Here is a 230,686-nt window from a genome sequence, read left to right as displayed (position 1 = left end):
AGGAAGATCGACCATCCGAGCGGCCCGTCGCCGAACCAGAGGAGGCGATGGATGAAGACGATCACGAACGGCGACATCAGGTAGACCGAATAGCTGATCACGCCGACGAACGCCATCGGGCGCCACGCCATTCTCTCGCCGAACACGGCAAAGCCGATGAAGACGAGCGCCGCGCAAACATAGGCCGCTGCGATCGAATAGCTGTAGAAGAAATTCTCGTGGTACACGCCTCCGAACCGCCTGTCGGCCAGGGTGATGGCGAAGATCGCATACAGGAGTGTGCAGACCGCCACGTGGGACCATCGCAGCTTTCCGCCGATGATGGTGTCGCGGATGATCTTGCCCAGGAACATCGCCGACAGGTTCAGGCCGACCTCCATCACCGAGGAGACGGCCCTGTTTTCCACCAGGAGCGCAGCGGTGGTTCCGACCAGCGCGGCCGCAACGACGATCGTCACCGCCGTGAAGCGCCGGTTCAACAGCCCCATCGCAAAGAGGATGGTGCACCCGGCATAGAACAGCAGCTCGATCGCCAGCGTCCAATAGAACACCCAGAGGTTCGGGACGTTCACGAAGGTCTGCAACATCGTCACGTTCGCGCCGATCTGCCCCAGCGGATAGATCTTCGAATCCAGCAGCTGCATCGTCACGAGCCCGACGACGAGCGAGGTCCAGTAGGCCGGGTAGAGCCGGAAGAAGCGACTGATCGAAAAATCCCGCACGGGCGTGGCGCTGTCCGGGAAGCTGAACGGAATGACGAAGCCGCTGACGAAGAAGAACAACACCACGCCGAACCGGCCAAAGTTCATGTAATAGCCGAACAAATCGTGGATCGGCCAATAAAACGCACCCGTCGGGTGCTTCTCGACGATGATCTCGAAGACATGCTGAACCAGGACCGACAACACGGCAATGCCGCGCAGCGTGTCGATGAATGCGAGCCGTTTATGCATCATTCGTTCTCACCTGCTTCCGCTCGCCGCCGGTATATCCGGGCGGAAGCCTTCCAATGACGGCATCGGCGGCCGCATGACAATCGGCACGGCGTCGCCCGCCCGTGCGGAGGCCGCGCGGCGCGAAAACACTTCGCTGAAGCTCAATGCGATGATCAGGAGGCCGGACGCCGGGCCGTAGTTCAACACCGTGATCGTGAACAGGTTGACGACGAAGATCAGCGTCAGCTTGTACACGTCGGTCGCGCCGAACGTCGCCCTGAACACCATCACCATGAAGGCGACGAACGGCAGACCGAACATCAGGTAAGTCCCGATGTAGAAGTTGTCGACGGGCACCCAGAAGTGCGCGAGCGGCGAAAACAGCTTCTGCGGATAGTTGAAGCAGCCCGCGCCGCAGCCCGTCACCAGACCGATCGGCATGAGCTGGTTCATGTAGACGAACGGCAACTGCCAGCTGTTGTTGATGCGATCGACGATGCTGAACAGGGTCGAGTGCGGCACCGCCGCGGTACCCGATGCGACCACGATCATGAAGAACGGAACGAAGATCGCGGCAAAGGACCACTGCGCGATGCCCCTGATTGCGGGAAAGCGCGACTTCTCCGGCAGCATACGCACGAACACGAGCAGGAGCAGATAGAGCACGAGGACGATCATGGTCGTCTTGCTCGTGGTCAGCTTGATGACATAGACCGCGAGGGAGCCGAACAGAAGGCACCACGTCGTGCTCTTGCGAATCGACGTGATCGCGAACGACACGAGGATGAAGAAGGCCGCCATGGTGTTGTCGGCCGCAAAGCCCATCAGGCGCTGGTCGTCGCCGCCATAGGCCCACCACAGCCGGCCCGCCTCCCGAACCGCGCCAAAGGACTCATATTTATACCCGACCCAGGGCATGAGGTAGAATTTGGTCAGCAGCACCCCGATGACCGAGAGGTAGAAGGTCACGGCGATGACCGCCAGAAGCTTCTTGTACGAGCCGAGACTCGAATCACAGAAGCAGAAGCCGACGAACACCGGCAGCATCATCTTGAAAGACGAGATCGCCGCGTTTGCCGTTCCCAGCATGAAGTAGCCAAGCACGAGCGACAGCATGATCTGGACCAACACCAACAGGGCCAGGGTGCTGCGATTGCGCAAGATGCAATGCACGATGAACTGGATCAGGCACGCGAGCGCGACGGCATCGGGCAGATACCAGAGCGCATCCATGTGATAGATGCTGGTGTAATAGCGGATCACGCCGCCAAAGGCGTCGCGGACCAGATAGACCCCGAGCGCGATCGCCTCGATGCTGAGGCTGATCAGGATGAGCCGCGGCCGTTGCAGTGCGAGGATAGTCATGCCCGACTCAGTTCGTCAGCCGCGCCGATGGCGCGGGGGATCGCGCGAAATCCCGACGGCTTCCGAGCACATTTCGCATGAACTTGCCGCCGGGGATTTCGACGTAGAGATAAGTGAAGTGCGAGACCACCAGCACGGCGGCCAACGAGACGACGAGATTCAGCGTCGCCGGCAGGCCCGCCCAGACCGAATCCAGCGCGGCGATCCGCCCCGCCCCCACGGCCCGCACGAAATATTCGGCGAGCAGCACCACGAGCGCGTGCACCATGTAGATGGAGTAGGACCGCTTCCCGAGCCAGACCAGCGGCCCGGCCACCAGCATCCGCGGCACCAACAGCGCATCCGGAAAGGCCATCAAACTGCCGAGGAAGACCGCAAACGTCACCGGCGCGAGGAAAGTTGCCGCGGGATTGGTCTCCGCCAGGGACACCAGGGCGATGCTCGCGATCATGGCGGCGAATTGCAGCGCTCCCTGCACCCACTGGCTCGGCCTGCCGGGCAGGCGATCGACGATCCTCACCGTCAGCACGCCCAGAAAGAAGCTCACGAAGCAGCGCAGGATGCCGAAGTCGGTTTGGAGCCCGAGGCTCCTCTTGTCGAGCACGAAAATGATCACGACCAGGCTTCCCACCGCGAGCAGTCCACAGAGAACGTAGAACCACAACAGCGAACGCATGCGCTGGGCCAGCAGCACGATCAGGCCAAACACCAGATATGTGTAGAACTCGACGCTGATGCTCCAGCTCGGCGCATTCCAGCTGAGATAATCGATGAACCCCATCGAATGCAGCAGCAGGACGTTGAGACCGAAGGAATAGGCATTGTTCACTTCGAACGCCGCCGGCGCGGCCACCACGACACCGGCCATGACCAGGCCGATCCTCAGGAGGCGAAACAGAAGATTTGCCATCAGCATGACGATGTGCAGCGGATAGACCCGCGCCAGGCGCCGCACCATGAACTCGCGCAGCGAGAAGCGCCCGAAGTCGCTCTCGACGTAACTGAGCGACATAACGATCCCGCTGAGAACGAAGAAAAGATCCACCAGCAGCCAGGAACTCCTGAAGAACGCGCAGTTGATCCACGCATTGTGCGGGAACGCCGCGAGGAAAGTCGGCATCAGCAGGAGATGGTGAATCACCACCGACGTCGCGGCGATCCCCCGGATGCTGTCGAGCGGCAGGACATGCGCCTTCTCACGATGAACCATCTCCGTCACATCAACATTCCGTAGCTATTGCACCGCAGCAGTGTGTATCAGGTCTCGCGCGCATTCAATCTCTGCGATCGCGGACTCGCATTCGACGCATGAGGGTCGACGATAATTTCAACGCTCGCAGATCATTCGGACATGCGAGCGCCAAGTTCACGCCACTTTTTGCTTGAGATCGAAATGCGTCGACGCGCAAATCAATTCGGACGTGATGATTGCGAGTATTTGCGTGCAAAGTGTGCGCGAAATTCGGCGCTGTTGCGATCATGACGACCGCAAGGACATTGATCTCTCCGCATTCACGATGCGCGTATATCTCGCTGATATCTTCTCGCAGGCGGGAACAATGACTCGCGTGACGACTTGTGTCGGTTTTGCGACGCATGCTCGCTACATTTCGACGTGCAACGCCTCATATGTTTTCAGTTTGCAACATTCCTGGGCGTGAGCGTGCCGATCTCGCAGGCATTGCATATCTTCCTTTTGCAACCGATCGGGAAACGGGCAAGGCACGCGTTGTCGTCGAGCACACGCACCCATCTTTTGCGCCGCACAAAAATTGACACAGTTGCCTGCCAAGTTTCGCGTGTTCTCCTATTGCAACAGGGAGGAAGGGACACAGATGGGTTGCGGACTGACACGTCGTCTTGCGAGATCGCGATGGCTAACGATCGTCTTGGCAGGTTTTGCCTTGATGGTGTCGAGCATCGATGCTTGCCGCGCCCAGTGCGTCGAATTTAAGGATCGTGCCTCGCAGCTCCAACTCGACACGTTCGTAAAATCGCCCTCCTCGCTTCTGGAGCAGCTGCGCAACGACAAGGAGAAGCTGAGATATCGGCTCGCCACCTTTATCGCCACGAACCCGTCGGTGTTGCCGTCCGTGCAGACCCTCATCTCGGCGTCGACTTCAACCGACCGTTCAGCCATTGGCGCCGCGTTGAGGATCGCCGAAGGGCGGTGCACGTCGACGAAGCCGGAGGCTGCGCGCAAGATCAGGGATTTCACGCAGCGGATCGGCGATCTCAACGTGCAAGCAGGTTATTCCGCCGCCGGAGAGGACGCCTCCGGCGCCCAGGCCCAATCGCAAGACAAGGGCCGTGCGCAACCGCCCCGAGGCGGGGCGCTGCTCGAAGGCGAGTGGAAGACCAAGCTGGCCAACCCGTTCAAACCCGTCCCCCTTCCGAATTGATCAGCGATCGTCAAAAGGCAGCGAATTAGCAAATGTATCAGCCTAGAGAGCATTTCCCGTCGGGCCACAGATTCGGGATCGAATTCGGCGGAGCGGTCCTCAGCTTCGAGCGCGTGGCCGACGTCCTGCGCCGGCAGTGGCCGATCATCGCGGTGTGCACCGGCGCTTCGCTGGCGCTGGTGATCGTCTATCTGATCATGGCGCAACCCATGTACACGGCGAATGCCCGCATCATGATGGATACCCGTCAGGCGCAGGTGCTGGACAAGGACAGCAACGCCAACAGCGCCCTCATCGATACCGGATACGTCGACAGCCAGGTTGAGGTCATCAACTCGGACGACCTGATCCTCTCGGTGGTCCGTCGCCTGAAGCTGACGGACGATCCGGAGTTCAATGGCTCCAATCCGGGTCTGCTTTCGATCGTCCTCGGCAAGTTCATGTCGTTGTTCGGCACCGGAGAACCGGCGTCGCAGGAGCGACTGGAGCACGCCGTGGTCGAGCAGGTTCAGAAGAACCTCAGGACGGAGCGCGTCCTGACGACCTATGTCTTGTCGCTGAACTATCGCTCGCGAAGCCCTGACAAGGCCGCCAAGATCGTCAACGCCGTCGCCAGCGCCTACCTTGTCGGCGCCCTGGAAGCCAAATATCAGTCCACCAAGCGGGCAACCGAATGGCTTCAGCAGCGCAGCATTGAGCTGAGCGAGCAGGCAACCGCCAGCGACCGTGCCGTGCAGACCTTCAAGGCCGAAAACAACATCGTCGGAACCAGCCGCGGCCTGATGTCCGAACAGCAATTGTCGGACCTCAACACCCAGCTGGTTCAAGCGCGGGCGTCGACGGCCGAAGCCAAGGCCCGGCTCGACCGGATCACCGCGATTTCGGACCAGGACGTCGCACAATCGACGGTGACCGATGCTCTCAACAACTCGGTCATCACCCGCCTGCGCGCGCAATATCTGGACCTCCAGGCCCAGTATGCCGACTGGTCCCGGCGCTATGGCAAGCAACATCTTGCTGCGGTCAATCTGGCCAACAAGATGGAGGAGCTGCGCAAGAACATCGCCGACGAGTTGCATCGGATCGGCGACGCCTATCGCAGCGACTATGAGATCGCAAAGAGCCGAGAAGCCTCGCTCGAGAAGAACGTAAAGGAACTCGTCGCCCAGGCCGGCGATACCGGCCAGGCTGCAGTCAAGCTGCGCGATCTCGAAAGCGCCGCCGACACCTACCGCAACCTCTACAACAACTTCCTCGAGAAGCTGCAGAGCGCCACGCAGAACCAGAGCTTTCCGCTCAGCGAGGCGCGCCTCATCAGCACCGCCACCAAGCCGGATCGCAAGAGTTCACCGCGCACGGTCCTGGCGCTGGTGGGAGGCCTGGTGGGCGGCCTCTGCCTCGGCTTCGGCGCCGCCTTTGCCCGCGAACTGCTCAGCGACGTGTTGCGGACCCCCGGCGAGGTCGAGGACGAGCTCGGCGTGAAGTGCCTCGGTGTCCTGCCCGACATTCGTCCGCCGATGAAGACCGGCGCGTTGCTTTCCACGTCTGCGAAGACCAGTCCACCCGATCTGTCCCGCTACGTCGTCGACCATCCATTCTCGCGGTTTGCCGAGACGTTGCGCAACATCAAGGTGTCGATCGACGTTGCGCGCCTGACCCGCGAGATCAAGGTGATTGGCATCGTGTCCTCCCTTCCCAAGGAAGGAAAGACGACGGTGGCGGCCAACTTCGCACAGTTGATTGCCCTCACCGGGCATCGCACGGTCCTGATCGACGGCGATCTGCACACGCGCTCGCTCACCCGAGAGCTTGCGCCGAACGCCAAGAGCGGACTGGTAGAGGCGCTCAGCGATCCGTCCAGCCTCGGCTACCATGTGCAGCGAAGCAAGGAAACGGGCCTGGATTTCCTGCCGTCGGTCGTGGCCTCCCGCATGGTCAATTCGGCAGACGTCATTGGATCGAAGGCGATGGCCGATCTGCTCAAGGTGCTGAAAGAGCATTATGAGTATATCGTGATCGATCTTGCCCCGGTGATGCCGGTCGCGGATTCCAAGGCCGTCAGCTTCCTGATCGATGCCATGGTCTATGTGATCGAGTGGGGGCAGACGACACGAAGCGCTCTTCAGGAGTCGGTTTCCGGGTCGGAAGTCCTGCAGAAGAAATTGCTCGGTGCCGTGCTCAACCGCGCCAACCCGAAGATGCTCAAGCGCATCGAGGCGTACAAGGGCAAGCACCACAACAGCTACTACGTCGAGCATGCCTAGAGCATGATGCGGAAAAGCGCGCAGCGGTTCTCCGAAAAGATCATGCTTAAACAACAACCTAAAGGCCGATGACGATTCATTCTGATCGCATCGCGCTTTAGAAGGCGCGGCGACGCGCCCAGCCGAACTGGAACGACCTCGGGCCCGCTGCCATTTGACAGCGGGCCCTTTTTCGCGTTTTGCGGAACTGTCGCCTGAAGGCGATCGAGGGCGCCTTCGCGCACGAGACCGAAGATTGCGCCGAGCCCACCCGGACAGCTGAGGCCTCCGTATTCCTCCGGAATCCACAACTTGCAGTTATTGCTCTAGCCAAAAGCAAGGATTGACGAAGGCGGTGGTCGCCAGGACAGTGCACCTCCTGGCAATCATCTGTCGATAAGACGAGACAATCCGAGGCTGATGCCTCACAATGCCGAAACTTTGGGCATCTTTCCTTCTGGGGTCACTGAGGCTAACCTCGGCTGATATTTATCGTTCTTTTCCGGCGGACTCGAAATGCTGATCGTCCTGACGATTTTGACAATTTGGGTTCTGCTCAACATCCTGTTCGTGTTGATCGTGGTTCCCCCACGCAAGCCGCGTCCGCAGCCGATGGCGACGACGTTCTCACCCGCGCCCATCGACCCGAGCCAACGGGAAATCGAGCAGGACGAACCTTTCTCGATCCGCCATGTCATCGTTTCCGTTGCGATGGGGGCCTTCTTCGTGCTGGTGCCACCGTTGCTCGCCTTGCGCGATGCGATCATGCGGCTCTTCAGCAGGTCGTCGAGAGACGGAACCTGATCCCTCGAGGCTCCGGTTCCGGACCGTGAAGAAACTGAACGACTAGTAAGCTTCCTGGAACATGACGGCGGACGCCGTCCGGGCCATAATCTTCAGGTCGAGCCAGATACTCCAGTTGCTGACGTACCAGACGTCATATTCGACCCGCTTCTCCATCAGATCGATCGTCGGCGTTTCCCCTCTGAACCCGTTCACCTGGGCCCAGCCGGTCAGGCCCGGCTTCATGTGATGGCGGTAGACGTACTTGCTGATGATCTCATCATAGTAATTGTCATGGGCCAGCGCGTGCGGACGCGGTCCAACCAACGACATGTCCCCGCGCAGCACGTTCCAGAGCTGCGGCAGTTCGTCGATGCTCGTCATACGAAGGAAGCGCCCGATCTTGGTGACCCGAGCATCCCTCTTGGTCGCCTGGGCAATCGTTTCGCCGTTTTCGCAAACGGTCATGCTTCGGAACTTCCAGATCTCGAACGGCCTGCCATTGAAGCCGCGGCGCGATTGGCGGAATATGACCGCACCCGGGGAATCCAGCTTGATCAGCACGGCAACGGTCAGCAGCAGCGGCGTCAAGATCACGAGCGCGAACAGGGCCACGCCGACGTCGAGACAGCGCTTTTGCAACCGCTCGAGAATGGTGAGAGGCGGCCGCTGAATTTCGACCGCGACGGTTCCGCTGACCGGCAGGAAGGGACGAGCCACCAGATCGGCGACCGGATCGTCCGGCAACAGCCGTATCGGCTGGGGGACGGCCCGCAGATATGGCCCGAGCTTGCGGAGCATCGGCAATTCGTTCCAGTCGATCGCAAGCAGGTATTCATCGACATCCGCGGAGCGCGACTGACGGATCACGTCGCGAATCTGCCGCTCCCAATGGCCGTCATCCCGCTCCTCGCCGAGCACGAAATGGCGCGTGACGTCGAAGCCATTCCTCCGAAGGTCCTTGAAGCGGCTGGAGGTGAAGTCGAGCGGCTTGAGGCTGAGCAGGATCACCTTGCGATCGACCAGCCGGCTTCTCGCAAAGCTCGTGCCGAACACCGCCTGCCAGACGAAGCGGAGGCTGATCAAGCCAGCTCCGCCGATCACGGCGAAGACGATGACGGTACCGCGGGACAGATTGTCCGTCGATTTCAGCAGAAAGGCCGCAACGGCCAGGATCGTCAGCGACGTCAGCCAGATCAACACCGCCTTTCGAAGCTGCCAGACGACGTTGAGCAGGCGATGCGTGGCATAGACATCCCGGAAATAGGCGACCGCGACGAACACCACGCCGACGAACAACCCGGCTCCCACCGAAGCACTGTCGGCGGGCGAAGCGACGGCCGCGCCGTACAGCGAAGCGCCGGCAGCATAGCTCAACAAGATCACCAGAAAGTCAGCAGCCATGACGACGATCTGAAATGGCCTCTGAAGCGCGTTGCCGCGCGTCGACGACAACGTGTGAGCGTTTTCAGAACCATAAGTTGCAACAGCCATTCGAACCTCTGCCTATCGAGAGAGTGCCTGACGCTCATCGTGATGCTGAAGACTCGTCACTTCCCCGCGCGGAAAGTGTTGTTTGATCGCAGCGACATTGTGGCGCCGCACGCAAAACTTTTGCGGCGCACGGATCATGCGCCGTGTTGAAATGCGCAGCGAAATTCGGCGCGCTGAAAATGTCGTCACAGTGATGACATACGAGCGAACGCGTTGCCCTATTTTGAATCAAGTTCCACGTTCGGCGAGACCATATGATCGTCGCGCGAGCGCTTCTTCGCTCATCTTTCAGGCGAGGCGACGCTCCGACGACTCGCAACGAGTCGTTTACGAGAACTCCGTTGGATTTCTATCTTCGCGTGCGCCGCGAAATTTCGCTTAGGCATGCATCTTTGCTGCGCTCTCGCATTCAGCGATGCAATTTCTGCGGGACCGATCTTTCGCACCATAGTGCCGCGAGGTGGGCAAAAAGTGCCGTGCCCTTCTTTTGGCGTGATCGAACCGGAGAACAAGGACGCTCCCTTCGCTGTTCGTGTCGGATGGACGCTCTCCGGTGCCGGCGACTTGGGGAAATTTTCCAACCACCCGATCGATTGAGCGCCATGATATCTCTCGCCCGACCACGCCCGCCTATTCCCAAACCGCAATTGCCGGAGGGAGTCCGCATCTATGCGATCTCGGACATTCATGGATGCGCGCATCTGCTCCAGCCCATGTTGCGGGTGATCGACGCCGACGTTGCCTGCAGCCGGCCGCGCTACGCTATCGAGGTCTTCATGGGCGATTACATCGATCGTGGCCCGGATACGCGCTCCACCCTCGACGTCCTGATCGAACGGAGCCGCCGGGGCAATGTGGTTTTCCTCAAAGGGAATCACGAGGCATTTCTGGTGAGGGTGTTCGAAGACCCTTCGCTGTTCGAGGATTGGATTGCCGTCGGCGGGACCCAGACGCTGATGTCCTACGGGCTCGCCCCGCCGGACCTGAAGCGCGACGAACCGGCATCGATCATGCGCGATTTGATTCGGGCGATGCCCACCGAGCATCTGGAATTCCTCGACAATCTGCGGCTGAGCTTCAGTTGCGGGGACTTCTTCTTCGTTCACGCCGGCGTTCGCCCGGGCGTTCCGCTGGCCGAGCAGACGGAGCGCGATCTGCTCTGGATTCGCGAAGAGTTCCTGCGGAGCGAGGAGCAGTTCGGCAAATATATCGTGCATGGTCATACGCCGGTTCGCAGCGCCGAGTTCATGGCGAACCGTGTCAACATCGACACCGGCGCCTATGCGACCGGCAACCTCACCCTAATGAGCATCCAGGGTAGCCGCATGCTCGCGGTATGACGTGGGAACTTGGCCGCGACAGCTTGCCCATCGGCCCGCCGAAACTGTCTCGCGACCCGGATAGCATCGACCTCTGCGGGATCTAGTTGAGCAAGCGGGGCTTTTCCTGCCGCGCACGTGTTTCGGCCATCCAATCGTTCCAGGCTCGCTCGTGCTTGACGTAAAGCTCCAGCCAGCGCTCCCCATGCCTGTCCTGGCGGACACGGCGCGCCTCGACCAGCAAGTCGGCGCCGGGGCGGGTGCTCGGATTATCCAGCGCTTCAAACTCGACCGTCTCCGAGATCGTCAGTCCGACAAGCACGCGCTGTCCGGCGCCATCGACGATGTAACGCCGCGGCGCGTCCTTCTTGGGTTCGCTCATCTCGTCATGCCCCATTCGTGTCAGTGAGATCCGCCAGCGAATCGGACGTTGCCTAAAAGGCTCGTCGTGCGTGGCCGAACGTCGAGGTGGGAGTCGGCCCGGCCATTCGGCGCGAGGCGCCGCGGGATGAGTTCGCAGGGCTTCGTTGGACGCGCCAACCACGCGCCGCGTAGCCCAAGGTGAGGCCAGCGCCGAAAATGAAAGCGGAGAGGAATGCAGAAGTCATGGGAGTCGCCCTAGATAGTCCGAGACTCATCAAGAGGGAGCAGTGTGTCGACATCATGATTCTCGCCGCATCCGGGCGCCGAAAGATTGTTCATGCCTGACCTCTTACGTGCATGCGGCACAACTTCCCGCGCGTCGACCGCTGCGATCAAGACCACTCTATAAGAATCACTCTATTAGAGAGGTGCCCCTACGATCCCGGTCCGGCCAAGCCGGTTGCCGTCGAACGGACCTGGCGCGCCTCCCCACGAACAGGAAATTTCGGGCCAACCGGCCAATCCATGCCCTTGCAACCATTCGAGACCCGTCGCATTATTTCGCATCTCATTTTACGAGGGATTCAATCCAATGACCGTCCGCGCTCGTATTCCATCCATTACCCTGTCTGCTCTCGGCCTCGTTTTGACAGCTTCCGCAGCGCCGGCCGCCGAGCTCGCGCTTGCTCCGGCACATCAGCGGGCGGCCTACGCGCAAACCGGGGCCGTGCTGTGGGATGACGTCTATCCGCCCGCGATCTACGGCCCGCAGCTTCGCTCCGTCGAGGAAGTCGCCGCCATGAAGGCGCAGGCGCGTCCGGTGTCTCAGCGCTGGTGGGGTTATTGGTACGTTCGGTGAGCGGGGGAACGCTTGGGTAAGAACCCTTAAGAGCCCAGCCCCTTCGACCCAGCCACCTTCGATCACAGACCGCCGATCCACCGGATAGCCGGTGGCGGCGGTTTTTGCTTGGGCTCGCGTGCCGATTGCCTCGCCGGTTTCGCTCGGATTGAAAGCCAGCGAGCGATGCGATCCAGCCGCGAACATGCACGTCGTAAATCCCAACGGCGACTGCCGGGACGACGGCTGGTGACCCCCGCTCCGAAGCCGGTTCCCTCTTAGGCCAACAGGAAGTTGCTGTTGTGCAGTGTGCCCGTCGCATTTTGCAGGCTCACGTCCATATCGCTCGTTCCGTCGCCGTCGACATCGATCTGAAGATAGTCGTTACCGGGCCCGGAATTCTGCAAGTGAGCCGAAGCCTGGTTGCCGCCGAGCAGCGCGGCATTCTCCACGTACTCGATGTGACCGCCGGCGACGCTGATGCCCGAGAACCTAAAGCTGTCATTGTCAGCGTCGAAATTGTGAATGGTATCAGCAGCACCGGCGGCGGAATCCGCGGTGCTGGCGAAACGGAAGTTGTCATGGCCCGCGCTGGCGAAGATCTCATCCGCACCCGCGCCGGCAGTGATCGTCGTGTTACCTGACGCATTGCCGATCGTGATCCTGTCGAAGTTCGCGACGGCATTGACGGTTTCGACGTTGGTCACCGTGATGTCGTAGACGTTCCCGTTGAAGTTCAGAGTGTCGTTGCCGTCACCGAGATCGATCACATTCGCCGGGCTGCCCTGCAGCGTCAGAACGTCGTCCGACGAGCTCCCGTTGAGCAGATTCACGTTCCACAGATTGTCGAACGAATTGCTGCCTGCGGCGAGATTCAGGACGTTGGCCGTCCCTTCGCCGAGGTTGACCGTCACTCCGGACACGGTGTTCAGAAGCGTGACCGTATCGTCCGACGGGTTGAGATTGCCCGTGAAATCACTGCCGTTGAGGTTTTCGACGCCACTGATGCTGACCGAGTTCACCCCATTGGCGAGGGACACCAGATCGTTTCCACCGCCCATGTCGATGACGATGCCATCGACATTGTTCGTCAAGCTGAGCGAATTGTCGCCCGAATTGCCGTTGATGTGCTCGACGCCGGTCGCGGCGAATGCAGCGAAGCTTCCGTTGAGGGCGATCGTATCCTCGCCGCCGCCAAGGTCGATCGCGACGCCGTTGACCGCTGCAATCGCACCGGTGACAGTCAAGGTGTCGTCGCTCGCGGTTCCGTGCACGTGATTGACGTCGTAGATGTTCACGAACGAGTTCGCGCCGGCAGCGAGGTACATCGTATTGTCGCCGTTGCCGAGGCTGATGTTCAGGCCCGTCACCGTCGTCGACAAGGTGAGCACGTCGTTGACGCCGGGCGTCGCACCGAAATCGGATCCGCCGACCCCCTCGACGCCAATCAGGCTGACCGTGTTGGCGCCGCCCGCGAGATTGAGCTGATCATTGCCACCCCCGAGGTCGACGACCAGTCCGTTGGCGGTCGTCGTGAGGTTGACGAATTCGTCGTTGCCGCTGCCGACCAGGTTTTCGACACCCGAGAGATTGAGCGTGTAGCCGTTACCAAAGGTGCCGTTGAGCAGGACGGTATCGCCCGTCCCGGCTCCCAGATTGAGCCCGTGTCCGAAGATATTGGCTCCGACGCGAAGATAATCGTCTCCGGCCGTTCCGATCACGGGTGCTGTGTTAGAGAACTGTTGCGTCGAGAGATCGATCGGACTCGCCAACGAGCCCGATGACAGCAACACGATGGCGTCGCTGAACTGCAGCACTTCGACATTGGTCAGACCGTCGGTGCCGTCACGGTTCACGACATTGTCTTGAACCTGGATCGTTCCAGCCGTCGTGACGGTGTATTGCGATTGCGTACCCGAGAAGATCACCATGTCGGTGCCGGCGTCGCCGTCGATCGTATCGTTGCCGCCCTGGCCGGTGATGCCGTCGTTCCCGCCACCTGCGTTGATCGTGTCGCCACTGCCGCCGCCGAAGAAGAACTCGTTATTCGAGCTGCCGAACAGCGTGTCGGCCTGGTTCGAACCCTGGACGCTGTTGACGCCTCCCGTGATGAAGTCGGCGCCGGCCGCACCGCTCACAAGTCCGGTCGAAAGGTCGACGGAAACTCCGCCCCCGCTCGCCTGAGAATACGAGACTCGCGTATTGCCGTTACCGGTGATGGTATCGTTGCCGAGCAGGCCTTCGAACAGGTTGAAGGTGCCGAACGATCCGGCCGAGGTGACGCCGGTGAAGCCTGCGGCATTGTAGGTGTCGTTCAGGTTGCTGCCGGTCGCACTGTTGACGCCCACATAGGTGTCGGTGCCGATCGAGCTGCCGCCGGTCGCAGTTCCCGCCTGCAGGTTGATCGTCACGGCATCGGTCGCGCTAGCATAAATGACGCGGGTGTTGCCGTTGCCGGTGATCGTGTCGTTGCCGGCCAGGCCCTCGAACTGGTTGAAGTTGCCGTTGTTGCCGACGTTGTTGGTTGCGCCGTTCTGGAAACCGACGGCGCCGAAATTCGTGGCCGTGAAGACATCGTTGAAGTTGGTGCCCTGGGCGCCCTCGATCCCGCGGAACGTATCATTTCCGATCGATCCGTCACCGGTCGCGGCGCCCGCCGTGAAGTCGATGGTGACCGGGCCGCTGGAGAAGTAGAGGTTGTTGTAGCTGATGATGTCGAAGCCACCGCGGCCGTCGATGAAGTCGTCACCGGCAAAGCCGGTGAACGTCTCCGTTGCCGTTGTAATGTTGCTGCCGCGGATGGTGTCGTTGAACATCGACCCCATCACGGCGTTGACGCCGCTGAACGTATCGTTGCCCGTGGAGGCGTCGCCACTCGCAGTACCTGCCAGCAGATCGACGGTCACCCCGCCGGTTGCGTTGGTGAAGGCAACGCGCGTGTTTCCGTTGCCGACGATGCTGTCGTCACCTCCCATGCCGATGAATTCGTTGAACGTGCCGTTGGACCCGGCATTTTGGCTGGATCCGCTGAAGCCAACAGCGTTGAAGACGTCGGCGGCGTTCGAGCCGCGCACGGACTCGACCGATCGCAGCGTGTCGGTGCCCACCGTCGCGGCGTCGCCCGTCACGGTTCCCAAGGCCAGTTGAACGTCGATTCCGCCCACCGCGGCCGGATCGAGCGCGTAGTCCGCCCGGTCGAAGCCAGCCCGGCCGTCGATGAAGTCGTCGCCGGCGCGGCCTTCGAAGATTTCCACCGTCCCCGGACCATTGGCACTGCCGAGGAGTTGGTCGACAAATCCGGAGCCGACAACACCCCCGAAGCCCGAACCCACCAAGGTATCGGTACCGACCGAAGCATTTCCCGTCGCCGAATGGGCCGTCAAATCGACGGTCACGCTGCCCGTTGCGTTGGCATACGAGATGCGCGTCAGCAGCGCACCCAGGCTGTTCATCGCTCCCGTGATGCTGTCGTTCCCGCCGCGGCCTTCGAACTCGTTGAAGCCCACATTGGTACCGGCAATGCCGGTATCGCCTGCAAAGCCGGTCGCGTTGAACGTGTCGGCATAGTCGCTGCCCACGATCCCCTCGACGTTCGCCAGCGTGTCCGTGCCGACCCCTGGACCTGTCACGGAGCCTGCCGCGAGATTTGCGGTAATGCCGCCCGTTGCCGCGACATAGTCGGCGCGGTCGAAGCCGAGGCCGCCGTCGAGTAGATCATTGCCGTCGAGGCCCTTGAGGCGATCGTTGCCCGCAAGGCCACTCAGATTGTCGGCGTAGGCGGTGCCGATCAGCGTATTTGCGCCGGCGTCGCCGGTGAGATGCACGCCCTGCCCCAGGATGAAGTCGGCAGCCGTGAGGTTCGACAGCGTCACGTTCAGCAGGGTGAGGGTGTCGCCATTGCCGAAGTTGATGACCGTGTTCGGCCCCTGTTGAGTGGCAAGCGCCTGAACGTCGGCAAGGGTCGAGACTCCAGGGATCCCCGTGAGGTCGATCTTGTCGGCGTCCGCCTGCAGGAAGTCGCCGATGGTGTCGGCGCCGCCGCCGGTGGCGTAGACAAATGTGTCTGCACCGGTGCCGCCGTTCAGGCCGTCGTTGCCGGCGCCACCGCTGAGCAGATCGTTGCCACCGTTGCCGAACAGCTGGTCGTTGCCGCCAGAACCGGTGATCGTATCGTTGAAGTTCGAGCCCGCAACGTTGGTCACCCCTCCAATGATGGTGTCGTGACCCACCGAACCGTCGCCGTCCGCGGTACCGCTTGCGAGGTTGACGATCACGCCGGAGGTCGCATTCCCGAATTGGATTTGCGTGCTGCCGTTGCCGGTGATGCTATCGTTACCGCCCTGGCCCTGGAAGGCGTTGAAGCCGGCGAACCCGGTTGCGTCGAACAGGTCGGCATAATTGCTGCCGGTGGCGCTGTTGACACCGGAGAACGTGTCGTGGCCGACCGAGGCATCGCCGCTGGCCGTTCCGGCCTGGAGGTTGATGGTGACGCCGGCGGTCGCATTGGCATAAATGACGCGGGTGTTGCCGTTCCCGGTGATGGCATCATCGCCGCCGAGGCCCTCGAACTGGTTGAAGGTGCCGTTGTTGCCGATATTGAGCGCACCGGGCTGGCCATAGCCGGTCGCCACATAGCTGTCGGCGTAGCCCGTGCCCTGAATGCCCTCGATCGAACGCAGCGTATCGGTTCCGATCGACGCGTCGCCGCTCGCCGTGCCCGCCGCCATGTCGATGGTGACGCCGCCCGTGACCGTGCTGAGGCTGTTGTAGATGGCGACGTCGAAGCCGCCGCGGCCGTCGATGTAGTCGTCGCCGCCAAGACCGGTGAAGTTGTTGTTGAAGCTGCTTCCGAGCAGCGTGTCGGCGAAGGTCGAGCCCTGCACCGCATTGACGCCGGTGAAGGTGTCGGTGCCCTCGGTCGCACCCGTGGCGCTGCCGGCAACCGTGACGGCATTCGTGGTCCCGACGACGCTGGTCTCGAGGTCGACGCTGACGCTCGAGGCGGCGATCTGGTAGTTCAGGCGGGTGGAGCCGTTGCCGATGATGGTGTCGTTGCCGCCGGCGCCGGCGAAGTCGTTGAAGGTTCCGGAGGAACCGACATTGGTCGCCCCGACCTGACCGAACCCGGTCGCGTCGAACGTGTCGTCGAAATTGGTGCCGCGCGCGGCCTCGACGCTGCGCAGCGTGTCGGTGCCGACCGTGGCGTCGCCGTTCACGGTGCCTGCGGCGAGGTGAACATAGATGCCCGACGTGGTCGTCGTATCCGAATTGTAGGTGACCTGATCGTAGCCGCCGCGGCCGTCGATATAGTCGTCGCCGCCGCGACCTTCATAGGTCTCGTAGGTGAAGGCTGCATTGTCGCTGCCGTAGATCGTGTCGTTAGAGGCCGAGCCCCAGATCGTCGAGACGTTGGAGAAGGTGTCGTGCCCGACGGAGGTATCGCCATCCGCGGTCCCGGCCCCGATGTCGACGGTGACCGCGCTGGTCGCGCTCAGATAGGACAGTCGCGTCACTGCCTGCCCCAGGGCGTTGAGATCGCCGACGACGCTATCGTCGCCGCCGCGCCCTTCAAACTCGCTCTGGCCGGTGGCCACGCCGGGCAGACCGGTCGATCCGGTGAACCCGGCCGCATTGAACGTATCGGCATAATTGCTGCCGAGGATCCCCTCGACATTCGCCAGCGTATCTGTGCCGACGCCCGGGCCGGTCACGGAGCCGGCCGCAAGATTGGCGGTGATGGCTCCCGTTGCATCGCCGTAATCGGCGCGGTCGAAGCCCTGGCCGCCATCGAGCTGGTCGTTGCCGCCAAGGCCTTGCAGGACGTCGTTGCCGCCGAGGCCGCTCAAATTGTCGGCATAGATTGTGCCGACCAGCGTGTTCGGGTTGGCGTCGCCGATCAGGTGAACGCCCGGCGCGAAGATGAAATCCGCAGCAGTCAGGTTCGATAGAGTCACGTTCTGCAGCGTCAGGCTGTCGCCATTGCCGAAATTGATGAACGTGTTCGGTCCCTGCTGCGAAGCGATCGCCTGCACGTCAGCGAGGTTGTAGATACCTGCGCCCGAAAGGTCGATCTTGTCGGCTTGCGCGTGCGAGAAGTCGCCGATGAAGTCGGCGCCGCCGCCGCTGACATAAATGAAGGTGTCGGCGCCGCCGTTGCCGAGCAGATTGTCGGCACCGCTGCTGCCCTTCAGCGTATCGTTGAAGCCCGATCCGGACACGCCGTTGACGCCACCGGTGATGGTGTCGTGCCCAACCGAGGCATCCCCATTGACGGTGCCGCTGGCGAGATCGACAACAACGCCGCCGGTCGCGTTGGCGAACAGCAGCTGCGTGCTGCCGTTGCCGGTGATGAGGTCGTTGCCTGCAAGACCCTGGAAGGAATTGAAACCGATGAAGCCTGACGCTTCGTAAGTGTCGGCGAAATTGCCGCCATAGACGCTGTTGACGCCCGTGAAGGTGTCGTGCCCGACCGACACGTCACCCGTGACCGAGCCGGCGTTCAGGTTGACGGTGACGCCGCCGATGGCATTCGTGTAGAGCAGTCGTGTGTTGCCGTTGCCGGTGATCTGGTCGTCGCCGCCGAGGCCCTCGAACTGGTTGAAGGTCCCGTTGTTGCCGATATTGAGAGCACCGGCCTGGCCGTAGCCCGTCGCCACATAGGTGTCGGCGTAGCCCGTGCCCTGAATGCCCTCGATCGAACGCAGCGTATCGGTCCCGATCGACGCGTCACCGGTCGCCGTGCCCGCCGCCATGTCGACGGTGACACCGCCCGTGACCGTGCTGAGGCTGTTGTAGATGGCGACGTCGAAGCCGGCGCGGCCGTCGATGTAGTCGTCGCCGCCGAGACCGGTGAAGTTGTTGTTGAAGCTGCTTCCGAGCAGCGTGTCGGCGAACGTCGAACCCTGCACCGCATTGACGCCGGTGAAGCTGTCGGTACCCTCGGTCGCACCCGTGGCGCTGCCGGCAACCGTGACCGCATTCGTGGTCCCGACGACGCTGGTCTCGAGGTCGACGCTGACGCTCGAGGCCGCGATCTGGTAGTTCAGGCGGGTGGAGCCGTTGCCGATGATGGTGTCGTTGCCGCCGGCGCCGGCGAAGTCGTTGAAGGTCCCGGAGGAACCGACATTGGTCGCCCCGACCTGGCCGAAGCCGGTCGCGTCGAACGTGTCGTCGAAATTGGTGCCGCGCGCGGCCTCGACGCTGCGCAGCGTGTCGGTGCCGACCGTGGCGTCGCCGTTCACGGTGCCTGCGGCGAGGTGAACATAGATGCCGGACGTGGTCGTCGTATCCGAATTGTAGGTGACCTGGTCGTAGCCGCCGCGGCCGTCGATATAGTCGTCGCCGCCGCGACCTTCATAGGTCTCGTAGGTGAAGGCCGCATTGTCGCTGCCGTAGAACGTGTCGTTGGAGGCCGAGCCCCAGATCGTCGAGACGTTGGAGAAGGTGTCGTGACCGACGGAGGCATCGCCATCCGCGGTCCCGGCCCCGATGTCGACGGTGACCGCGCTGCTCGCGCTCAGATAGGACAATCGCGTCACCGCCTGCCCCAGCGCGTTGAGATCGCCGACAACGCTATCGTCGCCGCCGCGCCCTTCAAACTCGCTCTGGCCGGCGGCTACGCCGGGCAGACCGGTCGATCCGGTGAACCCGGCCGCATTGAACGTGTCGGCAAAATTGCTGCCGACCACACCCTCGATGCCGATGAGCGTGTCTGTCCCGACGCCAGCTCCCGAAGCCGTGCCGGCCGCGAGGTTGACGGCGATGCCGCCGGTCGCATCGGTATAGATGACGCGATCGAAGCCCGCACCGCCATCCAGAAGGTCGCTGCCGCCGAAGCCCTGGAGGCGGTCGTTGCCACCGAGACCGCTGATGGATTCGGCATTGGCGGTGCCGACGAGGTCGTTCGCGTTTCCGTCGCCGACGACCGGCGCGGCCGGCGCGCCGAACAGGAAATCGCTCGCCGTCAAGCTGCTCAGATTGACGTTCTGAAGCGTGAGGCCGTCCCCCGAGCTGAAGGTAATGACCGTGTTGGGGCCGCTCTGCACCGCATGCGCTTGCAGGTCAGAGAGGCTGAAGATGCCGTAGACCCCGGTCAGATCGAGCTTGTCCTGGCCATGGACGAAGTCCTGGATGAAGTCGAAGCCGCCGCCGCTCGCATAGACAAAGGTGTCCACGCCGGCGCCGCCACTGAGGAAGTCGTTGCCGGCACGACCATCGAGGATGTCGTTGCCGACGTTGCCGGAGAGACTGTCGTTGCTGGCGCTGCCGATGATGGTGTCGTTGAAATTGGACCCCAGGACATTGAACACGCCGCCCGTGATGGTGTCGTGGCCGACCGAGCCGTCGCCGTCGGCGGTGCCCGCAGTGAGGTTGACGGTCACGCCGGCAGTGGCGTTGTTGTACTGAATCTGCGTCGCGCCGTTGCCGGTGATCTGGTCGTTGCCGCCCTGCCCCTGGAACGAGGTCCCGCTCGGACCAGAGAATCCCGTTGCGTCGAAGATGTCGGCAAAGTTGCTGCCCAGGGCGCTGTTGACGCCGGTGAACGTGTCGTGACCGGTCGAGCCGTCGCCGGTGGCGGTGCCGCCCGCGAGATTGATGGTCACCCCGCCGGTCGCGTTGGCGAAAATCAGGCGCGTGTTGCCGTTACCGGTGATGAAATCGTCACCGCTCAGCCCTTCGAACTGGTTGAAGGTCCCGTTGTTGCCGACATTCGCGCCGGTCACCCCGTAACCGGTCGCATCGTAGGTATCGTCGAAGTTGGTGCCCTGAATGCCCTCGATCGAACGAAGCGTATCCGTGCCGTTCGAGGCGTCTCCGGTGACGATGCCGGCCGCCATATTGACGGTGATGCTTCCCGTGATGAAGAAGATGTTGTTGTAGGACGAGACGTCGAAGCCGCCGCGGCCGTCGATATAGTCGTTGCCGGCGAGGCCGGTGAAGGTGTCGTTGGTCGCCCCGCCCAGCAGCGTGTCGTCGAACATCGAGGCCTGGACGGCGTTGACGCCGGTGAAATGATCGGTGCCGACGGATGAATCGCCGGTGGCGGTGCCGGTGACGAAGTCGACCTGGACTCCGGCCGTCGCGTTGTTGAAACCGAGCCGCGTGAAGCCGTTGCCGGTGATGGTGTCGTCACCGCCATTGCCGGTGAACTCGTTGAACGTCCCGTTCGAGCCGGCGTTGACGCTGCCCGAGCCGAAACCGGTGGCATTGTAGGTATCGGCGAAGTTGGTGCCGCGGATCGCCTCGATCCCGCGCAACGTATCCGTGCCTATGGTCGAATCGCCGGTCACAGATCCGGCGGCGAGATTGACCGTAATTCCCGTCGTGGTGTTCGGATCGACGTTGTAGTCCACACGGTCGTAGCCACCGCGGCCGTCGATGTAGTCGTTGCCCGCAAAGCCCGAATACACCTCTGCGGTGAACATCGGATTGTTGCTGCCCAGAATCGTGTCGTTATGCGCGGAGCCCCAGACGCCGTTGAAGCCGGACCCGACGAGGGTGTCGTGGCCTACCGATGCATCACCTTGGGCATAACCGGCGGCGAGATCCACCGTCACCGCGCCGGTGGCGCTGACATAGGAGACGCGCATCAGCTCGGCCCCCTGGCTGTTGGTGTTGCTGATGATGGTGTCGTCGCCGCCTCTGCCTTCGAACTCGTTGTAGCCGACAGGGCTACCCGGGACATGTGCATCGCCGGTGAAGCCAGCCCCGTTGAACGTATCGGCAAAGTCGCTGCCGACGGCTGCCTCGATGTTGACGAGGGTGTCCGTCCCCACGCCGGCGCCAGACGCCGTTCCCGCCGCCAGATCGATCGTGACGCCGCCGGTTGCGTCGGTATAGATGGCGCGGTCAAAGCCCGGGCCGCCGTCGAGGATATCGTCGCCGGAGCCGCCGCTGAGATAGTCCTTGCCGGCTCCGCCGAAGAGGATGTCGTTTCCGTCGCCACCGCTGATGCGATCGTTGCCGTCCTGGCCATCGATCAGATCGTTGCCGCCTCCGCCCGAAAGCACGTCATCGCCGAGCGAGCCCAACAAGGCGCTACCGACCGGGGTCAGCACGGCATTCGCAACCTCAGTGTCGAGATTATCGACAAAACGGTCTGTGAGCTGATCAATCGATTGTTGATCCGAAAAATCGGTCGCGGCGATTTGGTCGGCAGCAGCGCCTTGAGCGACTTGGCCGGCCTGCGCCAATTCAGTGACGTTCGTGGCCGCCTGAATGCTGTCGTTCGCGGCAGCAACGACCTCGATAACCGTCGCGGCGGCCGCCGCATCGACGCCGGAGGATGTGACGACGCTCTGAACCGTATCAGAAGATGCCAGATCGAAGACGGGCGCGCCGGGGCCGCTCAGAGACGCCGTAATAGCGCTTGCAATGGCTGTAATGACCGCGCCCGTCTCCACGCCGACGGCCGACACCTGAGCGACGGTGCTTTGGACCTGGATGGCTGCCGCGAGCACCGCGGTCGCGGTGGCGTCGTTGTTTACCGCATCGGGCACCGGGTCGAACGACCTCAGGTCGACACCTCCGGTGAGATCGAGGTTGAAAGCCGCCGCCACGGCGCTCATGGCCTGATCCGCCGTCAGCGGGTGCTCATCGTTGGCCGTGCTATCGACCAGTGCGGCGATCAGCGTCGTCAGCGGAGTGATGACGGTGGAGCCCTCCGGTGCCCTCAGCACGCCGGCGACCTGCAACCCCGTCGAGATATCGACGCCGCCGATACTCACGAGCGGACCGGAGCCGCCCGCCAACGTAAAACTGCCGTCAGCCCGCGTCGTCGTGTGCGCCTCGCCTGCGTCGAGTATTCCGTTGTTGTTGGCGTCAGCAAATACGGTCGCGCCGCCGATATATCCGTCGATATCCAGCGCGTTGATTTCGTTGGCACCGGACGTCACGGTCAGCGAGAGATCGGCCGAGCTCACCGCCTGATGAACGCCGTCGTCGGAGATGGCGGTGACTTGCAGCGTGAACGGATCCGCGCTGCCGACGGCATGGTTGGGGATCAGAACGACGTTCTGGATTGAGGCGCCCGTCACGAGCCAGGCGCCGTCCCCGATCGCTGCGCCGTTCTGTACCGTAAAGCTCGACGGCACCCCCTCGATCTTCACCGACAAGGTGCTGCTCAGATCGACCTTGTCGGCCGCTATGTGAAGCGTGATGTTTCCGTCGGCGGCGCCCGAGGAGTCCTGGACGCTCAGATTCGGTGCGTCCTGCGCGCCATGGATATCGAAGCTGATGTTCTTGGTCGTGCCGTCGACGGACGTGACCGTGAAAGTCTCCGTCTTGGTGTCATTGGCGCCGAGATACTGAACAGCGGCGTTGTCGACCGAATAGGTGTAGTGGCCGTCGGCCAGCAGCGTCACCGTGCCGAGGTTGCCTGGTGCCGTGATCGCGCCGGCCTGGAACGCGGCCTGGTTCTGGTCGGCATCGACGATGGACAGCTGCCCGGACGCTGTCAGTTGGCCGTCCTCGGCGACATCGTGATCCCCGACATTGCCAATGGTCGCGCCGTCGTTCTCGCCGTGGATCGTGAACGTGACGTCCTTGGAGGTGCCATCCTGAGAGGTGACCCTGAACGTATCGATCTTGGTCTCGCCGGCTCCGAGATATTGCACGGCGTTGTTGGCGACAGCGTAGGTGTAGCTGCCGTTGGCCGAGAGGTTCAGCGTGCCGAGATTGCCCGGCCCTGTGAGCACGCCGGCCTGGAATGACGACTGGCCCGCATCCGGGTCGCTGACCGAGATGCTGCCCACGGCGGTCAGATTCCCGGCGTTGTTCGCCGCAAGGTCTTCCGTCACGTCGGCAATGGTGGGATCGCCGATCGTCGCCGCGTGATTGCCGCCCGCCGGGCCATGAACGGTGAAGCTGACCTGCTTGGTGGTGCCATCGACAGCGGTCACGGTGAAGGTGTCGACCTTGACGGCGCCGGCCGCCAGATTGTGCGCAGCGCTTTCGGCCACGACGTAGACATAGCTGCCGTCGCCCGACAGCAGCAGGAAGCCGAGATTGCCGGCAGCGGAGCCAACGGCCGGCTTGAACGCCGCCTCGCCCTGATCAACATCCGTGATGCCGATGCTGCCGGACGCGGTGAGCACGAGTGCCGACGGATTGTCGTAGACGTCGTGAACCGTGGGTGTGCCGATCACCGCTGCGTCATTGACGCCCTTGATGACGAAAGAGACCTGCTTGGCCGTGCCGTCGAACGACTTGACGGTGAAGGTTTCGACCTTGGTGTCCCCCGCACCGAGATATTGCACGGCGCTGTTGGCGACCGAATAGCTGTAGGTGCCGTTGGCATTCAGCGTCAGTGCGCCCAGATTGCCCTGCCCCGTGATCACGCCGGCCTGGAACGTGGACTGGTTCTGGTCGGCATCCGAGATCGAGATCGTGCCTGACACCGACAGCGTCGGCGCGCTGGCGTCTTCGGTGACGGTGGTGAAGGCGGGCGCACCGATCACGGCGGCGTCGTTGGTGCCGTGAACCGTGAAGGAGACCTGCTTGGCCGTGCCGTCCAGCGCGCTGACCGTAAACGTCTCGACCCTGGTCTCGCCGGCGCCGAGATATTGAACGGCACTGTTGGCGATCGAATAGGTGTAGCTGCCGTCGGCCTTCAGGGACAGGGTGCCGAAATTGCCCAAGGCGGATACCACGGTGGTCTTGAACGCCGATTCGCCCTGATCGACGTCGGAGATCGCGATCGTCCCAGTGAGCTTCAGGGTCGGATTGCGGGAATCTTCCGTGACATCGGCAGCCGAGGGTGTGCCGATGATTGCGGTATCGTTGGCGCCCTGGATCGTGACGGTCGCCGTCGCCGTCGATGTCAGGCCGGCGCTGTTGGTCACCGTGTAGGTGAAGGTCTCGGTCGCGGACTGGCCGGCGCGCAGCGACTGGAACGCAGAACCCGGCGTATAGGCGATGTTGTGGCCATCGGCAGCGATGCTGACCGTCCCCAGAATTCCCTGCGTATTGACGGAGGTGACGCGCAGCGTCCCGCCCGCGGGGTTGGTGTCATTGGCGAGCACGTTGATCGCAGTGGCGCCGGCGTCCTCGCCGATCGTGACGGCGTCGGCATTCGCAACCGGCTTCTGCACGATCGAAACCTGGAAGACGGCGTCATTGTAGTCGGCGTCGCCCGGCGCGGTGTAGCTGCCGTTGGACCTGCGCGTCGCGGCGGTATCCTCCCAGGCGATGGTGCCGGTCGCGCCGTCGGCAGTGTCGCCGGCGAGCTTGGCTGCCGTCTGCTGGCTGCCCGTGACCGACGAGGCATAATCGACGCCGCCCGCGTTCTTGGAGGTCTCGGTAAACAACGCATTGGCGCCGGCGCCCGTGAGCAGATCGGGCTTGCCGGCAACGTAGATGACGTTGCCGTTGGCATCGACATCGGCGACCGCCCAGGTGCCGTCCGAGAGCTTGATGACCTTGATGGCGCCGGTGAGATCGTCGGCATCGTTGCGGCCCTGCGCCGCACCATCCGGAATGAGGAAGAACTGGATCTTGCCGAGATCGGCGGTGTTCACCGCGAAGTCGACATGGGAGACACCGGGGGTGAGAGCGCCTGCCCCTTGCGAATCCGCATTTGCAAACAGGATTCCGCCGAGCCCTGTTGAGCTGTTGTACCAACCAAAGGTGTTGTGAAAGGCCGCGGACTCCGAGACAAAACTGGCGCGCAAAATCGTCTGGTCGCTCATGGCGAGCCCCCCTTTTACATTCTGATGCTCAAAGTTCGCCGTCAGCCCAACGGCGCGAGTTGGAAATGAAATGGTCTTGTTATGGTTGTATTGGGTATCGATTCGACGAGGCGTCGTTGCCCGACGGCGAACGGCGAAGTCCTGTCACGGAGCGACGAAGGACTTCTGATAATTGCAAATTGTTTCCATTGTTGCGTGACTGCGTCAAGACAGCACAGCTGCTAACCTTAAGCGCGGCGTGAATTGAACAGCGCAGCCGGGAAAGCGTGCGTCCCGGCATTGCGATTGCGCCCGATTTCGGCAGGCCATGGGATCGAAGCTGTGCCGAACTGCAGCACAATACGGGATGGAATGAAGCAATCGCCTTGCCTCCCCGGCTGGCCTTGACCAGATCGCTTAAGCTGCCGAGAAAATAGATTGCGACCGTTGATAGCGCGGCTGAACAATTCGCGCCGCGCCTGGGGACCCGTACTGCGACATTCTGACGCGCCCAGATATCCCTTCTGCAGTTCGATATCGGGAGCCGAAAGCCGACGCCGAGATCCGACTGACTCAAGCAAAGCAATGTCATCTCAATTCCTGGTGCGGCAAATATTCCTCTTCCATGGAATAGCGCCGGCACATCTGGACGCATGACCCGAATGGGTCATTCCGGTCCTGGCCGCCGCCTCCAAGCAACCATCCGCTAAACTTTCGTCGAGTCCAATTTTTCAGGAAAAACAGGCAAGGGGGCTTGCTTCGAGCCGCCTCCTCACGAAGCATCGCCGGTCAGGGAAACGCGTTGGAGGGCCTCAGATGTCGGGGACTTTCTGCACGGCATGCAGCAAGGATGCATGCCGGGCTGCAACGAAATGCGCGGGGCTGGGCGAAGGGGACTGCGCTTGAAAGCCGACAAAATCGACGGTGCGGGACTGTCGAGGGTCCTCAATCGACTTGGCGAGGCCGCCGTGAATCCTGAAGCATGGCGCGACATCATGGATGACATCTGCAGGGCGGTGGGCGCGTCGGCGGCCATACTGCTTCAGAGTGACATCAGGACCCCCGACGTCCCACGCACGGCATCGATCGCCGAGGCTACCGATCTCTACTTCAGGAACAACTGGCACTTAAGAGACCCGCGCGCCAAGGCTTTTCCGCGCATGATGGCGGGCGAGGTCGTGACCGACCTCGATATGATGACCCCGGAGCAGATTCGCGCCGATCCCATGTACAACGAAGTGCTGTTCCCGTTCGGATACCGGTGGTTCGCCGGCATCGGCTTCTGGGCCGACAGCGCAGCATGGGCTTTGACGATCCAGCGAACCGGCCACGAAGGCGCATTCGAGGCACCCGACAAGCAACTGCTTGCCCAATTGGCGCCGCGCCTGACCGAGACCGCCACGCTTGCGACGGTGATGGGAAGGGTCGCGCTCACCTCGATGACCGATGTCCTCGACCGGGTCCGACAGCCCGCATTGATCCTCAATCGGGAAGGAATGGTCCTGCGCACCAACGCAGCAGCCGAAACTGGATTCGACAACGAGATCCGCATCAGGGAGCGGCGCCTCGTTGTTCACGACAAGCAGGCGATGACAAGGCTCGATCAGCTGATCAGCATGATCCGATCGACGCCGGATGCCGCCGCCATGCCCGCCTCTCCGATCCTCGTCCGCCGGACGACAAAGCCACCGGTCGTCTTGCGGATCCTGCCAGTGGACGGCGCGGCGCGCTCCGTCTTCCTCGGCGCTCGCGCCATGCTGATCCTGTCCAATCTCATCCCGCGCGCCGCGCCGGACCCTGCCCTCATCGGCCAGGCCTTCGACCTCACGCCGGCGGAATCGCGACTGGCCGCGCTGCTTGCAACCGGCGCATCGATTGCCAGCGCTTCCGAGCACCTCGGCATCTCGCGCGAAACCGCCCGCAATCACCTCAAGTCGATCTTCTCGAAGACGGGAGCGCACCGCCAGTCGGAGCTGGTCGGTCTGGTTTCGCAGCTGGTGTGAGCGACTTACCGCTGGGCAGCCGCGGCTGCGATAACAGGGAAGTCGCCCGACGCTCTCATAGACGAAGATGACGGCTTCCATGTCTCAAGGGCGGTGGATACTGCCGAGAGTCGACGAGGGCAGGCTGCGCATGACGGTCTTCGGCCGGTTGGGATCGAGCACGCGCACTGCTCCACGATTGGGCATGAATTGCCTCACAATTGTCATAGCGCTTCCACTGCGTCGCAATATAATTCGACTAGCAATCAGGAATGATCAGGCGAACTTCAATGATCAGACATGCCATGCGCATGCTGGCCATCATGTATTGCGTTTGCGGCCAGCCCGCCTATTCAAACTACGAATCTCAAGCGGTGACACCACCGCTGTCATTCTCTCAATTCTGCATTCAGTATCCTGAGGATTGCCAGCGCCATGATGATCGCAGGATCCGAGACTTCCGCTCCTCAATTCAGCGTTGGCGAGAACTCGCCCGGATCAACTCGACGGTGAATTTCGGCATAGCGCCAAAGGACCCGCCCGCAAGCCGACGTGACGCGGAATGGCAGATATTCCCTGACGAAGGCAATTGCGGCGACTATGCCGTCACCAAGCGCCATCTGCTGCTGCGATCCGGCTGGCCCAGCTCGGCCCTCCTCCTCGCAGAGGTCGTTATCCGAGCAACCGGCGAGCACCACCTTGTATTGCTGGTGCGCGAGGGAAAAGCGGTCCTCGTGCTCGACAATCTGAGCCCAGTGGTCACGCCGCTGGTCGACGCTTTGGATCGGTACGTCATCATGCGCGCGGAGTCTGGCACCGAGCCACAAGAGTGGACACGACACGTCACCACCTTCTAGCTGGTCTCGCTAGTCCGGCTACTGCCAAACACGGTACGGACGCACTGAAGGTCATTACACCTCGTGTGCGCGTCTGGTCGGAGGATGCTTGGCGCACTCGCTGGAGCCAGCCCCTGTTAATCTAAGCTTGATTTTCGTTGGGTTTCACCCTCCCTAACGAATTCAATTTCGTGTAAGCACAAATTTCAATTTTGGGACTGATATGACAAAGAAACGAGCACTTATTACCGGGGTCACCGGCCAGGACGGCGCCTATTTGGCCGAATTGCTGCTGCAGAAGGGATACGAGGTTCACGGCATCAAGCGCCGGACCTCGCTGTTCAACACCGATCGCATTGATCATCTCTATCTCGATCCGCACGAGCCCGATCCGCCCTTCCGGCTCCACTATGGCGATCTGACGGATTCCTCGAGCCTGATCCGGATCGTCGGCCAAGTGCAACCGGACGAGATCTACAATCTCGCAGCGCAGAGTCACGTTGCCGTTTCATTCGAGGAGCCGGAATATACTGCGAACTCCGACGCCCTTGGCGCATTGCGCATCCTTGAAGCCATGCGCATTACAGGCCTGGAGAAGAGGGCCCGCTTCTATCAGGCCTCGACGTCTGAGCTCTACGGCTTGGTCCAGGAGATCCCCCAAAAGGAAACCACGCCGTTCTATCCCCGCTCGCCGTACGCCGTCGCCAAGCTTTACGCCTACTGGATCACGGTCAATTACCGTGAAGCCTACGACATGTATGCCTGCAACGGCATTCTCTTTAACCACGAGTCTCCGGTTCGTGGCGAAACCTTTGTCACTCGAAAGATCACCCGGGCCTTAGCGCGCATTCATCTCGGCTTGCAGGATCGCCTTTATCTCGGCAATCTGGACGCCCTGCGCGATTGGGGGCACGCGCGCGACTATGTCGAAATGCAATGGCTGATGCTGCAGCAGGACAAGCCAGAGGATTTCGTGATCGCTACCGGCGTGCAACATTCTGTCCGAGATTTCGTGAATGTCGCTGCGAACGAAGTGGGCATGACCGTTCGCTGGGAAGGAAGCGGCGTCGAAGAAAAGGGATATGACGCCAAGACCGGAAAGTGTGTCGTTTCGGTCGATCCGCGCTATTTCCGCCCTACCGAAGTCGCGACGCTTCTTGGGGATCCGTCAAAGGCAAAGCAGAAGCTCGGCTGGGAGCCCAAGACGTCGTTCGAAAGCCTGGTTCGAGAGATGATGAAGGAAGATCTCGAATCCGCAAAGCGCGACGAACTCATCAAGCAGCACGGCTTCAGATATTATCCGCGCCACGAGTAGTCCCTGTCGATCGGCCAACAAGGCGAGCGAGCCAAGCAAGTGAGCGCCGATTACGGCGCTCATTTTTTTGGATGCATTAGGCTACCCAATGGAGATTTGCGTGCCTCAAGACGACCGAACGGCGTCCTCCACCGGAAGCGCAAACTCGCCAGCAGCGCCTTCGATGTGCGTATCCTTTTGCGCTGTCGCATTGCCCTGCCCTGCCATGGCCTCCAACCACCGGTGCACAATTGCGCCTCGGTCCCAACGATCTAGGGCGCGCCTTCTTCCTTCTTGCCCATAGTGTTCACGGAGGGCCGGCGCGTCGCTGAGTTGGCAAATAGCAAGCTCGAGAGCGGCCGAATCTCCGGGCGGAATCACAAGGCCGGCATCCGTGACCTCCGCAGCGAGCCCGGTGCCTTCTTCAGCCATCGCAATGACCGGCCGAGCGGACGCGAAGATTGCGCCAAGTTTCGAGGGCAACACCAGATCGGCAGCCTCAGCCTTCTGCGGAATCAGATGAAAATCGGCCGTGGCCATCAATTGATTGAAGCTTTCGTTGGGCTGAAGCCCAAAGAAATGGATATTGCGATGTCCGGCGGCGAGCTGCTCGAGCCTCGTTTTATGAGGCCCCTCGCCTGCAAGGATGAAGTGGATGTGCGGATGGCTTTGCTCCAGCCCAATCGCGGCCTCGATCACGAGTTCAAGGCCCTGCTTGTTCGACATCGTTCCTGAGTAGAGTGCAACGATATCGCCCTCGCCCAGCTTCAACTCCTGACGGTATTTGGTCATTCGCGAACCGGGGCAGATCGCGTTGGTGTCAATCCAGTTTCTCACCTCGGCTGTCTTGTCGGGACTGAGACCCTTGATTATCAACCGTTCCACCATCGCTTGAGAGATAGTTGAAACGTGGTCGAACGATTTGAGGATCGCCGCTTCGGCTCGAAGCATCCATTTTCGCAGATATGGATTGCGCAGCAGACCAAGATCGAATGCCGCGTCCACCTCGAAATCCTGCACATGAAGCCATGATTTGGCACCGACGCGACGAGCGACGAATGAGACGAAGGCAGCCGACATCAGCGATGGCGCGACAGCGATCATAACGTCGGGCCGCCAGGATAACGCCTCAAAGAGGACTGGCGCACCGCTCGTAAGCGCGAATGAAGCGTGATGGACCAGCCGTTTTGCTCCCGAGGGATGTCCGGGCACATAAATCGGCGTACGTGTCACGCGAACGCCGTGAATATCTCTCGATCTGAAGTACGACGACTTGAACGCCGGGGGAATCTTCCAGGCCGGATAATACGGCGGCGCCGTAATGACCTTAACTTCATGCCCCTCGGCGGCCAGACTTTCGCAGAGCTCGGCGTTGTATTTCGCCACGCCGATCAGATCGGGGGCATAGTTGATGCCGACCAAGAGAACACGCATAAAGCCCCGCCCAAATCAAAGTTCAGAATAAAAAATCTTCTTGCAATCCAGGTCGTCTTCTCAGCGCGTTGCGCTGACTTCCAGATGACGTCCGTAGCCCTTCAAAAAATCTGCGTAGGCGGCCGCGAGACCGGCCCGCAGAGCAACGTTCGGTCGCCAACCAAGCCCTCGAATTCTCGAGCTATCGAGCAGCTTGCGTGGCGTCCCGTCAGGCTTCGACGTATCGAACGCGAGCTCGCCTTGATAGCCGACGACCTCCGCGACTGCCGTTGCAAATTCGGCGATCGACAATTCGTCGCCACTACCGACATTGATCGGCAGATCGCTGGAATAGTTCTTCAGAAGGAAGACGCAGGCATCGGCGAAATCGTCGACGTTGAGAAACTCGCGAAGCGGCGTGCCGGTACCCCATACGGAGACGCTAGACGCATTGGCGATCTTGGCTTCGTGGAAGCGTCGGATCAGTGCCGCCGGAACATGGCTATGATCCGGATGATAATTGTCGCCACGGCCATAGAGATTGGTCGGCATCACGGAAATGAAATCATCGCCATATTGCCGACGAAAGGCTTGGCACATCTTGAGGCCGGCGATCTTGGCGATTGCGTACCACTCGTTGGTCGGCTCAAGCGGGCCAGTCAGCAATTCGCTTTCGGCGATCGGCTGCTTGGCGTGCTTGGGATAGATGCAGGACGAGCCGAGGAACAACAGGCGTTGCACGCCGATCGCGTGGCTCGCGCGAATGACGTTCAGCTCCACTGCAAGGTTGTCGCAGAGAAAGTCGACCGGGAAATTATTGTTGGCTGCGATACCACCGACCTTTGCCGCCGCGTGAACCACGACCTCGGGACGATTGGCCTCGAGCCATTTCAGCGTGGGCTCTTCCTTGGTGAGATCAAGCTCACGCCGATCGGCAACCAGCACGGTGCAATTCTCTGAGGCAAGCCTCCGGACGACAGCCGATCCGACCATGCCGCGATGACCCGCGACAAAGACACGTTTGCCCGTGAGATCGTAGGTTGAAACCCCTGTCATCGTATCCTCTACCGGCGTTCGATCGGCGGGATCGTCACTTCCGTGAGATCCGGCTACCGCCGCATTACGCAATCACGCTGCCGATGCAGCCCCGCCAAACTGGTAACACAATCTTCACCATGCAACAGCCTGTCCCGGCTCGACAAAGATATTCATGGTGAACCCGTGCTGCGCGCACAAAAGAGCAGCACACGGCGAAACAAAAATGAGCAAGGCAGCCGCATGAGCTGTGCGGCTGCCTTATGAATCTCTTCTAAAAAGCGGCGCTGGCCGCTTAGGTCAGCCGAAGCTCAATATGCCCGACGCAGGACAGGGCCGACGGGCGCGCAAACGCGGTCTATATACCAGCCATAGGGCGTCTCGACCCGCACCAGGGGGCAGTGGCGCGCCGGCACATACCGATATGGGTAGGGCTGCGCCCAGAACGTGACAGGCGTCGCCTGGCTTGCACCCGTGAGCAGGACCGCCGGCGCAGGCATCTGCATCGCCGCGCTTGCTCCGCTCGCTGCACAGAGGGAAACGGTAGCGGCCAAAAGGCCTGCTCGCATCAAGGTCTTAAACATCCCAAAAAAGCTCCTCGCCCCTGCGGATTTGGTCCATTCCCCGCGCCCTACCAGGAGGCCGCAACCCGAGAACCACCGCGAACCAGCCTAAATAGTAAAGCCTAGATTACCAAGGCTAGGGCCAAAAAGGCAACCGACGCCGCAGCTTGGGGAGGGACTTTGTAGCGATATGGCGCGCTACTGTGGCTTCTTGGTCCTATTTTTCCTCGCTCCAGGCGCCCGGGGCAGCAAGGTCCGGTGAACGCCGGTACACATCTCGAAGGAACTGGTAGTTGACGGTCTGGGCCAGCGGCACGTCTTCTTCGCCAAGCTTGGCGAAGAGGAGGATGTCCCGAAGCGTCCGCCAGCGGCTTTCGTCGTAATCGCCGATACGGCCGCCGGTCGGCAGCACCAGCGGGCGCTGTTGCTGCAGTTCGAATTTCAGTCGCTCTGAATTCAGCCTGGCCGGTCCAGCGCCGGCCAGAACGGGCACACTCCGTGCATAGTCCGCATAGGCAAACTGCCACCCCCGAATGAGGCCCTGAAGAACGTCGGCGATTACGGACGGCTGGTCATGGATGAGATCATTGCTCGCGAAGTAGACCAGGCCCGGGACATGGATGCCGTAGTCCTGCGGCTTGATGACATTCAGCTTCAGGAAGGCCGGACTGGAGGGATCCGGCTGCTCGTCGATGGCAGCGATGATCGCATCCACCTGCCCGCCCCGCAGGGCTTCGAAGCTGTCGCGGTCCGGCACCTTGGTGATCTGGCTGCGGGGCAGCCCGAGCTGCGCCATCATGGCATCAAAGACGACCTCTCCCTCGCTCGCCCTGCGATACCCGACCTGCTTTCCGACCAGGTCGGCCGGACGCCGCAATCCCGAGCTTTCGAGTGTGAAAATCGCGACGGAGGTATCGAGGAAGCTTGCAGCAAACGCAGTCACGGGCGCGCCGCGCCAGCTCGCCAGCAGGAACTTCTGGCCGCTCGTCACGCCGATGGCATGTTGGCGTGCAATCGTCTGGACGAACTCAGGATCTTCGGGCTGGGCCGCCATTTGAATGCGGGAGGAGAAGTACCCCTGTCTCGATGCAGAGAGTTCGCCGGCAAACCGCGCGCGATATGGTCCGTCGAGGAGGAGCTTGACCGTGACGGCTGCGGAGGCCGTCGGAGTTCGTACGGGGGCCGCATCGGGGCGAAGAAGCAGAAGCGCGGTCCCCACCAATGCCGCCGCAGCGAGGCCAATGGCAAGGTAACGCCTCCCTTTCGGCCGGGGCCGCCGCCGGGACTGGGTTCGGGGCAACGAGAGCTTCCTAACGGGTTGTGAAATTTAACATATCAGTCGAGGCGAGATGGGCTACAATGCAGCTTCTGGGGTAAGGTTAATTTTCCCTTCGCCTTGTTTTAACAGCGATTTTGACCGATAGCACGGCGCGTTCGGATAATGAATTTTGCGTCAATGGGCTTGGCAGGATGACAATTCTTTCCACTCGACCGGTGCCCGTCCCTGATTCTGCGACGGAAATCCGCGTGGTCGAGCCATCCGCGACAGCCGCCACAGGCTTTGCACCGAGCTGGTTGCGACCTGTCGTCGTCGAGCGGCTGATGGCCGTGGTCGATGCGGCGCTGATCGTGGTCAGCGGGATCGGGTGCGCGGTCGGCTATCATATCGCAACCGCAGGCACGCTCGGCAAGGCGGACGTCTATGCGGCGGCGAGCGTCCTGGTCGCAATCAATTTCATCCTTCTGACCATCGTGCAGCACGGCTATCGCCTGAAAGCCATCACCGACTTAGCCCGCACGTTCCGGATGACGCTGACGACGTGGACCGGCCTGTTCGGCGCGTTGCTGGCGATCGCCTTCACGATGAAGGTCAGCGACGAGTTCTCCCGCGGCACCACCATCTCGTTCTATCTGGTCGGCCTCGCCGTTCTGCTCGCCTGGAAGACCGCGGCCGCGCGCTGGACCGCGCATGGCTTGCGCACCGGCGCCTTCGCCAACGGCCGCGCGATCATGATCGCCGAGTTCGGCCTTGCCACCTCGTCCAACGCGGTCGATGACCTCGGGCAGCACGGCTACCGCCTGATGCGGGTCATGGAAATCCCCGCCAAGGAGCTCGCCTCGCCGCTGCTGCTCTCCTCGCAGGCGCCGCGCTTCGAGGAGCTGATCACTTATGCGCGCGAGAACCGGATCGAGCACGTCTTCCTGCTGATGAACTGGAGCCGGCAGCACGCGATCGACAGCATTCTGGATGCGCTGAAGATCCTCCCCGTCCCGGTGCATCTGGTGCCGGACGCCAACACGGCGCGCTTCCTGCGCTATCCGTTGGTCGGCACCGGCAACACCTTCACCGCCGAGCTGCGCCGCGCTCCGCTGACCTTTCGCGAACGTGCGCTGAAGCGGGCGCTGGATCTCGTCGGGGCGAGCTTTGCGCTTCTGGTGTTCGCGCCCGTGATGCTGGTGACCGCGATCCTGATCAAGCTGACCTCGAAGGGCCCGGTGTTCTTCCGTCAGACCCGCCACGGCTTTGGCGGGCGCGCGTTCAAGATCTTCAAGTTCCGCACCATGCGCGTGCTGGAGGACGGCCCGACCATCGTCCAGGCGCAGAAGAACGACCCGCGCGTCACGCCAATCGGCAAATGGCTGCGCAAGACCTCGATCGACGAGCTGCCGCAGCTTCTCAACGTGCTCAAGGGCGACATGTCGCTGGTCGGCCCCCGCCCGCACGCGGCCGCCCACAACACCGAATATGAGCAGATCATCGGCAACTACGCCTTCCGCCACCACGTCAAGCCCGGCATCACCGGCTGGGCCCAGGTTAATGGTTACCGCGGAGAAACCCGCACGCTCGAGCTGATGCAGAAGCGCGTGGAGTATGATCTGTGGTACATCAATAATTGGAGCGTGGCGCTGGACATCAAGATCATCATGCGAACCGCCTTCGGCGTGCTTGATACCTCCGCATACTAGTTCGCATTTCGGGCAACTATCGTCTTATGAACCCTAATCGACGTTTCATCGTGGCGATCGGACAAATTCCACCGCCAACAGACGGGCTCGCCTACATCACGTCGGAATACGTCAAGCTTTTCGCCGAAGATCACGACGTCAAGGTTCTGAATATTTCCCCGAGGGTGTCGAAGCGGGGCCCGGCTTACCACCTGTCAAGGACCGCAATCGTCTTGCGCGCGTCGCTGCATTTGGCGCTGAACGCTTGGCGCGGAAACCGCGCCTGTTACATGCCATGCCAAAGCGATTTTGGACTTGTCTACACGGCGTATCTTTTGGCGGTCGCGCGGTTGTTCGGCTATCCAACCTATCTTCATCACCACAATTTCGGATACATCAATGAGCGGCGCCCGTTGATGGTGGCAACCCTCCGAGCGGGCGGCCCTGAGGTCGTGCACATCTTCCTTTGCGATCACATGCGGACGCGCTTCGGCCAGACCTACTGGAAACCGGAACGCTCCCTGGTGATTTCGAACGCCGCGTTCGTTTCTCCTCAAGCCAGCCTAACCCCTCTCTCGCACAGCGGATCTCTCAGAATAGGACTCCTGAGCAACCTTAATCGCGAAAAAGGGCTCTATCTCTTCCTCGATCTGTTGCGCGCGGCACGCGACCAAGGCTTAAACATACATGGAACGCTAGCCGGTCCGGTGCGCGAGCGCGACGACAGACGCGCTCTCGAGGCCGCGCAGAAAGAGCTCGGCGGTCAATTGCAATATGTCGGCCCGCTCTATGGTGATGAGAAGAACCGATTTTACGAGTCGATCGACGTGTTCGTGTTTCCGACCATTTATGCCAACGAGGCTCAGCCTACGGTGCTCTACGAAGCTCTGGCGGCCGGCAACGTCGTGATCGCATACGAGCGGGGCTGTGTTGCGTCACAAGTCGGAAGCAACGGGATCATCATACCACAAGGCGAGCCTTTTGTGGACGCAGCCCTCGCTTCGGTCCGCAATCTTGGGCTGAACCGGGAGCGCATGGCACCTCGCGCTTCCATAGCCTGTCAAATGACTGATATGCATATTGCGGAAAGAACGAAGGCGCGAGAGGCACTTTCGGCACTTCCTTCAATTTCGTAGTCGCAGAGATTTCATTTCATGAAGATTGCGATCTGGCACAACATCATGTGGTCTCGCTACAAGGCGGTGGTGTTCTCTTCGATCTACCGTCAGGCCCAGGCCGAAAACCTCCCAATCAATTTCTACCAGATCGCAGAGACAGACGCGAACCGCGCAGGACTGTCTCCGATCGATCAAAGCTGGCATCAATATCCCTTTAAGCTGTTGTTCAAAGGCGCGTCCTCAGAGATTCCCGCTCTCAAGTTACTATGGAGAGCAGGTCTGCTCACTTGGAGGGATCCTGCAGACATCGTGGTTCTCGCAGGATACGAGAGACCTGTCGTATGGCTTCAGGCTCTCATTCTGAGTTTCAAGCGACGACCTTTCGCGCTGTTCTGCGATTCCACGCTCTACGATCAACCCCAGACTTTTTGGAAGGGAATAGCAAAGCGCATTATCTTCAACTGGGCGGACGGAATTTTTTGTTACGGTGTGCGCGCGATGGAATATGTGAGTTATTACGGCGTCCCGAGCAACAGGAGCTTCGTTCGATGCCAGGCCGCGGCTCTGCCTAAGGAATACTCGGTAGACAAGGCCCTCGAGCAGCGACTTGAAAAGGCGCGACCCAATCAGCCTCCTCGGTACTTGTATGTTGGACGCCTCTCGCGGGAAAAGTCACTAGACCACCTGCTGCTTGCCTTCAAGCAAGTGCTCGCGACAGCGCCTGGAGCGCAATTGATCCTTGTAGGTAAGGGCCCGTCCGAGAAGGAGCTCAGGGAGCTGGCAGTTGATCTCGGGATTGAGGAGAGTGTTTCATTCGCAGGGCCGAAGTTCGACGCCGAACTCTTTGACGAATATTCAAAGGCAAGCTGCTTCGTTCTCCCGAGTCATAGCGAGCCTTGGGGCCTCGTCATCAACGAAGCTCTAAGTTATGGCTGCCCCACAATCGTCAGCCATCGTTGTGGGTGCGTCCCTGAGCTTGTAGACGAAGGCAAAACTGGTTTCGCATTCACGTGGGGCGGCGTGGATGAGCTTGCGGAGAAGATGAAGCTCGCGCCCACGGCATTCTCCGACGTCGCCCGTACTGCTCGCGCCTGCCTCGCGAGAATTGCGCCCTTCACACCAAACGCTGCGGCGAAGAGCATTGTCGACGGCTGTCGAACCATCATGAATATTCGAGATGCAGCAAAATGATCGCCGTCTTGCTATTCTTTGAATTCGCCATATGGATGGCGTGCCTGCTTCACTGTCAGGCTAGGCGCCAGCTCAGCGTCTTACAACCCGTCACGATCTTGCTAGCCTATCACTTCCTTTTTCATCTCATGAAACCGGCGCTGTGGTATTTTTTCGACCACAATCACGCCTTCGAGTATATGAAGTTCTATCCGAACGAGGAAGAGGCGACAAATTCGATCCTCATCTCTATCGTAGGGTTGCTCACGAGCTATCTCGGCTACACCTTTTTCTTTAGCTTTAGCAATGCATCGATACAACGGCGCCTTGCTCCCGCGATCAATGGCGCGCGCGTTCCATCAACCGCACGCATCCTGATTCTTCTCACGCTAACTGTCTCGTTCATTGCTTTTGTTCAACGCGTACGCGGCTATCTTGGATCAGATGAAGGCTTTCAACTCGTCCAAGACGCGCGGACGGGGAATTTTGGCTTTAGCCAAGGCAGCGGCTGGTGGTTTGAGCTATCCTCAGCCTACGTATTTTGCGCGCTGTATCTCTGGATGGCGTCCAGATTTTCTAGAAGTTGGACGATCGCCGTCTGCGTTCTTGGTTCTTTCTGGTTGACGCTGGGATCTTCCAGATTTGTCTTCGTATACGCGGTGATAACCGGGTCGATCCTATTCGTATTGCGATCAGGATTTAACATCAGGAAGTTCCTGCTGCTGCTGCCATTTGCAGTCATGTTGATCATTGCCTTCGTTGTCCTGGGGCAGAATCGTGCCGCGATACGAGAGATGGTCTTCGACACAAGCAGCACGACCAGGCCAACGGATGAGTGGAAGAGAGTGTCGCCTCTCGACACCCTCGATATGTCTACATTCGAGGTACAGACAGCGGCGATTAGCATTGTGCCCAGGCTAACGGACTCATACACCTACTTCACTGAACACGTCCGACTATTGACCGAACCAATCCCCCGCGCGCTCTGGCCCAGCAAGCCATTTGGTGATCCGATAAAGACCATCGAGATCAACCGCTTTGCAAATATGGTCACCCTCTCAACAGGATGGTATGGGCAAGGTTGGTTGAGCTTTGGATTGGTTGGAGTGGTAGCCACCTGCCTGATCTATGTAATGCTTTCATCGTTCATTCTAAGGACCCTGCTGCTGAATATTGGTCCGAATGCCGCATTTGCTTACACGGTCTTGATACCGCTTCATCTCCAATGGATGCGCGATGGCGTGCTGGTCTCCGTCACAAAATTCACACTGTTCCTCACTTTGCCCGCCATTATCTCAGCGGTCGTCGGACGCCAGTCATCGCGCTCGAAATCGCGAACCGCCTTGGCCAGGCACGCTTCGGACAGCTCTCGCCATCCCGTCTAGATTGCCCGCCCCACCTCGGCCGACACCAAGGCGCTGGCGCGGCGCGATCTACTTCGAGATGCTTCTGTTGCTCCAGCTTTCCTGGATTCTTGCGGCGGTCCCAAGCTACGCCATGGAACGCGCCCCGAAGTTGGTCTTCGCGCACTATATGGCCTGCTGCCCATTCGCCGGCCACGAAGCCTCCATCGATGCATTGAGACACGAGATGGACGTGGCTACTCGTGCTGGCATCGACGGGTTTGCGGTCAACGTCGGCGCTTGGCTAAAAGAGCCGTATTACCAGGACATTTCCTCTCGCCTGTTCCGTGCTGCACAACAAAGCACGTTCAAACTCTTTTTTTCCGCCGATGCTTCTACCGGCCTCTCCGCGTCTGAAGTAGTCGATATGGTTACTCGATTTTCGAGCGATCCAGCTTACCTCAGACACGCAGGCCGGCCAGTTCTATCGACTTACGGTGGTACCTTGGCGTGGTACCAGGACATTTTGAGGGGCCTGCGGGACCAGGGACTTGCCGTCTTTTTCGTACCGAACTCGCACCGCCCTGCTGGCGGAACGAACATTCCGGGAATCCTTGTTGAGACGCCCGATCGCGCAACGCTAGATGCAATTTTGGCAGATCTAACCTTCAGCGATGGATTATTCTATTTCGGTGCCGCGGGAAAATATCCATCGCTCGCTCAGTCGAGCCGGCTCGGAGCCGAACTGTCCCAGGCACGATCCAAACTATACATGGCCCCAGTTACCCCCTATTACCGAGGTCTTAAGCAGAACTTCAGGGTATTCGAAGCGGATGGTTTCCTCGGGATGGCAGAGCAATGGAAAGCGGCCATCGAATCCGGATCAGATTGGGTTGAGATAGTCACCTGGAATGACTGGGGTGAGGCCAGCTACGTACGGCCCTTCGAGGGACAACTCACAGTTCCGCTTTGGAATAACCATTGGGGCTTACTCACGGCTCACGACGCATACTTAAGCCTGAGCGGGTACTACATCAAATGGTTCAAGGACGGTGAGCCCCCACGGATAACGCAAGATAAAATCCACGTATTCTATCGCCCACAGTCGTCCAGCAAATGTGGATATGTATTAAGCCTCTGCCCGAGGGGCTCCTCAGAACTACGAGACGATCTTCATATTGTTGCTGAGGCGAGTCGGCCATTTGAGATCGAGGTAATGATGGGCGCCGAACGCCGATCCTTCAGTGCTGGAAGTGGCCTGCATTTTTATCGTGTCAAACTACAATCGGGCCCGATCTCCATCACGATAAACTCCGCAAATGCAAAGGTGCGATGGGACGCACCAATTGAATATGCGAGCAGGGACAGCGAAGTAACGGTATTCAACTATCTAGCAACTTCAATCAGGTTCGACTCGGATCCTCCGCTTCGCACACCCTGAACATCTCAGTCGAGAAGAAACAGTGACGGACAACAACTCTACTTTAAGCCGTGGATATATTGTTAATTTTCTGCGCGACCGAGATTCCTATGTGATCCCTCGGGCCTTATCGTCTCAGGGACTCCTAGTTAAGCTCGTTACAGATATTTACTTCAGTAAGGGATCGAACTGGCGTCAACGGACTTTCCCTCACCTTGCTGATCATTGCAGTTCGGAAATACACCCGGATCTAGTCGAAGAAAGCCTACTCGCGGCCGCAGTTCAATTTATCGGCGGACGCAAGCTGAGCAAAATAATTGACACTCACTTTCTGGCTGACCGAATCTTAGCTTGGAAAACCGCCTCGACTTGGAAGCGACAGCCTACAGATCTCCTATTGTATTCAGGATACGCGAGATCCGCATTTCGAGCAGCCGCCGGATCGAGTTCCCGCCGCCTTCTGTTTTTGTACCACCCGCATTACAAGATCATCTCTGATCTGCTTCGTGAAGACGCAATTCTATTTCCAGAGTCAGCAAAGGCGCTAAAGTCGGATCGCGAAGTTACGACCTGGTGGCGATGGAATCATGCGGACGAGGAGGTTGAGCTCGCCGACGGCGTGATAACCGCGAGCAGCTTCTCTCAACGTAGTCTAGAGTACGCTGGGTTCGCGAAGCCAAGTGCCATTGTTCCATATTTCTCTCAACTGAAAGCCAATGCGTTCAGTCTGTCAGAAAAAATGGGCGAGAACTGCCGCTTTCTGTTCGTTGGTCAGGGCGTCATTCGAAAGGGGCTTCATCACCTATTCCGCGCGTGGCGCGAAGCAAAATTGCACAAGGCGACGCTAACTTGCGTATGTGGTCACCTTGATCCAAGCATTGCCGATCTGATCCCCTCGGACGTGATCATGAAGAAGCATTTGAGTCGAGCCGAGTTGCAGAAGGAATATGCTCGTTCGCATGTCTTCGTTATGCCATCAATCATTGAGGGCTTTGGCTTAGTTTACAATGAAGCGAGGAGCTACGGAAACTATATCGTCTACACTCCGAACACGGGCGCCCCTGATATGGGAATAGATAACAAGAGTGGACAGATGGTGCCAGTAGGAAACATCTCCGAACTGGCGAGCGCTCTGGCAAGTACGAACGAGCGCTTTCACTTCAATCAGATCGATTTTGAACACATTGCGCAGGCGAATCGTGACAGCCAGTGGAGTCAGTACGTCACTTCGCTGATCGAAGCCTGCAACACTTTGAAGGAAAGGTCGCGCTGATGCCAAGTGGCTAATCTTGATAGGCGAGCTAGCTTGGAATCCGTACAAGCGCGCCTTGCGCCGGGTTCAAGAGTCCGGGGGGAATTCCTCGAAAGAATTCAACCTGAGCGTTTCGCTCTGAGGCTAACCGAAGCAGTTCCGAACGCGCTTGATACGCATCTGACCCCGAATCGTTTCCGGGCCGGTCAGCATTGTCGAGGTAAAGGTAGCCACCCGGCTTCAGATAGCGAAATGCCCAAACAATGCAATCACGTCGTCGCTCGGCATCAACGATGACGAAGTCTGGCGCCTCATCAAGCTCAAGATCATTGGGATTATAGGATGCAACGCTAAAAATCTCCATCTCGACGTTGTTCAGTCCCCGCGCTTGAAGCTGATTCGAGATTTTACTAGCCCAATCGTTGTTCGCCTCGACTGTTACCACTCGCCGAACGCGTGGAGCAAGCCAAAGAGTTGACATTCCCGATCCGAATTCAACCACCATCCAATTCGGGCGTAGGATATCAGCAATTTTTCGTTTTGCTTGTTCTGGCCACCACGGCTTTTCCGGGTAAACGTCGAACAACCTTGCCAGACGTTCCTTCAGCCTAACAGGAATAAGAGGGAGGTCCGAAAGGGGCAGCAGCTCACCTTGCTCGTCTCGCAAGCGAGATTTTCGGTTTGGCTCGGCACCCAAAATCTTGCTGAAAATGCTCATTCGTCGATCCTTTCTATCGCCATCAGCCGGGGTGTGCCCTTCGACTCGGCTTACCTTGCTGTTCGAAATTGCCGGTAGGCTAGAAACATAACATAGGCGACGCCCGCTTGTGAGAAGACAAATGCACAGGCAGCTCCCCATGCACCTACAAGATGGACTGCCAAAAATATCGTCGCAATCGTAACCGGCACTGCATAAACATCAATTTTGCTCGTGATCCAAGGTTGACGGATCGCAAGTGCATGAGCCGAGATCAATGCTTTCATCGAGGCAAAGACCATCCCAACGACTAGTACCGGGGCTAGCTCTCCCGCCATAGCGAATTTGCCACCAAAGATCGCGACGACAAGCCAATCACTCGCCAAAAAGCTAACCGCGATAGCAGCAATCCCTCCTCCCAGCACGAGAAATGCCGCCTGACGCTCGATGAGAGCGTGATGGCCAGAGTTCACCAAAGCGCCAATTCGTGGAAAGTAGAGTTGAATGACTGTTTGCGAATAGGCGTTGAAAATCTGAGCGACAGAGACTGCTACGACGTATTGAGCAAGAATTTCCGGTGCAAGGAGCGTTCCGACTATGAGGCGGTCGGCGTTATCTCTGATGAGATCGGACAGTCGGCTTCCGAAGCTTTGCATTCCAACCTGGAACACCTCTTTCATATCAAGCCAGCGAGGTTTCGCGAGAAACGAGGAAACCGAAATCTGGCAAACGCCCACTGCAACGGCAATAATATGAGCAAAGATGACTGAGAATGCGAAGGCCGAAATCGATGCGCCTTCGATCACGAGGAGACAGACCAACGTAAGCGGCTGTGATATTTGAACTAGAACTCGCTGGATATTCCAGGCCCGCGTCAGTCCGCGGCCAGCAAACCAAGCAACTAAGCAAAGGGTTAAGTAGTTGAGGACTGGATATGCCATGAATACAGCATAGGCAAGATACTGATCATGATTGGAGATCATTGCTATCATTGGATAGACAAACAGCCAAGCCAACGCGCCTGCCGCTCCATAAAGCACTGAAGCTACAATGTACGTAGAATGCCGAAACCCCGCTCTATTTGCAGAGGCTACATAGGCAATTGCCTCACCTATTCCAAACGAAAACAGTGTGGCGACGACAGTCGATAGGGTGACTTGGTACGCGAATATTCCCCTGTCATTGGGTCCAAGCAGACGTGCGGCCGCGACACCAAACCCTAAATTCGCTGCTTGAACCAACGCGGTGGTTAGCAACGAATATACGAGCCTAGTCACTTCTTGCGGTCTCCCCCGGCCAAAACATCGTCACCAACCCGGCCCGAACGGGAGATTGATTGTCCAGACCTACTTCTGATTAAGAGTGTAGCGAAACAAGCTCACTCCTCGCATGGTCCCCAAAATTGTGTCGACCCGCTTGTAGGCCTGGACGTCGAATTGCTTGCAGCTATCCGAATTGTAGTAGCAGAGTTTGACCTTAATCGTCCGCGAGCAATTGTTCTTAAGGCTAACAACGTGATCGAGCATTTCTCGATTAACTGTCTGGGGACGGGCTGCAGCCTCCACATCTAAGCAATTTTTCCCCGTTGCATCTTTCACGACGCTGCCTCCCTGCTCCGCAGGGCCTTGCAGCGTGAAATTGCTCGCGGCTCTGTTGAACTGGGCATACGCCGCGCAGTTACTCGAAAGCAAAAGAACTAAACCAAGACCAAGAACGTGTTTCATTGGCGCCACGGCCTTTCATCGATACCTATGTCAGGTACAGTTATCGGTATGCCATCGCGTGCCAATCGTCTGGCAAGGGCTTCGCGTTCGATGAGATCGACTCTCCGAAGACTATCCATCAGTTGCGCCCGATAAGCCCATCCCGCACCTGTCACACTCGCCGCCGCAGCATCAATAAAGCCGCTGTCGACGAGGTGAGCGAACTCCGAAAGTACGCAATCTTGCATTTTATCATCCAGCATCGGAAAGGCTGCCAAGGCCATTCGATTGCGACCCAAGGCAATCCAGCTCTCTAGCGGACCCGTCCCATAGGATTGACGCAAGAGGCGGATATTGACGTTGTCGACTCCACTATGAAGCATCCCGCTGAAATACAGACGCAGCCACAAATACGAGTCCATCGGATTCAGCCCCAGAGCCGCTCGGACTCCCGCTCTCGACGCGTCGAACTCGTGTTCGGTCTGACGAGTGCTATCGATATCAAAGGGGCTCAGACCCATTAACGCCTTAGCACGTTCAAGCGAAGCATTGTGGACAGCCAAACTTTGCCATGCCTCAAGTTCGGCACTGACACTGACCAGCACGCTTCTCTTGAAGCGCTCGTTGGCCAAGATTCGCACCGTCATCTCGCGTGCTGGCGCAACAACCCAGAACGACTGGATCGCTACGGATGACCACAGCACGCAAATAAGACCGAACGTCAGCTGAAGAGTTCGAGCGAAGCATTTAGCCTTGCGAAGCGACGGCCTTCGTTCCTCGTTCATCCTTCAAGGTCATTCCACATAACCATAGCGAGCATAATACTTCTGATAGTAATAGCGCCCGTGGTAGGACTCGTAGCGGGCTAGCAGCTTCGTGTCGGCCTTATTCAGCACCACGCCGAGAAGCTTGTCTTGGATCTCGGGCGCCCCTCGTAGATTGTGACGCACGACATCGATCTTGGTCTTGCCCCACTCCACCACAAAAACGAAGGAATCGATGAATGGTGAGGTGACGCGCACGTCCACTACGGGCGCCATGGGTGGCATGTCGATAACGACGTAATCATATTTTGATCGCAACAGAGTGACGAGATCGCGCATAGGCTTGGACGCTAACACTTCATTGGTATGCAGTAGCTTGGAGGTGGTGCCCGCAGACAGGAGCGCAAGCCCAGTTTGCGGATCGATACTAATGACGTCTTCCAATTGGGCCTTGTGCGCCACGACGTCGACAAGGCCGACTTTCGCCTCAGGTAGCAGCGCTCGGGACAAGGAGGGGTTGCGCAGGTCGGCGTCAACCAGGATCACCCGCGCGCCGCCATGAGCAATGAGCTGAGCGAGGTTGGTCGAGAGCGTGCTCTTCCCCTCGTTGGGCAAGGTCGAGGTCACCGCCAGTACTCGGTTTTCGCGTACGATGGAATTGAGGTCGACTGCCACTTTGAGCGAGCGCACTGCCTCGGCGAAACGCGACAGCGGATTGTCGACGACATAACGCAGCAGATCCGGTTCTGGGTTGCTCTTCTTGCGGGCGAGCTTGCCGGAAAGCGCTCCAACCGCCGGAGAGCCGAGCGCCGGCAGAATTGCGACGCAATTAGCGCCCAGTTGCTCCTCAACCTGCGAGGTGGTGCGAAACACTTTGTCAGAGAGCTCGCGCGCCATGGCGGCGCCAAAGCTCAGCATCAAACCACCTAACAGTGCGGCCCCGAGGATGACCAGCGACTTCGGCGCGCTCTTGATAAGCGGCGTGGTCGCCGCACTAATGACACGTGCCTCGGTGATCGGGAACGATTGCTGCTGCACGCTCTCCATGTAGCGCTGGAGGAAATTGTCATACATCGCCTGGTAGCTCTGCGCGGTGCTTTCGAGCTCGCGGAGCTGGATCTGCGCCTGGTTGGTGAGCTGCGATTCCGAGACGGCGTTGGCTAGGCTGGACTTGATCGCCTCCTCGCGGGTCTGGGCGATGTCGTAGTCGCTCTTGTAGGATTCCTGGATGCGCTTGAGCTCGTCGATGATGTTCTTCTTGATCTCGGCCATCTGCCGGCGGAGATTGACCGCTGCGAGGTGATCCGCGCCATACTTGGCCGACCAGATCGATTCCTTCGAGGCCATGTCGACATATTGGCCGCGCAGCTTGACGATGGTGTCGTTCTTCAGCGCGTCCGCGACGCTGGCATCCGGAATCTCCTGCTTGAGGATGTCGTTGATGCGGTCCATCCGCGCCTTGGCTTCGGCGGTCCCCGCATGCGCCATCACCAGCTGGCTGTTGACCTCAGCGAGCTGCTGCTCGTTCATCAGCCGGCCGCCGCTGTCGACGATGTTGTTGGCGATCTTGAAATCCACCACCGCCTTCTGCGCAGCGGAGGCCTGGGTGCGAAGCTCCTTGATGCGGTCCTGCAGCCAGACGCTGGCGCGGCGCGTGGCCTGATACTTCGCCTCGAGCTGATCGACGATGTAGGCATCCGCAATGGCGTTGGCGATGCGCGCGGCCTTCTGCGGATCGCGCGAGGTGAAGCCGATCTCCATCACATAGGTGAGGCCGAGACGCTTGACGGTGCGGTTGCTCGCGAAGACACCAAGCGCTTTACGCGTCAGCTCGAATTCGGACGGGGCACGGCTGGAGGAGAACAGGCCAGTGACCGAGCCCATGATGGCGCCGAGCAGGCCGCCGCCGCTGCCGCTGAACTCAGGGTCTTCGGTGAGGTGCAGATCACGGATCACGGCGAGGCTGATGTTCTCGGATTTCAGGATCTCGACCTGGGTTTCCACCGTCGCGGAATCGATCGCGATATCGCCGAGCACCGACTGCTGCTGGAACAGCTGCACCTTGCGGGTGTCGATCACCATCGACGCCGTGGAGGTGAACAGCGGCGCGGCGGTGAAGAGATAGAGCAGCGCCAGGATCACGCAGGCCGAGACGATCGCGATGATGGTCGGGAACTGGCGCCTGACAATGTCGAGATAGGAGGTCAGGGTCTGCGACGGGGAGCCGTCGGCCTCGGCGAAATCACGGTTGATCTCCGAGGTCGGCTTGTTCACCTGCAACATCTAGCAATTCCTGAAAATGGATCGATGTGTGTTCTTGGGATTAATGTTCGCCAACAGCCCAGCTGCGTCCGGGGCAAATCTGATGCCAAAGCCCGCGCTGGGCGAACCACTAGCACAATCCTGCCTGCAATTGAACGCGGTCGATGCAGTGCACAGCGCGTCTTACGCGACATTTTGCAGGAAGCTTAACGGCGCAAAAGCAAAGCGGCGCCCGCGGGCGCCGCTGCCGTGAAGTGTCATGGATCGGCCGAGAGGGCCGGTTCCGGTCAGCGCGGGCTGACGCTGTTCGTGGTGCCGCCGACGCCGCCGCTACCCGTGCCGGTGCCGTTGTTGGCCGTGGTGTTGTTGCCGAAGGTGGTGCCGCCGCCGCCATTGCCGCCGGTGGCAAAACCACTGGTGCCGGTCGGGCCACCTGCACCGGTGCCACCGCCGCCCGCGCCGCCGCCGGTCGCGGCGATCTGGACGTCGCCGGTCGCGGCCTGGTAGGCGGCGATCACGTCGGCGTTGCCGGTGTTGGCGATCGCGGCCTGGATCTCATTGGCGAAAGCCTGGTCGGACTGTGCGGCCATGCGGGCGACCTGAGCGAGGCCGCCGACGATCGCGCGCATCTGGTCCTTGGTGGTCGCGGGATCCTTCAACAGCGCGATCAGGCCGGGAAGCGTGGTCGGATCGGAGGCGCCGAGGTCGCGCACGCGCGAGATCAGCTGCGGGCCGCCGGTCGGATATTGCTGCAGCAGGCTATTGGGCGAAGCCTTGAAGTCGGAAATGACGGTGGCCGGCAGTTGGCGCTGCGGCGGGTAGACGGCGGCGCTGGCGGCCGACGAGATCGTCGCGGCGAGGGCCGCGGCGGCAGCCATGCGAAGCGCAATCTTGATAACGCTCATAAATCAACCTCCAAAAAATCAGCTGCCCCGATGTGCTTCCTCGGCCCGGGCAAATGGCTGTGCAGTGCAGGAACCTAACCGAAGAGAAAACAGCTGTCCACTTATTCTAAAGACTTCGTAAACGACGCAACTGCTTCAAATCTAGACACTTTTATGAAGCTGAGGCACCCGGCTCGCGGCTGCGTCAGCGGTTGTCGGATGGCCGTCGCCTCGCCGCCTGGTGGCACCCGCCTCCGCCATCGGGCGGCCCTCCTTGCTGCGGAAGGACTGCGCCAGGCCGGCGCCGAAAAGCGCAAAGAATGGAATGCTGTAGCCGGGCACCTGCAGCGTGAAGTCGAGGCACGAATGCAGCAGCGACAGCGTCGCGGTCGCCACCGCCGCCAGCGGGATGATGGCATCGCGCCGCCGCCCGAACACGCCCCTCGCCAGAACCAGCAGCATGATGGCCCAGCCGAGCGCCACCAGCAGCGCCATGGGAATGCCCACCTCGGAGGCAAGCTCCAGCGGCGTCGAATGCGCGGCGTCCCAAACCCCGCGAATCGAGATGTTGGGGCTGCGGTACGGCGGAAAGGCCCATTGGAAGGTGCCCATGCCGGTGCCGAACCAGGAATTGTCGCCGATGATCCGCAGCGTCGATCTCCAGGCCTCGATGCGGCCTTCGTCGACCAGGCCCTGGCTGTCGAAGCGGCTGGAGACGCGGCCGCCGAGCAGCTGCAAGAGGCCGAGCGCGACGGCGAGACCAGAGCCCAGCGAGATCCAGATGCCGGTGCGCGGCGGCAGATCCTTCCTGAGGAAGAGCGTGAACGAGACGATCATCGCGAGCAGCGACAGGCCGACGCCGGCACGCGAGGTCGTCATGAACATCGCCATCAGGCAGATCAGCAGACAGCCGAGCTGCGGCAGGATTTCTTTTGGGGGGATCGCGCGCACATCGAGCGACAGACGTCGCCACTCAATGTGCCGCTCAGGAAGCCGGCGGCGGACATCCTCCAGGATCAGCAGCATCCAGATCACCGCGCAGGAGCCGAAATAGGCGGCCGCCGTGTTGCGGTTGATGAACGTGCCGGTGACGCTGCCGAGATAAGCCGTCTTGTCCCGCCACAGGATCATGGTGGGCTCGATCAGGAACGAGAGCACGCCGTAGAGGGCGTATGCCGCACCCGAGATCGCGATCACCCACAGCATACGGCGTGCGCGGTCGCGATCGGCGCCGACGGTCATGCCGAGGACGACCGCGAGGATGTTGGCGAGCGGCGCGCCGAGCGCAAAGAACGCCTCGTTTTTCACGATGGAAGCCGAAGGAGCGATCGGCACGCCCAGCAGCTCCGCGGCCTGCTTCCAGATCGGCTGGAATGGCGCGATCCAGGGATGGTCGGAGAGCTGTTCGTGCAGCACGAATGCGTAGGCCACAACGATCACCCCGATGCCGGCGAGCAGCCACAGATGCGGCCGGCGCAGATCGCGCGTCGGCGCGAAGATCACCGCCACCCCGAGACACAGGCACCAGAACGCGATCGAAAGATCATTGGTCGAGCCGAACGGAAACGGCGCGCCGGCCACCACAAGGAACAGGATGAAGGTCGCGGGCAGGCTCCATGACCAACGAATCCTGAACCAGCTCATATTGGGAGGCCAAAGGCGCATCGTCGTTCTTGCGAGCTGCTTGAGCTTAGAGGAAGCAATCGATCGGATAGATTTTCAGATCCACGTTGAGGCGGCTGTTCCGGGTCTGCGCCCGGAATGCCAAGAATACTCCAAAGCTATCACTGCCCGGATCGAGTTTTATTCCAGGGGTTAATTCGTCAGGCGGGACCAGGACTCCGATGTGCCGGTTGATGGCCGAAATCTCGATCCGCCCCTCCCCCTCGCCGAAATGCCCGCCGAGCTGCGTCACCGTGACTTTGGGCAGGCCGCGGCGCTGATGGCAGACATCCTCCTCCCACAGCTTGGTCTGTTGGACCAGCGGTTTGCCCGGACCATCGGGAATGGTGATATCGGGGAAAGACGGGCGCAGCATCCCGAAGAACTTGCTCTCCTTGGAGTTCGCCGACAGCCGGACCGTCAATGACAGCTCGCCCTTGGCTCCCTTGAGGCGCGAGAGGATTGGAGCATCAGGCTCAGTGGAGACCACCACGTCAATCCGATGGCGAACGCCTAGCTCTGCAGCAGCGCCGAGAGCCTGCCCGAGCGGTGCAAACCCGAGGGCGACGGGGACGAGAGCCAGAAGACGGCAAAGTGTTCGAAAGCGCATGAAGCCCCTTGCAACATCGCGGGGTGACCGATGACCGGCGCGCCGTGCTCAGTGGCGCCTTGATTCAATTCCCGAACTCGTAGCCACAGCAGAACCGCTTCGATCGCACAACGAAAATGGCACCGGGACCAAGCCCCGGTGCCATCGGTTTCGGTGGACCAAGTTGGCGTCTTACGGCGCCAGCTTGATGTTGTTGCGGAAGATCAGGGCATCGTTGGAGAGGTTCACGGCATCGCCGCCGGTCGCCATGATCACCCGCATGTAGTTCAGGAACTTGGCAACTTCGACGTTGCGCGAGTTCGAGACATAGATCACGTCGCCATTCTTCATCATGACCTTGGTGGCGAGGAAGAAGCCGCCGGGATCGCGGAAGTTCACGTTGAAGATGACCGGGATCGTCTCGGAGGTGTACTTGCTGACGTCGATGCCGAGCTGGGCAGCGACATCGCGCGGCTCGCGGCGATACATGTACACGGCAGCCGGATCGGCCTGGCCATCGAGAAGACCGCCCGCCTTGCCCACGGCTTCGCCGAGGTTGATGCGCCATGCATCGAAGTTGAACTCGCCGCTCTGGCCGCTGGCGCCGAACGCCAGGAACTTCTGCTGCTCGCGATAGACGTAGATGCTGTCGTCGGGGCGAACATAGACGTTGTTCTCGGGCGCCATCACGAGATTTTCGAACGGCACGGTGGCCCGCTTGCCGCCACGCTCCAGCATGACCCAGGTCTCGAAGCCCTGGCCCTTGATGCCGCCGGCTCGGGTGATCGCGTCGAGCACCTTGTCCTTCGCGCCTGCCGCGCTCGCGGGATAACGCGCCGGCGAATTGACTTCGCCGAGCACACTGATGAGCTGGGTGCGCTGCGAGGACATCGAAACCACCGCCTGCGGCTCGATGGCGCGGTTGCCGATCTTCTCGATGATCGAGCGCTGGATTTCCACGGCCGTGCGGCCCGCAGCCTTGATCTGGCCGGCATAGGGCACGGTGATGAAGCCATCATTGTCGACCGACTGATCCGGGATCGTCACATAGTTACCGGGACGGACGCCGGCTTCCGCCGGGATGAACAGACCGCCTGCCGCAGCTTCGAAGATGGTGACGCTGACGACGTCGCCGATGCCGAATACGATGCTGGCGGGCGGACGGCGATCGGTGAACACGCCGGCGAGCCCCTTGGGCTCGTGGGTGTGCAGGATCTTCACAGTCGCCGGATTGAGCGGCACCAGCTCGTAGGCCGGAGCGTTTTCAGTCTGAATCTTGTTGTTAACGTCGTCCGTCAGCGGACCCGAGCCGGGATTGGTCGAGCACGCTCCGAGCGCCAAAGCGGCCATCAGAAACGCTGGTTTGAATAAATAAGACTTGGCAAAGGAATGCATGAATCGCGCCCCAGGAGACCCCAATTAGCCCTGATTGGTACGGCCTAGGGGGTGGTGCGACAAGGGTTCCCGGTGGTTAACGGAGCGATCGGTCGGCTACTGTTGCGTGCGGGTCACTCTTTGGGGCTTGGTTTAACCCTTTGTGACCATTTGTTGTATTTCGTGTGCCCGGTCGGCGAGCAAACCGCCCAACTCAAGGGCTCCGTGTGTCGAGCGCGAGGCTTCTTGACCTCTCTCCGCTCTGCTAAGTCTGGGCCGTCAAGGATAGGAACTCCCATTGTCTGGCCTCCTTCTTGTCCCGCTGTTGGCAGGCTCCCTCCTTGGCGCCGCTGATCGCCCATGGGGCTCTGCTACCTCATGCGCTGGCAGCGCGCGGTCCTCGTGCCAGGGCGCACCCGCCGTTGAGGTGGCCGCCCCCACCCCCTCCTCCGTCTGGAAGTTCAGCCGCACCCAGGGAGGCAAGGACGGCGAAAGCTTCGCGGCCATCACGAAGACCGCGGATACCGCCCAATCCGACCCGGACTTTGCCGGCCTCATCGTTCGCTGTGCGCCAAAGGGCAAGATGGACGTGCTGGTGGCCTTGATCCGGCCCTTTCCGCCGCGGAGCCATCCCAAGGTCACCATCGCCGCGAGCAGCGGCGGCACCCTGACCTTTGACGCCAGCATGGTGGCCGCAGGCGCCGCGGTGCTGCTGCCCGACGAGGTCTCGGCCTTTGCCGCCGGCAAGTGGCAGACAACGGCCTCGCTGTCAGTGGTGGTCAGGGAAAGCGACAGCGAGATCAAGGGCGTGGTGGCCCTGAACGGCTTGCGGGAGGCCTATCATTCGCTGCTGGCAAATTGCAGCCAATAGGCCAAATTTAGCCATACAGCTTAAGGGTCTTTTTAGGGAGGGGAACCTAGGGTCCGAAGCACGGAGAGTGTTTCGGATGACCGCGCTTTTGATTTTCAGCTTTTTGGTGGGTGCAGTGCTGGGCCAACGCTTTCGCGTCCTGGTGTTGCTTCCGTTGACCTTCGTCATGGTGCTCGCGGCCATCCCGGTCGGCTTGATGCTCGATCTCACCGTGCTCGATAGCCTGAAAGGCGTGGCACTCGCGGCCATCGCCCTCCAGGGCGGCTATCTCTTCGGCTCGGCCGCGCGCTTTGGCCTTGCCGCCGCACGCGCCGCCCGCGTCTTCGGCCGTCCGATCAAGGCCACCCGCTGATCGCGCCGATCAACGCTGCGACGAGCCCGCGCGCAAATGGCCCAAAGTTCAAGGATCTGGGTTCAAGGATCTGGGTTCAAGGTTTAAGCGTTGGACCGAGGCAGGCCTCTGTTTGAAAACCACCCGCTCGCTTGTATGGTGACCTGACCGTTTCAGGATTCCCTTCGAGCGCGCCGTTTGTCCCTCGCTTATTTTGCCCTCATCGTTTCCATCGTCTCCGCTTCCACTCTCGAAATCGCCGGCGCCAAGTTCGGTGCACAGCTCGGGACGATGGCCGCCGCGCTAAGCCTGCTGGCAGCCACCGCGAGCGCGCGAAAAGCCGATTACGACCACTATGTCCGCGCGACCTCCTGGGGCCGCTGGATCCCGATCGCGATTCCGCTGTTCATCGCGGCTCAACTCGCCCCGCTTCCACTGAGCTTTGCCCATCCGATCTGGGCCAGCACGCGCGATGCCATAGGCGGCCTGCCGTTCGGACCGATCACGGCCGACATCGGCTTGACCGTAAGCACGCTGCTGCTGGCGCTTGCAGCGATCTCGTTGCTCGGCGTCACCATCCTGGTGGTCCGCAACCGCAGCCGTGCCGAGCTGGTTCTCTTTGTGCTGGGCGGAGTAACCGCGATCTCCGCCTTGATGTTGGACCTGCATCGGCTCTCGCCGGCACTTGCTGGAGCCGCGCCCTCGGACTTCACGACCACTTTGGCCGGCTTCGGCCTCATGCTCAACCTGGCGGTGATGCAGCTTGCTGCCGAACGGGCCGAGACGCATCACTCGGTCCTTCGCTCGGTGGCGATCGGCCTTGGCGGGCTCGTGGGCGCGCTGGCAAGCGCGCTTGCGGTGTTCGGCCTGTCAGGCACGAACAGCGCGATCGCAGCAGGCTTTGGCATTGTGCTGATCCTGCTGATCCTCGTCATTCGCAGGCTCGACCTATCGCCATTGGCAGCGAGCGCCTTGTCGGCCGCCGCCCTGATCGGAGCGGCGATCGTCCTGTCCTTCCTGTTCGAGAAGGGCTCCGGACCGGTCCTGCTGCGGCTCGTCCCGGATATGGGGGCTGAAACGCGGGCCGCGCTGGAGCGCATGTTGTCCGATACGCGCTGGTTCGGCGCAGGCGCCGGGACCTTTGCTGCGGTGGGCCGGATCTATCAGAGCGATGCCGGAGCCGCTTTGGCGGCGCCGTCGACGGCCGCAGCCGTCTTTGCCGGCATGGGATGGATTGGCCTGGCCGCCACGCTGGCGGTGAGCTCGATCGCGCTGGCGCGCCTGTTCTTCGGCGCCTTGCAGCGCGGACGCGACTCGTTCTTCCCAGCGGCCGCCGCGGCCTGTGTCTTGTTTGCGCTGGTTCAGAGCTTCGCCGGGCCCGGGCTGCTGCGCCCGGCAGCAATTCTGTGTCTTACAGTGATCGTCGGACTGGGGCTGTCGCAGAGCGTCAGCCAATCCGGATCACGATAGAGCGCGGGTGATCAGACCGCGCGATCGCCGAGGGAGGCCCAGTAATTCGGGTTCTTGGGCGACTGAATGCGGACCCAGCGATAGGGCTTCTTCGACCAGGGCATGATGTGGCCGGAGAGATTGTCCAGCACGAGATCGCCGGCGAAGGTGCGCACCACGACCACGAGATGATGCTCGCCCCAGGTGGTCACGACCTCGCTGAGCAGCACCGAGCGCGCCGGAAAGCCCTTGGCAATCAGCTCGTGGCGTTTTGTCACAGCGTAATCGTTGCAGTCGCCGCTGGTCGGATGCAGCAGCCACTTCTCGCCGCGCAGCCCTTCCAGATTGGCCTCGGGGCGGATGGCGGTATTGACCTGCTGGTTGACCTCTTGCATTTGCACCAGCCGCTCCGCCGTAAGCTTCAGGCGTCCGCCCCTGAACACGATGTGCTGCGGCCGCGGCTTGCACTCGTCCTTGTACTTCAGGCAAAACAGCGTGAACGCCATCGGCGCCAGCGTCGGCTGATCGAACTTGATGTACTGGATGGCGCCGCGCAGCCCCAAGGGCGCACCGACGAACGCGGCTTCAGCACGCTGCTGCACCCCTGCAGCAACGACGATGGCGGCCACGGCCGCCAGGAACTTTACAACTTTGCGCATGTCGCGCTCCCCGTTCTTGTTGGGGAGACGCTACGCGAGACGTCTTGAAATACGGCTCAAAGGCCGCGCGATCCTTTAATCAAAATGCGGGCGCGTTGGTCGGAAACAATTAAGAATACCGATGTGTGACTTGTTCTGCTAAGAGCGGACAAGACGTTCCGCTCGTGACGCTGGAAGCGATTCGACCGACCTGATGGGCCTCTCCTCACGCTTTCGAAAGAAGACCAAGCCTCGGCTTCCCGACGGCGTCCGCGTCTATGCCATCGGCGACGTGCACGGCCGCGCCGATCTGCTTCAATCGCTGTTAACCGTCATCGACGTCGATCTGGCCCGCTCCGCTCCCGAGCGGGCCATCCAGGTCTTTCTCGGCGACTATGTCGACCGCGGCCCGGACTCGCGCGCCGTGCTTGATCTTTTGATCGAGCGCTCGAAATCGCACGAGACGGTCTGTCTGAAGGGCAACCACGAGATCTTCCTGCTCGAGGTCCTCAAGGACCCCGCCCGCCTGCAGGAGTGGCGCCACTATGGCGGCCTCCTGACGCTGGTCTCCTACGGCATCACGCCGACGATGAATCCGTCAACGGAGCAACAGATCGAATTGATCGAAGGATTGAAGCGCGCGTTGCCGCCCGAGCACCTGGCCTTCCTCCAGCAATTGCCCTCGTCCTTTACCTGCGGCGACTTCTTCTTCGTGCATGCCGGCGTCAAGCCTGGCGTCCCGCTCGAGCGCCAGAGAGATGAGGATCTGCTCTGGATCCGCGAGGAATTCCTCGCGTCCGAGGAGCGCTTCGGCAAATATATCGTCCACGGCCATACGCCGGTCAGCGTGCCCGATATTCGTCCGAACCGCATCAACATCGACACCGGCGCCTATGCGACCGGAAACTTGACGCTGCTGACGATCCAAGGTGATAGTCTGATGGCGATTTAAGGGCCCTGCTCTCGTTTCAATCCCGTGCTCGCTTCGCCCTCACAGGCCTCGTCGATTTCCAATGAACCGCATGTTCCTGCTTCGCGTCATCGGCATCTGCAGCGCCATCGTGCTGGCGCTACATGCCGGCATGGAATTCTACGGCGATCTCATCCGACCGAACTTTCGCGCGAGCGACCTGTTCTCGGGCGAGATTCCGCCCGAGAAGGCCAAGCTGGCGGCCGGCGGTGTCTTGGCATCGGTTTCGCTGGATGGGGACCTGCTCGCGAATTACGCGGCCGCAATGGCCGCTGACGTTCTTCACCGCCCTTCGTCCGATGCCGGCGGACGGGCCAGCGAAAACAAGGCGGCCCAGGCCGCCGTGGTCGCGGCCTTGAAGGTCTCACCGATCAGGCCTGCGCTCTGGCTCACGCTCGGCACGCTACAGGCCCAGGCCGGCGAAGCGGCGACGCCCGCGGTGAAGATGTCCTACTTGACCGGATCGGTGCCGATCGACGTCGCCTTCGCTCGCGTCCGGACCGTGACCTCGAGCGCGGCTGCGACGGACGAGGAGATCAAGCTGCTGGCGCAATCCGACATCCGCTCCGCGCTCGCCAACCGCTCGCGTTACGAGCCGTTGCTGATTGCGGCCTACGTGCAGGCAACTCCGCAAGGCAAGGCGCTGCTGCTCGACACCACGAAAGTGACCGATCCCAAATTCAACGAGATCCTGCGGCGGTACTGAACTTCAGCGCACCGATTTCGGATTGACCGGCACAAAGTCCTGTTCGCGGCGCGGTTGGTCGGATCGCCCCTGATAGACGAACATGCCCTTCTTGGTCGTGACGATGTCGCCCCGCTGCAGGCTGTCGTCGCGGAGAAGGCGTTCGGTCGCGACAAGGTCCGGATCTTCCGGAATTGGCTTATAGAGTTCGGGATGCTCCCGCCGCTCGCGCGAGACTTCCTTGGCTCGGCGCCGTGCGTCCTCGATCCGCTGCCGCCATTCGTCGCGCGTCACTTCCGGCTCGCTTGGTGGAAGATAGTCGTTGAGCGAGGGCTCCGGCTCGGTCTGAGCGAGACACAAAGACGGACTTGCGAGGCCAAGGCCGAGCGCGCCGACAACGGTCATGACCGCACGAGCCAGCGCCCCAAACCGCCTTCCGCAGGCGAGCGAATGGTTACTTCGGGCGGTGCGCACGCGGGTCACTCCAAGTCCAGGGCATGAGGACCATCGTTAGCCGCACCAGCCTCATCTCAGGTTCAGACTATACCTTTGCGGATTGCAAGAAAGCCAATTCGCGGGCAGAGTTTCCACTTTAGCTCCGAGGATTTCAGCACGTGGTTCGCAGCATTGCCCCCTTGGCTCTGGTCATCTGCTTCGCAACGCAATCGGCGACGGCCGGCCAGATCGAATACCCGCAAGTCATCCATACGCAATATGAGGCGGTCGATCAGAAGGCCGGCGGTCACTTCGTCCTGTGGTCCGAGCGGGAGAAGATCTTCTACGGCCTCGACCAGAAGCTCTTTCCCGGCGCCCGTTACGTCGATATCACCCAGGTCACCCCGAGCGTAGGCTCGATCACGTTGACTTACGTTGAGGTCCGCACGGTTGGCAGTACCACCTCGGACTATCTGTACCTGGCCGGAAATGTGCGCTTCCGCGTCAGCGGAATGACACTCAAGGCCAGCAATTTCCCTGCCGGCGGCGGGATGTCACCGAACGGGCAATAATCGGACAGCTGGCTTGGCGCCGTCGGGAGCCCTTCCTCAAAAATTGAAAAACAACCCCATGCACAGTAGCCGGCATCAGCGGAATCAACGACTTACGCCTTTTCCGAAACTCGAATTGACGCGTCGGGCAAAACAGGCGCAGGATGGCATGGTGCCGAGAAAGTCAGACGGATGATTTGGTGGACCTGAGATCGGCGTCATAGGATCGACTCGAGGGCCGCAGATCTGCCCTAAGGCCTCGTTAGATCATTGCAGCTAGCTTTCGACCTCCCCTCGTGGAGTTGCCGAGAATGCGTGCAAGGCCGGTATTGCTGTCAGGTGTTGCCGTCGCGGTTTCCGCCATGTCCTGCCTCGCGGCGCAGGCGAGCCCACTCTGCATCAAGGAACGGACGCCGTTCGCGTTGTCGCACGACACGGTGAAATGGACGATGTCGATCGCGCCTGGGACGGCTTGTATCCAGGGACTGCGTTGGTCCTATATGCAGATCTTCAATGTATCGGTCGTGAGCGGACCCACACGGGGACAATTGGCGGTGGTCGGGTCCGGCTTCCGCTATTCGGCGGACAACGGAATACGCGGCACCGACAAGTTCACGCTGCTGATCTCTGGCACGAACCGGCGCGAGCCGGGGACGTCGACCCTGGAGGTCGAAGTCAACCCGCAATAGCTGCCCTCGACATTGCGGGGCCTCTGCACGCCTAGCGACGGCTCGACCCGCTGCCCCGGGTTCTGCTCCCGTAGTAAGGGCGCGCGCGTCCGCCGCCGGTCGTCACGGGGGGCTCGATCCGGCTCGGGATATTACGCGTCGCGTTGGGGGGCGCGGACTGCGACGGATTGACAATGATCACGTTGCGGTTGGGCGTCGAAGGATCGTTGACGCCCTGGGCCCAGGCAGCGGCGGGCATAAGCAACGCAATGGCGATCAGAACTGGTCGTTTCATACGATATCTCCCGAGCATGAACGTCAGGGAGGCGATCACCGTTCCTTCACGGTTCGTTGGGTGAACCTTAGCGGGGGACGGCAACCAGCTTGCCATCGCGCCAGACGCCTTGGGCCGACTTTCCGGCCGGAAGCCCCGTCACATGCCGGACCGCGGTCGGCCGGGACGCCGCTTGGGTGGTTTGCGCCTTCTTCGTCGGCGTCGTGATGATGCTGGAACTCGTGGTGTTGGCCTGATCCTTGATCCCTTGCGCAACGGCAGGCGAAGCCAGGAAGGTCAAAACCGAGAGGACTGTCAGAACGCCGCGCATGGTCGAACACCGGAAAGAGGGGCTTGGCGAAATGTCACAGGTTTCCCCCTAAAAGCAAGCACCTTCAAAGGACCGAGAGGGGACGTCTGCAGACCCGGTCATCAGCGGGAGAGCTCCTCGATCGCGAGGTCTCACGCGGAAAAACCTAGCGAAATAGCCCTATCCGGGCTACTTGATCGGCCTTGATGACCGACTCCGGTGAAACTGCGGCCAACGCTCCCTCGACGCAACAGATCAAAGCCGGGTTTATCCGTCTCCTGTCGAGCCGAATCCGCGCCGTGTCTGACGATCCCCAGCAGATACGGGAGATCGTCTATGAGCTGGCGCGCGTCAAGCTTCTGGAGCAATTCACCCACGCCGACGCGCGGGAATCTCGCGAGCTTCAGCAAGTCCTCGAACGTGCCATCAAGGAGGTCGAGCGCACCTTCGAGCGTAGCGCCGCGTCCGAGCCGCACAAAATTGTCGCGGCAACCGCCGCTCCGGTCCCTACCCCCACTCCCCCGCCCATTCCGATGTCGTCACCCGTTTCGGCTTCGCCGCCTACTGCGAAGGACGCGGAAGCACTGCGCCGTCCCGTGGCTTCGCCGCGATCGCCGGATCAACTCAAACGGAGCGGCGCCTTCACCTTTCTGGTTCGACTGGCCGGCATTCTCGTGCTCATGGCCGGCGCCAGCACCGCGGTGATCTATTGGCCGCGTTTGAGGACACAGGTGTCCGAACTGTCACAATTGGCACTGCCATCCGAGCGCGCGCCGAGCAACGCCGAGCCCCGGCCGACCGCAGCCCCGCCGGAGAGCGTGACTATTGAACGAGCGCCCGACAGCGCAAAGGAGCCGGCGCCACCTGCACACCCCTCCATGCCTTTGCCGACGACCTTCGGCGTCTACGCGCTGAACGAGGGGCAACTGCAGGAATTGAAACCCGTCCCCGGAAAGATTCCGGACCGCCGCGTTGCGATCTCGGCGGCCATCAACACGCCGAGTGCAACGACCCTGACAAGCGGCGATGTCAGCTTCATCGTGTTCAGACCGGACGGAAGCATCGAGGCAAGCGTGACCGAAGTTCGAGTCGTCGCAAAGGTGTCCCGGTCGATGGGCATCGATGCCTCCGGCAAGGCCGCCATGGTCAACGCGGGCGATTCCTGGGTCATTCGCAGCATGTCCTTCCCCTACAAGGTAGGGCCGGTCGAGGATCAGCCGAGGATGCTGCTGCTGCAACCGGAGCAGGACGGCTTCACGCTTTCGCCGGGCCGCTACGTCGTCGTCGTCAAGGGCATGGGCTACGATTTCACCGTGGCCGGGACCGTCACCGATCCCAACCAATGCGTCGAACGCATCAATGCGGCGAACGGCGCGTTCTATTCTCCCTGCCCGCCGCCGCGGCGTTAGCCGAGCTTCGATTTTCTATCTTGACGGCTTGCTGTCCTTGGACGCCTCCGCTGGCGCGTCGTCGACCTTGCCGTTGTTGGCGACGCATTTTTGGAAGTATTCGCGCTTGTCCTTGGCCGTTCCCTTGAGACTTCCGGCCGCGGGGTTGCCGACTTGCTTGGGCGGAAAAGCCTTGGCCACCGCCGCGTCGCATGCCCGCGCCACCTCGGCGGTAATGGCCAACGCCGTTGCCGGCGCAGCCAGGGCCAACACGCACGCCAATCCAACCAACCTTCGCATGTTTCTGATCGGCACCTTGTTGCTCCCTCGAACCGTGAATGCTTGCCGGAACCATAGCAAAAAGGATCGAAGCGCCAAACGGCAAAGCGACGCCGAATTGTCACGCGGTCTGCCTGTGCGTCTCGAAGGATGGCCGCAGAGCGCGTAGCGAGAGCCCCAATACTAGCTGTTGAGCTGCGGCGGCTTGAAATCCGGAAAACGCGTGAGCATTGCGGTCTTGACGAACTTCAAATGGGCAATGGTGCTTGCCAACTCCTTGAGCCGCCGCTGGCCGTTGGAGATGTCCGCCGCGAAGAGATCCTGGTGATGGTTGTCGAGCGCCTCGCGCTCGAGATACTCGTCGGTGCCGTTTCCGAAGGTGACGGAAGCACGCGCAAGCGCGTCATCGACACGCCGACTGAGCCCGACCTGCTCCCTCTCCGCATCTCGTAGCGCTGTGTCGATGGCGACCATGACGGCATCGACCCTCGCGCGGTCGGTCTCCGCATCACGCTCGGCGGAGCGGGCTTTGAAGCCCTTGTCCTCACGGCGGGAGCCGAGAAGGTTGTGCGCGCGTGCTCTCAGGAACAGCTGAAACATGTGGGCCATCCCCATTTTCGAGATCTAAGCCGCTACCATCGGTCAGGCATAGTTAACAAAGCCTAAATCCTGCATCCGCCCCGCCTGGCTTTGTGCGATCCACACCCGCCAGGCTCCTTCGTGCTTGGAGTAGAGCTCGAGCCACCGAACGTCGTCAACCGCGGCCGCTCCCTTGCCTGCGCGGGTTTCGGCCACGATTTGGACCGTCTCCTTCGGTGCAAGATCCAGCGCCTCGAATTCCGCCGTCTCGTCCAGCGAAAGGCCTATCAGAACACGATGCCCCTGCGCGTCAACAAAATACCTGCGCGGCGCGTTGTGCCGTTGATCAATCATTCGAATGACCCTCGTTCATGATCCAAGGACCAGGAAGATCTTCCAGATGCCGGCCATAGCTAGAAACAAACGCAATCAAAATGAGGGCGCAAGTCGTCGCGCCCAGCAACGCAATCAGCCACGTCATTTACGCCTACCCGCGCGGCCTCCAAAATCGAAGGCCCAAGCTCACCATGAACTGATCCGTCTTAGGTTGCCTTTCCAGAGCGCTCAAGGGCGGCGACAGATTAACCTAACCACACATGGTTATTCGACATCGCCACGACCGGCATTCCGTTGGACGGCGCGCGCTTTGCGGTCACGATGGCCGCTGGGGCCGACCGGCTTCCATCGAGGCGGGAGTATAAGGTGCATAAAGACGATATCGTGCCGATCGCTTCCGCGAGCGCCACGCCCGTACGCCATAGCCGCAGCCAAAGCCCGCTGCGAAAATCGATATCAAAACCAAGGCAGCTAACATTGGAATGTTCCCACGTTTGCCGGAACGTTCCTCCCGCGCTCATTTTCATCTTTTCGTTGCGTCGACTTCAAGATCGCGACCGCTGAAAATTTTGTCAGACGAACATGAAGTTTGTGCAACGTGATGCATGAAGATTGGTCGGCACGCCGAGGGCACAGAGCGCAGAGAAGAGGCTCGAGTTCTTTTTACCAGAACTCGGCAGGCCGACACCATGAACCCTCGTTCATCTGGCGTTTCAAACGTTGATCGGCGCGACTGAGAACGGCCGTCGGAAGGCGCGCATCGGATTCACCTGCGAAATACCGTGGTTATACGGAGCGTCGCGCGTCGATTTCATCGCGGTAAGGTTGAGCGGTTAGCTTAATCCGCGTTGTTTGTTGCGAAGTCTCACCGATCGCATATCCATCTTCGCACCGGGTTTCCCCAAGCCCGGCCCCACCCAAGCAAAGCCGTCGAGCGAACATGGGTCGCTTGGCGGCTTTGTCGTTGTGTCGACAAGAGGATCATTTCGGTTATGGCGCGCAAGCCCTGGTCGTTCAAAGAAGACCGCCGGCTCATGGAGCTGGCCAAGTCTTCGGCTTCGCTGGAAGAGGCGGCGAAGGTTCTCGGACGCTCGCCTGATGCGATCAAGCGCATGGCATTGCGGCTTGGTCTTTCGCTGAAGCCGAAGGCGGGCAAAAAGAGCTAGGCTCGGAAATGCGACGGTGCTCGCCTTGAGCCTCGCAGGACGACCTCCCGCGCTGCGGTGAATGACGATCGACCTCGCTGACGAGGCCAGCAGGTCACTCCAAATGGCTCAGCGGTCACGCCTTCGCAGATGCAGGCGTCAGCCCACCCAAACGAGTTGGCTCGTCAACGCCTGACCGAACGAGCCGACGAACTTTGCGGGGTCTTGAAGACGTTCGGCGGATCCCTCGGCCAGCGCCGCACCACGCTTTCGAAGCAGCCATTCTTCGAAGCAGACATTCTTTCAGAGCAGACGTTCTTCAGAGCCGGTATGGCTTTGTCTCGCCGGGACGGAACCAAACTCACGTTCGCGTGTTAATTCCAGTCCCACAGCGAGGTCTGGCAGTGCTCCACTTTGCCATTTCCGCGGTTTTGGTTTGGCTGGCGATCAACATCGCCTTCGTGGTGCTTCGGTTGCGGGCCATCCGCCGTCCCTCCACGCCCCACATCCAAGGGTCCAGCCTGCCTTATCCGGAGGCGATTCCCCTTCGCCACCGGCCCGGACGGTGAGCCTCGATCGAGCGTCCTGTAGCGGACTTCGTCCGGCCCGTTTAGCCTAGTTGTTCGTCTTCTTCTGGGAGCCCATCCCTGGGCTGGTTCCGTAGCTGGGCGTTCCCGTTCCCTTGAAAGCCCCACCCATGGTGTCCGAGCCGGAATTGCTGCCTGTGCCGCTGCGGGTCGCGGAGGTGGGCTGAGTGCCTGACGGCCTATCCTTGGTTCCCTGGGCCGAGGCCGCGGAGCTCCCGAGGGCCAACGCGAGGAGGAATAGGCTTACCGTTCTGGTCATACTGCACAACTTTCCATGCTTGAGGTCGCAAGACCATTCGTCAGGCAACCGCTGGGATCGGGCCTTCGGGCGCCGGTCTGGCCGTTAAACCCTATCTTAGCCCCCTCTGGCTAGGATCATTCGCAAGATCAGTCCCCAGCCTCTCCTGAATTCCTCCCGGACCGGATGAGACTCCAGCGATCGAACCTTCCATTTGCGGCGCTCGTTGTTGCGAGCACAATGGCGTTCGGGCTGGCGGGCCATTTTGCGGCGGACGGCGTCATTCGCCACCAGCAGGCGCACCAGTTGAGCGAGCTGACCGAGGTCGTTCTGCGCCGCTCCGAACTTGCGGTCGATTTTGCCGCGGCCAGCCTGGACGAGCTTGCCAAGCGCGATCTTGCCAGCTGCAAGCCGGCAGCGCTGCAAGCCATCCGGCTCCACGTCTACCAACGCTCGGCGATCAAGGACGTCCGTCTCGTCAACCCGGACGGATCGGTGATCTGCTCGGCCTATTCCGAGACGCTCGAGTTCGACAAGGGATGGGCGGATCGCCGCGACATGCTGCCCTCGCACGACAAGAAGCTCTCGCTGTTCCGCGTGGAGCAGTTCGGCGGCGACGCGTTGGGCGTGCTCAGGGACGTCAATCGCAGCTCCGCGCTGGTCGCCATCGTCGGCATCAACGCCGGCCTGTTCGATCTCATGCCCGCCGAGTTGCGTGCGCACAGCGAGGTGATCCTCGCCTTGAGCAATGGCGAGAAGCTCGGCGAATTCCGGCTCGATGCCGACCGGTCCCTGCCAGGGCCGATCAGCTTCGAGAGGCATTCCACGCGCTTGCCGCTTCACGCCACGATCCGGCTCGAGCACGCCGTGCTTTCGAGCTGGAACAGCGAGGCTTATTGGCCGGCGCTCGCAGTGGCCCTTGGACTTGGTGCACTGTTCGGCATCCTGCTGGCACGCAGCCGCCGGATGGAAGGGCCGGTCGCCGATCTCGATCGCGGCCTCGCGGCCGGCGAATTCAAGCCGTACTACCAACCCATCTTCGACCTCGGGACGGGCCGGATCACGGGCTGCGAGGTTCTGGCGCGCTGGGTTCGTCGGGACGGCTCGGTGGTGCCGCCGATGAACTTCATTCCGCTGGCCGAATCCAGCGGGCGCATCCAGGTGATGACCTGGCAGATCCTGAGATCAGCGCTCGCCGACCTGCAGGGCGTGTTGAAGGCGGACAAGACCTTCAAGATGTCCGTGAATGTCGTGCCCAAGCACCTGCTGAGCGCCGGCTTCGTCGAGACGCTGCGTCGCACGGTTCTAGCGGCTCGTGTCTCCGCACGCCAGATCGTGGTCGAGGTCACCGAACGCGACGAGCTCGACGATCTCGCGCACGCCGCCGCCGTCGTGGCCGAGCTGCGCGACCATGGCTTCCGCGTCGCGATCGACGACGTCGGCGTTGGTCACAGCGGCCTGTCGCGGCTGAAGGGACTCGGCGCCAACACGATCAAGATCGACAAGTTCTTCGTCGACACCATCACCGTGGATGCATCGACCACGACGATCGTCGAGATGTTGGTCGCGCTGGCCAGGGACTTCCGCATGACGGTCGTAGCGGAAGGAATCGAGACGGAGGAGCAGCGGCGCGCCCTGATCGCCTCCGGCGTCGAGGAAGGACAGGGCTATCTCGTCGCCGCACCGCTGCCCTTTGCGAAATTCAGCGAGCTGGTCGATTCACGCCGCCACTCCGCATCCGCAGCGCCGGCCGGCGACGTCCTCGTCGCCTGACCATCTTCGCCGGACTGCCTCCGGGCCGGCGATGGCGGCCAGGTTTTGGGCAGCCCGCGCCGCCGGAAGAACGACGAGGCGCTTTAACGATGTTCTCGTCTTTCGAAGCGGAATGGCCCTCAAACGGCTATGGTGGGCCATGCGTCGAAATCACCTCATTGCAGCCGCGGGAATCTGTCTTGCCCTCATCGCCTATGCCACCTTGGCAAGGCTGGCGGGGCGGCCGGCGCTGATGGGGCATCACGAGGCCTACTGGATCGTCGTCATCGAGCGCTTCAGCGCCTATGGCCTTTTGGGCTTCCTGCTGGCCTTCCTGTTGCCCGGCCGGCTGGCTTTGGCCTGCTCGCTCGTCGTCGCAGTCGCAATGGGACTGGAAGTCCTGCAAACGTTGACCCCCGATCGTGATCCGGGTTTCCTTGATGTGCTGCAGAAGGCGGCAGGAGGCACCGTCGGCGTCATCCTCGCCCAGACGATCCTGGCCTTCTTACCTCGGCCGCCAGCCTGAGGCCCACGGCGCTGACAACTTCTTCAGCGCAAAGCATGATCCGGAAAAGTGCGCAGCGGTTTTCGCGCTTTAGGGCGACATCTCTCCTACTTCATCATCTGCCCGCGCAATTCGCCGCCTGGGTTCGCGGCCGTATGAATGTTCGCGTACCATTTGCCGGCCAACAGGTCCGCCGCCTGGGCATCCGTGAGCGTGGCGCTGCCTTGGATGGGACTCTGGACCGTCTTGAAGGGCAAAGCGATGCCGGCGTTCTTGCCCGCTTCACTGGGACCATGAAAATGAGCCCCCATCGCCGGACCAGTCAGATTGGCAAACGTAATCGCATAGGTCAGGACTTTGGTTTGGGTGTCGAACGCGGCCTCGGCCTTGCCTGAACCGGAGGAGCCGTTCGGAGGCACTTCGTTGCTGCCCTTGAGGTCGGCCTGCAGCTTGACGACCTCCGCCCGTGACGGCGCGGACGTGACGATCAGCAGCCCGCCGAGCATCACCGTTCCCAACAGTGTCACGCCGACCCGATACCTGGCTTTCCTCATGGCATTCTCCTACAGGCTCTGTGGCCCGCTGCGGTTGAAACCCCGGCCCCGGCTTGAAATTCCGGAGACGAGTCTATGCCTGATTCGCCAAAGGCTATCGGAGATACCACCGGGGTCGCTGTCGCCGCCGGTCCGAGGGTATCGCGCGAAGCGGGCTACGCTGCCCCGCGCTCGCGGAACCCGGTCGGGGCCAGGAGTTCGGCCATCTGCCTGTGCGTGCTCTGGAGCGCGGCGATGGCGCCGTCGAGATCGAAATCCGCCTCGCGAACGGACGCGAAGAACCTGGCCGTCAGCGCGAGGTCAAGCTTGACGCGCGTTGCGCCGTCGCGGCTCTTGCGACGGTCGAGCGACAGATGGATGGCCCGTAGTCTGGCTTCTGCCGGCGTACAGCCGCTGAGTGTCGCCAGTTCGTCGTATGTCATCCAGATCTGAGGCATGTTCTCGTCCGTCCTTTATTGCCGCCTCATCCTAGATCTCTGCGCCTAAATGCACCGTTGCCGCCGCGGTCGCAGCCCGCTTCGCTGCGATAGCGTCAACGCAAGACTAAGATACGGAAGGCCTGGAAGGCGCAGGAAATTGGCGCGGCCGCGAACGGCTGTCGAGGCCCTTGGGCAATTTGTCATTGAGCTTCACGACGGCGCCTCGAGCCTCCGTCGCCGGCGCATCTTCCTGGCTGTAGATCAGCGTCACCTCGAACAGCACGTCGGGCGCTTCCCTGGCCGTTCCGGAGCAGGTCGCCATCGCACCGGTGCACACGCCCGCGAGACGGACCTCGACCTCGTCCAGACCGAACACGGTCGGCGGCCCCTCGGCATACCGCCGCGTGGTCAGGACGGCCGTGAAGCGCTGGTCGTCACCGAACTGATAGGAGCCGCCATAGGTGAAGAAGCTGTCGCTGCCGGAAATCCGTCCGTCCGCCAGATGCACGATGCCCGTGCCCTGGCCGCGCGGGGTTCTGAACCAGGCCGCATATTTGCCGTCTCTCATCATGGAAACATCCGCCGTAGAATTCACTGGTATTTGCAACCAACTCTGGGGCGCGACAATGACCGACGCGGCGAGTATTCCGCGACGGTTAACGCCCTGCAAAGCCAACCCGTCAAATTGCCACCGCAGCACGCGGCGACGCCGTCAGAACAATTCTATGCCGTCATCCGCGGTCTCGACCGCCTCGACGCGGCGCGTCGCGGCAGTCGACGCCAGTCCGAGCGTTTGCAGGAATTCACGATGAACGTCCCGCTCACGCTCCATCGTGTAGCGCGCGAAGAGATCGTCGAGGATCGCCTGATCCTGCAGCTCCGGCTGTAGCCGCTGCGCGCCTGCGCTCGCAGTCTCGAGCCGCGTGGCGACCGCAGGCAAGGCTGCGGAGCTTTCGCCGAGCCTGGTCATCAGGCCCTGAGCCGAATTCATCAGCCTCTCGAATTCCGCGCCTTCGTCGACGAGCCGGCTCATCAGCTTGCCGAGCCGTTCGTTGCCGGCCTCGACCTCGCGTAGCGCCTGAAGGATCTGCGGCTCGAGCTTGGCAAGCTGGGTGGGGTCACCCTGCACGCGGAGCTCCTTCAGCTCATTGGCCGAGCGCTCGATCCCGTCGAGCACGGGCCGGAGGCGCCCGGCCCCCGCGGAGACCTGGTCGGCGGTGGCCTTGAGCTCGTTGGCGATGACGACGAAGGCGCTGCCGCGGCTGCCGAGATGGCTCGCCTTGAGGCCGGCATTCATTCCGATCAGCGTGATGTCGACGGTCGCCTCGGCAAGCCCGGCGATCGCCTGGCGAAATTTCGTCAGCGTGTCCTCGACGATCGCGAGCGCCTCGTCGACCGAGCGGCCCGCGCTTTCGCAGGTGGCGATCAGGGTCGATGCGTGCGCCAGCGTCTGCTTGATGCGCGTCAGGAACGACGACGAGCCGCCCTCCTCGCCGCCGAACAGCGTGCGGCCGTGGCCGACGACGCTGCCCGCATCGTGCAAGATCGCAGTCAGCGCGCCGACGATCTGGCCGACGTCGCCGCCGAACTCGCGCTGGGCATCCCTGAGCTGGGCCGCCTGCAACCGGCAAATCGCACCCACGCCGTCATCGCTCGTAACAGGCGCGGGAACGAGGCTCTGCGCCGATTCCGACGCAAGGCCGAGACCGTGGGACACGTGCTCGAGACGCTGACGCGTGCTGTCGCCCGCCTGCAGCGAGATGATCGCGCTGCCGACCGCCTCGGCGATCTTCCTGGTGCTGGAGCTGGCGCGGTCGGCCAGGTGGCTGCTCTTGCTGCGCTGGTCGCGTAACCCGGAATAGGCCGCGCCGAGCTCGGCGCTCTCCGACATCAGTTGGGCCCGGTACCGGCTCTCGAACTCCTTTTGCCGGCCGGAGGCGGTGGCAACCGCCTCGGACAGGCGCTGCTGGTCGCGCGCGCAGCCTTCGATCGAACCCTGCACGGCCCTGCCGAGATCATAGGCCTCCTGGGTGAAGGCGAGAAAGCCCTCGCGGTCGCCGTCGAGCGAGGCCGCCTCGATCCGGGCGCTGCGCGCGATGATGGTGATCATCTGGATGTGCTTGAACAGCGGCTTGAGCAGCGAGGACGCCTCGGCCGTGCTCTTGCCGATCGTCTCCAGCAGGGCGCTCTCCGCCGGCAGCGCCTGCGCCAGCTCGCTCAGCCGCGCGGCGATCTCCTGCAGCGCCGTTGCGGCCCCCTCGATCTCGGCGCCGGAGAGCTCGCCCGAGAGCGTAGCTAAGCCCTGGTTCAGCTCCTTGAAGATGAGGTGGCCGCGTCCGAGTTCCTGACCGACGCGCGCAAAGACGTCCTCGATGCGCGAGGAGACGTCCTCGATCGCGGTGGTTGCCTCGGTGAGCGTGTTGGCCGGAACGGGCGACATGGCCATCAACCCGCCACCGCGGCGTGCCCGGCCTGATACCAGAGCATGATCTCCCGCGGGATGTGATGCAGCGAAACGACCTTCTCGACGCCGCCATGGGCGATGGCTTCCTTGGGCATGCCGAACACCACGCAGCTCTCCTCGTCCTGCGCCCGCGTCGAGGCGCCGAGCTTGCGCATCTCCAGCATCCCGCGCGCGCCGTCGTCGCCCATGCCGGTCATGATGACGCCGAGCGCGTTGGCGCCGGCATGCTGGGCCGCCGAGCGGAACAACACGTCGACTGAGGGGCGATGCCGCGACACCGGCGGGCCGTCCTTGATCGCGATCTGGTAGCGCAGACCGATGCGCTGGAGCAGCATGTGCCGGGCGCCGGGCGCGATATAGGCGCAGCCCGGCAGCACCGGCTCACCGTCCTCGGCTTCCTTGACCCTGATCTGGCAGACGCCGTCGAGGCGCTTGGCAAAGGCCGCGGTGAAACCTGCCGGCATGTGCTGGACGATGAGAAGCGGCGGACAGTGGGGCGGCAGCATCTCGAGGACGTCGTTGAGCGCCTCGGTCCCGCCGGTCGACGCACCGATGCAGACGATGCGCTCCGTCGTCGGCCGAACCCTGCCCTGCACCGGCGGCGGGATGATCGCGTCGGCGGTCAGCTTCTTCTCGATGGCCCGGCGTTCGGCACGCGGGCGCACCCGCGCGCGCGCAGCCGACTTCACCGCCTCGCGCAGCCGCGTCGAGCATTCGAGCAGCGCCTGGCGTGTGTCGATCTTCGGCTTGGGCACGATGTCGACCGCGCCCGCCTCGAACGCCTCGAACATCACGTTCGAGCCTTCTTCAGTGAGCGAAGAGCAGATGATCACCGGGATCGGGCGCTGCGCCATGATCTTGCGCAGGAACGTCATGCCGTCCATGCGCGGCATTTCCAGATCGAGGATCATGACGTCGGGGATCTCGTTCTGGAGACGCTTCGCCGCCACGAACGGATCGGAGGCCGCCCCCATCACCTCGATATCGGGGTCTTCGTTGAGGATCGTCTGCAGGATTTGGCGCACCGACGCCGAATCGTCCACGATCAGTACGCGAACCTTCTCCCTCGGCATCTTGGTTGCGCTCCGGCTAGACCTGGAAAATGGTTGGCTGAACCTGCTTCAGCCCGGGCACGGCACTGTGAATCATCGATTCCGAATGTCCGACCAGCAAATAGCCGCCCGGACGCAAATGGCTGCACAATTGCTCGACCACCTTGCGCTGGGTCTCGCGCTCGAAATAGATCAGGACGTTGCGGCAGAAGATGATGTCGACGTCGCGATCGACCGGATAGGACTTGTCCATGAGGTTCATCCTCATGAAGTGTGTCGCGCGCCGCAGCTCGGGTACGACCCGCACCTCACCGCGCGACTTGTCCCGCGACGTCGAAAAATATCGTTTCACGAATTGCTCCGGCACCGGGCCGAGCACGTCGCGCGTGTAGATCGCCGTCTTGGCGAGACGCAGCACCGCGGTCGAGATGTCGGTCCCGAGAATGCGGTACTGGAAGCGCGAGCCGCTCCGCGTCATGTCGTCCAGCACCATCGCGGTGGTGTAGGCCTCCATGCCGGTGGAGCTCGCCGAGCTCCAGATCTTCAGGTTCGCGTTCTTGCGTCCATGCGACTTGAGCAGGCCGGGAATCGCGACGTCGCGCATGAAGGTGAAGTGCTGCGGCTCGCGGAAGAAGTCGGTCTTGTTGGTCGTCACCACGTCGATGAGATGGGTGAGCTCGGTATCGAAATGATCCGCCTCGAACAGGTTCTCGACATATTCGTTGAGACCGGAGAAGTTGAGCGCGCGCACGCGCTTGTGCAGCCGCCCCTCCAGCATCAGCCGCTTGCCCTGCGGCAGCTTGATGCCGACCTGTCCCTCGATCAGTTCGGCGATGGTCCGGAAGTGGCGGTCCGACAGATGCACGGCGGTATCCTGTACGGCGGGCATCATGGCCGCCGGCCCCGGTCCGCGACGGCGACCTGCACTGAATGTCGGGCCGTACGGGCCATCTCGAATCCTACGCGTTTAAACAACCGCTGAAAGAAGACCGGTCCACCGTCCCAGGGCAGACCGGCCCGCAAAAATCCTAGCGCTGGAAATCGGCGTCCCGATCGTCCTCGCCGTCATGCATGTCGAACGCAAAGCCGCCGCCACCGGCAACCTTCACGGCGCGCGCCGGCCGGGCCTGCACGATCTTTTTCGCCGGACGCTCGGCAGCCGCCATGGTGGCCGCCTTGGCGCGCAACTGGCTCACCGCCCGATCAATCGGCGCCGGCGCCTGGCTCTTCGCGCCCTGCTCGATGCGGAAATAGGCGATGGTGGACTGAAGCTGTTCGGCCTGCGAAGCCAGCTCCTCAGAGGTCGAGGACACCTGCTCGGACGCGCTGGCGTTCTGCTGGCCGACCTTGTCGAGCTGCTGGATCGCCTGGTTGATCTGGGCCGAGCCGACGTCCTGCTCGCGGCAGGCCGCGGTGATCTCCTCGACCAGCTCGGCGGTCCTCTTGATGTCCGGGACGAGCTTGGACAGCATCGCGCCGGCCTCCTGGGCCACCTTGACGGTGTCGGTCGAGAGCGTGCCGATCTCGGCCGCGGCGGCCTGGCTGCGCTCGGCGAGCTTGCGCACCTCGGAGGCGACCACCGCAAAGCCCTTGCCGTGCTCGCCGGCGCGCGCGGCCTCGACCGCGGCGTTGAGCGCGAGCAGATCGGTCTGCCGTGCGATCTCCTGCACGATCGTGATCTTCTCGGCGATGGTCTGCATCGCGTTGACGGCGCGGCCGACCGCGGCACCGCTGGCCTCGGCGTCCTTGGCCGATTGCGCGGCGATCTTCTCGGTCTGGTTGGCGTTGTCGGCGTTCTGCTTCACGTTGGAGGCCATCTCCTCCATCGAGGAGGAAGCCTCCTCCGCAGACGAGGCCTGCTCGGTCGCGCCCTGCGACAGCTGCTCGGCGCTCGCCGAGAGCTCCTGGCTGCCGGCGGAGACGTTCTGCGCCGCGGTCAGGGCTTCAGACACGATCTGGCGAAGCTTCTCCACCATGCGCTCGAGCGCAAAGCCCAGCGTGTCCTTGTCCGACAGCGGCTTGGCTTCGATCGTGAGGTTGCCCTGCGCGATCTCGTTGGCGACGGCCGCGGTGGCGTTCAGATTGGCGGTCATCGCGTTCAGGGATTTCACGAGATCGCCGATCTCGTCATTGCTGGACGTATCGATCTTGTGGCTGAGATCGCCGATCGCGACGGCATCCGCCAGCCCGACGGCCTTGGCGAGGGACCGGCTGATATTGAGCGAGATCCAGACTGCGCCAATCGCGGCAACGATGAGCGAGACGATGACGAGGACGATCAGAATCAACTGGGCGCGACGGCTGTCTTCGTTGGACTGCACGGCCTGCTCGGCCATCTGCCTCTTCGTATTGGCGACATAGGCTCCCATCGCCTCCGTCGCATCTGCAACCACCTTGCGCCCGTCACCCATCGAGCGCTCGGTTGCCTTGGTCTTATCGGTCTTTGCCAGCCTGATCGTCTCTTCCTGATAGACGTTCATTCTGGCGTAGGCGCTGGCGAAGTTGTCGAGCAGCTTCCTGCCGCCTTCGCTGGCGAGGGCATGGACCTCGTCCCTGATCTTCATGGCCTCATCGCGGAGCTTGGCCGCGTTCGCCGCGAATTCCTCGGCCTCGCCTGCCGTTCCCAGAATTGCGTTCTTTTCCGCCCTGACCTGCTGCCAGATGATCTTTTCGACCTCGGCTGCTTTCTCCATCCGCTTGGCGCGAAGCACCATGGAATCTGCGGTCGCGGCCATGTCGGACAACTTCATGTAGCTCACGGCGCCTGCTACCATGAACAGAAGAATGACGACGCCAAACGCGCTGGCGAGCTTGGCTTTGACGGTGAATCTCATTTTCAGTCTCGTTGGTTCGGATTGGGGTGCTTACGCGTGACCACGCTTCACTCTTGCAAACTCAGGCGGCGCGAGGCGCATCTGTTGCCGTGTCGCGGCCTTCCGGAACTTCGTCATTGGCCATCAGCTTGGCGAGATCGAAGATCACGACGAACTTCTCGCCCTTGCGGCCGATGCCGGCGGCATAGTCCGATTGCCATTTCCCGCCGACCTCGGGCACGGGCTCGATCGCCTGCTCGTCGATGTCGGTGACCTCGAACACGCAGTCGGCGACGAAGCCGACGCCGACCAGGCGGCCCTTCATCGGCACGTCGAGGATGATGATGCGGGTCGCTTCGGTGGCGGCCACGCTGGGCAGGCCGAGCTTGTTCCTGAGATCGACGATCGGATAGCCGCTGCCGCGCACGTCGATCATGCCGAGCAGAAAGTTCGGCGCGTGCGGAAGCCGCGAGATCGGCCGCATGTCGAGAATCTCCCGGACGTTGCGGATGCTGATACCGAACGTCTCGCCGGCGAGCCCGAGCGTCAGATATTGCGAGGTTGCGGCCATGATGCAGTCCAGGATTCCAGATTGGAAATGGGCACGGTCCGGCACAAGGCCGGACCGGTCGATCAGCGTTGGAACTCGGCGTCGCGATCGTCTTCGCCGTCATTCATGTCGAAGGCGAAGCCACCGCCACCGGCGACTTTCATCGCGCGTGCCGGCTTGCGGGCAGGCACCGGCTTCTTCATGCCGCGATCGGCGGCCGCCATGTGCGCAGCCTTGGCCCGGAGCTGACCGACGGCGCGGTCGATCGGCTCGGCTGCCGCCTTCTCTCTTCGCGCAGCCTCCTCGATCCGGAAGAACGAGATGGTGGACTGCAGCTGCTCGGCTTGCGAGGCGAGCTCTTCCGAGGTCGACGACACCTGCTCGGAGGCACTGGCGTTCTGCTGGCCGACCTTGTCGAGCTGCTGAATCGCCTGGTTGATCTGAGCCGAGCCGACGTCCTGCTCGCGGCAGGCCGCGGTGATCTCTTGCACCAGCTCGGCGGTCTTCTTGATGTCGGGCACGAGCTTGGACAGCATCTGGCCGGCTTCCTGAGCGACCTTTACGCTCTCCGTGGACAGCGTCCCGATGTCGGCCGCGGCGGCCTGGCTGCGCTCGGCAAGCTTGCGCACCTCGGAGGCGACCACCGCAAAGCCCTTGCCGTGCTCACCTGCGCGCGCGGCTTCCACCGCGGCGTTGAGCGCGAGCAGGTCGGTCTGGCGTGCGATCTCCTGCACGATCGTGATCTTCTCGGCGATTGTCTGCATCGCCTCGACGGCACGGCCCACCGCGACACCGCTGGCTTCGGCGTCCTTGGCCGACTGCCCCGCGATCTTCTCGGTCTGGTTGGCGTTGTCGGCATTCTGTTTCACGTTCGAGGCCATCTCCTCCATCGAGGAGGAGGCTTCCTCGGCGGACGAAGCCTGCTCGGTCGCGCCTTGCGAGAGCTGCTCGGCGCTCGCGGACAACTCCTGGCTTCCGGCGGAGACGTTCTGCGCCGCCGTGATCGCCTCGGCGACGATCTGCCGGAGCTTTTCGACCATCCCATTCAGCGACCTGACGAGATCTCCGATCTCGTCGTTGCTCGCCGAGGGAATGGTCTGGCTGAGATCGCCCTCCGCGACCGCACCTGCAAGGCCAACGGCCCTTCCGAGCGCACGGCTGATCGAGATGGAAATCCAGAGCGCAGCCCCGATCGCAACCGCCAGCGAGATGCCGATCAGCGTCATCAGCAGGAACTGGGCCTGGTGCCCCTCTGCCTTGGACTGGACGGCCTGCTCGGCCATCTGCTTCTTCGTATTGGCGACATAGGCGCCCATGGATTCCATCGCGTCCGCGACGACCTTGCGGCCGTCACCCATCGAGCGCTCCATGGCCTTCGTCTTGTCGGTCTTCGCCAGCCGGATCGTCTCTTCCTGGTAGGCATTCATCTTGGCGTAAACGGCTGCGAAGCTGTCGAGCAGCTTCCTGCCTCCCTCGCTCGCCAGCGCGTAGACTTCATCCCTGGTCTTCGTCGCCTCCTCGCGAAGCCTGGCGGCCTCGGCGGCAAACTGGTCGGCCTGAGCCTCCGTGCCGAGCACCGAGTTCTTCTCGGCGCGCAGCTGAAGCAGGATGTCCTTTTCGATCTGCGTCGCCTTTTCCATGCGGTTTGCGCGCAGAACCATGCTGTCGGCGGTCGCCATCATGTCGCCGAGCTTCATGTAAGCCACGCCGCCCGCGATCCCGGACAGGACGATGATCACGCCGAACGCGCTGGCAAGCTTTGCCTTGACCGTAAATCTCATTTCCAGCCCCCACCCAGGTCTCGCCCGAGACCTCATCTCAATTTAGAATGCGTTCCATGTTCGGAACGATGACGAACTCTTCACGCCATTTCGCGATGAAGCGAATGAACTCCGGCTTCCAGTGCATGCCGACGCGCGGCGTCTGCTGCACGTCGGTCTGGGAAATCTCCGTGACCTCGTAGACCTTGTCGGCGGTGACGCCGACCAGGACCGGCTCGCCGTCGAGCTCGAGCTCGATGACCACGATGCGCGTATCGGCGGAATCATCGAGCTGCGGCATGCCGAAGCGGATGCGCAGGTCGGCGAGCGGAATGACATTGCCGCGCACGTTGATCACGCTGGGAACGAAGGCGCGCGCGCCTGCCACCTTGGTCACGGGGACGGGATCGATGATCTCGCGCACGAGGCCGGCGTCGAGCGCGAACTTCTCCTCGCCAAGGCCGATCATCACGACCTGCATCGCGTCAGCCTGCCGTTCGCCAGCCAAACCCTCGTTCATCACGCCGCCTCGCTGATATGCTGCTTCTCGACCTTCGACTGCGCCAACGCGACGAGCTGCGCGACGTCGAGGATCAATGCCGCCGTGCCATCGCCAAGGATGGTCGCGCCGGAGAACATCGTGACGTCCGAATGCAGCTTGGAGAGCGACTTGATCACGGTCTGGTGGTTGCCGATGATCTGGTCGGCTACGAGACCGACGTGAGTCTCGCCGGTCGAGATGATGATCGTCTTCTGGTGCCGGTCGGGCGTGCCCGATGCGGTCATGATCTCGCGCAGCCGGAGGAAGGGCACGAGATTGCCGCGCACGTTGAGGAAATTGCGGCCGCGGGAGCGCTCGTCCTCGGCGGTCAGCTCGATGCATTCCTCGACCGCCGACAGCGGAATGATGTAACGGCCTTCGCCGACGCGGATCAGCAGGCCTTCGATGATCGCCAGCGTCAGCGGCAGGCGCAGCGTCACCGTGGTGCCCTGACCCGGCCTGGTCGACAGGTCGATCGTGCCGCGCATGTTCTCGATGGTTCGCTTGACCACGTCCATGCCGACGCCGCGGCCTGACAGCGCCGAGATGGTCTGCGCGGTCGAGAAGCCGGGATGGAACAGGAACTGATGGATCTCATGATCGGTGAGCACGGCTCCGGCCGCGATCAGCCCCTGCTCTTCCGCTTTCGCACGGATGCGCGCGGTGTTGAGGCCGCCGCCATTGTCCTTCACGGTGACGAGCACCTGCGCGCCGGAATGGACGGCGGCGAGCTCGATGCGGCCCTGCTCGGTCTTGCCATTGGCAGCACGCGTGGCGGTATCTTCGATGCCGTGGTCGATCGCGTTGCGGATGAGGTGCACCAGGGGATCGGCCAGGCACTCGATCATGGTCTTGTCGAGTTCGGTGTCCTCGCCCGTGGTGACGAATTCCACCGGCTTGGACAGATCCCGCGACAGATCATGCACGAGGCGGCGGAAACGGCCGAACAGCGATCCGATCGGCACCATGCGCGCACCCATCGTGGTATCGCGCAAGGAGGAGGCGAGGCGCTCGATCTCCTCGGCGATCATCTTGATCGAGAGGTCGGAGCCGGAGGCGGCGAGCTGGGTCAGCCGCGCCTGGGCGATGACGAGCTCGCCAACGCGGTCCATCAGCTCGTCGAGACGCTCGGCCTGGACGCGGACGGTGGCGATGCCGCGATCGTCGCGCTTGGCCTCGAGCTTCGGTTCGGGCTTTGATTCGGATTTCGGCTCCGCCTTTGCGACGGGCTGCTCGGCGACGGGCGCGGCAGCAGCCTCGACCAGCGGCGCAGGCATGTCGACCACCGGGGCCAGCTCCTCGTCGAGCAACTGGAACAGCGGTGCCGGCGCAGGCGCTTCGACATGCTCCAGGGGCGAGAGCGTCAGCTTCATCTCGTCCTGGACGAACATGAAGACGTCGTCGATCGCGTCCTTGTCGCAGGCCGCGTGCAGCTTGACGTCCCACTTCAGATAACAGTCTTCCGGCTCCATCTCGTCGAGGAACGGGACGCCGTCGGTGACAGGCACGACGAAGCAGGGGCCGAGCTTGCAGAGGTCTTCCAGCAGGTCGAGTGGGTTCGAGCCGTTGCGCAGGATATGGGTTTCGAATTCCAGATAGAGGTGCCAGCCGGCCTGCTTGCTCCCGGCGGGAGCCAGCGGCGGGGCTTCGGCAATCTCCGCGACCGCTACAACGGGCTGGTCGGCCGAGACGAAGCGCTTGAGGTCGTCGAGGATGGCCTCGCCGATGATGTCGTCGGTCGACTGGGGATCTTCGATCAACGCGCGGATGTAGTCCTTGGCGGCGAGCGCGACCGAGATCAGCTCCTGGGTCGGCTTGATCTCGCCCTTGCGGACGCGGTCGAAGGCGGTCTCGAATTCGTGGGTGAAGGAGGCGACCTTGTCGAAGCCGAACATGGCGCCCGAACCCTTGATCGTATGCAGGGCGCGGAAGGCGGAATCGACCAGTTCGCGGTCGTCGGGACGCTGGCCGAGATCGAGCAGGGCCCCTTCAAGAACTTCGAAGAGCTCGCTGGCTTCCTGACGAAAGACCTCGGTCGGGTCCATTGCGCTCATGCGCGCACCAGCTTGCCGACCACGGCGAGCAGCTGCTCGGGCTTGAACGGTTTGGTGATCCAGCCGGTGGCGCCGGCGCTCTTGGCCTCCTGCTTCACCGTGTCGTTGGATTCGGTCGTCAGGAACACGATGGGCATGCCGACCGCGCTCGGCAGCTTGCGCAGCGCCCGGATCAGCTCCAGCCCGTTCATGACGGGCATGTTGAGGTCGGTGATCACGAGATCGAGCTTGCCGGCCTGTGCCTTGGCGAGCCCTTGCGCACCGTCGCCGGCCTCGATCACGCTGTGACCGGCCGGCTCGAGCACCACCTTGATCATTTGCCGGATGCTGGGGGAATCGTCGACGGTCAGAATCGTGGCCATTAGGTGCCATCTTTCTTTTGCGGGAAATGCTGATCGATCATCGCCTCGCTGGTGAAGCCGGCGCGGCGAAGGGTGTTGCGAAGAGACTGTGAGAAGGAGGTCAGCACCACCGGACGGCCCTGGGCCTGCCCCGTCTTGGCTGTCGACAGCAGAAGCTGGATCGAGGTCACGTCGGCCTTGTCGACGCTCGAGCAGTCGATCTCGAGCCGCTCCTGGCGGCCGAAGGCTTCGCGAATGAGCTCATAGACATTGCGAATGGCCGCGATGCTGCAATCGGCGGGCAACCGCAACGACCACTTCGGCTCCGTGGGATTGAGCGCCATCGCTGCCCGCCTTTTGCTTAAATCCGATACTCGTTTGACGTGAATCGAATGAGCAAACCCCTAACGCGAGCATCCGTACAACTACGGGTCACATTCCCGCGGAATTCGCGCAACTGCATGCAGACGTGCACAGCCTGCCGACGTCTTTCATGCGCGGCGCGCATATCCGCGGCGCGTGCGCTCCCGTACGGCGCATTTGCTTCGCGTTAAATTCACTCGGGCTATGGCTTGAGTTCGTGTCTTTGCCAGCGAAGAGAGCCCCGGCCGCCGATGCTGACCCAAGCGCTTCTGGTTGACGACAGCCGCTCCGTCCTCAACTTCCTGAAACGTCACATCGAGGCCGAAGGCCTGGTCGAGGCCACCACCTTCCTCGATCCCGTGGAAGCGCTGACCTGCGCGCGCGAACGCGGCTTCGATCTCGTGCTGGTCGACTACGAGATGCCGCACATGGACGGCATCAGCTTCATCCGCACCTTCCGTGCCCTGCCCGGCTGCGCCGACATCCCGATCGCGATGATCACGTCGCGACAGACCGATGACGTCAAGATGGAAGCGCTGCGGGCCGGTGCAACCGATTTCCTGCCCAAGCAGCCGCAGAGCGTCGAGATGACGGTGCGCCTGCGGAATTTAATTCAGCTTGGTGCAGCCGTGCGCAAGCTCAACGACCGTGCCGCGCATCTGGCCAGCGAAGTCGCGGCCGCGACACGAAAGCTCGGCGAACGCGAGGAGGAGATCATCCTGCGACTCGCGCTCGCGGTGGAATACCGTGACAACGACACCGGCGAGCACACGCTGCGGGTTGCCAGGTACAGCCGCATCATCGCCGAGCAGCTCGGACTGCCGGCCCGGCTTTGCCGCGACATTTATCTGGCCGCGCCCCTGCATGACGTCGGCAAGGTCGCCATTCCCGACAACATTCTGCTCAAGCCCGGCAGGCTGACCGACGACGAGATGGCGGTGATCCGCACCCATGCGACGATCGGCGAGCGGATCCTGGCGGACTCCGGTTGCGAGCTGATCCAGCTCGGTGCGCAAATTGCCGCAGGCCATCACGAACGCTGGGACGGTGCGGGCTATCCAAACGGCCTGAAGGCAGACGCGATTCCGGTGGCGGCGCGCGTGGTTGCGGTCGCCGACGTCTTCGACGCGCTGACGACACGACGACCATATAAAGAGCCGATGCCGATCGAGATGGCTCGCGGCTATTTGGTCGAGAACATGGGCCGGCAGTTCGATCCGGCCTGCGTCGAGGCCTTCTTGTTGCGCTGGGACGAGGTGGTCGAGATCGCCGGTGAGCGGGCGACGCCATTTCACAAGGCCGAGGCTCCGCTCACTCCGATCATGGCGTCTCCGGCCGAGCGCCGTTCGCCTGAGGCTGCCACGGCCATCTGATTTCGCCGTCCGGCCAACAGCTTGGCCCCCTCCTTTGTCGGCGATGGCCGGCTTGAACCACTTCCTGCTAGAGTGCACCAATAATCAAAGAGTGATTCTGGTCACACTTGCCTGGGCGCCTCCGATGCTAAAAATCGCACCGGGACGGGGACCAGCAATTATCGGTCGAATTGAATGAGAATAGCCATGAGAAGCCTGATCGGCGCTGTTGTCGGCGCATTCTGTACTGCGGCCCCTGCCTTGGCAGAGACGCCAGCCGCGATCGTCGAGGATCTGCAAGGCAAGGTCGATGGCGTCGAGTTCATGGACTATGTCGCCGCGGGCAAGATCATCAAGCTCGGGCCCAAGGCCAGCATTACGCTCAGCTATCTCAAATCCTGCCTGCGCGAGACCATCAGCGAGGGCGTCGTGCTGGTCGGCGCCGAGCAGAGCACCGTGCAGCTCGGCGACGTGCAGCGCGCCAAGGTGCCATGTGACACCAAGGCGGCGCAGCTCTCCGAACGCGAGGCGAACCAGAGTGCGGCGACCACGTTCCGGACCATGCGGTCCGACGCCAAGGGCGCTCCGTCCAAGCTGCCGACGATCTACGGCACAGCGCCGCTGATCCAGGCCAAGAGCGGCAGCACGCTGGTGATCGAGCGCACCGACGGCAAGGAACCCACGATCAGCGTGCCGCTCAAGAACGACATCATGATCCGCGGCAAATTCTATGACTTTGCCAAGGCCGGGAAGTCGCTGACCCCGGGCGGCAGCTATCTCGCGAGCCTCGGGGCCAAGCGGTACACCTTCCAGGTCGATGCCAGCGCCACCTCGTCGCCGACCCCGATCATCGGCCGCCTGTTGCGGCTCGAATAAGAGCCTGCGACGGAGCGATGCGGCGGATCGGGGGACGGGACATCGTTGCGGCGATCCTGATTGCGCTCCTCACGGGCGCGATCTTCACGTCGCCGCCGCTGCAAACCCTGCAAGGCCTTTCGCTCGACATCCTCACGGCGATGCGCGGAAGGCTTCTCGGCGACAGCCGCGACACCGCGACATCGCCGGTCGTTGTCGTGGCGATCGACGGGGAAACGTACGAGAGCCCACCCTTCCAGGGATCGCCGACACAAACCTGGACGCGCGAGATCGGCCGGGTGCTCGGCAGCATCACCGAGGGTGGCGCCAAGGTGATCGGCTTCGACGTCATCTTCAAGAATTCGATCGAGCAGTCTGAAATTCCCTTTGGCGACACCGCCCTTGGCGCCCGCGTGAAGGGTTTCGATCGGGATTACCTGATCGCGCTGCGGCAGATCTCTGACAGCGGCAAACTGGTGCTCGGCGAAATCCTGAGCAACGACCATCCGGAAGTGCCCTATCGCGCCCAGCAAGTGGCCGTCCGCAATACCGTGCGGGCGCTCAATGTTCACACCGACCACGACGACGTCATCCGGCGAATGCCGCTGAGCTTTGCCATCGAGGGGCGGCCGGTCCCCGCGATGGCGGTCGAGCTCGCTGCGCGCGCGACCGGCGCAAAGCCCGAAATTGCACCCTCCGGCGCGACCGAATTGTCCGGCTACGCGATCCCAAGTGCCGTGCCGAATACAATGGCGCTCAACTTCCGGGGGCTGGGACGCGACATCCCGACCTACTCTTTCGTCGATCTGCGCGCCTGCGTCGAAAAGGGTGACCGCGACTTCTTTCGCCGCGCCTTCGACGGCAAGGTCGTGCTGCTTGGTACGGTCCTGAATTTCGAGGACCGCAAGCTCACCTCGATGCGCCTGGCCGGCGGGTATGACGGCACGCCGGCGGCGCGATGTGCCCTGCCCGCGCCGGCAGGCACCGTGCAGAAGTCCCGGAGCGACATCGCCGGCGTGTTCGTGCACGCCACCGCGGTCCGAAATCTGATCGAGCGCGATGCCGTGACCGAGCTCGGCTTCCCGATGCGGACCATTCTTGCGATCGCGTTCGCAGCGATCATCGCCTGCGCGGCCTGCATGCTCGCGCCGAGCGGCGCACTGATGGCCTGGTTCGGCCTCACGGTCGCCTATGCGGCCATAGCCGTCAGCGCGTTCGTCCATGCCTTGGCGCTGCCGCTGACGGAGCCGGCACTCGCCAGCCTTGCCGCGCTTGCGATCATGATCGGCTACCGATTCATGCTGGCCGATCGCGACGAGCGCTTCCTGCGCAAGAGCTTTGCCTTTTACCTCGCGCCCGAGGTCATCGAGACCATGGTCACCTCCGGCAAGATGCCGGCGCTCGGCGGCGAGATGCGCAACGTCACCATGTTCTTCTCCGACCTCAGCGGTTTCTCGTCCATTGCCGAGACCATGACGCCGGGAGAACTGGTGACGCTGATGAACGAATATCTGTCCGCCATGACGGATATCATCGAAGGCCACGGCGGTTACGTCGACAAATATATCGGCGATTCCATCGTCGCGATGTTCGGCGCGCCGGCCGACGATCCCGCCCACGCGTGCAACGCGGTTCGCGCCGCGCTGAAGTGCCATGAGAAGCTTGCGGAGCTCAATGACGGCAATCCCGCTTTCGCCGGTCACGGCCTGTCGCATCGCATCGGACTGAACAGCGGCGAAGCCGTGGTCGGCAATATCGGCTCGCGCCGCCGCTTCAATTACACCGTGATGAGCGACACCGTGAATGTCGCCTCGCGGCTCGAGGGCGCCAACAAATATTACGGCACCGCGATCATGGCCTCGGAGACGACCATGACGCAGAGCGGCGACGCCTTTGCCTGGCGCGAGCTGGATGCGATCAGGGTCATGGGGCGCGGCGAAGCCATCAAGGTGTTCGAGCCGCTGGCGGAGAAGGGCGCGGAGAGTGCCGAACAGGCGAAGCTGACCGCAGCTTATGCTGAAGGACTGGCGTGCTGGCGGGCAAGGGAGTTTGCGAAGGCGGCCGATGCGTTCGGGCAGACGGCAAAGACCGATCCAGCGTCGGCGCTGTTCGCCAAGCGCGCGAGCGCGCTTGCGGCAAATCCCCCAACGTCGGATTGGGCGCCGGTCAATATCCTGGAAGGGAAATAGCGATGGCTCACCCTCCCCAGGAGCGAGGGTGAAAGTGGCGACTGCCTAGAACGGCAGTCCCACGTAATTCTCCGCGAGCAGGCGCTGCGCCGTCTCGGACGAGAGCAGATAATCCAATTCCGTCTGCTGAAGCCGGTCCTCGTATTCGAGGCGATCGGGGAAGCGGTGCAACAGCATCGTCATCCACCAGGAGAAGCGCTGCGCCTTCCAGATCCGCGCCAGTGCCTTGGCGGAGTAGCCCTTGAGGCCGGAATCATCACCGCTTTGATAATGCGCGAGCAAGGCGTGATAGAGATAGTAGATGTCGGAAGCGGCGCTGTTCAGCCCGCGCGCCCCTGTCGGCGGCACGATGTGAGCGGCATCGCCGGCGAGGAACAGCCGGCCATAGCTCATCGGCTCGGCAACGAAGCTGCGCAGCGGCGCGATGCTCTTCTCGATCGACGGCCCCGTGATCAGGTTGCCGGCGACCTCTCCCGGCAGGCGGCGCTTCAGCTCGGCCCAGAACGCATCATCGCTCCAATCCTCGACCTTGTCGGTCAGCGGCACCTGGATGTAGTAGCGGCTCAGCACCTGCGAGCGCAGCGAACAGAGCGCAAAGCCGCGCTCGTGCTTCACGTAGATCAGCTCGGGCGACACCGGCTTCGTGCGCGACAGCACCCCCAGCCAGCCGAACGGATAAACCTTCTCATATTCGCGCAGCACGTCCTTCGGGATCGACTTGCGGCTGACGCCGTGAAAACCGTCTGCGCCGACGACGTAGTCGCAATCGACGCGGACAGTCTCGCCGTTCGATCGATAGGTCACGTAGGGCCGGTCCGAGGTCAGATCATGCGGCGTCGCGTCCTGCGCATTGTGGACGACCTTGCCGCCGAGGCGGTCCCGCGCCTCATAGAGGTCGCGCGTCAGCTCGGTCTGGCCGTAGACCAGCACCGAACTGCCGCCGGAATGCTTGTGCAGATCGATCTTGGACAGCACGCCGTCATGGGCGATCTCGAAACCGGTATGGATCTCGCCCTCACGGTCCATCCGCTCGCCGCACTGCGCCTCGCGCATCAACTCGGCGAAGCCATGCTCGAGCACGCCGGCACGGATGCGGGCGAGCACATGGTCGCGGCTGTATTTCTCCAGCACGACCGCGTCGATCCCCTTCAGGTGCAGCAGCTGGGACAACAGCAGCCCGGACGGCCCGCCGCCGATGATACAGACCTGAACTTTCATTTTTGCGTCCTCCCGTCTGCACTTTTTTGCAGATTCAATGTCGCAAACCGATGGAGGGTTTCGTCTTTGTCTTGTACTATTCGAACATGATCACCGCGGTCCCCGCCCCGGCCATCCGGGTCTACAATTTGTTCGGCGAGTCCGGCGATCTGCCTGACGTCGTGCATTGCGAGACCATCGCGTCCCGCTCGGTGCTGCACGACTGGACCTTGGCGGTGCACCGCCATGCCCGGCTGCACCAGGTGCTGCTGATCGAGCGCGGCGGCGGCGAGGCAACGCTTGACGGGCGCGTGGTGCAGCTGAAGCCGATGCAGATCGTCAACGTGCCGGTCGGCCACGTCCACGGCTTCCGCTTCGTGCCCGATACCCAAGGCTGGGTGCTGACCATCGCCGCGGAAATTCTCGACGAGGCGCTGCTCGCCGCCGAGGGCCTGCGCAGCGCGCTGGCCCGCTCAGCCGTGGTGCGCGGAACGCCGCAGATCCGCACCACCATGAAGCAGATCTTCGCCGAACATGCCGCGCGCGATTTCGGCCGCGCGCATGTGCTGCGGGCGTTGTCGGCGGCCATGATCGGGCTGGTGGCCCGCGCGCTCACGAGCGAAAGCGGCGGCAACGGCACGGTCGAATCCAGCCTGTTCCGCCGCTTCGAGGCGCTGCTGGAGCAGCATCACCTGGAACGCTGGAGCGTCGCGGACTATGCCGAGGCGCTGGCGGTAACGCCGACACATCTCAACCGGATCACACGGGCGGCGACGGGTGATACCGCCTCGCACCTCATCCTCAACCGGCTGATCCGCGAGGCGCGGCGCAACCTCGTCTACACCAATCTGCCGGTCTCCACGATCGCCTACGCGCTCGGCTTCGAGGACCCCGCCTATTTCAGCCGGGTCTACACCGCAGCCACCGGGGTCTCACCGCGCGCCTTTCGCGCGCAGCTGCATGGCGATGAAGGCTGACACGTCGGACGAAGACTGAGCGCGCCCATGGTTGAAGGCTGTTTTGCCGCAATGGCCTTTGTTGCCGGCGCGACCACTTACCTTCGTATATCGGGTCCTATCCTTTGAATAGAAGCTCCTTACCTCCGTACAATTGAGCAGGGCGTACTCGCGCCTTAGCGTGGCTGCATTCGGCGCCCTGGCGCTGGTGGCATGGACCTCCTTGACCTTGGCGCAAGACGGCCACCCCCTGTCCGGTCGTCTGCGCCGCTTTTTTTAGCAAGCCATCGGCGCCTTCAGTATTTTCCGGCCGACATACCGTACCCTGACAGCTGATCGGCCAGCTTTGGTGTGGAACTGGAGATTTGAACACAATGTCTTCGATTGAGAAGATCGCACTCTTTATCGACGGCTCCAATTTCCATGCCACCTCCAAGGCGCTCGGCATCGACATCGATTACAGGCGTCTGCTCGGCGAATTCCAAAGCCGGGGCGTGCTGTTGCGGGCCTTCTACTACACGACCGTCATCGAGGATCAGGAGTATTCGTCGATCCGCCCGTTGATCGATTGGCTCGGCTATAACGGCTACACCGTCGTCACCAAGCTCACCAAGGAGTTCGTCGACGCCACCACGGGCCGCCGCAAGGTGAAGGGCAGCATGGATGTCGAACTCGCCGTAAGCGCGATGGAGCTCGCCAAGCACGTCGATCAGATCGTGCTGTTCTCGGGCGACGGGGATTTTCGTTCGCTGGTGGAAGCCCTGCAACGCCGCGGCGTCCGCGTGACGGTCGTCTCCACGCTCTCCACTCAGCCACCCATGGTCGCCGACGACCTGCGCCGACAGGCCGACATATTCATTGACCTGGCAGAACTGAGACAGAAAGTGGGGCGCGATCCGGCCGACCGGCCGGGATCGCGCGAAATGCGTCAGTCACCGCAATTCCTCGCGCGCGGAGCGATCAATCGCGGCGATCCGGTGGGGTGATCCTGCCGGACGGCGTCCGGATCCTCACACGTCGAAGAACACCGTCTCCTCCGGCCCCTGCAGATTGATCGTGAAGGAATACACGACCTTGCCGGCGCGCTCGCTGCGCTTTGCGATCAGCGTCGAGCGCCGGGCCGGCTGTTCGATCAGGTTGAGCACGGGGTCGGCGGCGTTGGCGGCCTCGTCATCCGAGAAATAAAGCCGCGTGTTGAGACCGATGTTGATGCCGCGCGCGACGATCCAGACATTGATGTGCGGCGCGCATGTCCGGCCGGCCTTGTCGGTGATCGCGCCCGGCTTGATGGTCTCGAAGGTGACGAGACCGCTCTCGAAGTCGGAGCCGGCGCGGCCCCAGCCGCGAAACTCCTGCTCCAGCGCGCCGGCCGAACGGTCGGCCGGGTGGTTGTAGCGACCGGCCGCGTTGGCCTGCCAGATCTCCAGCAGCACGTCGCGCAGCGGCGTTCCGGTGCCGTCGAGCACCTTACCTTCCAGCGTGATGCGCTCGCCTTCCGTATTCGGCGTTGTCAGGACATTCGAGAAGTTCTTCTCGAAGATGTCGAAGCCGGCCATCGCGGGGATCAAGCCGATATGGACGTAGGGCCCGGCCGTCTGCGAGGCGGTTTCCTTGAGATAGTTGAGCGGCTGCGGCATGGCTCAGTTCCCCGCGGTGCGGTTTTCAAAATAGGTGGAGCGCTGGCCGCGCAGGACGATGTCGAAGCGGTAGGCCAGCGAGTCGAACGGCGTCGAGGCGTTGAGATCGAGCGGCGCCACGAGACGGTCGAGCGCATCCTTGTCCGGAATCGTCGTCAGGATCGGACAGACCGGGATCAGGGGATCGCCCTCGAAATACATCTGCGTGATCAGCCGCTGCGCAAAGCCCGAACCGAACACGGAGAAATGGATGTGGGCGGGACGCCAGCTGTTGACGTAGTTGCGCCAGGGATAGGGCCCCGGCTTCACGGTGCGGAAATAATAGTAGCCGGTGTCGTCGGTCAGCGCGCGGCCGCAGCCGCCGAAATTCGGATCGATCGGCGCCAGATAGGTGTCCTTCTTGTGCCGGTAGCGACCGCCGGCATTGGCCTGCCAGAACTCGACCAGCGTGTTCGGAACGCCCCGGCCGGTCTCGTCCAGCACGCGGCCGTGGACGATGATGCGCTCGCCGACGGGATCGCCGTCCTTGGCGTAGTTGCGGATCAGATCATTGTCGAGCGGGCCGAGGTCGTTATGGCCGAACACCGGCCCCGTGATCTCCGAGACCGAACCCTCCAGCGACAGCAGCGACTGGCGCGGCGAGCGCAGCACCGAGGATTTGTAGCCCGGCGCATGCGCCGGCGGATGAATCGAACGATCCCGCTGGAAGAAGCCCCCGTCGCCGAGCGGCGGCGTCAAGGGCTCGGGGCGGTTGAGGCGGGGATCCCGCAAGACTGGCGCCTGGGCATTCATCGTGTCTCTCCCTGGGGCGCCCGGGTCCGGACGCGCGGCTTATCGGGAGATCATGGGCCGGTCTATTCCACAGATAAATAGATCGATTATAATATATTGCATGAAAGAAATCGATCATTTGGCCCTCGACGGCCACGCCCTCGAACTGTTCCTCGCCGTGCTGGAGGAAGGCTCGGTCACGGCGGCCGCGACGCGGCTCGGCCTGACCCAGTCCGCCGTCAGCCACGCCCTGAACAAGCTGCGGCGGATCGCGGGCGATCCGCTGTTCGCCAAATCCGGCCGCGGCATCGTCGCAACCGCGCATGCGCAAGGATTGGCCGCGAAGGCGCGCGCACTGATCGACGAGATGCGGAGCTTTGCCGGCGGCGTCAGCTTCGAGCCGCCACGCGCGCAGCTCTCGCTGACGGTCGCTGCCAATGACTTCCAGCGCGATCTGCTGCTGCCCCGGTTCTTCGACCATGTCGCCGGCCAGGTGAAGAGCCTGAACCTGCGCGTGATCCCCTCGCAGTCGCCCTCGCCCGCGATGCTGCGCGAGAACCGCTGCGATCTCCTGATCACGCCGCTGCCGCCGTCCGGCATCGACATCGTGCAGAAGCGCCTGCTCCAGGACCATTACGTCTGTTACTTCGATGCCAAGGCACGCACCGCGCCGGCCAGCCGTAGCGCCTATCTCGCCGCGCGCCACATCACCGTCGTCTATACCGACAATGAGCGGCTCGACTTCGACCGCCGGCTGGCGGCCAACGGTCTTCACCGCGACATCGCGATCTCGGTGCCGAGCTTTTCCGGCGTGCCGTCGTTCCTGCGCGGCTCGCAGATGCTGGCGAGCATGCCGAGCCTGCTCGCATCCGGGGTCATGCGCGGCTTCGCGCAAACGCGCATACCGCTGGCGTCCCGCACGCAGATGCTGGCCGAGCTGCCGATGTTCATGGTCTGGCACCAGCGCTATCAGAAAGATCCGGCTCATCGTTGGGTCAGGAGCCAGCTCGAGACGGTCGCAGCGACGGCTGCCAAGGCCTGATCGCCGTTACCGCCTTTCGGAAGACCACCCCTCGCCAAACCCACTGGTTGCGCGCGGGCCGTCGCGCTAAAATCCCCCCATGACAGTGACCGATATTGCGAGCCGAACCTACAATCACAGCTGGCGGCTGGACCCCATCATCCGCAGCCTGCTTGATACCGACTTCTACAAGCTATTGATGTTGCAAATGATTCGGGAGTCCTACCCGACGCAGCAGGTGACCTTCTCGGTCATCAACCGCTCGCGCCATGTGCGGCTCGCCGAGATCATCGACGAGGGCGAGCTGCGCGCCCAGCTCGACCATGCCCGCACCATCCGCTTCACCAAGAAGGAGCTGATCTGGCTGGCCGGTAACACCTTCTACGGCAAGACCCACATGTTCTCGGCGGACTTCATCCGCTGGCTGGCCGAATTCCGCCTCCCCGAGTATGAGCTGCGCAAGGTCGAGGGCCAGTACGAATTGCATTTCCACGGGCCCTGGACCCACACCACGATGTGGGAGATTCCGGCGCTCGCGATCCTCAACGAGCTGCGCTCCCGCGCGGCGATGAAGGGCCGCGGCCGCTTCGAGCTCGACGTGCTCTATGCCCGCGCCAAGGCCAAGCTGTGGACCAAGGTGGAGCGGCTGCGCAAGCTGGAGAATCTGCGCCTGTCCGACTTCGGCACCCGCCGCCGTCACGGCTTCCTCTGGCAGCGCTGGTGCGTGGAGGCGGTGAAGGAAGGCCTGGGCCCGTCCTTCATCGGCACCTCCAACGTGCTGCTCGCGATGGACAATGATCTCGAAGCCATCGGCACCAACGCGCATGAGCTGCCGATGGTCGCAGCCGCACTCGCCAGGGACGACGAGGAATTGCGCTGGGCGCCCTATCGCATTCTCGACCAGTGGCGCCAGACCTATGGCGGCAATTTGCTGATCGCGCTGCCCGACGCCTTCGGCACCAAGGCCTTCCTGCGCGATGCGCCGGAATGGGTCGCGGACTGGACCGGCTTCCGGCCCGACAGCGCGCCGCCGATCCAGGCCGGCGAAGAGATCGTCGCCTGGTGGGAAAAGAAGGGCCGCAATCCCAGGGACAAGCTGCTCGTCTTTTCCGATGCCATGGATGTCGGCTCGATCGAGGAGACCTATCACCACTTCGCCGGCCGGGTGCGGCTCTCCTTCGGCTGGGGCACCAACCTCACCAACGACTTCGTCGGCTGCCCGCCGGACGGCTCGTTCAACCTCGATCCGATCTCGCTGGTCTGCAAGGTGTCGTCGGTCGACGGCCATCCGGCCGTCAAGCTCTCCGATAATCCGGAAAAGGCGACCGGCATGCCCTCGGAGATCGAGCGTTATCTACGCGTGTTCGGCGACGCCGGCCGCGTCCGCAAGCCCGTGCTGGTCTAACGGCGCGACGAGATTCTCTCTATCGGGTAAACCGCGCACGACGAATGCGAGGCATTGCTTCGTCGATACCGCGCCTTTTCCGATTTGCCGGCATTTGAAGCGATCTGCGCATATCGGCTTCACAGCGCCTTCACCCTGCGATGCGGTCTCCCGCGCCTTTCAGCCCGAGTTAAGCAACCATATTCTCTACTTCGCGTTGCAGGCGCAGCGCTCCGCTGGGGGTCATTGCGCGATTTGGGGAACGCTGGGTGTTTCGCAGAACAGCGACGTCGACGAAGGGACACAGCTTCCTTCATGTCATCAAGCTCGTCTCGCCTTTCGTGATGGTCGTCGTGCTCCAGGCGACGATCGCGGGATTCAGTCTCGAGGTGATGTCGTCGGTCCGCGCCTATGTCGCGGGCGAAGCGATGTGGTCGCGCTCGCAGAAGAACGCCGTCTATTTCCTCAATCTCTACCTGCATTCGGGCGAAGCCAGCCAGTTCACGCAATACCAGGCCTCGCTTGCCGTTCCCATCGGTGACGAGTTCGCGCGCTGGGCGCTCGAGCGCGATCCGATCGACGTCGAGGCCGCCCGCATCGGCTTCCTGCAAGGCGGCAACCATCCCGATGACGTCGCGGGATTGATCTGGCTGTTTCGCTACTTCAATCGCGTCAGTTTCCTTCAGGAAGCGATCCGCGAGTGGGCCGCCACCGACCCCATGCTGCTAGAGCTGAGCGTCTTCGGCGAAGTCATCCGGTCCGAATGGGAGAACGGTCCTGTTCAAGACGCAAGCCGGCTGCAATTCCTGTCTTCGCGGCTCTCCGAGCTCAACGCCCAGTTCACGGTGCATGCCAACCGGTTCTCCACTGTGCTTGGCGAAGGCTCCCGCGCCATCAAGCTGACGCTGACCGGCATCAACATCGTCACCGCTGTGACGCTGATCCTGCTCCTGATCTGGCACACCAGGCGATTGGTGCTGCAGCGGCAGGCCTTCGAAGATGCCCTGCATGCCGAGAAGGAACGCCTGGCGTGGCAGGCATCGCACGACTGGCTGACCGGCCTGTCCAACCGCCGCGCCTTCGAGGCGCGCCTGCAAAGCGAACTGGACGTTGCCGCGGCGGGTTCGCTGGGCCTGATCCTGCTCGACCTCGACCAGTTCAAGAACGTCAATGACAGCTGCGGGCACCTTGCCGGCGACCGCCTGCTCTGCCAGGTGTCGCGCCTCCTGCAACAGGACCGGCAACCGCATGACCTGGTAGCCCGGCTCGGCGGCGACGAATTCGGCCTGATCCTGCCGCATTGCTCACCCGCGAACACAGTCGACATCGCCGAACGGCTGCGGCGATCGCTCGAGCTGTTCAACTTCGCCTGGGACGATCGCTGCTTTGCGGTGTCCGCCAGCATCGGCGTCACCTGCATCGCCGACGCCGACACCACGCTCGAAGGCGCAATGCGGCGCGCGGATGCCGCCTGCTATCGCGCCAAGGAAAAGGGACGCAACCGCGTTCAGGTCGACGGCGGAAGACCTGATGTCGTCGTCGTTGCGGCCCGGCCGCGCGAGGCCGCGCGGGCCTGACGCTCTCCGCCGTCACCGCGGCAGCACGATCCCGAGACCCACCAGATGCGCATCGAGGAATTGCTCGACCTGCTGACGCAGCATCTGGGGCGGCACGGCCACCATCCGCTCCTCGAGACCGAGCGAGATGATGCCGTGCACGGCAGAAAACAAGGTGCGCGACAACAGCGCGATCTTCACGTCATCCGCATCCGGTAGCAGCCGGACCAGGGGTGGGTGCATCAGCGCGAAAGCATCCATCACCATCTGCAGGATGTCGTCGGGATAAGGACGGTCGTCCTCCATCCGATGCTCGAACAGCGAGCGCAGCAGATTGGCGTGCTCCGCGAAGAATTCCAGATAGGTCTCGGCGAGCCCATAGAGCTGGCGCACGGGGTCATCGGCCGGAACCCCGCGAAGCCGGGCCGTGAGGGCCTGAACGGTCTCCCGATTGACGGTCAGGATCACCCCGTCGAAGTCGCCGAACTCGTTATAGACGCTGCCGACAGAGCAGCCGGCGGCCTCGGCAACACCCCGAACCTTCAACGATCTCAATCCCTTAGATGCGATGATACCGCGGGCGATCTCCAGGATCTGGAGCCGCCGCCGATTTTTTTTCTGATCCCGCAGCGATTCTTCTTGAACATTGTTCATTTTAAAGCTACTCATGTGAACATTGTTCAATTTAACCGGGAGACAACCAAAATGCAAACCCTCGCTGTTGATATTGCCACCACCTTCGTCGATGACGCCGCAGCCCTCGTGACCGGCTTTGGCCGGGCCGTTCTCCGGTTCGCCATGACGCCGATCGATCGCATCGCCAATGCCTGCGACATTGCCGGCGTGCTGGCAGAACGCCGGGCGACTTTCCGGATGTGGCAGGCGAGCCGCGCGCGCGCCCGTCAAGAGGGCCGCCGATTCAGCCTGCTCCGCCGCCTCTCGCCCTTTCGTCACCTCGCCCATCTCACCTGAGGCGCACGCGACCTGCACACGCGGGTCGGCTCGAATGCAAGAACTGGTTGCAAGGAAGGACTCACCATGTCCCGACGTTCGCGGCCGATCTCGCCAGACTTCAGTGACGGGGTTCAGCTTTTCCTCATCGCTCGGCGCATACCGGGTAAGGCGCGCCCAGATATTTGCGAACCTAACGACACCGCTTGGAGACCAACAGGATCAGAGGGATCGAGGGGACAAGGCAGGCCGGCGATCAGCGCCCGCAATCGTTCGTCCCCTCCCCTTCCGGTCGTGACGCTTCAAAGACAACGTAACGAACCTCATTCTGCCTTTCCAAAACAGGACTAGTCATGATCAGGGAATTGATGTCGTCACGCCGTTTCGCGCCGCTGTTCTGGGCGCAATTCTTCTCGGCGCTCAATGACAACGTGCTCAAGAACGCGCTCGTCATCATCCTGCTTTACAGCGCCGCAACCGGCCACGGCGATGCGCTGGTGACGGTGGCAGGCGCCGTCTTCATCTTCCCCTATTTCATCCTGTCCGGGCTCGGCGGCCAGCTCGCCGACAAATACGTCAAATCCGTCGTCGCAAGGCGGCTCAAATTCGCCGAGATCTTCGCCGCGGCCTTTGCCGCCGCCGGCTTCTTTCTGCACTCGGTGCCGCTGCTGTTCGCAGCGCTCGCCCTGTTCGGCATCATCGCCGCGCTGTTCGGACCCGTGAAATATTCCATGCTGCCGGATCAGCTCGAGCTCGGTGAGCTTGCGACCGGCAACGCGCTGGTCGAAGGCGCGACCTTCATGGCGATCCTGCTCGGCACCGTCGCCGGCGGCCAGTTCGTGGCGGGATCCGCGCATATGGGCTGGGTCGCATCGGCCGTGGTCGTGCTGGCCCTGCTGTCCTGGGCCTTCGCCTCCCGCATTCCGCAGACGACGCCGTCGGCGCCCGATCTGCCTGTCGACGCCAATCCCTGGACCTCGACGGTGAGCCTGCTTAGGACGTTGCATGCCGACCACCGGCTGTGGGACGGCACCGTGATCGTTTCCTGGTTCTGGCTGGTCGGCGCGATCGTGCTGTCGCTGCTGCCGGCGCTGGTCAAGGAAGTCGTCGGCGGCACCGAGGGCGTGGTGACGCTATGCCTTGCGATCTTCGCAATCGGCATCGCCATTGGTTCGCTGTTCGCCGCGAGCCTCAGCCACGTTCGGCCCAACCTCGCGCTGGTGCCGATCGGCGCCATCATCATGGGGTTTGCTGGCCTCGATCTCGCCTGGGCCATCGGCGTGACCGCCAAGGGTCAGGACATCACCGCGGCCGGTTTCGTGACCTCGTTCGCGGGCCTGCGCATGCTGGTCGACTTCGTCGCCTTCGCGTTCGGCGGCGGCCTGTTCGTCGTTCCCTCCTTCGCCGCGGTCCAGGCCTGGTCGGCGCCATCCGAGCGCGCCCGCATCATCGCCGCCGGCAACGTGCTGCAGGCCGCCTTCATGGTGGTTGGCTCGCTGTTCGTCGCGCTATTGCAGGCGGCTGGCCTCCATATCGGCTGGATCTTCTTCGGGCTCGGCGTCGCCAGCTTCGGCGCGGTGTGGTTCGTGCTGACCAAGTGGGGCAAGGAAGGCGTGCGCGACTTCGGCGGCCTCTTGTTCCGTGCTCTCTTCCGCACCGAGATCCGCGGGCTCGAAAACCTGCCGCCTCCGGGCACGCGGATGCTGATCGCACCCAACCATGTCAGCCTGATCGACGGTCCGCTGCTGCACGCCGTGCTGCCGATCGACGCGAGCTTCGCGGTCGACACCGGCATCGCCAAGGCCTGGTGGGCCAAGCCGTTCCTGCGCGTCGTCAAGCACTACACCATGGACCCGACCAAGCCGCTGGCCGCGCGCGACCTGATCAAGCTGGTCGCCGCCGGCGAACCGGTGGTGATCTTCCCCGAAGGACGCATCACCGTCTCCGGCTCGCTGATGAAGGTCTATGACGGCACCGCGATGATCGCGGACAAGGCCGACGCCGTGGTCGTGCCCGTTCGCATCGAAGGCGCGCAGCGCTCGCATCTCAGCTACCTCAACTCCAGCCAGATCAAGCGCTCGTGGTTCCCGCGGGTGACGGTCACCATCCTGCCGCCGGTCAAGCTTCCGGTCGACCCGGCGCTGAAGGGCAAGGCACGCCGCAATGCCGCCGGCGCCGCACTTCAGGACGTGATGATCGACGCCCTCGTCAAGAACGCCATGCTCGATCACTCGCTGTTCGAGGCGCTCGGACACGCCTATCGCGATCGCGACACCGGCAAGGTCATCATCGAGGACGCGCTCGGTACCAAGCTGACCTATCGCAAGCTGATCCTCGGCGCACAGGTCCTGAGCCGGAAGCTGGAGACCGGCACGGCCGTCGGCGAGAATGTCGGCGTGCTGCTGCCGAATTCGGCGGGCGTCGCCGTGGTCTTCATGGCGCTGCAGAACATCGGCCGGGTGCCGGCGATGCTCAACTTCTCGGCCGGCCCCGTCAACGTCCTCGCGGCCATGAAGGCCGCAGAGGTCAAGACCGTGCTGACCTCGAAGGCCTTCATTGAGAAGGGCAAGCTCGACAAGCTGATGGCTGCGATCTCCGCGGAGGCCCGGGTCGTTTATCTCGAAGACGTCCGCGCCTCAATCGGCACGGCCGACAAGATCAAGGGCCTGCTCGCCGGCACCACGCCGCGCGTCGTCCGCCAGGCCGGCGACCCCGCCGTGGTGCTGTTCACGTCGGGCTCGGAAGGCACGCCCAAGGGCGTGGTGCTGTCCCACCGCAACATCCTCGCCAACGCGGCGCAGGCGCTGGCGCGGGTCGATGCCAACGCCAATGACAAGGTGTTCAACGTGCTGCCGGTGTTCCACTCCTTCGGGCTGACCGGTGGGATGATGATGCCGATGCTCGCGGGTATTCCGATCTACATGTATCCCTCGCCGCTGCACTACCGGATCGTGCCCGAGCTGATCTACCAGACCGGCGCGACGATCCTGTTCGGCACCGATACGTTCCTCACCGGCTATGCGCGCTCGGCACACGCCTACGACTTCCGCACCCTGCGGCTCGTGATCGCCGGCGCCGAGGCAGTCAAGGACCGCACGCGGCAGGTGTTCATGGAGCGCTACGGCATCCGCATCCTCGAAGGTTATGGCGTCACCGAGACTGCGCCGGTGCTGGCGATGAACACGCCGATGGCCAACCGTCCCGGCACCGTCGGCCGTCTCTCGCCGCTGATGGAAAGCCGTCTCGACCCGGTCCCCGGCATCGAGGAAGGTGGACGGCTCTCGGTGCGCGGCCCGAACGTGATGCTCGGTTACTTGCGGGCCGAAAATCCCGGCGTGCTCGAAAAGCTTCCCGAAGGCTGGCACGACACCGGCGACATCGTCGCGATCGACGCGGCCGGCTTCATCACCATCAAGGGACGCGCCAAGCGCTTTGCCAAGATTGCCGGCGAAATGGTGTCGCTGTCGGCAGTCGAGAGCATCGCCGCGACGTTGTGGCCGCAAGCCGCATCGGTCGCCGTCTCGATCCCCGATCCGCGCAAGGGCGAGCGCATCGTGCTGCTGACGACGGAGAAGAACGCCGAGCGCAGCGCAATGCAGGGCCAGGCCAAGGCGATCGGCGCATCCGAGCTGACCGTTCCCGCGGCGATCATGGTGGTCGACAAGGTGCCGCTGCTCGGCACCGGCAAGACCGACTACGTCACCGCAACGACGATGGCCCGCGAGCAGGCGTCTGCGCCGGAGCGCGAGGTGGCGTAACACAAATGCACGAGGCGCCTCGATCAGGCGACGCGCGATGCCCGGGAGTGGTTCTGCTTCACGGCATCGCGCGAACCTCGGCATCCCTGACAAAGCTCGAGCGGGCGCTCCGTGCGGCCGGCTTCGCAACGCTCAACATCGACTATCCCAGCCGCAAGAAGCCGATCGTAGCGCTTGCGGACGATCTCCATCCGGCGATCAGCCGCTTCGCCGAGCGTGACGCGCCGCTGCATTTCGTTGCGCATTCGATGGGCGGCCTTGTGGCGCGCGCCTATGTTGCAAAACACCGGCCGGCCCGGCTTGGCAGCGTCGTGATGCTGGGCACGCCGAACGGCGGCAGCGAAGTCGCCGATCTCCTGAGCGGATCTCGCCTCTATCGCGCACTCTACGGCCCCGCCGGGCTCGAGCTCACGACTGAGCTTCGGCCGGACGCCTTGCCCAGTCTGGACTATCCTGTCGGCGTAATCGCGGGTAGCCGCTTCATCGATCCTATCGCCGGTCTCTTCGTTCTACCGACGCCGAATGACGGGCGGGTGTCGGTGCAGAGCGCGTTGCTGGCCGGTATGGCCGACCATATCGTTGTGAAGACGTCGCATACCGGGCTTCCGCGCCACGCCGCCGCGATCGCGCAGACCATCGCCTTCCTGCGCGAGGGCCGCTTTCAACCGAGATAACGGGTCACGCTGCCGTCCGCCGCTCCTGCGCATAGCGCATCAGCGCCGCGAAACGATAGATGCCGTGCACGAACTTGCCGTAGGGCATGGTGACGAACAGCGCGAATACCGCGCCGAGATGCAGCGCCAGCAGCGGCCCCATCGCGGCGGTCTCCCGCAGGACCAGAAGCAGCATGCCGGTGAGGCCGGTCAGGAACAGCATGGCGATGAAGCCGACATCCATGCCGTAGCGGCTCTCGTCGAGCAGCGCCGGATCGCGTCGCATCCTGGCCATGAACAGACCGACCGGGCCGATGATCAGACCGATGCCGCCGAGCGTGCCCAGCACCACGGGCAGGTCCCACCACGGATACGGCGCCTCGCGGCCGAGCAGATAGTGATACAGCGTGGCAACCGAGGTGGCGGCGAAGCACAGCAGGAAGCCGTAGAAGGTCAGGTGGTGATACAGCTTGCGCCGGTCGGTCGGCTTGTCGTCCTCGTTGTAGCAACCGACGCCGCCGCCATGGAGATAGCGCAATTCGCCGGCATCACGGATCGCCTGAAAGATCGAGCCGCCATCGGCCCGGCCGTCGATCGGCGCGCCGATGTCGCGCCAGAACGCGCGTACGCTCATGACGAGCGCCAGGATCGCAAACAGGAACGCAGCACTGAACAGCGCAGCCATCGCGTTATGCGGCATCAGCCTGTAGAACGCGCCGGGACCGCTGTGCACGCCAAACAGCACGCTGCGGTCGTTCAAGGCGGCAAAGCCGAGGATGAAGGCCGCCATGCTGAGCGCCGCGACGATGCTGATGACGAGACCGTTGCGGGCGAAAGCGCCGGACAGCGCGCCCGGCCAGGCATAGGCGGCATAGGACTCCGCCCGCGCGACCGCAAGCGTTCTGGGAACGTTGACGTTGAACTCATGCGGCGGCGAGAACTGGCAGTCGACGTAACAGGCGCCGCATGAATGGCAGAGATTGGCGAGATAATTCAAGTCGCCGTCCGAGAAGGCGCGGCGCATTTCCATCGCCGGAAATACCGCGCAAAGACCCTCACAATAGCGGCAGGAATTGCAGACCGTCATCAGGCGGTCGGCTTCGTCCAAAATTCTGGTTCCGTGCATGGCTTACTTCGTCAGACCTTTTCCCTCGAGCCATTTCTGGATCAGGCCGGCGACCTCGAGGTTGTTCTTGTCCATCATCACCATATGCGAATTGCCTTTGATGCCGGCCTGGGGAAGGTCGACGACGTCAACGCTGCCCCCGGCCGCCTTGATAGCGTCCGCAAAGGCAACGCCGTTGGCGCGGATCTTGGGCCAGCGCGAATCGCGCTCGATATAGTCGCCATAGATGACGAGGGTCGGGATGTTCTTCAGCACCTCCGCTTTGGCGGGATCGCCGATACCGGCCGGCTCGATCGCAATCAGCGCCTTGACCTTGTCAGGCCGGGCCTGCGCGACCTTGAAGCCGAAGCTGCCGGCCTGGCTGTGGAACAGGACCACCGAGGGGCCGACGCGATCGATTTCGGCGATATAGGCGGCGATGATCGCGTCATCCGTCGTGGTCCAGCGCGGCACGTTCTGCTTGACGAAATTCTCGTAGCCTTCGACCGGAAACTGGCTGCCCGGCAGCAGCTTCCGCTTGGCGGGATCGGGATCGTATGAGTTTGGTCCATCGCCAATGCGAAAACGCTCGAACGGATTGGCCGTGGTCAGGAAGACCGGCTCGCTCTTGAAGATGTCTGGGTATTGCGCCCAGCCGGCGCGTCCGCGCTCCACCGCGTCGGAATTGTAGACTGCCCATCCCTTGCGCAGAAAATAGTTCAGCCAGCCTTCGCGGCCGTCGGGCGTGGTCTCGTAGGTGACGCCGGTCAGTCCGCCGCCGTGCCACATCAGCAGCGGATAAACCCCCTTCTCGTTGGCCGGCAGGAAATATTGCACGTACATCTGCTCGACCTGATAGGTGCCGTTGGGATCGACCTTGGCCGGCACGCCGCCGGGCGTGAACACGACCTCCTTCACCGGCTTGCCGGAGATCTCGACAAGACGCCCGCCGACGTGGAACGAACCCATGTCGCGCAGGGTGATCGGCTCGGCGGCGTGGGCGTGGCCGACGGTCAACAGCGCCGTGATCGAAGCAATGGCAATGCGCGACATGGTTCCTCCCAGAGCCTTTTCTTTAGTTCTTCGCATGCCGTGCCGCTTCCCGTCCTGCGATCCGCCCGAACACGCTGCCTATGGTCATGCCCATGCCGGCGGCATAGCCCTTGCCGAGCACGTTACCGGCCATGATCTCGCCCGCCGCGAACATGTTAGCCGACGGCTTGCCGTCAGCCATCAACATCCGCGCCTCCTTGGTCACGCGCGTGCCGAGATAGGTGAAGGTGATGCCGGGCCGCACTGGATAAGCGAGATAAGGCGGCGTCTCGATCTTGCGCGCCCAGTGGGTCTTCTGCGGCGTGATGCCCTCAGTGCGGCAGTCGTCCAGAATGGTGTGATCAAAGGTGCCGGGCCGCACCGCGGCGTTGAATTCGGTGACGGTCTTTTCCAGCGCGGCCGGGTCGAGCTCCAGCTTGCCGGCGAGTTCGGCCACCGTCTGTCCAGCGATCGGCGGAAACAGCGTCGGCATGAAGCTCGTGACGACGGTCGAGTCGAAGATGATGTAGGCGATCTGGTCGGGCTGCGCCGCGACCAGCCGGCCCCAAATGGCGTAGCGCTTCGGCCAGATATCCTCGCCCTCGTCGTAGAAGCGTTGCGCGTGCTTGTTCACGACGATGCCGAACACCACGGAGTCGTGGCGGGTGATGATGCCGCCGTCGAATTTCGGCGCACGGGCGTCGATCGCGACCGCGTGGCACTGCGTGGGGTCGCCGACCTCCTGCACGCCCTTGTCGAGCAGCATCTTCAGGATCGAGCCGCGGTTATAGGGCGTGCCGCGGATCAGGAAATTGTCGGCCGCCTCACCCCAATATTGCTTGAGCCAGTCGATGTTGGCCTCGAACCCTCCGGCGGCGGCGACCAGCGAGGTCGCGCGGATCTCGCTCTCGCCCCTGATCGGCCGCTTCAGGCGCGCGGCGAGGAACATGGCGTCCTCCATCACGAGGTCGGTGACTTCGGCGTCGTATTCGACGTCGACGCCGAGGCGCTCGGCAGTGAGATAGAGCGCATTCAGCATCGCGCGGCCGCCGCCGAGGAAGAAGGAATTGGTGCGGCCGAGGCTCAGCGTGCCGCCGAGCGAGGGCTGCCAGCGCACGCCCTGCTCCACGATCCAGTTCAGGATGTCCTTGGACTCGCGGATCATGTGGCGCGCGAGCACCTCGTCGGTCTGCCCGCCGGTGACGCGCAGCAGGTCTTCCCAGAACTCCTCTTCGGTATAAGGGCCGGTCAGGATTTCGGTGGCCGCATCGTGAGCGCAACGCATGTTGCGGGTGTGGCGGGTATTCCCGCCGCGATAGAATTTCGGTGCGCCTTCGAGCACCAGCACCGAGGCACCGCCGCGCCGCGCCGCGATCGCCGCGCACAGCGCCGCGTTGCCGCCGCCGATCACCAGCACGTCGTACTTGCTGCTCATGCCGTCCGCCCGATGCGACGAAGTTGAGACATTCTATCCGCCGGCGGCCCCGGTCAACCGGCACCACCATTGCGTACTTTTGTATACAAAGATATACAGAGAGCCTGCAAGCGTCATCTCTGCATGGGCAGGATGCGCCTTGCTACGAGGGAACATGGCGAGGCGTCCGGCAAAGACAGGCGGATCGATCGCGCGCGGCGGCGGCGTTGCCCTTGGCGAAGCTGTATTCCGCTCGCTGTGCGAGGCGCTCCAGGCCGGCAGCTACCGCGCCGGCGACCGCCTGCGCGAGGAAGAGGTCGCGCAGCGGCTCAAGGTCAGCCGCACCCCGGTGCGCGAAGCGCTCGGCCGGCTCGCCGCACGCGGTTTCGTCGAGCCCGCCGGCGGACGCGGGCTGATCGTGCGCAATCTCGACATCTCGGAAGTGCTCGAGCTCTACGCCATGCGCGAAATCATGGAAGGTGCCGCGGCGCGCCTCGCCGCCGAACACGCTTCGGCGCCCGAGGTCGATGCACTCTGGGATATCGAGCAGGCTTTTGTCGAGACCTCCGCGACCAACGTCGCCGAGATGGCAGGAGAAATGGCAAGGCTCAACCGCGCCTTCCACGAGGCCATCTGCCGCGCCGCGCGCAACCGCTATCTCGACAACGCCTCGCGCGAATTGCAGGACTGGATCGCGCTGCTCGGCCCGACCACCTTCACGGTGACGGGACGCCCTTCGACCAGTCACGGCGAGCACCAGGTCATCATCGAGGCGATCGCCGCGCGCGACGGCGACAGGGCCGAGCAGCTTGCGAGGGCACATATCCGCGAGGCGCTGCGCTGCCGGCTGAAGCTGCTGCAGAAGCAGTAAGCGCGTGACGCTCAGGCCACGACGTCGACAACGACCGCCCTCAACGCGTCCCGCACATCGGCCGGCCTCAGCCGCACCTGCAAGCCGCGCTGGCCGCCATTGAGATAAACCTGATCATGCCCGAGCGCGCTCTGTTCGATCACGGTGCGCACGGGCTTGCGCTGGCCGAACGGGCTGATGCCGCCAACCTTGTAGCCGGTGACGCGCTCAGCCTCGGGCGGCTTCATCATCTGCGCCGACTTGCCGCCCGCGGCAGCGGCCAGCTTCTTCATCGAGACCTCCTGGTCGGACGGCACGATCACGCAGACCGGCTTGCCATCGACCAGCGCCATCAGCGTCTTCAGGACGCGCGCGGGGTCCTCAGCCAGCGCAGCGGCCGCCTGCAGCCCGATGCTCTCGGCGTCAGGATCGTAGTCGTAGGCATGGACGGTGAAGGCAATACCGGCGGCCGTGAGCGCGCGTGTGGCTGGGGTGGCTTTGGACATGGGTCACATCTACCACCGTCATTGCGAGGAGCGAAGCGGTGGGGGGTGTAATTGCCGCCACACATCCGCTGTCGTCCCCGCGCACGCGGGGACCCATAACCCCAGGGAGGAGTTTGGCGAAGGCTCGACGTTTGGTACTAAGACCGTCCGCAATCGAGAAATCACGCGGTATGGGTCCTCGCATTCGCGACGACGACAGCGGAATTTGGAGGCGCTATGCCGCCAAACCCCGCTGGGAGGAGGTCTTCCCTACTCCGCCGCGTCCCGCATCTCCGCGCGTTCGGCTCTGGCCGCGCAGAACTTGAATTCCGGGATCTTGCCGAACGGATCGAGCGCCGGGTTGGTCAACAGGTTCGCCGCCGCCTCTGCGTAGCAGAACGGCATGAACACCATGTTCTCCGGCACGTCGCGGTCGGAGCGGACCTTGACCTCGACGGCGCCGCGGCGAGTCTCCAGGCGAATGAAATCGCCCGGCACCAGCTTCTTCTTGTGCATGTCCTTCGGCGACATGAACGCGACCGCCTCGGGCTCGATCTGGTCCAGCACCTGCGCGCGGCGGGTCATCGAGCCGGTGTGCCAGTGCTCCAGCACGCGGCCGGTCGACAGCACCATCGGATATTCGGCGTCGGGGATCTCGTCGGGCGGGATGACCTTGGCCGGCACGATCTTGCCGCGGCCGCTCGCGGTCGGGAAGCCCGTGGTGAAGATGATCTCGTTGCCGGGCTGGTCCGGACCGTCGACCGGATAGGTCACCGCGCCTTCGCGCACCAGCCGCTCCCAGGTGATGTTCTTCAGCGACGGCATCAGCTCTGCCATCTCGGTGAAGACGTCGCCGGGACCGGCATAATTCCACGGCAGGCCCATGCGCTTGCCGATCTCCTGGATGATCCAGAGATCCTGTCGCGCATCGCCCGGCGGCTTGATCACCTGGCGCGCGAGTTGCACGCGGCGATCGGTGTTGGTGAAGGAGCCCTCCTTCTCGGCGAAGGCCGAGGCCGGCAGGATCACGTCGGCGTGGAACGCGGTCTCGGTCACGAAGAGGTCCTGCACCACGAGATGGTCGAGCATGGCGAGCGCGTGGCGCGCGTGCTGGAGATCGGGGTCCGACATCGCGGGGTTTTCGCCCTCGATATACATGCCCTTGATCTCGCCGGCATGGATCGCGTTCATGATCTCGACCACCGTGAGGCCGCGCACGGGATCGAGATCCTGCTGCCACAGCTTCTCGAAGGCCCCGCGCAAGTCGTCGCGGCCGACCGGCTGGTAATCCGGCAGGAACATCGGGATCAGGCCGGCATCGGAGGCGCCCTGCACGTTGTTCTGGCCGCGCAGCGGATGCAGGCCGGTGCCGGGGCGGCCAACCTGGCCGGTGATCAGCGCGAGCGCGATCAGGCAGCGCGCATTGTCGGTGCCGTGGACGTGCTGGCTGATGCCCATGCCCCAGAAGATGATCGACGATTTTGCCCGCGCATAGGCGCGCGCAACCTCGCGCAGCGTTTGCGCCGGGACGCCGCAGATCGCCTCCATCTTCTCCGGCGTGAATTCCTTGATCTTCTCCTTGAGGTCCTCAAAACCCTCGGTGTAGCCGGCGATGTACTGGTCGTCGGTCAGGCCTTCAGTGATGATCGTGTTGATCATCGCGTTCAGCATGGCGACGTCGGAGCCGGGCTTGAACTGCAGATGCTTGGTCGCATGGCGCGACAGCGTCTGCCGGCGCGGGTCCATCACGAACAGCTTGGCGCCGTTCTGCTTGACCGCGTTCTTGATGAAGGTCGCGGCGACCGGATGGTTTACGGTCGGGTTGGCGCCGATCACGATGATGACCTCGGCGTCCATCGCCGCGGAGAACGGCGCCGACACGGCGCCCGAGCTGAGACCTTCGAACAGCGCCGCCACCGACGAGGCGTGGCACAGCCGGGTGCAGTGGTCGACATTGTTGGAGCCGAAACCGGTGCGCACCAGCTTCTGGAACAGATAGGCCTCTTCGTTCGAGCCCTTGGCCGAGCCGAAGCCGGCGAGCGCCTTCACGCCGTTCGTGTCGCGGATCTTGACGAGACCCTTGGCCGCGATGTCGAGCGCCTCTTCCCAGCTCGCTTCGCGGAAATGCGTGAACGGATTGGCGGGATCGACCTGGTCGTTGGCATCCTTCTTCGCATTGGGCAGCCGCACCAGCGGCTTGGTCAGGCGGTGCGGATGGTGGATGTAGTCGAAGCCGAAGCGGCCCTTCACACAGAGGCGGTTGCGATTGGCAGGGCCATCGCGGCCCTCGGCATAGATCACCTTCTCGTCCTTGACCTCGTAGGTCACCTGGCAGCCGACGCCGCAGAACGGGCAGAGCGAATCCACCTTCTTGTCCGCGTAAGTCACGCGGGTCTGCTTCTCGTCGAGCATCACGGCCGGCATCAACGCGCCGGTCGGGCAGGCCTGCACGCATTCGCCGCAGGCGACGCAGGTGGACTCGCCCATGGGATCGTCGAAGTCGAACACGATCTTCGAGCCATGGTTGCGATAAGCCATGCCGATGACGTCGTTGACCTGGACCTCGCGGCAGGCGCGCACGCACAGGCCGCACTGGATGCAGGCGTCGAGGTTGACGCGCATCGCCGGATGGCTGGCGTCGGTTGCCCAGCGCTCGGCGGCCGGGAAGCGGCTCTCGGTGACGCCTGTCGTCTCGGCCCAGTGCCAGAACTTCGAATCCGGATCGTGCGAAGTCTCGCGCGCCGGCTGGTCGGCGACCAGCAGCTCCATCACCATCTTCTGCGCCGACACCGCGCGCGCGGATTCGGACTTCACCTTCATGCCGACCGACGGCGTACGCTTGCAGGACGCGGCCAGCACGCGCTCGCCCTCGATCTCGACCATGCAGGCACGGCAATTGCCGTCGGGCCGATAATCGGGCGCGGGTGAATAGCACAGATGCGGGATCTCGCGGCCCTGGCGTTTTGCGACTTGCCAGATCGTCTCGCCGGGATTGGCTTCGACCTGCTTGCCGTCGAGCTCAAACGTAATCTTGGTCATTCGGCCGCTTCCTTGAACTCGTCAGGGAAATATTTGATCACGGTGGCCAGCGGATTCGATGCCGCCTGTCCAAGCCCGCAAATCGAGGCATCGCGCATCGCCTGGCTCAATTCTTCCAGAAGTGCGCGGTTCCACACCGGCTTCTGCATCAGCAGCGCCGCCTTCTGGGTTCCGACGCGGCACGGCGTGCACTGGCCGCAGCTCTCGTCCTCGAAGAACTTCATCAGGTTCAGCGCCGCCGCACGCACGCTGTCCTTCTGCGACAGGATCACGATCGCGGCCGAGCCGATGAAGCAGCCGTATTTTTCCAGCGTGCCGAAATCGAGCGGGATGTCGTCCATCGACGCCGGCAGGATGCCGCCGGACGCGCCGCCCGGCAGGTACGCATAGAATTGATGGCCATCGGCCATGCCGCCGCAATATTCGTCGATCAGCTCGCGCACGGTGATGCCCGCGGGTGCGAGCTTCATGCCGGGATTTTTCACGCGGCCCGAGACCGAGAAGCTGCGCAGGCCGTGACGCTCGTGGCGACCATGGCCCTTCCACCAGTCGGCGCCCTTCTCGACGATGTCGCGCACCCACCACAGCGTCTCGATGTTGTTGATCAGCGTCGGCAGGCCGAACAGGCCGACCTGGAACGGATAAGGCGGCTTGTGCCTGGGCAGGCCGCGCTTGCCCTCGATGCTCTCCAGCAGCGAGGATTCCTCGCCGCAGATGTAGGCGCCGGCGCCGCGGCGCATGTGCAGCGTCGGGCCGCCCGGAGGAAGCTTTGCGATCTCGCGCTCCAGGATCTCGCGTGAGGCCGGATATTCGTCGCGCAGGTAGATATAGACATCGGAGGCCTGCACCACATGCGCGCCGATCAGCATGCCCTCGATGAAGCGATGCGGATCGCTTTCGAGATAGACGCGGTCCTTGAACGTGCCGGGCTCGCCCTCGTCGCCGTTGATCGCCATCAGCCGCGGGCCGGGCTCACCGAGCACCGCGCGCCATTTGCGTCCCGTCGGGAAGCCGGCGCCGCCGAGGCCACGCAGCGAAGCGTCATCGAGCGCCTTCAGCAGATCGTCCTTCAGCAACTCGCCCGAGCGCAAACGGTTGAGCAGCTTGTAGCCGCCATCAGCGACATAGGCGTCGTAGTCGACATATTTGGGCAGATGCGCGTGGGTGTCGCCGGCCTTCGCGGCCGCCATCACATTGGCGACGGTCGCATGATCGACGAAGTTGTGGCCGACTTCCGCGGCCGGCGCGGTGTCGCAGCGGCCGACGCAGGGCGCGCGGACGACGCGGATGCCGGGCCCCGATGCACTCTGCAAATCCTCGAGCAGCTTCTCACCGCCGAGCATCGCGCAGGTCAGCGAGTCGCAGACGCGGATCGTCAGCGGCGCAATGTCAGGCTCGCCCTCTTTCACCACATCGAAATGCGCGTAGAAGGTCGCGGTCTCGAACACCTCGGCGAAGGCGAGCTTCATCTCGTCGGCGAGCGCGGCGAGATGCGCGGCCGAGATCTGATGATATCTGTCCTGGATCAGGTGCAGATATTCGATCAGGAGATCACGCCGCCGCGGCCTGTCGCCGAGCAGTTGCTCGATCTCGTGCGCGGCGGTGGGATCGACCTGCCGTCCCTTGGGCGTGGCCTTGGCTCGCTTGCGTCCCTCACCGGGATGCTCGAACGGGCGGACCTTGTGCACGTCGTGGCTCATCGATTCGTCTCGATCTCGACTTTAGAATGGCTCTACTTCTAACTTCTGGCATGCCAAATGCCAAGCAAATTATCATGCTTGCGGAAGCAGTTAAGCGCAGCCCAAGGACAACCCTGGACCGCTGCCCGGACCCGGCTTTGCCGTTCGTCCAACATCCAGCTGATCAAACGAAGCCTGAATTGGCCTGAAGATCAATAAAGGCTTCTTATGCTGCGATAGCGAAATCGCATCGAGTTCCCGCCCCGAGGGGACAGGTGACCTCGCCATGACTGGTGCTGGCGGGTCAGCTTTTGCCCATGCACTCCTCGATATAGAACCAGCGATCGTCGCCCGCGAGGCCCTTGGCCTTCACGTCCTTGCGGCAGTCCTTGAGCTTCGACTTGTTGGCGCTCCACTTGGCCTTCATGTCTTTCAGCTTCTGCGCGGTCAGCTTGATCTTGCCAGGCTTGGCCTCGGTCGCGGCGGGCGGCGTTACAGCCGGTGCCGCGGCGGTCTGTGCGGACGCGGATTGCAGGGCGCCGGCGACGAGCAGCACGGCGGCGGCACAAACGAGCTTACGAACCATCGAATTCCCCCAGGGTAGTTTTGAAACAATCGAAATGAGCGGCGGGAGCGCGCATGGTGCGCTCCCGCCGCGTTGAACGTGCGATCAGAAAATCTTGACCGCGCTCTCCAGCGTCTTCCAGACGCCCCAAGCGAGCGGCACGCCGACGAAGGCCCAGAACAGCGCCGCATTGGCGTCCAGACCGCCCTTGCCGATGCCGAACGAGCCGTGCTGGACCGACGCCTCGCTCTTCGCACTGGCCGCCTGCAGGCGGGCCACCTCCTCGTGGCTCATGTTCCACTTCGGATCGACCGGCTTGATCATATAGTTGCAGATCAAACCGGCGATCAGCATGGCGCACAGGATGTACATCGTCGTGTTGTAGAGCTGGTCACGCGGCACACCTGCCGCGAGCTGGAACTCGCGGATGTAGTTGACCACGACGGGGCCGATGATGCCGGCAGTGGACCACGCCGTCAGCAGCCGACCGTGGATGGCGCCGACGAACTGCGTTCCGAACATGTCGGCCAGATAGGCCGGCACTGTCGCGAATCCGCCGCCGTACATCGACAGGATGATGCCGAAGCCAAGCACGAACAGCAGCTTCGAGCCCATCGCGGCAAAGGTCGGCGCCAGTGCGTAGAGCACGATGCCGAGGATGAAGAAGGTGTAGTAGGTGTTCTTGCGCCCCATGAGGTCCGACATCGACGCCCAGAAGAACCGGCCGCCGATGTTGAACAGCGACAGCAGGCCGGCGAAGCCGGCGGCGATCGCCGCGATCGATGCCTTCTGCTCGACCGAAAGCTGGCTGAACGTCAACTCCGGATGCCCGATCAACTTGCCGGCGAAGATTTCCTGCAGCATGGGCGAGGCCATGCCGATCACACCGATACCCGCCGAGACATTCAAGCAGAGCACCCACCAGATCAGCCAGAATTGCGGCGTCTTGTGCGCGTTGTTGAGGTGCACATGGTGCTCGGTGATCATCGACTTCTTCTCGCTCGGCGGCGTCCAGCCATCGGGCTGCCAGCCGGGCGGTGTCACCCGATACGAAAAGGCACCGATCGTCATGAAGATGAAATAGATCACTCCCATCACGACGAAGGTCTGCCAGACGCCGACGTCCGTTGCGGTCTTGAAGTAGTTGATCAGCAGATTGGCGAGCGGCGCACCGATCATCGCACCACCGCCAAACCCCATGATGGCCATGCCCGTCGCCATGCCGCGGCGATCGGGGAACCATTTGATCAGCGTCGACACCGGCGAGATATAGCCGAGGCCGAGCCCGACACCGCCGATGACGCCGGCCCCAAGCCACATGATCCAGAGTTGATGGACGTAGACGCCGAAAGCGCCGATCAAGAGGCCGCCGCCCCAGCAAAGCGCGGCAACGAAACCTGCCTTGCGCGGGCCGGCACGCTCGAGCCAGCCGCCCCAGATCGCGGCAGAGACGCCGAGCAGGACGAAGAACAGCGTGTACATCCAGCCGAGGCTTGCGACCTTCCAGTCGCAGGTCGTGGTGAACAGCTCCTGCCACAGCGAGATGTCGGGGCAAGCCTTGCTCTGCGTGATGCCGATCGCGCGCGACAGCGGCAGCCAGAACACCGAGAAGCCGTAGGCCATGCCGATGCAGAGATGGATGCACAGCGCAGCCGGCGGCACCAGCCAGCGATTGAACCCGGCCTTCGCGATCGTGCGTTCACGATCGAGGAAGCCGGAAGCACCAACCGGTGCAAGAACGGTATCGGCAGTCGTCATAAGCATTCCCTCCCAAGCGCGGCCTTGCCGGCATATCGGTTTGCGACCGGTCGTGTGCGTGCTTGGCAGCCGCGCATGACAGGTCGGACTTCATTCATGCCGAAGTGGAATCGTCTGGTGCGCATCGCGTCTTGTGCGCCGAGCAAGCAACTGATCGCGAGCGATGTCCCTTCGCCTCGCAAGCAGCGTTGCCGTGACCGCTATCGCGCCCTCATCCCCCTCAACACCCTGTCTTGAGATGAGCAACGCGCGTGCCAGAAGTCGCATCGTGATGATTCAACGACTTCCCGCAGCGCAATGTGCCGTGCCGGACAGAATGTCCTGAATCCCGGGACAAAATGTCCAATCAGGTCGCTTCCGGCAGCCACATCGTGAAGGCGCTCCCGGAGCCGAGGTGGCTTTCGGCCGTGATCTGTCCACCCTGGCGCTTGATCAGCGTCTGGCTGATGGAAAGGCCCAGTCCGGTGCCTTGCCGCTGTTTCGTGGTGTAGAAGGGGTCGAATATCTTTTCGATCACCTCAGTGCTCATGCCGATGCCGGTGTCGGCGACCTCGATGGCGACGCCTTGATGGCCGTCGCGCTCGGCATCGAAGGAGCGGAGCGTCAGGGTTCCGCCGTCCGGCATGGCGTGGATCGCGTTGACGATGAGATTGACCAGGACCTGCTGCAGCTCGTTCCGGTTCATCAGCACGAGCCGGCTGGCGCGGTCGTCCCTGACCACGGCGATCTCGGTCTTGTTCAGAAGATGCTGCACCAGCGGCAGACAGTCGGAGATGACGCTCGCCGGCGCATGGCGCTCGACATAGCCGGCATATTCCTCCGGCCTTGCAAACTGCAACAGCTTGGTCACGATCTGGCTGATGCGGTGAATCTGCTCGTCGAGCAGGCGAAACTCGACCTTCGCCTTGTCGGCATCGGCCCCGAACACGCTGCGGATGACGTCGAGATTGCCCTGCATCACCGCGATCGGATTGTTGATTTCGTGCGCAACGCCGGCCGTGATCTCGCCGATCGCAGCCAGTTTCTCGGACATGATGAGCTGCTTGGTGGTTGCCTCGAGCTTGAGATTGGCGTGCTCGAGGTCCCGGGTGCGCTCCAGCACGCGGACGTTCAGCTCCTCGTTCCATTCCCGGAGCTGTCGGTCGCGTTCCTGGATCTGGTCGAGCAGGTTGTCGAGATGAACCGCGACGCGGCCGATCTCGTCACCCAACACCGGCATCTTGGTGCGGGCGGAGAGGTTCCCGCGCTCCACCTCGCCGATCGTCGCCGTGACGCGCTCCAGCGGCATGAAGATGGAGGTCGCCCAACGCAGGAAGATCGGCACGGTCGCAGCGGTGATCGCGATGAACGCTGCGATGATGATCACCAACGTCTGGTATTTGGCTTCGCTGAACGGCTTCTCCAGAAAGCCGACATAGAGCATGCCGACCCGCTTGCCATAACTGTCGACCAGCGGCTCGTAAGCGGAGATGTACCAGTCATTGACCACGAAAGCGCTGTCGAGCCAGGTGTGCCCCTCGCCCAGCACGGCCGAGCGCACCGCCGCCGACACGCGCGTGCCGAGCGCGCGCCGTCCCTCGAACAGACGCACGTTGGTCGATATCCGCACGTCGTCCAGGAACAGCGTCGCGGTGCCCTGACTGCCCTCCGGAAGGCTCGCCGCGCGGTAGACGAGATCGTTGATCGTGTCGATGAATTCGAGGTTCTGGTTGAGCAATGTGCCGCCGACCAGCGCAGCGGCGCCCCCGTCAGGCAGCATCGCCCGGCTCGCCGCGTGCACGACCATGCCGCGCGTCTCCGTGCTGCGGTCGGTCGGCACCGCGTTCGGGGTCTGCACGAGGTCCAATCGCGCGCGCTCGGCCAGGGCCGGCGAAATTGCGGCGAGCTCGTCATTGCCGAAAATATCGACGCCCGTCGCAGGGACCTGGCCCGACAGCGCCGACATGATGATCGGCCAGTCACCTCTCGGTTGACGCTGCAGCGGGGGCGATGAGGCGAGGACGTCGCCGCGATCGTTGGTCAGATACAGGAAATCGAGACCGATCTCCTTGCGGGTCTCGTCGAGCAGGTCCCGGAGCGAGCCGTGCGCATCAGGCGCCAGCACCTCCTGGAAGCGGGCCGACAGGCTGAGCGCCCGGATCTGGACGCCGGTCTTTTCCAGGATGCGGGCGAGATATTGATGGGCGATGGTGAGATCGCCGTTCACCTTGGAGATCAGGGCCGCATCGAATTTCGCGTTCCAGCGATAGATTGCAACGCCGAGCAGGAGCGGCAGGATGACCAGCATCGGCAGCAGAGCGATCGCGAGCAGCCGGAAGCGGACGGAGCGTCTCCGCACGAGCTCGCCGCTGCGGCGGGCGCCATCAGACATCCCATAACGCGCATTTGCGGTCGATGGTCTTGCGCGAGATCCCGAGACGCCGCGCCGCCTCCTCGCGATTGCCATGGACCTCCTTCAGCACGCCGAGAATGTGACGGCGCTCGAGCTCCGCGAGACTGTCGGCAGGTGCCGACTGGCCGTCGTTGCGCGGACCGGCGAAATCGTCGGGGAAGGCGCCGAGGATCAGCGTGCGCTCGATCAAATTGCGCAGCTCGCGCACATTGCCCGGCCAGTCATAGCTTGCGAGCGCCGCCCGCACAGAGGCGTCGATCGGCACCGGCGGCATGCCGAGCTGAGCCGACAGCTTGCTCATGAAGATGGCGGCAAGCTCCTGGACGTCATCGCCGCGATCCTTCAGGAGCGGCAGGTGGATCTGCATCACGTTGAGCCGGTAGAACAGATCGGCTCGGAAACGGCCCTTCTCGACCTCTTTCTGGAGCTCGGCATTGGTTGCGAAGATGAAGCGCAGGTCGACCGGAACTTCACGCTCGGAGCCAACCGGACGGACGCGGCGGTCTTCGAGCACGCGAAGCAGCTTGCTCTGCATCGGCAGCGGCAGCTCCCCGATCTCATCGAGGAACAGCGTGCCGCCATGCGCATACAGGAACAAGCCCTCACGCCCCGAATCGGCGCCGGTGAAGGCACCCTTGATGTGTCCGAACAGCTCGGCCTCGATCATCTCGGGCGGGATCGCCGCGCAATTCACGGGCACGAAGGGCTTGTCGGCGCGGTCGGACAGCGAGTGGATCGATCGTGCCGCCACCTCCTTGCCGGTGCCGGATGCGCCGGTGAGGAGAACCGAGGTCGGCAGGCGTGCGACGCGCGCGATGGTCTCACGCACGCGCAGCGTCGCTGCCGACTGGCCGATCAGGTTGTCGCGCAGAAAGGTGCGGTCGGACGAGGCACGCAGGGCGTAGCGCAGGACATAGTTCTCGCGCTGGAGGCGGACACGGTCGAGGCATCGTGCCACCGCGTTGAGGATCTGGTTGGAGCGGAACGGCTTGAGCACGAAATCGGCCGCACCGGCGCGCAGGGCCTGGATCGCGGTGTCGAGGTCGGCATAGGCGGTGATCAGGATGGCGTCGGCGAAGAAGCCGACGGCGCGCTGCTCGGCGAGCCAATCGACGCCATTCTTGCCTGGCATGATGTTGTCGAGAATGACGACGTCGTAGCGATTGGAATCGAGCTTGCGCGAAGCCTGATCGGTATCGGCCGCCTCGTCCACCAGCTTGCAGCGCGGTCCAAGCGTGCGCACCAGGAAATTGCGCATGCCCGGCTCGTCGTCGACGACCAGGATGGAGGCCTGCGCCAGCGCGCCGAACTCCGGCCCTGCGGCCGTCTTGCCGGGCTTGGCGGCAGGCTCGCGGCTCACCGCAGGACCTGCGGCAGCGCTTGCCCTCGATGTTGAGAAAGTCATGCCCGACGTCTTAGGTTTGAGATCATCCATCGGCGCCTTTCGCATTGCAGCGAAGTTCCGGCCGTGTCCCGTGCAGGCAACATAGTCAAACGTCGCCGCCGTGAATATTCGCCTTTCTACGGGGCGTCGCTCTTTTCGACCAGGAACACGATGCGCGCCTCGTTGCGCTCGGTGATCTCGACCTTGTCGCCGGTCTCGCGGATCAGGTTCGGAATGTCAATCACCGACAAGGGATCCGTACAGTGCACTTCGAGCTGATCGCCCGGCCGCAATGGCTTCAGCGCCTTGCGCGTCTTCAGGGCGGGCAAAGGGCATTTCAACCCGGTGAGATCGAGCGTCGTTCTGGTCATGGGCACAACATGGCGGGACCGATCGATGACGTCAACGCGAGGCCTTTAGAGCAGATCGGCATAGGACAAGAAGCCCACGTCCTGCCCCGGCTCGACATTCGTGATGTCCTCGCCGAGTTCGACGAGGCCGTCGGTCTCGACCAGCGAGGACAATAACCCGGCTCCCTCGCGCGGAAACTTGACGACTTCCAAGGCCCCGTCCTGCGCCCGCCGCACGGAGACGCGAACATATTCGCGCCGGCCTGGCTTCTTCCTGTAGGTGAATGCCGCCCGCACCGGGATCGGCAGAAGCGGCTCCGGCACGCCGCCGGCGAGCGCCAGCACCGTCGGCCGCACCACATGGACGAAGGTCACGAAGCTCGCGACGGGATTGCCGGGCAATCCGATCAGCGGCGTGCCGTCGATGATGCCCATCGCCACGGGACGGCCCGGCTTGATAGCCATCCGCCACAGCACCAGCGAGCCGATACTCTCGACCGCCGCCTTGACGTGGTCCTCCTCGCCGGTCGAGACGCCGCCGGTGGTGAGGATCAGATCGTGCCCGCCGGCCACCTGCTTCAAGCCATTCGCGAGTGAAGTCCGCTCGTCGCGCAAGATGCCGAGATCGCTGACCTCGCAGCCAAGCCGGCGCAGCATCGCCATCAGCATGAAGCGGTTGGAATCGAACAGCTGCGAGGCCGCGCGCGGCTCGCCGGGCGAAGCCAGCTCGTCGCCGGTCGAGAACACCGCGACACGGATTCGCCTGACGACATCGAGGCGCGTCAGCCCGAACGCCGCGGCAAGCGCGACGTGCTGCGGCCGCAAGCGCTGGCCGGCGCGCAGCGCGATGTGGCCCTCAGGGATGTCTTCGCCCGCGGGGCGGACATTGGCGCCGGGCTTCAGCCCCGGCGGCAGCACGATCTTGCCGGAATCGTCGATGCGGACGTCCTCCTGCATGAAGACGGTCTCGGCATCCGGCGGCATCGGCGCGCCCGTGAAGATGCGCGCAGTGTGGCCAGGCTTGATCGGCGCCTGTGCAAGGCCGCCGGCCTGGATGCGGCCATCGAGCGGGAACGTTCGCTCCGCGCCTTCAGGAATGTCGGCGTTGCGCACGGCGTAGCCGTCGACGGCCGAGTTGGTGAAGGGCGGCAGCGGCAGGGGCGCTGCGACATCGCGCGCCAGCACGCGCCCGTCTGCCTCGACCAGCGCCACGGTCTCCAGATCGGCGATCGCATTGACGCGCGTCGTGATCAGGCCGACGGCCTCGTCGACCGACATCATCGGGCCGCCGAAGGCAAAGCAATCGTCCGACAGTTGCGCCATGGTGCCTCGTCAGCGCATCGCAGCGCTTTTAGCGACCACTTCCTCGACCGGCATCGCCGCGCGCAGTAGCAATGCTGCGGCTGCCGCGATATCGTCGAGATGGACAGTCGGCAGCCCAGTGTCAATGGCGGTGTCGGCCGCGATCCCGGCAATCCCGGGGTCGTCGGGAAACAGCAACGGCTTGCCGTTGGCCGCGCGATGCACCTCGATCTTGCGATGCGGCTCGCGCTTGAAACCTTCGACCACGACGAGATCGACCGCGGACAGCTTGCCCAGGAGTTCCGGCAGCCGCGGCTCCGCGGCCCCGCGCAATTCGTGCATCAGGGCCCAGCGGTTCGACGACGCCACCAGCACCTCGGCCGCACCGGCCTCGCGATGGCGCCAGGAATCCTTGCCGGGCACGTCGACGTCGAACTGGTGATGCGCATGCTTGATGACGGAGACGCGCAGCCCCTGCGCGTTGAAATGCGGGATCAACCGCGTCAACAGCGTGGTCTTGCCCGCACCGCTCCAGCCTGCAAGGCCGATGACTTTCATCGCAACTCGATCTCCGCCAGCCGTGTCATGCGGCCGGAACCGCCTTCTCCCTCGTCGTGAGCATGCTTATATCGGCTTGACCCGAATGTCATGCTAACCTCGCCGCCATGATGAAGATCGACAAAGCCCCGGTGCCCCTGATCCTCCCCAACCCGGGCGACCCGCGCCTGACCCAGAGCGTGACCGGGACCGACCAGACCGGCGCCAAGGTCGAGATCAAGGTGCCGATGGAGCGGCCGCTGACGCTCTACCTGAATTCGCAGGAGATCGTCACCATGATGACGATCGGCGATTACCCCGAATATCTGGCGCTCGGCTACCTGCTGAACCAGAACATGCTGAAATATAATGACGAGGTCACCGAGGTCGAATACGACGACGACCTCCAGGTCGTCGTCGTTCGCACCGAGCATCACACCAATTTCGAGGCCAAGCTGAAGAAGCGCACGCAGACCTCGGGCTGTGCGCAGGGCACCGCCTTCGGCGATCTGCTCGAAGCCGTCGAGAGCGTCGCACTGCCGAAGGCCGAGCTGCGCACGTCCTGGCTGTACCAGATGACGCAGACCATCAACACCATGCCCTCGCTCTATCTGGAGGCCGGGGCGATCCACGGCTGCGTGCTGTGCAAGGAAGGCACGCCGCTCTGCTATACCGAGGATGTCGGCCGCCACAACGCCGTCGACAAGATCGCCGGCTGGATGTACCGCCACGGCGTCGACGCCTCCGACAAGATCCTCTACACCACGGGGCGGCTCACCTCGGAGATGGTGATCAAGACGGTCCGCATGGGAATTCCGATCCTGGTGTCGCGCTCCGGCTTCACCGCCTGGGGGGTCGATCTTGCAAGGCAGGTCGGGCTGACGCTGGTCGGACGCACCCGCGGCAAGCGCTTCATCGCGCTCGCCGGCGAAGAGCGCATCGTCTACGACCAGGACCTCGCTTACGTCGAGGAAGAGTCGGCGAAGCACAAACGCAAGGGTGAAGCTGGTGACGACTGACATTCCGCTGACGCAAGGCGTGCTGCTCGCCGGTGGCCTCGCCCGCCGCATGGGCGGCGGCGACAAGCCGATGCGCACCATCGGCGGCCGCACCATCCTTGAGCGCGTGATCGCGCGCCTCTCGCCGCAGTGTAGCGGATTGATCCTCAACGCCAATGGCGATCCCGCGCGTTTCGCCGCGTTCGGCCTGCAGGTCGTCGCCGACGACGTGCCCGGCTTTCCCGGTCCGCTCGCCGGCATCCTCGCCGCGCTTGACTGGACCGCGGCGAACCGGCCGGGTGTCGAATGGGTGCTCAGCGCCGCCGGCGACTGCCCGTTCCTGCCGCGCGATCTGGTCGCGCGGCTGCATGAGGCGCGGAGCCAAGAGAACGCGCAGCTCGCGGTCGCCGCATCAGGCGAGCAGTCGCATCCCGTGATCGGCCTGTGGCGCGTCGCCTTGCGCGACGAGCTCCGGCACGCGCTGGTCGTCGAGGACCTCCGCAAGATCGACCGCTGGACGGCGCGCTATCCGCTCGCGACGGTGACGTGGCCGACCAAGCCGCTCGATCCGTTCTTCAACGCCAATACGGTCGAGGATATCGCCGAGGCGGAACGGCTGGCGGCACTGGACGACGCATCCTAAAAGGATGATTCGGAAAAGTACGCAGCGGCTTTCCGAAAGATCATCCTCAAACGACAACCTAAAGCGCTAGGACGATTCTTCCCGATCTCATCGCGCTTTAGCCAAAGCCCGCTCACGAGAGTTCGTTTACGCCGGCCGGAAGCCCGCCCGCTCCAGCGCGGTACGCGCTTCATCCGAACCGAGCGCGTCGAGAAAAGCCCGCACCGCCGGCCGGTCCTTGCGCGCGCTTACCAGCACGAAATCATAATGCTCTTCCGCCAGCGGAATGAAACCGAGGCCGGCCGCATGGGCGACCGGCGCGATGGTCATGCCCCAGTCGGCGCGGCGCTGCGCGACGGCCGCCGCAACAGCATTGTGCGACCGCGGCTGGTTCCAGTAGCCTTCCGGCCGCGCACCGCCGAGCAGCCGGTCGATCAGGATGCGCGTGCCGGCGCCCTGGTTGCGGTTGACCATGATGCAGGCGGGATCAACGAGGGCAGCGGCGATCGCCTCGTTCGCACCGAGGCCCTCGAAACGACTGTCGCCCTTGCGGAAGACAATGCCCTGCATCCGCCGCCAGCCGGGCACGAGCTCGAGCCCCTCGACGAGATAGGGCGAGTTGTAGGTCTCGCTCTTGTCATCGAACAGATGGATCGGCGCGAAATCACATTCGCCCCGCTTCGCCGCCGCAAGCCCGCCGAGGCTGCCGACGGCGATCGAGCGCAGGGTCAGGCTGGCATGCGCGAGCTGTGCGGTGACGAGATCGAGGCCGGTGCAGTGGCTGCCGACGATGACGAGATCGGGCACGCGCACATGCGGCGTGAACAGCGTCACCTCGGCTTCAGTCCCGGCCGGCATCTGGTCGGCGAGCGCATCGATGCGCAAAAAGCCATCGGCCTGCGCGAAGGACGTGATCGCGCCAGACCCCTTGCCGGAGGGATAGGCGATCAGGCCATCCCTGCTCTCGACCAGCGAGACCATCACGAATTCGGTGCGGCCGAGCTCGGAAGCAATGCGCACCGGCACGGTCGCGCTCACCTTGGCATCCGAGCGCGGCGGCAGGCCGGCCAGCTTGCGCAGCACCGGCACGATCATGTCGTGGAAGGTGAACATTGCCGAGGTCGGAAAGCCCGGCAGGATCACCACCGGCTTGCCGTCGCACACCGCAAGGCACAGCGGCTTGCCGGGCTTGAGCGCAACGCCATGCGCGATGATGCCGGGCTCGCCGAGCCGGCCGATGATGCGATGGGACAGATCGCCGGCGCCTTTCGACGTACCGCCCGACAGTACCAGCATATCGGACTCGGCGAGCGCGCTGCGCATTGCGGATTCGAGTTTCGCCTCATCATCTGGAATGGCGCCGAGGAAGACTGCCTCGCCGCCGTTCTCGTCGATCGCAGCCGCGACGATCGCGCCGTTGGTGTCGTAGATCGCGGCGGGCGGAAGAGCCCCGCCGGGCTGGACCAGCTCATCACCGGTGGAGATCACGGCGACACGCGGCCTGCGCGCGACGGTCACCTCGGCGATGCCGCACGCGGCCAGCATGCCGATCTCGCGCGAGCCGATGATGGTGCCGGCGCGCAGCAGCGCCTCGCCGCGCGCAATATCGGATCCGGCGTATGACACGAATTGCCCGGGCGAGACCGCCCGACGCACGTCGATCGCATCAAGGCCGGCCGGCTGGGTGTGCTCGACCATGACGACCGAGTCGGCACCACGCGGCAACGGACCGCCGGTGGCGATCGGCGTTGCGGTTCCCGCCGCCACTTGCAGCGTCGGCGCGGTGCCGCAGTGGATGGTCTCGCCGTTCAGCGTGAGGCACCGAGGAGTGCCTTCGCCAGCCGCCGCAAGGTCGGCGGAGCGCACGGCAAAACCGTCGACATTGGAGCGATCGAACGGGGGAACGTCGATCGCCGCCGTGATGTCTTCCGCGAGTGCTGCGCCGAGCGTGGCATCAAGCTTACGCATTTCGCTCGGAACGGCGCGCGGGAACAACGCGGCCTCGAAGCGCGCCAGGGCCTCCTCGCGCGAGAGGATCTTGAGGAACTGCTCCTGTTCGAGCGCGCTGCGGATTTGCGATTGCGGGTTCGTCGACATGCCAAAACCCATATCATTCCCACATCAGATAGGCATCGACCGGCACGCCTGCCGCAAATCCCTCGTGGCTTTCAGGAATGAGCAGCCATGCATCCGCACCGGCAATGGCCTGGAGCGGCCATTCGCCCACGGCGAGCGGCGTCCAGCCGTGATGTTCCCTGGCCAGCAAAGCGATCTCGGCGATGCCGACGCTGGATGCGATTTTTCGCGCAAGCGGCAGGCTCACCCACCGGCGCGGCCGGCGCCCCGATAATCGGTCGATGAGCGGAAGCACGAGCGCGAGCCACGCCGCGAGTGCATGATCCGGCGAGCCCGGCAAGGCGACGACGGGAACCTTTCCGAGCTTGGCGACCGCGGCAGTCCGCCCGGGCTGAAGCGCAAAACCGTGGGCGATCACATCACCGCGCTGAGCCAGCGCCGTGACGGCCGCATCGGCGCGACCAACGCCGCTGCCGCCGACCGTCAGGATCAGATCGCAACAGGATATATCGAGCGCATCGGCAATCGACGCCGCATCGCGCGCGCCGGCCTCATGCGTCTTCACATCCAGTCCCGCAGCGCCCGCGATCCCGGCGATCATATGCATCGTTGCCGTTGCACCCGGCACGTTGACGATGCTCAGCCGGGGCCGCCGTACGCCGAGCTTGTCCAAACCGGCAACGCGCGCGAGCAGCAGATCGGCTGCGGCGACCGGATGGCCCTCGGCGCCGGCCGGCGTGCGCTCGGCGATGTCGCTGCCGCCACGCCTGACGCCCTGCCCCGGCACGCCCTCCGCCAGCACCTGCACGAGCGGCCCCGATGCATCGACCGCGTCGGCATCGAGCACACAGTCGCAGCCGTCGGGCATCGCGTCACCGGCTTCGACCCACACAGGCGCTGGTGTCAAAGGCAGCGGCGAATAAGAGGACGCGCCAACGAGATCGTTGGCGCAGAGCGCCCAGCCGTCCGCGGCGGCGATGTCGTGATGCGGATGGGCCGCAAGCAGCGGCGTGCCCGCCGCGATGCAGCCGGCCGCTTCGCTCAGCGGCAACTCCACCGGTGCAAGCGGTTCAAGCCCGCTCAGCAACGCGGCGAGCGCAGTGTCGAGCGGCGTCAGCGATGGCGGCAGGCGCTGGGTCATGCGCCATGGTGGACCATGCATCGCCCGGTTTGGCAACCGCCGGCGATTCTGACGTCAACCGCCCGACCGGTCCGCATTGGGAAAGAACAGCTGCTGCCCGTCGACCTTGTAGCCGGCGATCGCCGCCTGCCCCTCGGGCGAGATCAGCCAGTCGATGAAGGTCTGCCCCAGCTCCTTCTTCACGTTCGGAAACTTCTCGGGGTTCACCAGCATCACGCCGTACTGATTGAGCAGCCGCTTGTCGCCTTCGACGACGGTGTCGAGATCGCCGCGATCCTTGAAAGAGATCCAGCTGCCGCGATCCGACAGCACATAGGCATTGGCGGCGCGCGCGGCGTCGAGGGCCGAGGCCATGCCCTGGCCGGCCTCTCGGTACCAGGCGCCCTTGGCAGCCGCGATGTCGATGCCGGCGACGATCCAGAGCGCGAGTTCCGCAGCGTGGGTGCCCGACCGATCGCCACGCGTCACGAACGGCGCGCCCTTGGCTTCGATCGCCTTCAGCGCCGTCGCGATGTCCTTGCCCTTGACGCCGGCGGGATCGCTCTTCGGTCCGATCAGCACATAGTCGTTGTACATCACGTCGAACCGCTTCACGCCAAACCCGTCGGCGACGAATTTCTCCTCCTGCGGCCGCGCATGCATCAGCACGACGTCGGCCTCGCCCCTTCGCGGCCCGTCGAGCACCTCGTCGGCGCGCCGCGCGATCACCGTCACGTCGATGCCGGTCTTGTCGCGGAAGATCGGCAGCAGATAGTCGAGCAGGCCGGAATCCTGCATCGATGTGGTCGAGGCCAGCACGATGGCGCGGTCTTCCGCGGATGAGGCCGCGACGCCCGCGGTGAGGCCGCAGAACAGCGCGAATGCAACGGACAGGCGGCCCATGATCAGGTTCCCATTGGCTATGACGCGATCATGATGATGATCGATTGCGCCGCACTCGTGACGCGTTTGCGCGCTGCGGCGTCCGCGATGCGGACAACAACAGATTGAATGCAAATCCAGCCACTACCGGCGGCGGGATTCGCCCGCGAGGCGGCAATCGCGCGGCTCGGGAAATTTCGGCAACGCAGATCGCCATCCGATTGCGATCGCCGGCGACGAGCGCACCAAGCGCATGCTGCAGGATCATTCACCAAAGCAAACGACGCGCGTGAGGATGTGTTGCAAAGCAGCGAGATGATCAGGCATGGTCCCGGCGGACGAGAACTTGAAATGCAGAATTCCACCTGCGTCGAACGTCAAAAAGAAGCAAGAATTTGCATAGGAATGCAGGATGGAATTCCTGACGACCAGCGAAGCCGCCGACTATCTTCGGCTCGGCGAACGCAAGCTCTACGAACTCGTCACCACCGGCGCGATCCCCTGCACCAAGGTGACCGGGAAGTGGCTCTTCCCGCGACACGAGCTCGATCTCTGGGTGCTCTCGGGCCTCGCGCGTCCGGCCGGCATGCTGATCGCGGAGCCGCCGCCGGTCGTGGGCGGCAGCCAGGACGAGCTGCTGGATTGGAGCCTGCGCGAATCCGGCTCGGGCCTGGGATCGATGAGCGAGGGCAGCGTGCGCGGGCTCGAGCGCTTGCAGCGCAACGAGGTGATGGCGGCGGCGATACACTTCCACGGCCTGGATGCTTCCGACGATCTCACGGGGGATGCCAGTGTCGAAGCGCTGCGGGCCGCTCCGGATTTGCATGATGCGGTGCTGGTCGCGTTCGTGCGCCGCGAGCAGGGGCTCGTGCTGCCGCAAGGCAACCCCAAGCACCTGCACGGCCTGACCGACGTGCTCGCGCTCGGCGCCCGGATGGCGATGCGGCAACAGGGCACGGGCGCGCAGATGCTGCTCGATGTGCTCCTGAAGCGCGCGGGCGCCACGACGCGGGATTTGCGGCGGGTCGAGACGCCGGCCCTGACGGGGCCGGATCTCGCCGAACTGGTCCGCGCCGGCCAGGCCGATTGCGGCATCGCCACGCGCGCCGCCGCGCGTTCGGCCGGCCTCGATTTCGTGCCGCTGGTCTGGGAGAATTTCGACCTCGCGATGCGGCAGCGCAGCTATTTCCGCCCCGCCATGCAGGCCTTGATCGGATTCCTGAACGAACGGCGGCTGCGCCAGCGCGCCGAGGAGCTGACCGGCTACGATCCCTCGCCCGCAGGACAGATCCGCTTCGCAGCCTGACATTGACGCCCGCCCCAAAATAGTTGCAAAAGAAACCAATTCAGCCGGGCATACCCGGGGCAACACCGGCCAACGCGCCGGATCAGGGGAGGACAAGCGTGAACCCAACGAGATTTGGACTACCGGTCGCGGCCGGCTTTGCAGCGACGTTCCTGACGGCGACGCTGATGTCGGGCGCGGCATCGGCGCAGGTTTCCGACGACCTCGTCAAGATCGGCGTGCTCACCGACATGAACGGCCCGGCCTCCGCGCCGACCGGTCAGGGCTCGGTGACAGCGGCGCAGATGGCGATCGACGATTTCGGCGGCACCGTGCTCGGCAAGCCGATCAGCGTTGTGGTCGGCGACCATCAGCTCAAGGCCGACATCGGCGCCTCGCTCGCGCGGCGCTGGTTCGACGTCGAGCAGGTCGATCTGATCGTCGACGTGCCGGTCTCCGCGGTCGGGCTCGCGGTGCAGAACATCGCCAACGAGAAGAAGCGGCTGTTCATCACCCATTCCACCGGCACCGCCGATTTCCACGGCAAGTTCTGCTCGCCTTACGCGATCCAATGGGTGTTCGACACCCGCGCGCTCGCGGTCGGCACCGCGGACGCGGTGGTCAAGCGCGGCGGCGACAGCTGGTTCTTCATCACCGACGATTACGCCTTCGGCCATTCGCTGGAGCGCGATGCGTCGGCGGTCGTCACCGCCAATGGCGGCAAGGTGCTGGGCTCGGTGCGGCCGCCGCTGGCAACGCCGGACCTGTCCTCCTTCGTGCTGCAAGCGCAGGCTTCCAAGGCCAAGATCATCGGCATTGCCGCAGGCCCCCCCAACAACATGAACGAGATCAAGACCGGCTCGGAGTTCGGCGTGTTCAAGGGCGGCCAGCAGATGGCGGCGCTGCTGGCGCTGATCACCGACATCCACGGCCTCGGCCTGCAGGCGGCGCAAGGCCTGCTGCTGACCACCTCGTTCTACTGGGACATGGACGACAAGACCCGCGAATGGTCGAAGCGCTATTTTGCCAAGATGAACAAGATGCCGTCGATGTGGCAGGCCGGCGTCTATTCCAGCGTGATGCACTATCTCAACGCCATCAAGGAAGCCGGCACCGACGATCCGCTCAAGGTCGCCGCCAAGATGCGCGAGAAGCCGATCGAGGATTTCTTCGCCCGCAACGGCAAGCTCCGCGAGGACAATCTGATGGTGCACGATCTCTGGCTGGTGCAGGTGAAGACGCCGGAGGAGAGCAAATATCCGTGGGACTATTACAAGATCCTCACCACGATCTCCGGCGACAAGGCGTTCGGTCCGCCGGACCAGGCGTGTGCGATGGTGAAGAAGTGAGATTGGCGAGTGGCGAAAAGGGAGTAGCGAATGGGGATGCTTCCATTCGCTATTCGCAACTCGCCACTCGCTATTTCACCACACCTATCTCGCGAAAATACTTCATCACGCCCGGATGGATCAGCTCCGGCCTCGGCGCCGCCTCCACCGTGTTCGACGCGGTGGTCTCGCAGGCCTGGGCGAGCTTCTTGCAGAAATTCGCCTCGACGCCGTGCAGTGTCTTCGCCAAGCGATAGGCGACGTCATCGGACAGGTCCTCGCGCGTGAGGACAAAACTCCAGGAGCCGAGCGAGGCGATCGGCGCGTCCTGCTTCGGATAGCTATTGGCCGGCACCAGCAGCGGCTTCAGGAACGCATGCTTGGCGCGGATGCGCGTCATCTCTTCAACGCTCGGCGCGATGAAGCGCGCACCTGACGCGCTCGATGCGACCGCGGCAAAGCCGGGCCAGCCGATGCCGGCGCCCCACAGCGCGGCGACGCGGCCGTCCTCGACCATCGCGGGGCCGTCGCCGGCGCGATCGAGATAGATGGCCTTGAAGTCCTCATCCTGCCTCAACCCGACGCCATCCAGCACATAGCGCGCCAGGATCGGCAGGCCCGAGCCCTTGGCGCCGAACGCCACGGGCTGACCGACGAGATCGCGGATCGTCTTGTAGGGACTGTCCGCGCGCACCACGAACATGCCGGGGTTGGAATAGATCGCCGTGAGAATCTTCAGCCGGACCGGCGCACGCCCGATGCCGGCAAAGGCCTCATAGGCCGGCTCGCCCGCGACCAGCGCGAGATCGAGCTCGCCCTTCTCCAGCAGCGGAATGTTCTCGTTGCTGCCCTTGGTATTGCGGGGCGCAATGGAGATTTGCGGATCGGCCGCGTTCATCACTTCGGCAAAGGCGTTGCCATAGAGCGGGAAGCCGCCGCCGGGCGTCGCTGTGCCCAAACTGATCGTCGTGGTCGAAATGGCCGTGCCTCCGGTTTGAGCGGCAGCGGGGCTTGCGAGCAGCACTGCAGCGAGAACGGTCGTCGCGAATCTCATGGTCATTCCCGGCGGGCCTGCGTCAACACCGACTTGCGGCGAAGTAGGCAGCGGCCCGAATTTGTGAAAGCATGTCGCCCAACGACAATAGAACAATGGGAGGCGTCATGTTGCGAATTTTGCGGTGCGGTTTTTTTGGGCTCACAGTCCTTTTAGGTCTTTTCAGCGCCACGCCTCCCGCCTCCGCCGCCTATCCCGACCGCCCCGTGCACTGGCTGATTGGATTTGCCGCCGGCGGCCCGGTCGACATCGTGGCGCGGATCATGGCGCAGTGGCTGTCGGACCGTCTCGGCCAGCAATTCATCGTCGAGAACCGCACCGGCTCGGGCGGCAACATCGCTGCCGCCGCCGCGATCAACTCGCCCGCCGACGGCTACACGTTGCTGTTCGTCGCGCCCAACAACGCGATCTCGACCTCGCTCTACAAGAAGCTGCCGTTCGACTTCTTGCGCGACACCGTGCCGGTGGCGAGCATCATGCAGCTCACCAACATGCTGGTCGTCTCCAACGCATTTCCGGCCAAGACGGTTCAGGAGTTCGTCGACTACTGCAAGGCCAATCCCGGCAAGATCTCCTTTGCCTCGTCCGGCAACGGCACCTCGGTGCACATGTCGGCCGAGCTGTTCAAGGTGATGACCAAGTGCGACATGGTGCACGTGCCCTACCGCGGCTCCGCGATCGCCTTCCCCGACATCATCTCCAACAAGGTGCAGCTGATCTTCGACAACCTGCCCTCCGCGCTGGAGCAGGCCAAGGGCGGCAACGTCCGCGCGCTGGGCGTGACCTCGCCGCAGCGCTGGCCAAGCGTGCCCGACGTGCCCGCGATCGCCGAGACCGTGCCGGGCTTCGAATCGGTCGGCTTCTACGGCATCTCCGCGCCGAAAGGCACGCCGAGCGACGTGATCGAGACCCTCAACAAGACCGTCGGCGAAGCGCTGAAGGACCCGAAGCTGATCGCGCGCCTCATTGAAGTCGGCGGCATCCCCAAGCCGATGACGCCGGCCGAGTTCGGCAAGCTGGTCACCGACGAGACCGAGAAGTGGCGCAAGGTGGTGGAGTTCGCCGGGGTGTCGGTGGATTAGCGCCGGGCCTAGCGGCTCGCCGGCAGGACATCGGAGGGGACCCGGAGGCCCCCTCCACAAATATCGCAAAACAACCCCATGCACAGTAGAAGAGGCCAGTAATTTCAATGGGTTACGGGCAACGAAAGACGAGCCTGACGAGGTGGTTTTGCTCCGTCGGGCAAAACAGGGGCATACAGGCATCATCGCCAATTTCGGTTATTTGAAAATCGCCGGCGATGCTGCTCCGGCGTTCCCATCCGCCGGGCCAGCATTGCACCCCCGCCCCCATCCCTGTAAACGAACCGCGCACCGTTGCCGGCCGCGCGTCCCGCGAGCCACCTCGCGGCGGGGCCTGTAGCTCAATGGTTAGAGCCGGCCGCTCATAACGGTCTGGTTGCAGGTTCGAGTCCTGCCGGGCCCACCACGCTTCGCCCTTCGGGCTACGCGTGGCGCAGCCATGCAAGGCCGAGGAGCGAAGCGTGTCCGGCGTAGCTGGAGCAAAGCAGACGCGAAGACGGACTTCGGCCGCGAGCTTCGGCCCGGCAAGCCAGCGCCACACATCAAGAGCGAAGCGAGTGAAGTCTGCCGCGCGGCCGGTTGATCAGAGATAGCCCTACTCGGCAGCCATTGCTGTTCGCAACTCCGGTTTGTCCGTCGCGCTCACAGGGATCTCATCCGCAGTCGGCTTGATGCGGAACCACGCGGCATACAGCGCAGGAAGGAAGAGCAGGATCAACACCGTGCCGACTGCCGTGCCGCCGATCAAGGTATAGGCCATCGATCCCCAGAAGACGGAGTGTGTGAGGGGGATGAACGCGAGTACGGCCGCAAGTGCGGTCAGGATCACCGGCCTCGTGCGTTGCACCGTGGCTTCGATGACGGCGTGGTAGTCGTCGAGGCCCGCCGCGCGGTTCTCCTTGATCTGTTCGGTCAGGATCAGGGTATTGCGCATCAGTATCCCGGCCAGTCCGATCAGTCCCAGAATCGCGTTGAATCCGAAGGGCTGGTTGAAGATCAGCAACGCTGGCACGACGCCGACGAGACCAAGCGGTGCGGTCAGCATGACGAGGGCCATCATCGAGAATGATCTGACCTGAAGCATGATGACGATCAGCGTTGCGGCGATCATGGCGGGAAAGACGGTCGCGAGCGCGTCATTGGCCTTTGTGGCCTCCTCGATCGAGCCGCCGGTCTCGATGCGATAGCCGGCCGGAAGCGATGCGATCAGCGGCTGGAGGGCTTTCACGATGTCCTTGGAGACCTCGGGAGGCTGCGTCGCCTCATTGATGTCCGAACGAATCGTGATGACCGGCGTGCGATCGCGGCGCTTCAGGATCGGCTCTTCGAGCTGGACTTCCGAATGGCCGATCTGGTCGAGCGGAATCAGACGGCCGTCTCGGCTCGTCAGTGAGAAGTCGGCCAACCGTGTCGGATCCAGCCGCTCGCCGCCGGCGCTGCGCGCTACGATCGGGACATTGCGAATGTCCTCGCGGACCTGCGTGACGGCGATGCCAGTGAGGAGGAACTGGAGCTGCCGCCCGACTTCCGCCGGCGAGAGGCCGATGAGGTTCAGCCGATCCTGATCTGGAATGAAGCGGAGCACGGGTGTGCGATTGCCCCAATCCCGATTGGCTTGTCGCACGTCGGGAACGCCCCGCATGACCTCGACGGCTTTTTCAGAGAGCGCGTACAATTTCGCGGGATCGGGGCCCATCACCCGAAACTCCACCGGGAACGGCGTGTAGGGTCCGAAGACGAGCTGGGTGACGCGCACACGCGCTTCCCGGGCAAGGCCGTGTGATACCGCCTCCCGGAGCCGCTGCTTCAAAGCCTCGCGTGCCTCGGCGTCTGGTGTCAGCACGACGATCTTGGCAAAGGCCGGATCGGGGAGCTCCGGCGCCATCGCGAAGAAGAAGCGGGGCGCGCCCTGACCGACATAGCTGGTCACGATCTTCGCCTCGGGTTGATCATGCAGCCAGCGTTCGAGCTTCTCGACGGCGGCGGTCGTCGTCTCGATGCTGGTGCCTTCCGGCAGGCGAACCTCCACGAGAACCTCGGGGCGATCCGACGTCGGGAAAAACTGCTGCTTGACCGCGCCCATGCCGAGGCCGGACAGCACGAAAGCGATCACGACGAGGCTGCAGGTCAGGAACTTGTGGCGTACGGCCATGGTGATGCCCCGCCGCAAGCGCCGGTAGTTCGGCGTGTCGTAGATCGCGTGGTGGCCGCCCTCGATAGGCTTGATCGCGGGCAGCATCTTGACACCAAGGTAAGGCGTGAAGATCACCGCGACGATCCAGGAGACGATGAGAGCGAACCCGACGACCCAGAAGATGTTGCCGGCATATTCGCCGGCGGTCGAGCGCGCGAACCCCACCGGCAGGAATCCCGCGATCGTCACGAGTGTGCCCGAGAGCATCGGCGCCGCAGTGTGGCTCCATGCGTAGGCCGCCGCACTGAGGCGGTCCATCCCCTCTTCCATTTTCACCACCATCACCTCGATGGCGATGATGGCATCGTCCACGAGCAGGCCAAGCGCGAGGATGAGAGCACCGAGCGTGATGCGATCGAAGAATCGGCCCGTTTCCAGCATGATGAGAAACACGACGGCCAGCGTCAGAGGGACTGCGGCGGCCACGACGATTCCCACGCGCCAGCCGAGGCTGAGCAGGCTGACCAGCAGCACCACAGCGAGCGCCATTGCGAATTTGATCATGAACTCGTCGACCGCGGAGGTGATGTTCACGGCCTGATCGGTCACCTTGTCGAGCGTCATCCCGAGCGGCAGTGTCCGCGCCAGGGCTGCGGACCTCTCTTCCAACGCCTTGCCGAGCGCCAGACCGTTCCAGCCCTCCTGCATCACTGCCGCGAGCATGATCGTGGGCTCGCCCTGGTGCCGGATGATGTAGGTGGGAGGATCCTCGTAGCCGCGACGAACCTCGGCGATGTCGGACAGCTTCAAGGTTCGTCCCGCAGCGACGATCGGCGTGTCGGCGATCGCCTGCACGCTGTCGTAACCGCCGTCGACCCGGATGAAGACCTGGGGCCCGCTCGTGTCGATCGAACCTGCCGGGGTCACCGTATTCTGCCGCTGCAAGGCGGCAACGATATCCTGTGCCGACACGCCGAGCGTTGCCAGCTTGGGATAGGAAAACTCCACGAAGATCTGCTCGGGACGTTCGCCGAAGATATTGATCTTCTTGACGCCGGGCACATGCAGCAGGTCCTGGCGGATCACCTCCGCCTTCCTGGCGAGCTCACGCATCGGCATGCCCTTCGCCTTGAGGGCGTAGAGCGCGAAGCTCACGTCCGAATATTCATCGTTGACGAAGGGCCCGAGCACGCCGGCCGGCAGCTTGCGGGCTTCATCTCCGAGCTTCTTGCGAGCCTGATAAAACTCTTCCTGGACGCTCGATGGCGGCGTGCTGTCCTTCAGCGTCACCGTCATGTAAGCATAACCCGGCCGCGTCGTCGTCTCCACCCGGTCGTACCAGGTCAGCTCCTGAATCCGCTTCTCCAGGGGTTCGGCGACCTGGTCCTGCATCTCGCGTGCCGTCGCCCCCGGCCACACCGTCGTGACCGTCAGGGTCTTGATGGTGAAGGATGGGTCCTCGGCCCGCCCGAGCATAAAGAAGGCGTAGGCGCCTGCTGCCGCCAGCAGAATGATAAAGAACAGGGTGACGGCCCGCTCGCGAACGGCGACCGCGGAGAGATTGAAGCTCATCATTTGCTCCCGCCGTCGGAGGCGGTCCTGACGCGAGCGCCCTCGTGCAGGAGGTGAGCGCCGAGCGAAACAATGGGATCAGCTGAGCTTGATCCAGAGATAATGGCCGCTTCGCTGGTCACGCGCAGAAGCTTGATGGGGCGAAAGTGTACGATCGAGCTGCCGCTGTCGAACACCCAGACGCCCGTTGTCCTGCCGTCATCGAGCACGGCGCCCAGCGGCACCTGGACTTCCGGCTGACTGTCCCGGCTTGCAAGCCGAAGCGTGACTGTCGCGCCAAGCGGTGCTGCCGCCGCCTCGCCGCCGAGCACGTAGCGGGCCTCGTAAGTCCGGGTCTGCGGGTCGGCAGAGTTCGACAATTGGCGCAGATGCGCCGCGTAGCGGCGTCCATCGCTTCCATACAGGCTGGCCTCGGCGAGCGAGCCGATCGCCGGCCGGATCGTTTCGGGAAGCGCCACCACGGCTTCGCGAGGCCCGGACTGCGCAAGCCGAACGACCGCCTGGCCGGCCGAGACCACTTGGCCGGGCTCGCCAAGCGTTTGGGTGACCGTGCCGTCCGCGTCTGCCACCAGGATGGAATAGGTCGCCTGGTTCTCGGCGACGCCTGCCTCGGCTTCGGCCGCGGCGAGCTGCGCCTTGGCTGTATCCGAGGCGGCCTTCGCCTGTTCGTAGCGCTGCTTGGACGTCCATCCGTCGTTGACAAGGTTGGCATATCGCCGCTCATCGGCATCCGTCTGCACGACTACCGCGCGAGCCGCGGCTACGGCGTTACGCTTCGCCGCAAGCGCAAGGCGGAGGTCGGTCTCGTCGATCCGCATGAGAGGCTGCCCGGCTTTGACCTGCTCGCCGACATTCACCAGCCGCTCGACGATCTTGCCGGCGACGCGAAAGCCGAGATTGCTCTCCACCCGCGCGCCGATGGTGCCTGTGAACCCGCGCTCGGAGCCGTTCACCCGCGCGGCCTTCACCAGGCTGACCATCGGCGGCTCCTGCCTCGGGTCGCTCACGGCAGAGGCTTTTGGGGTGAAAATGCCGAGACTGACGAATGTGGCCACCCCCGCCGGGATCATAATACCGGCCAAAACGGCAATTCCCCTTTTCATGACGGTCTCCTGTGCGATTTAGATTTCGCTTGAACTCTATATTGATTTAGAAGTTGATCGCAATCTAAATTTGCAACCTTACGGGAACGTGATCTCAGGAAATCACCGGTCCAGCTGCAGCCGCCCACTTGATAGATGTCATTCGCCATCTATATTCAACATAGATTTCGACTGAAATCCAAATGGAGGAGCACGATGCGCGTCAGTCGCGTTCAAGCCGCGGAGAACCGCCAAACCGTGATCAATGTGGCAAGTCGCCTCTTCAGGGATCGCGGCTTTGACGGCATTGGCCTCAAGGATCTGATGGAGGGGGCCGGGCTCACCCAGGGCGCCTTCTACAAGCAGTTCGCGTCCAAGGAGGACTTGGCGGTCGAGGCGTCCAAGCGAGCGTTGGAGAGCGCTTCCGGCCGTTGGTCGGACGCGGCCGCGCGCAATCCTGACGATCCGCTCAGCGCAGTGATCGGATTCTATCTCAGTGCCGATCATCGCGAAGAGAGAATGGACGGCTGTCCGATCGTGGCCCTCGGCGCGGACGCCGCCCGGCAGGGTCCCGACGTCAAGGCCGAGTTCGAAGCGGGCATCAAGGCCCATCTCGACGTGCTCGGCCGCTTCATCGCCAAGGACGGCGACCAGGGGTCCAGAGACAAGGCCATGGCCATTCTCGCGACGATGGTCGGCGCCGTGACGCTGGCGCGCGCGGTCAACGACACCGACCTCGCACGAGCCCTTCTGGATTCGGCAGCCGCGCTGGTCCGTGAAGCTGCCGCCACTTGAACGACCGCCCCCTCGAAACATGGAGAGATCGGATGCTTGACGTGAGCGAAGCCGGGCCGAGTTTGCTCAAATTATCGGAGAGGCTCAGTGTGCGTTTTCACAAGACCGGCAGCGGGCCCCCGTTGCTCCTCATCCATACGATCCGGACGCAGCTCGAGTATTTCCGCCGCCTTGCGCCTCTCCTCGCCCGGTCGCACACGGTGTACGCCATCGATCTGCCCGGCCACGGACACTCACCGATCGATCCGAGTGCGAGCTTCAACGAGCCCTATTTCAGGCAGGCAGTCATCCGCTTCATCGAGGCGCTAGACCTCTCGGATATAACGCTCGTCGGCGAGTCGATCGGGGGCGCATTGGCTCTCACGGTGGCGGCCTCCCTCCCACACCGCGTAAAGTGGGTCTATGCAATCAACCCCTACGACTACGAAACTCGCTATGGGGACGGAATTCGACGGGGCAATTGGCTCGCGAACTTCATTATCGGAAGTCTGCAGATCCCGGTGCTCGGGGCGATCAACGCGTCGCTCGAAAACAAGATCGTTCTCGGCAAGATCATGGGTGGTGGATACCACGACCCGCGCAAGCTGCCGGCCGATCTGCTCGCCGAGTTCGACAAGGTGGCCCACCGCCCGGGATACAAGCGGGCCGCACGCAAGGTGTTGGCGGGCTGGCGATCCTGGAGCACGGCCCGCGACTACTATCGGCAGATCTCGGCGCCGGTGACGCTCATCTATGGCGACAGCGATTGGTCTCGGCCCGACGAGCGCGAGCGCACACGATCTCTCATTCCCAACTCGCAGGTGGTGACGCTCAGGAATACCGGCCACTTCTCGGCTGTCGAGAATCCGTCGGAGCTGGCTCGCACGATATTGGGGACAGAATGAGCGCATGATCAAACAGAGCATGCTCCTCCAACGCTATCCTCCGCCCGGAAACAGTAACGGAGCAAGGGCAGCCTCGATGTTACCGCCTGGCTGGAATGGTTCCTGGCGTGTCTCGACCGCGCCTTCGAGGGCGCTGAACAGATACTTGCTGCTGTCTTTCGCAAGGCTGAATTCTGGAAGAAGCACGCAGCTGCGCCACTCAATGATCGCCAGCGTGACATGCTGAACCGCCTGCTCGATGGCTTCGAGGGCAAGTTGACTTCATCGAAATACGCCGAGATCGAGAAGACGTCGCCAGATACTGCCCTGCGCGATATCAACGAACTGATTGAAATGGACATTCTCGAAAAGGAGAAAGGCGGCGGGAGAAGCACAAGCTATGCGCTGGCAGGCAAACGACACAACAGCTCAACGATCGCGCAATGAGTTCCGAGACTGTCCCAGATCAGCCGCTCGCGAAGAGAATCGTCAAAAGGAGGGAGGAGTTTTCGATGCCCTTCAGCGAGTGCATCTCGCCGCCCGTGAGGTAGATCCACTCGCCGGCACTCAACGTGGTCGACGAATCCGCCAAGCCAAGCGTTATGCGCCCTTCCAGGCAATGAAGCATGATGTTGCCGGGCACCTTGTGTGGCGGGATTTCCGTTCCGGCCAAGACGATCAGCCGAATTGCTTCGAAATGCTCAGTTTTGATGATTGCCGCCGTTTTGGCGTCCGTCAATTTGCTTCCAAGCGGCCGCAAATCGACGATCTCTCCTGGTTGAGCGTGCTGCAATGCCACGATGTACTCCCTCGCTTCGTCACTGGGTATGAACCCCCAAGAACCGGCAGATGATGGCAATCGTTCCCGGTCCACGCAATACTACCACCGCGCCAGAGCTATCCTAATCGCCGGCGACCCAAAAAGCGACGACGAGGCCTCCAGCTCGTCGCCTGCGCGATCTGCCATGCCAGCCCCTCCGGAGCGGACTGTCTTCCTCCTAACCACATTCTTCTTCCCGGGCATCTTGCCGCGGGATTTCTTCGCAGCAGCCGATCGAAGCCGTCGTTTCGATCTCGCATCCGGCCCTCATTCGTCAGAAGGAGGCGAACCGCAAACAATATGTTATCCTCCGCGCGGGGCCAACAACGGAGCAAACCCAATGCCAACCAGCGTCAAGCAGATGCTCGAAGCCGCCAATTCTGCAGTCCCCAAGATCACGTCGGACGAGGCCGCCGAGATGATCAGAAGCGGCAACACGCTGGTCGTCGACGTTCGCGATGCGCCGGAGGTTGCCGCCAGCGGCAAGATCGCAGGGGCCGTGAATGTCTCGCGGGGGATGCTGGAGTTTCGCGCGGATCCGGAGTTGCCTTCCCACGACAAGGCGTTCGACAAGAGCAAGAGCGTCATTCTCTACTGCGCGTCCGGCGGCCGGTCGGCGCTGGCCGGCAAGTTGCTGAAGGATTTGGGCTACGAGAAGGTCTACAATCTCGGCGGCTTCAAGGACTGGACGGGCGCGGTCGAGAAATAGGACGCGCTGGCCGGTCTGCAGGGGCTCGTTGCCGCCGAACGCCATCGCCGGCGGCTCGCCGCGCGATTCCCGCTCTAGTCGATCGCCATCGTCTGCCGCCGGCGCAGCTCGGACGGGCTGTGGCCGAACTTCCTGCGAAACACCGTGCTGAAGTGCGACGAGCTGCTGAAGCCGAGGCGATAGGCAATCTCGGTCACCGACAGCGCGCGCAGCTCCGGGCGCATCAGCGCGTCGTAGCAACGCTGCAGGCGGCGGTTCAGGATCCATTCGGACACCGACATCTCGGTCGATCGAAACAGATAGTGCAGATGCCGGAGCGAGACACCGTTGCTCCTGGCGATCTTCTCCAGCGACAGATCCGGATCGGTCAGATGCTCCTCGATCCAGGCCTTGACCGAGCGCAGGCGCGCGTTCCGCGCCGTCGCGTCTTCCGAGAACTCGTCCTTGTCGCCCATGTCCAGCGCGAGCGCCAGAACATCCATCAGCTCATGCCCCAGCCGGCCTCGCGCCGTCTCCTCCAGGCTCGAGGCCTCCGACGCGAGCAGCGCGCAGAATTCGGCGGCGATCCGGCCCAGACCCCGCCCCGTCGCAATCGTCGCCGCCGACGGCATCTTTCCTTCGGCGAAGCGCGATGAAAATTCCTTGCGCGGAATCTCCAGATACAGCGACCGGAATTGGTTCGAGCATTCGAGATCGTAGGCGTCGGAGGCCGAGAAGATCGCGCCGATGCCCGGGCTGGTCACCAGGGTCTGGCCGGCCTGGAGCACGTCCATGCTGCCGGCTTGCAGAAACTGGACGTAGTAACAATCCTTGTCGAGCTTTGCGATGTGCCGGTCGCGCCGCGATATCCGCTGCTCCGACAGGAAGACGTCACTCATCGTGACCGGGCCAAATTGCGCCTCGCGGATAAAGCCCTGATAGTCGGCCGGCTTCACCGCGTTCACGTCGACATGGACATAGTGGTCGCAGATCGCATCCTGCCAGGCAGCGAAGCGCTTGGCGGGATCCAGCTCCTCGGTCGTGAACACCAGATCCATCGGCGGCCCGTTACATCGAAGACTTCTGTGCAGCGCACAAAAGCTGCCGGGCGATCTTAGGTTCCTGTCAGCTTCGTGCAAGACTCTTTGCGCGCCAGCGCAAAAGGTTTGCGCGTTGACGCAAGCCACATTGAGGTCTCTCGCCTATCAAGCGCAAAACAACTCTTGGGACGGGGGGAGGCAAGCGCGCGCGGAGACGACGATCCCGCACGCGTGATGCCGATCCCAGGGATGGCAAGCGATGAAGCGCGTTCGGATCAGCCAACAGGAGATCGTGTTCGCGGTCTTCGCTGCACTCTTCCTGACCTTCTCGGTCTTCCTCAGCGGCTTTCTCTCCGCCGACAACATGCTGACATTGCTGCAGAACGTGGCGGTGCTCGGCATCCTTGGCCTGGCCATGGCGATCGTCGTGATCGGCCGCGGCATCGACCTGTCGCTGATCGCGGCCCTCGCGGTCCCCGGCGGCCTCGTGCTGCAGATGGTGCAGAATGGGCATTCGCTGCCGGCCTCGCTGCTCGCCGCCGGCCTGCTGTCGATCGCGATCGGTCTCGTCAACGGCTGGCTCATCGCCTATGCGGAAGTGCCGCCCTTGTTCGCGACGCTGGCGAGCGGCCTGTTCGTCGCCGGTCTCGGCCAGGCCGCCCTCTTCCAGCTCGACGTCGTGCAATGGAGCGACGGCATGGCCGGGTTCGAGCGGCTCGGCCAGGGTAGCATCCTCGGCATCCCCACCTCGATCGTCATGTTCGCGATCGCCTGCGTCGTGGTTTTCATCCTGCTGCGCAAGACGCGCTGGGGCGCCTACATCTACGCGATCGGCGACAACCCGTTCGCCGCGCGCGTGACCGGCATCCCGTCGCGGCCCATCATCGTGCTGCAATACGTCCTTGCGGCGCTGATCGGCTGCTTTGCCGGCCTCGTGCTGGCGGCGTCCGTCAACTCCATGCCGACCCGGATCTTCAATTCGACGCTGATCTACGACGTCATCCTCGTCGTCGTGCTCGGGGGCATCGGCCTGTCGGGCGGACGCGGCGGGGTCGTCAACGTCATCATCGGCACGCTCCTGATCGGAACGATGCTGAACGGAATGACGATCCTCAACGTCCCCTATGCCGGCCAAAACCTCATCAAGGGCCTGGTGCTCCTGGTCGCGGTCATCACGGACACGCTGCTCAACCCACGAAACGAAGAAACGGCCCAACAGGGCGACATCTGATCTGCCTGAAAAAAACGCGTATCCAACAAGGAGGAAGACAATGGCCAGCGTTCATAAGTTCGCGCTTGGAAGTATCGCCGCATTGGTGCTTTCAGCCGTCCCGGCCCTCGCCCAACAGGGCCTCGACGAGCCGTTTCAAAAGCCATTCCGGGAAGCGCTCGCCGGCAAGACGGTCGCCTACGTGCCGGTCGCGATGAACTTCGACCTGACGGAAGGCTGGTACGCCGGCCTCAAGAAGGAGCTCGAGCCGTTCGGCGTCAAGTTCGTCATTCGCGATCCCAACTGGAATACGAATGCGGGCGCGCAGGCCGTCACCTCGCTGATCTCGGAGAAACCGGCGGTGATGGTGATCCACAATCCGGACGTGCAGACCTACGCCAAGCTGCTGCAGCGCGCCGAGAACGAAGGCATCTACGTCATCCAGATCAACATGGGCTCGGCCTATCGCAGCTCGGCCTTCGTCGGCGCCAACTGGATCGAGATCGGCGAGCGCCAGACCGAAGGCGTGGTGAAGGCCTGCCAGGGCAAGTCCAACAAGATCGCCATCATCCAGGGCGCGCTCTCGGCGGCGGCCAGCGCCTACACGCTCAAGGGCGTCGAGAACATCCTCGCCAAGCATCCCGAGATCAAGGTCGTCTCCAGCCAGGCCGCCGATTGGGATGCGGCCAAGGCCAAGGCGATCACCCAGACCGTGCTGAAGCAGAACCCCGATCTCTGCGGCATCGTCGGCTTCTGGGACGGCATGGACATCGGCACCGCCGCCGCGATCAAGGAAGCCGGGCTGACCGGCAAGGTGTTCCTGGCGACCTCAGGCGGCGGCGAGCGCAAGGGCGCATGCGAGCTCGTCAAGAACGGCTCGTTCGATCTCAACATGAGCTACGACGTGCCGACACAGGCCGCGCAGATGGCCGGCACGATCAAGTGGCTGTTGTCGTCGGGCGCCAAGCCGGGTTCGGTCAAGGGATCGGAGTACACCACGCTGATCCCGATCACCAAGGAAAACGCCGACACCCAGACGGCGTGCTGGAATCTCTCCGATCTCAAGAAGTGATCGCACACTAAAGCTGCGCGTTCCGTCCCTTCGGGTGCGGAACGCGCAACCTTGCTCATGGAATCAGCGGAAGGCAGATGCGCGAGACACTGACGAGGCTCCGATATCGCTACTGGCCGGACCATCTCCTCGGCGAGATCCTGTCCAAACGCTGGACCGAAACCGCCATTCCGGTGATCCTGCTCCTGATCATCGGCTTCGCGCTCAGCCGCTCGCTCGAGCACTTCCTGTCGCCTGCGAGCCTCGCCGACACCGCGCGGCAGGCCGGCGAGATCGGCTTCATCGGTCTCGGCATGGCGCTGGTCGTCATCGTCGGCGGCATCGATCTGTCGGTCGGGTCCATCTTCGCCCTGACGGATTTCTGCGCGCTCTATCTGCTCGACGTGCTCGACTGGCCGGTGCCCGCCGTGGTGGTCGTCACCATGCTCGTCGGCGGGCTGCTCGGCGCGGTGAACGGCGTGCTGATCGGGTATCTCAGGCTCCGCGCCTTCATCACCACGCTGATCACGCTGATCATCTACCGCTCGGCCTACGATCTCCTGATCCAGCGCTATTCCAACGCCATCGCGTCGGCATTTCCCGACATTCCGTCCTGGAACTTCATCGGCGGCGGCGACGTGCTCGGCATTCCCAGCGTCGCCCTGGTCTATATCGTGATCGCGATCTTCGGTCACGTCTTCCTGACGCGGTTGCGGCCGGGCTGGCACATCACCGCCATCGGCGGCTCGCGCCGCTCGGCCTACAATTCCGGCATTCCCGTCCGCCGCACCATCGCGCTCTGCTACGTCGCGAGCGGCGTGCTGACCAGCATCGGCGCACTGTTCTTCGCGGCACGGCTCGGCACGGTCGGCGGCGACATTGGCGTCGGCTTAGAGGTGATCGTGCTGACGGCAACGGTGCTCGGCGGCATCACGCTCGGTGGCGGCAAGGGGTCGGTCGTCAAATCCATGGTCGGCGTGCTCGTCGTCCTGCTCGTCACCAACGGCCTGACCGCCATGAATGCGCGCGGCGGCGTCAACCGCATGGCGCTGGCGACGATCCTGCTGGCGGCGGCGATGGTCGACATCCGCTGGCAGAAGAACCGCACCCGCATCATCAGCAAGGTCTATGTCGCCCCGACCTACCACGCATTGCCGCCTCCGCCGCCGACCGAGATCGGCAGCGGCGGACCGTTCGAGCAGAACGACAGGCTGCGCGACGTCTCGCTGATCGGGCTCGGCCGGATCGAGGCGCCCGAGGACGTCATTCTCGACCGCAACGACGTGCTCTATGCCGGATCGCGGCACGGCGACATCATCCGCTTCTTTCCGCCCGATTACGAGCGGATGGAGGTGTTCGCGCATATCGGCGGCCAGCCGCTCGGCATGGCGTTCGACAAGCAAGACAATCTCTATGTCTGCATCGGCGGCATGGGCCTGTATCGCATCAAGCCCGACGGCACCGTGGAGAAAGCCACCGACGAGACCAACCGCAGCATCTATTCCGTGAACGACGACAGCCGTCTCCGGCTTGCCGACGATCTCGATATCACCGACGACGGCTTGATCTTCTTCTCCGAAGCCACGGTCCGTTACGAGATGGACGAGTGGCCGGTCGACGGGCTGGAAGCGCGCGGCAACGGCCGCATCATCTGCTACGACACCAAAACCGGCACCACCCACACCGCGCTACGCGGCCTCAAATTCCCCAACGGCGTCGCGGTCGCCAGCGACGGACAGTCCATCCTGTTCGCGGAGACGTTCGGCTGCTCGATCAAGCGTTACTGGTTCGCAGGACCGAAGAAGGGCGACGTCGAGATCGTCATGGACAATCTGCCGGGCTACCCCGACAACATCAACCTTGCCTCGGACGGCAATTACTGGCTCGCGCTGGTCGGCATGCGCAGCCCCTCGCTCGATCTGGCCTGGAAAATGCCGGGCTTCCGCCGGCGCATGGCCAAGCGCGTGCCGGTCGACGAATGGCTGTTCCCGAACATCAACACCGGCTGCGTCGTCAAGTTCAATGAGCAGGGCAAGATCCTGGAATCGTTCTGGGACCTCAAGGGCCTCAATCATCCCATGATCACCTCGATGCGCGAGCATCGCGGCTATCTCTATCTCGGTGGCATCGCCAACAACCGGATCGGCCGTTTCAAGCTCGACAATGCCGATCCCGACTTCGTTCAGTACGACAAGCGCTGGGGGAAGCCGTCGTGATCGTCGCTATCAGAGAGTTCACCAACCGCTTCCTCGGCCGTGGCGAGGCGGCCATCACCGTGCCGTCGTTCGACGGGGCGTTGAAGCCCAACCAGGCGCTCGAGCACGCCGAAATCCTGCTCGCATGCGACGCGCCGGAGGATCTCGCCACAGACGGCACGTCGCTGCTCGTGGCCGATGGCGCGCGGCTGACGCGTCTAACTGGAACTACGGCAACGACGGTTCGCAGCTTCGAGCGGCCGATCTCCGCGCTGGCGTCCTTGCCTGGTGGGGGCCTTGCCGTCGCGCTCGGCGGCACGGAGGTCCGGGTCTACGACAGCGCTACGGCCGAAACGCCGGCGGTCACATTCACGCAGGGCCTGCACGCCGTCAACGCGCTCGCTGCCGCGGCCGACGGGACGTTGATCGCAACCGACGGATCGTCGTTGCACGACGTCGGCGACTGGGCGCGCGATCTGATGGAGCTCGGCAAGACCGGGCGGGTGCTGCGGCTTGATCCGACGTCGGGCGCGGTCACGCAGCTTGCCGGCGGATTGGGTTATGCTTTCGGCGCCATCGCGAGCAACGGCGCCGTGCTCGTCAGCGAAAGCTGGCGGCATCGCCTGGTCGCGATCTCGCCGGACGGAAGCCGCAACGATGTGCTGCGTCACCTGCCCGTCTACCCGTCCCGGCTGTCGCCGGCGCGCGGCGGCGGCTTCTGGCTCACCGCATTCACCGCGCGCACCCAGCTGGTCGAGTTCGTCCTGCGCGAGCCGGCCTATCGCCGCCGCATGATCGCGGAGATCGACCCGGAGTTCTGGGTCGCACCGCGTCTGCGCTCCGGCAACTCCTTCAAGGAGCCGCTGCAGGGCGCCCACATCAAGACCATGGGCGTGATGAAGCCCTGGGCGCCGCCGCGGTCATACGGTCTCGTCATCCGGCTCGGAGCCGACGGCCTTCCGCGCTACTCGCTCCACAGCCGGGCCGACGGCGTCAACCACGGCATCGTGTCCGCCGTCGAAGTCGGCAACGACCTCGTGATGATTGCCAAGGGCCCCGGGCGCGTCATCAAGCTGCCGCTGGCATCCCTCGGCGAGGAGGCCCGCGCATGAACGACCTCGTCCTGTCGCTGTCGAAAGCGACCAAGCTCTACGCCGGCGTGCCCGCCATCGAAGGCGTCGATTTCGACCTGCGGCGCGGCGAAATCCACGCGCTGGTCGGCGAGAACGGCGCGGGAAAATCGACGCTGACCAAGGTCATGGCCGGCGTCGTGACGCTGACCTCCGGCGGCATGATTGTCGACGGCGTCGACGTCACCCCGAGGACTCCGCTGGAGGCGCGCAACCTCGGAATCGCCATGGTGTTCCAGGAAAACAGCCTGGTTCCGACCATGACGGTGGCGCAGAACCTGTTCCTCGGTCAGGAGAAGTTCTACAACCGCCTGCGCGGCATCTACATCGCGGCCCAGCAATTCCTGCAATCGCTCAATTTCGACGTGACGCCAACGGCGACGGTCGGCGGACTTGGCGCGGCCAAGAAGCAGATGGTCGAGATCGCACGCGCCGTCCTGCACAAGGCCAAGGTGATCATCTTCGACGAGCCGACGGCAACGCTGACGCCGGAGGAGAAGAAATACTTCTTCGACCTGGTCAAGGACCTGAAGCGGCGCGGGGTCTCCATCATCTTCATCTCGCATGCCCTCGAAGAGGCGCTGCTGCTTGCCGACCGCATCACGGTGCTGCGCGACGGCAGGCATGTCGTGACCGACGACGCCGCCAGCTTCGATCGGGCGCGCATCGTCCAGGCGATGGTGGGCCGGGACCTCTCCAACACGCTCTACGGCGCGCGCAAGGCGAAGGTGCGGCCTTCAGGCAAGCGGGTGCTGACGGTGCAGAACCTGAAGATGGCGCCGATGGTGAAGAACAATTCGCTGTCGGTGTTTGCGGGCCAGATCACCGGCGTGTTCGGTCTCGTCGGCGCAGGGCGCACCGAGACGTTCAAGATCGTCGCAGGCGTCATGAAGCGTGATTTCTTCCACGGCGGCGAGGTGATCCTCGACGACAAGCCGGTCCGCTACCGCGTCCCCGCGCCGGCCGTGCAGGCGGGCATCGCCTACGTGACCGAGGATCGCAAGGTCGAAGGATTCTTCGAGACCGCATCCATTGCGCGCAACATCTATCTTGGCCTGCTCGCCAAGTTTCCCAAAGGACGCGCCTGGCTGTCACGACGCGAAAGCACGGCGAGCGGAAAGTCCTGGATCGAGCGCCTCAAGGTGCGCGCCATCGGCGACGAGGCCAAGGTCGTCGAGTTGTCCGGCGGCAACCAGCAGAAGGTCGTGATCGCCAAATCGCTGATCCAGGATCCGGAGCTGATCATATTCGACGAGCCGACGCGGGGCGTCGATGTCGGAGCCATCGTCGAGATTCACGAACTGATCAATTCGCTGGCCGACAAAGGCAAGGCGGTGGTCGTGATCTCCTCCTACCTGCCCGAGATCATGGCGCTGTCGGACCGAATCCTGGTTTGCAGGCAAGGCAAGGTCGTCGAGGAGTTTTCCGCGCTGGAGGCGACCGAGGAAGCCATCATGTACGCGGCGATCCATTGACGGTTGCGGCGCTGCAACAATCGACACGAACCGATCAGGCGGAACGCGACATCGAGGCGGGCTGCCGGCCTCGCTCGCCCAGCAGCTTGCCGGTGGTGCTGTTGACGAAGTGCAGCGACATGCACGCCGGACACCTCACGGACAAATAGCTGTCCGCCGGCTCGAAGCTCTCGGGCCGCTCGTCATCGATCCGATGCTGGACGTCTATGCCGGTGCGCGGGCACCTGAAGAGGATCTGGCGCTGCATGTCCTCATTCATGCGCCCGAACCGCGGCCGGCGAAATTGCGGATGATTCCTTAGGGGCCCTCCCTGTGTTTGAGATGGGTCAAGGCGAGCGGTCCGCCCGCGCCTATGCTCTGCATGACATCGGGTGCGCTCCTGCTCCGGTGCCGAACGAAGCGGAGCCCGGACTCCTAGGCACTCCGGGCACCGCTTCGCAAGACGGTGCCAGACCGAGCCGGCTCGGCGCGAGCGGCTTCGATGGAACCAGGGCATGAGCCGCGGGTTGAATGGCACAGCCCTGGACAGAACACGCAATCGGCCTCGGTGCTTCCAAGGAAGCCGGCTGACTGACGTCGTCCTCGTCGCCTGACCGGACCGACACGGCCGAGGGTACGCCCCTCCGCCGGAAACGGGCCACGATCGGGACCGCCGCGATCAGGAGAGCAGCCATGATGTCCACCAACGTCGACGATCTGACCGCAGTGGTACGCTACGCGCTCGAAACCACCCGTGCGACCACGGTCTGCCCTTTCCACGACGAGGTGATCGTCCGCGTCGGCGACGACGCCGCCGAGAGCCATGCCTACGAACGCGCCAAGCGAATCCTCAGGAGCGACGGTACGGCCTTCGAGGCAGACGCTCTCAGGGAAGAGATCGGCCACCAGCTCGCCGCCGCCGCGGACGGGCGATGCCCGAAATGCGACCGGACCGATCCGAGCTGATAGGCCGCGATCCCTTCAATCCTCCACCCGAAACAGCCGCCACCGCTCCGGCACGCCCTTGAGCTGATGCACGCCGTGATCCCTGAAGCGGATCTCCGACTGCGTCATCAGGTCCTTGACCGCGCTCGAGACCAGGACCTCGCCGGCGCGCGCCTTGGCGGCGACGCGCGTGCCGATGTGAAAGGCAAGACCGACCATCTCGCCCCCGCTCACACTGTACTCGCCCGCATGCAGCCCGACCCTGATGTCGAGCCCCAGCGTGCGCACGGCCTTTTGGATCGCGGTCGCGCAACGGACGCCGGAAGCCGGCGCCTTGAATGTCGCCAGCACGCCGTCGCCGGTCGTCACCACTTCCTTGCCGCGCGTACTCTTCAGCTCCTTGCGCACCGCGGCGTAATAGTGGCCCATGACCTTGGTCCAACGCGCATCGCCGAGCTTTGCCGCTTTCGCGGTCGAGCCGACGATGTCGACGATCAGGATCGTGGCCAGCGCCTGCTTGAGCTCCGCGCTCCGCTCGGCGGATCGGCGCCGGAGCGCGATCGGTTCGGCCAGCGGCTCATAGCGATGGCTGCGTCGCCGCGCGATCGCGGCCTTGGTATAGTCCTGGGCGCGCTGCGCCGTGCCGCAACGAACGGTCTTCTCCTGCGGCAGACGCGTCCAGTAGACCCTTCGCCCATCGCCGGCGCCCTGCACCTCCACGGCGCCCCACTTCAGGAACACCGCCGAGCCGACGCGCCGAACGCACCACGCCTTCGACGTGTAGCCGGATACGTTGGACTGAAGAACTCCGATGCGAAGGAATTTTGGCATGTAGGTGCGGCCGACCGAAGGACCATGGGTGAGGCAACGCAAAGCGTAGTTGCACATTCCCGCGTTGGCAACAGACGAACTGCGGTGCCCTCGCACAGCGAAGGCTCGCAGTCCACGAGGGCCTCTCGATCATCCCTTTCGCGTCGTCGCAATCGTCAGACGGATTCCGATCGCCGTCAGTGCCACTCCTGCGACGAGAGACGCATTGATCGGCTCATTCAGCACCCATGCGGAAATCAGCAGCCCGACGCTGGGTGTCGCCAGCAGCGCCATCGACATGGTGCTTGCAGCAAAGCGACGCCCGGCCTCGACCACGGCCCAGTAGGCGAACGCGGTTGCGACCGGCGCCACGTAGACGAGGGTGGCCGCGCCAAGCGGCGATATTGCCGGCGGCGCTCCCTCGGCGGAGATCGCGATCGGCAGCAGCAGGATTGTCGCGACGAGCATCTGCCAGGGGGCGAGGCTCAACGCCGAAGAGGTGAAGCGATGCCCCCGCACGGTCACGATGGTGACGGCCCAGGCCGTGGCGGCGCCCATCAGCATTGCGTAGGCCAGGGTCTGCCTGCCCACGACGGCAAAGGACGGCGAGGCGATCACGGCAGTTCCTGCACATCCGATCAACACGCCCGCCACCATCCTCGGTCCCAGATCTTCGCCCAGCCGCCAGGCTGCAAGCGGCGCGACCACGATGGGCGTGGAAAAGGCCAGCACGGACGCGCGCCCCGGCGGCAAGATCGTCAGGGCAAGACCGGTGAGCGCCGAATACGCCGCCATCTGAAGCGCACCCGAAATGACGACGATGGGGACATCAGCGGGCGGCGGCAGCGCAAGCTCACCCCGCGCAACAAGGACTCCGAACAGGATCAGTGCCGCGATCGCATAGCGGAGGCAGCCATACCAGATCGGCGGGATCTGGCCGACACCAATCTTGATGACCGGCCAGCTCACGGCCCAGATCAGCACCAGCGACAGCAGCAACAGCCAGTCGCGCGGTCTTGGGTTGCCGACCCGGGCGGATGCCGCAGCCGGCGAGCTAGAATTTTTCACTTGATGGCCGCAGGTCGAGCTCATGGGTCCAGGCGCTGCGGGCCTGCCGGTGCAATTGATAATAGCTCTCCGCGATCGCCGCCGGCTGAAGCAGGGCCTCCGAGGGATCGTCGTCCTGCGCGATCATGCCGTCGAGGATGACATGCGCCACATGAATGTTCTTCGGGCCCAGCTCACGAGCCATCGACTGTGCCAGCGCCCGCAGGGCGAATTTCGGAGAGGCAAAGGCGGCAAATCCGCCGCCGCCCCGGATAGACCCCGTGGCACCGGAGAAAATGATCGTCCCGCTGCTGCTGTCCAGCATGGAAGCCGCTGCGGCCCGGCCGATCAGGAACCCGGCAAAGCAGCCGGTGCGCCAGGCTTGCTCGAACAACTCCGCGGAAATCTCGAGGATTCCTCCCCGATCCCAGATGCCGACATTGAACACGACGAGGGATGGTGCTCCGAGCTCGCTCCTCACGCGTGCGAACACGTCCTTGACCTGCTCCGCGATCGTCGCATCGCAGGGGTAACGGCGAACCAGCTCGCGGTGGGGCTCAGCTGCGCCGCCGCTGCGCGAGATCGCAGCAACGTGCATGCCCGCATCCGCAAAGCGCGCAACGAGCGCGTTGCCCAATCCGGGACCCGCGCCAACAACGACGGCAACCTCATGTGAGTTCACGTCCGCCTCCGGGTTTCAGTTGGCCTCACTTGGATTTCACGTAACGGACGAAGCCGATCACGTCCTCGGCGACCAGCCGTCCGATCGCGCCGCTGGAATAGACCGCCGTGATCACCCTTCCGCTTGGATCGAGAACGAAGCCGGTGGATTGCAGGTAGCGTGGGCTCTCGTTGACGTAGGCGCCGGTCACCGCGGCGATCCTGTCCGCATCGGCGCGATAGCCGACCGGAAAATTCAGGCGATGCTTTTCCACCAGCGCGCTTGCGTCGATCCTGTCGTCGACGGACATGGCGACGACCCTGATCCCGAGCTCATCGAGCTTCTCCTTCGCACGCGCAAAGGCCGCGAGCTGCGCATTGCAATACGGGCACCATGACCCGCGATACATCAGGACCACGCCGTAGTGACCGGCCAGATGGTGCGCGACGGAGACAGTGCCGTCGGCGACCGTATCGAGCGCCATGGCCGGAAAGGCATCGCCATTGTCGAGACGTGACATTCTTGTTTCCTCGAAGAATTGGACTATTTAGTCCAATTACTTGCCTGCCTTCTCCCTGTCAAGTACGGTGACAGCCATGAACAAAAACGTGACTGCATTGCCCAAGACCTCAATGCCCAAGACCTCAATGCCAAAGACCTCAGTGCCAAAGACGGCACGGGGTGCGGCAACACGCGCGCGCATCGTCGATGCGGCAACGCAGCTCGTGCGCGCGCGAGGCGCCGCGAACACGACGATCGATGCGGTGATCGAGGCCAGCGAGGCCAGCAAATCGCAGGTCTATCACTACTTCGCCGACAAGGATGAACTCGTGCTGGCGGTGATCCAGCGACAGGCCGAGTGCGTGCTCGGAACGCACGAGGGTCTGCTGCGAAAGCTCAATTCCCTCGCCGGACTTCGCCGATGGCGCGACGCCGTCGTCGAGCTGACGGATCAGACCAATTGCGCTGGCGGCTGCCCGCTCGGTTCGTTGGCTGCCGAACTCTCGGAGACGCCGCGCACGCGGGCGGCGCTGGCGGCAAGCTTTGCGTGCTGGGCAGGCTATTTCGAAGCGGCATTCGCAAGAATGCAGTCACGGGCGGGGAGAACGCCGAGCGGCGACTTGAAGGAGCTTTCAGAGGCGATGCTCGCCAGCCTGCAGGGAGGACTCCTGCTCGCGCAAACCTTGCGTTCGACACGACCGCTGGAACTGGCGCTGGATATGGCGATCGATCACGTCGCGGCCCGACTTGGGCTTTAGCTTCATCGGTGCGTCCGGCGCAGCCCCTCAGCCGTGATACGCAAACAGCTCGATCGGATCGCTGAAGCCGCGCACCTCATGCTTGCCGACGCGCTCCAGCTCGCACTTCCCCTCCACCAGCTCCGCAAAGTCGCGTGACAGCAGCACGGTTCGTCCGAGCTGCTTGGTGAGGGCCTCGAGGCGGGAGGCCATGTTGACGGCGGGGCCGATCACGGTGAAGTCGAGCCGGCTGGTCGAGCCGATATTGCCGTACATGACGTCGCCGACATGGACGCCGATGCCGTAGTTCAGCGGCGCGCGGCCCGTGCCGTTGTTCCGCTCGTTCAAGGCGGCCATGGCCCGACGGGCTTCGGTCACGGCATGGAGGAGATTTGCGCAGGCGTCGGGAGCGCTGGCCGGGAAGATGGCGAGCAGGCCGTCGCCGATGAATTTCAGGATCTCGCCGCCGTGCCGCGCGATCGGCTCCGACATCGCGTCGAAATAGTCGTTGAGCAGATCGATGACGTCGTCGCGCGGCCAGTTGTCGGAAATCTTGGTGAAATCCCTGAGGTCGCAGATCATGATCGCGGCACGCACCGTCGTGCCGGTGCCGCGCCGGGTCGCGCCCGCCAGGATGAGCTCGCCGGCATGGGAGCCGACATAGGTCTCCAGCAAGGTTCGCGCCAGGCGATTCTTGATGCGGATTTCGCTGACCAGCGCCAGCACCGGCAGGACCTTCTTGAGAGCGGCGATATGCGCCGGCTCGAAACCGCCGAGCCGGTCGGTGGCGAAGGTGACGATGTGCCGCTTGCCGAGCGTGTGATACAGGGGCCAGGCGACGTAGTCGGTCAGGCCGCTGGCCCGCATCTCGTCATAGAGGGCGTGCTTGCGGCCGAGCGAGGCATCACGCTCGAGATTCTCGCGCAACTCGACGGCGCCCTCATGGATCTCGCTGGCGGGACTTCCGATGTATTCGGACCGCTCGCGGACATCGTAATCGACCCGCGCGATCTCCGCCCCCTGCATCCCGTCGGACCATATCATCCGGGCGCCCAGCCATTGCGGATGATTGATCTGGACGTGAAGCGTTGACCGCTTGAGCGGAATGCCCGCCTGCTGGAGGCGGATGCACATCTGCGCAAAGATATTGTCGATGAAGCGCTCGTCGCGCGTGCCGTTGGTCAGCCAGTCGACGACGCCGTCGGCCTGCGTGGCGGGGGCGTGGTTGTCTTGCGCGGTCATATCCTGCCCCTCAAGCTGTGGTCTGCATTAGGGCAGATATCGTGCCCCGGCTCCGCCGCGTCAACCTAGCCAGTTGCATGGATTGTGCGCACCGGGCCGTCGGGGCGGTCGCCCCTTAGCCGACGATCCGGATCGACCCCAGCACCACCAGACCAGAAACGAGCGCGAGCTTCGATGTCTCGGTCAATTCGATCCTGAGCGTGCCGTGGCCGGGGATGGCAAGATCCTCTCCATCGAGGCGGATGCGGCAATCGCCGTGCGGCGCGTAAACCAGATGCGTGCCGGCATGCAACGGTCGGTCGCCGGCTTCCCTGAGCGCTTCGAGCTCGATCTCCACCGCACCGCGCCGCGCCATGAGGTTGACGACCTCGACCGGCCCGGCGTGAAGCTCCGTCACGATCGCGAGCTCGCCGGTGAAGCGCACCGTCGTAAAAGGTTCACGCTCGTCGAACTCCTGGCCCGGGGCCTTGAGCACCAGCCCGCGCCCACTAACCACCATTTGCAAGCGGTCGATGCCCGGCATGTCGGAGAAGGGACCGGGCGCCACGATCGGCGTGCTCGCAAAGCGCCAGAGCAGAGTGTCCCAGTTCTTCGTGGGCGCATCTTTGCGATGGGCACCCGCAATGTCCGTAAAGATGCCGCCGCCGTTCTTCCACGGCGAGCGGGTATAGTCTTCAGATCTAAGCAATGTTGTCTTCATGGCTATCCTCGATGCGATGACGGTGCAGCGGCAATGCGTCAAGATCTGCGGTCATGTCACAGCTTCCGCTCGTCCGGATGCGCTGGCCTTGAGGTGGCGCAGAAGCGCTGCGGCCTCCGTCGGCGGCCGGCGCTCGATCCGGCGATACTCACTCCCGTCGGCCGTGCGGAAGATCAGGCCGTGATCGCACAGCGCGCGGCGGAGCAAGGCATCATCGGCGAAAGCGTGCTGACGATTCAACAACGTCTTGACTTGCGCCTCGGCCAGACTGCACCGCGGCGGGAAGCCCGCCCACAACACCCAGAGGCTCAGCTGCTGCAGGCTGTGGCGGGCCGGCCAGCGCAGCAGCCTGCCGTGGTCGTCGAAATGGCGCGCGGCGCGCTGCACGCGCTTCAGATCGACAGCGACAACTTGTGGTGCCGGCGTGCCGCGATCGTCCACGGCAGTGCCGACCGCACGCGCCCGGAAATGCTGATAGTTCCTGTGCCCCGTCGCACGCGCCAGAATGTTGAGCAGCTCGACGTGACCGGGTGGCGACGTGCGCTCGAGAAGCTGGGCGCGCAGGGATTTCGCGAGCGCGGAGATGTCGCCCGCAACGAATTCAATGGCGGTTCTGGTCATGACCAATCCTCGATGTGCCGATCCACAGATGGATTGTCGGAGGTCACCGGCTTACGACGCGGCACGAGGTTTGGTGTCGGTACGATTGAGCCTTGCAGGTTTAGCTTCCCTCGCGGGACGGTGACGCCTGGGTGAACTGCAGACCCGGCCAGACCCTTACTATAGACGATCGGCGAGCTCAAGGGCCTGGCCCGCCGGATGCGGAGTAACGCTGTTTGGACGCCAACGCCGCCACAGGTCGCCAGGCGAGATCGGGCGCGGCTGCAGCGAGCTGCCGGCAGCGGTCGCGCATCGGCTCGGCGGGACGATCGTGGCCGCGTTTCAGCACGGCCTCGAAATCGCACCTGGGCAGCCATGGCGCTCGGCATCATGGCTCAAGGGCCGGGCAACATCTCGCTCGACCATCTGCTCTGCCGCGCGCGAGAGACACGCGAATCTATCCACAAGCACTCCGTCGGTGTGGGTGTAGTCGGCAGAGCCCGGATTACGCTTTCGCTCCGTCCGCGCGAAGCATCCAACTCACATCCCGCTCAGGCCGCTATCGACCGCGAGCGTCTGCGCGGTGACATAGACGCTTTCGTCGGACAGGAAGAACAGCACGGCATAGGCGATCTCCCACGCCGTGGCCTGGCGGCCGAACGGGACGTGGCCCTTGCCGCGGTTGGGACGGCCGGCGCCGGCTTCGCGGCCGTTGGGGGTGTCGACGAGGCCGGGATAGACCAGGTTGGCGCGGATGCCGCGGCGCGCGCCGAGATGGGCGATGTTGCGCATGAGGCCGCCGAGTGCGGCTTTCGAGGAATCGTACACCGCCATCTGCGATCCCGCCTTCAACGCGGCGATCGAGGAGATGAAGACGATGGCGCCGGCATCGTCGAATCTCGGCAGCGCGGCGCGGCAGCATAGCATGGGGCCGCGGACGTTGACGTCGTAGATCCTGTTCCACTCCTCGGGGCTGACGGCATCGAGCCCGGTTTTGCCGAAAGTGCCGATGTTCAGCACCATGCCGTCGAGGCCGCCCATGGCGCGATGCGCCTCCTCGATCATCCGTGTAACGTCGGCCTCGGAGGTCACGTCGGCCGCGATCGCAAACCCTTCGCCGCCCTCATCGGTGATCTGCTTGACGGTCTGCTGCGCGGAGGTGCGGTTGAGATCGGCGACCGCGACCCTCGCGCCCTCTCGTGCGCATAAAATGCTCATGGCGCGGCCGTTGCCGATGGGATCGGTGGCGGTGTCGAACACGCGTTGGCCACCGCCGACGATCAGGATGCGACGTCCCCTCAGGCGCCCCCTGCCCGGCGCTTCGCCCAGCGACTCCGCACTCGGCGGTCGGACGTAACGTTCCGGCTTGCTATCGGTTTCCGTCATCGCGACCGCCTACTTCTTGCCGCCGTCATAGACCGTCATGCCGGCGGCAGGATCGAGATCGGTTTCGGTCGCTTCGGTCAGGCGCGCCATCATCATGTAGAAGCCGAGCGCGACGATGGATTCCACGATCTCCTGGTCGCTGAAATGCGCGCGGGCAGCGGCGAAAATCGCCTCGGGCACGCGGACGTTCGCGACCACCTCGCGCCCAAAATTCAGCAGCGCACTCTCGGCCTCGCTCAGCGCGCCGGCGTCGTAATCGCCGCGTTCGACCGCATCGACCTGCGCCTGCGTGCAGCCGACGCCGAGCGCGATCGGAACATGCTGGCGCCATTCATAGGCGCCGCCCTCGAGCTGGGCGGCCTGGAGGATCAAGAGCTCGCGGTTGACCGCGCTGAGCTTCTGCTTGTGCAGGATCGAATTGCCGAGCCGCATCGCCGGGATCATGTTGGCCTCGGCATGGGCCATCATGCGAAAGATGTTGAGCTTGACCGGCATGCGGTCGAACGAGGCGCGGATGTCGCCGCTCGTCGTCTCCGGATCAATCAGGGGCAGCCTTGCCACGCGTTTCTCCCTTGGGCTTTCGTTTCTTGTTGTCGGTGTCCTCGCCTGCCGCGATCAGCGACAGGAAGAAGGCGAGATAGCGGTCGATCGCCTCGATCACCTTCGGCCGCGGCGAGGGCGCTGCGCCCATCACGTAATGCTCGAGGCGGATGTAGATCAGGCCGGCCGCGAACAGCCGCGCGGTCTCACGCGGGTCCGGCGTCTTGACCAGGCCGGCGAGCGCAAAGCCGCGGAAATAGTCCGTCATCATGCTCTGCTCGCGCGCGTAGAAATGATCGGCGAATTTGGCGCGGATGCCGGGGACGCGGTTACGCTCGGCCGTGATCACCTTCTGGAACTGGTGCTCGCGCGGATCGGACCATTGCTCGACGAGGTCGAGCGCGAACTGGCGGCAGAACGCTGCGGGCTGGCGCGCCAGCTGCTTGTAGCGGGCCTCCTCAAGGCGGCTCGCTGAACTGGCGGGGCCATGCTCGCTGACGATCGCTTCCAGGATCGCGGCCTTGCCGGGGAAATGATTGTAGAGGCTGCTCTCGCGAATGCCGACGCGGCGCGCGAGCTCGCGCATCGAGGCGCCGCCATAGCCGCTCTGCGCAAACAGATTGAGCGCTTCGGTGAGGATGCGCTCGCGCGTCGTGGGCGCAGCCGCTTCCGCCGCGCTTGTGGTGTGGAGAGCCATGCGACTTGACTAACGAACGATCGTTCGCTAGTCAACCGTACGAACGATCGTTCGTCTCGCCAACTCTGGCGGCAACGGTTGCGGCCCGCAAGCCTTCGGGCGCTGTTTCTCGCGTTTCAACTCCGCTCGATCGAGAGGCGGAGAGCAATTTTTGGGAGACGACCCATGGCGCGCTTCGCCCGCCCTCGCCTCACTGCGGCCTGCATCCTGTTGCCGCTGCTCGCGGCCGGTATCGCCTCAGCCCAAACCGCAAAATACGATCCCGGCGCCGACGACAAGACCATCAAGATCGGCACCACCGCGCCGCTGAGCGGCCCGGTGTCGGCCTTCGCGCAGATCGCGAAATCGGCGGAGGCCTATTTCCGGAAAGTGAATGACAACGGCGGCGTCAACGGGCGGCGCATCCAGATGATCATCGCCGACGATGCCTACAGCCCGCCGAAGACGGTGGAGCAGACACGGCGGCTGGTCGAGAGCGAGGAAGTGCTGCTGATCTTCGGCGGCGTCGGCACGCCGACCAACAGCGCCGTGCACAAATATCTCAACGACCGCAAGGTGCCGCAGCTCTTTCTCGGCTCGGGCGCGGCGAAGTGGGACGATCCCAAGAACTTTCCGTGGACAATCGGCTGGCAGCCGACCTATCGCGACGAGGCGATCGCCTACGCAAAATACATCAAGGCGAGCCACGCCAATGCGAAGATCGGCGTGCTCTACCAGAACGACGATCTCGGCAAGGACTACCTGAAGGCGCTCGAAGAGGGCCTCGGTGGCGGCGAAGCGATCGTCGCGCGCGCGGCCTATGAGACCTCGGCCCCGACCGTCGACACCCAGATTTTGCAGTTGAAGACCGCGGGTGCCGATGTCGTGCTGGTCGCGGCGACGCCGAAGTTCGCGGCTCAGGCGATCCGCAAGATCGGTGAGATCGGCTGGAAGCCGACGACCATCATCTCCAACGTCTCGGCCTCGATCAGCGGCGTGCTGGAGCCGGCAGGCAAGGACAATTCCACCGGTGTCATCTCCAGCCAATATCTGAAGGACGCGACCGATCCGGCCAACAAGGATGACCTCGGTTACCGGGAGTGGCTGGCGTTCATGGACAAGTACATGCCTGATACCAACAAGAGCGACTGGCTCAACGTCTACGGCTACACCATCGCTCAAACGCTGGTGACGGTGCTGAAGGCCTCCGGCAATGACCTCACCCGCGCCAATGTGATGAAGCAGGCGACGACCATGAAGGACGTGCGCCTGCCGATGCTGATCAACGGCACCGCGGTGAGCAACTCGCCCGAGCGCTATACGCCGATGACGAGCCTGCAGCTGATCCGTTTCGACGGCACGCGCTGGGTGCCGTTCGGCGACCTGCTGAAGAACTGACCGATGCGGCAGGTGACGATCGGCAGCATGCGGGTCGATCTCGTCAGCGAGATCCCCGCGCTCGCCTTCGAGAAGGATTGGCTGTTCGCCAATGTCACCGACGAGGTGATCGCGGAGAACCGGAGCTGGCTCGATCACCGCTACATCGAGCCGGAGACCGGCCGCTTCATCCTCAGCCACCACTCATATCTCGTGCGCACGCCGCGCTGGACCGCGATCGTCGACACCTGCTGCGGCAATCACAAGAGGCGGCCGCGTGTGCCGGCGTGGAACAACCTCGACCAACCCTATCTGGAGAATTTGCAGGCGCTGGGCGTTGCGCCCGAACAGGTCGACTTCGTGATGTGCACGCATCTGCATGTCGATCATGTCGGCTGGAACACGCGGCTGATCGACGGACGCTGGGTGCCGACCTTTCCCAATGCGCGCTATCTGATGGGCCGCGCCGAATACCGGCACTTCGAGGCCGCGCACAACGCCGCGCCGAAGCGCCCGGTGAACCACGGCTCGTTCGAGGATTCCGTGCTGCCGGTGGTGGCGGCCGGCCTTGCCGAATTCGTCGAGACCGACCATCGCCTATTCGACGACCGCGATGCGGCCTTGCGCTTTGCGCCGGCACCCGGGCACACCGCCGGCAACATGCAGATCCACATCACCGGCGGCCACGATCACGCGGTGATGTCCGGCGACGTCATTCATCATCCAATCCAGTGCGCCGCGCCGTGGCTGTCGAATGCCGCCGACGTCGATCCGACCGCGGCGCTCGCAACGCGCATGGCGCTGCTGGAAGAGCTGGCGGATACGCCGAGCTATCTGCTCACCGGCCATTTTCCGGCACCGACCGCGGGTCGCGTAATCAGGCACGGCGATGCCTACAGATTTCGTTTCGAAGATTAGGGAATGCCATCATGATGCTGCGCACCGTCACGCTTTCGTTTCTCGCATTGCTGTCGGCGGCACTGCCGTCACACGCCGAAGATCCTGCCGCCTATCCCACGCACAAGATCAAGATGCTGCTGCCCTACGCGGCGGGCGGCGGGGGCGACGTGGTCGGCCGGCTGCTCGCCGACAAGATGGGCAAGACGCTGGGGCAGAGCATCTATATCGAGAACCACACGGGCGCTGCCGGCACGCTCGGCACGCAGATGGTCGCGACATCTGCGAATGACGGCTACACCATCACGGTCGGCGGAATGACCACGCACGTGCTGGCCCCCGCGATCTACCCAAAGCTGCCCTATGATTCGATCAAGGATTTCACCACGATCGGTCGCGTCGGCGTCTCCTCGATCATCCTGGTGGCGACCAAGGATTTTGCGGCCAACGACATCAAGGGCCTGATCGCGCTCGCCAAGAAGGGCGAGCCGATCCAGTATGGCAGCTGGGGCGTCGGTTCGACCGGACAATTCTGCGCGGAGATCCTAATGCAGCAGACCGGCATCAAGATGGACCATGTGCCGTTCAACGGCATCGCAAAGCTTGCCGGCGACCTGCTCGGCGGACACATTTCGCTGGCCACACTCGACGTGGCGACCGCGACGCCGCTGGTGAAGGACGGCTCGATCAAGGCGCTGGCCGCCTGCGGCGAGCGCTCGCCGAGCCTGCCGGATGTCGCCAGCTACAAGGAGCAGAGCGTGCCGTTCGACCGTAGCCTGTCCTGGGCGATGTATGCGCCCGCGGGCCTCGCGCCGCCGATTGCGCAGAAATTGTCGGCGGCGCTGAAGGATGCGCTCGGCGATGCCGAGGTCAAGGAGAAGCTGCTGAAGCTCGGCATCACGCCGCAATTCGTCCCCGGCGAGGAACAGCGCGACATCAACGCCCGCGACATCGTAGCCTGGAAGCAGGTTGCCAAGGACGCGGGCATCGAGGTCAAGTGAGCGGGTTGAGAACAGGAGCGCGGGCATGAGCCGCATCTTCGGCGCGGTGCGCCAAAACGGATATGTGGTGCGGGACATCCAGGCCGCGATGAAGCACTGGATCGAGGTGATGGGTGTCGGCCCCTGGTACTACATGGACCGCGTCAAGACCGACTGGTTTCGCCACCGCGGCCAGGACTCCGCGGTCGAGATGAGCATCGCGCTGGCCAATTCCGGCGATCTCCAGATCGAGCTGATCCAGCAGCGCAACGACGCGCCCTCGCTGTACAAGGAATTCCTCGACGCCGGGCACGAAGGCCTCCAGCACATGTCCTACTGGAGCCACGACTACCAGGCGCTCTACGACAAGGCGATCGGGCTCGGTTACAGGATCGGGCATGAAGGCCAGATCGGCGGCGACAAGGGGCGCTTTGCCTATTTCGACACGCAGGCCCATCCGGGCACGGTGATCGAGATCTCCGACATCAGCGGCACCAAGGGGCCGTTCTTCGAGAAGGTCCGGCAAGCCGCGATGAGCTGGGACGGCACGCGGCCGATCTGCGAGGTCGGCGGCGGTCGATCGTAGGAGCGACCGTCGCATCGTTTTCGGCGCAGCCGGCGCCAAACCGTGCTAATTTGAGCCCCGTGTTCAAACCTTCAGCGAGGCAATCATGTCCGACACTGACAAGGTTTTTGCCGGCTCGATTCCGAAGATCTACGACGAGTATCTTGTCCCGATGTTCTTCTCCGTCTATGCGGAGGACATCGCAAGACGCATTGCCGCTCGCTCGCCCTCCGCGCTGCTCGAGATCGCCGCGGGCACAGGCGCAGTGACGCGCGCCGTGGCGGCGGCGCTGCCGCGCGGCATCCGTTACGTTGCAACCGACCTCAACGAGCCCATGCTCGCGGTCGCCGCGCAGCGTCAGGCGGACGATGACCGCATCAGCTGGCGCCAGGCGGATGCATCGGTCCTGCCCTTCGACGACGCCGGATTCGACGTGGTCTGCTGCCAGTTCGGCGCGATGTTCTTTCCGGACCGGATCAAGGCTTACGGAGAGGTGAAGCGCGTCCTGAAACCGGACGGCACGTTCGTGTTCAACGTCTGGGATCGGATCGAGGACAATGTGCTGACGCATGAAGCGACAGTCGCGCTCGGCAAGCTGTTTCCCAACGACCCGCCGCGCTTCATGGTTCGCACGCCCCACGGCTATCACGACAAGGCCGTCATCAAAGCCGACCTCGAACGTGCCGGCTTTCGCGACATCTCGATCGAGACGCGATCTGAAACAAGCCGCGCGCCATCGCCCGAATATGTCGCGCTCGCCCTCTGCCAGGGCACGCCGCTGCGCAGCGAGATCGAGGCGAGGGATGCCAGCAAGCTTCAGGCCGCGACCGACATCGTCGCCGAGACGATCCGGACGCGTCATGGCGCCGGCCCGGTCGAGGGCAAGATTCAGGCTATGGTGATCGAAGCGCGTCCGTAGCTGCCAAAGCACGACGGCGTCAGGCCCGATCGGCGCTGGAGATGACCTCTTCCCGACGAGGAGAGGTCATCTGAGCTCTCGGTACGCAACGCTTCAACCAAAACACATTCCGCTTTAGGCCGCGGTCCGGGCTGCCGCCCTGCGTCCTACCACCAGCTTCGCTGCATCGGCTGCGTCGACTGATAATATTGGTACTGGCCGCGCTGCCGGCGCGGATTGGCCGGCTGCACGTAGGGGTCACGCTGGTAGAAAAAACCGAAGCCGTTACCGCCATTGTCCCAGCCGTCATCGCTGGCGATCATGGCGGGCGCGGTCGGCTTGCGCGTGATGAAGCCGCCCTGCGGCTGGTTGCTGAGCACCGCGACGAATTCGGTACGGTAATTGGTCTCGCTGCTCAGCGGCTCGTCCGAGATGATGATCGAGGAGCGCGGCAACGCGGTCGGCGCGATGCGATCCCACACCTCCTGCGGGATGGTGATGCGGTCGAGTGCATTCCTGGCCGCGTCGCCGTTTTCGATCGTGACCCCGCTCCAGCGCAGACCCGTGTCGGTCTTCGCCATCGCGGTGAAGATATGCGTGCCGATCGGCTGGTCGGGATTGTGGATGGTAACGGGAACCTCGATGCTGGTATCGAACACCTCGCCGCCGCCGTCGGGCGCCGGCTTGTGCGTGTTCCGCCGCACATAGAGCTTCTGCGTCGCGCGGCTGATGTAGACCGAGACCGGCTCGAGCGCGAGCTTTGCGTCGGTCGCAGCCTTCACGGCGTCGGCCTTCCTGGCCGCGGTGGCCTTCGCGGCCTCCTTCGTGGCGGCGACGGCATCCCGCTTCGGCTGCGCGGCGGCCTTGGCGGCATCGAGCAGCGTCGCTGCGTCGGCGGCCCTGGTCGCGGCCTTCTGCTTCAACTCCTCGGCCTTGGCGCGGGCCTGGTCGGTCTTTGCGTTCGCGAGCGTCTTGTCGGCGAAGGCGAGCTCGGCGTCTGCGCGAGCCTTCTGCTGTTCGAGCTTGCGCAACGATGCGGGCAGCGAGGCCGCTTCCTTCGCGGCCGCTGATGCGGCCTTCTTGGCCTCGTCGGCGGCCCGAACGGCCTCCTCGGCCTCGGCGGAGAGCTTGTCGATGCGGCCCGGAGCCGCCGCGATGGCTTCCCGCTTCGGCGCGAACAGCAGGGGGTGCGTGATATCGATCGGGGCCGCATCGTCCGGCGAGATGATCACCCGCATCCCGATATTGGTCTTGTCGAACAGGTTCTCGGCAAAGCCGAAGGGCATGCGCACGCAGCCGTGCGAAGCGGCATAGCCGGGCAGCGGTCCGCCATGCAGCGCGATGCCGTTCCAGGTAATGCGCTGCATGTTCGGCATCCAGGCATCGTCATACATGGTCGAGCGGTGGTCCTTGTCCTTCTCGACGATGGCGAAGACGCCGGCCGGCGTCTCGCGTCCCGTGGTGCCGGTCGACACCGGCGCGCGCAGGATCCAGCCCTCGGCATCGTAGAACGTGACCTGCTGGCTCTTGATCGACACGATCGCCATGATCGGCTCGCCGGCCTGGCGCTGCGCCACCGCCTCGGCCGGCTGACGCCCCTGCTTGGCCGCAATCGCCGGGCCAATTGCCGTCAAAGCGAGCATCGCCGCCAAGATCACCATTCCGGGAGGCCCCCAACGTCGCATCGCTACGGTGGATTGCGCCGTCGTCAGTCCGTTTTTCATGCCATCCTCGGTCGAAATGCCAGTCCGTCGGCCAACTATCAGATTGCGATCTTTCAATTAAGAAATCGCAGACACCGTTCCGAGCCGATTGCGGGAATATCCGGCGCGCGGGTGACAAATCTCTCATATACGACAGCCCGGACCGGAGGAAGGGTAGCCCGCGGGTGAAGCCGGCGTCGAGCTTGGGGCCGACGCCCGCGTCAGAATGTCCACCCTGGAGATGGCGCAATCCCCGATGTCCGTCCGGAACGGAACCGGGCGCGCCACAGATCACAATTGGATCACAGATCGCCGCATACACGTCTTGGCTAGGCGACCCGTCGTCGCCCGACAGCGCTTCGGCGTCCAGACCCTTGCTGAACGCCCGTCGCCTTCCGATCGGCCTCTCCCGGAGACGCAACGACGGGGCGCATGGATTCAAGACATTCGGCAGCCACGCTATGGAAGGGTGCGCACAATCCCCGAGATCATGGCGGCCTCTCCAAAAGAGACGAGCCGCTGCCGCTCCTCGTCCCACAGGGTCAGCCGCACGGTCCGCAAACTCTGGCGCAGTGTGATCCGCGCCGCGCCAGCGAGCTGCGGATGGTCGCGCAGCACGTCCGGCAAACGATAGCAGGGAATTCGACTGGACAAATGATGAATGTGGTGGATGCCGATATTTGCCGTGAACCACCGCAACACGCCTGGCAATTGATAGTGGGAGCTGCCGTGCAACGCAGCTTCTTGAAAATTCCAGGTCTCGTCGCGAGACCAGTAGGTATGCTCGAACTGGTGCTGGACGTAGAACAACCAGACACCGATCGACGCCGCCAGAACGATGATCGGCAGGTGTACCAGCAGGAACGGCCCATAGCCGACCAGCCGGATCGCCGCTGCGACGAGAGCCCCGATCACGATGTTCGTGCCCATCGTGCTCAGCCAGGGCTTCCAGCCGCGGCGCATGCCCCCCACCGGCAATCGATGCTTCAAGATGAACAGATACGTGGGACCTACGCCAAACATCACGACGGGATGGCGATACAAACGATACAGCGTCCGGCGCCATCGCGACTGCCCGAGAAACTCGCGCACGGTCAACGTATCGATGTCACCCAAGCCCCTGTGATCGAGATTGCCGGAATTCGCATGATGGCGTGCATGGTTGTGCCGCCAGTAATCGTATGGCGTCAGTGTCATCACGCCGATGGCTCGGCCGACCCAATCGTTCGCAACGCGGCCGCGGAAGAACGAGCCGTGTCCGCAATCGTGCTGGATCATGAACAGGCGGACCAGCAAGCCTGCCGCGGGTATCTCGAGAAGCAGAGCAAGCCAATAGCCGTGGTCGAGAGCGGCCCAGACCAGAGCCCAAAGGCCGAGGAAAGGTACCGCCGTGATCGCCAGTTCGAGGGTGCCGCGCGCACTGTCGGGCGCGCGATAACGCGCGAGCAGCTGCGCCGATGCGCGATTTTCCGGCGTCCCTCGAGTCATCTGCTGTGCTCCGGAACATGTCGTCCAAGAAGCACGGTTATCGGCCACGGACGCTTGCGGCGGCAGCCCTTGGGTCGTGCCCCGCGCATTCTCATATTGATCCTTGCCGGGGCGTGCCGCTGAGCAATATTGCTCACGGCCGCCAGCTGAAAGCGTGACATATTCGCCGACCAGCGGCCATTTTCGGCAATGTGAGCAATATTGAACAGAGGTCAACCTCGTCGCGCGGGATGCTCACCGCGTCGCAGCCGAAACGAATCGGCTGTCATCGGCGGCGGCTTTGGGTACAGCATACCCCGCCATTTGGACAGGAGCTTCATATGTCCGAGGTCTATGCTCGTCCAGAACCGACGCTGATTCCGATACCCAGACCACTCTGCCCGGCGTGCCAGCGCCGCATGATGCTGATCCACGTCGGACCAAGTTGCGAGGGTCCCGATCTGCGGATCTTCGAATGCTCCAAGTGCGGGAACGTCCAAAAGACATCCATGGACGATCCGATGAGACCAGCCAAGTAGCGGCTGGAACGTTCGAGGAAGCGGCCCTGGCACGGGGGTGCGAACCAGGGCCGCCATTCATCAGATATGATGAGTGGGCTTCACATCCGGTCGCCATAACCAAGTACCCGTGGTGACGTTCGTTCCAGGCAGACTCTCGCCCGACAAGGCCCAAACCTGTCCCCATGACGATCCGGACCGCGAGCGAGCCGGCCGCGATGCCCACGGCCAATATGACGAAAAGGCTTTCACCGGATATGTTCATATGCACGTCGTCGTCGCTCAGAGGAACCCGCGGGCGGGAGCGGGGATTTGCCTAACGCGCTCGGCACCGATCCTGCTAAACTGAACGTCCTCCGATCAGGTTTTGACGACGTCATGGCAAAAGCGCCGAAAGGCACGTTCGACCCGAAAGTCTTTCTCGCCAAAGTCGGCGAGGGCAAAGCCATACTGAAAGTCGACAAGAACCAAATCGTCTTCTCGCAGGGCGACGCCGCGGACACGGTCTTCTACATCCAGAAGGGGAGGATCAAGGTTCTCGTCGTCTCCGAGCAGGGCAAGGAGGCCGTGGTCGGAATCATGGAGCCCGGACAATTCTTCGGCGAAGGTTGCCTGAACGGCCAGCTCTTGCGGATTTCGACAACGGTGGTGATGGAGCCTTGCGTGATCACGTCCATCACGAGATCAGCGATGCTCGCCGCACTCAAGAGCGAGCCGAAATTTTCCGAATTGTTCATGGGCTATCTGCTCAGCCGAAACAGCCGCATCGAGGAAGACCTGATCGACCAGCTGTTCAATTCGAGCGAGAAGCGACTTGCGCGTCTTCTGCTGCTGCTGGCGAATTTCGGCAAGGATGGCGCCTCTCAGCCTATCGCAGCGCAGATTAGCCAAGAGACGCTCGCGGAGATGATCGGAACAACCCGCTCGCGGGTCAGCTTCTTCATGAACAAATTCCGCAAGCTCGGCTTCATCACCTACAACGGCAAGATCGAGGTTCACAGTTCCCTCCTGAACGCGGTGTTGTATGACAAGCCCGAAATCGTGAGGGACGCCTAGACGGTGTGGCGCAATGACGCCTCGCGCCGCCTGCTGCAATGAAGGTACCCCATGAAAAAACCGATCGCGCAAGCCGACGACGTCGAACCTCGGACCATTCAGAGAGCTGACATAGCTCCGGCCGACGGCTTCTCTCTTGTGGTCGATGGCCACTTCAAGACTCGCTACGACAGCGAAGCGGCGGCCCGAGAAGCTGGCGCCGAGCTGCTCGGCAGATTCCCGATGTTGCAGATCCTGGTCTACGATGCGGGGACCAGGAGGCGATCACCGCTCCAGTAGAATTTCGGTCATTCGTGGCGGCTTGGCACGCTTGCTCCGATGCCGCCGCGAAGCATATGCGATTGCCCGCTCACGACCGACGGCGCGCTGACGGTGCGGCCATGACCGGCTCAAGTCGGCGGTCTTGATTCATGGCCGGCGAGCCACAGAAGTGACTGGTCAATATGGCTCGCTCGAACAAAATCGCCCTCAGCCTGGAACCCGGCCCGGCCGGTCCGCTTCCCGACGGAAGCGAGCGATAGCCTAGCCAATGGGCCCTTCCAGAGCTAAAGACGACGGGGGCCAGGGGCCTCGTCCGACGTCGCGAGCAACGCGCGATGCGAGCAGGATGAAGCCTCATCGCGCTTTGGGTTGTCGTTGAAGCATCATCTTTTCGGAAAACCGCGCACTTTGTCCGGATCGTGTTTTAACGCCTCCCGAACGGCTTAGTCCGCGGTGCCGACCGCCTTGCTGTCGATCGCCGCCTGGATTTCCACATCGCTCAAGCCGGCCTCGCGCAGCACCTCGCGCGAATGCTCGCCGAGGCGAGGCGCCGCGCGGCGGATGCTGGCCGGGCTTTCCGAGAACTTCGTCGCGGGGCGGGCCTGCCGGATCCGGCCTTCGGTGGGATGATCGATGTCGGCAAACAACCCGACGGCGGCAAGATGCGGCTGCTCGCCGATCTCGGTGAGCCGGGCGAAGGCGGTGTGCGGCACGTCCAGCCGCAGCAACAGTTCCTCCCATTCCGCTGTGGTGCGGGTCGGCCCGATCTCGCTCATGCGGTCGTAGATCTTGTCGATGTTCTGCGAGCGCACCACGGGATCGCGTACGCCGAGCTCATCGCTCAGTTCGGGGCGGCCGACCGCCTCGAAGAAGGCGCACCAATTGTCCCCGGAATAAGGCAACATGGTCAGCCAGCCGTCCTTGGTCCGCACCGGGCGCCGGTTCTTCATCCGCTTGTAGCCGGTCGGGCCGATCGGCGGATCGAAGGCGTGACCGCCCAGCATCTCGATGCTGTTGAAGCCGGCGATGGTTTCGAGCATGGGCACCTCGACCATCTGGCCCTGCCCGGTGCGCTCGCGGCGAAACAGGGCGGCAGAGACCGCGCCGACCATCGCCATCGCGCAAATCTTGTCGCCTATCAGGCTCGGGACGAATGCCGGCTCCTCGTCCGATCCGATCGAGGACGCCAGGCCCGACGCGGCCTGGATGATCTCGTCGAAGGCGGGGCGCGCCGCCCACGGGCCGTCCTGGCCGAAGCCGGTGGCGGCGGCGTAAATCAAACGCGGATTGAGTTTGGCGCAGGCCTCGTAGCCGAAGCCGAGCCGCGCCATCGCGGCGGGCCGCACGTTGGTGACGAGCGCATCGACGGTCGGGATCAGTTTTGCCAGCGCCGCCTTGCCGTCCGGATGCTTGAGATCAAGTGCGAGACTGCGCTTGTTGCGGTTGACCGCCATGAACTGGCCGCTCATGCCGCGGTTGCGAAACACGCCGGTGTAGCGCCAGGTGTCGCCGGCGGTCGGCTCCACCTTGATCACATCGGCGCCCCAGTCGCCCAGCATCTGCGCGGCATAGGGGCCAAACAGCACGCTCGTCAGATCGAGAACGCGGATTCCGCTGAGGGGGCCGGTCGCTGTCATCGTCGTTTCACTATGGCTGAAGGAAGATCGAGTGGAGCAATTGCGGGCGGGCACGGCTGGCGCCCTGCCCGCCCGTCACGAGACGTCGATCCTATTCGCCGATCACGTCGCCGAACAGCTTCATGCCGGCATCGTTCAGATGCGTATGCGCATCCCGCAGCCGCTGTATGGTGCGCGCACGTCACGTGGTCTCGTCCGCGTCAGACCTCGAGCCACTCCTGCCGCACGGCGGCATTGGCCTTGAGCTCGTCGGGGGTGCCCTCGAACACGACGCGGCCGTGCCCCATGATGTAGACGCGCTTGGAAATACGGAGCGCGATCGACAGCTTCTGCTCGACGAGAAGGATAGCGACGCCCGCCTCGGCGATGCGCGCAATGAGGTCCCCCACCTGCTGCACGATGAGCGGAGCGAGCCCTTCCGTTGGCTCGTCGATCATGATGAGGTCAGGATCCCCCATCAGCGTCCGGCAGGTCGTCAGCATCTGCTTTTCGCCACCGGACAGCACGCCTGCGGCCGTATCGGCGCGAGCGGCGAGATTGGGGAACATGTCGAGCATGTCCTGGAGCCGCCATTTGCCCGGACGCCGCGTATCCTTGATGCCGAGCAGGAGGTTCTGCCGAACCGTGAGGCTCGGGAAGATGTCGCGATGTTCAGGCACATAGCCGAGCCCGAGCCGCGCGATCTTGTGGCTCGGCAGCCCGACAATATCCTTGCCCTTGAAGCGGATCGTTCCCTGCGGGGCGACCTCGCCCATGATGGCCTTGACCGTCGTCGACCGGCCGACGCCGTTACGGCCAAGCAAGCTCACGACCTCACCCGCGGCAACGTCGAGATCGACGCCCTGAAGGATGTGGCTCTTGCCGTAATAGGCGTGGAGATCCCTGACCTCGAGCATCAGTGTGCTTCCTCGCCGAGATAGGCTTCCTTGACCTTCGGGTCGCGCCGAATCTCTTCCGGCGTACCCGACGCGATGATGTGGCCGTACACCAGGACCGAGATGCGATCGGCGAGGCCGAATACGACGCTCATGTCGTGCTCGACGATGACGAGGGTCTTGCCCTCGGTCAGCCGGCGGATCAGCGATACCGCGCGGTCGGTTTCGGCGTGGCTCATACCGGCGGTCGGCTCGTCCAACATGACGACGGTGGCGCCGCTGGCGATGGTGACGCCAATCTCGAGCTCGCGCTGCTCCGCATAAGTCAAAAGACCGGCCGGCACGTCGCGCCGATGCGTGAGATGGATGTCGTCCAGGATCTTCGCGGTCCGCTCGCGTACCTCGGGCAGGCTGTCGACATTCTTCCAGAAGGCGTAGCGATGCCCGGTCGCCCACAGCACGGCGCAGCGCACGTTCTCCCAGACCGACATCCGCGCGAATACGTTGGTGACCTGAAACGAGCGCGACAGGCCGCGCCGGTTGATCTCGAATGGCCGCAAGCCCGAGATCACCTCGCCGTTCAGCTTCACCTCACCCGAGGTCGGCTTGATATGACCGCTAATCAGGTTGAATGTTGTCGACTTGCCCGCACCGTTCGGCCCGATGATGGCGTGACGCTCGCCTTGCGCGACGCTCAGGTTGAGATCGCGGATAATGCCGACATTGCCGAAACGTTTTTCGACGGCGCGGACCTCGATGGCTGCGCTTCTTCCGGGGACCGGTCCGCTCTTTTCAGACACCGCTCCGCTCATGCCAGAGACCGCTTCGCTCATGCCAGAGACCGCTTCGCTCATGCCAGATACCCCCGGTCACGGGCGACCGTCGCGGCCCTGTCCCACGCGTCGGCGATCCGCCGCCAGGTCAGCCGCGCGACGAAAGCGCCGCCGACCACGAGAACTGCGGCTACCATCCATGTCACCGGCGAGGTCGGCTTGAAGCCAATGCCAAGCAGGTTGATGGTCTCGCCGCCGGAATAGCGCGCAACCGTCTCGATGGTCAGGATGACGCCGCAGGTCAGCGCCAGGGTCGGCACGACGGCGACGAGATAGGAGGGGATCACCGTCCACAGCGCACCCGCACGAACCAGCGGCCGGTGCATCATCAAGAGGCCGGCAATGCCGCCAGGCGAGAACATCACGATGCCGATGAAGATGATGCCGAAATAGAGCTGCCACACGCTGGTGACGCTGGTCAGCCCAAGCTGGAGATAGGTCACCAGGATCGCGCCGAGGATCGGCCCGAAGAAATAGGCAGTGCCGCCGATGAAAGTCGAGAACAGCACGAGGCCCGACTGGATCGCGCCGAGATAGGCGGAGTTCGCAATCTCGAAATTGATCGCGGCGAGCCCGCCGGCGACACCGGCGAAGAAGCCGGCAAAGCAGAAGGCGAGATAGCGGACCACGTGCGGGTCGTAGCCGATGAACTGGACGCGTTCAGGGTTGTCGCGGACGGCATTGCTGATCCGCCCGAGTGGCGTCCGAGTCAGCGCGTACATTGCGATCGCCGACAGCACCAGCCAGAACGCGATGAGATAATAGACCTGAAGCTGCGGGCCGAACGACCAGCCGAACATTTTTGGCAACGCGGTGCGGTCTGTGGTGATGCCGGCTTCGCCGCCGAACACCGAGCGCAGGATCAGCGAGGACGATGCCACCAGCTCCCCGATGCCGAGCGAGATCATCGCGAACACCGTGCCGGCGCGCTTGGTCATCACCCAGCCGATGATGATTGCGAACACAAGGCCGCCGAGCCCGCCGAACAGCGGGATGAAGGGCAGCGGGATCGGCCATCCATGCGAGACCACGGCGTTCATCATGTGGCAGGCCGCGAAGCCGCCAAGGCCGTAATGCACGGCATGACCGAACGACAGCAGGCCGGTCTGGCCGAGCAGGATGTTGTAGGACAGCGCAAAGACGATCGCGATGCCGATCAGGCTGAACGATGTCAGCGAGCCGCCGGAGGAAAATAGCATCGGCAGGACGATCAGCGCGGCGATGCCGAGCAGCCAGATGCCGTAGAAGCGGAGGCCGTCGCCGGCGGGCTTGTCTGCAGTCTTCAATGTCGGAGTCGATGTCGGGGTCACCTTGGCGTTCATGACTCGCGCGTCCCCATCAGGCCCATGGGGCGTACGATCAGGATGATCACCAGCAGCAGATAAGGCACGATCGGCGCGACCTGGGCGATGGTGACATTCCAGATGTCGGTGAGCACGGAAGGACCGGCCGACGGATCGAGCGGGCCGAACGCACTCGCGAGCGAACCATCGAGCGCCACCGCAAAAGTCTGCACCAGGCCGATGACCAGCGAGGCGACGAAGGCGCCCGGCAGCGATCCGAGTCCGCCGAACACGATCACCACGAACAGGATCGGTCCGAGCGCCGCGGCCATGTCAGACTGCGTCACCAGCGCGGGACCGGCAATGACACCGGCAAGGCCGGCCAGCGCGCTGCCGACGCCGAACACCGCCATGAACACGCGGCCGACATTGTGGCCGAGATGGCCAACCATGTGCGGATGCGTCAGCGCCGCCTGCACGATCAGGCCGACGCGGGTGCGCTTGAGCACGATCAGCAGCGCGATGAAGATCACGACCGAGACGGCCAGCATGAAGAGCTTGTAGGCGGGATAGTTTGTCGAGAAGATCGTGAAGGCCGGGAAGTCGAGCAGCGTGGGCACGCGGTAGTCGACCGGGCTCTTGCCCCAGATCATCGACACGATCTCTTCGATCGCGAACGCGAGGCCGAACGTCAGCAGCAGTTCCGCGACGTGGCCGTGCTTGTGCGTGTTGCGCAGGCCATAGCGCTCCACGGCCATGCCGATGGCGCCGACCAGCAACGGCGCCAGCACCAGCGCCGGCCAGAAACCGATCCATTTGGTGAGCTGGAAGCCGAAGAAGGCGCCGAGCATGTAAAAGCTGGCATGGGCGAAGTTGAGCACGCCCATCATGCTGAAGATGACGGTGAGCCCGCTCGACAGCAGGAAGAGCAGCATGCCGAACAGCACACCGTTCAAGGTCGAAATGACAATGAGTTCAAGCACAGCGCACTCATCTCTGGCCGGGGCCTTGGCCCCGGGTGAATATCGCCCGATCAGACGTCGTCCGGCCGCCGTCCTCCCGAGACCGATGCCGGCCACGGGAAAACGACGGTTCGGTGATTACGGCCGCGCCATCTTGCAGGTCGTGGAGACCATGGCCTGCGGCGTGTCGACCTTGGAAACCGGATGCCAGCCCCAGCCGGTGTTCTCCTCATCGAACGGCTCGTTGGCGGCGAGCTTGCCGAAGGACGAGATGTAGATCGGCTGGAAGAACTGGTGGTCGTCCTTGCGCATGAGGCCCTGGCCGCCGTCGAGAACCTCGAACTTCAGGTCCTCGAGCGCCGCCGCGACTTTCACCGGGTCGACCGAGTTGGCCTTCTCGGCGGCCGCCTTGAACATGCGCATCTCGTTGACCGCACGCGGATACCACAGCGAGATGCCGACCTTGGCGCGGAACGCCTTTTCGAAATCCATTGCCACCTGGTTGCCCGAATTGGCGAAGCCTTCGGTGATCTGGAAGACCTGGTGATCGAGACCGGTCTGCTTGATCGCGGTCGGGCCACCGGCGCCGCCGGCATAATACGTGTACCAGTTGACCTTCAGCCCGGCATCGGCGGCAGCCTTGAGCAGCAGCGCGATGTCCTGGCCCCAATTGCCGGTGATGACGCTGTCGGCGCCGGACGCCTTGATCTTGGCGATGTAGGGCGAGAAATCGGTGACCTTGAGCAGCGGATGCAGCTCGTCGCCGACGATCTGGACGTCAGGGCGCTTGGCGCCCAGCATCTTGCGCGCATCACTGCGCACCGACTGGCCGAAAGAATAGTCCTGGTTGATCAGATACACCTTTTTGACCGAAGGCGTGTCCTTCACGTAGTTGGTGAGCGCTTCCATCTTGATGTCGGAGCTGGCATCCCAGCGGAAATGCCAATAGCTGCACTTGTCGTTGGTCAGGCTCGGATCGACGGCGGCGTAGTTGAAGTACAGGACTTCCTTACCGGGATTGCGCGTGTTGTTCTTGCTGATGAAGTCCGTGAGCGCCGCGGCGACCGACGAGCCGTTGCCCTGGGTAATGTAACGGACCCCCGCGTCGATGGCCTTCTGGGCCTGCACCAGGCTCTCCTGCGGATTGGTCTTGTTGTCGAGACCGACGATCTCGATCTTTTTGCCGAGGATTCCGCCCTTGGCGTTCATCTCGTCGGCCAGATACTGAAAGGTCTTCAGGCCACCCTCGCCGACGCTCGCACCGCCGCCGGAAAGCGGATCGATGTAGCCTATCTTGATGGTGTCCTCGGCCGACGCGGCATGACCCAGCATCGGGGCTATCAAGGCAATGGCCAAAGTGAGCTTGCGCATCATTTAGTTTCCTCGCTGGTTATCGACTTTAGTCGATGATCCCGTTGCGCTTATTGCGGCGCAATTTGGGACCCTAATGAGCAGAACGGACGTTGTTTTTCAAGCGCAGCAGAACATGGCTCCGGCCTCGGCTATGACATGTGCAGGCGACTGCCGGTCTCTTCCGGATAGCTTTCACCGCAGGAGACAGCGTCAGGAGGGGAATTATCGCGCAGAGGCTGCGGACCGTGATGCAGGCGCGACAATCCGCGTCAGCGCCGACTAGGCGCCCAGAGCCTTGCGGTTGAAGGTTCGCAGGAAACGCAGCGACAACGTCCGGATATTGGCGACGTTGAGGAGCCAGGCCGCCCCGACATAGACAAGGCCGCCGGCGAGGCTGACGATGACGAGCGCCACGAAGCCGGTGCCGCCCGCTTGCGACCGCGCAGCCAGGATCGCAGCCGCCATCGCCGCAGCGGAGGTCGCAATGCCGGCGAGGCGACCGAGGTCGAATGGGACCGGGTGGGCGCGATGCATCAGGACGACGGCAACGAGGAAGCCGATCGCTTCGGTTACGAGCGTTGCCAGCGCCGCGCCGTAGAGGCCGTAGCCGGCGACCAGCGCGAACATCAGGACCACGCTGACCACCAGCGTGAGAAATGATTGGGCCGCCAGCATGAAGGGCCGCTCGGCCAGTTGGAAGCTGATCTGCACGTAGAACTGATTGGCGATCCCGAAGAAGCGGGCAAGCACCAGGATGGGCAGCAGCGCCGACACGCCGGCGCGGAAGTCCGCGCCGACGAGCGTGCCGGCGACCTGATCCGCGGCAAGCGCGAGCCAGATCGCAACGGGCGTGACGACGACGAGCAGCAGCTCGAGACTTTCAGTCAGCCGCTCCCGCGTCGTCTCCTTGCTGTTCTCGGACAATGACCGGAACACCAGCGGCACGGTGGCCGCGGCGACGCTGGATGCGATCATGACCATGAACTGGCGCGGCAGGTCTGCGGCAACGCCGAAGATGCCGGCGGCGTCCTTGCCGAGCAGATAGGCGACGATGAGCCGGTCGCAGGCCGAATAGACCGCAACGGACAATCCGGCGAGCGTCAGCGGCAGGCCGTAGCGCGCGAGCTGCATGAACTGGCTGCGCTGGAAGCGGGCGATCCTGGTGCGGTCGCCGACGAGGTTCAGGACGATGCCGGTGAGCGACCCCAGACCAAACGCGGCCAGCAGCCCCAATCCGCCCCAGCCGAGCCAGATGCCGAGAAGGCCGAAGCCGACGCTCGACACGCTGCGCACGATCGAGATCGCGGCAAACCGGTAGGGCCGCAACTTGGCGCGTTCGAACTCCTGGCCGACATCGACCGCATTGGCCATGATCGCGACGAACATGCTGGCAAGCAGCAGCTCGACACTGAGGTCGCTGCGGAACAGGAAGACCAGCGGGGTCGTGGCGCAGAGCACCGCGACGGTGAGCCCGAAGGCCACCATCGCCGTGCCGCGAAAATCCACCTCCGCCGACATCGCCTGATAGCGGGACACCGACAGCTTGATCCAGGCGAAGAAGATCGCGCCCAGAATGCCGGCGAGGCTGATGCCGACGACATAGACGCCGTACTCCGCCGGCGTCAGCAGCCGCGTATAAGCCGTGACAGCAAAGAAGCCCACCGCCGCAGGCAGGATGTAGGCGACGAGATAAATCGAGAAATGGCGATTCAGCATGCGAGCACGGGACCGGCAGCGGTCTTGCGAGTGTGGCGGCCGTTCATCAATGGGGCCTGGCGGGGCGAGCGAATGCGCCGCAGCATCCCTCAAGAGTGTCACATAAGTCTGCAGATCGGGCGGCGAATGAAGCTCCAAAGCCGCTTTCGCGCGTTAGCGTTAAATTTGCCCTTCCTGGAGCAGCAAGGCGCGATCACGAAAAGGAACCATGACTTCCAGGCGGCAGAGGTTAACCCAACAAGGCGAAACCCCGGCGTCGCGAGGCGCCGCTTGGTACGATGGTGCGTTGGTTCGAAAAGGACGGCCGTGACCAGGCTCGACAGACGCGAATTTCTTCTTGGCGGCGCCGCAGCACTCGCGGCGGGCGCATCCGCGTCCGCAGCGCCGGCCTCGAAGCTTGCCCAGCGCCATCAAGGTTTTGGCGCGGCAGCCACGCTCTGGGATTTGCAAGCCGATCCCAGGCTGGGCGAAGCCATCAGCACCTATTGCACGCAGGTCGTGCCGGTGCTCGAGCTGAAATGGCCGATGCTGCGGCCGAATGCGCACACGTTCAATTTCGAGCGCGCCGACGCTATTCTGGACTTTGCGCGGGACAACGATCTGACGATGCGCGGCCACGCGCTCGCCTGGTATCACGACATTCCGGACTGGACCAAGCAGATCAAGGACACCAGGGGCGTCGAGCGCGCCTATGTCGACCACATCGGCACCGTCGTCTCCTACTACAAGGACAAGCTGACCTCGTGGGACGTCGTCAACGAGCCGATCCCGGACAATCCCCGCAGCCCAAAGGACCGGCGCGACACGTTCTGGACGCAGCATCTCGGTCAGAGCTGGATTCCGCTGGCGTTCCGCACGGCGGCCGCGGCCGATCCGTTCGTCAAGCTCGCGATCAACGAATACGACATCGAGTCGGCCAAGGACTCCTTCATTGCCAAGCGCGCGGCTTACCGCAATCTGATCATGGACCTGCTCGACCAGGGCGTCCCCCTGCACGCCGTCGGGCTGCAGTCGCATCTGCATGCCGAGCTCGAGATCGACACCCATGGACTCGCCGAGTTCGTCACCGAGCTGCGCTCGTGGGGGCTTGAGGTGTATGTCACCGAGCTCGACGTCGACGACCAGAAGCTGACGGGCAATCCGGCGGAGCGCGACGCCATCGTCGCCAAGCGCGTCAACGACCTGCTGACGGCCATTTCGACCAGCGGCCCGGTGCGTTCGATCCTGACCTGGGGCCTCTCGGACCGCTACAGCTGGATCAACGGCACCTTCGCCCGCGCGGACAAGCAGCCGAACCGGCCCCTGCCGCTCGACGGCGAATTCAAGCCAAAGCCGTTCATGGACGTGATCAGCAAGTTCACGAAGGACGTCTGAACGCGCGAGCTTAGCCGCGCGTCTTCACCTCGAACTCGGCCGCGTCTCCCATATCTTCGGGCGACAGGCTCGGAGCCCGGCGATCGCGCGAGCTGAGGCGGAACACGTCGCGGATGTCCTCGACCGAGGTCGACGAATAGGACTGGATGCAGAGCGCGACCTGCTCGGGCGAAGCGGCGCGCATCAGCGCTTCGATGGCGGTACGGTCGAGCGGCGTGTCGTCCCAATGCGAGACCGCAATGCTGTCTTCGGTGACCCGATGGGCAGCGAGATGCGCGGGCGAGTTCGCGACAAAATGGCCATACATCAGATATTCCGAGAACTTCTTCTTCCGGCACAGCGCCAGAACCCAGTTCAAGCCGGTCGCCGACTTGATTTGCGCAGTCATCGCGCGCGCGGTGTCCTTGTCCCATACCAGCGCGTTACCGACGTAGTCGTCGGCGGGGAAGGAGCGGTCCTTGATGCCGAGCAGCTGATCGACGGTGCGCAGCCACACCCCATGCAACGGGTGGTCAGCACCGATGTCCTTCGGCGTGACGAACAGCGGCGTCTTCTCAGCCCCGGCATATTGGCCGACGTCGAATTCGCGGAAGAACAGGTTGTCCGAATCCAGGATGCAGACGCGCTGCTCGGGCGCGTTGAGGACGCCGGCGATCTTCAGGATCTGCTGGATGTGCCAGCCGTGCACCGGCGAGGACAGCAGCGACAGCCAGACCCGCCGCTTGCTGATGAACTGGAGCGCCGGCGGCAGTGCAAACAGCCATTTCGGCAAATAGCGCGAGGCCGGAACGATGACGCGCTTATCGGAGGCGAACCGCGCGAACAGCGGCACATCCTCATCGTTAACGAGAACATAATGCCGCGTGTATCCCGAGAGCCAGGTGTCGATGCTCTCGCTGAGCAGCGAAAAGCGCTCGATATCCTTGGCGTAGCTGGCGGTCAGCAGGGCAACGGAATGCATGGAGCGCGCTCAAATGGCCATCAGGCCGTACTCATAGCCGCGCCGGGATGCGTTGGATACTTCCATTCGCAATCAAGGTAAAATGAAACGAAGTGTTAGCCATCCGCCGGCAACCCCTGCTCGATCCCGCGGAAGCGCAGCGGCGCCAGCGCTGAGGCCCGCTGCCACCAGTCGGCGACGCGGTCGTCGAGGGCGGTGATACCGCGGCCGTGGCCGGGGAAAATCCGGATCTGCTGCACCGCCTCGGCTTCGTACCCCCTGCCCTTGCGCGTGATCTTGAGGGCGGCGCCTTCACGGTCCCGCTGGGTCAGCGGCACCAACAGGCGGCCGCGCGGCCGAAGCGCCTCGAGCCAGAGCGGATGCGGATGTGAGAAGCCGGCGTGGACGATGATCGCGTCAGCGGGCTCGCGGATCTCCCCACATCCATCGCCATGAAACACGATGACGTTGCGATAGGGGCGAAGATAGTTCGCAGCACGGAACGCCAGGCGCTGGTCGCAATCGACCGCCATCACGCGCCCTTTCGGACCGACCATCTTCGACAGGATCGCAGTGAAATAGCCGAGCCCGCAGCCGATCTGGACCACGCGGTCCTTTTCCCTGACGTCGAGCACATCGATAAGATGGGCCCACAGGCTCGGCAGCCCGGTGTCGAGCTTGCGGCGCGCGTCGATCGCGACCAGCACGTTGTCATAGAGATGAACCGGATCCGCATCGGGCGTCAGCCGGTAGCTGCGCGCCGCCTCGCTCTTGACGCGCCAGCGCCCCCTCGGCAGAAAGTCTTCGCGCGGGACGGCAGCGAGCGCTTCGAGCAGGCGCTTTGAGGCAATCCGCTCGCGCTTTGCAATCAGCTCGACGTAACGCGCACGCGCGGCGGCAAGATCACTCATGTCAGGGATCGGCGCGTTCGCGGACCGGTGCGTCCGCACCGAGCTCCTTGACGAGCTGCACCGCCTGCTTCAGGTCCGGCGTGTAAAAACCCTCGCTGAACTTGCCGACAACGGGCACGAGCAGCAGACTCGCGTGCTCGCGCCTGCCGGCCTGATGCGACAGGCGCGCGAGGCTGACGGCGGAGCGAAGCTCCCAGGACAGCGCGCCCTGCTTGCGCGCGGTCTCCAGCGAGAGAGCGAACAGATCGCCGGCCTCCTGCGCCGAGGCCGGGTCGCCGTCCGACAGCGTGATCTCGCCTTGCAGGCGGTAGACTTCCGCGAGATAGGAGTGATCGCCGGTCCGCCGCGCGGTTGCGAGCGCGCCGTCGAGCGCGCGCAAGGCGGCCTCGCGCATCCCGACCTTGGCGTAGGCTTCCGCAAGCAGGCATCGGAACCAGCAGCCGGCGAGCCAGGAATCCATCGCCTCGTACTCGTCGAGGCCGAAGCGCATCTGGCTGAGGCCTTCATCGGCCTCGCCGAGTTGCGTCAGCGCCCAGCCGCGCAGGATCGCCGCCTGCTGCTTCCAGTGCAGGAAATTATGTTCGGTGGCGATGATCATGGCGCGGTTGGCATGGTCGCGCGTGCCCTCGACGTCGCGCAAATGCTGGCAGAGATACGCACCGAACACGAGCGCGAAGGCGAGCGTGAAGGGATGGCGGATCTTCTCGGCATTCGCGATCGCCTGCTCGCTGTGCTGGCGCGCCGCGTCGGGCCGGCCGAGGAACCACAGGAGATAGCCCAGATAGGACAGCGAGACGACGCCGGGATCGGTGCCGTGCCGCTCCATCAGATCGGAGTGGAGATCTGGGCTGTAGAGGTTGATGCAGCGGTGCAGATGATGTTGGGAAGCGGCAAAGCGCCCGCGATAGAGCATGGTCATCGCGATCGAGCGGTGTGCCTCGATCAGATAGCCGGTCTGCTGCGCCGGCTGAGCCCGCTCGTTCAGCCGCTCGCGCTTGGCGAACTTCAACAGCTCGACGCTGAGATCGTGCGCGCGGGTAAGATCGGCGCGGATGAAATGGCAGACCCAGAGGCCGCGGGTGGCGGCGAAGGTCTTTTCGTCGTCGTCGAGCTGCTGGCCGAGCTCGAGCGCGCGGATGTAGTTCTCCTCGACCTCCTGCACCGCGTAGCCCTTGGCGGCGATCAGCGCGTTGCCGAGCGCGATGCGCAGCTCGAGCTCCATCTCGTCGGCACCCTGCATCCGCGCATTGGCCTGCACGACGCTGAGGCCGCGGCGCAGATGGCCGATCGCCTCCAGATTGGCGCCGCTCTTGGCCGCCTGCTTGCCGGCCTTGAGCCAAAAGCTCGCGGCGCCTTCACTCTGGCCGGATTCGGTCAGGTGATGGGCGAGCAGCTCGGGCTCGCGATCGGTCTTCTCCGGATACATCTCGGCCAGCACCTGGGCGATCCGGGAATGCAGCTTGCGCCGCTCGCTGTGCAACAGACTCGCATGCGCGGCATTCTGGATCATGACGTGCTTGAAGGAGTAGAGCGCGTCGGGCGGAAGACCGCGGCGCATGATCAGCCCGGCCTGCTCCAGATGATTGAGCGCCGCCTCGATCTGTTCCGCCGGCGTGTTGGCGACCGCGTGCAGCGTCTCGTAGGAAAACTCGCGGCCGATGGTCGCGCCGATCTGCGCGATCCGCTTGAACGGCCCCATCCGGTCCAGCCGCGCCATCAGCGAGTCGGTCAGGGTTGCCGGGATCGCGAGCTGCCGCCACGGGCCCGACAGCACGTAGCGCCCATGCCGCTCGGTCAGGAGGTTGGATTCGAGGACCGTCTTGGTCAGCTCCTCCAGGAACAGCGGCACGCCGTCGGTCTTGACGATGATCTCCTCGACCACCTCCTTGGGCAGCTCCCTGCCGGCGACGCGCTCCACCAGCGTGGTGCGCAACTGCCGGCTCAGACGGTTCAGCACCAGCGTCGTGATGTGCGAATGCGCGTCCCAGCTCGGCTGGAATTCGGACCGTGCGGTGATGATGACCAGGATCGGCCGGTTCTGCACCCGGTCGACCAGCAGATCGATCACCTCGCGGGAGGTCGGGTCGATCCAGTGCAGATCCTCGAACGCGATCACCAGCGGCATGTCGCGCGCAAGGCCGAGGAAATGATTGACCAGCGCCAGGGCGGTCGCATCCTTCTGCTGCTGCGGCGACAGCTCGAGCGGCGGATAGCGGTCGCCGGTCGGGATCGACAACAGCGCGGCAAACAGCGGCGTGACCTGCCCGATGTCGCCGTGAGCGGCGGCGATCGCGCTCTCCAGGCTCGCCAGCGACAGCGCGGACGCATCCTCGCGGTCGAGGCCGAGGGAGAATTTGAGCTGCTCGGCGAACGGATAGAACGCGGTGGACGTGTAATAGGGCGAGCACTGGAACGAGACCTGGCCATGGCGGTCGCCCGATATCCGCTCGAAGATTTCCTGGATGATGCGCGACTTGCCGATGCCGGGCTCGCCGAACTTGACCACGACCTGGCCGTCGCCGTCCTTGGCCTGCTGCCAGCGCCCCATCAACAGCGCGATCTCCTCCTCGCGGTTGACGAGCGGTGTCAACCGCGTGCCCATGGCGGCGGCGAATCGGGTCTCCACCCGCGAGGCGCGCACGACGTGCCAGGCCTGTGTCTTCTCGGATATCCCCTTCAAGGCGTGGACCCCGAGATTGCGGTAGTCGAACTTCCCCTTCAGCAGCGACTGGGTCGACGAGGAAATCACCACGCCGTTGGGCGGCGCGAGGCCCTGCAGCCGCGCGGCGAGATTAACGGTTTCGCCGACCGCGGAGTCGCGCTCTTCGGTGCCCTGTCCGACGAGGTCGCCAACTACGACGAGACCGGTCGCAATCCCGATACGGACGGCGGGTGAGTGGCTGAGCGCACCGCGCGGCTCGGTCGCGCGTGCGGTCGATAGCAGCCGCACGATCTCGAGCCCGGCACGCACCGCGCGTTCGGCATCGTCCTCATGTGCGGTCGGATAGCCGAAATAGACGAGGATACCGTCGCCGACGAAACGGGCGGCAAAACCTTCGTAATGCTTGACCACGCGGACGCAGGTCTCGCGAAAGCTCGCGATCATGTCGCGGACGTCTTCCGGATCGAACTGCACGGACAGCGAGGTGGAATCCACCATGTCACAGAACATGGTGGTGAGCTGACGCCGTTCAGCGCCGACCTCGGTGCGGGTTTGCGGCACCATTGTCGCGGGCGCCTCGGCTGTTTCCGCCTGGAACAGCGCTGCCATCGCCCGTTGCAGCCGCTTGCGATCGCCGAGCGGCAATCCGAGCTCGACCAGATCGGATTCGGTCAGGTCGCCCATGACGTCGAGATCGAGACGGTGCTGTGCGAAGAGATCGGTGTAATGGCCGAGGCCGACGCCCTCGAGCCAGCGCTTCAGCCCGCCATCCGTTCCCGTGTCCGGCTCATTCTCCAGCATGGTGATTTCCGCCCGACCATAATTCCGTCGAAGGGCTTAGGGCCCCTCAACCACAGATTTTGCGGCCAAAACTTCACCTCAGACTGGACGCGTTCCCTGACTTCTTGGAAGAATAGCTCAATCGGATCAAAAGGGAACGGAATTGTCGGACGTCACACTCCCAGCCCCGGAGGAATCAAGCGGCGCGGCAGCCGAAACCAAGACATTCGCCCATATCGGCGGCCTTCTCGATTTCTATGCCCGCAAGATTCCGGCGGCGCCCGCCCTCCTCGCCCCAGGTCGTCCCGTCCTCAACTACGGCGCGCTTGGCGAGGTGACGCAAAATCTTGTCGGCACGCTGCGCCGGCTCGGCATCACCCCTGCCGACCGGATTGCGGTTGCGCTGCCGCGCGGCGCCGACAGCGCGCTGGCGCTGATCGCGGTCGCATCGAGCGGCGCCTGCGTCCCCATCAATCCCGATCTGACCGCGGACGAGCTGCAACGCTATTTCAGCGAACTGAAGCTGACCGCGCTGGTGACGCGGGCCGACATGAACTCGGCGAGCCGCGACGTCGCCAAGGCACTCGATATCGCGGTGATCGATTTCGTGCCGGGGCCGCAAGACGATCTCGGCGGCTGCAAGTTCATCGGTCCGACGGTCGGGCCGGCGACGACCGGTGGCGCCTCGCGCGGCGACGACGATGCGTTCATCCTGTTGACGTCGGGCACGGCGGCGCGGCCGAAAATGGTGCCGCTGACACATCGCAATGTGTGCCTGTCCGCCTATAATGCCGGCCGCGTGCTGTCGCTCACCTCCCACGATCGCCTGCTCAACGTCCTGCCGCTCTTTCACGCCCATGGCTTGATTTCTGGACTGCTGACGGCGCTCGCGGCCGGCTCCAGCGTGATCTGCACCGACGGCTTCGACGCAGTGTCTTTTTTCGGCTGGATGCGCGAGCTGCAGCCGACCTGGTACACGGCGGTGCCAACCATTCATCGCGCGCTGCTGACGGCGGCGGAATCCGACCCGGACCGTGCCCGATCGTCGTCGCTGCGCCTGATCCGCTCGGCCTCGGCCTCGCTCGCGCCGACGATCCTCCAAGGGCTGGAGGCGACGTTCGGCGTTCCCGTGCTCGAGACTTACGGCATGACCGAAGCGGCCTCGCAGATCGCGGCCAATCCGTTCGAGCTGCGCAAGGTCGGATCGGTCGGCCGCGCCGCCGGCCCCGAGATCGCCATCATGGACGAGACCGGCCGGATGCTTGCGAGTGGCGAACGCGGCGAGATCATGCTGCGCGGACCAAACATGAGCCGCGGTTACTACAACGACGAGGCGGCGACACAGGCCGCATTCCGCAACGGCTGGTTCCGGACCGGCGATCTCGGCTATCTCGACGCTGACAGCTATCTCTTCATCGTCGGCCGCATCAAGGACGTCATCAACCGCGGCGGGCAGAAGATCTCGCCGCTCGAAGTGGAAGAGGTCCTGCTCAGCCATCCGGCCGTGCTGGAGGCGGGCGTGTTCGCGGTGCCGCACCCAAAGCTCGGCGAGAACGTCGCCGCCGTCGTGGTGCTGCGGCCCGATGCCGAGGCGACCTCGGACCAGTTGCGCCAGTTCGCGCGAAAGAGGCTCGCAGCCTACAAGGTGCCGAGCCTGATCCGCAGCGTGGCAGCCCTGCCGAAAGGCGGCAGCGGCAAGGTCAAGCGCAACGCGCTGGCCGGGCTGATCGTCAGGCCGGACGACGGCGACGAGGCGCGGCTGCCGCGCACCGCGGTGGAGACCCAGCTCGCTGCGATCTGGGCCGGCCTGTTGGAGCTGCCACAGGTCGGAATCGATCAGGACGTGTTCGCGCTCGGCGCGGACTCCCTCGCAGTGACGCAGATGCGCTCGCGCCTGCGCGAACGCTTCAACGTCGACTTCTCGTTCGAGGACATCTTCGATTGTGCCACGGTCGCCGCGCTTGCGGCCCGGATTGACACCGCCGCAAACCAGCGCGGGGCGGGCCTACCAGCCTGGCGGCAGGCGACGGAAATAGACGCGCCGCTCTCGTTCCAGCAGCAGCGGATGTACGTGCTCTCGCGACTCGACCCGACGCGCTACAATTACAACGTCGTCGAAGTCGCAATGCTCAAGGGCCAGATCGACGTCGCCGCGCTTCAGGCGAGCCTTGCCGCGATCAGCACGCGCCACGAGGCGCTGCGCTCGGTCGTCGTCGAACGGCAGGGCGAGCCGACGCAGCTCGTGCTGCAATCGCTGCCGCGGTTCGAGCGGATCAAGCTCAAGCCGTGTCCTGCGGACAAGCGGGCCGCAGTGATCAGGCGCGAGGCGCTCAAGCTCGCGCAATATCCGTTCGACCTGGCGCGCGAGCCGCCGCTGAGAGTCACGCTGCTTTCATTCGACAAGACGAGCCATGCACTGGTGGTCAACGTTCATCACCTCGTCACCGACGGCTGGTCGCAACGCCTGTTCTGGGAGGAGCTTGCCGCCCATTACGCCGCCGCACACGAGAAGAGCGCGGCGGTATTGCCTTCGTCCGCTTTCCAACATCGCGATTTTGCGCTCTGGCAGCAGAGCTGGTCGCGGACACCGGCGGCGAAGGAGCAGCTCGATTACTGGCGGACGCAACTCGACGGTGTCACCACGCTGCCGCTGCGGACCGACCGGCCGAGGCCCGAGGTCTGGAGCGGTCACGGCGCCCGCCACTATCTCGAATTCTCCAGGTCGCTGTCGGCCGAGCTGCGCGCGCTGAGCCAGAACCAGGGCGTCACGCCTTTCATGACGCTGCTCGCAATATTCCAGTGCCTGCTGTTCCGCCACACCGGGCATGAGGACGTCGCGACGGGATCGCTGATCGCCAACCGCAACCAGATCGAGAGCGAACGCCTGATCGGGCTGTTTGCCAACACCCTGATCCTGCGCAACGATTTTGGCGGCGACCCGAGCTTCAGCGAGATGTTGCGGCGGGTCCGCCAAGTCACGCTCGATGCCTACCGCAACCAGGACCTTGCGATCGAGGAGGTGTTGCGCGCATTGCAGATCGCACGCCGCAGCGACGGCAATCCGCTGTTCCGGATCATGTTCATCCTCCAGAACGCCTCGATCGAGGCGGCGCGTTTCACGGGCCTCTCGACGCGGCGGCTGGAGATCGATCCGAAGGTGGCGCGCTTCGACATCACGCTCGAGCTGGTCGAGGCCGACGGCCGCTTCACCGGCTTCTTCGAATACGCCACCGATTTGTTCGACGCGGCGACGATCGACGGCATGGCCGCGCAGTTCAAGACAATGCTCAAGGCTGCCATCGCCAATCCGGAACAGCGCATCTCGCGCCTGCCGCTCCTCAACGAGGCCGAACGCCGGCAATTGCTGGCGACAGGCCGGGGCGCGCCGGCCAATTTCACCATCCGCGGCAATGTGAGCGAACGCTTCGACCGCCAGGCCAGGACGACGCCGAACGCCATCGCGGTGACGGATGGACACACCTCTCTGCCCTATCGCGAGCTGGCGCGCCGCAGCCAGTCGGTTGCGCGCTGGCTGGCGCGCGAAGGCGTCGGTGCCGAGAGCGTGGTGGCCTTGCTTGCGGATCGCGGCCCCGACCTGCTCGCCGCGATGATCGGCGTACAGCGCGCGGGCGCGGCCTTCCTCAATCTCGATCCCGAACTTCCACCGGCGCGGCTCGCGACCATTCTCGGATCGAGCTGCGCCCGCATGCTGCTGACCGGCCGCGCGCGGTCACCCATGGTCGCCGCGCTGCTCGAACCACTGGTCGAGCGCATCCCGGTGGCCGAACTCGAAGATGCGATCGCCTTGGGATCGACCAAGCCGGCCCGCGCCGTACGGCGCGCAGCCTCAGGCCTCGCCTATCTCATCTATACGTCCGGCTCCTCCGGCGCGCCGAAGGGCGTCATGATCGAGCAGCGCGGCCTGTCGAACCATCTCGCCTCGCTCATCTCCGAGCTCGGCCTCTCCGCCAGGGACGTCATCGCGCAGTCCGCGCCGCAGAGCTTTGTCATCTCGGTCTGGCAGTTCCTGGCGGGCCCGATGATCGGCGCGCGCGTGCATGTTTGCGACAACGCGGTCGTGCAGGACCCGATCCTGCTGGCGCGGGAGATCGAGCGCGAAGGCATCACGGTGCTCGAGATCGTCCCATCGCTGCTCCGCGTGATCCTCGATCGCATGGAGGAGCTGCCGATCCAGCGCGCCTTTGCGAGATTGCGCCTCCTGATCTCGACCGGCGAGCCGCTGCCCGTCGAGCTCTGCCGGGCCTGGTTCGCCCGCTGCCCGAAAGTACCGCTGATCAACGCCTATGGCGCTTCGGAATGTTCCGACGACGTCTCCCTGCACCGCCTGACCAAAGCACCGGCGAACGCGACGGGCAACGTTCCGATCGGCGCGCCGCTGCCGAACACCCAGCTCTACGTGCTCGACGCCAACCTTGAGCCTCTGCCGGTCGGCGTGACCGGCGAGCTCTGCATCGGCGGCGCCGGAATCGGCCGCTTCTATGTCAACGATCCCGCGCAGAGCCGGCAGCGCTTCCTGCCCGATCCGTTCGCGCGCCAGCCAGGCAGTCGGCTTTATCGGACCGGCGATCTTGCCCGCCGCCGTGCCGACGGGACGATCGAAAGCCTCGGCCGCGCCGACCATCAGGTCAAGGTCCGCGGCTACCGCATCGAGCTCAAAGAGATCGAGAACGCGCTGGCCGACCATCCGGGCGTGCGGGCCGGCATCGTCGAGCCGCGCCGCGAGGCGAGCGGCGACGTCAGGCTGATCGCCCATATCGTCGCAAAGCCCGGCAGCCGGATCAGTGCCAGCGAGCTGCGCGAATTCCTGAAGAGCCGGTTGCCGGGCCACGCCATCCCGTCCGCATTCCTGTTCCTGGATCACATGCCGCTCAATGCCCATGGCAAGATCGACCGGTCCGCACTGCTGGCGCCGGCGCAGCAGGAGGCGCCTGGACCGGACGCGACCGTGCCGGCGCGGCGCTTTGCTGAAAAGGTGCTGTCCGACATCTGGATCGACCTGCTCAAGGTGGAAAGCCTCGGCGTCACCGACAATTTCTTCGACCTCGGCGGCCACTCGCTGCTGGCAGGCCAGGCGATGGCGCGCGTCGCCCGGGCGCTCGGCGTGTCGCTGCCGATCAAGACCATCTTCGAGGCACCGACGATCGAGGGGCTTGCCCGGCGGGTCGACCAGGCCATGGCGGCGACGCCGCGCAAGCCTGCCGCAAGCGTGACAAGCCTGGCTGAAGCGGGCCTCACCGACGGCGGCGGGCCAACGCTCTCGATCGCGCAGGACCAGATGCTGCGGATCGAGCAGAACCTCCCGGGGTTGCCGCTGTTCAACCTGCCCTTCGCGTTCCGTCTCCAGGGCCCGCTCGATGCGGCCGCCCTCGCCCAGGCAATCGACGATGTCGTACGCCGGCACGAATCGCTGCGGACCGCGTTCGGCTGGAACGGCGAGGAGCCCCTCAGCCGCATCGCCGCACCCGGCACCCTCCGCGGGGTCCTGACCATCGAGACGATCGGCGACGGTGACGCCCACACCAACAAGCGGCGCAAGGCCCTGGAGCTCCGGAAGATCGATCTTCTGATCCAACAGGAGACCTCTACGCCGATCGACACCGCGCGCGCACCGCTGCTCCGCGCCCGGCTGTTGCGGCTCCACGACGCCGATCATGTGCTGCTGCTGACGCTGCATCACGCCATCGTCGATGGCTGGTCGATCGGCGTGCTGTTCGAGGAATTGTCGAGCCGCTATGCGGCGCTGGCCGGATATCCGTCGGCGCCGCTGCCGAAGCTGCCCCCGGCCTTTTCGGACGTCGCACGCTGGCAGCGCTGGTGGTGCGGCACGGACGCCGCCCGCCGGCAAGCGGCGGACTGGACGGAGAATTTGCGCGGCGCGGCCCCTGTCTTCGATGGCGAATCAAGCCCGGGCGCGTCCACCGCGCATCATCCGGTCAGCCTCGAGCGTGAGCTGATCAGCCGGCTCACGACGTTCGCCGGCCGGCACAATTGCACGCTGTTCATGTGCCTGCTCACCGGTCTGAAGGCCCTGCTGCTGGCCCGGACAGGCCGTACCGACATCGCGGTCGCCACCGCCATGGCCAATCGCACCCAGCCGGACACCGACCGAATCATCGGCCCGTTCGAGAACACGGTGATCGTCCGCACCCAAATCACGCCGGAGCTGTCGTTCGCGCAAGCCCTGGCGCGGGTACGCCAGAGCGTGCTCGACGCGCATGCGCGGCAGGAGCTGCCCTTCAACATCCTGGCCGACCATCTGGAGCGGGAGGGGATCAATCCGGCCTCGCTGCTCCAAGTCTATTTCACGCTGCAAAACCCGCTGCGCCAGCCGCTCGATCTGCCGGATCTCACGACAGGATCGATCGGCAACATCGCACGCGAAGGCCAGCCGGTGCTCCCGATCGACCAGACCTGGCTGTCGCTGATGCTCAAGGAGCGCCCGACCGGCATCACCGGCTCATGCAATTACAAGCACGAGCTGCTCGACGGCCGCACGGTCGGCGCGTGGATGGAGGATCTCGTTGCGTTGCTGGGGGCCGCCGTTGCCCAGCCCAACACGCCGCTCGACGGATTACTCGCGCGCAACGCGGCTTGAGCGGATGACGTCACGGACGAATACGGGTTCACTCGCCAAAGCTGTGAATGACCAAGTTGCATCTTGATTATTTGGCGCCATCGCGCAAGATTATTCCGGCGTTTTGATTTGGACGATTATTTTCAACCGGGGGAGTGTTATGGGTTTCATCAAATTTACCAAGGGTACCTCGTTGAGCGACAAGGACCGCAAGGCCCTCCAGAAGCTGCTCGGTGCCGAGAAGAAGAAGCTCCAGTCCGCGCTGAAGGACGTCGACGCCAGCCTTTCGGTGCTTGGCGGGTCGAAGAAAGCCAAGAAGAAGAAGAAGTAAGATTCGTCGGCCGGGACGCCGAACGAATCTTCAGGCTTCATTTTTCGGGGATGGGCCGCTCGCGTGTCGAGTTGGGGTCTCGCACAAGCTTGCGCCTGTAAACCGGCCTGCAAATCGACAAGAATTCGCCCGGGTGGACCGCTAGAAACGGTCCGCTTGATTGATTCTTGCTCAGTTGTTTCTTCCGTCGGGACCCGGGGGCTGCCCTCTGCCTGACGCAAAAGGCCCAATTGATGGCGGACGACAGAATTGAACTCTTTGTCGGACTGATCGAGTCCATCGACGCGCCGGGCGCGGTCGAGGCGTGCCGACGGCTGCTCTCGGTCGACGAACGCGTCCGGGCCGATCGCTTCATGTTCGAGCGGCACCGACGGCAATATATTTTCGCGCATGCGATGCTGCGCCTGGCGCTGTCGCAGATCGCCTCCAACGTCGCGCCGTCCGACTGGTCCTTTACAGCCGGCCGCTATGGGCGGCCGTTTGTCGCAGCGCCCGCGACCTCGAGCGCGCTGCATTTCAGCCTGTCTCACGCCGACGGCTGCGTCGCCTGCGTCGTGTCAAAGCATGAGTCCGTCGGCGTCGACGTCGAAACCGTGTCGCGGCGGGTGGCGCCGCTGTCCACCGCGCTTCGCTTCTTTGCGCCGGAGGAGGTCGAAACGCTGCGCGGGCTGCCGGAGCCCGCGGCGACCGAGCGCTTCTTCGACTATTGGACGCTCAAGGAGGCCTATCTGAAGGCCAGGGGCTTTGGGCTCAATTTGCCGCTCGACGCCTTCGCGATGCAGGTCTCGCGCGAGGCCATCGAGATCAGCTTCAAGCCCGATATCGCCGACGATCCCGACGGCTGGCGCTTCTCGCTGTGCTCGCCCTCGCCCTCGCATCGCCTCGCGATTGCCGACGGCTCCCGCGCGAACGGCGGCCTTCCCATCAGCCGCAATGCCTGGCCGCTCCAGGAAGCGGCTGAATGACGCCGCCGCGGCTGCGCGTCTTTCCCGCGATTTCGCGCAACCGCGATCCCCAGAAATATGTCGGCGAGCTGATGCGGGTGGCTGAGTTCGCCGACCGCAACGGCTTCGAAGGCATTTTGCTGTTCGAAGGCAACGACGTGTTCGTCGAGCCCTGGGCCATGGCCCAGCACATCATGGGTGCGACGGCGCAATCTTCGCCGCTGATCGCCGTCAATCCGGTCTACATGCACCCGTTCACCGCGGCGAAATTCGTCTCGTCCCTGGCGCAGCTTCACGGCCGCAAGATCTATCTCAACATGATCACGGGGACGGCGGTCAGCGACTTGCAGGGGCTCGGCGACGACCAGTCGCATGCCGACCGCTATATCAGGCTCGGCGAATTCGTGGGGCTGATGCGGCAGTTGCTGTCGAGCCCGCGGCCGGTGAATTTCGAGGGCCGATTCTACCGTGCGCACCATCTGCAGCTTCGCCCGCGCCTGCCGGCGGAGCTGATGCCCGAATTCCTGATCGCGGGGCAATCCGAGGCGGCCCAGCGCGTGGCGAAGGAGACCGGCTGCATCAAGATGCAGATGCTGCCGCCGGATCTCGATCGCGGCCTTAACGCGCCCGGCATGAATTTCGGCATCTTCGCGCGCGAGGGACGCGAGGAGGCGCGGCAGGCTGCACAGATGCGTTTCCGCGACAACCCCGACGATCGCGAGCTTCTCGTGCTCACCATGGAGAACACCGATTCCGTGTGGAAGCGGCATCTCTATGCCGGCCAGAGCGGCGAGCTCGGGGACAATGGCTATTGGCTGCTGCCGTTCCTGACCTTCCAGGCCGACTGTCCCTATCTCGTCGGCAGCTACCAGGAGATCGGCGCGAAGCTGAAGGACTTTGCGGCCAAGGGCCTGACCACTGTTATGCTCGACATGGTCGCCGACGAGACCGAGATGCAGCACGTCTGCAAGGCGCTCGCGGCGAGCGGGATGTTTTGAGGGTGCCTCCTCTCCTTCTCCCCGTTCTTACGGGGAGAGGCGAAGATATCACCTTGCCTCTTCAAATCCCGCCAGCACCGAGGTCAGGTTCGCGCCCAGAATATCCGAGAGATAGCCGCCCTCCTGCACGAACACAGTCGGCAGGCCCATCCTGGCGATGGCCTGGCCGATGCGGCGGAAGCCGGGCGTGGTGACGGCCAATCCCTTGAGCGGATCGTGCTCGGAGGCATCGAGGCCGAGCGCGATCACGAGCGCGCCCGGCGCAAAGGACTCGATCGCCTTGCGCGCGACGTCCATCGCCTGGATGTAGCCGTCATCGCCGGTGCCGATCGCCAGCGGGATATTGAGATTGGTGCCGAGGCCGGGTCCCTCGCCGCGCTCGTGGGCATAGCCCCACACATAGGGATAGTAGGCAATGGGATCGGCATGGATCGACACCGTGTAGACGTCGGGCCGGGCGTAGAAGATGCCTTGGGTGCCGTTGCCGTGATGGACGTCGACGTCGAGGATCACGACGCGCTCGTGCTTCTGCCGCAGATGCGCGGCGGCGATCGCGCTGTTGTTGAGAAAGCAGAAGCCGCCGGCCATGTCGCGATAGGCGTGATGACCGGGCGGACGGCAGAGCGCATAGGTCGCATCCTCACCGTCCATCACCATCTGCGCGGCGGTGACCGCAACGTCGGTTGCGGCGCAGGCCGCCGCCCAGGTGCCCGGACCGATCGGCGCCGCGGTGTCGGCGGTGTGCCAGCCGAGCTTGCCGACGATGTGGGTCGGGTAGGTCGCGGCATGCCGCACCGGATGGATGTTGCCGATCATCTCCGGGCCGGAATCGCCGAGCGCGGTCCAGGCGTCCCAGGCTTCGCTCAGGAACGACAGATATTCCGGACTGTGAATGCGCGCGCGAGGCCCCTGCCCGAATGTCGTCGGCTCGACCAGCTGGTGCTTGCCGTCCTTCAAGCCCTTGAGCAGGCGGTCGGCGCGCTCCGGCTGCTCGGTGGTGCGTTTGACGACACCGCGGACCAGGAAGAATTGCGGATCGTGACTGCGGTGCAGTTCGGTATGGACGGCTTTCACTCAAACACTCCGTGCTTGCTTTGAAGATGCCACAGCTGTCTTGATCGCTGCGGCCGCCAGATGCAAGCAAGAAGAATGCCGCGCCAGTCGCGGGAGGCTTGATCGTCGCAACGAGCGAGGTGCACTCCCTCTCCCGCTTGCGGGAGAGGGTTGGGGAGAGGGTGTTTCCGCAATGGGACAATCCCCAAGAGGAGAAAGCCCTCACCCGGCGCTTCGCGCCGACCTCTCCCGCAAGCGGGAGAGGTGAACCACCCGCGGCAACCGTCACCCTAAAGCCATCGGGCTCAGCAGCGCCCGCGCTGGAGGCAGTGCTCGCGGCCCGGCTGATCGGTGCGGAAGGACTCGATGAAGCCGCCTTGACGCTGGGTGACGAAGACGGTCTTGCCGTCGCTGCCGCCGAAGGCGAGGTTGGTCGGCTCCTTGGCCTTCAGCGCGATCTCCCGCTCGACCGCGCCGTTCGGCTTCATCAGCGCGATCGTGCCCTTGAGAATGCGCGCGACGTAGAGGCGGCCGGCAACGTCGGTGCGCAGCCCGTCGACGGTGTCGGGCTGAAACGCCTTGACGAGTTTTGCAGCCGTCAGCTCGTTGCCGTTGATCGCATAGGACCAGATCTGGCCGCTGCTGGATTCGCCGACATAGAGCGTCTTGCCGTCGGGGCTGAGATCGATGCCGTTGGTGGTGCCCATCGCGCGCGGCGCCGACATGATCTGTCCCTGCACCGTGCCGTCGGCGGCTTTCGCGATCCGCCAGATATGGCCTTCCCGGCCCTTCCAGTTCGGATCGCTCGCATAGATCGTGCCCTCGCGGGCGATCGTGATGTCGTTGGGCTGGTTCATCTCGTCGGAGTGAAACCAGAGGGACGGCTCGGTCGTCCCCTTCGCAATCGCGAAGATGTTGTGCTTCTTGTAGTCGGCGATGAACATGGTGCCGCTCCGGTCGAAGCGGATGGCGTTGCCGACACTGCCATCGGGTAGCGCCGTGAACGGCTCCGACGCCGTCCCGCCGGCGGGCAGCCGGCCGATGGTGCCGGGCTTGCCGAGATTGACCACGAACAAATTGCCGTCGAGGTCAGCCGCGGGGCCTTCGATGCCGAAGGTATATTCGCCGGGAGGCGTCACCTGCGCGCTCTCGAACAGCTTCGTTTCCGCATGTGCGGACGCAGTCGCGATGACGAGGAGGACGCTACTGCACAGGCACCAGAAATTCCTGCCGGATGTAATAGCCATCGCCGTCGGTGCACTCGCCATTCAGATAGGGATCGGCCGGCCGGAAGAATCGGCTGAAGCCGGGTTTGTCTACAGCGCTCCTTTGTGTCACGACAACGACCTTCGCAGCCGGTATTTCGCCGCATTCCTTGCTGGTTTTGCCAAAGAACTTGCGCTGCGGCGGACCCGGCTTGATCCGCATCCGCGTGCCCGGGACCATTGTCGCGACGAGCAGATCCGCCGTGTCCAGCAGGCGTTTGTAGCCGGGCTCGGTCTTCGACAGGCTCTCGCCGCCCGGCGGCATCAGCTTCTCCGCGCCGAGACCGCGCAGCCGCGTGCGCAGCTTGCCGGCGTCGGGATCGCCGGGATAGATCCAGCCGTCCTGCGAAAGCATGAAGCGGAGCACGGCCACGTCCTTCTCCGTCTCCGATTGGCCGCCCTTCAAACCGAAATCGGAATGGCAGCCGGCGCAATGCGTCTCGACAAGGCCCTTGCGCAGCGTGGTCAGCCGGGCGCTGTTGTGCGCGTCCCTGGCGACGAAGGCCGCGAGCTGGTCGATCATCGCCTGGCTGCGCATGTCGCACGGCAGCGGTGGCGGCGGATCACCCGCGGCACGGTCGATGCGGATCACGGTCTGGTTCTTGTCCTCGACCAGCCAGATCGCGCCATCTTCCGCGACCGTCATGCCGACCGGTGCCCCTTGCGGCCGCGCGCCGTTGACGCGGTGCCAGCCTGCGATCAGCTCGTCGAACGGCGCGGCGGCGACCTCGCCGGCGTCGGTCTGAAAGCTGCGCACCGGATCGGCCGCGCAGCTGACGCGGTAACGCACCGGCGCGGGGGAAGGCTTGGGGAAGCCGCGATCGTCGACGTCGTAGACGAGGACGCGGCTTCCGGTCGGACGATAACCGTGGAGGCCGACCAGCAGCCTGCCCTCCAGCTCCGGAAATCTGCTGCCGTGATAATAGAGCATCGCGAGCGGCGCGCCGTGCGGCGGCATCAGCGAGAGCGGCGGCTTGTAGAGGGCGCTGGCCGTGCAGAGGGACTTGTAGATCCCGCCTTGCAGCACGTTCCTGAATTCCGGGCTCGGTGTCGACAAATCGTAGCAATAGGGCCAGCCATAATGCCTGCCCTGCTCGATCGCGTTGATCTCCTCGTTCGGTTTGAAAATATCCGGCAAGTCGCGCCCGTTCTCGCCCTGCAGGAAGGCGTAGCCGGCATCGGGAAACTTCGGATGCAGCGCCAGCGCCATCGAGTTGCGCAAGCCCCGCGCATAGACGGTGTGCGGCGGATCGGCATCGCCAGGCTTCAGCGCCGGGAAGACATCGCCGGCAGGCGGTGTGAACAGCCAGATCGCGGCCATCGCGGAAGCGCCCTCGGCCGCCGCGCAAGGCTTTGTGATCGGCGCCGGCCTGATGCAGTCGTCGCTGTGCGAGCCGACATTGACGAATAGCCGCCCTTTCCTGTCGAAGACGAACTGCTTGAGCGGATGCGCGCTCTCCTCGAGCCGTGTGCCGTCGGGCAGCGTGATCCGGCGGCCCGGCATATGACGGATGATGGTCTCGACCGTGCCGGCCGGATTGTCGGCGAGAGGATCGAACCGGAAGATGGTCTCGGCGGTCGAGGCGTAGAGCTTCCTGTCCGGACCGATCGCCAGACCGAACGGATATTCGATTCCCGCCAGGAGCTCCCTGAACCGCCCGCCCTGGGCCGCGCGCGGATCGAGCAGCAGCAGCCGTCCGTCGGTGTGGCCCCAGCCACCCATGTCGGCGACCACGAACAGCTCGCGGCCCGGCAACTGCACGATCGCACGCGGAAACTTGAGGCGATCCTCTTCGCTGGCGACGAGCCCGGCGCAAAATCCGGCCTTCATGTCGATCTGGATCCTGGGAAAAGCGAGATCGCCATTGCCGCAGGTTTCCGCGCCGACCGCATAGCCGCTGCGGCGGAGCGGCTCCGATGACGCCGCCGAGGCGATCCCAAGCAGGGCCGCCAACACCCCCGCACACGCGCGCAGGCTTCGGCGTTCACGCCTGGATGTGAAGTAGCTCACGGCGTCTCCCCCGACTTCCCGCGAAAAAGGTGTTCCACGCCGTCCGAACGCCGTCCAGTCGAACATCACTCGCCTGTGATTAAACCTGTAACGACCTTTGAGCCGACCAATATCCGTAGATTCCCTTACCGGGCTCGACCCGAATGTTTCGCGAAGGCTTCGGGTGGTATCGATTTGCCATCCAAGTTGCTCCCGCCAGGAGGCGCATATGGTCCAGGTCTATTTTCACTGCTCCAATACCGAGGGCACGCTGATCGACCGCTACGGCACCGCCGTCTCCAATCTCACGGAGGCGCGCGATCGTGCTTCCCAGATCATGAATTCGATGATCCAGACGCCCGGCGCTGAAGACTGGCGCGATTGGGTGATCCATGTCAGCGGCTCCGACGGCGAGGATCTGTTCGACCTTCCCTTCACCGCCATGCTCGGCAAGCCGCATTGAGGTGATGTCATGTTGCTCGCTTCACTGAGCCTCCTCCGCCAGCCCGTGAACTTCGTCGCCGCCAAATGGCAGACGCTGGTCAGGGTCGCCGGCGACCCCTACCGCCCCGAGCTGCACTACATGCGCGGGCCGGGTCCCAAATGGCGTGCCAAGTACCAAGCCAGCCGGCTGAACCGCTCGCTCTGAGCGCACCGCTTTCCTGCCAACACTCTCTCGATCGTCATGCCCGGGCTCGTTCCGGGCATCCACGTTTTTGGCCGCCACCTCACTTCCCCGTAAACCTCGCCTTGCGTTTCTCGACGAAGGCATTGCGCCCCTCGACCGCGTCCACGCTCTTGCGGACCACCGCCTGGAGCTCGATCTCGCGGCGGAACTGCGCCTCGTAGGTGGCGTGCTCGCTCTCCTCGACGAGCAGGCGCGTTGCCACCAAAGCGCGTGTCGGCCCTTCGGCAAGGCGCCTCGCCAGGGCGAGCGCCTCGTCCATCAGCTTCGCGTCGTCGACGACCTGCCGCACCAGGCCGATCTCCTCCGCGCGTTCGGCCGTCAGCGGCTCGTTCAGCAGCATCAGCTCGAGCGCGCGCTGCCGGCCGATCAGCCGTGGCAGCAACCAGGTCGAGCCGAGATCCGGCACCAGCGCAATGCGGCTGAACACCTGGATGAAGCTCGCCGAGCGCGCCGCCACGATCATGTCGCCGGCCATGGCGAGGCTGAAGCCGCCGCCGGCCGCGACGCCGTTGACGGCGACGACCACAGGCACGCGGCATTCGCGCAGCGCCCTGAAAGCCGGCCAGTAAAAACGCATGACGCCGGCAGCGATATCCTCACCCAGCGCTTCCGACGCCTTCAAATTCTGTCCTGAGCAAAAACCGCGCCCCGCGCCAGTGAGGATCAGGGCTCGAATACCCTCGTCCTGCGACATCTCGCCGATGGCGGCGGCGAGCGCGCCGAGCAGGTCCGGCGTCATCGCGTTCAGGCTTGCCGGCTCGTCCAGCGTCAGGATTCCGACCGCGCGATCCCGCGCCTGTTTCACACCAGCCATGTCGCGTCTCCCTTTGGATTTTCTCGTTGGCGGCAATGTGCCATCCTTCGCACGTCCCGCCAATGCCGAGCTGCCGCGCCAGCACAGCCGGCGCCAAAACAACAGAGATCAAGACGACGTCATGCCTCATCAGTTCAGCCTCAACCAAACCGTCCGCAAACCCGCCGTCACATCCAAGGGCGGCATCGTCGCCTCGCAGTCGCGGCGGGCGGCCGAAGTGGGCGCGCAGGTGCTGGCGGCGGGCGGCGACTGCGTGGATGCGATCGTGGCGACGACCATGGCGCTGAATGTGCTGGAGCCCTGGAATAGCGGCATCGGCGGCGGCGGTGCGATGGTCCTCTACCGCGCCAAGGAAAATCGCTTTGAGGTGATCGACTACGGCATGTCTGCGCCGCAGAGCCTGCGCACTGCCGACTATCCGCTCAGTGGCGAAGGCGCCGCTTCCGATCTCTTCCCCTGGCCGCGGGTGAAGGACGATCGCAACATCCACGGCCCCGGTTCGATCGCCGTGCCCGGCGTCGTCGCCGGGATGGAAGAGGCGCATCGCCGCTACGCCAAGATGCCGTGGAAGGATCTGGTCGCGCCGGCAGCCAGGCTCGCCGGCGAAGGCCTGCTGGTCGATTGGTGGACCACGGTGACGATCTCGGGCTCCGCCGCCGATCTCAGACGCTATCCCGCCAGCGCGGCCGCGTTCCTGAAGGATGGGCTGCCACCGAGCGCGCCATGGGGCATCAAGGCCGAGACGCGACTGCCGCAGGACACGCTGAAGGCGACGTTGTCGCATCTCGCCGAGGCCGGACCGCGCGATTTCTACCAGGGCGATCTCGCCAGAAGCATCGCCTCCGACATCAAGGCCGATGGCGGTTCGCTGTCGGTCGAGGACCTCGCCGCCTTCCGCGCGCATCTGCGCGAGCCGCTGGCGATCCCGTATCGCGGCGGCAAGGTGTATGCGACGCCTGAGCTCACGGCCGGGCCCACCATGGCGCACGCGCTGCGCCTGTTGCAGCAGAGCCTGACGCCGGGAAGCGCGCCGGACGCGGCCGCCTATGTCGAATATGCACTCGCTCTGCAGGCGGCCTTCCGCGAGCGGCTCAAGGACATGGGCGATGCCGACGGCAAACGCTCGCTCGGCGCCGAATATCTGGCGCCCGCCTGCACCACGCATTTCTCCGTGGTCGACCGACACGGCAACATCGCCGCGGTGACTCAGACGCTGCTCTCGTCCTTTGGCTCGAGATATGTGACGCCGCACACCGGCATCGCCATGAACAACGGCATCATGTGGTTCGATCCGACGCCGGGGACCACCAATTCGCTCGCGCCCGGCAAGCGCTGCCTCTGCAACTATACGCCCGTGATCGCCGAGACCCAGGACGGCAAGCGGCTCGCGGTCGGCGCCTCCGGCGGCCGCCGCATCCTGCCGTCGGTGATGCAGCTCGTCTCCTTCGCGATGGATTTCGGCATGGACCTCGACGCCGCCATCCACCAGCCGCGCATCGATGCCAGCGAGGGCGCGGTGGTGATCGGCGATGCTCGTTTGCCGGAGGACGTGCGCAAAACGCTGGCCGCGCGCTTCGACTATGAAGAGACCCGCGTGCAGACCTTGCCGCAAAAATTCGCCTGCCCGAGCGTGGTGATGCGCGAGGGCGACACGAATTCCGGCGCGGTCGAGATCTTCCAGCCCTGGGCTGACGCCGTGGCCGAAGGCTGAGTGCAAGGATCGATTGGAGATTATTCCATCGCGCGTTGAACTCTCGCACGATGACGTATCTGCGCGAGCGTCATGACGCCTCCACATTCGCAGGGAACTTACCCACCCACCGTTCGTTCGTTGAACGGACAAGTGCGCTCGCCCCAGTGGAGGACATGATGAAGAAACTTGCGCTCGCCGCGTCGCTGATCATCGCGGCCGGTTTCACCTTTGCCAGCCCTGCACTGGCAAAGGGCGGACATGGCCATGGTGGCGGCCATGGTCATGGTCATGGCCATTCGATGGGCCATCATCACCATGGCACGCCCCCGGGATGGTCGCGCGGACGCAAGGTCGGCTGGCGCGGTCACGGGTGCCCGCCCGGCCTGTGGAAGCAGGGCCGCTGCTGACGCCCTATATCTATCCATGATGCAAGGCGTCGCTCCTGACCGGGCGGCGCCTTCTTCACATGCCGAGCCGGTCCCGTATGCGCCCCGCGATCACGGCGGTCGTCACACCCACCGGCCAGAACGCGTGCATCGGGATCGGCTTGATGCCCGTGATCGGCATGTCGATCTCGGCCTTGGCGCCGACGATCAGCCGGCGGGCGAGCTGCGCGCCCATTGCAGTCGCGAGCGCGACGCCGCGGCCATTGCAGCCGAGCGAGATCAGGATGCCTTCGGCAGGCTCATGCACATGGGGATAGTGATCCCCGGTGATGGCGAGACGGCTATTCCAGCCGTGCGTCCAGGCAACGCCCTTGAGCTGCGGCCATAGCCGCTCGGCATACCGCATCAGATAGGCGACGTCGTGCGGCGACTTGATCCAGCGCATCGGGCCGCGGCCGCCCATCAAGAGGCGGTTGTGCTGATCGATGCGGTAATAGACGGTGATGTGGCCGCTCTCGTAGAGCACGGGACGCGTCGGCATGATCGAGCGGGCAACCGCATCGGAAAGCGGCGCCGTGGCCGCGATCGAGGAGAACACCGGCACGATGGTGCGGCGGAGCGCCGGCCAGAGATCGTCCGTGAACCCGTTGGTGGCGAGCAGGACCTTGTCGGCATGAACCACCGCCCGCGGCGTCTCGATGCGCCAGCGCGAGCCTTCGCGGCGCAGTGACAGCGCCGGCGTCTCGCCATGCACCTTCGCGCCCGCCGAGATCGCCGCACGCGCGAGACCGCGGGCGTAGCTGAGGGGATGCAGATCGCCGCCGCGCGCATCCAGCATGGCGCCGATGTAGCGGTCGGTGCCGGTCATCTCGCGCAGCTGCTCGCGGTTCAGATACGTCACCGGCATGGCGCGGCGGATGCATTGCTGCGCCGTTGTCTCGATCGCCGCGGCGCTGGCCTCGTTGTAGGCCGCGCGCAGCGTGCCGTTCTGCCGCGCCTCGCAGGGGATCTGGTAGCGGCGGATCAGATCATGCGTGAAGTTCGTGGTGCCGTAGGCGAACGCGATCATGCGGCGGCCGAGGTCCGCGCCGAAATCGGCCTCGATCTGATCGGGATCGTGCTTCAGGCCGGGATTGGTGTGGCCGCCATTGTTGCCGGACGCGCCCCAGCCCGGCGCCTGCGCCTCCAGCACCAGCGCCTCGACACCCTGCTCCGCCAGATGCAACGCGGTGGACAGGCCGGTGTAGCCGCCGCCGATGATCGCGATCGAAGCATTCTTGTCCGTATCGAGCGGCGGCGTGGCGACCGGCGCGACAGCGGTGTCGGCATAGAGCGAGGGCGGCAGAGGCAGGCGCGCAGACATGGCAAAGACCGGTCAGAGCGGATGCAGCACACGCCGCAAGAAGTCCTGCGTGCGCGGATGCTGGGGTTGGTTGAGCAGCGCCTTGGCCGGCCCCTGCTCGACGATGACACCGCCGTCGATGAACAGCACGCGGTCGGCGACGTCGCGGGCAAAGCCCATCTCGTGGGTGACGACGACCATGGTCATGCCGTCGTCGGCGAGCTTGCGCATGACGCCGAGGACATCGCCGACCAGTTCAGGATCGAGCGCCGAGGTCGGCTCGTCGAACAGGATCGCCTTGGGCTGCATGGCAAGCGCCCGCGCGATCGCGACGCGCTGCTGCTGCCCGCCGGAGAGTTGCGGCGGATGCGCATCGGCCTTCTCGGCAAGCCCGACCTGGGCGAGCAGCGCGCGGCCGCGCTCGAGCGCCTGCGCGCGCGATTCCTTCTTCACATAGAGCGGCCCTTCGATGACGTTCTCGAGCGCGGTCCGGTGCGGAAACAAATTGAAGCGCTGGAACACCATCGAGACCCGGGTGCGGATGTTCACGATCGACGGCGCGTCGCGATCGACCCTCAGGCCCTCGACGCTGATCTCGCCGCGGTCGTAGCTCTCCAGCCCGTTGATGCAGCGCAGGATGGTGGACTTGCCGGAGCCGGAGGGACCGACGATGCAGACCACCTCGCCCTTCTCGACAGTCGCCGTGATGCCCTTGAGCACCTCGTTCTCGCCAAAGCTCTTGTGAACGTCCTTCAGCTCGATCATCGCTTGCCGGCCCGCTTCTCGAAGTGACGGACCAGCAGGATCAGCGGAATGCTCATGGTGAGATACATCAGCGCCACCAGCGTGAACACGCTGGTGTTCTTGAAGGTCGAGGACGCGATCAGCTTGCCCTGAAGTGCGAGCTCGGCGACCGTGATGGTCGAGGCCTGCGAGGAATCCTTCAGCATCATGATCATGACGTTGCCGTAGGGCGGCAGCACGATGCGCACGGCTTGCGGCAGAATCACGCGGCGCATCGTCAGCCACCAGCCCATGCCGATGGACTGCGCCGCCTCGATCTGCCCCTTGTCGATCGCCTCGATGCCGGCGCGAAAATTCTCGGCCTGATAGGCCGAATAGGCGATGCCGAGCCCGAGGATCGCGGCCTGCAAGGCGGACAGCGTGACGCCGAGATCGGGCATCACGAAGTAGAGGTAGAACAACAGCACGATGATCGGGATGCCGCGGATCACGTTGATCAGGCTGGCGCTGATCATCGACAGCGCCTTGATGCCGGAGACCCGCATCATCGCCCAGATCAGGCCGAGCACCGTCGAGAGCAGCAGCGAGCCGATGGTGACGACGATCGTCAGCACGACGCCGCTCATCAGGATCGGGAAGAACTCGGCGGCGTCGTGCCAGAAACCTTTCATCGGGCAGCCTAGTCTCTACCGATCAGCCCTGAGCCTTGAGGCCCCATTTATCGAGGATCTTGTCGATGGTGCCGTTGGCCTTGAGCTTCGCCAGCGACGCGTTGATCTTGCCGAGCAGCGCGGCCTCGCCCTTGCGCACGCCGATGCCGACCGAGCCGACGGTGACGGGCTTGTAGCCGTCGACCAGGCGCACCTCGGGGAAGCCGCCCTGCTTCAGGTTGTAAGCGAGGATCGGATAATCGGCGTAGCCGGCCTTGAGGCGGCCGGTATTCACGTCGCGCAGGATGTCCGGAATGGTGTCATAGGCTTTCACGTCCGCGAACAGGCCGGACTTCTTCAGCGCGTCGACGAAGGCGGTGCCGACCTGGGCGCCGACCGTCTCGCCCTTCAGATCGTCCTGCGTGGCATAGGCCTTGGTGTCGCTCTTCGGCACCACGAGGCCTTCGCCGTAGGTGTAGATCGGATCGGAGAAGTCGACGACTTCCTTGCGCGGCGCGGTGATGAACATCGCGGCGGCAATGATGTCGATCTTGCTCGAGGTCAGCGACGGGATCAGCGCCGAGAACTGCATCGGCTCGATCTGCACGTTGAAGCCGGCATCCTTGCCCACTTCAGTGACGAGATCGACCATGATGCCCTGGATGGTGTTGGTCTTGGTGTCGAGGAAGGTGAAGGGAATGCCTGTCGGGGTCGAGCCGACCTTCAGCACCTGCTGCGCCGAAGCGGGCGTTACGGCTGCCAGTGCGAGCGCCGCGACCGCGGCCAGACCAAAACGCTTCATCGCATCCTCCTTTGGGTCTGGCCGATGGCGGCGCTCGCGGGTGTTGCGAGCCGAGCCGTTTCGGCCTATTTTCACCAATATGAAAATTTGGTCACACTTTCACGGATCATGCAAGTGGTTTTCATGCACATGAAGGAAGCGGTTTGACGTGAGCGGTGGCAAACGAATGCGCAAACCGGCGGCAACCAAGCCGGCGAAGCGGGCGAAGGCAAAGCCCGTCACCAAGCCGGCGGAGCCCGCAATGGATGTGGCGGTCGGCCGCCGCATCCGGGATCTCCGGCGCGTCAGGCAGTTCTCGCTGGAAACGGTCGCAGCGCGCACCGAGCTGTCGATCGGCTTCCTCAGCCAGATCGAGCGCGGCCTGTCGTCACCATCGCTGCGCGTGCTGGCCACGCTCGCCGACGTGCTCGGCGTCGGCATCGCCGCACTGTTCGGCGCAAGCCCAAGCGCCGACGGCACCTCCGATCAGGTGGTGACGCGCGCCCTGCAGCGGCCGGAGCTGAAGCTCTGGCGCACCGGCGTGTCGAAGCAACTGCTGAGCCCGGCCAGCGCCGACAACAAGCTCAATCTGTTCCTGGTGCATCTGGAGCCCGGCGGCTCCACCGGCGACGAGCTCTACACCCATGACGGCGAAGAGGCCGGCCTCGTGCTCGAAGGCGAGATGATGCTGACGGTGGACAGCGAGACATGGTCGCTGAAGACCGGCGACAGCTTTCGCTTTGCCAGCCGAAGGCCGCACCGGTTTTCGAACCCGGCACAGGATGCGAAGGCGGTGGTGCTGTGGGTGAACCGCGTGACGGGGGCGGGGTAAGCCTCCTCCCCCGCCTGCGCCAGCACGATCTCAATCCCGTCATCCAGAGGTGCGAGCGGAGCGAGCCTCGAAGGATGCACGGCCGCGATGCCTCTGCACGGCCACAGCCGGGCCGTCGCCCTTCGAGGCTCGCCGCACGGCGCGTTGCGCCGCGCAGCTCACGCCTCAGGGTGACGGTGATGGAGTGGGGGCGCGCTACCTCCGCGCCGTCATTGCGAGGAGCCTTTGCGACGAAGCAATCCAGATTGTCTCCGCGGAAAGATTCTGGATTGCTTCACTACGCTCGCAATGACGGACGGTTAGGGTCTTACCCGAACCGATGATTGTACCGGTCCACCGTCAGCGCACTCACGTCGATGTCCGGCTTCTTGCCCGACAGCATATCCGCGAGTACGCGCCCGGAGCCGCAGGACATGGTCCAGCCGAGCGTGCCGTGGCCGGTGTTGAGGTGGAGGTTGGCGTATTGCGTCGGGCCGATCACGGGCGGGCCGTCCGGCGTCATCGGACGCAGGCCGCTCCAGAACGTCGCCTTGGCGAGATCGCCGCCGCGCGGGAACAGATCGGTCAGCGAATGATCCAGCGTGGCACGGCGTGCGTCGTAGAGCTTGTCCGAATAGCCGGAGATTTCGGCGGTGCCGCCGACGCGGATGCGATTGCCGAGCCGCGTGATCGCGACCTTGTAGCTCTCGTCCATCACGGTCGATTCCGGCGCGCCCGAGGCGTCCTTGATCGGCACCGTGATCGAATAACCCTTCACCGGATAGACCGGCAGCGAGATGCCGAGCGGCGCGGCGAGCCGCGACGACCAGCTTCCGAGCGCGAGGACGTAAGCGTCGGCCTGCAACATGCCGGCACTGGTCACGACGCCGCTGACCCGCGCGCCGTCGGTGACGATGCGGTCGATGCCGGTGTTGAACAGGAAGCGCACGCCGAGCGCTTCGGCATGCCTGGCCAGTGCCTGCGTGAACATGTGGCAGTCGCCGGTCTCGTCCTGCGGCAGGCGAAGCCCGCCGACGAACTTTTCCTTCACGCCGGCGAGCGCCGGCTCGACCGCTATGCAACCCTCTCGGCTGAGCACCTCGAACGGCACGCCATATTGCTTGAGCACGGCGATGTCCTCGGCCGTGCCGTCGAGCTGGGCCTGGTAGCGGAACAGCTGCAGCGTGCCCTGCGAGCGCTCGTCATACTGGATGCCGATGTCGCGGCGCAGATCGCGCAGGGAATCGCGGCTGTATTCCGCGATCGGAATCATCCGGCTCTTGTTGACCGCGTAACGCGCGCTGGTGCAGTTGCGCAGCATCTTGAGCAGCCAGACCCACATCACGGGATCGAGCTTCGGCCGGACCACAAGCGGGCCGTGCTTCATCAGCAGCCACTTGACCGCCTTCACCGGCACGCCGGGACCGGCCCACGGCGAGGAATAGCCTGGCGAGACTTCGCCGGCATTGGCGAAGGAGGTCTCAAGCGCCGGCTCGGGCTGGCGGTCGATGACCGTCACCTCGTGGCCGGCACGGGCGAGGTAGTAGGCAGAGGTGACGCCGATGACACCGCTGCCGAGGATCAGAACTTTCACGCTTGGTCAAACTCCCGCGGCATCACGCTCGCCGCTGCAAGGAAACAAACTCGCAACGGCGAGAGCAATTATCAGGCCACCCGCTTGATGGCGTCACCAAGGATCGCGACGATATCGTCGATGTGGCTCTTCTCGACGATGAGCGGGGGCGACAGCGCAAAGGAGTCGCCGCTCATGCGGAAGTACAGCCCGCGATTGAAGCAATCGACCATCACATCGTAGCCACGCGCACCGACCGCACCGTCACGCGGCGACAGCTCGACGGCGCCCATCAGCCCGCAATTGCGGATGTCGATGACGTTGGGCAGGCCTTTCAGCGAATGCAGCGCATCGCGCCAATATTCGGCGATCGAGGCACCGCGCGTCAGCAGGCCCTCGTCCTTGTAGATGTCGAGCGTCGCGATACCGGCTGCGCAGGCGGTCGGGTGCGCCGAATAGGTGTAGCCGTGGAACAGCTCCATGACGTTTTCCGGGCCGATCATCATGGCGTCATGCACCTTGCGATGCGCGAACACCGCGCCGCAGGGAATGGTGCCGTTGGTGATGCCCTTGGCGGTCGTCATCATATCAGGCGTGACGCCGAAGAAGTTGGCGGCGAACGGCGTGCCGAGGCGGCCGAAGCCGGTGATGACCTCGTCGAAGATCAGGAGGATGCCGTGCTTGTCGCAGATCTCGCGCAGGCGCTGCAGGTAGCCCTTCGGCGGCGGCAGCACCGCGGTCGAACCCGGCACCGGCTCGACGATGACGGCGGCGATGGTTTCGGCACCGTGCAAGGCCACCAGACGCTCGAGATCGTCAGCGAGCTCGGCACCGTGCTCGGGCTGGTCCTTGGCGAAGGCGTTGCGGGTGAGATCATGGGTGTGGCGGATATGGTCGACGCCCGGCAGCAGCGTCGCGAAGGCGCGGCGGTTGGCGACCATGCCGCCGACCGAGGTGCCGCCGAAGCCGACGCCGTGATAGCCGCGCTCACGGCCGATCAGGCGGGTGCGGCTCGCCTGGCCGTTGGCGCGGTGATAGGCGAGCGCGATCTTCAGCGCGGTGTCGACCGACTCGGAGCCGGAATTGGTGAAGAAGATGCGGTCGAGGCCCTTCGGCGCGATCTCGGCGAGACGCTCGGCGAAGTCGAAGGCCAGCGGATGGCCCATCTGGAACGACGGCGCGAAGTCCAAAGTCATCAGCTGGCGCTCGACTGCGGCGGCGATCTGCTTGCGGCCGTGGCCGGCATTGACGCACCAAAGGCCGGCGGAGCCGTCGATCACCTTGCGGCCGTCGACGGTGGTGTAGTGCATGCCCTCGGCCGAGGAGAACAGGCGCGGCGCCTTCTTGAACTGCCGGTTGGCCGTGAACGGCATCCAGAACGAGTCGGTCTTGATAGTGTTCGGAATCTGATGAAGGGTCACGGCCGCGCTCCTTTGCTGACCCTCTAGCAGAGCCACGGCTTGGAATGCGCAACAAGTCCTTTTCTGGTGACCTGCAAGCCATTGATTTCACTGGGGCCGCTGGTCCATATTTGCGCGATACGCAACACCTGCAACAGGACCTGGGCCATGAGCGTCGACATCGGTGGACGGCTGCGATTCATCCGGGCGCGCCACAAGCTGTCGCAGCGCGAGCTGGCCAAGCGTGCCGGGGTCACCAATTCGACGATCTCGCTGATCGAATCCAACCAGATGAACCCGTCGGTCGGTGCCCTCAAGCGCATCCTCGACGGCATCCCGATGGGGCTCGCCGAGTTCTTCGCGCTGGAGCCTGAGTCACGACGCAAGATCTTCTACCGCGCGGAGGAGCTGACCGAGGTCGGCAAGAAGCCGATCTCGTACCGGCAGGTCGGCGACAATCTGTTCGGCCGCAGCCTGCAGATCTTGAAAGAGCGCTACGAGCCCGGCAGCGACACCGGGCGCGTCCACCTCGTCCATGACGGCGAGGAAGGCGGCATCGTGATCTCGGGCAAGCTCGAGGTCACCGTCGAGGACGAACGCCGCATCCTCAACCCGGGCGATGCCTATTATTTCGAGAGCCGCCGCCCGCATCGGTTCCGCTGCGTCGGCGGCAAGCCGTGCGAGGTGATCTCGGCCTGCACGCCGCCGACGTTCTGAGGCGCGGCCAGCCGATCCGCAAATAGCAGGGAACACCGGTATCTTACGGTGCTTGAGCTATCTCAATTTCCACGCGCCAGACCGCTATATATTACGAACCGTAGCCGAGCAGCCTGGCTTAGAGGTGCTGAGGTTATGGCCCCGGACTCCTAGGTACTCCGGGGCCGCTTCGTAACAGAGGCCCGCGCATGAAGATCACTCTTGTCAATGCGGAAGCTGCGCTCGACGAAGTCCTGCGCGACACGGATAAGCTCCACTCGCGCGAGCTGCGCAAGGCCATCGCAAAACACATCGAAGCGCAAAGAGAGCAGATCAAGGCTCTCCGCAGGATGATGAACTGATCGCCGCTGCGGAGCGAGCAGGCCTCGCCCCGCCTGCCGCCTCAACGCTGCGTCAGCAACTCCTCAATCCGGATCGGGAATTTGCGCACGCGCACGCCGGTCGCATGCCAGACGGCGTTCGCGACCGCGCCGGCACTGCCGGTGATGCCGATCTCCCCGACGCCCTTGATGCCGAGCGCATTGACGTGCGGGTCGTGCTCCTCGACCGTGATCACATCGAGCGGCGGCACGTCGGCATTCACGGGGACATGGTACTCGCCGAGATCAGCGTTCATGATTCGGCCGCTGCGCCGGTCGGTGACGGCCTCCTCGTGCAGCGCAAAGGACATGCCCCAGATCATGCCGCCGAACAGCTGGCTTTGCACCATGCGCGGGTTGACGATGCGCCCGGCCGCGAAGGCGCCGACCATGCGGCTGACGCGGACCTGGCCGAGCTCGGGATCGACCTTCACCTCCGCGAACACCGCGCCATGGGCATGCATGGCATATTCCTCCATCGCCGCAGGGTTCGGCGCGCCGGTACCGCGCGCCTCAACCTCGGCAACGCCGGCGCGCGCGAGGATCTCCGTGTAGCTCTCGCCGCGGCTCTCGTCGTCGCGCCGGATCAATCTGCCGGCGCGCGCGATCACGCCGGCATTGCCGGCGCCGAACAGCGGCGAGCGCTCGTCATTGGTGGCGAGATCGGCGAGCTTTGCGATCACGGCCGCGCCGGCGCTGTGGATCGCCGCACCCGCGGTCGCGGTGTGCGCGGAGCCGCCGGCAATACCGGCATCGGGCAGGTCCGATGTCCCCGCCTTGAACGCGACGCGGTCGATATCGAGGCCGACGGCGTCGGCCGCGATCTGGGCCAGTGCCGTCCAGGCGCCCTGCCCCATGTCGTGCGCGCCAATCTCCATGGCGCCTGAGCCATCGCGTCGGATCGCCGCGCGCGCTTCGGCCTGGAACATCAGCGCCGGGAAGGTCGCGGTGCCCATGCCCCAGCCGACCAGCAGGCCGGCATCATCGCGCATCTGCCGCGGCTGCAGCGGACGCTTCGCCCAGCCGAAGCGCGCCGCGCCCTGGTCGTAGCAGGCCCGCAGCGCCTTTGACGAGAACGGCTTGCCGGTGATCGGCTCGACCTCGGCATAGTTCTTCAGGCGGAAGGCGAGCGGATCGATGCCGCAGGCCCAGGCCATCTCGTCGATCGCGCTCTCCAGCGCGATTGATCCCGTCGCCTCGCCCGGCGCCCGCATGAACAGCGGCGTGCCGGTGTTGACGCGCACGGCGTCATGCGAGGTGCGGATCGCAGGTGCCGCATAGAGCGTGTGCGAGGCATCGGCCGCCGGCTCGTAGAAATCGTCGAACGTGCTCGACACGGTCCGCGCCTGGTGATCGAGCGCGGTCAGACGTCCCTCGCCGTCGGCGCCGATGCGCAGGCGCTGGCGCGTCGGCGCGCGATGGCCGACCGGGCCATACATCTGCTCACGGCGGAGCACCAGCTTGACCGGCTTGCCGACCAGCCTGGCCGCCATGATGCCGAGGGTCGGCGGACCGGACATCAGCCCCTTGGAGCCGAAGCCGCCGCCGAGGAACGGGCTGCGGATGTGGATCTTGTCCGGCGCAATGCCGAACAGCTCGGCGATGCGTCCGAGCGACAGCATCAGGCCCTGGGTCGGCATGTCGACTTGCAGATTGTCGCCGTCCCAGGACGCAACGATCGCATGCGGCTCCATGGCGTTGTGATATTGCGGCGGCGTCTCATAAGTCGCGTCGATCTGCTTCGCAGCCGAGGCAAGGCCCGCCTCGACATCGCCGCGGTGATTTTCCGTGGGATTGCCGACGCCGACGACCGGCGGCACGAAGCTCTCGCCGGCATCGAGGCCGATCAGCGCTGGCAGTGTCTCGTAGCGCGGCGCCAGCAACACGGCGCCTTCGGTCGCAGCTTCAAGCGTCTCGGCGATCACGACCGCGATCGGCTGATTGGCGTAACGGATCTCATTACTCTGCAGCACCTCCATCCGGAACACGAACGGATTGGTCTTGATCTCCGGGTCGATCGCAAGCTGCGGCTTGTGGTCGGGTGTCATGACATCGACGACGCCGGGATGGCGTTTTGCGGCGGCGACATCGAGCGAGACCACACGGCCGCGCGAAATGCCGGCGACGGCCATCACCGCAAACAGCATGCCGGGCGGATGATTGTCGGCGGCATAGGTCGCCTGCCCCGTGACCTTGAGGACGCCGTCACGGCGGGTCAGCGGCTGGCCGATGCTCGAGCCGTGTCTGAGATGGGCAGGCGCGCTGGTGAGATTGAGCTCAGGCATGGATGGCTCCGGACGTCGAGGCAAAGGGAGAGGCCGGCAGGGCGGGCAGGCGCGCGGGCGTCCCGGCGGCAGCGAGGGTCAGCGCGCGCACGACGATGCGGCGCGCGAGCTCGATCTTGAAGGCGTTGTCGCCGGACGGTTTTGCGTCGGTGAGCGCACGCCAGGCGGCTTCCTGGAAGGCGTCGGCCGTGGGCGCGACGCTCTTGAGAACGTCCTCCGCAGCGCGGGCACGCCAGGGCTTTGCGGCGACGCCGCCGAGCGCAAGCCGCGCTTCGGCGATCCTGCCGTTCTCGATCCGCAACGCAGCCGCGGCCGAGACCACCGCGAAGGCGTAGGAGGTGCGCTCGCGAACCTTGAGGTAGCGCGCATGCGAGGCAAATTCGCGCGCCGCCGGCGGCAGGCGCACCGCAACGATGAGGTCGCCGGGCTCGAGCGCGGACTCGCGCTCGGGCGTATCGCCGGGCAGGCGATGCAGCTCGTCGAGCGCGATCTCGCGCCGGCCATCCCGTCCCTCGATCTCGACGACGGCACCGAGCGCGACCAGCGGCACGCAGAAGTCGGAGGGATGCGTGGCGATGCAATTCTCGCTCCAGCCGAGCACCGCGTGGGTGCGGTTCTCGCCGCCGCGGGCGTCGCAGCCGCTGCCGGCCTCGCGCTTGTTGCAGCGGCTGGCAGTGTCGTAAAAATACGCGCAGCGCGTCCGTTGCAGCAGATTGCCGCCGACCGTCGCGGCATTGCGCAACTGCGCGGATGCCCCGGAGAGAAGGGCCTCCGCGACGGCGGGATAAGCCTTTGCGAAGTCCGCATCGTGCGCGAGATCGGCGTTGCTGACGAGCGCACCGATGCGCAAGCCGCCGTCGGCGAGGCGCTCGATGCCGTCGAGCCCATCGAGATGCGTGACGTCGACCAGGCGATCCGGACGGCTGACGCCGCCCTTCATCAGATCGAGCAGATTGGTGCCGGCGGCGAGATAGACGGCGCCCGGCTGGGCAGCGGCGGCAACCGCCTCGGTGACGGTGGCGGGCCTGACATAATCGAACGGTTTCATGCCGAGCGCCTCTGGTTGGATTCGTCCATCTGTCCTTGCGCATCGAGCACGGCGTCGACGATGCCGGCATAGGCGCCGCAGCGGCAGAGATTGCCGCTCATGCATTCGCGGATGCGTTCGGGATCGTTGCCGGCCTGCGCTTCCTGCATCATGCCGATCGCGCTCATGATCTGGCCGGGCGTGCAGAAGCCGCACTGGAAGCCGTCATGGGCGATGAAGGCGGCCTGCACCGGATGCAGCTGGTCGCCGCGCACAACGCCCTCGATGGTGAGGATGTCGGCGCCGTCGTGACTGATCGCGAGTGCGAGGCAGGAGTTGATGCGCTTGCCGTCGACCAGAATGGTGCAGGCGCCGCACTGGCCGCGGTCGCATCCCTTCTTGGTTCCGGTGAGATGGAGGCGCTCACGCAAGAGATCGAGCAGCGTGACGCGCGGATCGTCGAGGACGAAGTCGCGCCGCGCACCGTTCACGGTGAGGCTGATGGAGTGGTTCATACAAGGCCCCGATCAGAAATGGACATGGCTCATCGGCCGGCGCGCCACCGCCGTGGCCGCCGTCGATCCAGATTGACCGGGCAGAAGCCGGCCAACATCCAGGCGAAGATACGGAGGCTCCCTCCGGTTAACAAGGGCCGGTGGAAAAATATTGGAATTGGTCAAAAGCCCATGCGCCACCAACGCGATGCGGCTAGCCAAGGGTCCGACGAGGGTTCAATCTAACCAATTCGTGATCTAGATTGCGCGCTATGGACGACCACACCGACCCAATTCGAAAGCCCCGTGCCGACGCCGTGCGCAACCGCGAGCGGGTGCTCGAGGCTGCGAAGATCGTATTCAACGCCGGCGGCCCGGAGGCGAGCCTCGAGGCCGTGGCCAAGCGCGCCGGCGTCGGCATCGGCACACTCTATCGGCATTTCCCGACACGCGAGGATCTGTTCGAGGCGGTGTACCGGCGCGAGGTCGAGCAGCTCAGCGAGCTCGCCGAACAGTTGAAGAGCGCCAAGGATCCGGTCGAGGCGCTGCGGCGCTGGCTGCAATCCGCCGTCGAATTCGTCGCCACGAAGAAAGGCATGCTGGCCGCGCTTGCGCTGGCGTACCAGAGCTCATCGGAACTTGCCGCTTTCTCGATGGACCGCCTGACCAAGGCGATCGGCTCGCTGCTCGCGCGTGCGGTCGCGGCCGGCCAGATGCGCGCCGATATCAGCCCGGAGGACCTGCTGCGGGCGTTTTTCGGGATGTGCTACATGCACGATCAGCGGGGCTGGCAATCCTCGGTGCTGCGCCTGCTCGACGTGTTCGTCGACGGGCTGCGGGTGCAATCCGCTGCCAAGACCAGGGCGCGCGTGGCCAAGCCAGCGAAGCCGGCGGTGAAACGGAAGCGATAGCGCGCCCGTATTTCCCTGAGGTCATGCTAGGATCAGCATTGCCGGGATTTCAACGCGGAGCCTGTCATGCGCATTGCCGCCTTGCTGGTCGCTCTCATTATTGCCTTCAACCCTATCTCGGCACGCGCCGACGATGTCGCGACGGCGCAGGGCGTCATCCGCGCCCAGGAGCAGGCTTTTGCGCGCGACGATGCGGCCGCGGCCTATTCCCACGCCGCCCCGGCGATCAAGGAGATCTTCCCCGCACCTGGCGCCTTCATGTCGATGGTGCAAAGCGGTTACGCGCCGGTCTACCGGCACAAGAGTTTCGAGTTCGGAGACAGCAAGAGCGAAGGCGGCTGGATCGCACAGCGCGTCCACATCATCGACGCCAATGGCGAAGCGTGGGAAGCCCTCTACACGCTGGAGCAGCAGGCGGACGGCAGCTACAAGATCACCGGCTGCTCGCTGCTGAAGGCGGGACAGGCGGCTTAGGTTGCAAAGCCTGGTCCGGTCCTGACCGACTTCATCCGCGAGCGGATCAACAGCGTCAGGACGATGCCGATATTGAGCGCGTTCCACGCCACACCGTTCGCGAACGCCGCGGCGTAGGAACCGGTCGCATCGAAGATGATGCCCGACACCCAGCCGCCGAAGGACATGCCGAACACCGAGGCGAAGATCACGATGCCAACGCGCGTTGCGGCTTCGCTCGCCGGCATCGCCTCGCGCACGATGATGGCGTAGCTCGGCACGATGCCGCCCTGGAACAGGCCGAACATCGCGGAGATGAGATAGAGCGAGGCGAGGCTGTCGAAGAACAGATAGAACACCAGCGCGAAGCCCTGCGCCAGCGATCCCACCAGCAGCGTGCGGATGCCGCCGATCTTGTCGGCGAGGAAGCCCGAGCCGATCCGGCTGACGATGCCGCAGGCCATCATCAGCGACAGCATCTCGGCGCCGCGCGCCACGCCGTAGCCGAGATCGCCGCAATAGGCGACGATATGCACCTGCGGCATTGCCATGGCGACACAGCAGGAGATGCTGGCGATCGAGAGCAGCACCGTCAGCGTGTTGGTCGACAGCTTGAGATCGACGCGCGGCGGCGGCGCATTGGCGTGGTCGTGGACCTTGTCGTGACCTATCTGCGCGCGAAGGACAAGCACGAGGATCGTCATCAGGCTCACACAGACGATGCCGATGCCGATATGGGTGTGGCGCCAGCCGACCTCCTGCATGCCCCAGTTCACAATCGGGGGCCACATCGTTCCGGCGAAATAATTGCCGCTCGCGACGATGGTCACGGCGAGGCCGCGATAGCGCTCGAACCAGTGCGAAGCCTCCGCCATCAGCGGCGCGAACGTCGCGGACGTTCCGAGACCGATCAGGAAATAGGCCGCCACGAACTGCCAGAGTTCGGTCGACAGCCCCGCGAGCACATTGGCAACGCCGAGGAAGGCGATGCTGATCGCCATTGCGGGCACGATGCCGAACCGGTCGGTGATCTTGCCGGCGATCACGCCGCCGAGCCCGAAGCCGAACATCATGAGGGTGAAGGCCAGCGACACCGCGCCGCGCGTGGCGGAGAATTCGGTCTGCACCGCCGGAAGCATCACCACGATCGCCCACATGCCGACGCCGCCGATCGAACCGATCAGCAGCGCAAGCACAAGCCGTATCCAGGCCCGACGGGAATCAGGGCTGAATGTTACAGGCGTTTGTTCTGAATGATTTGGTGCGTGCACGGGCCGGAACATGGCCCGCGGATCGTCACAGGGTCAAGCATCGTGGCGCGATATTGGGCATGCGCGGTGCACTGCGGTAAGAAGCAGCTTGGCGAACGCGCGATTTGCCATTAGTTTGCAATCCGCGTGAGCAAATTGCCGCGCGAAGAGCATGTCGGCGGAATGTTGCTGCGATTGACACGATCGATGCGGATCAAGGTGGGGCGCTTCATTGCCCTCGCCTATCTGTTCTGCGTGATCGCGCCGGCGGCAAGCCTCGCCTGGGGCAGCGGCCCGGCGCCGTGTCTTGATGAGACCCTGCTGGCCGATCTCGTGCCGGTGCATCACCAGATGCCGGCCGGTCACATGCATGACGGCATCGCGCGCGACCACGCGGGGTCCTACGCGCATCACCAGGTCGCCGCACAGGACGCGCCCGCTTCGCATCATCATGGCGGCAAGGGCACAGCCGGACCGTGCTGCGCGATGATGTGCATCAGCGCGCTGCCGGCCGATCTGCCCAGCTTCGCCAAGCCGGTTCAGCCCGCCTCCGCCTGTGCGCCCGAGATCGTGGCCAGCCTGCACAGCGCGGCGCCGCCCCTGCACTACCGCCCTCCCATCGCCTGATCTGACACGACGATTTCGGGCCGAGCGCGCGTCTGCGCGCGCGGACCTGTGGTCATTCAGATCAGGGATGAATCATGCTGACGCTTTCCGGGGCGATGTCCGCCGCTGCATCCGCGGCGCGAGGACGACACTTTCGATTCCATTGGCCGTTGCTCGCCGCACTTGCGCTGGCGCTGGCTGGCTGCATGCCGGCAACGACGCAAGTCGCCGGCGCCGATCCCGCTGATCCCTCGGCGAAGGTCGCGCATGTCGGCTATCGGTCGACCATCGCGCCCTACTCCGGCCTGCGGCCTGCGACGCCGGCGCCATGGCGCGACCGCAACGACGCCGTCGCGCCGCAGCCGAAGCAAGACCGGTAGGAGCGCGCCATGACACGCCATCTTGCGCGAGGCCTGCTCGTCCTCACCGCGCTCAGCGTCTCAGGCTGCGCCGCGTTCTCGCCCGACAGCGGCATGACTGATGTCTCGGAGCTGACCAGCCAGACCATCAACAAGGATGTCGCCTTCGTTCGCACGCCCGAGGGAGCGGGCGCGGTCGACGCGCGCGTTCGCCAATTATTGTCGCGGACGCTCGGCGTGGACGCCGCCGTTCAGGTCGCCCTGCTCAACAACAGGGGATTGCAAGCCGCCTATAACGAGCTGGCGCTGGCCGAGACCGATCTGGTCGAGCAGAGCCTGCCGCCCAATCCCGTGTTCTCGATCTCGCGGATCTCGGGCAACGGCGCCAGCGAGATCGAGCGCCAGGTGGTCGGCGACATCCTTGCGCTCGCCACCCTGCCGTTCCGCTCCGACATCGCCCGCGAGCGTTTTCGCCAGGCCCAGCTGCGCGCGGCACTGGCGACGTTGCGGCTCGCCGCCGACGTCCGCGGCACCTACGTGCGCGCCGTCGCCGGCAACGAGATGGTGGCGCTGCTGACGGATGCGAAGGCGACGGCGGAATCGACCGCACAGCTCGCGGTCAAGCTCGGCGAGACCGGCTCGCTCAACAAGCTCGACCAGGCCCGCGAGCAGGTGTTTTACGCCGAGACCACCGCCGACCTCGCCACCGCGCGCCAGGCCGCGGCGAGTGCGCGCGAAAAGCTCGCGCGGCTGATGGGATTGTGGGACGGCGGCCTCGACTTCCGCCTGCCCAATCAATTGCCGCCGCTGCCGCGCCGGCCGCAGGCACTGCCCTCGATCGAGGCCGATGCGGTGGCCCATCGCATCGACCTGCAGATCGCCCGGCTGGAGCTGACGGCGCTGGCGAAGTCGCTGAACCTCACCGAGGCGACGCGCTTCGTCACGCTGCTCGATCTCGCCGGCATCTCCCGCCGCACCAGGGATCCCGAAGGCGCGCCGTTCCGCGAACGCGGCTTCGACGTCCAGTTCCAGATCCCGATCTTCGACGGCGGCGAAGTCCGCGTGCGGCAGGCGGCCGAGACCTACAATCTCGCCTTCAACCGCCTGACCGAGCGCGCCGTCAACGTGCGCTCGGAGGCGCGCGATGCCTACCGCACATACCGATCCACTTACGACATCGCCAGCCACTACCAGCGCGAGATCATCCCCTTGCGCAAGATCATCACCGAGGAGATGCAGTTGCGCTTCTCCAGCATGCAGGTCGACATCTTTGCGCTGCTCACCGAAGCACGACAGCGCCTCGCCTCGCTGCGCGGCGCGATCGATGCCCGGCAACGATTCTTCCTCGCCCAATCCGACCTGCAGACCGCCGTCAATGGCGGCGGCGTGCCTGCTGCGGGCGGCGACAACTCAACCACCATCGCCGCGGCAGCGCCTGCCGACGGCGGCCACTGAGATGGAGGCCGGCATGTTTTCCCGCAGAGGATTTTTGGGCACCGCCGCGCTCGTCGGCGCATCCGCGGTCCAGGGCCGCGTGCAGGCGGCATCGATTCCGGAAGCTGCGCACATGGACAAGGTGGTGATGCAGCCGCCGCTGCACCCTGTCAGCGGACCCGACTATCGCCCCGTGGTCACCCTGAACGGCTGGTCGCTGCCGTTCCGCATGAACGGCGACTGGAAGGAATTCCATCTCGTCGCCGAGCCCGTGGTGCGCGAATTCGCCGAGGGTATGAAGGTGAATTTGTGGGGCTATAACGGCCAGTCGCCGGGCCCGACCATCGAGGCCGTCGAGGGCGACAAGGTCCGCATCTTCGTCACCAACCACCTGCCCGAATACACCACCGTGCACTGGCACGGCATGATCATCCCCAGCGGCATGGACGGCGTCGGCGGGCTGACCCAGCCGCACATCCAGCCCGGCAAGACCTTCGTCTACGAGTTCGAGATGAGGAAGAGCGGGACCTTCATGTACCACCCGCATTCCGACGAGATGGTGCAGATGGCGATGGGCATGATGGGCATGGTCGTCGTGCATCCGCGCGATCCGAACTTCCGCCCCGTCGACCGCGACTTCGTCTTCGTGATGAGCACCTATCGCGTCGATCCCGGCACCTATCTGCCGCAGGTCAACGAGATGACCGACTTCAACATGTGGACCTGGAATGCGCGGGTGTTTCCCGGCATCGATCCCTTAGCCGTGCGGCTCGGCGACAAGGTGCGCGTGCGCATCGGCAATCTCAGCATGACCAACCACCCGATCCATCTGCACGGCCACAGCTTTGCGGTGACCTGCACCGACGGCGGCTGGATTCCGGAGAGCGCGCAATATCCGGAGACGACGACCGACGTGCCGGTCGGCGCGGTGCGCGCGTTCGACGTGCTCGCCGACAATCCCGGCGACTGGGCCTTCCACTGCCACAAGTCGCATCACACCATGAACGCGATGGGGCACGCGGTGCGCAATTTGATCGGCGTGTCGCGCAAGGACCTCGCCAAGGCGGTCGGCAAGCTCGCGCCTGACAGCATGGCGATGGGCTCGACCGGCATGGCGATGGGCAACATGGAGATGCCCGCGCCCGACAACACGCTGCCGATGATGACGGGCACCGGCCAGTTCGGGCCGATCGAGATGGGCGGCATGTTCACGGTGATGAAGATCCGCGAGGACCTCGCGCGCGACGATTATCGCGATCCCGGCCCCTATCAATTCCCGAAGGGCACCGTCGCCTACGAGGTCGCCGCACCGGCCTCGGAGCCCGCACGTCAACAGCCGGGCAAGCCGACGCACAAGATGAAGATGTGAGCGTTTCGATGAACCACCAACTGGAGATGACGATGAAGACGATCAAGCTCGGCCTCGCGCTGGCGGCGCTGTCGACCGCGCCGGTCCTTGCGCACGACAAGCACGGGCACGCGAGTTTTTCGGCCGGCGAGCCCGGCGATCCCAACAAGCCCGCACGCACGATCGAGATCCTGCTCAACGAGATGGACTACGCGCCGGCCAAGATCGACGTCAAGCGCGGCGAGCAGGTCCGCTTCGTGTTGCGCAATGTCGGCAAGGAGGACCATGAATTCCTGCTCGCCACACCCAAGGAAAATCTCGCCCATGCGGTGGAGATGAAAAAGCATCCGCACATGGAGCACGACGATCCCAACGGCGTCAGGCTCGCGCCGAACAAGACGGCCGAGATCCTCTGGAAGTTCAGCAAGGCCGGCACGTTCGAATTCTCGTGCCTCATTCCCGACCATCGCGACTACGGCATGGTCGGCCACGTCACCGTGAAGTAGCGACAAGGAGACTCCCATGAACCGCATCATCCGCCTTGCCGCAGCGCTGACGCTGGCTGTCGGCCTTACCACTGCCGCCCTCGCGGCGGGGGCCGCCGCGATCAACGGTGAGGTCAAAAAGATCGACGAGGGCGCCGGCAAGATCACGCTCAAGCACGGACCGGCCAAGAGCCTCGGCATGGAGGACCCCATGACCATGGTCTACCGCGTCAAGGACCCCGCGATGCTCAAGCAGGTGAAGGTCGGCGACAAGGTGACCTTCGAGGCCGAGGAGGCAGCGTCGGGGTATACGGTGACCAAGATCGACAAGGCGAAGTAGGGGTTGCCCGGTCATGCCGGGGCGCGCGCAGCGCGAACTATGATGCGCAATTGCGCATCAGAGAATCCATTCATCCACCAACTCCGCCGCACGATGGATTCCGGGCTCGCCCTCTGGGCGCCCCGGAATGACGACCTTGGCTCCCGAAACACCCCGGTCCGCCCCTCTTCCCACCCCCGCGTTAACCCTTTGCTAACCATACACCCGGCAAGAATTGCCGGGTGAAGTCGAGTGTCGTCAGCCGCGTAAAACGGGAGCTCCCGTGGACGCCAGTGCGGTGCCTCACTTTCGGAACGGCGGCCCTTCGGCCGCCGCGCAGACATTTGGGGCGCGCGGCCGGCAGTCGCGCGGGGAGGCAGCTACCATGGTCGACGTCACCGCGGGACAGGGCGTAGGCAGCGCAAGGCCCTCGATTCCCTCCCTCAACGAGATCGTCAACGTCCTCAAGCGCGGCGACATCGCGCTGGCGCTCGGCATCCTCACCATCCTGGTGGTGCTGATCCTGCCGCTGCCCGCGATCGTGCTGGACCTGTTCCTGGCGATCTCGATCACGCTCTCGATCCTGATCCTGATGACCTCGCTGTTCATCCAGACACCGTTGGAATTCTCGGCGTTCCCGACCATCCTGCTGATCTCGACTATGCTGCGCCTGTCGCTCAACATGGCCTCGACCCGGCTGATCCTGTCGCACGGGCACGAGGGCACGGCGGCCGCCGGTCACGTCATCGAGGCCTTCGGCAACTTCGTGATGGGTGGCAATTTCGTCATCGGCATCATCGTCTTCGCCATCCTGATCATCGTCAATTTCGTCGTCATCACCAAGGGTTCGGGCCGCATCGCCGAGGTCGCCGCCCGCTTCCACCTCGACGCCATGCCCGGCAAGCAGATGGCGATCGACGCCGACCTCGGCGCCGGCCTGATCGACGAAAAGGTCGCCAAGCATCGCCGCAAGGAGCTGGAGGACGAGAGCGGCTTCTTCGGCGCCATGGACGGTGCCTCCAAATTCGTCCGGGGCGACGCCATCGCCGGCCTGTTGATCGTCTTCATCAACGTCGTCGGCGGCATGATCATCGGCGTGGCGCAGCAGGGCATGTCCTTTGCCGACGCCGGCCGCAGCTACACGCTGCTGACCGTCGGTGACGGCCTCGTCACCCAGGTGCCGGCGCTGATCGTCTCGACCGCGGCCGGCCTGCTCGTCTCCAAGGCCGGCGTCTCCGGCGCCGCCGACAAGGCGCTGATGAAGCAGTTCTCCGGCTATCCGCAGGCGCTGGCGATGTCCTCGGCGGTCATGCTGGTGCTGGCGGCGCTGCCGGGCATTCCGACCCTCCCCTTCCTGGCGCTCGGCACCGGTGCCGGTGCGCTCGCCTGGCACGCCCGCAACCGCAATCGGGTGACGGCCAAGGCCGAGGAAGCCGCCATGGCCGCACCCGCTCCGGGAACGCCCGGTGCGGCGGGCACGGCCGCGGCCGAAGAGCCGATCTCGGCGGCGCTCAAGATCGACGACCTCAAGATCGAGCTCGGCTATGCGCTGCTGCCGCTGGTCAACGGCCCCGACGGCACCGACCGCCTCACCGAGCAGATCAAGGCGCTGCGCCGTTCGCTCGCGATCGAGATGGGTTTTGTGATGCCGGCGGTGCGCATCCTCGACAACGTCCAGCTCGAGGCCAACACCTACATCATCAAGATCAAGGAGGTCGACGCCGGCACCGGCAAGATCTGGCCGAACCAGTTCATGGTCATGGACCCCGGCGGCAGCCAGGTGCAGGTGCCCGGCATCCACACCACCGAGCCCACCTTCGGCCTGCCCGCGACCTGGGTCGATGCCAGTCTCAAGGAGGAGGCCTCGCTCAAGGGCTACACCGTCGTCGACGCCGCGACCGTGCTCTCGACCCATCTCACCGAGCTGCTCAAGGCCAACATGTCGGACCTGCTCTCCTATGGCGAGGTGCAGAAACTGCTCAAGGAGCTGCCGAAGGAGCAGGGCGAGCTGGTCAAGGACATCGTGCCGGCGCAGGTCACGGTCTCCGGCATCCAGCGCGTGCTGCAGCTGCTGCTCGCCGAGCGCATCTCGATCCGCGATCTCTCCACCATCCTCGAAGGCATCGCCGACTCGCTCGCCTTCTCGCGCAATCCCGCCACCATGGTCGAGCACGTCCGCGCCCGCCTGGCGCGACAGATCTGCGCGCAAAACACCTCCTATGCCGGCTATCTGCCGCTGATCGCGCTGTCGGCGCGATGGGAGCAGGCCTTTGCCGAATCCATCATCGGCCAGGGCGAGGAACGCAGCCTTGCGATGCAGCCCTCGAAATTGTCGGAGTTCATGACCGGCGTGCGCGAGGCGTTCGAGCGCGCCGCCCGCGAAGGCGAGGCGCCGGTGCTGGTCACCTCTGCGGCAATTCGTCCCTTCGTCCGGTCCCTGGTTGAGCGGTTCCGGGCCCAGACGACGGTGCTGTCGCAGGCCGAGATCCACCCCAGGGCGAGGTTGAAAACTGTCGGAAGCATCTGATTTGCCTTAAGAAGCCGTGTGTTTTTCGGCCACAGGCAAATGGTTTCTGAGTTCCTGGCGCCTTGTGGACCAAACCTCGACAAGGCGCCTGACAGGCACATTACAGCTTTGAAATAATTGCAAAAATGCACGATCAGGGGTCGCTTTTGATCGCGATCTTTCACGTCCTGTCACGCTCTTGTGATGGCCTCTTGGGAACGAATCCCCCCAATACTAGGTTGTTGGGCACCGGAAGCATGAACCTGCCTGAAACGGCCGGCGACTACTTCGGGTAGGTGGCGGCAGGAGGCTTCCATGAACCACTCGATCTACAGCGCAGATCGCTCGACCCACTTGAAGATCGTGGTCGTGGCCCTCGTTGCAGGGATCACGGTGGCAGGCTTCGGCATCACGGCACGCACCGGTTCGGACGAAGGCCTGACCCAGACCGCCCGCGTCATCAAGGCCGGCAAACCGGTCGTTGTGACCAGCTCGAACGCGTCCGTCGTTCGCTAAGGAGACATGAGTTTCAGGAATTCACGCGGCTCTTTACCAGCCCCCCAAAGTCGCCACGTGGATATGTAGACGACCCCAACCCCAAGTCGACTACAGAAAGCGCCCGCCCCCCACGGGCGCTTTCTCATGTCTGGGCCTCCGCAATGCGAGCGACGTGGCGCGGACGAACGATACCCGTCGCTTCCAGCGGCACAAGATGATGGGTTCGCAAGGGCTCAATCCATCCTACGGTCTCAAGCTCAAGAAGCGTTCAATTGCCGCGTGGTTGACGACATACATCAGAACAACGAACAGGACCCACGTCACAGCAAGCGCCAAAAACCGTCCGACTCTCCCTGGAAACAACCGCGCAATCAAATCGGCTAGTCGGTCTTGAAGCCAGGCTAATGGCTCCATTGGTTCACTCGCTTTCCATCGACCTCATTCGCCAAGAACTCACATCTCCAGCCCGTAGGGCCATTACGGCGACAGCATTACGGTGACAGTGCTGGACTGCACTGTCACCGTAATCCCGGAGTTCGGACGGACCAAACCGCTATTATATATCAGATCGGACATTCACAGCCCCCATGACTATCCGTCGTTAGACCGGCAAACCGAGCTCTTGCCGTGTGTGGAAACGAAGCGCGATGATCAATGATCCGATCTCATAGCCATGCTCCGCCCCATATAAGCCCACCACGAAATCGCTAACCGCCATCGCCATCGACGGCAGCTTCGCCGTTCCATCAGCATTAAACTGATTTAGCTCACGATCCTTGAGCACCGCCCAAAGCTCGTGGTCCTGCCGAGCTTTTTCGACAAGACACTCAATCTGATCTTTTGTCATGAAAACAGCGCGCACCATTCCAGCTCTCCAGAGTCGTGATTTGAAGATCCGATTTGAAAGGCTAAGTCTTCAAAACTTGATCTTTCATCTCCGCCTCGCCTCCAAACGGCGCAACCACATCAATGATCCGTTTGCCCCCCGCCCTTCCACTCCGCCGGCGTCAACCGCACATTCCCCGCATCGATCCGCTTCGCGACGATCTCGTCCGCCAGCGCCCAGAACGCCACGCCCACCGGCTGCTCGCCTTTGTAAAAGATCCGGAACTGCTGCAGCGGGATCGCCGGCATCACCAGCCATTCGAGATCGCCGAGCGGGATCGCCTTGTGGCGGGGCGACTGCGTCATCAGCCAGGTGATCTCGCCGAGCACCTGCGACCCGGTCTTCGGCGGTGGGGCCGCTTGCGCGGCGGCGGCGGAACCACTGGATTCGTTCGCGGCCTGGGCGCCGTTCGCGTGCGGCGCGCGGGCGGCCGCTCCGCCAAGGCCGTCGCTCGCCTGCCCTGCTGCACCTGGCGTCGGCTCTTCGATCCGCTTCGCGGCCCCGGTCTTCGTCATCCGCTTCTCTCCACGCCAGGTCTTTCCGGTGCCCGGCATCGGCTGCTCCTCCTTGCGAGAAAGGCCGAAGTCTAGCACGCGGCGTCTCATGCACAGCACGGCCGGTTCGCGGCCGAGATGCGCTGTTCAGTCCTGTCGTTGTGGAATGAATGAGAACATCGCTCGCGAAGCTCGCCGCGATGGTGCTCCCGATCCATGGATAATCTGCCATTCCCAACCCCTGCGGGTGACGCTAGACAAAACAACCCGGACACATCAAGCAATAATTTGATGACGGAATTGTCGGCACGCGCGGCGTGTGGATTTCGCCACGCCGGAGTCATGAAGGATGTTGCAGCTTGCCGCGTCACGAGAATGCCTGCGCTGCTGTGCGAACGCTGTGACGGAGTTTGAAGCAGCAGCGTCCACCACGCTTGTGTCCCGGACGCGCTGCAACGCTCTTGGCGTTGCTGCGCTGAGCCGGGACCCAGCAGGCCACGGCATTTGCTGCCACGTGGGCCCCGGCTCTGCAGCGCATCGCTGAAGAAGCGCTGCGCTGCGTCCGGGGCACGAGAGCGGAATTTGGACGCAGCTCGTAGGATGGGTAGAGCGCAGCGAAACCCATCAACACCTCCCCTGTGTTGAAACATGATGGGTTTCGCAAGTGCTCTACCCATCCTACGCCTCCGAGACACGCCTTCGCATCCTCGCGGCGCATTTCGCCCGAGCTTTGCCTGATCGCTTCGCCCTCACTTGAAAGAGGGCGCAGGGAAGGCCGGGCGCCGGCTGGCACCCGCGGTCCACTGTGCGAATCCTGCGTGACGAGAAGCTGCACAGCGGCATACAGGTGTAGCCAGGACATCCCGGCCTTCCCTGCGCAGTGGTTTGACGGCTTATGTCGTACTCTCCCCGGGGAGCGTTGCGCTATTGCCCCCGTCGCCTTGCGGATGGCTGATGCGCTTGCCCGGTTGAGCAAACCACATCACCACAAGACTTGGCGCACAGACCCCGGGCGCCAGGACCACACGATTTTGCCGTACGCGGATCACACCGGTCGTGTGCGCGAGGTCTTTGCTCACGGCTCTCCGCCCTGCAAAACCCTTTGCGCCGATGTGACCCACGTCCACCGCCGCCCAGCCCGCGTTCGTGACGATCGCGATACGCCCCTCTTCCTTGGGCCGGGTTGCGGCGACACATACGCGCTTTCCGAATTTCGGTAAAGTGGAATATTTTCGGCCGACCATGTTGACCGATACCTTGCGTGTTTTGCCCGTCAGGCAGCGCAAGGGCTGGTAGGGGGAGCAGCGCGAGACTACCGCGCCCCATAGCTCGGCGGCGGCGCCTGCACGGTCGGCGCAGCGGCGGCGAACAGTTCCTCCTTGCTGCCGGTCAGCGGCGGATAGATGCGCTTGCGGTTGATGATGTTCTTGGTCGCCTTCGCAGCCTGACCGGTCGCCTTCACCTCGCGATCCCAGCCTTCGGTGTAGAGCGCGCCCCAGCCGCCGAGATCGAGCACGGTCACGTACCAGTCGATCCGCAGCGGCAGCATCGGCAGGCCGGCGAGATCGGCGACCACGTTGTGGCCGGCGAAGCGGCCCATGGGGCGCGCGAACTGGCAGGACATCACGGTCGGATGCAGCCCGTCGACCACGCTCGAGGCAACATCGCCGGCGGCGAACACGCCGCCGACATCGGCAACCCGCATGAAGGGATCGACCAGCAGGCGTCCGAGCCGGTCGCGGGCGTCCGGAAAGCGCGCCGCCAGGGGGCTCGCACGCATCCCGGCACACCAGATCACGGTCTGTGCCGGGATGAATTCGCCGGAGCTCAAGCGAATGCCGGCCGCCTCGACCGATGCGACGCGCACGCCAAGGCGCATCTCGACGTCGAGCGCGGCCAACGCCGTCTCGATGACGGGGCGCGCCGGCGCGCCGATGGTGGCACCGACCGCGGGATTGGGATCGACCAGGATGATGCGGCGGCTGCCGGTGATGCCCGCCCGCGCCAGCCTGTCGGGCATCTCGGCCGCGACCTCGATGCCGGTAAAGCCGGCACCGACCACCACGACGGTCGACCGCCCCGGCGCGGGCGCGCTGCGGCCGAGCGAGGCGAGATGGTCCTCGAGGCGAAGCGCCGCAACATAGGTATCGACATCGAAGGCGTGCTCGGCAAGGCCGGGAATGTCGGGACGCATCACCTCGCTGCCGAGCGCCAGCACCAGGCGGTCATAGGCCAGCGTCTGCTCGCCGCTGCTCGTGACCAGCGAAATTTCGCGCCAGACCGGATCGATGGCTTCGACCTCGCCGATCTCGTGACGGACACCGACGGGATCGAGCAGTTGCGGCAGCGGTATCGCGACCTCGCTGAGATCGACCTCGTAATTGCGCACACGGATGTTGTGATAAGGATTGCGATCGATCACGCAGATCTCGATGTCGCTGACAGCACCGATCTCGTCGCGCTTGCGTGCGGCCCCGATGGCCGCCCACAGGCCTGCAAATCCGGCGCCGAGCACGACGATACGCGCCATGTCCGTGAACTGTGCTTTCCAGAGACATCCTGCGGTCTGCCCGCACAGGCAGATATAGCTCATTCGGCCGGATCGACCAACGGCGCCAGCGCTGCGCCGCTGCAAAAGATCTCAGCTCACGCCTCGCGCAGTTCCGACGGCGTCGCGCCAAAGCGCTTGCGGAAGGCGCGGTTGAAATAGGACAGATCGGAGAAGCCCGAGGAATGCGCGATGTCGCTGATCTTGCGCGTCCTGGCGCGGGGATCGCCGAGCAGTTTGCGCGCCTGGAGCAGGCGCTGCTCGAGCACGAATTCGGTGAAGGTCGTGCCGGCCTGCTCGAACAGGCGTTGCGCCTGGCGCGGGCTGAGGCCCGAGCGCGTCGCGACCTCGGACAGGCAGAGATCGTTGCGGCCGAGCGCGGCCATCACATCGGCGCGCATGAGATCGAGGCGTGCTGCCGCATGGCCACGGCCGCGCGCGAGGCTGGCATGCTCGGCATCGGTGCCGAGCAGGAGGCCGACCAGATCGACCATATGCTGCGCGGTCAGGCGCTGGCCGACCGCGTCGAGATGCGGCGCGTGATTGGCGGCGAGCGCATGGTAGCGGAAGATGGTCTCTGCGACGGCACCGTCGCTGAGCACTTGCGACAGCTTGTCCTCGGCACGCGGACTGATGTCGAGCAACGCGCGGCGCGGCATGCGGATGGTGGTGAAGCGGTCTTCGTCAGTGTGGCCGACGGTGCCGGTGATGCTCATGTCGACGAGCACCATCTGCGCGGGCGCAAGCTCCACGGTGTGGCCGTTCTGCCCGACACGGACGAGGCCGGCCTGTGCGGCGATCAGCACGAGGTCGTCGCTGCCGTCGGCAAGGTGGCTCTGCGTGCGGGAATATTGTGCGGAGGCGCCTTCCGGAATGGCGAGCGCGATGTTGTCGACCACGCTGATCTGGAGCCGGCAATCGATGCTGTCGCCACGACTCGGCCCGATATCGAGGCCGCAGGCCCCGAAAGCCCGCTCGCGCCAATGTTCGAACGCAGGGCCGTGCGGCAGTCCGGTGTATTGGTGAACGAAGATGCCCGGCGTTCTCGCTGCATCCATCTGATTTCTAGCCCCTCTTTCGGCGTCACGATCGGCGGCGCCGACTGCAAATTCCGGGGATTTGACGCCGCAAAAGGCGGCGAGGTTCAAATCGGGGGCGGATTCAGGGAGACTTGTCGGGATGCGACGGCAGGGTGGACCATGGCGACAGGGGCGTGGCTTCGTAGCCCGGATGAGCGCAGCGCAATCCGGGGTTGTCACCTGATGGCGCGAAGGTCCCGGATTGCGCTGCGCTCCATCCGGGCTACGGGGACCTATTTCTTTGCCGGCGCGGGCGCCTGCGGCTGGGACGGCGGCACGGTCTCGATCAGCTTGCCGGAAAACACCGGGGCCGAAGTCGGCCGGCCGTCGGGCGAGCCGCCGGCCTGCTCGACGGTGACCGCGTAGGTCGCGCCGTTGACGACGTCGGCATCATAGGAGGCGAGCAGCGGACGCGCGGTGAATTCGCCCGCGCCGATCACGCCGAGCGAGCGCGGGCGCGGCAGCTTGTCGGAGATCAGCCAGAGCTCGAAGCTCTTGCCGGGCTCCGGCGTCGCGCCGACCTTGCGCACGGTAAAGTTCCTGGTCGCACCGTCGATGGTGAGGATGAAGGCGGGGCCGCCGCCCTGGCCCTGCAACAGCGCGACATATTGCGCCGCGGCTGTGAGCGGTGCGGCCGGCGTCTTCACTTCCACCGTCTGGATGCGCGGCGCCGGACGTAAAGCCCCCGGCAGCGCGTCGGGCAGGAAGATCTGAAGCGACAGCGTCACCAGCAGCGCAGCCGCGAGCGCGCCGACCGCGGATGCGATCGAGCGCCAGCGCTTCACCCGGCCCTCGAGACGGATCACGTTGCTGTCGTCGGCGATGGCCACCTGCGGCGGCGCCCGGACGACCTCGGGATCGGGCGCATGAACCTGCGGCATGAACACCGGCGCGATGTCGGCCATCGCATCGGATCCGGAGCGCATCGGCTCGGGCTGCTCTGCTTCGGGAGGCCGCGGCTCCGGTTGCAGCACCTGCTCCAGCGGCGCTTGCGGCGGCACGGCTTCGACGGGCGGGATTGGCGGCGGCACGATGTCGGCCAGAACAGGCGGCTGCTGCGCAAGCGCCGTGCGCGCGATCTCGGACCTGATGTTTTCCCACACGATCGGACGCGGCTCGACCGAGCCGACCATCTGGTTGAGCGCGCCGAGCCGATAGGCCCAGGCCTGCACGATGTCGGCGAACGCCGGGTCCACCGCCATCATGGTCTCGACCTGCGCGCGCTCATCGGCCTCGAGGGTGCCGAGCGCATATTCCGCGGCGAGCGCGATATGGTCCTCCGAGTAGGCCATCACATGCAGTCCAGAACCACCCTCACAGTATGAACCCTCATAGTCCGAGGCACTCCCGGATATCCAACATGCTGCGCCGGAGCCACGTCTTCACCGTGTTGACGGGAGCGGCGAATTTCTCCGCCAATTGCTCGCGGCTCCAGCCGTTGTAATAGGCGAGAAGCACGAGCCGCTGGCGGTCCGGCTCGAGCCGGCCGACGCATTCCAAGAGCCGCTTCAACTCCTCGGTCATCTCCCGGCGCGCCAGCGGATCGGGGCTGTCGGCCGCGACCTCCATCGCCTGAGGCTCTTCCTCGATCGAGACCTCCGACTTCTTGCGCACGATGTCGATGGCACGGTTGCGCGCAATCGAGGCCATCCACGTGATCGGCGACGACAGCGCCGGATTGAACCCGCCGGCGCCGTTCCAGATCTTGACGTAGGTCTCCTGAATGACCTCCTCTGCGAGATCCTGTCGGCGCAAGATACGGAGCACGACGCCATAAAGTTTCGCGCGCGTGGCGGCGTAGAGGCGCTCGAACGCAGCCTGATCGCCCTTCGCCACCGCCTCGATCAACCCGACCAGCTCTGCTGGCGTCAGCATTCAGCCCCCCGACACGCGGGCCATCGCGTTCCGCGCAGGCCCCGGCACTTCGCTACCATAGCGCGCGGCCAAGCCGACCACCAAGGGGTGCGGCGCCACACTGTGGACAGCACATGCGAAAACCCGGACCTTGCGGGCCCGGGTTTCACGAATTCTCTGCTTTGGCCGCTGGCCGGGTCTTCAGGCGACGGCGCCGATGCGGGCGCGCATCAGGCCGATGCTGTCGAGGTCGGCCTGCTCGCGGGCATTTTCTTCGGCGCGCTCGCGGGCCTGGTCGCGCTCGTCCAGGAGCTCGACCTTCTTCAACTCCTCGAAGGCCTCGGCCAGCGCGGCCTTGGCTTCGTCGAGCTGGCCCTTGAGCTCGTCGGCCGAGCGGGTCAGGTTCTCGCGGCGCTGAATGGCCGCCTTGGCATAGGTCGGATAGGCGAAGTGCGAGGGATCGTTGATCCCGGCACGCTCCTGCTCGGTCGTGATCTCGCGCTCGAGATCGGTCGACATCCGCTGGAAGTCGGCGATCATGGTCTCGATCTGGGTGACCCGCCGGCGCTTCTCGTCGACCTGAAACTTCTTCAGGCGGATGAGGGTATCTCGTGACTTCATCGACTCGTACTCCCCAGAAGTCCCCCCGCTACACGTGGGACGTCACCGGTCTCCCCACAGGCCCAACAGGGGCCAAGACCGGCTCTGCTACTCTGTGGGATGGGATGATGACCTGACAAAGTTAGCGTTCCGTTTCCAAATTACCGAGGATTTGCGCCAATTGGCGATAGCCGTCCGCCAGAGACGCATTTTCGTCCTTGCGCTGGCGCAGGAACGCCTCGAGCGGTTCGTGCAGGCGGATCGCCTCGTCGACCTCGGGGCTGGAGCCGGCCCGGTAGGCGCCAAGCCGGATCAATTCCTCCATGTCGGCATAGGTCGCCATCACCGCCCGCGCCTTCTGGATGACGGGCCAGAACTGCGGATCGGCCGATTTCGGCATGGTGCGGGAGACGGATTTGAGGATGTTGATGGCGGGGTAGCGGCCGCGCTCGGCGATCGAGCGCTGCATCACGATGTGGCCGTCGAGGATGCCGCGGACGGCGTCCGCAATCGGCTCGTTATGGTCGTCGCCGTCGACCAGCACCGTGAAGATCGCGGTGATGGCGCCCTCCCCCAGGCCCGGTCCGGCGCGCTCCAGAAGTTTCGGCAGCTCGGTGAAGACGGTCGGGGTGTAGCCCTTGGCCGTCGGCGGCTCGCCGGCGGACAGGCCGATCTCGCGCTGGGCCATGGCAAAGCGCGTCACCGAGTCCATCAGGCAGAGCACGTCCTGATCCTCGTCGCGGAAATATTCGGCGACCGCGAGCGTGAGATACGCCGCCTGGCGGCGCATCAGCGCCGGCTCGTCGGAGGTCGCAACCACGACGACGGAGCGCGCGAGGCCCTCCTCGCCGAGATCGTCCTGGAGGAATTCCTGCACCTCGCGGCCACGTTCGCCGATCAGCCCGATGACGCTGACCGCGGCATCGACGTTGCGCGCGAGCATCGACAGCAGCACCGATTTGCCGACGCCGGACCCTGCGAAGATGCCCATGCGCTGGCCGCGGCAGCAGGTGAGGAAGGTGTTCATCGCGCGCACGCCGAGATCGAGCGGCGCGCCGACACGCTTGCGCGAATGCGCCGGCGGCGGCGCATTGCGGAACGGCATCGGCGAAGCGCCCTGCGGCAGCGGTCCCTTGCCGTCGATCGGCTCGCCCAGCGCGTTGACGACGCGGCCGAGCCAGGCCGACGACGGCCGCACCAGATTGGCGGCATTGGCGATGACGGCCTTGCAGCCGCGGCGCACGCCGTCGAGGCCGGCGAACGGCATCACGACAGCATTGTTGCCGGAGAAGCCGATCACCTCGCAGGGAATCGAACGGTTGGCGCCGGTCTCGATCACCAGCCGCGCGCCGACCGACATCGCATGAATCGGACCGGCCACCTCGACCATCAGGCCGCGGACACCGACGACGCGGCCATAGATATTGATGCCGTCGATGTCGCCGATCTGTTCGGCAAGCGCCTTCATCGGGGTGCCTTCATCGGGGTGCCTTCATTAATAGGCGCGCCTTGGTCATCCCCAGGGTCGCCCTTTGCGATCCCCGGGACTTCACGGTGAAAACCTTAAGTTTCGCCATATTTCTGAACGGCGCTTAACTTCGTGTTTACCCGCATCATTAATCATTGCGTCACTGTCTTTGTGACTGAGCGTGACTCCCCTTCAGAAGAAGGCTGAGTCGCGGGAGTCGGTTAGGCCCGTCTCTTAAAGTGGAACTTGAACTGAGCTGGGTGACGAAAGCTGCTTCGCGCACAGGACCTTAGGGCGATTCGACAAAAATTGCACCCGGGGGACTTGCGTTCCAGAATCAGGATTTGTTAACCATCTGTTGTCAGGATCCGAATCAGTTGTTCAAAGGCGTTTTGTTGAGTGCCGCGAATGCGGCCGACCTGACGCCCAGGAGCGGCGACTATGGGGAACTGGCATGCGCGTTTTGCTGATTGAAGATGACAGCGCCGTCGCGCAGTCGATCGAGCTGATGCTGAAGTCTGAGAGCTTCAACGTCTACACGACCGATTTGGGGGAAGAAGGCGTCGATCTCGGTAAATTATACGATTACGACATTATCCTTCTCGACCTCAACCTGCCCGACATGTCCGGCTACGACGTGCTCAAGCAGCTTCGGGTCTCCAAGATCAAGACACCGATCCTGATCCTCTCCGGCCTCGCCGGCATCGAGGACAAGGTCAAGGGTCTCGGCGTCGGCGCCGACGACTACATGACCAAGCCCTTCCACAAGGACGAGCTGGTTGCCCGCATCCACGCGATCGTGCGCCGCTCCAAGGGTCACGCCCAGTCGGTCATCCAGACCGGCGACCTCGTCGTCAACCTCGACACCAAGACGGTGGAAGTCGGCGGCCAGCGCGTGCATCTGACCGGCAAGGAATACCAGATGCTGGAGCTGCTCTCGCTCCGCAAGGGCACGACCCTCACCAAGGAAATGTTCCTCAACCACCTCTATGGCGGCATGGACGAGCCCGAGCTGAAGATCATCGACGTCTTCATCTGCAAGCTCCGCAAGAAGCTGGCCAACGCTTCCGAGGGACGCAACTTCATCGAGACCGTGTGGGGCCGCGGCTACGTGCTGCGCGAGCCGCACGAGCACGAAGAGCGCATTCCCGCCTGATCCTGGGTTTACGTCGCGAGCCCCTTTCGGGCTCGCTCCTCCCAGCCTGGACCCCGCCGCAAATGGCGGGGTTTTGTTTTTTGGGGGACGTGAAGGCGGCTTCGTCGCCGTCCCGCCATTGAACCGCTATGCTCTCCCCGCCGACGAATGGTCGCTGCACGATGGGGGAACGATGATTCTGCAATCACTGGCCGGCCTGCCCGCCTTCCTGGTCTATTTCTGCACCGGGCTGATCGCGATCGTGGCGTATCTGTTCGTCTATACCCGCATCACCGCGCATAACGAATTCCAGCTGATCCGCGACGACGAGCCGGCCGCGGCGATCGCGCTCGGGCTCAGCCTGCTCGGCTTCGTGGCGCCGCTGGTCAGCGCCATTGCACATTCGGCCAATGTGCTGGACTGCCTGATCTGGGCGACGATCGCGCTGATCGTGCAGATCATCGTGTTCTTTCTCGTGCGCGTGCCGGTGCCGAACCTGTCGGCGCGGATCGCGGCCGGCGAGCTTGCGCCCGCGATCTGGCTCGGGCTGTCCTCGCTCGCGGCGGGCCTGCTCAACGCCGCCTGCATGATCTACTGACATGGCCGACAACCCGTCCCAAAAGCAGTTCGGCAAGCGCCGGCCACGCCTGCCACAGCCATTGCCGCTGCCGGCCAAAGAGCCGACGAAGCGCTCCGGTCATGTCGCGCTGCTGGTGATGGGCACGCTCGCGGTCGGCACCACCGCCTACACGATGATGCCGCGGCAGACTTGCGAGCCCACGCCCGGCGCCGTGCCGGGGCAGACGACCACGACCTGCACAAGCAGTGGCGGCAGCAGCTCGTCGGGCGGCAGCAGCTCGCGCTGGTCGTCGCGATCGAGCTTCTTCAGCAGCGATTCATCGAGCCATTCTTCGGCGGGAACGTCGTCCTCCGATTCCGGCCACAGCAGCGTCAGCCGCGGCGGCTTCGGCTCGTTCGGCCATGGCTTCTCGGGCGGCGGCTGATCCATGCAGCGCATCAATTGCCTGGAGCGCGACGACTGGCGGGAGACCGCGGCGCAATGCGGCTTCGTCTTCCACACCATCGACGGCGAACGCTATTGGGACGAGCGCGCGTATTACGGCTTCACGCTCGACGAAATCGAGCGCGGCATCGAGACGCCGACCGGCGAGATCGAGGCCATGTGCCTGGAGCTCGCCGGCCGCGTCATCGGCGACGAGCGATATTTGCGGCGCCTGCAGATCCCGGAAGCGTTCTGGAGCCTGATCGCCGAGAGCTGGCAGCGCGACGACCGCAGCCTCTACGGCCGGCTCGATTTGAAGTTCGACGGCAAGTCGCCGGCAAAGCTGCTCGAATACAACGCGGATACGCCGACCTCGATCTTCGAGGCCGCGGTGTTTCAATGGACCTGGCTCGAGCAGGCGATCGAGCGCCGCATCGTCCCGGTGCGCGCCGATCAGTTCAACTCCATCCACGAGCGGCTGATCGCGGCGTGGAAGGAGATTGCCGCAGGCCGTCACGTCCATCTCACCGGCACCACCAGCCATGACGAGGACGCCGGCACGCTCGCTTATCTCGAGGACACCGCGCGCCAGGCCGGACTCTCGACCAGGCTGCTCGACATCGAGCAAATCGGCTGGCGCGATGAAGGCGGCGGCTTCGTCGATCTCGACGAGGCCGACATCGCGCTCGCCTTCAAGCTCTACCCCTGGGAGTGGATGTTCCACGATTCCTTCGGTGCGAAGCTGAAGGAGGCGCCGACGCGCTGGATCGAGCCGCCGTGGAAAGCGGTGCTCTCCAACAAGGGCATTTTGCCGCTGCTCTGGGAGATGTTTCCGAACCACCCCCATCTGCTGCCGGCCTTCTTCGAGGATGACGCGCGGGCAGCGGAGCTCGGCACATCGTATGTCCGCAAGCCGCTGCTGTCGCGCGAAGGCGCCAACGTGACGCTGGTGTCCGGCGGCATGCCGCTCGACGAGCAGGCCGGTCCCTACGGCGCCGAAGGTTTCGTGCGGCAGGCGCTGGCGCCGCTGCCGAATTTCTCAGGCTTCTATCCGGTGGTGGGAAGCTGGCTGGTGAATCACGAGCCGTGCGGATTGTCGATCCGCGAGGACGAGAGCCCGATCACGGGCAACCGCTCGCGGTTTCTGCCGCATGCGATTTTGTGATTTGTCATTCCGGGGCGCGACAAGGTCGCGAGCCCCGAATCCATAGTCACAGGCGGATCGAATGGCCCTGCGTCTAACCACCTGCCTTTTGCGACGGCCTGTGGTTAGGGATTCCGGGATCGGCGCTGACGCGCCGCCCCGGAATGACGAAGCAGCTCACCTCGCCGCTGCAATTTTCAGCGGCTGCGGCATCAATCCGCCCATGGGGCGGCCGGAGCGCGCAGGGTTGAGCTGGTAGAGACCGCGGCGGTCGGTGATGGGACGGAACGCATCGGTGATGCCGACGACGGATTCGGCGGCGCCCAACAGCAGCGTGCCGTCGGCCTCCAGCGTCTTCGCCATCCGCTCGAAGATCACGGCCTTGGTGTCCTGGTCGAAGTAGATCAGCACGTTGCGGCAGAAGATCACGTCGAACGTGCCGAGATGGGAGAAATCCTGCAGCAGATTGAGCTGGCGGAACTGCACCATGGCGCGAATGTCGGCATTGAGCTGCCAGGTCTCGCCGGCTTGCGTGAAGTACTTCATCAGGTGCTGGATCGGCAGGCCGCGCTGCACCTCGAACTGGCTGTAGATTCCGGCCTTGGATTTCTCCAGCACCTCCTGCGACAGATCGGTGGCGACGATCTCGATGCGCCAGCCGGCCAACGCCGCGCCCATCTCCTTCACGCACATCGCGATCGAATAGGGCTCCTGTCCCGTCGACGACGCCGCCGACCAGATGCGAAGCGACTTGCGCGCCGCGCGCGCCTTGATCAGACCCGGCAGGATGGTGTCGCGCAAATGATCGAACGGGATCTTGTCGCGGTAGAAGAAGGTCTCGTTGGTGGTCATCGCTTCGACCACGTCGGTCGCAAGCCGGCCGTCGCCGTTCCTGATCTTCAGCACGAGATCGGGGATGCCGGGAAGGCTCGCCTTGCGCGCCAGCGGCAAGAGCCGGCTCTCGACCAGATATTGCTTGTCGGGGGACAGATCGAGGCCGGAGCGCTCTTTCAGGAACTTGCGCAGGTAGTCGTAGTCAACCGGCGTCACGCGCGATCTCCCGCGAACAGGCGGTTGACCTTGGCGCCGATCTGGTTGAGCGGCAGGATCGCCGCGCAGATGCCGGCATTGGCCGCCGCGCCCGGCATGCCCCAGACCACGCTGGAGGCTTCGTCCTGCGCGATGACGCTGCCGCCGGCGGCGACGATGTCCTTGCCGCCGCGCATGCCGTCCGAGCCCATGCCGGTCAGGATCACGGAGAGGATGCTGCCGTGCCAGATGTCGATGGCGGAGGTGAAGAGCGGATCGACCGCGGGCTTGCAGAAATTGACGGCGGGACCGTCGTCGAGCGCGATCACGGTGTCCGCACCGCTGCGCGCCACGCGCATGTGCTTGCCGCCGGGCGCCAGATAAATCCGTCCCGGCTTCACCGGCTCGCCGTCGACCGCCTCGGCTGCCGGCTTACGGCTCGAGCGCGCCAGATGCTCGGCAAGGATGGTGGTGAAGGTCGGCGGCATGTGCTGGGTGATCAGCACCGGGAAGCGGTCGATCACCGGGCCGAGCTCGGTGACGAGCGCCATCAGCGCCTGCGGGCCGCCGGTCGAGGAGCCGATCAGCAGCACCTTGGGCGCCTGATTGGAGAACGGGCGCGTGGTGAGCGCCCCCGACGACGCAGGCACCGCCGGAGCGGGCGCTGTGGGCCGCGCAACAGGACTACGCGGTGCCGGAGCCAGGCTCGCGGGCGCCAGCGGCGGGCTTGCAACCGCGGGCTTGCGACGCAGCCGCGCGCCGAGATGGCGGATCTTCTGGATCAGGTCGTGGTGAAAGATGTCCGCGGCCGACGCCTCGCGCGTCGATTCCGGCTTCGGAATGTAATCGGCCGCGCCGAGCGACAGCGCCTTGAAGCTGATCTCCGCGTTACGGCGCGTCAGCGTCGAGGCCATGATGATGACGAGATCGCGCTTCTTCGCCAGCAGCTGCGGCAGCGCCGAGATGCCGTCGAGCTCGGGCATTTCGATGTCGAGCACGGCGACATCGGGGTTGATCCGTTCCAGCTGGTTGACCGCCTCGAGCCCGGTCCGCAGCGAGGCTGCGACCTCCATGTCGTGCTCGGCGCCGACCCAGCGCGAGATCAGACCGCGGATGACGACGGAGTCGTCGACGATCATCACGCGCAGCGGCCCGGCTTCGCGCGACGAGCCTGTGGTCGAATTCCCTGCGAACGCAACACTCATTACTCACCAACTCAGACTGAAAGGGTACAGTTGAAAACAGTCGCCGAAGAATCCGTTCGGCCTCCGGCCGATCGCTCAGATAAGGCCGACTTCCTGGAATTTCGCCGTCACGATGTCCTTGTCGAACGGCTTCATGATGTACTCGTTGGCGCCGGCATGCAGTGCGCGCGCGATATGCGCCACGTCGTTCTCGGTGGTGCAGAACACCACCTTGGGCTGGTCGCCGCCGGGCATGCGCCTGAGATGGCCGAGGAACTCGTAGCCGTCCATCACGGGCATGTTCCAGTCGAGCAGCACCGCATCGGGCAAGCCGCGCTTGCAGGCCTCCAGCGCCTTCTCACCGTCCTCGGCTTCGAGGATCTGGAAGTCGAGCCCCTCCAGGATCCGGCGCGCAACCTTGCGGATGACGCTGGAATCATCAACGACGAGACAAGTTCGCATGTGAACCTCTGCTTCCTCCCCCTTTGCGGGGGGCACTTCCAATTGCAAGTCCGTCGGCGACGATGCCGCCGTATCAGGCCGCCATCATCTCGGGCGCGAGCTCGAGGACGCGATCGACGTCGAGGACGACCATGAGCTGGCCGTCGAGGCGGTGGACGCCGCCGGCGAGCTTGGCCATGCGGGGATCGAGGTTGACGGGATTTTCTTCCATGCCGGCTTCGGGCAGGCGCAGCACCTCGCCGATCTGGTCGATCAGCAGGCCATAGGATTCACCGCGGAGGTCGACGCCGACCGCCATCGGCACCTTGCCATCCTCGGGCTGCGGCAGGCCGAGACGGGCGCGCATGTCGACCACGGTGACGATGCGGCCGCGCAGATTGAGCACGCCCGCGATCTCGCGCGAGGACAAGGGCACGCGGGTGACGCGCTCGGGCATGAACACGTCCTGGACCCGCGAGATCGGCAGGCCGAACAGCTGGCCGCCGATCATCGCGGTGACGTATTCGACCATGGCGCCTTCGCCCGTC

Annotated in this window: 197 protein-coding genes and 1 tRNA gene (1 of these 198 cut by a window edge); 87 read left to right on the top strand and 111 right to left on the bottom strand. The window is 63.9% G+C overall.

Annotation, left to right across the window (positions count from 1 at the left end):
• The 3 genes in view from AABA84_RS08600 to AABA84_RS08590 are tightly spaced (at most 7 nt apart) and all read right to left on the bottom strand, a layout consistent with a single transcriptional unit that may run on beyond the window.
• Positions 1-956 carry the 5' portion of an acyltransferase family protein gene (locus tag AABA84_RS08600; RefSeq protein ID WP_338311853.1) on the bottom strand. The gene continues 154 nt to the left of window position 1, outside the view, so the window shows 956 of its 1,110 coding nt (coding positions 1-956); it begins with the start codon at positions 954-956; its stop codon lies off the left edge, out of view.
• A gap of 6 nt (positions 957-962) precedes the next feature.
• Entirely contained in the window at positions 963-2,300 is a 1,338-nt protein-coding gene (locus tag AABA84_RS08595) for a hypothetical protein (RefSeq protein WP_212249183.1), read from the bottom strand.
• 7 nt (positions 2,301-2,307) lie between these two features.
• Positions 2,308-3,510 carry an acyltransferase family protein gene (locus AABA84_RS08590; RefSeq protein WP_212249370.1) on the bottom strand — a complete coding sequence of 401 codons (1,203 nt, stop codon included), beginning with the start codon at positions 3,508-3,510 and terminating at the stop codon, positions 2,308-2,310.
• A 679-nt stretch (positions 3,511-4,189) separates the two neighbouring features.
• On the opposite strand from AABA84_RS08590, the gene AABA84_RS08585 reads away from it, so the two are divergent.
• The 3 genes from AABA84_RS08585 (at position 4,190) to AABA84_RS08575 (ending at position 7,749) form a co-directional block, all read left to right on the top strand.
• Positions 4,190-4,702, top strand: coding sequence for a hypothetical protein (locus AABA84_RS08585; RefSeq protein WP_338311852.1), 513 nt, complete (start codon positions 4,190-4,192; stop codon positions 4,700-4,702).
• Positions 4,703-4,734: 32 nt separating this feature from the next.
• Positions 4,735-6,966 carry a Wzz/FepE/Etk N-terminal domain-containing protein gene (locus tag AABA84_RS08580; RefSeq protein WP_338311851.1) on the top strand — a complete coding sequence of 744 codons (2,232 nt, stop codon included), beginning with the start codon at positions 4,735-4,737 and terminating at the stop codon, positions 6,964-6,966.
• A gap of 495 nt (positions 6,967-7,461) precedes the next feature.
• Positions 7,462-7,749, top strand: a complete 288-nt coding sequence (locus AABA84_RS08575; RefSeq protein ID WP_212249181.1) for a hypothetical protein — start codon at positions 7,462-7,464, stop codon at positions 7,747-7,749.
• 42 nt (positions 7,750-7,791) lie between these two features.
• Here AABA84_RS08575 and AABA84_RS08570 read toward each other — a convergent pair whose 3' ends face one another.
• Positions 7,792-9,222 carry an undecaprenyl-phosphate glucose phosphotransferase gene (locus AABA84_RS08570; protein WP_212249180.1) on the bottom strand — a complete coding sequence of 477 codons (1,431 nt, stop codon included), beginning with the start codon at positions 9,220-9,222 and terminating at the stop codon, positions 7,792-7,794.
• 602 nt (positions 9,223-9,824) lie between these two features.
• Here AABA84_RS08570 and AABA84_RS08565 point away from each other — a divergent pair.
• Positions 9,825-10,562, top strand: coding sequence for a metallophosphoesterase family protein (locus AABA84_RS08565; protein ID WP_212249368.1), 738 nt, complete (start codon positions 9,825-9,827; stop codon positions 10,560-10,562).
• Between the two features lie 82 nt (positions 10,563-10,644).
• Here the strand turns inward: AABA84_RS08565 and AABA84_RS08560 are convergent, their stop codons facing one another.
• A complete protein-coding gene (locus AABA84_RS08560) occupies positions 10,645-10,923 on the bottom strand; it encodes a hypothetical protein (RefSeq protein WP_246550437.1) in 279 nt (92 codons plus the stop codon).
• A 573-nt stretch (positions 10,924-11,496) separates the two neighbouring features.
• Between AABA84_RS08560 and AABA84_RS08555 the strand changes: the two genes are divergently transcribed.
• Entirely contained in the window at positions 11,497-11,763 is a 267-nt protein-coding gene (locus AABA84_RS08555; RefSeq protein WP_338311850.1) for a hypothetical protein, read from the top strand.
• 257 nt (positions 11,764-12,020) lie between these two features.
• On the opposite strand, the gene AABA84_RS08550 is transcribed toward AABA84_RS08555, so the two are convergent.
• Entirely contained in the window at positions 12,021-25,430 is a 13,410-nt protein-coding gene (locus AABA84_RS08550; RefSeq protein WP_338311849.1) for a VCBS domain-containing protein, read from the bottom strand.
• Between the two features lie 881 nt (positions 25,431-26,311).
• Here AABA84_RS08550 and AABA84_RS08545 point away from each other — a divergent pair.
• From AABA84_RS08545 to gmd, 3 genes are all read left to right on the top strand, one after another.
• Entirely contained in the window at positions 26,312-27,412 is a 1,101-nt protein-coding gene (locus tag AABA84_RS08545) for a helix-turn-helix transcriptional regulator (RefSeq protein WP_338311848.1), read from the top strand.
• Between the two features lie 269 nt (positions 27,413-27,681).
• Positions 27,682-28,248, top strand: coding sequence for a transglutaminase-like cysteine peptidase (locus AABA84_RS08540; protein ID WP_338311847.1), 567 nt, complete (start codon positions 27,682-27,684; stop codon positions 28,246-28,248).
• Positions 28,249-28,450: 202 nt separating this feature from the next.
• Complete coding sequence (gene gmd, locus AABA84_RS08535) at positions 28,451-29,542, top strand: GDP-mannose 4,6-dehydratase (protein WP_212251236.1); 1,092 nt, start codon at positions 28,451-28,453, stop codon at positions 29,540-29,542.
• Positions 29,543-29,647: 105 nt separating this feature from the next.
• On the opposite strand, the gene AABA84_RS08530 is transcribed toward gmd, so the two are convergent.
• The 3 genes from AABA84_RS08530 to AABA84_RS08520 form a co-directional block, all read right to left on the bottom strand.
• Positions 29,648-30,955, bottom strand: coding sequence for a WcaI family glycosyltransferase (locus tag AABA84_RS08530; RefSeq protein ID WP_338311846.1), 1,308 nt, complete (start codon positions 30,953-30,955; stop codon positions 29,648-29,650).
• A gap of 60 nt (positions 30,956-31,015) precedes the next feature.
• Positions 31,016-31,990, bottom strand: a complete 975-nt coding sequence (locus AABA84_RS08525) for a GDP-L-fucose synthase family protein (RefSeq protein WP_338308385.1) — start codon at positions 31,988-31,990, stop codon at positions 31,016-31,018.
• Between the two features lie 759 nt (positions 31,991-32,749).
• Complete coding sequence (locus tag AABA84_RS08520) at positions 32,750-33,751, bottom strand: ABC transporter substrate-binding protein (RefSeq protein WP_338311845.1); 1,002 nt, start codon at positions 33,749-33,751, stop codon at positions 32,750-32,752.
• Positions 33,752-34,059: 308 nt separating this feature from the next.
• On the opposite strand from AABA84_RS08520, the gene AABA84_RS08515 reads away from it, so the two are divergent.
• The 6 genes from AABA84_RS08515 to AABA84_RS08490 are packed head-to-tail and all read left to right on the top strand — an operon-like array spanning position 34,060 to position 41,802.
• Positions 34,060-35,499: an undecaprenyl-phosphate glucose phosphotransferase gene (locus AABA84_RS08515; protein WP_338311844.1), complete on the top strand. Its 1,440-nt coding sequence runs from the start codon at positions 34,060-34,062 to the stop codon at positions 35,497-35,499.
• A gap of 50 nt (positions 35,500-35,549) precedes the next feature.
• Entirely contained in the window at positions 35,550-36,614 is a 1,065-nt protein-coding gene (locus AABA84_RS08510; RefSeq protein WP_338311843.1) for a glycosyltransferase family 4 protein, read from the top strand.
• 18 nt (positions 36,615-36,632) lie between these two features.
• Complete coding sequence (locus AABA84_RS08505) at positions 36,633-37,787, top strand: glycosyltransferase family 4 protein (RefSeq protein WP_338311842.1); 1,155 nt, start codon at positions 36,633-36,635, stop codon at positions 37,785-37,787.
• The gene (locus AABA84_RS08500) at positions 37,784-39,151 is read left to right on the top strand and encodes an O-antigen polymerase (RefSeq protein ID WP_338311841.1); all 1,368 of its coding nucleotides are present in this window, start codon (positions 37,784-37,786) and stop codon (positions 39,149-39,151) included. Before AABA84_RS08505 ends, AABA84_RS08500 begins: the two co-directional genes overlap by 4 nt.
• A gap of 58 nt (positions 39,152-39,209) precedes the next feature.
• Positions 39,210-40,550 (top strand): glycoside hydrolase family 71 protein, encoded by a 1,341-nt coding sequence (locus AABA84_RS08495; RefSeq protein ID WP_338308221.1) that lies wholly within the window; start codon positions 39,210-39,212, stop codon positions 40,548-40,550.
• A gap of 22 nt (positions 40,551-40,572) precedes the next feature.
• Positions 40,573-41,802: a glycosyltransferase family 4 protein gene (locus AABA84_RS08490; RefSeq protein ID WP_338311840.1), complete on the top strand. Its 1,230-nt coding sequence runs from the start codon at positions 40,573-40,575 to the stop codon at positions 41,800-41,802.
• Between the two features lie 28 nt (positions 41,803-41,830).
• Here AABA84_RS08490 and AABA84_RS08485 read toward each other — a convergent pair whose 3' ends face one another.
• The 9 genes from AABA84_RS08485 to AABA84_RS08445 form a co-directional block, all read right to left on the bottom strand.
• The gene (locus AABA84_RS08485) at positions 41,831-42,499 is read right to left on the bottom strand and encodes a hypothetical protein (protein ID WP_338308223.1); all 669 of its coding nucleotides are present in this window, start codon (positions 42,497-42,499) and stop codon (positions 41,831-41,833) included.
• A 50-nt stretch (positions 42,500-42,549) separates the two neighbouring features.
• Positions 42,550-43,755, bottom strand: coding sequence for an oligosaccharide flippase family protein (locus AABA84_RS08480; protein WP_338311839.1), 1,206 nt, complete (start codon positions 43,753-43,755; stop codon positions 42,550-42,552).
• A 69-nt stretch (positions 43,756-43,824) separates the two neighbouring features.
• Positions 43,825-44,202: a hypothetical protein gene (locus AABA84_RS08475; RefSeq protein ID WP_338311838.1), complete on the bottom strand. Its 378-nt coding sequence runs from the start codon at positions 44,200-44,202 to the stop codon at positions 43,825-43,827.
• Complete coding sequence (locus tag AABA84_RS08470) at positions 44,199-44,966, bottom strand: hypothetical protein (RefSeq protein ID WP_338308226.1); 768 nt, start codon at positions 44,964-44,966, stop codon at positions 44,199-44,201. The genes AABA84_RS08475 and AABA84_RS08470 overlap by 4 nt, the downstream gene beginning before the upstream one ends.
• 9 nt (positions 44,967-44,975) lie before the next feature.
• Entirely contained in the window at positions 44,976-47,228 is a 2,253-nt protein-coding gene (locus AABA84_RS08465) for a polysaccharide biosynthesis tyrosine autokinase (RefSeq protein ID WP_338308227.1), read from the bottom strand.
• Positions 47,229-47,494: 266 nt separating this feature from the next.
• Positions 47,495-48,112: a hypothetical protein gene (locus tag AABA84_RS08460; protein WP_338308229.1), complete on the bottom strand. Its 618-nt coding sequence runs from the start codon at positions 48,110-48,112 to the stop codon at positions 47,495-47,497.
• A 141-nt stretch (positions 48,113-48,253) separates the two neighbouring features.
• On the bottom strand, positions 48,254-49,756 hold the full coding sequence (locus AABA84_RS08455) for an O-antigen ligase family protein (protein ID WP_338311837.1): 1,503 nt from the start codon (positions 49,754-49,756) through the stop codon (positions 48,254-48,256).
• Between the two features lie 25 nt (positions 49,757-49,781).
• Positions 49,782-50,363, bottom strand: a complete 582-nt coding sequence (locus tag AABA84_RS08450) for a hypothetical protein (protein WP_338311836.1) — start codon at positions 50,361-50,363, stop codon at positions 49,782-49,784.
• A gap of 171 nt (positions 50,364-50,534) precedes the next feature.
• A complete protein-coding gene (locus tag AABA84_RS08445; protein WP_212251211.1) occupies positions 50,535-51,737 on the bottom strand; it encodes a polysaccharide biosynthesis/export family protein in 1,203 nt (400 codons plus the stop codon).
• Positions 51,738-52,143: 406 nt separating this feature from the next.
• On the opposite strand from AABA84_RS08445, the gene AABA84_RS08440 reads away from it, so the two are divergent.
• The 3 genes from AABA84_RS08440 (at position 52,144) to AABA84_RS08430 (ending at position 54,388) form a co-directional block, all read left to right on the top strand.
• On the top strand, positions 52,144-52,587 hold the full coding sequence (locus tag AABA84_RS08440) for a hypothetical protein (protein WP_246550765.1): 444 nt from the start codon (positions 52,144-52,146) through the stop codon (positions 52,585-52,587).
• A 76-nt stretch (positions 52,588-52,663) separates the two neighbouring features.
• The gene (locus tag AABA84_RS08435; RefSeq protein WP_212251208.1) at positions 52,664-52,939 is read left to right on the top strand and encodes a hypothetical protein; all 276 of its coding nucleotides are present in this window, start codon (positions 52,664-52,666) and stop codon (positions 52,937-52,939) included.
• A 177-nt stretch (positions 52,940-53,116) separates the two neighbouring features.
• Positions 53,117-54,388, top strand: coding sequence for a hypothetical protein (locus AABA84_RS08430; RefSeq protein ID WP_212251206.1), 1,272 nt, complete (start codon positions 53,117-53,119; stop codon positions 54,386-54,388).
• An 11-nt stretch (positions 54,389-54,399) separates the two neighbouring features.
• Here AABA84_RS08430 and AABA84_RS08425 read toward each other — a convergent pair whose 3' ends face one another.
• Positions 54,400-55,026 carry a transglutaminase-like cysteine peptidase gene (locus AABA84_RS08425; protein ID WP_212251204.1) on the bottom strand — a complete coding sequence of 209 codons (627 nt, stop codon included), beginning with the start codon at positions 55,024-55,026 and terminating at the stop codon, positions 54,400-54,402.
• Between the two features lie 193 nt (positions 55,027-55,219).
• On the opposite strand from AABA84_RS08425, the gene AABA84_RS08420 reads away from it, so the two are divergent.
• Together AABA84_RS08420 and AABA84_RS08415 are read left to right on the top strand one after the other, a co-directional pair.
• Positions 55,220-55,957 (top strand): metallophosphoesterase family protein, encoded by a 738-nt coding sequence (locus AABA84_RS08420; protein ID WP_338311835.1) that lies wholly within the window; start codon positions 55,220-55,222, stop codon positions 55,955-55,957.
• A 61-nt stretch (positions 55,958-56,018) separates the two neighbouring features.
• Positions 56,019-56,681, top strand: a complete 663-nt coding sequence (locus AABA84_RS08415) for a hypothetical protein (RefSeq protein ID WP_212251200.1) — start codon at positions 56,019-56,021, stop codon at positions 56,679-56,681.
• A gap of 3 nt (positions 56,682-56,684) precedes the next feature.
• Here the strand turns inward: AABA84_RS08415 and AABA84_RS08410 are convergent, their stop codons facing one another.
• Positions 56,685-57,134 carry a hypothetical protein gene (locus AABA84_RS08410; protein WP_338311834.1) on the bottom strand — a complete coding sequence of 150 codons (450 nt, stop codon included), beginning with the start codon at positions 57,132-57,134 and terminating at the stop codon, positions 56,685-56,687.
• Positions 57,135-57,274: 140 nt separating this feature from the next.
• Here AABA84_RS08410 and AABA84_RS08405 point away from each other — a divergent pair, with 140 nt between their 5' ends.
• Both AABA84_RS08405 and AABA84_RS08400 read left to right on the top strand, forming a co-directional pair.
• A complete protein-coding gene (locus AABA84_RS08405) occupies positions 57,275-57,667 on the top strand; it encodes a hypothetical protein (RefSeq protein ID WP_338311833.1) in 393 nt (130 codons plus the stop codon).
• 290 nt (positions 57,668-57,957) lie between these two features.
• A complete protein-coding gene (locus tag AABA84_RS08400) occupies positions 57,958-58,335 on the top strand; it encodes an Ig-like domain-containing protein (RefSeq protein ID WP_212251196.1) in 378 nt (125 codons plus the stop codon).
• 341 nt (positions 58,336-58,676) lie between these two features.
• On the opposite strand, the gene AABA84_RS08395 is transcribed toward AABA84_RS08400, so the two are convergent.
• Positions 58,677-58,919 (bottom strand): hypothetical protein, encoded by a 243-nt coding sequence (locus AABA84_RS08395; RefSeq protein WP_194406424.1) that lies wholly within the window; start codon positions 58,917-58,919, stop codon positions 58,677-58,679.
• 185 nt (positions 58,920-59,104) lie between these two features.
• On the opposite strand from AABA84_RS08395, the gene AABA84_RS08390 reads away from it, so the two are divergent.
• On the top strand, positions 59,105-60,307 hold the full coding sequence (locus AABA84_RS08390; protein ID WP_212251194.1) for a hypothetical protein: 1,203 nt from the start codon (positions 59,105-59,107) through the stop codon (positions 60,305-60,307).
• Between the two features lie 15 nt (positions 60,308-60,322).
• Here the strand turns inward: AABA84_RS08390 and AABA84_RS08385 are convergent, their stop codons facing one another.
• The 3 genes from AABA84_RS08385 to AABA84_RS08375 form a co-directional block, all read right to left on the bottom strand.
• Positions 60,323-60,559, bottom strand: coding sequence for a hypothetical protein (locus tag AABA84_RS08385; RefSeq protein WP_338311832.1), 237 nt, complete (start codon positions 60,557-60,559; stop codon positions 60,323-60,325).
• A 189-nt stretch (positions 60,560-60,748) separates the two neighbouring features.
• Entirely contained in the window at positions 60,749-61,165 is a 417-nt protein-coding gene (locus tag AABA84_RS08380) for a hypothetical protein (RefSeq protein WP_212251192.1), read from the bottom strand.
• Positions 61,166-61,207: 42 nt separating this feature from the next.
• Positions 61,208-61,498: a hypothetical protein gene (locus tag AABA84_RS08375; protein WP_212251190.1), complete on the bottom strand. Its 291-nt coding sequence runs from the start codon at positions 61,496-61,498 to the stop codon at positions 61,208-61,210.
• Positions 61,499-62,472: 974 nt separating this feature from the next.
• Here AABA84_RS08375 and AABA84_RS08370 point away from each other — a divergent pair.
• From AABA84_RS08370 to AABA84_RS08360, 3 genes are all read left to right on the top strand, one after another.
• Positions 62,473-62,646 carry a hypothetical protein gene (locus AABA84_RS08370; protein WP_212251188.1) on the top strand — a complete coding sequence of 58 codons (174 nt, stop codon included), beginning with the start codon at positions 62,473-62,475 and terminating at the stop codon, positions 62,644-62,646.
• A gap of 990 nt (positions 62,647-63,636) precedes the next feature.
• The gene (locus AABA84_RS08365; RefSeq protein ID WP_445083402.1) at positions 63,637-65,223 is read left to right on the top strand and encodes an EAL domain-containing protein; all 1,587 of its coding nucleotides are present in this window, start codon (positions 63,637-63,639) and stop codon (positions 65,221-65,223) included.
• Positions 65,224-65,362: 139 nt separating this feature from the next.
• A complete protein-coding gene (locus tag AABA84_RS08360) occupies positions 65,363-65,728 on the top strand; it encodes a VanZ family protein (protein WP_338311888.1) in 366 nt (121 codons plus the stop codon).
• 86 nt (positions 65,729-65,814) lie between these two features.
• On the opposite strand, the gene AABA84_RS08355 is transcribed toward AABA84_RS08360, so the two are convergent.
• The 13 genes from AABA84_RS08355 to AABA84_RS08295 all read right to left on the bottom strand — a co-directional run bounded on the left by AABA84_RS08355 (position 65,815) and on the right by AABA84_RS08295 (position 78,599).
• The gene (locus tag AABA84_RS08355) at positions 65,815-66,261 is read right to left on the bottom strand and encodes a CHRD domain-containing protein (protein ID WP_246550760.1); all 447 of its coding nucleotides are present in this window, start codon (positions 66,259-66,261) and stop codon (positions 65,815-65,817) included.
• Between the two features lie 155 nt (positions 66,262-66,416).
• On the bottom strand, positions 66,417-66,698 hold the full coding sequence (locus AABA84_RS08350; RefSeq protein ID WP_212251185.1) for a hypothetical protein: 282 nt from the start codon (positions 66,696-66,698) through the stop codon (positions 66,417-66,419).
• A gap of 106 nt (positions 66,699-66,804) precedes the next feature.
• Positions 66,805-67,251 (bottom strand): hypothetical protein, encoded by a 447-nt coding sequence (locus tag AABA84_RS08345; protein ID WP_338311830.1) that lies wholly within the window; start codon positions 67,249-67,251, stop codon positions 66,805-66,807.
• 141 nt (positions 67,252-67,392) lie between these two features.
• A complete protein-coding gene (locus AABA84_RS08340) occupies positions 67,393-69,120 on the bottom strand; it encodes a chemotaxis protein (RefSeq protein ID WP_338311829.1) in 1,728 nt (575 codons plus the stop codon).
• A gap of 5 nt (positions 69,121-69,125) precedes the next feature.
• Positions 69,126-70,217, bottom strand: coding sequence for a protein-glutamate methylesterase/protein-glutamine glutaminase (locus AABA84_RS08335; RefSeq protein ID WP_212251179.1), 1,092 nt, complete (start codon positions 70,215-70,217; stop codon positions 69,126-69,128).
• A 16-nt stretch (positions 70,218-70,233) separates the two neighbouring features.
• Entirely contained in the window at positions 70,234-71,088 is an 855-nt protein-coding gene (locus AABA84_RS08330) for a CheR family methyltransferase (protein WP_338308249.1), read from the bottom strand.
• Positions 71,089-71,224: 136 nt separating this feature from the next.
• Positions 71,225-73,030 carry a methyl-accepting chemotaxis protein gene (locus tag AABA84_RS08325; RefSeq protein ID WP_338311828.1) on the bottom strand — a complete coding sequence of 602 codons (1,806 nt, stop codon included), beginning with the start codon at positions 73,028-73,030 and terminating at the stop codon, positions 71,225-71,227.
• A gap of 61 nt (positions 73,031-73,091) precedes the next feature.
• Complete coding sequence (locus AABA84_RS08320) at positions 73,092-73,580, bottom strand: chemotaxis protein CheW (RefSeq protein ID WP_338308252.1); 489 nt, start codon at positions 73,578-73,580, stop codon at positions 73,092-73,094.
• A 62-nt stretch (positions 73,581-73,642) separates the two neighbouring features.
• Entirely contained in the window at positions 73,643-75,340 is a 1,698-nt protein-coding gene (locus AABA84_RS08315) for a methyl-accepting chemotaxis protein (protein ID WP_212251173.1), read from the bottom strand.
• A 37-nt stretch (positions 75,341-75,377) separates the two neighbouring features.
• A complete protein-coding gene (locus AABA84_RS08310) occupies positions 75,378-75,839 on the bottom strand; it encodes a chemotaxis protein CheW (RefSeq protein WP_212251171.1) in 462 nt (153 codons plus the stop codon).
• Complete coding sequence (locus AABA84_RS08305; RefSeq protein WP_338311827.1) at positions 75,839-77,914, bottom strand: chemotaxis protein CheA; 2,076 nt, start codon at positions 77,912-77,914, stop codon at positions 75,839-75,841. The genes AABA84_RS08310 and AABA84_RS08305 overlap by 1 nt, the downstream gene beginning before the upstream one ends.
• Complete coding sequence (locus AABA84_RS08300) at positions 77,911-78,276, bottom strand: response regulator (RefSeq protein WP_018317043.1); 366 nt, start codon at positions 78,274-78,276, stop codon at positions 77,911-77,913. Before AABA84_RS08300 ends, AABA84_RS08305 begins: the two co-directional genes overlap by 4 nt.
• Positions 78,276-78,599 (bottom strand): STAS domain-containing protein, encoded by a 324-nt coding sequence (locus AABA84_RS08295; RefSeq protein ID WP_018317042.1) that lies wholly within the window; start codon positions 78,597-78,599, stop codon positions 78,276-78,278. Before AABA84_RS08295 ends, AABA84_RS08300 begins: the two co-directional genes overlap by 1 nt.
• Before the next feature lie 270 nt (positions 78,600-78,869).
• On the opposite strand from AABA84_RS08295, the gene AABA84_RS08290 reads away from it, so the two are divergent.
• The 3 genes from AABA84_RS08290 (at position 78,870) to AABA84_RS08280 (ending at position 83,014) form a co-directional block, all read left to right on the top strand.
• Positions 78,870-79,991 carry an HD domain-containing phosphohydrolase gene (locus AABA84_RS08290; RefSeq protein ID WP_338311826.1) on the top strand — a complete coding sequence of 374 codons (1,122 nt, stop codon included), beginning with the start codon at positions 78,870-78,872 and terminating at the stop codon, positions 79,989-79,991.
• 186 nt (positions 79,992-80,177) lie between these two features.
• Positions 80,178-80,846 carry a hypothetical protein gene (locus AABA84_RS08285; RefSeq protein ID WP_338308257.1) on the top strand — a complete coding sequence of 223 codons (669 nt, stop codon included), beginning with the start codon at positions 80,178-80,180 and terminating at the stop codon, positions 80,844-80,846.
• Positions 80,847-80,863: 17 nt separating this feature from the next.
• Entirely contained in the window at positions 80,864-83,014 is a 2,151-nt protein-coding gene (locus AABA84_RS08280) for an adenylate/guanylate cyclase domain-containing protein (RefSeq protein WP_338311825.1), read from the top strand.
• Between the two features lie 45 nt (positions 83,015-83,059).
• On the opposite strand, the gene pobA is transcribed toward AABA84_RS08280, so the two are convergent.
• On the bottom strand, positions 83,060-84,232 hold the full coding sequence (gene pobA / locus AABA84_RS08275) for a 4-hydroxybenzoate 3-monooxygenase (protein ID WP_338311824.1): 1,173 nt from the start codon (positions 84,230-84,232) through the stop codon (positions 83,060-83,062).
• 50 nt (positions 84,233-84,282) lie between these two features.
• Here pobA and AABA84_RS08270 point away from each other — a divergent pair, with 50 nt between their 5' ends.
• Together AABA84_RS08270 and AABA84_RS08265 are read left to right on the top strand one after the other, a co-directional pair.
• On the top strand, positions 84,283-85,188 hold the full coding sequence (locus AABA84_RS08270; protein ID WP_338311823.1) for a helix-turn-helix domain-containing protein: 906 nt from the start codon (positions 84,283-84,285) through the stop codon (positions 85,186-85,188).
• Between the two features lie 353 nt (positions 85,189-85,541).
• Positions 85,542-86,153, top strand: coding sequence for a LabA-like NYN domain-containing protein (locus AABA84_RS08265; protein WP_212251161.1), 612 nt, complete (start codon positions 85,542-85,544; stop codon positions 86,151-86,153).
• A 24-nt stretch (positions 86,154-86,177) separates the two neighbouring features.
• Here the strand turns inward: AABA84_RS08265 and pcaG are convergent, their stop codons facing one another.
• Positions 86,178-86,804, bottom strand: a complete 627-nt coding sequence (pcaG, locus tag AABA84_RS08260; protein WP_212251159.1) for a protocatechuate 3,4-dioxygenase subunit alpha — start codon at positions 86,802-86,804, stop codon at positions 86,178-86,180.
• A gap of 3 nt (positions 86,805-86,807) precedes the next feature.
• Positions 86,808-87,596, bottom strand: coding sequence for a protocatechuate 3,4-dioxygenase subunit beta (gene pcaH / locus AABA84_RS08255; RefSeq protein ID WP_038972019.1), 789 nt, complete (start codon positions 87,594-87,596; stop codon positions 86,808-86,810).
• 100 nt (positions 87,597-87,696) lie between these two features.
• On the opposite strand from pcaH, the gene AABA84_RS08250 reads away from it, so the two are divergent.
• From AABA84_RS08250 to AABA84_RS08240, 3 genes are all read left to right on the top strand, one after another.
• Positions 87,697-88,617 carry a LysR family transcriptional regulator gene (locus tag AABA84_RS08250; protein WP_338311822.1) on the top strand — a complete coding sequence of 307 codons (921 nt, stop codon included), beginning with the start codon at positions 87,697-87,699 and terminating at the stop codon, positions 88,615-88,617.
• A 79-nt stretch (positions 88,618-88,696) separates the two neighbouring features.
• On the top strand, positions 88,697-90,001 hold the full coding sequence (pncB, locus tag AABA84_RS08245; RefSeq protein ID WP_212251155.1) for a nicotinate phosphoribosyltransferase: 1,305 nt from the start codon (positions 88,697-88,699) through the stop codon (positions 89,999-90,001).
• A gap of 248 nt (positions 90,002-90,249) precedes the next feature.
• Positions 90,250-91,557, top strand: coding sequence for a GGDEF domain-containing protein (locus AABA84_RS08240; protein ID WP_338311821.1), 1,308 nt, complete (start codon positions 90,250-90,252; stop codon positions 91,555-91,557).
• A gap of 12 nt (positions 91,558-91,569) precedes the next feature.
• On the opposite strand, the gene AABA84_RS08235 is transcribed toward AABA84_RS08240, so the two are convergent.
• Complete coding sequence (locus tag AABA84_RS08235; RefSeq protein WP_338311887.1) at positions 91,570-92,190, bottom strand: TetR/AcrR family transcriptional regulator; 621 nt, start codon at positions 92,188-92,190, stop codon at positions 91,570-91,572.
• Positions 92,191-92,241: 51 nt separating this feature from the next.
• On the opposite strand from AABA84_RS08235, the gene AABA84_RS08230 reads away from it, so the two are divergent.
• The 3 genes from AABA84_RS08230 to AABA84_RS08220 all read left to right on the top strand — a co-directional run bounded on the left by AABA84_RS08230 (position 92,242) and on the right by AABA84_RS08220 (position 96,919).
• Positions 92,242-92,508, top strand: coding sequence for a hypothetical protein (locus tag AABA84_RS08230; protein WP_338308388.1), 267 nt, complete (start codon positions 92,242-92,244; stop codon positions 92,506-92,508).
• Positions 92,509-92,840: 332 nt separating this feature from the next.
• Positions 92,841-96,245 (top strand): acyl-[ACP]--phospholipid O-acyltransferase, encoded by a 3,405-nt coding sequence (locus AABA84_RS08225; protein ID WP_338311820.1) that lies wholly within the window; start codon positions 92,841-92,843, stop codon positions 96,243-96,245.
• Positions 96,246-96,250: 5 nt separating this feature from the next.
• Positions 96,251-96,919: an alpha/beta fold hydrolase gene (locus tag AABA84_RS08220; protein WP_338311819.1), complete on the top strand. Its 669-nt coding sequence runs from the start codon at positions 96,251-96,253 to the stop codon at positions 96,917-96,919.
• 4 nt (positions 96,920-96,923) lie between these two features.
• Here AABA84_RS08220 and tcuB read toward each other — a convergent pair whose 3' ends face one another.
• Genes tcuB through tcuA form a run of 3 tightly spaced genes read right to left on the bottom strand, consistent with a single transcriptional unit; the run spans position 96,924 to position 100,470 of the window.
• A complete protein-coding gene (gene tcuB, locus AABA84_RS08215) occupies positions 96,924-98,024 on the bottom strand; it encodes a tricarballylate utilization 4Fe-4S protein TcuB (protein WP_338311818.1) in 1,101 nt (366 codons plus the stop codon).
• Positions 98,025-98,027: 3 nt separating this feature from the next.
• Positions 98,028-99,056 (bottom strand): esterase, encoded by a 1,029-nt coding sequence (locus tag AABA84_RS08210; protein ID WP_338311817.1) that lies wholly within the window; start codon positions 99,054-99,056, stop codon positions 98,028-98,030.
• Positions 99,057-99,078: 22 nt separating this feature from the next.
• Positions 99,079-100,470, bottom strand: coding sequence for an FAD-dependent tricarballylate dehydrogenase TcuA (tcuA, locus tag AABA84_RS08205; RefSeq protein ID WP_338311816.1), 1,392 nt, complete (start codon positions 100,468-100,470; stop codon positions 99,079-99,081).
• A 154-nt stretch (positions 100,471-100,624) separates the two neighbouring features.
• Between tcuA and AABA84_RS08200 the strand changes: the two genes are divergently transcribed.
• Entirely contained in the window at positions 100,625-101,320 is a 696-nt protein-coding gene (locus AABA84_RS08200; protein WP_338311815.1) for a GntR family transcriptional regulator, read from the top strand.
• A gap of 11 nt (positions 101,321-101,331) precedes the next feature.
• On the opposite strand, the gene ybaK is transcribed toward AABA84_RS08200, so the two are convergent.
• The 10 genes from ybaK to mobB form a co-directional block, all read right to left on the bottom strand.
• Positions 101,332-101,805 (bottom strand): Cys-tRNA(Pro) deacylase, encoded by a 474-nt coding sequence (gene ybaK, locus AABA84_RS08195; RefSeq protein WP_338308278.1) that lies wholly within the window; start codon positions 101,803-101,805, stop codon positions 101,332-101,334.
• Between the two features lie 249 nt (positions 101,806-102,054).
• Positions 102,055-104,823, bottom strand: coding sequence for a formate dehydrogenase subunit alpha (gene fdhF / locus AABA84_RS08190; RefSeq protein ID WP_338308280.1), 2,769 nt, complete (start codon positions 104,821-104,823; stop codon positions 102,055-102,057).
• A complete protein-coding gene (locus AABA84_RS08185; protein WP_338311814.1) occupies positions 104,820-106,523 on the bottom strand; it encodes an NADH-ubiquinone oxidoreductase-F iron-sulfur binding region domain-containing protein in 1,704 nt (567 codons plus the stop codon). The genes fdhF and AABA84_RS08185 overlap by 4 nt, the downstream gene beginning before the upstream one ends.
• 283 nt (positions 106,524-106,806) lie before the next feature.
• Entirely contained in the window at positions 106,807-107,088 is a 282-nt protein-coding gene (locus AABA84_RS08180) for a hypothetical protein (RefSeq protein WP_212251139.1), read from the bottom strand.
• Between the two features lie 84 nt (positions 107,089-107,172).
• Positions 107,173-108,825 carry an OFA family MFS transporter gene (locus AABA84_RS08175; RefSeq protein ID WP_338308284.1) on the bottom strand — a complete coding sequence of 551 codons (1,653 nt, stop codon included), beginning with the start codon at positions 108,823-108,825 and terminating at the stop codon, positions 107,173-107,175.
• Between the two features lie 346 nt (positions 108,826-109,171).
• Positions 109,172-111,196, bottom strand: a complete 2,025-nt coding sequence (locus tag AABA84_RS08170; RefSeq protein ID WP_338311813.1) for a sensor histidine kinase — start codon at positions 111,194-111,196, stop codon at positions 109,172-109,174.
• On the bottom strand, positions 111,189-112,622 hold the full coding sequence (locus tag AABA84_RS08165) for a sigma-54-dependent transcriptional regulator (RefSeq protein ID WP_212251133.1): 1,434 nt from the start codon (positions 112,620-112,622) through the stop codon (positions 111,189-111,191). The genes AABA84_RS08170 and AABA84_RS08165 overlap by 8 nt, the downstream gene beginning before the upstream one ends.
• 116 nt (positions 112,623-112,738) lie before the next feature.
• Entirely contained in the window at positions 112,739-112,972 is a 234-nt protein-coding gene (locus tag AABA84_RS08160; protein WP_183710984.1) for a sulfurtransferase TusA family protein, read from the bottom strand.
• A gap of 45 nt (positions 112,973-113,017) precedes the next feature.
• Complete coding sequence (locus AABA84_RS08155) at positions 113,018-114,274, bottom strand: molybdopterin molybdotransferase MoeA (RefSeq protein ID WP_338311812.1); 1,257 nt, start codon at positions 114,272-114,274, stop codon at positions 113,018-113,020.
• 9 nt (positions 114,275-114,283) lie between these two features.
• Entirely contained in the window at positions 114,284-114,811 is a 528-nt protein-coding gene (mobB, locus tag AABA84_RS08150; protein ID WP_212251129.1) for a molybdopterin-guanine dinucleotide biosynthesis protein B, read from the bottom strand.
• Positions 114,812-114,918: 107 nt separating this feature from the next.
• On the opposite strand from mobB, the gene fdhD reads away from it, so the two are divergent.
• Together fdhD and mobA are read left to right on the top strand one after the other, a co-directional pair.
• Positions 114,919-115,809, top strand: a complete 891-nt coding sequence (gene fdhD, locus AABA84_RS08145; RefSeq protein ID WP_338308289.1) for a formate dehydrogenase accessory sulfurtransferase FdhD — start codon at positions 114,919-114,921, stop codon at positions 115,807-115,809.
• On the top strand, positions 115,790-116,431 hold the full coding sequence (gene mobA, locus AABA84_RS08140; RefSeq protein ID WP_338311811.1) for a molybdenum cofactor guanylyltransferase MobA: 642 nt from the start codon (positions 115,790-115,792) through the stop codon (positions 116,429-116,431). Before fdhD ends, mobA begins: the two co-directional genes overlap by 20 nt.
• A 126-nt stretch (positions 116,432-116,557) precedes the next feature.
• Here the strand turns inward: mobA and AABA84_RS08135 are convergent, their stop codons facing one another.
• Genes AABA84_RS08135 through AABA84_RS08125 form a run of 3 tightly spaced genes read right to left on the bottom strand, consistent with a single transcriptional unit; the run spans position 116,558 to position 120,509 of the window.
• Positions 116,558-118,507, bottom strand: a complete 1,950-nt coding sequence (locus AABA84_RS08135; RefSeq protein ID WP_338311810.1) for a molybdopterin biosynthesis protein — start codon at positions 118,505-118,507, stop codon at positions 116,558-116,560.
• 13 nt (positions 118,508-118,520) lie between these two features.
• Positions 118,521-119,627 carry a molybdopterin-binding protein gene (locus AABA84_RS08130; RefSeq protein WP_338311809.1) on the bottom strand — a complete coding sequence of 369 codons (1,107 nt, stop codon included), beginning with the start codon at positions 119,625-119,627 and terminating at the stop codon, positions 118,521-118,523.
• Between the two features lie 54 nt (positions 119,628-119,681).
• Entirely contained in the window at positions 119,682-120,509 is an 828-nt protein-coding gene (locus tag AABA84_RS08125; RefSeq protein WP_338311808.1) for a substrate-binding domain-containing protein, read from the bottom strand.
• 391 nt (positions 120,510-120,900) lie between these two features.
• Here AABA84_RS08125 and AABA84_RS08120 point away from each other — a divergent pair, with 391 nt between their 5' ends.
• Both AABA84_RS08120 and AABA84_RS08115 read left to right on the top strand, forming a co-directional pair.
• A complete protein-coding gene (locus AABA84_RS08120) occupies positions 120,901-121,794 on the top strand; it encodes a helix-turn-helix transcriptional regulator (protein WP_028142263.1) in 894 nt (297 codons plus the stop codon).
• A 98-nt stretch (positions 121,795-121,892) separates the two neighbouring features.
• Complete coding sequence (locus AABA84_RS08115) at positions 121,893-123,122, top strand: ABC transporter substrate-binding protein (protein WP_338311807.1); 1,230 nt, start codon at positions 121,893-121,895, stop codon at positions 123,120-123,122.
• 70 nt (positions 123,123-123,192) lie between these two features.
• Here AABA84_RS08115 and AABA84_RS08110 read toward each other — a convergent pair whose 3' ends face one another.
• Positions 123,193-124,155, bottom strand: a complete 963-nt coding sequence (locus AABA84_RS08110) for a TAXI family TRAP transporter solute-binding subunit (protein WP_212251115.1) — start codon at positions 124,153-124,155, stop codon at positions 123,193-123,195.
• 107 nt (positions 124,156-124,262) lie between these two features.
• On the opposite strand from AABA84_RS08110, the gene AABA84_RS08105 reads away from it, so the two are divergent.
• Together AABA84_RS08105 and AABA84_RS08100 are read left to right on the top strand one after the other, a co-directional pair.
• The gene (locus AABA84_RS08105; protein WP_338311806.1) at positions 124,263-125,237 is read left to right on the top strand and encodes a Bug family tripartite tricarboxylate transporter substrate binding protein; all 975 of its coding nucleotides are present in this window, start codon (positions 124,263-124,265) and stop codon (positions 125,235-125,237) included.
• Between the two features lie 330 nt (positions 125,238-125,567).
• Positions 125,568-125,643, top strand: a tRNA-Ile gene (locus tag AABA84_RS08100).
• Between the two features lie 189 nt (positions 125,644-125,832).
• On the opposite strand, the gene AABA84_RS08095 is transcribed toward AABA84_RS08100, so the two are convergent.
• On the bottom strand, positions 125,833-128,943 hold the full coding sequence (locus tag AABA84_RS08095) for an efflux RND transporter permease subunit (protein WP_212251111.1): 3,111 nt from the start codon (positions 128,941-128,943) through the stop codon (positions 125,833-125,835).
• A complete protein-coding gene (locus AABA84_RS08090) occupies positions 128,943-130,046 on the bottom strand; it encodes an efflux RND transporter periplasmic adaptor subunit (RefSeq protein WP_338311805.1) in 1,104 nt (367 codons plus the stop codon). Before AABA84_RS08090 ends, AABA84_RS08095 begins: the two co-directional genes overlap by 1 nt.
• A 195-nt stretch (positions 130,047-130,241) precedes the next feature.
• Between AABA84_RS08090 and AABA84_RS08085 the strand changes: the two genes are divergently transcribed.
• The 3 genes from AABA84_RS08085 (at position 130,242) to AABA84_RS08075 (ending at position 132,130) form a co-directional block, all read left to right on the top strand.
• The gene (locus tag AABA84_RS08085; RefSeq protein ID WP_212251107.1) at positions 130,242-130,820 is read left to right on the top strand and encodes a TetR/AcrR family transcriptional regulator; all 579 of its coding nucleotides are present in this window, start codon (positions 130,242-130,244) and stop codon (positions 130,818-130,820) included.
• 32 nt (positions 130,821-130,852) lie between these two features.
• Positions 130,853-131,704 (top strand): alpha/beta fold hydrolase, encoded by an 852-nt coding sequence (locus tag AABA84_RS08080; protein WP_212251106.1) that lies wholly within the window; start codon positions 130,853-130,855, stop codon positions 131,702-131,704.
• 219 nt (positions 131,705-131,923) lie between these two features.
• Positions 131,924-132,130 carry a hypothetical protein gene (locus tag AABA84_RS08075; protein ID WP_338311804.1) on the top strand — a complete coding sequence of 69 codons (207 nt, stop codon included), beginning with the start codon at positions 131,924-131,926 and terminating at the stop codon, positions 132,128-132,130.
• 19 nt (positions 132,131-132,149) lie between these two features.
• Here the strand turns inward: AABA84_RS08075 and AABA84_RS08070 are convergent, their stop codons facing one another.
• Complete coding sequence (locus tag AABA84_RS08070) at positions 132,150-132,482, bottom strand: cupin domain-containing protein (RefSeq protein ID WP_338311803.1); 333 nt, start codon at positions 132,480-132,482, stop codon at positions 132,150-132,152.
• Between the two features lie 361 nt (positions 132,483-132,843).
• Between AABA84_RS08070 and AABA84_RS08065 the strand changes: the two genes are divergently transcribed.
• Positions 132,844-133,212 (top strand): rhodanese-like domain-containing protein, encoded by a 369-nt coding sequence (locus AABA84_RS08065; RefSeq protein WP_338308307.1) that lies wholly within the window; start codon positions 132,844-132,846, stop codon positions 133,210-133,212.
• 74 nt (positions 133,213-133,286) lie between these two features.
• Here AABA84_RS08065 and AABA84_RS08060 read toward each other — a convergent pair whose 3' ends face one another.
• A complete protein-coding gene (locus tag AABA84_RS08060; RefSeq protein ID WP_338311802.1) occupies positions 133,287-134,330 on the bottom strand; it encodes a helix-turn-helix domain-containing protein in 1,044 nt (347 codons plus the stop codon).
• A 160-nt stretch (positions 134,331-134,490) separates the two neighbouring features.
• Between AABA84_RS08060 and AABA84_RS08055 the strand changes: the two genes are divergently transcribed.
• From AABA84_RS08055 to AABA84_RS08035, 5 genes are all read left to right on the top strand, one after another.
• On the top strand, positions 134,491-135,462 hold the full coding sequence (locus tag AABA84_RS08055; RefSeq protein WP_212251103.1) for an ABC transporter permease: 972 nt from the start codon (positions 134,491-134,493) through the stop codon (positions 135,460-135,462).
• Positions 135,463-135,502: 40 nt separating this feature from the next.
• Positions 135,503-136,513 carry a sugar ABC transporter substrate-binding protein gene (locus AABA84_RS08050; protein ID WP_338311801.1) on the top strand — a complete coding sequence of 337 codons (1,011 nt, stop codon included), beginning with the start codon at positions 135,503-135,505 and terminating at the stop codon, positions 136,511-136,513.
• A 77-nt stretch (positions 136,514-136,590) separates the two neighbouring features.
• Complete coding sequence (locus AABA84_RS08045) at positions 136,591-138,708, top strand: ABC transporter permease (RefSeq protein WP_212251101.1); 2,118 nt, start codon at positions 136,591-136,593, stop codon at positions 138,706-138,708.
• A complete protein-coding gene (locus AABA84_RS08040; RefSeq protein ID WP_338311800.1) occupies positions 138,705-139,799 on the top strand; it encodes a hypothetical protein in 1,095 nt (364 codons plus the stop codon). Before AABA84_RS08045 ends, AABA84_RS08040 begins: the two co-directional genes overlap by 4 nt.
• Positions 139,796-141,292 carry a sugar ABC transporter ATP-binding protein gene (locus AABA84_RS08035; protein WP_338311799.1) on the top strand — a complete coding sequence of 499 codons (1,497 nt, stop codon included), beginning with the start codon at positions 139,796-139,798 and terminating at the stop codon, positions 141,290-141,292. Before AABA84_RS08040 ends, AABA84_RS08035 begins: the two co-directional genes overlap by 4 nt.
• Before the next feature lie 34 nt (positions 141,293-141,326).
• Here the strand turns inward: AABA84_RS08035 and AABA84_RS08030 are convergent, their stop codons facing one another.
• Positions 141,327-141,539 carry a hypothetical protein gene (locus AABA84_RS08030; protein WP_338311798.1) on the bottom strand — a complete coding sequence of 71 codons (213 nt, stop codon included), beginning with the start codon at positions 141,537-141,539 and terminating at the stop codon, positions 141,327-141,329.
• A gap of 425 nt (positions 141,540-141,964) precedes the next feature.
• On the opposite strand from AABA84_RS08030, the gene AABA84_RS08025 reads away from it, so the two are divergent.
• The gene (locus AABA84_RS08025) at positions 141,965-142,237 is read left to right on the top strand and encodes a hypothetical protein (RefSeq protein ID WP_212251095.1); all 273 of its coding nucleotides are present in this window, start codon (positions 141,965-141,967) and stop codon (positions 142,235-142,237) included.
• Positions 142,238-142,252: 15 nt separating this feature from the next.
• Here the strand turns inward: AABA84_RS08025 and AABA84_RS08020 are convergent, their stop codons facing one another.
• The 4 genes from AABA84_RS08020 to AABA84_RS08005 form a co-directional block, all read right to left on the bottom strand.
• A complete protein-coding gene (locus tag AABA84_RS08020; RefSeq protein ID WP_338311886.1) occupies positions 142,253-143,047 on the bottom strand; it encodes an adenylate/guanylate cyclase domain-containing protein in 795 nt (264 codons plus the stop codon).
• 129 nt (positions 143,048-143,176) lie between these two features.
• On the bottom strand, positions 143,177-144,025 hold the full coding sequence (locus tag AABA84_RS08015; RefSeq protein ID WP_338311797.1) for a DMT family transporter: 849 nt from the start codon (positions 144,023-144,025) through the stop codon (positions 143,177-143,179).
• Between the two features lie 55 nt (positions 144,026-144,080).
• Positions 144,081-144,755, bottom strand: coding sequence for an SDR family NAD(P)-dependent oxidoreductase (locus AABA84_RS08010; protein WP_338311796.1), 675 nt, complete (start codon positions 144,753-144,755; stop codon positions 144,081-144,083).
• A 25-nt stretch (positions 144,756-144,780) separates the two neighbouring features.
• Positions 144,781-145,254, bottom strand: coding sequence for a peroxiredoxin family protein (locus tag AABA84_RS08005; RefSeq protein WP_212251091.1), 474 nt, complete (start codon positions 145,252-145,254; stop codon positions 144,781-144,783).
• Positions 145,255-145,330: 76 nt separating this feature from the next.
• On the opposite strand from AABA84_RS08005, the gene AABA84_RS08000 reads away from it, so the two are divergent.
• The gene (locus tag AABA84_RS08000) at positions 145,331-145,993 is read left to right on the top strand and encodes a TetR/AcrR family transcriptional regulator (protein WP_338311795.1); all 663 of its coding nucleotides are present in this window, start codon (positions 145,331-145,333) and stop codon (positions 145,991-145,993) included.
• Between the two features lie 27 nt (positions 145,994-146,020).
• Here AABA84_RS08000 and AABA84_RS07995 read toward each other — a convergent pair whose 3' ends face one another.
• From AABA84_RS07995 to AABA84_RS07970, 6 genes are all read right to left on the bottom strand, one after another.
• Entirely contained in the window at positions 146,021-147,214 is a 1,194-nt protein-coding gene (locus tag AABA84_RS07995) for an adenylate/guanylate cyclase domain-containing protein (RefSeq protein ID WP_338311794.1), read from the bottom strand.
• Between the two features lie 115 nt (positions 147,215-147,329).
• Entirely contained in the window at positions 147,330-147,914 is a 585-nt protein-coding gene (locus tag AABA84_RS07990; protein ID WP_338311885.1) for a HutD/Ves family protein, read from the bottom strand.
• 51 nt (positions 147,915-147,965) lie between these two features.
• On the bottom strand, positions 147,966-148,535 hold the full coding sequence (locus AABA84_RS07985) for a DUF2087 domain-containing protein (protein WP_338311793.1): 570 nt from the start codon (positions 148,533-148,535) through the stop codon (positions 147,966-147,968).
• Positions 148,536-149,054: 519 nt separating this feature from the next.
• The gene (locus AABA84_RS07980; protein WP_338311792.1) at positions 149,055-149,900 is read right to left on the bottom strand and encodes an SDR family NAD(P)-dependent oxidoreductase; all 846 of its coding nucleotides are present in this window, start codon (positions 149,898-149,900) and stop codon (positions 149,055-149,057) included.
• Positions 149,901-149,909: 9 nt separating this feature from the next.
• Entirely contained in the window at positions 149,910-150,461 is a 552-nt protein-coding gene (locus tag AABA84_RS07975; protein ID WP_338311791.1) for a carboxymuconolactone decarboxylase family protein, read from the bottom strand.
• Positions 150,439-151,137 carry a TetR/AcrR family transcriptional regulator gene (locus tag AABA84_RS07970; RefSeq protein ID WP_338311790.1) on the bottom strand — a complete coding sequence of 233 codons (699 nt, stop codon included), beginning with the start codon at positions 151,135-151,137 and terminating at the stop codon, positions 150,439-150,441. Before AABA84_RS07970 ends, AABA84_RS07975 begins: the two co-directional genes overlap by 23 nt.
• 165 nt (positions 151,138-151,302) lie before the next feature.
• Here AABA84_RS07970 and AABA84_RS07965 point away from each other — a divergent pair, with 165 nt between their 5' ends.
• The 5 genes from AABA84_RS07965 (at position 151,303) to AABA84_RS07945 (ending at position 155,854) form a co-directional block, all read left to right on the top strand.
• The gene (locus AABA84_RS07965; RefSeq protein ID WP_338311789.1) at positions 151,303-152,514 is read left to right on the top strand and encodes an ABC transporter substrate-binding protein; all 1,212 of its coding nucleotides are present in this window, start codon (positions 151,303-151,305) and stop codon (positions 152,512-152,514) included.
• Between the two features lie 3 nt (positions 152,515-152,517).
• A complete protein-coding gene (locus tag AABA84_RS07960; protein WP_338311788.1) occupies positions 152,518-153,411 on the top strand; it encodes an MBL fold metallo-hydrolase in 894 nt (297 codons plus the stop codon).
• A gap of 11 nt (positions 153,412-153,422) precedes the next feature.
• Positions 153,423-154,391: a Bug family tripartite tricarboxylate transporter substrate binding protein gene (locus tag AABA84_RS07955; RefSeq protein WP_338311787.1), complete on the top strand. Its 969-nt coding sequence runs from the start codon at positions 153,423-153,425 to the stop codon at positions 154,389-154,391.
• A 25-nt stretch (positions 154,392-154,416) separates the two neighbouring features.
• Entirely contained in the window at positions 154,417-154,956 is a 540-nt protein-coding gene (locus AABA84_RS07950) for a VOC family protein (protein WP_338311786.1), read from the top strand.
• 85 nt (positions 154,957-155,041) lie between these two features.
• Positions 155,042-155,854, top strand: coding sequence for a class I SAM-dependent methyltransferase (locus AABA84_RS07945; RefSeq protein ID WP_338311785.1), 813 nt, complete (start codon positions 155,042-155,044; stop codon positions 155,852-155,854).
• Between the two features lie 146 nt (positions 155,855-156,000).
• Here AABA84_RS07945 and AABA84_RS07940 read toward each other — a convergent pair whose 3' ends face one another.
• Complete coding sequence (locus tag AABA84_RS07940) at positions 156,001-157,557, bottom strand: L,D-transpeptidase (RefSeq protein WP_338311784.1); 1,557 nt, start codon at positions 157,555-157,557, stop codon at positions 156,001-156,003.
• Positions 157,558-157,995: 438 nt separating this feature from the next.
• Positions 157,996-159,024 (bottom strand): fatty acid desaturase, encoded by a 1,029-nt coding sequence (locus AABA84_RS07935; RefSeq protein WP_338311884.1) that lies wholly within the window; start codon positions 159,022-159,024, stop codon positions 157,996-157,998.
• A gap of 875 nt (positions 159,025-159,899) precedes the next feature.
• Here AABA84_RS07935 and AABA84_RS07930 point away from each other — a divergent pair.
• Together AABA84_RS07930 and AABA84_RS07925 are read left to right on the top strand one after the other, a co-directional pair.
• Entirely contained in the window at positions 159,900-160,577 is a 678-nt protein-coding gene (locus tag AABA84_RS07930; RefSeq protein WP_338311783.1) for a Crp/Fnr family transcriptional regulator, read from the top strand.
• A gap of 51 nt (positions 160,578-160,628) precedes the next feature.
• Positions 160,629-160,856 (top strand): hypothetical protein, encoded by a 228-nt coding sequence (locus AABA84_RS07925; protein WP_212251073.1) that lies wholly within the window; start codon positions 160,629-160,631, stop codon positions 160,854-160,856.
• A gap of 425 nt (positions 160,857-161,281) precedes the next feature.
• Here the strand turns inward: AABA84_RS07925 and AABA84_RS07920 are convergent, their stop codons facing one another.
• From AABA84_RS07920 to AABA84_RS07890, 7 genes are all read right to left on the bottom strand, one after another.
• Positions 161,282-162,475: a CaiB/BaiF CoA transferase family protein gene (locus tag AABA84_RS07920; RefSeq protein WP_338311782.1), complete on the bottom strand. Its 1,194-nt coding sequence runs from the start codon at positions 162,473-162,475 to the stop codon at positions 161,282-161,284.
• A gap of 200 nt (positions 162,476-162,675) precedes the next feature.
• On the bottom strand, positions 162,676-163,371 hold the full coding sequence (locus tag AABA84_RS07915; protein WP_212251071.1) for an ABC transporter ATP-binding protein: 696 nt from the start codon (positions 163,369-163,371) through the stop codon (positions 162,676-162,678).
• Positions 163,371-164,162 carry an ABC transporter ATP-binding protein gene (locus AABA84_RS07910; protein ID WP_338308389.1) on the bottom strand — a complete coding sequence of 264 codons (792 nt, stop codon included), beginning with the start codon at positions 164,160-164,162 and terminating at the stop codon, positions 163,371-163,373. The genes AABA84_RS07915 and AABA84_RS07910 overlap by 1 nt, the downstream gene beginning before the upstream one ends.
• 38 nt (positions 164,163-164,200) lie before the next feature.
• Positions 164,201-165,505 carry a branched-chain amino acid ABC transporter permease gene (locus AABA84_RS07905; protein WP_338311781.1) on the bottom strand — a complete coding sequence of 435 codons (1,305 nt, stop codon included), beginning with the start codon at positions 165,503-165,505 and terminating at the stop codon, positions 164,201-164,203.
• Entirely contained in the window at positions 165,502-166,449 is a 948-nt protein-coding gene (locus tag AABA84_RS07900; protein WP_212251069.1) for a branched-chain amino acid ABC transporter permease, read from the bottom strand. The genes AABA84_RS07905 and AABA84_RS07900 overlap by 4 nt, the downstream gene beginning before the upstream one ends.
• 117 nt (positions 166,450-166,566) lie before the next feature.
• Positions 166,567-167,799 (bottom strand): branched-chain amino acid ABC transporter substrate-binding protein, encoded by a 1,233-nt coding sequence (locus tag AABA84_RS07895; RefSeq protein ID WP_338311883.1) that lies wholly within the window; start codon positions 167,797-167,799, stop codon positions 166,567-166,569.
• Positions 167,800-168,060: 261 nt separating this feature from the next.
• Entirely contained in the window at positions 168,061-169,497 is a 1,437-nt protein-coding gene (locus AABA84_RS07890) for a lipopolysaccharide biosynthesis protein (RefSeq protein ID WP_338311780.1), read from the bottom strand.
• A gap of 306 nt (positions 169,498-169,803) precedes the next feature.
• Between AABA84_RS07890 and AABA84_RS07885 the strand changes: the two genes are divergently transcribed.
• Complete coding sequence (locus AABA84_RS07885) at positions 169,804-170,871, top strand: endo-1,4-beta-xylanase (protein ID WP_212251067.1); 1,068 nt, start codon at positions 169,804-169,806, stop codon at positions 170,869-170,871.
• Between the two features lie 10 nt (positions 170,872-170,881).
• Here AABA84_RS07885 and AABA84_RS07880 read toward each other — a convergent pair whose 3' ends face one another.
• The 3 genes from AABA84_RS07880 to AABA84_RS07870 form a co-directional block, all read right to left on the bottom strand.
• Complete coding sequence (locus AABA84_RS07880) at positions 170,882-171,832, bottom strand: DUF6492 family protein (RefSeq protein ID WP_338311779.1); 951 nt, start codon at positions 171,830-171,832, stop codon at positions 170,882-170,884.
• 95 nt (positions 171,833-171,927) lie between these two features.
• Positions 171,928-172,722 (bottom strand): rRNA adenine N-6-methyltransferase family protein, encoded by a 795-nt coding sequence (locus AABA84_RS07875; protein WP_338308346.1) that lies wholly within the window; start codon positions 172,720-172,722, stop codon positions 171,928-171,930.
• Position 172,723: 1 nt separating this feature from the next.
• Positions 172,724-176,185, bottom strand: a complete 3,462-nt coding sequence (locus tag AABA84_RS07870) for an AAA family ATPase (protein ID WP_212251063.1) — start codon at positions 176,183-176,185, stop codon at positions 172,724-172,726.
• Between the two features lie 142 nt (positions 176,186-176,327).
• Between AABA84_RS07870 and AABA84_RS07865 the strand changes: the two genes are divergently transcribed.
• From AABA84_RS07865 to AABA84_RS07850, 4 genes are all read left to right on the top strand, one after another.
• A complete protein-coding gene (locus tag AABA84_RS07865) occupies positions 176,328-182,780 on the top strand; it encodes an amino acid adenylation domain-containing protein (RefSeq protein ID WP_338311778.1) in 6,453 nt (2,150 codons plus the stop codon).
• Positions 182,781-182,919: 139 nt separating this feature from the next.
• Positions 182,920-183,090: a hypothetical protein gene (locus AABA84_RS07860; RefSeq protein WP_183237104.1), complete on the top strand. Its 171-nt coding sequence runs from the start codon at positions 182,920-182,922 to the stop codon at positions 183,088-183,090.
• Positions 183,091-183,323: 233 nt separating this feature from the next.
• Positions 183,324-184,055, top strand: a complete 732-nt coding sequence (locus AABA84_RS07855) for a 4'-phosphopantetheinyl transferase family protein (protein ID WP_338311777.1) — start codon at positions 183,324-183,326, stop codon at positions 184,053-184,055.
• The gene (locus tag AABA84_RS07850) at positions 184,052-185,032 is read left to right on the top strand and encodes an LLM class flavin-dependent oxidoreductase (RefSeq protein ID WP_338311776.1); all 981 of its coding nucleotides are present in this window, start codon (positions 184,052-184,054) and stop codon (positions 185,030-185,032) included. Before AABA84_RS07855 ends, AABA84_RS07850 begins: the two co-directional genes overlap by 4 nt.
• Before the next feature lie 48 nt (positions 185,033-185,080).
• Here AABA84_RS07850 and AABA84_RS07845 read toward each other — a convergent pair whose 3' ends face one another.
• The 3 genes from AABA84_RS07845 to AABA84_RS07835 all read right to left on the bottom strand — a co-directional run bounded on the left by AABA84_RS07845 (position 185,081) and on the right by AABA84_RS07835 (position 189,361).
• A complete protein-coding gene (locus tag AABA84_RS07845) occupies positions 185,081-186,106 on the bottom strand; it encodes a histone deacetylase family protein (RefSeq protein WP_028142225.1) in 1,026 nt (341 codons plus the stop codon).
• Positions 186,107-186,390: 284 nt separating this feature from the next.
• The gene (locus tag AABA84_RS07840) at positions 186,391-187,332 is read right to left on the bottom strand and encodes an SMP-30/gluconolactonase/LRE family protein (protein WP_212251057.1); all 942 of its coding nucleotides are present in this window, start codon (positions 187,330-187,332) and stop codon (positions 186,391-186,393) included.
• Entirely contained in the window at positions 187,289-189,361 is a 2,073-nt protein-coding gene (locus tag AABA84_RS07835; RefSeq protein ID WP_338311775.1) for a PQQ-dependent sugar dehydrogenase, read from the bottom strand. The genes AABA84_RS07840 and AABA84_RS07835 overlap by 44 nt, the downstream gene beginning before the upstream one ends.
• A 208-nt stretch (positions 189,362-189,569) precedes the next feature.
• On the opposite strand from AABA84_RS07835, the gene AABA84_RS07830 reads away from it, so the two are divergent.
• On the top strand, positions 189,570-189,803 hold the full coding sequence (locus AABA84_RS07830; protein ID WP_212251053.1) for a DUF6894 family protein: 234 nt from the start codon (positions 189,570-189,572) through the stop codon (positions 189,801-189,803).
• Positions 189,804-189,812: 9 nt separating this feature from the next.
• The gene (locus AABA84_RS07825) at positions 189,813-189,989 is read left to right on the top strand and encodes a hypothetical protein (protein WP_338311774.1); all 177 of its coding nucleotides are present in this window, start codon (positions 189,813-189,815) and stop codon (positions 189,987-189,989) included.
• 79 nt (positions 189,990-190,068) lie between these two features.
• Here the strand turns inward: AABA84_RS07825 and AABA84_RS07820 are convergent, their stop codons facing one another.
• Positions 190,069-190,842, bottom strand: a complete 774-nt coding sequence (locus tag AABA84_RS07820) for an enoyl-CoA hydratase-related protein (RefSeq protein ID WP_338311773.1) — start codon at positions 190,840-190,842, stop codon at positions 190,069-190,071.
• Between the two features lie 121 nt (positions 190,843-190,963).
• Between AABA84_RS07820 and AABA84_RS07815 the strand changes: the two genes are divergently transcribed.
• Complete coding sequence (locus AABA84_RS07815; RefSeq protein ID WP_338311772.1) at positions 190,964-192,553, top strand: gamma-glutamyltransferase family protein; 1,590 nt, start codon at positions 190,964-190,966, stop codon at positions 192,551-192,553.
• A gap of 158 nt (positions 192,554-192,711) precedes the next feature.
• Positions 192,712-192,942: a hypothetical protein gene (locus AABA84_RS07810; protein ID WP_338311771.1), complete on the top strand. Its 231-nt coding sequence runs from the start codon at positions 192,712-192,714 to the stop codon at positions 192,940-192,942.
• Positions 192,943-192,997: 55 nt separating this feature from the next.
• Here AABA84_RS07810 and AABA84_RS07805 read toward each other — a convergent pair whose 3' ends face one another.
• From AABA84_RS07805 to AABA84_RS07790, 4 genes are read right to left on the bottom strand one after another with little or no spacing between them, the layout of a single operon-like run.
• Positions 192,998-194,284 (bottom strand): NAD(P)/FAD-dependent oxidoreductase, encoded by a 1,287-nt coding sequence (locus AABA84_RS07805; protein ID WP_338311770.1) that lies wholly within the window; start codon positions 194,282-194,284, stop codon positions 192,998-193,000.
• A gap of 12 nt (positions 194,285-194,296) precedes the next feature.
• The gene (locus AABA84_RS07800; RefSeq protein WP_338308365.1) at positions 194,297-195,028 is read right to left on the bottom strand and encodes an amino acid ABC transporter ATP-binding protein; all 732 of its coding nucleotides are present in this window, start codon (positions 195,026-195,028) and stop codon (positions 194,297-194,299) included.
• The gene (locus tag AABA84_RS07795; protein ID WP_212251041.1) at positions 195,025-195,678 is read right to left on the bottom strand and encodes an amino acid ABC transporter permease; all 654 of its coding nucleotides are present in this window, start codon (positions 195,676-195,678) and stop codon (positions 195,025-195,027) included. The genes AABA84_RS07800 and AABA84_RS07795 overlap by 4 nt, the downstream gene beginning before the upstream one ends.
• Positions 195,679-195,700: 22 nt before the next feature.
• Positions 195,701-196,459: an ABC transporter substrate-binding protein gene (locus AABA84_RS07790; protein ID WP_212251040.1), complete on the bottom strand. Its 759-nt coding sequence runs from the start codon at positions 196,457-196,459 to the stop codon at positions 195,701-195,703.
• 166 nt (positions 196,460-196,625) lie between these two features.
• Here AABA84_RS07790 and AABA84_RS07785 point away from each other — a divergent pair, with 166 nt between their 5' ends.
• Positions 196,626-197,270, top strand: coding sequence for a helix-turn-helix domain-containing protein (locus AABA84_RS07785; RefSeq protein WP_338311769.1), 645 nt, complete (start codon positions 196,626-196,628; stop codon positions 197,268-197,270).
• Between the two features lie 307 nt (positions 197,271-197,577).
• On the opposite strand, the gene AABA84_RS07780 is transcribed toward AABA84_RS07785, so the two are convergent.
• Both AABA84_RS07780 and AABA84_RS07775 read right to left on the bottom strand, forming a co-directional pair.
• On the bottom strand, positions 197,578-198,843 hold the full coding sequence (locus AABA84_RS07780; protein ID WP_338311768.1) for a D-amino acid dehydrogenase: 1,266 nt from the start codon (positions 198,841-198,843) through the stop codon (positions 197,578-197,580).
• 71 nt (positions 198,844-198,914) lie between these two features.
• Positions 198,915-200,243, bottom strand: coding sequence for an aspartate aminotransferase family protein (locus AABA84_RS07775; protein ID WP_212251037.1), 1,329 nt, complete (start codon positions 200,241-200,243; stop codon positions 198,915-198,917).
• A 147-nt stretch (positions 200,244-200,390) separates the two neighbouring features.
• Between AABA84_RS07775 and AABA84_RS07770 the strand changes: the two genes are divergently transcribed.
• Both AABA84_RS07770 and AABA84_RS07765 read left to right on the top strand, forming a co-directional pair.
• Positions 200,391-200,939 carry a cupin domain-containing protein gene (locus AABA84_RS07770; protein ID WP_018646206.1) on the top strand — a complete coding sequence of 183 codons (549 nt, stop codon included), beginning with the start codon at positions 200,391-200,393 and terminating at the stop codon, positions 200,937-200,939.
• A gap of 188 nt (positions 200,940-201,127) precedes the next feature.
• Positions 201,128-201,280 carry a hypothetical protein gene (locus tag AABA84_RS07765; protein ID WP_167456551.1) on the top strand — a complete coding sequence of 51 codons (153 nt, stop codon included), beginning with the start codon at positions 201,128-201,130 and terminating at the stop codon, positions 201,278-201,280.
• A gap of 41 nt (positions 201,281-201,321) precedes the next feature.
• Here the strand turns inward: AABA84_RS07765 and AABA84_RS07760 are convergent, their stop codons facing one another.
• From AABA84_RS07760 to AABA84_RS07750, 3 genes are read right to left on the bottom strand one after another with little or no spacing between them, the layout of a single operon-like run.
• Positions 201,322-203,583: a xanthine dehydrogenase family protein molybdopterin-binding subunit gene (locus AABA84_RS07760; RefSeq protein WP_338311767.1), complete on the bottom strand. Its 2,262-nt coding sequence runs from the start codon at positions 203,581-203,583 to the stop codon at positions 201,322-201,324.
• Entirely contained in the window at positions 203,576-204,631 is a 1,056-nt protein-coding gene (locus AABA84_RS07755) for an FAD binding domain-containing protein (RefSeq protein WP_338308369.1), read from the bottom strand. The genes AABA84_RS07760 and AABA84_RS07755 overlap by 8 nt, the downstream gene beginning before the upstream one ends.
• On the bottom strand, positions 204,628-205,125 hold the full coding sequence (locus AABA84_RS07750; protein ID WP_212251033.1) for a (2Fe-2S)-binding protein: 498 nt from the start codon (positions 205,123-205,125) through the stop codon (positions 204,628-204,630). Before AABA84_RS07750 ends, AABA84_RS07755 begins: the two co-directional genes overlap by 4 nt.
• 251 nt (positions 205,126-205,376) lie before the next feature.
• On the opposite strand from AABA84_RS07750, the gene AABA84_RS07745 reads away from it, so the two are divergent.
• Positions 205,377-206,015, top strand: coding sequence for a TetR/AcrR family transcriptional regulator (locus AABA84_RS07745; RefSeq protein WP_212251031.1), 639 nt, complete (start codon positions 205,377-205,379; stop codon positions 206,013-206,015).
• A 66-nt stretch (positions 206,016-206,081) separates the two neighbouring features.
• On the top strand, positions 206,082-206,489 hold the full coding sequence (locus AABA84_RS07740; protein ID WP_212251029.1) for a DUF4864 domain-containing protein: 408 nt from the start codon (positions 206,082-206,084) through the stop codon (positions 206,487-206,489).
• Here AABA84_RS07740 and AABA84_RS07735 read toward each other — a convergent pair.
• Positions 206,486-207,751 (bottom strand): MFS transporter, encoded by a 1,266-nt coding sequence (locus AABA84_RS07735; RefSeq protein ID WP_212251027.1) that lies wholly within the window; start codon positions 207,749-207,751, stop codon positions 206,486-206,488. The two genes, AABA84_RS07740 and AABA84_RS07735, sit on opposite strands and share 4 nt — an antisense overlap.
• 174 nt (positions 207,752-207,925) lie before the next feature.
• Here AABA84_RS07735 and AABA84_RS07730 point away from each other — a divergent pair, with 174 nt between their 5' ends.
• From AABA84_RS07730 to AABA84_RS07695, 8 genes are all read left to right on the top strand, one after another.
• A complete protein-coding gene (locus tag AABA84_RS07730; protein WP_246550744.1) occupies positions 207,926-208,345 on the top strand; it encodes a hypothetical protein in 420 nt (139 codons plus the stop codon).
• 74 nt (positions 208,346-208,419) lie between these two features.
• On the top strand, positions 208,420-208,704 hold the full coding sequence (locus AABA84_RS07725) for a hypothetical protein (protein WP_212251023.1): 285 nt from the start codon (positions 208,420-208,422) through the stop codon (positions 208,702-208,704).
• A gap of 9 nt (positions 208,705-208,713) precedes the next feature.
• On the top strand, positions 208,714-210,138 hold the full coding sequence (locus tag AABA84_RS07720) for a TolC family protein (RefSeq protein ID WP_212251021.1): 1,425 nt from the start codon (positions 208,714-208,716) through the stop codon (positions 210,136-210,138).
• A gap of 13 nt (positions 210,139-210,151) precedes the next feature.
• Positions 210,152-211,486: a multicopper oxidase family protein gene (locus AABA84_RS07715; protein WP_338311766.1), complete on the top strand. Its 1,335-nt coding sequence runs from the start codon at positions 210,152-210,154 to the stop codon at positions 211,484-211,486.
• Between the two features lie 8 nt (positions 211,487-211,494).
• A complete protein-coding gene (locus tag AABA84_RS07710) occupies positions 211,495-211,971 on the top strand; it encodes a cupredoxin domain-containing protein (protein WP_445083401.1) in 477 nt (158 codons plus the stop codon).
• 16 nt (positions 211,972-211,987) lie between these two features.
• Entirely contained in the window at positions 211,988-212,290 is a 303-nt protein-coding gene (locus tag AABA84_RS07705; RefSeq protein ID WP_338311765.1) for a copper-binding protein, read from the top strand.
• A gap of 364 nt (positions 212,291-212,654) precedes the next feature.
• Positions 212,655-214,796: a flagellar biosynthesis protein FlhA gene (flhA, locus tag AABA84_RS07700; protein ID WP_338311764.1), complete on the top strand. Its 2,142-nt coding sequence runs from the start codon at positions 212,655-212,657 to the stop codon at positions 214,794-214,796.
• Between the two features lie 294 nt (positions 214,797-215,090).
• The gene (locus tag AABA84_RS07695; protein WP_338311763.1) at positions 215,091-215,291 is read left to right on the top strand and encodes a hypothetical protein; all 201 of its coding nucleotides are present in this window, start codon (positions 215,091-215,093) and stop codon (positions 215,289-215,291) included.
• Positions 215,292-215,874: 583 nt separating this feature from the next.
• Here AABA84_RS07695 and AABA84_RS07690 read toward each other — a convergent pair.
• From AABA84_RS07690 to fliI, 8 genes are all read right to left on the bottom strand, one after another.
• The gene (locus tag AABA84_RS07690; RefSeq protein ID WP_338311762.1) at positions 215,875-216,138 is read right to left on the bottom strand and encodes a hypothetical protein; all 264 of its coding nucleotides are present in this window, start codon (positions 216,136-216,138) and stop codon (positions 215,875-215,877) included.
• Between the two features lie 101 nt (positions 216,139-216,239).
• Entirely contained in the window at positions 216,240-216,674 is a 435-nt protein-coding gene (locus AABA84_RS07685) for a toxin-activating lysine-acyltransferase (RefSeq protein ID WP_338311761.1), read from the bottom strand.
• Positions 216,675-217,965: 1,291 nt separating this feature from the next.
• A complete protein-coding gene (locus AABA84_RS07680) occupies positions 217,966-219,183 on the bottom strand; it encodes an NAD(P)/FAD-dependent oxidoreductase (RefSeq protein ID WP_338311882.1) in 1,218 nt (405 codons plus the stop codon).
• A 116-nt stretch (positions 219,184-219,299) separates the two neighbouring features.
• Positions 219,300-220,259: a helix-turn-helix transcriptional regulator gene (locus AABA84_RS07675; RefSeq protein ID WP_338311760.1), complete on the bottom strand. Its 960-nt coding sequence runs from the start codon at positions 220,257-220,259 to the stop codon at positions 219,300-219,302.
• Between the two features lie 254 nt (positions 220,260-220,513).
• The gene (locus AABA84_RS07670; RefSeq protein WP_338311759.1) at positions 220,514-221,572 is read right to left on the bottom strand and encodes an anti-sigma factor; all 1,059 of its coding nucleotides are present in this window, start codon (positions 221,570-221,572) and stop codon (positions 220,514-220,516) included.
• A gap of 37 nt (positions 221,573-221,609) precedes the next feature.
• Positions 221,610-222,155 carry a sigma-70 family RNA polymerase sigma factor gene (locus AABA84_RS07665; protein ID WP_095425223.1) on the bottom strand — a complete coding sequence of 182 codons (546 nt, stop codon included), beginning with the start codon at positions 222,153-222,155 and terminating at the stop codon, positions 221,610-221,612.
• A 180-nt stretch (positions 222,156-222,335) separates the two neighbouring features.
• Positions 222,336-222,755, bottom strand: coding sequence for a flagellar export protein FliJ (gene fliJ, locus AABA84_RS07660; RefSeq protein ID WP_008138882.1), 420 nt, complete (start codon positions 222,753-222,755; stop codon positions 222,336-222,338).
• Positions 222,756-222,876: 121 nt separating this feature from the next.
• Positions 222,877-224,202, bottom strand: coding sequence for a flagellar protein export ATPase FliI (fliI, locus tag AABA84_RS07655; RefSeq protein WP_038972090.1), 1,326 nt, complete (start codon positions 224,200-224,202; stop codon positions 222,877-222,879).
• Positions 224,203-224,656: 454 nt separating this feature from the next.
• Here fliI and ctrA point away from each other — a divergent pair, with 454 nt between their 5' ends.
• The 4 genes from ctrA (at position 224,657) to AABA84_RS07635 (ending at position 227,505) form a co-directional block, all read left to right on the top strand.
• A complete protein-coding gene (ctrA, locus tag AABA84_RS07650) occupies positions 224,657-225,358 on the top strand; it encodes a response regulator transcription factor CtrA (RefSeq protein WP_008138878.1) in 702 nt (233 codons plus the stop codon).
• 172 nt (positions 225,359-225,530) lie between these two features.
• Positions 225,531-225,935 carry a DUF350 domain-containing protein gene (locus AABA84_RS07645; RefSeq protein ID WP_212252341.1) on the top strand — a complete coding sequence of 135 codons (405 nt, stop codon included), beginning with the start codon at positions 225,531-225,533 and terminating at the stop codon, positions 225,933-225,935.
• Between the two features lies 1 nt (position 225,936).
• A complete protein-coding gene (locus AABA84_RS07640) occupies positions 225,937-226,341 on the top strand; it encodes a hypothetical protein (protein WP_246550937.1) in 405 nt (134 codons plus the stop codon).
• A 3-nt stretch (positions 226,342-226,344) separates the two neighbouring features.
• Positions 226,345-227,505, top strand: a complete 1,161-nt coding sequence (locus tag AABA84_RS07635; protein ID WP_338311758.1) for a glutathionylspermidine synthase family protein — start codon at positions 226,345-226,347, stop codon at positions 227,503-227,505.
• A 156-nt stretch (positions 227,506-227,661) separates the two neighbouring features.
• Here AABA84_RS07635 and AABA84_RS07630 read toward each other — a convergent pair whose 3' ends face one another.
• From AABA84_RS07630 to AABA84_RS07615, 4 genes are all read right to left on the bottom strand, one after another.
• A complete protein-coding gene (locus AABA84_RS07630) occupies positions 227,662-228,534 on the bottom strand; it encodes a CheR family methyltransferase (RefSeq protein ID WP_338311757.1) in 873 nt (290 codons plus the stop codon).
• The gene (locus AABA84_RS07625; protein WP_212252333.1) at positions 228,531-229,718 is read right to left on the bottom strand and encodes a protein-glutamate methylesterase/protein-glutamine glutaminase; all 1,188 of its coding nucleotides are present in this window, start codon (positions 229,716-229,718) and stop codon (positions 228,531-228,533) included. The genes AABA84_RS07630 and AABA84_RS07625 overlap by 4 nt, the downstream gene beginning before the upstream one ends.
• Before the next feature lie 75 nt (positions 229,719-229,793).
• Positions 229,794-230,159 carry a response regulator gene (locus AABA84_RS07620; RefSeq protein ID WP_007600538.1) on the bottom strand — a complete coding sequence of 122 codons (366 nt, stop codon included), beginning with the start codon at positions 230,157-230,159 and terminating at the stop codon, positions 229,794-229,796.
• Positions 230,160-230,232: 73 nt separating this feature from the next.
• Positions 230,233-230,686: chemotaxis protein CheW (locus tag AABA84_RS07615; protein ID WP_338311756.1), on the bottom strand; the 454-nt coding region annotated here is incomplete at its 5' end.

The organism is Bradyrhizobium sp. TM239 (genome assembly GCF_036247985.1).
GTDB classification, from domain to species: domain Bacteria; phylum Pseudomonadota; class Alphaproteobacteria; order Rhizobiales; family Xanthobacteraceae; genus Bradyrhizobium; species Bradyrhizobium ottawaense.
This window is presented reverse-complemented; position numbering and strand designations above follow the sequence as displayed.

Coding starts and splice junctions, on each gene's coding strand:
- AABA84_RS08495 (WP_338308221.1), top strand. CDS start 39,210: ATGCTTCTGTTGCTCCAGCTTTCCTGGATTCTTGCGGCGGTCCCAAGC.
- AABA84_RS08000 (WP_338311795.1), top strand. CDS start 145,331: ATGAACAAAAACGTGACTGCATTGCCCAAGACCTCAATGCCCAAGACC.
- AABA84_RS08030 (WP_338311798.1), bottom strand. CDS start 141,539: ATGCAGCGCCAGATCCTCTTCAGGTGCCCGCGCACCGGCATAGACGTC.
- AABA84_RS07725 (WP_212251023.1), top strand. CDS start 208,420: ATGCTGACGCTTTCCGGGGCGATGTCCGCCGCTGCATCCGCGGCGCGA.
- AABA84_RS08300 (WP_018317043.1), bottom strand. CDS start 78,276: ATGGCCACGATTCTGACCGTCGACGATTCCCCCAGCATCCGGCAAATG.
- AABA84_RS08325 (WP_338311828.1), bottom strand. CDS start 73,030: ATGAGATTCACCGTCAAAGCCAAGCTCGCCAGCGCGTTTGGCGTCGTC.
- AABA84_RS08355 (WP_246550760.1), bottom strand. CDS start 66,261: ATGAGGAAAGCCAGGTATCGGGTCGGCGTGACACTGTTGGGAACGGTG.
- AABA84_RS08105 (WP_338311806.1), top strand. CDS start 124,263: ATGTTGCGAATTTTGCGGTGCGGTTTTTTTGGGCTCACAGTCCTTTTA.
- AABA84_RS08570 (WP_212249180.1), bottom strand. CDS start 9,222: ATGGCTGTTGCAACTTATGGTTCTGAAAACGCTCACACGTTGTCGTCG.
- AABA84_RS07955 (WP_338311787.1), top strand. CDS start 153,423: ATGATGCTGCGCACCGTCACGCTTTCGTTTCTCGCATTGCTGTCGGCG.
- tcuA (WP_338311816.1), bottom strand. CDS start 100,470: ATGAGCAGCAAGTACGACGTGCTGGTGATCGGCGGCGGCAACGCGGCG.
- AABA84_RS08340 (WP_338311829.1), bottom strand. CDS start 69,120: ATGTCGCCCGTTCCGGCCAACACGCTCACCGAGGCAACCACCGCGATC.
- AABA84_RS08580 (WP_338311851.1), top strand. CDS start 4,735: ATGTATCAGCCTAGAGAGCATTTCCCGTCGGGCCACAGATTCGGGATC.
- AABA84_RS07680 (WP_338311882.1), bottom strand. CDS start 219,183: ATGGCGCGTATCGTCGTGCTCGGCGCCGGATTTGCAGGCCTGTGGGCG.
- AABA84_RS08505 (WP_338311842.1), top strand. CDS start 36,633: ATGAAGATTGCGATCTGGCACAACATCATGTGGTCTCGCTACAAGGCG.
- AABA84_RS08280 (WP_338311825.1), top strand. CDS start 80,864: ATGCGGCGGATCGGGGGACGGGACATCGTTGCGGCGATCCTGATTGCG.
- AABA84_RS07935 (WP_338311884.1), bottom strand. CDS start 159,024: ATGACTCGAGGGACGCCGGAAAATCGCGCATCGGCGCAGCTGCTCGCG.
- AABA84_RS08590 (WP_212249370.1), bottom strand. CDS start 3,510: ATGGTTCATCGTGAGAAGGCGCATGTCCTGCCGCTCGACAGCATCCGG.
- AABA84_RS08320 (WP_338308252.1), bottom strand. CDS start 73,580: ATGGCCGCAACCTCGCAATATCTGACGCTCGGGCTCGCCGGCGAGACG.
- AABA84_RS07890 (WP_338311780.1), bottom strand. CDS start 169,497: ATGCTGAATCGCCATTTCTCGATTTATCTCGTCGCCTACATCCTGCCT.
- AABA84_RS08500 (WP_338311841.1), top strand. CDS start 37,784: ATGATCGCCGTCTTGCTATTCTTTGAATTCGCCATATGGATGGCGTGC.
- flhA (WP_338311764.1), top strand. CDS start 212,655: ATGGTCGACGTCACCGCGGGACAGGGCGTAGGCAGCGCAAGGCCCTCG.
- AABA84_RS07830 (WP_212251053.1), top strand. CDS start 189,570: ATGGTCCAGGTCTATTTTCACTGCTCCAATACCGAGGGCACGCTGATC.
- pcaG (WP_212251159.1), bottom strand. CDS start 86,804: ATGCCGCAGCCGCTCAACTATCTCAAGGAAACCGCCTCGCAGACGGCC.
- AABA84_RS08475 (WP_338311838.1), bottom strand. CDS start 44,202: ATGAAACACGTTCTTGGTCTTGGTTTAGTTCTTTTGCTTTCGAGTAAC.
- AABA84_RS08485 (WP_338308223.1), bottom strand. CDS start 42,499: ATGAGCATTTTCAGCAAGATTTTGGGTGCCGAGCCAAACCGAAAATCT.
- AABA84_RS07690 (WP_338311762.1), bottom strand. CDS start 216,138: ATGGTGCGCGCTGTTTTCATGACAAAAGATCAGATTGAGTGTCTTGTC.
- AABA84_RS07895 (WP_338311883.1), bottom strand. CDS start 167,799: ATGCGCAAGCTCACTTTGGCCATTGCCTTGATAGCCCCGATGCTGGGT.
- AABA84_RS07765 (WP_167456551.1), top strand. CDS start 201,128: ATGAAGATCACTCTTGTCAATGCGGAAGCTGCGCTCGACGAAGTCCTG.
- AABA84_RS08470 (WP_338308226.1), bottom strand. CDS start 44,966: ATGAACGAGGAACGAAGGCCGTCGCTTCGCAAGGCTAAATGCTTCGCT.
- AABA84_RS08380 (WP_212251192.1), bottom strand. CDS start 61,165: ATGTTTCAGCTGTTCCTGAGAGCACGCGCGCACAACCTTCTCGGCTCC.
- AABA84_RS07705 (WP_338311765.1), top strand. CDS start 211,988: ATGAACCGCATCATCCGCCTTGCCGCAGCGCTGACGCTGGCTGTCGGC.
- AABA84_RS08375 (WP_212251190.1), bottom strand. CDS start 61,498: ATGATTGATCAACGGCACAACGCGCCGCGCAGGTATTTTGTTGACGCG.
- AABA84_RS08055 (WP_212251103.1), top strand. CDS start 134,491: ATGAAGCGCGTTCGGATCAGCCAACAGGAGATCGTGTTCGCGGTCTTC.
- AABA84_RS08395 (WP_194406424.1), bottom strand. CDS start 58,919: ATGCGCGGCGTTCTGACAGTCCTCTCGGTTTTGACCTTCCTGGCTTCG.
- AABA84_RS07670 (WP_338311759.1), bottom strand. CDS start 221,572: ATGGCCTACTCGGAGGACCATATCGCGCTCGCCGCGGAATATGCGCTC.
- AABA84_RS07860 (WP_183237104.1), top strand. CDS start 182,920: ATGGGTTTCATCAAATTTACCAAGGGTACCTCGTTGAGCGACAAGGAC.
- AABA84_RS07875 (WP_338308346.1), bottom strand. CDS start 172,722: ATGAGTGATCTTGCCGCCGCGCGTGCGCGTTACGTCGAGCTGATTGCA.
- AABA84_RS07745 (WP_212251031.1), top strand. CDS start 205,377: ATGGACGACCACACCGACCCAATTCGAAAGCCCCGTGCCGACGCCGTG.
- AABA84_RS08090 (WP_338311805.1), bottom strand. CDS start 130,046: ATGAAAAGGGGAATTGCCGTTTTGGCCGGTATTATGATCCCGGCGGGG.
- AABA84_RS07950 (WP_338311786.1), top strand. CDS start 154,417: ATGAGCCGCATCTTCGGCGCGGTGCGCCAAAACGGATATGTGGTGCGG.
- AABA84_RS07850 (WP_338311776.1), top strand. CDS start 184,052: ATGACGCCGCCGCGGCTGCGCGTCTTTCCCGCGATTTCGCGCAACCGC.
- AABA84_RS07620 (WP_007600538.1), bottom strand. CDS start 230,159: ATGCGAACTTGTCTCGTCGTTGATGATTCCAGCGTCATCCGCAAGGTT.
- AABA84_RS08455 (WP_338311837.1), bottom strand. CDS start 49,756: ATGCGCCTTTGGCCTCCCAATATGAGCTGGTTCAGGATTCGTTGGTCA.
- AABA84_RS07710 (WP_445083401.1), top strand. CDS start 211,495: ATGAACCACCAACTGGAGATGACGATGAAGACGATCAAGCTCGGCCTC.
- AABA84_RS08085 (WP_212251107.1), top strand. CDS start 130,242: ATGCGCGTCAGTCGCGTTCAAGCCGCGGAGAACCGCCAAACCGTGATC.
- fliI (WP_038972090.1), bottom strand. CDS start 224,202: ATGAAGGCGCTTGCCGAACAGATCGGCGACATCGACGGCATCAATATC.
- AABA84_RS08045 (WP_212251101.1), top strand. CDS start 136,591: ATGCGCGAGACACTGACGAGGCTCCGATATCGCTACTGGCCGGACCAT.
- AABA84_RS08550 (WP_338311849.1), bottom strand. CDS start 25,430: ATGAGCGACCAGACGATTTTGCGCGCCAGTTTTGTCTCGGAGTCCGCG.
- AABA84_RS07855 (WP_338311777.1), top strand. CDS start 183,324: ATGGCGGACGACAGAATTGAACTCTTTGTCGGACTGATCGAGTCCATC.
- AABA84_RS07825 (WP_338311774.1), top strand. CDS start 189,813: ATGTTGCTCGCTTCACTGAGCCTCCTCCGCCAGCCCGTGAACTTCGTC.
- AABA84_RS08210 (WP_338311817.1), bottom strand. CDS start 99,056: ATGTCGCGCATTGCCATTGCTTCGATCACGGCGCTGTTGACCGTCGGC.
- AABA84_RS08420 (WP_338311835.1), top strand. CDS start 55,220: ATGGGCCTCTCCTCACGCTTTCGAAAGAAGACCAAGCCTCGGCTTCCC.
- pncB (WP_212251155.1), top strand. CDS start 88,697: ATGACAGTGACCGATATTGCGAGCCGAACCTACAATCACAGCTGGCGG.
- AABA84_RS07940 (WP_338311784.1), bottom strand. CDS start 157,557: ATGAAAAACGGACTGACGACGGCGCAATCCACCGTAGCGATGCGACGT.
- AABA84_RS08175 (WP_338308284.1), bottom strand. CDS start 108,825: ATGACGACTGCCGATACCGTTCTTGCACCGGTTGGTGCTTCCGGCTTC.
- AABA84_RS07740 (WP_212251029.1), top strand. CDS start 206,082: ATGCGCATTGCCGCCTTGCTGGTCGCTCTCATTATTGCCTTCAACCCT.
- AABA84_RS08075 (WP_338311804.1), top strand. CDS start 131,924: ATGCTGAACCGCCTGCTCGATGGCTTCGAGGGCAAGTTGACTTCATCG.
- AABA84_RS07820 (WP_338311773.1), bottom strand. CDS start 190,842: ATGGCTGGTGTGAAACAGGCGCGGGATCGCGCGGTCGGAATCCTGACG.
- AABA84_RS07785 (WP_338311769.1), top strand. CDS start 196,626: ATGCGCAAACCGGCGGCAACCAAGCCGGCGAAGCGGGCGAAGGCAAAG.
- AABA84_RS08555 (WP_338311850.1), top strand. CDS start 11,497: ATGACCGTCCGCGCTCGTATTCCATCCATTACCCTGTCTGCTCTCGGC.
- AABA84_RS07805 (WP_338311770.1), bottom strand. CDS start 194,284: ATGTCTGCGCGCCTGCCTCTGCCGCCCTCGCTCTATGCCGACACCGCT.
- AABA84_RS08165 (WP_212251133.1), bottom strand. CDS start 112,622: ATGACTTTCTCAACATCGAGGGCAAGCGCTGCCGCAGGTCCTGCGGTG.
- AABA84_RS08170 (WP_338311813.1), bottom strand. CDS start 111,196: ATGTCTGATGGCGCCCGCCGCAGCGGCGAGCTCGTGCGGAGACGCTCC.
- AABA84_RS08200 (WP_338311815.1), top strand. CDS start 100,625: ATGGCGAGGCGTCCGGCAAAGACAGGCGGATCGATCGCGCGCGGCGGC.
- AABA84_RS07970 (WP_338311790.1), bottom strand. CDS start 151,137: ATGGCTCTCCACACCACAAGCGCGGCGGAAGCGGCTGCGCCCACGACG.
- AABA84_RS07800 (WP_338308365.1), bottom strand. CDS start 195,028: ATGATCGAGCTGAAGGACGTTCACAAGAGCTTTGGCGAGAACGAGGTG.
- AABA84_RS08250 (WP_338311822.1), top strand. CDS start 87,697: ATGAAAGAAATCGATCATTTGGCCCTCGACGGCCACGCCCTCGAACTG.
- AABA84_RS08335 (WP_212251179.1), bottom strand. CDS start 70,217: ATGCCGAGGGAGAAGGTTCGCGTACTGATCGTGGACGATTCGGCGTCG.
- AABA84_RS08080 (WP_212251106.1), top strand. CDS start 130,853: ATGCTTGACGTGAGCGAAGCCGGGCCGAGTTTGCTCAAATTATCGGAG.
- AABA84_RS08295 (WP_018317042.1), bottom strand. CDS start 78,599: ATGGCGCTCAATCCCACGGAGCCGAAGTGGTCGTTGCGGTTGCCCGCC.
- AABA84_RS08305 (WP_338311827.1), bottom strand. CDS start 77,914: ATGAGCGCAATGGACCCGACCGAGGTCTTTCGTCAGGAAGCCAGCGAG.
- AABA84_RS07720 (WP_212251021.1), top strand. CDS start 208,714: ATGACACGCCATCTTGCGCGAGGCCTGCTCGTCCTCACCGCGCTCAGC.
- AABA84_RS08110 (WP_212251115.1), bottom strand. CDS start 124,155: ATGAGATTCGCGACGACCGTTCTCGCTGCAGTGCTGCTCGCAAGCCCC.
- AABA84_RS08435 (WP_212251208.1), top strand. CDS start 52,664: ATGACCGCGCTTTTGATTTTCAGCTTTTTGGTGGGTGCAGTGCTGGGC.
- AABA84_RS07980 (WP_338311792.1), bottom strand. CDS start 149,900: ATGACGGAAACCGATAGCAAGCCGGAACGTTACGTCCGACCGCCGAGT.
- AABA84_RS08035 (WP_338311799.1), top strand. CDS start 139,796: ATGAACGACCTCGTCCTGTCGCTGTCGAAAGCGACCAAGCTCTACGCC.
- AABA84_RS08425 (WP_212251204.1), bottom strand. CDS start 55,026: ATGCGCAAAGTTGTAAAGTTCCTGGCGGCCGTGGCCGCCATCGTCGTT.
- AABA84_RS08285 (WP_338308257.1), top strand. CDS start 80,178: ATGAGAAGCCTGATCGGCGCTGTTGTCGGCGCATTCTGTACTGCGGCC.
- AABA84_RS08135 (WP_338311810.1), bottom strand. CDS start 118,507: ATGTCGACGAACCCGCAATCGCAAATCCGCAGCGCGCTCGAACAGGAG.
- AABA84_RS07730 (WP_246550744.1), top strand. CDS start 207,926: ATGCGGATCAAGGTGGGGCGCTTCATTGCCCTCGCCTATCTGTTCTGC.
- AABA84_RS07960 (WP_338311788.1), top strand. CDS start 152,518: ATGCGGCAGGTGACGATCGGCAGCATGCGGGTCGATCTCGTCAGCGAG.
- AABA84_RS07635 (WP_338311758.1), top strand. CDS start 226,345: ATGCAGCGCATCAATTGCCTGGAGCGCGACGACTGGCGGGAGACCGCG.
- AABA84_RS08265 (WP_212251161.1), top strand. CDS start 85,542: ATGTCTTCGATTGAGAAGATCGCACTCTTTATCGACGGCTCCAATTTC.
- AABA84_RS07750 (WP_212251033.1), bottom strand. CDS start 205,125: ATGAACCACTCCATCAGCCTCACCGTGAACGGTGCGCGGCGCGACTTC.
- AABA84_RS07625 (WP_212252333.1), bottom strand. CDS start 229,718: ATGAGTGTTGCGTTCGCAGGGAATTCGACCACAGGCTCGTCGCGCGAA.
- AABA84_RS08595 (WP_212249183.1), bottom strand. CDS start 2,300: ATGACTATCCTCGCACTGCAACGGCCGCGGCTCATCCTGATCAGCCTC.
- AABA84_RS07645 (WP_212252341.1), top strand. CDS start 225,531: ATGATTCTGCAATCACTGGCCGGCCTGCCCGCCTTCCTGGTCTATTTC.
- AABA84_RS08125 (WP_338311808.1), bottom strand. CDS start 120,509: ATGGGCCGCCTGTCCGTTGCATTCGCGCTGTTCTGCGGCCTCACCGCG.
- AABA84_RS08185 (WP_338311814.1), bottom strand. CDS start 106,523: ATGAGCCACGACGTGCACAAGGTCCGCCCGTTCGAGCATCCCGGTGAG.
- tcuB (WP_338311818.1), bottom strand. CDS start 98,024: ATGCACGGAACCAGAATTTTGGACGAAGCCGACCGCCTGATGACGGTC.
- ctrA (WP_008138878.1), top strand. CDS start 224,657: ATGCGCGTTTTGCTGATTGAAGATGACAGCGCCGTCGCGCAGTCGATC.
- AABA84_RS07715 (WP_338311766.1), top strand. CDS start 210,152: ATGTTTTCCCGCAGAGGATTTTTGGGCACCGCCGCGCTCGTCGGCGCA.
- AABA84_RS08530 (WP_338311846.1), bottom strand. CDS start 30,955: ATGCGTGTTCTCTTGGTCGGCATCAACTATGCCCCCGATCTGATCGGC.
- AABA84_RS08365 (WP_445083402.1), top strand. CDS start 63,637: ATGAGACTCCAGCGATCGAACCTTCCATTTGCGGCGCTCGTTGTTGCG.
- AABA84_RS08540 (WP_338311847.1), top strand. CDS start 27,682: ATGATCAGACATGCCATGCGCATGCTGGCCATCATGTATTGCGTTTGC.
- AABA84_RS08370 (WP_212251188.1), top strand. CDS start 62,473: ATGGCGCGCAAGCCCTGGTCGTTCAAAGAAGACCGCCGGCTCATGGAG.
- AABA84_RS07665 (WP_095425223.1), bottom strand. CDS start 222,155: ATGCTGACGCCAGCAGAGCTGGTCGGGTTGATCGAGGCGGTGGCGAAG.
- AABA84_RS07840 (WP_212251057.1), bottom strand. CDS start 187,332: ATGGCTATTACATCCGGCAGGAATTTCTGGTGCCTGTGCAGTAGCGTC.
- AABA84_RS07795 (WP_212251041.1), bottom strand. CDS start 195,678: ATGAAAGGTTTCTGGCACGACGCCGCCGAGTTCTTCCCGATCCTGATG.
- AABA84_RS08290 (WP_338311826.1), top strand. CDS start 78,870: ATGCTGACCCAAGCGCTTCTGGTTGACGACAGCCGCTCCGTCCTCAAC.
- AABA84_RS08360 (WP_338311888.1), top strand. CDS start 65,363: ATGCGTCGAAATCACCTCATTGCAGCCGCGGGAATCTGTCTTGCCCTC.
- AABA84_RS08020 (WP_338311886.1), bottom strand. CDS start 143,047: ATGCCAAAATTCCTTCGCATCGGAGTTCTTCAGTCCAACGTATCCGGC.
- AABA84_RS08575 (WP_212249181.1), top strand. CDS start 7,462: ATGCTGATCGTCCTGACGATTTTGACAATTTGGGTTCTGCTCAACATC.
- AABA84_RS08065 (WP_338308307.1), top strand. CDS start 132,844: ATGCCAACCAGCGTCAAGCAGATGCTCGAAGCCGCCAATTCTGCAGTC.
- AABA84_RS07930 (WP_338311783.1), top strand. CDS start 159,900: ATGGCAAAAGCGCCGAAAGGCACGTTCGACCCGAAAGTCTTTCTCGCC.
- AABA84_RS08445 (WP_212251211.1), bottom strand. CDS start 51,737: ATGCATTCCTTTGCCAAGTCTTATTTATTCAAACCAGCGTTTCTGATG.
- AABA84_RS08460 (WP_338308229.1), bottom strand. CDS start 48,112: ATGAGCGTTATCAAGATTGCGCTTCGCATGGCTGCCGCCGCGGCCCTC.
- AABA84_RS08565 (WP_212249368.1), top strand. CDS start 9,825: ATGATATCTCTCGCCCGACCACGCCCGCCTATTCCCAAACCGCAATTG.
- pobA (WP_338311824.1), bottom strand. CDS start 84,232: ATGAAAGTTCAGGTCTGTATCATCGGCGGCGGGCCGTCCGGGCTGCTG.
- mobB (WP_212251129.1), bottom strand. CDS start 114,811: ATGAAAGTCATCGGCCTTGCAGGCTGGAGCGGTGCGGGCAAGACCACG.
- AABA84_RS08050 (WP_338311801.1), top strand. CDS start 135,503: ATGGCCAGCGTTCATAAGTTCGCGCTTGGAAGTATCGCCGCATTGGTG.
- fliJ (WP_008138882.1), bottom strand. CDS start 222,755: ATGAAGTCACGAGATACCCTCATCCGCCTGAAGAAGTTTCAGGTCGAC.
- AABA84_RS07870 (WP_212251063.1), bottom strand. CDS start 176,185: ATGCTGGAGAATGAGCCGGACACGGGAACGGATGGCGGGCTGAAGCGC.
- AABA84_RS07815 (WP_338311772.1), top strand. CDS start 190,964: ATGCCTCATCAGTTCAGCCTCAACCAAACCGTCCGCAAACCCGCCGTC.
- AABA84_RS08025 (WP_212251095.1), top strand. CDS start 141,965: ATGATGTCCACCAACGTCGACGATCTGACCGCAGTGGTACGCTACGCG.
- AABA84_RS08330 (WP_338308249.1), bottom strand. CDS start 71,088: ATGATGCCCGCCGTACAGGATACCGCCGTGCATCTGTCGGACCGCCAC.
- AABA84_RS08315 (WP_212251173.1), bottom strand. CDS start 75,340: ATGAGATTTACGGTCAAGGCAAAGCTTGCCAGCGCGTTCGGCGTGATC.
- AABA84_RS08005 (WP_212251091.1), bottom strand. CDS start 145,254: ATGTCACGTCTCGACAATGGCGATGCCTTTCCGGCCATGGCGCTCGAT.
- AABA84_RS08160 (WP_183710984.1), bottom strand. CDS start 112,972: ATGACCAGAACGACGCTCGATCTCACCGGGTTGAAATGCCCTTTGCCC.
- AABA84_RS08310 (WP_212251171.1), bottom strand. CDS start 75,839: ATGAACGAGGGTTTGGCTGGCGAACGGCAGGCTGACGCGATGCAGGTC.
- AABA84_RS07920 (WP_338311782.1), bottom strand. CDS start 162,475: ATGACAGCGACCGGCCCCCTCAGCGGAATCCGCGTTCTCGATCTGACG.
- AABA84_RS08415 (WP_212251200.1), top strand. CDS start 56,019: ATGAACCGCATGTTCCTGCTTCGCGTCATCGGCATCTGCAGCGCCATC.
- AABA84_RS08345 (WP_338311830.1), bottom strand. CDS start 67,251: ATGATGAGAGACGGCAAATATGCGGCCTGGTTCAGAACCCCGCGCGGC.
- AABA84_RS07760 (WP_338311767.1), bottom strand. CDS start 203,583: ATGCCTGAGCTCAATCTCACCAGCGCGCCTGCCCATCTCAGACACGGC.
- AABA84_RS07965 (WP_338311789.1), top strand. CDS start 151,303: ATGGCGCGCTTCGCCCGCCCTCGCCTCACTGCGGCCTGCATCCTGTTG.
- AABA84_RS07880 (WP_338311779.1), bottom strand. CDS start 171,832: ATGCATTCCGTTGCCCTGCTGACCGCCAGCTACGCCAAGGATATCGAG.
- AABA84_RS07945 (WP_338311785.1), top strand. CDS start 155,042: ATGTCCGACACTGACAAGGTTTTTGCCGGCTCGATTCCGAAGATCTAC.
- AABA84_RS07810 (WP_338311771.1), top strand. CDS start 192,712: ATGAAGAAACTTGCGCTCGCCGCGTCGCTGATCATCGCGGCCGGTTTC.
- AABA84_RS07735 (WP_212251027.1), bottom strand. CDS start 207,751: ATGTTCCGGCCCGTGCACGCACCAAATCATTCAGAACAAACGCCTGTA.
- fdhD (WP_338308289.1), top strand. CDS start 114,919: ATGATGAAGATCGACAAAGCCCCGGTGCCCCTGATCCTCCCCAACCCG.
- AABA84_RS08350 (WP_212251185.1), bottom strand. CDS start 66,698: ATGCCTCAGATCTGGATGACATACGACGAACTGGCGACACTCAGCGGC.
- AABA84_RS07995 (WP_338311794.1), bottom strand. CDS start 147,214: ATGACCGCGCAAGACAACCACGCCCCCGCCACGCAGGCCGACGGCGTC.
- AABA84_RS08130 (WP_338311809.1), bottom strand. CDS start 119,627: ATGACCCAGCGCCTGCCGCCATCGCTGACGCCGCTCGACACTGCGCTC.
- AABA84_RS08450 (WP_338311836.1), bottom strand. CDS start 50,363: ATGCGCTTTCGAACACTTTGCCGTCTTCTGGCTCTCGTCCCCGTCGCC.
- AABA84_RS08155 (WP_338311812.1), bottom strand. CDS start 114,274: ATGGCGCAACTGTCGGACGATTGCTTTGCCTTCGGCGGCCCGATGATG.
- AABA84_RS07790 (WP_212251040.1), bottom strand. CDS start 196,459: ATGAAGCGTTTTGGTCTGGCCGCGGTCGCGGCGCTCGCACTGGCAGCC.
- AABA84_RS08120 (WP_028142263.1), top strand. CDS start 120,901: ATGGAATTCCTGACGACCAGCGAAGCCGCCGACTATCTTCGGCTCGGC.
- AABA84_RS08270 (WP_338311823.1), top strand. CDS start 84,283: ATGGAGGGTTTCGTCTTTGTCTTGTACTATTCGAACATGATCACCGCG.
- AABA84_RS08525 (WP_338308385.1), bottom strand. CDS start 31,990: ATGACAGGGGTTTCAACCTACGATCTCACGGGCAAACGTGTCTTTGTC.
- gmd (WP_212251236.1), top strand. CDS start 28,451: ATGACAAAGAAACGAGCACTTATTACCGGGGTCACCGGCCAGGACGGC.
- AABA84_RS08390 (WP_212251194.1), top strand. CDS start 59,105: ATGACCGACTCCGGTGAAACTGCGGCCAACGCTCCCTCGACGCAACAG.
- AABA84_RS08225 (WP_338311820.1), top strand. CDS start 92,841: ATGATCAGGGAATTGATGTCGTCACGCCGTTTCGCGCCGCTGTTCTGG.
- ybaK (WP_338308278.1), bottom strand. CDS start 101,805: ATGTCCAAAGCCACCCCAGCCACACGCGCGCTCACGGCCGCCGGTATT.
- pcaH (WP_038972019.1), bottom strand. CDS start 87,596: ATGAATGCCCAGGCGCCAGTCTTGCGGGATCCCCGCCTCAACCGCCCC.
- AABA84_RS07925 (WP_212251073.1), top strand. CDS start 160,629: ATGAAAAAACCGATCGCGCAAGCCGACGACGTCGAACCTCGGACCATT.
- AABA84_RS07905 (WP_338311781.1), bottom strand. CDS start 165,505: ATGAACGCCAAGGTGACCCCGACATCGACTCCGACATTGAAGACTGCA.
- AABA84_RS07695 (WP_338311763.1), top strand. CDS start 215,091: ATGAACCACTCGATCTACAGCGCAGATCGCTCGACCCACTTGAAGATC.
- AABA84_RS07675 (WP_338311760.1), bottom strand. CDS start 220,259: ATGGATGCAGCGAGAACGCCGGGCATCTTCGTTCACCAATACACCGGA.
- AABA84_RS07685 (WP_338311761.1), bottom strand. CDS start 216,674: ATGACGAAGACCGGGGCCGCGAAGCGGATCGAAGAGCCGACGCCAGGT.
- AABA84_RS08235 (WP_338311887.1), bottom strand. CDS start 92,190: ATGAACAATGTTCAAGAAGAATCGCTGCGGGATCAGAAAAAAAATCGG.
- AABA84_RS08560 (WP_246550437.1), bottom strand. CDS start 10,923: ATGAGCGAACCCAAGAAGGACGCGCCGCGGCGTTACATCGTCGATGGC.
- AABA84_RS08220 (WP_338311819.1), top strand. CDS start 96,251: ATGCACGAGGCGCCTCGATCAGGCGACGCGCGATGCCCGGGAGTGGTT.
- fdhF (WP_338308280.1), bottom strand. CDS start 104,823: ATGACCAAGATTACGTTTGAGCTCGACGGCAAGCAGGTCGAAGCCAAT.
- AABA84_RS08180 (WP_212251139.1), bottom strand. CDS start 107,088: ATGGTTCGTAAGCTCGTTTGTGCCGCCGCCGTGCTGCTCGTCGCCGGC.
- AABA84_RS08400 (WP_212251196.1), top strand. CDS start 57,958: ATGCGTGCAAGGCCGGTATTGCTGTCAGGTGTTGCCGTCGCGGTTTCC.
- AABA84_RS07910 (WP_338308389.1), bottom strand. CDS start 164,162: ATGAGCGGAGCGGTGTCTGAAAAGAGCGGACCGGTCCCCGGAAGAAGC.
- AABA84_RS07990 (WP_338311885.1), bottom strand. CDS start 147,914: ATGAAGACAACATTGCTTAGATCTGAAGACTATACCCGCTCGCCGTGG.
- AABA84_RS07985 (WP_338311793.1), bottom strand. CDS start 148,535: ATGACCAGAACCGCCATTGAATTCGTTGCGGGCGACATCTCCGCGCTC.
- AABA84_RS08465 (WP_338308227.1), bottom strand. CDS start 47,228: ATGTTGCAGGTGAACAAGCCGACCTCGGAGATCAACCGTGATTTCGCC.
- AABA84_RS08095 (WP_212251111.1), bottom strand. CDS start 128,943: ATGAGCTTCAATCTCTCCGCGGTCGCCGTTCGCGAGCGGGCCGTCACC.
- AABA84_RS07915 (WP_212251071.1), bottom strand. CDS start 163,371: ATGCTCGAGGTCAGGGATCTCCACGCCTATTACGGCAAGAGCCACATC.
- AABA84_RS07770 (WP_018646206.1), top strand. CDS start 200,391: ATGAGCGTCGACATCGGTGGACGGCTGCGATTCATCCGGGCGCGCCAC.
- AABA84_RS07640 (WP_246550937.1), top strand. CDS start 225,937: ATGGCCGACAACCCGTCCCAAAAGCAGTTCGGCAAGCGCCGGCCACGC.
- AABA84_RS08230 (WP_338308388.1), top strand. CDS start 92,242: ATGCAAACCCTCGCTGTTGATATTGCCACCACCTTCGTCGATGACGCC.
- AABA84_RS07755 (WP_338308369.1), bottom strand. CDS start 204,631: ATGAAACCGTTCGATTATGTCAGGCCCGCCACCGTCACCGAGGCGGTT.